This is a genomic window from Rhizobium sp. PK7-22 (genome assembly GCF_056530405.1).
The window spans coordinates 448032-678717 of sequence record NZ_CP096514.1 but is presented as its reverse complement, the minus strand read 5'-3'; the positions used below and the strand labels follow the sequence as shown (position 1 = coordinate 678717).

199 protein-coding genes, 1 tRNA gene and 2 riboswitches (2 of these 202 only partly in view) are annotated in these 230686 nt (G+C 63.2%); of the genes, 109 read left to right on the top strand and 91 right to left on the bottom strand.

All coding sequences use genetic code 11. The annotated features are described in order from the left end of the window. The 3 genes from hrpB to M1E10_RS07955 all read left to right on the top strand — a co-directional run. On the top strand, positions 1 to 665 hold the 3' portion of the coding sequence (gene hrpB / locus M1E10_RS07965) for an ATP-dependent RNA helicase (protein WP_499175827.1). The gene continues 1807 nt to the left of window position 1, outside the view; the window shows 665 of its 2472 coding nt (coding positions 1808-2472); its start codon lies beyond the left edge, outside the window; it ends in the stop codon at positions 663 to 665. A 49-nt stretch (positions 666 to 714) separates the two neighbouring features. Next, complete coding sequence (locus M1E10_RS07960) at positions 715 to 2061, top strand: ActS/PrrB/RegB family redox-sensitive histidine kinase (RefSeq protein WP_499175826.1); 1347 nt, start codon at positions 715 to 717, stop codon at positions 2059 to 2061. Between the two features lie 73 nt (positions 2062 to 2134). After that, on the top strand, positions 2135 to 2710 hold the full coding sequence (locus M1E10_RS07955) for an ActR/PrrA/RegA family redox response regulator transcription factor (RefSeq protein WP_499175825.1): 576 nt from the start codon (positions 2135 to 2137) through the stop codon (positions 2708 to 2710). Position 2711: 1 nt separating this feature from the next. On the opposite strand, the gene M1E10_RS07950 is transcribed toward M1E10_RS07955, so the two are convergent. Continuing rightward, positions 2712 to 3200, bottom strand: a complete 489-nt coding sequence (locus M1E10_RS07950; protein WP_499177121.1) for an MmcB family DNA repair protein — start codon at positions 3198 to 3200, stop codon at positions 2712 to 2714. A 182-nt stretch (positions 3201 to 3382) separates the two neighbouring features. On the opposite strand from M1E10_RS07950, the gene M1E10_RS07945 reads away from it, so the two are divergent. Further along, a complete protein-coding gene (locus M1E10_RS07945; RefSeq protein ID WP_499175824.1) occupies positions 3383 to 4045 on the top strand; it encodes a L,D-transpeptidase in 663 nt (220 codons plus the stop codon). A 59-nt stretch (positions 4046 to 4104) separates the two neighbouring features. Here the strand turns inward: M1E10_RS07945 and M1E10_RS07940 are convergent, their stop codons facing one another. From M1E10_RS07940 to hslV, 6 genes are all read right to left on the bottom strand, one after another. Then, complete coding sequence (locus M1E10_RS07940) at positions 4105 to 6276, bottom strand: malate synthase G (protein ID WP_499175823.1); 2172 nt, start codon at positions 6274 to 6276, stop codon at positions 4105 to 4107. 63 nt (positions 6277 to 6339) lie between these two features. Then, positions 6340 to 8373, bottom strand: a complete 2034-nt coding sequence (locus M1E10_RS07935; protein ID WP_499175822.1) for a hydantoinase/oxoprolinase family protein — start codon at positions 8371 to 8373, stop codon at positions 6340 to 6342. A gap of 52 nt (positions 8374 to 8425) precedes the next feature. Continuing rightward, positions 8426 to 9841: a cytochrome P450 family protein gene (locus tag M1E10_RS07930; RefSeq protein ID WP_499175821.1), complete on the bottom strand. Its 1416-nt coding sequence runs from the start codon at positions 9839 to 9841 to the stop codon at positions 8426 to 8428. A gap of 46 nt (positions 9842 to 9887) precedes the next feature. Beyond that, complete coding sequence (locus tag M1E10_RS07925; RefSeq protein WP_499175820.1) at positions 9888 to 10817, bottom strand: DUF1402 family protein; 930 nt, start codon at positions 10815 to 10817, stop codon at positions 9888 to 9890. Positions 10818 to 11007: 190 nt separating this feature from the next. Beyond that, complete coding sequence (gene hslU, locus M1E10_RS07920; protein WP_499175819.1) at positions 11008 to 12315, bottom strand: ATP-dependent protease ATPase subunit HslU; 1308 nt, start codon at positions 12313 to 12315, stop codon at positions 11008 to 11010. A gap of 70 nt (positions 12316 to 12385) precedes the next feature. Continuing rightward, complete coding sequence (gene hslV, locus M1E10_RS07915; RefSeq protein WP_499175818.1) at positions 12386 to 12913, bottom strand: ATP-dependent protease subunit HslV; 528 nt, start codon at positions 12911 to 12913, stop codon at positions 12386 to 12388. Between the two features lie 185 nt (positions 12914 to 13098). On the opposite strand from hslV, the gene hisB reads away from it, so the two are divergent. From hisB to coaA, 7 genes are read left to right on the top strand one after another with little or no spacing between them, the layout of a single operon-like run. Beyond that, positions 13099 to 13707 carry an imidazoleglycerol-phosphate dehydratase gene (hisB, locus tag M1E10_RS07910; protein ID WP_499175817.1) on the top strand — a complete coding sequence of 203 codons (609 nt, stop codon included), beginning with the start codon at positions 13099 to 13101 and terminating at the stop codon, positions 13705 to 13707. Positions 13708 to 13723: 16 nt separating this feature from the next. Further along, a complete protein-coding gene (locus tag M1E10_RS07905; RefSeq protein ID WP_499175816.1) occupies positions 13724 to 14209 on the top strand; it encodes a DUF2628 domain-containing protein in 486 nt (161 codons plus the stop codon). Beyond that, positions 14209 to 14859: an imidazole glycerol phosphate synthase subunit HisH gene (hisH, locus tag M1E10_RS07900; RefSeq protein ID WP_499175815.1), complete on the top strand. Its 651-nt coding sequence runs from the start codon at positions 14209 to 14211 to the stop codon at positions 14857 to 14859. The genes M1E10_RS07905 and hisH overlap by 1 nt, the downstream gene beginning before the upstream one ends. 3 nt (positions 14860 to 14862) lie before the next feature. Next, entirely contained in the window at positions 14863 to 15606 is a 744-nt protein-coding gene (gene hisA, locus M1E10_RS07895; RefSeq protein WP_499175814.1) for a 1-(5-phosphoribosyl)-5-[(5-phosphoribosylamino)methylideneamino] imidazole-4-carboxamide isomerase, read from the top strand. Next, a complete protein-coding gene (hisF, locus tag M1E10_RS07890) occupies positions 15603 to 16379 on the top strand; it encodes an imidazole glycerol phosphate synthase subunit HisF (RefSeq protein WP_499175813.1) in 777 nt (258 codons plus the stop codon). The genes hisA and hisF overlap by 4 nt, the downstream gene beginning before the upstream one ends. Positions 16380 to 16397: 18 nt before the next feature. Continuing rightward, positions 16398 to 16718 carry a phosphoribosyl-ATP diphosphatase gene (locus tag M1E10_RS07885; RefSeq protein WP_499175812.1) on the top strand — a complete coding sequence of 107 codons (321 nt, stop codon included), beginning with the start codon at positions 16398 to 16400 and terminating at the stop codon, positions 16716 to 16718. Then, positions 16715 to 17701, top strand: a complete 987-nt coding sequence (coaA, locus tag M1E10_RS07880) for a type I pantothenate kinase (RefSeq protein WP_499175811.1) — start codon at positions 16715 to 16717, stop codon at positions 17699 to 17701. The genes M1E10_RS07885 and coaA overlap by 4 nt, the downstream gene beginning before the upstream one ends. Here coaA and M1E10_RS07875 read toward each other — a convergent pair. The 4 genes from M1E10_RS07875 to M1E10_RS07860 all read right to left on the bottom strand — a co-directional run bounded on the left by M1E10_RS07875 (position 17698) and on the right by M1E10_RS07860 (position 21664). Beyond that, positions 17698 to 18891 (bottom strand): glycosyltransferase family 87 protein, encoded by a 1194-nt coding sequence (locus M1E10_RS07875; protein WP_499175810.1) that lies wholly within the window; start codon positions 18889 to 18891, stop codon positions 17698 to 17700. The genes coaA and M1E10_RS07875 overlap by 4 nt on opposite strands. A gap of 22 nt (positions 18892 to 18913) precedes the next feature. Further along, positions 18914 to 19522, bottom strand: coding sequence for an alpha-ketoglutarate-dependent dioxygenase AlkB family protein (locus tag M1E10_RS07870; protein WP_499175809.1), 609 nt, complete (start codon positions 19520 to 19522; stop codon positions 18914 to 18916). Positions 19523 to 19526: 4 nt separating this feature from the next. Continuing rightward, the gene (arfB, locus tag M1E10_RS07865; protein WP_499175808.1) at positions 19527 to 19961 is read right to left on the bottom strand and encodes an aminoacyl-tRNA hydrolase; all 435 of its coding nucleotides are present in this window, start codon (positions 19959 to 19961) and stop codon (positions 19527 to 19529) included. 92 nt (positions 19962 to 20053) lie between these two features. Then, the gene (locus M1E10_RS07860) at positions 20054 to 21664 is read right to left on the bottom strand and encodes a phosphoenolpyruvate carboxykinase (ATP) (protein ID WP_499175807.1); all 1611 of its coding nucleotides are present in this window, start codon (positions 21662 to 21664) and stop codon (positions 20054 to 20056) included. Between the two features lie 331 nt (positions 21665 to 21995). Here M1E10_RS07860 and M1E10_RS07855 point away from each other — a divergent pair, with 331 nt between their 5' ends. From M1E10_RS07855 to trxA (M1E10_RS07800), 12 genes are all read left to right on the top strand, one after another. Further along, the gene (locus M1E10_RS07855; protein WP_499175806.1) at positions 21996 to 22721 is read left to right on the top strand and encodes a response regulator transcription factor; all 726 of its coding nucleotides are present in this window, start codon (positions 21996 to 21998) and stop codon (positions 22719 to 22721) included. Positions 22722 to 22793: 72 nt separating this feature from the next. Then, positions 22794 to 24590, top strand: coding sequence for a sensor histidine kinase (locus M1E10_RS07850; protein ID WP_499175805.1), 1797 nt, complete (start codon positions 22794 to 22796; stop codon positions 24588 to 24590). Next, positions 24583 to 25044: an HPr kinase/phosphorylase gene (locus M1E10_RS07845; RefSeq protein WP_499175804.1), complete on the top strand. Its 462-nt coding sequence runs from the start codon at positions 24583 to 24585 to the stop codon at positions 25042 to 25044. Before M1E10_RS07850 ends, M1E10_RS07845 begins: the two co-directional genes overlap by 8 nt. A gap of 121 nt (positions 25045 to 25165) precedes the next feature. Next, a complete protein-coding gene (locus M1E10_RS07840; RefSeq protein WP_499175803.1) occupies positions 25166 to 25567 on the top strand; it encodes a PTS sugar transporter subunit IIA in 402 nt (133 codons plus the stop codon). 12 nt (positions 25568 to 25579) lie between these two features. Beyond that, positions 25580 to 25855 (top strand): HPr family phosphocarrier protein, encoded by a 276-nt coding sequence (locus tag M1E10_RS07835; RefSeq protein ID WP_499175802.1) that lies wholly within the window; start codon positions 25580 to 25582, stop codon positions 25853 to 25855. A 134-nt stretch (positions 25856 to 25989) separates the two neighbouring features. Next, positions 25990 to 27390 (top strand): adenosylhomocysteinase, encoded by a 1401-nt coding sequence (gene ahcY / locus M1E10_RS07830; protein ID WP_499175801.1) that lies wholly within the window; start codon positions 25990 to 25992, stop codon positions 27388 to 27390. Between the two features lie 193 nt (positions 27391 to 27583). Next, positions 27584 to 30145: a PAS domain-containing sensor histidine kinase gene (locus M1E10_RS07825; RefSeq protein ID WP_499175800.1), complete on the top strand. Its 2562-nt coding sequence runs from the start codon at positions 27584 to 27586 to the stop codon at positions 30143 to 30145. Then, complete coding sequence (tsaE, locus tag M1E10_RS07820; RefSeq protein ID WP_499175799.1) at positions 30142 to 31665, top strand: bifunctional tRNA (adenosine(37)-N6)-threonylcarbamoyltransferase complex ATPase subunit type 1 TsaE/phosphotransferase; 1524 nt, start codon at positions 30142 to 30144, stop codon at positions 31663 to 31665. The genes M1E10_RS07825 and tsaE overlap by 4 nt, the downstream gene beginning before the upstream one ends. 10 nt (positions 31666 to 31675) lie before the next feature. Further along, a complete protein-coding gene (locus M1E10_RS07815; RefSeq protein ID WP_499175798.1) occupies positions 31676 to 32404 on the top strand; it encodes a nucleotidyltransferase family protein in 729 nt (242 codons plus the stop codon). Positions 32405 to 32406: 2 nt separating this feature from the next. After that, complete coding sequence (gene addB / locus M1E10_RS07810) at positions 32407 to 35592, top strand: double-strand break repair protein AddB (RefSeq protein ID WP_499175797.1); 3186 nt, start codon at positions 32407 to 32409, stop codon at positions 35590 to 35592. After that, a complete protein-coding gene (addA, locus tag M1E10_RS07805) occupies positions 35585 to 39133 on the top strand; it encodes a double-strand break repair helicase AddA (protein WP_499175796.1) in 3549 nt (1182 codons plus the stop codon). Before addB ends, addA begins: the two co-directional genes overlap by 8 nt. Before the next feature lie 71 nt (positions 39134 to 39204). Next, positions 39205 to 39525, top strand: a complete 321-nt coding sequence (trxA, locus tag M1E10_RS07800) for a thioredoxin family protein (RefSeq protein WP_499175795.1) — start codon at positions 39205 to 39207, stop codon at positions 39523 to 39525. A 46-nt stretch (positions 39526 to 39571) separates the two neighbouring features. On the opposite strand, the gene M1E10_RS07795 is transcribed toward trxA (M1E10_RS07800), so the two are convergent. From M1E10_RS07795 to M1E10_RS07755, 9 genes are all read right to left on the bottom strand, one after another. Next, entirely contained in the window at positions 39572 to 40924 is a 1353-nt protein-coding gene (locus M1E10_RS07795) for a bifunctional folylpolyglutamate synthase/dihydrofolate synthase (protein WP_499175794.1), read from the bottom strand. A gap of 23 nt (positions 40925 to 40947) precedes the next feature. Further along, complete coding sequence (gene accD, locus M1E10_RS07790) at positions 40948 to 41850, bottom strand: acetyl-CoA carboxylase carboxyltransferase subunit beta (RefSeq protein ID WP_499175793.1); 903 nt, start codon at positions 41848 to 41850, stop codon at positions 40948 to 40950. A 39-nt stretch (positions 41851 to 41889) separates the two neighbouring features. Then, on the bottom strand, positions 41890 to 42729 hold the full coding sequence (trpA, locus tag M1E10_RS07785; RefSeq protein ID WP_499175792.1) for a tryptophan synthase subunit alpha: 840 nt from the start codon (positions 42727 to 42729) through the stop codon (positions 41890 to 41892). A 1-nt stretch (position 42730) separates the two neighbouring features. Next, positions 42731 to 43951 (bottom strand): tryptophan synthase subunit beta, encoded by a 1221-nt coding sequence (gene trpB, locus M1E10_RS07780; protein ID WP_499175791.1) that lies wholly within the window; start codon positions 43949 to 43951, stop codon positions 42731 to 42733. Positions 43952 to 43961: 10 nt separating this feature from the next. Next, positions 43962 to 44618: a phosphoribosylanthranilate isomerase gene (locus M1E10_RS07775; RefSeq protein WP_499175790.1), complete on the bottom strand. Its 657-nt coding sequence runs from the start codon at positions 44616 to 44618 to the stop codon at positions 43962 to 43964. A gap of 565 nt (positions 44619 to 45183) precedes the next feature. Continuing rightward, a complete protein-coding gene (locus M1E10_RS07770) occupies positions 45184 to 45945 on the bottom strand; it encodes a M48 family metallopeptidase (protein ID WP_499175789.1) in 762 nt (253 codons plus the stop codon). An 86-nt stretch (positions 45946 to 46031) separates the two neighbouring features. After that, positions 46032 to 46454 (bottom strand): DUF2852 domain-containing protein, encoded by a 423-nt coding sequence (locus M1E10_RS07765; protein WP_499175788.1) that lies wholly within the window; start codon positions 46452 to 46454, stop codon positions 46032 to 46034. Between the two features lie 132 nt (positions 46455 to 46586). Further along, complete coding sequence (locus tag M1E10_RS07760; protein WP_499177120.1) at positions 46587 to 47873, bottom strand: polyhydroxyalkanoate depolymerase; 1287 nt, start codon at positions 47871 to 47873, stop codon at positions 46587 to 46589. A gap of 206 nt (positions 47874 to 48079) precedes the next feature. After that, complete coding sequence (locus tag M1E10_RS07755; RefSeq protein WP_499175787.1) at positions 48080 to 48922, bottom strand: fumarylacetoacetate hydrolase family protein; 843 nt, start codon at positions 48920 to 48922, stop codon at positions 48080 to 48082. A 141-nt stretch (positions 48923 to 49063) separates the two neighbouring features. Between M1E10_RS07755 and M1E10_RS07750 the strand changes: the two genes are divergently transcribed. Beyond that, entirely contained in the window at positions 49064 to 49660 is a 597-nt protein-coding gene (locus M1E10_RS07750) for a nitroreductase family protein (protein WP_499175786.1), read from the top strand. Positions 49661 to 49715: 55 nt separating this feature from the next. On the opposite strand, the gene gyrB is transcribed toward M1E10_RS07750, so the two are convergent. From gyrB to M1E10_RS07725, 5 genes are all read right to left on the bottom strand, one after another. Further along, on the bottom strand, positions 49716 to 52151 hold the full coding sequence (gyrB, locus tag M1E10_RS07745; protein WP_499175785.1) for a DNA gyrase subunit B: 2436 nt from the start codon (positions 52149 to 52151) through the stop codon (positions 49716 to 49718). Positions 52152 to 52292: 141 nt separating this feature from the next. Beyond that, on the bottom strand, positions 52293 to 52658 hold the full coding sequence (locus M1E10_RS07740; protein ID WP_499175784.1) for a helix-turn-helix domain-containing protein: 366 nt from the start codon (positions 52656 to 52658) through the stop codon (positions 52293 to 52295). Then, entirely contained in the window at positions 52655 to 53218 is a 564-nt protein-coding gene (locus M1E10_RS07735; protein WP_499175783.1) for a Smr/MutS family protein, read from the bottom strand. The genes M1E10_RS07740 and M1E10_RS07735 overlap by 4 nt, the downstream gene beginning before the upstream one ends. Then, positions 53215 to 54333, bottom strand: a complete 1119-nt coding sequence (gene mltA, locus M1E10_RS07730; protein ID WP_499175782.1) for a murein transglycosylase A — start codon at positions 54331 to 54333, stop codon at positions 53215 to 53217. The genes M1E10_RS07735 and mltA overlap by 4 nt, the downstream gene beginning before the upstream one ends. Next, complete coding sequence (locus M1E10_RS07725) at positions 54330 to 55025, bottom strand: Tim44/TimA family putative adaptor protein (RefSeq protein ID WP_499175781.1); 696 nt, start codon at positions 55023 to 55025, stop codon at positions 54330 to 54332. The genes mltA and M1E10_RS07725 overlap by 4 nt, the downstream gene beginning before the upstream one ends. 110 nt (positions 55026 to 55135) lie before the next feature. Between M1E10_RS07725 and M1E10_RS07720 the strand changes: the two genes are divergently transcribed. Both M1E10_RS07720 and secB read left to right on the top strand, forming a co-directional pair. Next, complete coding sequence (locus M1E10_RS07720) at positions 55136 to 55648, top strand: FxsA family protein (protein ID WP_499175780.1); 513 nt, start codon at positions 55136 to 55138, stop codon at positions 55646 to 55648. 87 nt (positions 55649 to 55735) lie between these two features. Next, positions 55736 to 56215 (top strand): protein-export chaperone SecB, encoded by a 480-nt coding sequence (gene secB / locus M1E10_RS07715; protein ID WP_499175779.1) that lies wholly within the window; start codon positions 55736 to 55738, stop codon positions 56213 to 56215. 18 nt (positions 56216 to 56233) lie between these two features. Here secB and dnaQ read toward each other — a convergent pair whose 3' ends face one another. Genes dnaQ through M1E10_RS07690 form a run of 5 tightly spaced genes read right to left on the bottom strand, consistent with a single transcriptional unit; the run spans position 56234 to position 59866 of the window. Further along, positions 56234 to 56965 (bottom strand): DNA polymerase III subunit epsilon, encoded by a 732-nt coding sequence (gene dnaQ, locus M1E10_RS07710; protein ID WP_499175778.1) that lies wholly within the window; start codon positions 56963 to 56965, stop codon positions 56234 to 56236. Then, positions 56958 to 57566, bottom strand: a complete 609-nt coding sequence (coaE, locus tag M1E10_RS07705) for a dephospho-CoA kinase (RefSeq protein WP_499175777.1) — start codon at positions 57564 to 57566, stop codon at positions 56958 to 56960. Before coaE ends, dnaQ begins: the two co-directional genes overlap by 8 nt. Beyond that, the gene (locus M1E10_RS07700; RefSeq protein ID WP_499175776.1) at positions 57563 to 58420 is read right to left on the bottom strand and encodes a shikimate dehydrogenase; all 858 of its coding nucleotides are present in this window, start codon (positions 58418 to 58420) and stop codon (positions 57563 to 57565) included. Before M1E10_RS07700 ends, coaE begins: the two co-directional genes overlap by 4 nt. Beyond that, positions 58413 to 59012, bottom strand: coding sequence for a Maf-like protein (locus tag M1E10_RS07695; RefSeq protein ID WP_499175775.1), 600 nt, complete (start codon positions 59010 to 59012; stop codon positions 58413 to 58415). Before M1E10_RS07695 ends, M1E10_RS07700 begins: the two co-directional genes overlap by 8 nt. Before the next feature lie 32 nt (positions 59013 to 59044). Beyond that, positions 59045 to 59866 (bottom strand): pyruvate, water dikinase regulatory protein, encoded by an 822-nt coding sequence (locus tag M1E10_RS07690; protein WP_499175774.1) that lies wholly within the window; start codon positions 59864 to 59866, stop codon positions 59045 to 59047. A gap of 472 nt (positions 59867 to 60338) precedes the next feature. On the opposite strand from M1E10_RS07690, the gene hemE reads away from it, so the two are divergent. The 8 genes from hemE to M1E10_RS07650 all read left to right on the top strand — a co-directional run bounded on the left by hemE (position 60339) and on the right by M1E10_RS07650 (position 68913). Next, complete coding sequence (hemE, locus tag M1E10_RS07685; protein WP_499175773.1) at positions 60339 to 61298, top strand: uroporphyrinogen decarboxylase; 960 nt, start codon at positions 60339 to 60341, stop codon at positions 61296 to 61298. After that, the gene (hemJ, locus tag M1E10_RS07680) at positions 61298 to 61843 is read left to right on the top strand and encodes a CopD family protein (RefSeq protein ID WP_499175772.1); all 546 of its coding nucleotides are present in this window, start codon (positions 61298 to 61300) and stop codon (positions 61841 to 61843) included. The genes hemE and hemJ overlap by 1 nt, the downstream gene beginning before the upstream one ends. A gap of 181 nt (positions 61844 to 62024) precedes the next feature. Continuing rightward, a complete protein-coding gene (gene rho, locus M1E10_RS07675; protein WP_499175771.1) occupies positions 62025 to 63290 on the top strand; it encodes a transcription termination factor Rho in 1266 nt (421 codons plus the stop codon). A 91-nt stretch (positions 63291 to 63381) separates the two neighbouring features. Further along, the gene (gene mnmE / locus M1E10_RS07670; RefSeq protein ID WP_499177119.1) at positions 63382 to 64683 is read left to right on the top strand and encodes a tRNA modification GTPase; all 1302 of its coding nucleotides are present in this window, start codon (positions 63382 to 63384) and stop codon (positions 64681 to 64683) included. Between the two features lie 33 nt (positions 64684 to 64716). Continuing rightward, positions 64717 to 66591 (top strand): tRNA uridine-5-carboxymethylaminomethyl modification enzyme MnmG/GidA, encoded by a 1875-nt coding sequence (gene mnmG, locus M1E10_RS07665; protein WP_499175770.1) that lies wholly within the window; start codon positions 64717 to 64719, stop codon positions 66589 to 66591. Next, a complete protein-coding gene (gene rsmG, locus M1E10_RS07660; protein WP_499175769.1) occupies positions 66591 to 67208 on the top strand; it encodes a 16S rRNA (guanine(527)-N(7))-methyltransferase RsmG in 618 nt (205 codons plus the stop codon). Before mnmG ends, rsmG begins: the two co-directional genes overlap by 1 nt. Before the next feature lie 21 nt (positions 67209 to 67229). After that, positions 67230 to 68018 (top strand): ParA family protein, encoded by a 789-nt coding sequence (locus M1E10_RS07655; RefSeq protein ID WP_499175768.1) that lies wholly within the window; start codon positions 67230 to 67232, stop codon positions 68016 to 68018. Positions 68019 to 68037: 19 nt separating this feature from the next. Continuing rightward, on the top strand, positions 68038 to 68913 hold the full coding sequence (locus M1E10_RS07650; protein ID WP_499175767.1) for a ParB/RepB/Spo0J family partition protein: 876 nt from the start codon (positions 68038 to 68040) through the stop codon (positions 68911 to 68913). A 14-nt stretch (positions 68914 to 68927) separates the two neighbouring features. Here M1E10_RS07650 and holA read toward each other — a convergent pair whose 3' ends face one another. The 3 genes from holA to leuS are packed head-to-tail and all read right to left on the bottom strand — an operon-like array spanning position 68928 to position 73127. Next, positions 68928 to 69968 (bottom strand): DNA polymerase III subunit delta, encoded by a 1041-nt coding sequence (holA, locus tag M1E10_RS07645; RefSeq protein WP_499175766.1) that lies wholly within the window; start codon positions 69966 to 69968, stop codon positions 68928 to 68930. Next, on the bottom strand, positions 69956 to 70444 hold the full coding sequence (locus M1E10_RS07640) for a hypothetical protein (RefSeq protein WP_499175765.1): 489 nt from the start codon (positions 70442 to 70444) through the stop codon (positions 69956 to 69958). Before M1E10_RS07640 ends, holA begins: the two co-directional genes overlap by 13 nt. A gap of 52 nt (positions 70445 to 70496) precedes the next feature. After that, positions 70497 to 73127, bottom strand: a complete 2631-nt coding sequence (gene leuS, locus M1E10_RS07635; RefSeq protein ID WP_499175764.1) for a leucine--tRNA ligase — start codon at positions 73125 to 73127, stop codon at positions 70497 to 70499. Positions 73128 to 73305: 178 nt separating this feature from the next. Between leuS and M1E10_RS07630 the strand changes: the two genes are divergently transcribed. After that, on the top strand, positions 73306 to 73965 hold the full coding sequence (locus M1E10_RS07630) for a YggS family pyridoxal phosphate enzyme (RefSeq protein WP_499175763.1): 660 nt from the start codon (positions 73306 to 73308) through the stop codon (positions 73963 to 73965). A 91-nt stretch (positions 73966 to 74056) separates the two neighbouring features. Then, positions 74057 to 75991: a propionyl-CoA synthetase gene (locus tag M1E10_RS07625; protein ID WP_499175762.1), complete on the top strand. Its 1935-nt coding sequence runs from the start codon at positions 74057 to 74059 to the stop codon at positions 75989 to 75991. A 54-nt stretch (positions 75992 to 76045) separates the two neighbouring features. Here M1E10_RS07625 and M1E10_RS07620 read toward each other — a convergent pair whose 3' ends face one another. Next, a complete protein-coding gene (locus M1E10_RS07620; RefSeq protein WP_037168859.1) occupies positions 76046 to 76756 on the bottom strand; it encodes a DUF1013 domain-containing protein in 711 nt (236 codons plus the stop codon). Positions 76757 to 76976: 220 nt separating this feature from the next. Between M1E10_RS07620 and acs the strand changes: the two genes are divergently transcribed. Further along, entirely contained in the window at positions 76977 to 78929 is a 1953-nt protein-coding gene (gene acs / locus M1E10_RS07615; RefSeq protein WP_499175761.1) for an acetate--CoA ligase, read from the top strand. Between the two features lie 108 nt (positions 78930 to 79037). Here the strand turns inward: acs and M1E10_RS07610 are convergent, their stop codons facing one another. Together M1E10_RS07610 and M1E10_RS07605 are read right to left on the bottom strand one after the other, a co-directional pair. Continuing rightward, positions 79038 to 79487, bottom strand: coding sequence for a thermonuclease family protein (locus M1E10_RS07610; protein ID WP_499175760.1), 450 nt, complete (start codon positions 79485 to 79487; stop codon positions 79038 to 79040). A gap of 50 nt (positions 79488 to 79537) precedes the next feature. Beyond that, positions 79538 to 79756, bottom strand: a complete 219-nt coding sequence (locus M1E10_RS07605; RefSeq protein WP_499177118.1) for a DUF1674 domain-containing protein — start codon at positions 79754 to 79756, stop codon at positions 79538 to 79540. Between the two features lie 95 nt (positions 79757 to 79851). Between M1E10_RS07605 and htpX the strand changes: the two genes are divergently transcribed. The 4 genes from htpX (at position 79852) to purH (ending at position 85692) form a co-directional block, all read left to right on the top strand. Further along, a complete protein-coding gene (gene htpX / locus M1E10_RS07600; RefSeq protein ID WP_499175759.1) occupies positions 79852 to 80817 on the top strand; it encodes a zinc metalloprotease HtpX in 966 nt (321 codons plus the stop codon). Then, the gene (locus tag M1E10_RS07595; protein WP_499177117.1) at positions 80808 to 82211 is read left to right on the top strand and encodes an RsmB/NOP family class I SAM-dependent RNA methyltransferase; all 1404 of its coding nucleotides are present in this window, start codon (positions 80808 to 80810) and stop codon (positions 82209 to 82211) included. The genes htpX and M1E10_RS07595 overlap by 10 nt, the downstream gene beginning before the upstream one ends. A gap of 99 nt (positions 82212 to 82310) precedes the next feature. After that, positions 82311 to 83993 carry a heparinase II/III family protein gene (locus M1E10_RS07590; protein ID WP_499175758.1) on the top strand — a complete coding sequence of 561 codons (1683 nt, stop codon included), beginning with the start codon at positions 82311 to 82313 and terminating at the stop codon, positions 83991 to 83993. Between the two features lie 82 nt (positions 83994 to 84075). Then, positions 84076 to 85692, top strand: a complete 1617-nt coding sequence (purH, locus tag M1E10_RS07585) for a bifunctional phosphoribosylaminoimidazolecarboxamide formyltransferase/inosine monophosphate cyclohydrolase (protein WP_499175757.1) — start codon at positions 84076 to 84078, stop codon at positions 85690 to 85692. A 2-nt stretch (positions 85693 to 85694) separates the two neighbouring features. Here purH and M1E10_RS07580 read toward each other — a convergent pair whose 3' ends face one another. After that, complete coding sequence (locus tag M1E10_RS07580) at positions 85695 to 87089, bottom strand: MFS transporter (RefSeq protein ID WP_499175756.1); 1395 nt, start codon at positions 87087 to 87089, stop codon at positions 85695 to 85697. Between the two features lie 37 nt (positions 87090 to 87126). Continuing rightward, on the bottom strand, positions 87127 to 91896 hold the full coding sequence (locus tag M1E10_RS07575) for an NAD-glutamate dehydrogenase (RefSeq protein ID WP_499175755.1): 4770 nt from the start codon (positions 91894 to 91896) through the stop codon (positions 87127 to 87129). A gap of 175 nt (positions 91897 to 92071) precedes the next feature. Here M1E10_RS07575 and pdxY point away from each other — a divergent pair, with 175 nt between their 5' ends. Both pdxY and M1E10_RS07565 read left to right on the top strand, forming a co-directional pair. Next, the gene (gene pdxY / locus M1E10_RS07570) at positions 92072 to 92941 is read left to right on the top strand and encodes a pyridoxal kinase PdxY (RefSeq protein WP_499175754.1); all 870 of its coding nucleotides are present in this window, start codon (positions 92072 to 92074) and stop codon (positions 92939 to 92941) included. 47 nt (positions 92942 to 92988) lie between these two features. Further along, on the top strand, positions 92989 to 93666 hold the full coding sequence (locus M1E10_RS07565; protein ID WP_499175753.1) for a carbonic anhydrase: 678 nt from the start codon (positions 92989 to 92991) through the stop codon (positions 93664 to 93666). A 10-nt stretch (positions 93667 to 93676) separates the two neighbouring features. On the opposite strand, the gene M1E10_RS07560 is transcribed toward M1E10_RS07565, so the two are convergent. From M1E10_RS07560 to M1E10_RS07535, 6 genes are all read right to left on the bottom strand, one after another. Then, positions 93677 to 94489: a lytic murein transglycosylase gene (locus M1E10_RS07560; RefSeq protein ID WP_499175752.1), complete on the bottom strand. Its 813-nt coding sequence runs from the start codon at positions 94487 to 94489 to the stop codon at positions 93677 to 93679. 167 nt (positions 94490 to 94656) lie between these two features. Further along, positions 94657 to 95691: an aspartate-semialdehyde dehydrogenase gene (locus tag M1E10_RS07555; protein ID WP_499175751.1), complete on the bottom strand. Its 1035-nt coding sequence runs from the start codon at positions 95689 to 95691 to the stop codon at positions 94657 to 94659. A gap of 378 nt (positions 95692 to 96069) precedes the next feature. Beyond that, complete coding sequence (gene leuB / locus M1E10_RS07550) at positions 96070 to 97179, bottom strand: 3-isopropylmalate dehydrogenase (RefSeq protein WP_499175750.1); 1110 nt, start codon at positions 97177 to 97179, stop codon at positions 96070 to 96072. A 62-nt stretch (positions 97180 to 97241) separates the two neighbouring features. Next, positions 97242 to 97631, bottom strand: coding sequence for a RidA family protein (locus tag M1E10_RS07545; protein ID WP_499175749.1), 390 nt, complete (start codon positions 97629 to 97631; stop codon positions 97242 to 97244). 15 nt (positions 97632 to 97646) lie between these two features. Next, a complete protein-coding gene (gene leuD, locus M1E10_RS07540) occupies positions 97647 to 98252 on the bottom strand; it encodes a 3-isopropylmalate dehydratase small subunit (protein ID WP_499175748.1) in 606 nt (201 codons plus the stop codon). 131 nt (positions 98253 to 98383) lie between these two features. Beyond that, complete coding sequence (locus tag M1E10_RS07535; protein ID WP_499175747.1) at positions 98384 to 98611, bottom strand: hypothetical protein; 228 nt, start codon at positions 98609 to 98611, stop codon at positions 98384 to 98386. A gap of 109 nt (positions 98612 to 98720) precedes the next feature. On the opposite strand from M1E10_RS07535, the gene M1E10_RS07530 reads away from it, so the two are divergent. Both M1E10_RS07530 and M1E10_RS07525 read left to right on the top strand, forming a co-directional pair. Continuing rightward, on the top strand, positions 98721 to 99629 hold the full coding sequence (locus tag M1E10_RS07530; RefSeq protein WP_499175746.1) for an HpcH/HpaI aldolase/citrate lyase family protein: 909 nt from the start codon (positions 98721 to 98723) through the stop codon (positions 99627 to 99629). Continuing rightward, positions 99626 to 99832 (top strand): DUF1737 domain-containing protein, encoded by a 207-nt coding sequence (locus M1E10_RS07525; protein WP_029617598.1) that lies wholly within the window; start codon positions 99626 to 99628, stop codon positions 99830 to 99832. The genes M1E10_RS07530 and M1E10_RS07525 overlap by 4 nt, the downstream gene beginning before the upstream one ends. A gap of 17 nt (positions 99833 to 99849) precedes the next feature. On the opposite strand, the gene M1E10_RS07520 is transcribed toward M1E10_RS07525, so the two are convergent. Further along, positions 99850 to 100287, bottom strand: a complete 438-nt coding sequence (locus tag M1E10_RS07520; RefSeq protein ID WP_499175745.1) for a metallopeptidase family protein — start codon at positions 100285 to 100287, stop codon at positions 99850 to 99852. A gap of 165 nt (positions 100288 to 100452) precedes the next feature. Between M1E10_RS07520 and M1E10_RS07515 the strand changes: the two genes are divergently transcribed. From M1E10_RS07515 to bfr, 5 genes are all read left to right on the top strand, one after another. After that, on the top strand, positions 100453 to 101397 hold the full coding sequence (locus M1E10_RS07515; RefSeq protein ID WP_499175744.1) for an ImuA family protein: 945 nt from the start codon (positions 100453 to 100455) through the stop codon (positions 101395 to 101397). A gap of 40 nt (positions 101398 to 101437) precedes the next feature. Further along, positions 101438 to 102850, top strand: a complete 1413-nt coding sequence (locus M1E10_RS07510) for a Y-family DNA polymerase (RefSeq protein WP_499177116.1) — start codon at positions 101438 to 101440, stop codon at positions 102848 to 102850. After that, entirely contained in the window at positions 102847 to 106278 is a 3432-nt protein-coding gene (locus M1E10_RS07505; protein ID WP_499175743.1) for an error-prone DNA polymerase family protein, read from the top strand. Before M1E10_RS07510 ends, M1E10_RS07505 begins: the two co-directional genes overlap by 4 nt. A 134-nt stretch (positions 106279 to 106412) precedes the next feature. Next, on the top strand, positions 106413 to 106724 hold the full coding sequence (locus tag M1E10_RS07500; protein ID WP_499175742.1) for a (2Fe-2S)-binding protein: 312 nt from the start codon (positions 106413 to 106415) through the stop codon (positions 106722 to 106724). Next, the gene (gene bfr / locus M1E10_RS07495) at positions 106690 to 107175 is read left to right on the top strand and encodes a bacterioferritin (RefSeq protein ID WP_499175741.1); all 486 of its coding nucleotides are present in this window, start codon (positions 106690 to 106692) and stop codon (positions 107173 to 107175) included. Before M1E10_RS07500 ends, bfr begins: the two co-directional genes overlap by 35 nt. 70 nt (positions 107176 to 107245) lie before the next feature. Here the strand turns inward: bfr and M1E10_RS07490 are convergent, their stop codons facing one another. Then, on the bottom strand, positions 107246 to 107707 hold the full coding sequence (locus tag M1E10_RS07490) for an Lrp/AsnC family transcriptional regulator (protein WP_499175740.1): 462 nt from the start codon (positions 107705 to 107707) through the stop codon (positions 107246 to 107248). Between the two features lie 127 nt (positions 107708 to 107834). On the opposite strand from M1E10_RS07490, the gene putA reads away from it, so the two are divergent. Further along, a complete protein-coding gene (gene putA, locus M1E10_RS07485) occupies positions 107835 to 111527 on the top strand; it encodes a bifunctional proline dehydrogenase/L-glutamate gamma-semialdehyde dehydrogenase PutA (RefSeq protein ID WP_499175739.1) in 3693 nt (1230 codons plus the stop codon). An 89-nt stretch (positions 111528 to 111616) separates the two neighbouring features. Further along, on the top strand, positions 111617 to 112777 hold the full coding sequence (locus tag M1E10_RS07480) for an iron-containing alcohol dehydrogenase (RefSeq protein WP_499175738.1): 1161 nt from the start codon (positions 111617 to 111619) through the stop codon (positions 112775 to 112777). A gap of 28 nt (positions 112778 to 112805) precedes the next feature. On the opposite strand, the gene M1E10_RS07475 is transcribed toward M1E10_RS07480, so the two are convergent. Together M1E10_RS07475 and secD are read right to left on the bottom strand one after the other, a co-directional pair. Then, entirely contained in the window at positions 112806 to 113246 is a 441-nt protein-coding gene (locus M1E10_RS07475) for a YqaA family protein (RefSeq protein WP_499175736.1), read from the bottom strand. Between the two features lie 66 nt (positions 113247 to 113312). Beyond that, positions 113313 to 115856 (bottom strand): protein translocase subunit SecD/SecF, encoded by a 2544-nt coding sequence (gene secD, locus M1E10_RS07470; protein ID WP_499175735.1) that lies wholly within the window; start codon positions 115854 to 115856, stop codon positions 113313 to 113315. Positions 115857 to 116555: 699 nt separating this feature from the next. On the opposite strand from secD, the gene ggt reads away from it, so the two are divergent. From ggt to pbpC, 3 genes are all read left to right on the top strand, one after another. Next, a complete protein-coding gene (gene ggt, locus M1E10_RS07465) occupies positions 116556 to 118148 on the top strand; it encodes a gamma-glutamyltransferase family protein (RefSeq protein ID WP_499175734.1) in 1593 nt (530 codons plus the stop codon). Positions 118149 to 118306: 158 nt separating this feature from the next. Continuing rightward, positions 118307 to 123745 (top strand): alpha-2-macroglobulin family protein, encoded by a 5439-nt coding sequence (locus M1E10_RS07460; protein WP_499175733.1) that lies wholly within the window; start codon positions 118307 to 118309, stop codon positions 123743 to 123745. A gap of 52 nt (positions 123746 to 123797) precedes the next feature. Next, positions 123798 to 125831, top strand: a complete 2034-nt coding sequence (pbpC, locus tag M1E10_RS07455; protein WP_499177115.1) for a penicillin-binding protein 1C — start codon at positions 123798 to 123800, stop codon at positions 125829 to 125831. A 2-nt stretch (positions 125832 to 125833) separates the two neighbouring features. On the opposite strand, the gene M1E10_RS07450 is transcribed toward pbpC, so the two are convergent. The 5 genes from M1E10_RS07450 to M1E10_RS07430 form a co-directional block, all read right to left on the bottom strand. Next, the gene (locus tag M1E10_RS07450; RefSeq protein ID WP_499175731.1) at positions 125834 to 126688 is read right to left on the bottom strand and encodes a P-loop NTPase family protein; all 855 of its coding nucleotides are present in this window, start codon (positions 126686 to 126688) and stop codon (positions 125834 to 125836) included. After that, a complete protein-coding gene (locus M1E10_RS07445; RefSeq protein ID WP_499175730.1) occupies positions 126685 to 127539 on the bottom strand; it encodes an ABC transporter ATP-binding protein in 855 nt (284 codons plus the stop codon). Before M1E10_RS07445 ends, M1E10_RS07450 begins: the two co-directional genes overlap by 4 nt. A gap of 1 nt (position 127540) precedes the next feature. Continuing rightward, positions 127541 to 128464 carry an ABC transporter permease subunit gene (locus M1E10_RS07440; protein ID WP_499175729.1) on the bottom strand — a complete coding sequence of 308 codons (924 nt, stop codon included), beginning with the start codon at positions 128462 to 128464 and terminating at the stop codon, positions 127541 to 127543. A gap of 12 nt (positions 128465 to 128476) precedes the next feature. After that, positions 128477 to 129481 carry an ABC transporter permease gene (locus tag M1E10_RS07435; RefSeq protein ID WP_499175728.1) on the bottom strand — a complete coding sequence of 335 codons (1005 nt, stop codon included), beginning with the start codon at positions 129479 to 129481 and terminating at the stop codon, positions 128477 to 128479. Positions 129482 to 129632: 151 nt separating this feature from the next. Beyond that, on the bottom strand, positions 129633 to 131228 hold the full coding sequence (locus M1E10_RS07430) for an ABC transporter substrate-binding protein (protein ID WP_499175727.1): 1596 nt from the start codon (positions 131226 to 131228) through the stop codon (positions 129633 to 129635). Positions 131229 to 131693: 465 nt separating this feature from the next. Here M1E10_RS07430 and M1E10_RS07425 point away from each other — a divergent pair, with 465 nt between their 5' ends. The 7 genes from M1E10_RS07425 to M1E10_RS07395 all read left to right on the top strand — a co-directional run bounded on the left by M1E10_RS07425 (position 131694) and on the right by M1E10_RS07395 (position 139808). After that, positions 131694 to 133127, top strand: coding sequence for a M20 family metallopeptidase (locus tag M1E10_RS07425; protein ID WP_499175726.1), 1434 nt, complete (start codon positions 131694 to 131696; stop codon positions 133125 to 133127). Between the two features lie 89 nt (positions 133128 to 133216). Beyond that, entirely contained in the window at positions 133217 to 134575 is a 1359-nt protein-coding gene (locus M1E10_RS07420; protein WP_499175725.1) for an aspartate aminotransferase family protein, read from the top strand. 76 nt (positions 134576 to 134651) lie between these two features. Continuing rightward, positions 134652 to 136109, top strand: a complete 1458-nt coding sequence (gene cls, locus M1E10_RS07415; RefSeq protein WP_499175724.1) for a phospholipase D-like domain-containing protein — start codon at positions 134652 to 134654, stop codon at positions 136107 to 136109. Positions 136110 to 136169: 60 nt separating this feature from the next. Continuing rightward, complete coding sequence (locus M1E10_RS07410) at positions 136170 to 137009, top strand: endonuclease/exonuclease/phosphatase family protein (RefSeq protein WP_499175723.1); 840 nt, start codon at positions 136170 to 136172, stop codon at positions 137007 to 137009. Between the two features lie 69 nt (positions 137010 to 137078). Beyond that, entirely contained in the window at positions 137079 to 138512 is a 1434-nt protein-coding gene (locus tag M1E10_RS07405; protein WP_499175722.1) for an aldehyde dehydrogenase family protein, read from the top strand. 38 nt (positions 138513 to 138550) lie between these two features. After that, entirely contained in the window at positions 138551 to 139522 is a 972-nt protein-coding gene (locus M1E10_RS07400; protein ID WP_499175721.1) for a threonine ammonia-lyase, read from the top strand. Between the two features lie 142 nt (positions 139523 to 139664). Next, positions 139665 to 139808: a hypothetical protein gene (locus tag M1E10_RS07395; protein WP_499175720.1), complete on the top strand. Its 144-nt coding sequence runs from the start codon at positions 139665 to 139667 to the stop codon at positions 139806 to 139808. Between the two features lie 9 nt (positions 139809 to 139817). Here M1E10_RS07395 and M1E10_RS07390 read toward each other — a convergent pair whose 3' ends face one another. Next, positions 139818 to 140981 carry a M20 aminoacylase family protein gene (locus M1E10_RS07390; protein WP_499175719.1) on the bottom strand — a complete coding sequence of 388 codons (1164 nt, stop codon included), beginning with the start codon at positions 140979 to 140981 and terminating at the stop codon, positions 139818 to 139820. A 320-nt stretch (positions 140982 to 141301) separates the two neighbouring features. Here M1E10_RS07390 and M1E10_RS07385 point away from each other — a divergent pair, with 320 nt between their 5' ends. Then, positions 141302 to 149785 carry a glycoside hydrolase family 94 protein gene (locus M1E10_RS07385; protein ID WP_499175718.1) on the top strand — a complete coding sequence of 2828 codons (8484 nt, stop codon included), beginning with the start codon at positions 141302 to 141304 and terminating at the stop codon, positions 149783 to 149785. 97 nt (positions 149786 to 149882) lie between these two features. Here M1E10_RS07385 and M1E10_RS07380 read toward each other — a convergent pair whose 3' ends face one another. Beyond that, positions 149883 to 151655 (bottom strand): glucan ABC transporter ATP-binding protein/ permease, encoded by a 1773-nt coding sequence (locus tag M1E10_RS07380; RefSeq protein WP_499175717.1) that lies wholly within the window; start codon positions 151653 to 151655, stop codon positions 149883 to 149885. Positions 151656 to 151947: 292 nt separating this feature from the next. Between M1E10_RS07380 and M1E10_RS07375 the strand changes: the two genes are divergently transcribed. The 5 genes from M1E10_RS07375 (at position 151948) to M1E10_RS07355 (ending at position 159644) form a co-directional block, all read left to right on the top strand. After that, positions 151948 to 152688, top strand: a complete 741-nt coding sequence (locus tag M1E10_RS07375; protein ID WP_499175716.1) for a helix-turn-helix transcriptional regulator — start codon at positions 151948 to 151950, stop codon at positions 152686 to 152688. A gap of 106 nt (positions 152689 to 152794) precedes the next feature. Beyond that, entirely contained in the window at positions 152795 to 156256 is a 3462-nt protein-coding gene (gene pyc, locus M1E10_RS07370; RefSeq protein ID WP_499175714.1) for a pyruvate carboxylase, read from the top strand. 122 nt (positions 156257 to 156378) lie between these two features. After that, positions 156379 to 157584 (top strand): MFS transporter, encoded by a 1206-nt coding sequence (locus M1E10_RS07365; protein WP_499175713.1) that lies wholly within the window; start codon positions 156379 to 156381, stop codon positions 157582 to 157584. A gap of 78 nt (positions 157585 to 157662) precedes the next feature. Next, positions 157663 to 158913 carry a flavodoxin/ferredoxin-dependent (E)-4-hydroxy-3-methylbut-2-enyl-diphosphate synthase gene (gene ispG / locus M1E10_RS07360; RefSeq protein ID WP_499175712.1) on the top strand — a complete coding sequence of 417 codons (1251 nt, stop codon included), beginning with the start codon at positions 157663 to 157665 and terminating at the stop codon, positions 158911 to 158913. A gap of 74 nt (positions 158914 to 158987) precedes the next feature. After that, on the top strand, positions 158988 to 159644 hold the full coding sequence (locus tag M1E10_RS07355; protein ID WP_499175711.1) for an OmpA family protein: 657 nt from the start codon (positions 158988 to 158990) through the stop codon (positions 159642 to 159644). A 24-nt stretch (positions 159645 to 159668) separates the two neighbouring features. Here M1E10_RS07355 and M1E10_RS07350 read toward each other — a convergent pair whose 3' ends face one another. Together M1E10_RS07350 and M1E10_RS07345 are read right to left on the bottom strand one after the other, a co-directional pair. Continuing rightward, positions 159669 to 160310, bottom strand: a complete 642-nt coding sequence (locus M1E10_RS07350) for a LysE family translocator (protein WP_499175710.1) — start codon at positions 160308 to 160310, stop codon at positions 159669 to 159671. A 12-nt stretch (positions 160311 to 160322) separates the two neighbouring features. Continuing rightward, positions 160323 to 161237, bottom strand: coding sequence for a polyprenyl synthetase family protein (locus M1E10_RS07345; protein ID WP_499175709.1), 915 nt, complete (start codon positions 161235 to 161237; stop codon positions 160323 to 160325). 146 nt (positions 161238 to 161383) lie between these two features. On the opposite strand from M1E10_RS07345, the gene mtgA reads away from it, so the two are divergent. The 3 genes from mtgA to rpmF all read left to right on the top strand — a co-directional run bounded on the left by mtgA (position 161384) and on the right by rpmF (position 163155). After that, positions 161384 to 162103, top strand: coding sequence for a biosynthetic peptidoglycan transglycosylase (mtgA, locus tag M1E10_RS07340; RefSeq protein WP_499177114.1), 720 nt, complete (start codon positions 161384 to 161386; stop codon positions 162101 to 162103). Positions 162104 to 162174: 71 nt separating this feature from the next. Beyond that, entirely contained in the window at positions 162175 to 162822 is a 648-nt protein-coding gene (locus M1E10_RS07335; RefSeq protein ID WP_499175708.1) for a glutathione S-transferase family protein, read from the top strand. A gap of 147 nt (positions 162823 to 162969) precedes the next feature. Next, positions 162970 to 163155, top strand: coding sequence for a 50S ribosomal protein L32 (gene rpmF, locus M1E10_RS07330; RefSeq protein ID WP_112643463.1), 186 nt, complete (start codon positions 162970 to 162972; stop codon positions 163153 to 163155). A 70-nt stretch (positions 163156 to 163225) separates the two neighbouring features. Here the strand turns inward: rpmF and phaR are convergent, their stop codons facing one another. After that, positions 163226 to 163801, bottom strand: a complete 576-nt coding sequence (gene phaR / locus M1E10_RS07325; protein ID WP_499175707.1) for a polyhydroxyalkanoate synthesis repressor PhaR — start codon at positions 163799 to 163801, stop codon at positions 163226 to 163228. A gap of 230 nt (positions 163802 to 164031) precedes the next feature. Between phaR and M1E10_RS07320 the strand changes: the two genes are divergently transcribed. Together M1E10_RS07320 and phbB are read left to right on the top strand one after the other, a co-directional pair. Beyond that, positions 164032 to 165213, top strand: a complete 1182-nt coding sequence (locus M1E10_RS07320; RefSeq protein WP_499175706.1) for an acetyl-CoA C-acetyltransferase — start codon at positions 164032 to 164034, stop codon at positions 165211 to 165213. A 91-nt stretch (positions 165214 to 165304) separates the two neighbouring features. Then, entirely contained in the window at positions 165305 to 166030 is a 726-nt protein-coding gene (gene phbB, locus M1E10_RS07315) for an SDR family oxidoreductase (RefSeq protein WP_499177113.1), read from the top strand. 71 nt (positions 166031 to 166101) lie between these two features. Here the strand turns inward: phbB and M1E10_RS07310 are convergent, their stop codons facing one another. Together M1E10_RS07310 and M1E10_RS07305 are read right to left on the bottom strand one after the other, a co-directional pair. Beyond that, a complete protein-coding gene (locus M1E10_RS07310; protein ID WP_239998090.1) occupies positions 166102 to 166356 on the bottom strand; it encodes a YMGG-like glycine zipper-containing protein in 255 nt (84 codons plus the stop codon). A gap of 33 nt (positions 166357 to 166389) precedes the next feature. Further along, a complete protein-coding gene (locus tag M1E10_RS07305) occupies positions 166390 to 166545 on the bottom strand; it encodes a DUF3309 family protein (protein ID WP_499175705.1) in 156 nt (51 codons plus the stop codon). A 365-nt stretch (positions 166546 to 166910) separates the two neighbouring features. On the opposite strand from M1E10_RS07305, the gene M1E10_RS07300 reads away from it, so the two are divergent. The 5 genes from M1E10_RS07300 to M1E10_RS07280 all read left to right on the top strand — a co-directional run bounded on the left by M1E10_RS07300 (position 166911) and on the right by M1E10_RS07280 (position 173012). After that, complete coding sequence (locus tag M1E10_RS07300; protein WP_499177112.1) at positions 166911 to 169991, top strand: helicase-related protein; 3081 nt, start codon at positions 166911 to 166913, stop codon at positions 169989 to 169991. A gap of 2 nt (positions 169992 to 169993) precedes the next feature. Next, positions 169994 to 170362, top strand: coding sequence for an RNA-binding S4 domain-containing protein (locus tag M1E10_RS07295; protein ID WP_499175704.1), 369 nt, complete (start codon positions 169994 to 169996; stop codon positions 170360 to 170362). Between the two features lie 217 nt (positions 170363 to 170579). Beyond that, positions 170580 to 170918, top strand: coding sequence for a ferredoxin family protein (gene fdxA, locus M1E10_RS07290; RefSeq protein ID WP_499175703.1), 339 nt, complete (start codon positions 170580 to 170582; stop codon positions 170916 to 170918). A gap of 368 nt (positions 170919 to 171286) precedes the next feature. Beyond that, positions 171287 to 171856 (top strand): CarD family transcriptional regulator, encoded by a 570-nt coding sequence (locus M1E10_RS07285; RefSeq protein ID WP_029617552.1) that lies wholly within the window; start codon positions 171287 to 171289, stop codon positions 171854 to 171856. A gap of 295 nt (positions 171857 to 172151) precedes the next feature. Continuing rightward, on the top strand, positions 172152 to 173012 hold the full coding sequence (locus M1E10_RS07280) for an RNA polymerase factor sigma-32 (RefSeq protein WP_499175702.1): 861 nt from the start codon (positions 172152 to 172154) through the stop codon (positions 173010 to 173012). Positions 173013 to 173018: 6 nt separating this feature from the next. Here the strand turns inward: M1E10_RS07280 and M1E10_RS07275 are convergent, their stop codons facing one another. The 7 genes from M1E10_RS07275 to M1E10_RS07245 form a co-directional block, all read right to left on the bottom strand. Then, positions 173019 to 174536 (bottom strand): M48 family metalloprotease, encoded by a 1518-nt coding sequence (locus M1E10_RS07275; RefSeq protein ID WP_499177111.1) that lies wholly within the window; start codon positions 174534 to 174536, stop codon positions 173019 to 173021. A 221-nt stretch (positions 174537 to 174757) separates the two neighbouring features. Continuing rightward, positions 174758 to 175480: a thiamine ABC transporter ATP-binding protein gene (locus tag M1E10_RS07270; RefSeq protein WP_499175701.1), complete on the bottom strand. Its 723-nt coding sequence runs from the start codon at positions 175478 to 175480 to the stop codon at positions 174758 to 174760. Then, positions 175467 to 177098: a thiamine/thiamine pyrophosphate ABC transporter permease ThiP gene (thiP, locus tag M1E10_RS07265; protein ID WP_499177110.1), complete on the bottom strand. Its 1632-nt coding sequence runs from the start codon at positions 177096 to 177098 to the stop codon at positions 175467 to 175469. The genes M1E10_RS07270 and thiP overlap by 14 nt, the downstream gene beginning before the upstream one ends. A gap of 24 nt (positions 177099 to 177122) precedes the next feature. Then, positions 177123 to 178130, bottom strand: coding sequence for a thiamine ABC transporter substrate-binding protein (gene thiB, locus M1E10_RS07260; RefSeq protein ID WP_499175700.1), 1008 nt, complete (start codon positions 178128 to 178130; stop codon positions 177123 to 177125). 36 nt (positions 178131 to 178166) lie between these two features. Beyond that, a riboswitch (TPP riboswitch) is annotated at positions 178167 to 178266 on the bottom strand. A gap of 55 nt (positions 178267 to 178321) precedes the next feature. Then, complete coding sequence (locus M1E10_RS07255) at positions 178322 to 178771, bottom strand: response regulator (RefSeq protein ID WP_499175698.1); 450 nt, start codon at positions 178769 to 178771, stop codon at positions 178322 to 178324. A gap of 144 nt (positions 178772 to 178915) precedes the next feature. Then, complete coding sequence (locus M1E10_RS07250; protein WP_499175697.1) at positions 178916 to 180739, bottom strand: ABC-F family ATP-binding cassette domain-containing protein; 1824 nt, start codon at positions 180737 to 180739, stop codon at positions 178916 to 178918. 4 nt (positions 180740 to 180743) lie between these two features. Continuing rightward, complete coding sequence (locus tag M1E10_RS07245) at positions 180744 to 181397, bottom strand: thiamine pyrophosphokinase (RefSeq protein WP_499175696.1); 654 nt, start codon at positions 181395 to 181397, stop codon at positions 180744 to 180746. A 95-nt stretch (positions 181398 to 181492) separates the two neighbouring features. Here M1E10_RS07245 and M1E10_RS07240 point away from each other — a divergent pair, with 95 nt between their 5' ends. The 4 genes from M1E10_RS07240 (at position 181493) to M1E10_RS07225 (ending at position 185692) form a co-directional block, all read left to right on the top strand. Next, positions 181493 to 182332 carry an AAA family ATPase gene (locus tag M1E10_RS07240; RefSeq protein WP_499175695.1) on the top strand — a complete coding sequence of 280 codons (840 nt, stop codon included), beginning with the start codon at positions 181493 to 181495 and terminating at the stop codon, positions 182330 to 182332. A 42-nt stretch (positions 182333 to 182374) separates the two neighbouring features. Beyond that, positions 182375 to 182452, top strand: a riboswitch (SAM riboswitch). A 55-nt stretch (positions 182453 to 182507) separates the two neighbouring features. Further along, positions 182508 to 183428 (top strand): homoserine O-succinyltransferase, encoded by a 921-nt coding sequence (metA, locus tag M1E10_RS07235; RefSeq protein ID WP_499175694.1) that lies wholly within the window; start codon positions 182508 to 182510, stop codon positions 183426 to 183428. Between the two features lies 1 nt (position 183429). After that, the gene (locus M1E10_RS07230; RefSeq protein ID WP_499175692.1) at positions 183430 to 184611 is read left to right on the top strand and encodes a vWA domain-containing protein; all 1182 of its coding nucleotides are present in this window, start codon (positions 183430 to 183432) and stop codon (positions 184609 to 184611) included. A gap of 67 nt (positions 184612 to 184678) precedes the next feature. Further along, positions 184679 to 185692 carry an aldose epimerase family protein gene (locus M1E10_RS07225; protein ID WP_499175691.1) on the top strand — a complete coding sequence of 338 codons (1014 nt, stop codon included), beginning with the start codon at positions 184679 to 184681 and terminating at the stop codon, positions 185690 to 185692. Between the two features lie 104 nt (positions 185693 to 185796). On the opposite strand, the gene M1E10_RS07220 is transcribed toward M1E10_RS07225, so the two are convergent. Further along, positions 185797 to 185871: transfer RNA gene (locus M1E10_RS07220), tRNA-Gly, on the bottom strand. Between the two features lie 288 nt (positions 185872 to 186159). On the opposite strand from M1E10_RS07220, the gene M1E10_RS07215 reads away from it, so the two are divergent. The 4 genes from M1E10_RS07215 to M1E10_RS07200 all read left to right on the top strand — a co-directional run bounded on the left by M1E10_RS07215 (position 186160) and on the right by M1E10_RS07200 (position 188682). Then, entirely contained in the window at positions 186160 to 186675 is a 516-nt protein-coding gene (locus tag M1E10_RS07215; RefSeq protein WP_499175690.1) for a prolyl-tRNA synthetase associated domain-containing protein, read from the top strand. A gap of 53 nt (positions 186676 to 186728) precedes the next feature. Then, complete coding sequence (gene trxA / locus M1E10_RS07210) at positions 186729 to 187712, top strand: thioredoxin (RefSeq protein ID WP_499175689.1); 984 nt, start codon at positions 186729 to 186731, stop codon at positions 187710 to 187712. A gap of 101 nt (positions 187713 to 187813) precedes the next feature. Beyond that, entirely contained in the window at positions 187814 to 188488 is a 675-nt protein-coding gene (locus M1E10_RS07205) for an LON peptidase substrate-binding domain-containing protein (protein ID WP_499175688.1), read from the top strand. A 5-nt stretch (positions 188489 to 188493) separates the two neighbouring features. Next, complete coding sequence (locus tag M1E10_RS07200) at positions 188494 to 188682, top strand: Trm112 family protein (RefSeq protein ID WP_029617536.1); 189 nt, start codon at positions 188494 to 188496, stop codon at positions 188680 to 188682. 4 nt (positions 188683 to 188686) lie between these two features. Here M1E10_RS07200 and M1E10_RS07195 read toward each other — a convergent pair whose 3' ends face one another. Further along, positions 188687 to 189901, bottom strand: a complete 1215-nt coding sequence (locus M1E10_RS07195) for a ubiquinone biosynthesis hydroxylase (RefSeq protein ID WP_499175687.1) — start codon at positions 189899 to 189901, stop codon at positions 188687 to 188689. Positions 189902 to 189988: 87 nt separating this feature from the next. Here M1E10_RS07195 and tesB point away from each other — a divergent pair, with 87 nt between their 5' ends. From tesB to M1E10_RS07165, 6 genes are all read left to right on the top strand, one after another. Then, positions 189989 to 190873 (top strand): acyl-CoA thioesterase, encoded by an 885-nt coding sequence (gene tesB / locus M1E10_RS07190; protein WP_499175686.1) that lies wholly within the window; start codon positions 189989 to 189991, stop codon positions 190871 to 190873. A 209-nt stretch (positions 190874 to 191082) separates the two neighbouring features. Next, positions 191083 to 191433: a P-II family nitrogen regulator gene (locus M1E10_RS07185; protein WP_499175685.1), complete on the top strand. Its 351-nt coding sequence runs from the start codon at positions 191083 to 191085 to the stop codon at positions 191431 to 191433. A 21-nt stretch (positions 191434 to 191454) separates the two neighbouring features. Then, entirely contained in the window at positions 191455 to 192816 is a 1362-nt protein-coding gene (locus tag M1E10_RS07180; RefSeq protein ID WP_499175684.1) for an ammonium transporter, read from the top strand. A 234-nt stretch (positions 192817 to 193050) separates the two neighbouring features. Further along, entirely contained in the window at positions 193051 to 195708 is a 2658-nt protein-coding gene (locus tag M1E10_RS07175) for an FtsK/SpoIIIE family DNA translocase (protein WP_499175683.1), read from the top strand. 72 nt (positions 195709 to 195780) lie between these two features. Next, complete coding sequence (locus M1E10_RS07170) at positions 195781 to 196428, top strand: outer membrane lipoprotein carrier protein LolA (protein WP_499175682.1); 648 nt, start codon at positions 195781 to 195783, stop codon at positions 196426 to 196428. Positions 196429 to 196525: 97 nt separating this feature from the next. Beyond that, on the top strand, positions 196526 to 197329 hold the full coding sequence (locus tag M1E10_RS07165; protein ID WP_499175681.1) for an exodeoxyribonuclease III: 804 nt from the start codon (positions 196526 to 196528) through the stop codon (positions 197327 to 197329). 18 nt (positions 197330 to 197347) lie between these two features. On the opposite strand, the gene M1E10_RS07160 is transcribed toward M1E10_RS07165, so the two are convergent. Together M1E10_RS07160 and M1E10_RS07155 are read right to left on the bottom strand one after the other, a co-directional pair. Continuing rightward, a complete protein-coding gene (locus M1E10_RS07160; protein WP_499175680.1) occupies positions 197348 to 197803 on the bottom strand; it encodes a cyclic nucleotide-binding domain-containing protein in 456 nt (151 codons plus the stop codon). Positions 197804 to 197812: 9 nt separating this feature from the next. Beyond that, positions 197813 to 198496: a response regulator transcription factor gene (locus M1E10_RS07155; protein ID WP_029617527.1), complete on the bottom strand. Its 684-nt coding sequence runs from the start codon at positions 198494 to 198496 to the stop codon at positions 197813 to 197815. 138 nt (positions 198497 to 198634) lie between these two features. Between M1E10_RS07155 and M1E10_RS07150 the strand changes: the two genes are divergently transcribed. Both M1E10_RS07150 and M1E10_RS07145 read left to right on the top strand, forming a co-directional pair. Further along, a complete protein-coding gene (locus M1E10_RS07150) occupies positions 198635 to 199183 on the top strand; it encodes a L,D-transpeptidase family protein (protein ID WP_499175679.1) in 549 nt (182 codons plus the stop codon). 88 nt (positions 199184 to 199271) lie between these two features. Further along, entirely contained in the window at positions 199272 to 201260 is a 1989-nt protein-coding gene (locus M1E10_RS07145; protein WP_499175678.1) for a PhoX family protein, read from the top strand. A gap of 48 nt (positions 201261 to 201308) precedes the next feature. Here the strand turns inward: M1E10_RS07145 and M1E10_RS07140 are convergent, their stop codons facing one another. The 6 genes from M1E10_RS07140 to M1E10_RS07115 form a co-directional block, all read right to left on the bottom strand. Next, a complete protein-coding gene (locus M1E10_RS07140; protein ID WP_499175677.1) occupies positions 201309 to 201851 on the bottom strand; it encodes a SixA phosphatase family protein in 543 nt (180 codons plus the stop codon). A 156-nt stretch (positions 201852 to 202007) separates the two neighbouring features. Continuing rightward, positions 202008 to 203414: a 3-isopropylmalate dehydratase large subunit gene (gene leuC, locus M1E10_RS07135; protein WP_499175676.1), complete on the bottom strand. Its 1407-nt coding sequence runs from the start codon at positions 203412 to 203414 to the stop codon at positions 202008 to 202010. 251 nt (positions 203415 to 203665) lie between these two features. Next, positions 203666 to 204142, bottom strand: coding sequence for a DoxX family protein (locus M1E10_RS07130; protein WP_499175675.1), 477 nt, complete (start codon positions 204140 to 204142; stop codon positions 203666 to 203668). After that, on the bottom strand, positions 204139 to 204912 hold the full coding sequence (locus M1E10_RS07125; protein WP_499175674.1) for an HvfC/BufC family peptide modification chaperone: 774 nt from the start codon (positions 204910 to 204912) through the stop codon (positions 204139 to 204141). Before M1E10_RS07125 ends, M1E10_RS07130 begins: the two co-directional genes overlap by 4 nt. A 9-nt stretch (positions 204913 to 204921) precedes the next feature. Continuing rightward, on the bottom strand, positions 204922 to 205770 hold the full coding sequence (gene bufB / locus M1E10_RS07120; protein ID WP_499175673.1) for an MbnB/TglH/ChrH family RiPP precursor modification enzyme: 849 nt from the start codon (positions 205768 to 205770) through the stop codon (positions 204922 to 204924). 65 nt (positions 205771 to 205835) lie between these two features. Continuing rightward, positions 205836 to 206120 carry a BufA1 family periplasmic bufferin-type metallophore gene (locus tag M1E10_RS07115; protein ID WP_499175672.1) on the bottom strand — a complete coding sequence of 95 codons (285 nt, stop codon included), beginning with the start codon at positions 206118 to 206120 and terminating at the stop codon, positions 205836 to 205838. A 231-nt stretch (positions 206121 to 206351) separates the two neighbouring features. Here M1E10_RS07115 and M1E10_RS07110 point away from each other — a divergent pair, with 231 nt between their 5' ends. Next, entirely contained in the window at positions 206352 to 206909 is a 558-nt protein-coding gene (locus M1E10_RS07110) for a sigma-70 family RNA polymerase sigma factor (protein WP_499175671.1), read from the top strand. Next, a complete protein-coding gene (locus tag M1E10_RS07105) occupies positions 206906 to 207541 on the top strand; it encodes an NrsF family protein (RefSeq protein ID WP_499175670.1) in 636 nt (211 codons plus the stop codon). Before M1E10_RS07110 ends, M1E10_RS07105 begins: the two co-directional genes overlap by 4 nt. 78 nt (positions 207542 to 207619) lie before the next feature. Here M1E10_RS07105 and rplS read toward each other — a convergent pair whose 3' ends face one another. Continuing rightward, a complete protein-coding gene (gene rplS / locus M1E10_RS07100; RefSeq protein WP_499175669.1) occupies positions 207620 to 208177 on the bottom strand; it encodes a 50S ribosomal protein L19 in 558 nt (185 codons plus the stop codon). Positions 208178 to 208461: 284 nt separating this feature from the next. On the opposite strand from rplS, the gene M1E10_RS07095 reads away from it, so the two are divergent. After that, on the top strand, positions 208462 to 209208 hold the full coding sequence (locus M1E10_RS07095; protein WP_499177109.1) for a sulfite exporter TauE/SafE family protein: 747 nt from the start codon (positions 208462 to 208464) through the stop codon (positions 209206 to 209208). Here M1E10_RS07095 and trmD read toward each other — a convergent pair. The 5 genes from trmD to ffh form a co-directional block, all read right to left on the bottom strand. Then, complete coding sequence (trmD, locus tag M1E10_RS07090; protein ID WP_499175668.1) at positions 209190 to 209891, bottom strand: tRNA (guanine(37)-N(1))-methyltransferase; 702 nt, start codon at positions 209889 to 209891, stop codon at positions 209190 to 209192. The two genes, M1E10_RS07095 and trmD, sit on opposite strands and share 19 nt — an antisense overlap. A gap of 6 nt (positions 209892 to 209897) precedes the next feature. Further along, positions 209898 to 210461 carry a ribosome maturation factor RimM gene (rimM, locus tag M1E10_RS07085; RefSeq protein WP_499175667.1) on the bottom strand — a complete coding sequence of 188 codons (564 nt, stop codon included), beginning with the start codon at positions 210459 to 210461 and terminating at the stop codon, positions 209898 to 209900. A 117-nt stretch (positions 210462 to 210578) separates the two neighbouring features. Then, a complete protein-coding gene (gene rpsP / locus M1E10_RS07080) occupies positions 210579 to 210956 on the bottom strand; it encodes a small ribosomal subunit protein bS16 (RefSeq protein ID WP_499175666.1) in 378 nt (125 codons plus the stop codon). A 40-nt stretch (positions 210957 to 210996) separates the two neighbouring features. Then, the gene (locus M1E10_RS07075) at positions 210997 to 211314 is read right to left on the bottom strand and encodes a chorismate mutase (RefSeq protein WP_499175665.1); all 318 of its coding nucleotides are present in this window, start codon (positions 211312 to 211314) and stop codon (positions 210997 to 210999) included. 8 nt (positions 211315 to 211322) lie between these two features. Continuing rightward, on the bottom strand, positions 211323 to 212903 hold the full coding sequence (gene ffh / locus M1E10_RS07070) for a signal recognition particle protein (protein ID WP_499175664.1): 1581 nt from the start codon (positions 212901 to 212903) through the stop codon (positions 211323 to 211325). A 297-nt stretch (positions 212904 to 213200) separates the two neighbouring features. Between ffh and M1E10_RS07065 the strand changes: the two genes are divergently transcribed. The 8 genes from M1E10_RS07065 (at position 213201) to M1E10_RS07030 (ending at position 219445) form a co-directional block, all read left to right on the top strand. Then, complete coding sequence (locus tag M1E10_RS07065) at positions 213201 to 213443, top strand: type II toxin-antitoxin system VapB family antitoxin (protein ID WP_499175663.1); 243 nt, start codon at positions 213201 to 213203, stop codon at positions 213441 to 213443. Continuing rightward, on the top strand, positions 213443 to 213880 hold the full coding sequence (locus M1E10_RS07060; RefSeq protein ID WP_499175662.1) for a type II toxin-antitoxin system VapC family toxin: 438 nt from the start codon (positions 213443 to 213445) through the stop codon (positions 213878 to 213880). The genes M1E10_RS07065 and M1E10_RS07060 overlap by 1 nt, the downstream gene beginning before the upstream one ends. 64 nt (positions 213881 to 213944) lie before the next feature. After that, positions 213945 to 215027 carry an MBL fold metallo-hydrolase gene (locus M1E10_RS07055; protein ID WP_499175661.1) on the top strand — a complete coding sequence of 361 codons (1083 nt, stop codon included), beginning with the start codon at positions 213945 to 213947 and terminating at the stop codon, positions 215025 to 215027. A 551-nt stretch (positions 215028 to 215578) separates the two neighbouring features. Continuing rightward, on the top strand, positions 215579 to 216481 hold the full coding sequence (dapF, locus tag M1E10_RS07050) for a diaminopimelate epimerase (protein ID WP_499175660.1): 903 nt from the start codon (positions 215579 to 215581) through the stop codon (positions 216479 to 216481). A gap of 59 nt (positions 216482 to 216540) precedes the next feature. After that, positions 216541 to 216735 (top strand): hypothetical protein, encoded by a 195-nt coding sequence (locus M1E10_RS07045; protein WP_499175659.1) that lies wholly within the window; start codon positions 216541 to 216543, stop codon positions 216733 to 216735. Positions 216736 to 216744: 9 nt separating this feature from the next. Further along, complete coding sequence (gene ftsY, locus M1E10_RS07040) at positions 216745 to 218148, top strand: signal recognition particle-docking protein FtsY (RefSeq protein WP_499175658.1); 1404 nt, start codon at positions 216745 to 216747, stop codon at positions 218146 to 218148. Positions 218149 to 218204: 56 nt separating this feature from the next. Then, a complete protein-coding gene (locus tag M1E10_RS07035) occupies positions 218205 to 218852 on the top strand; it encodes an inner membrane-spanning protein YciB (protein ID WP_499175657.1) in 648 nt (215 codons plus the stop codon). 50 nt (positions 218853 to 218902) lie between these two features. After that, positions 218903 to 219445: a DUF2585 domain-containing protein gene (locus M1E10_RS07030; RefSeq protein ID WP_499177108.1), complete on the top strand. Its 543-nt coding sequence runs from the start codon at positions 218903 to 218905 to the stop codon at positions 219443 to 219445. Between the two features lie 4 nt (positions 219446 to 219449). On the opposite strand, the gene M1E10_RS07025 is transcribed toward M1E10_RS07030, so the two are convergent. Genes M1E10_RS07025 through ccmA form a run of 5 tightly spaced genes read right to left on the bottom strand, consistent with a single transcriptional unit; the run spans position 219450 to position 222321 of the window. After that, a complete protein-coding gene (locus M1E10_RS07025) occupies positions 219450 to 220049 on the bottom strand; it encodes a thioredoxin domain-containing protein (RefSeq protein ID WP_499175656.1) in 600 nt (199 codons plus the stop codon). Then, on the bottom strand, positions 220046 to 220219 hold the full coding sequence (ccmD, locus tag M1E10_RS07020) for a heme exporter protein CcmD (RefSeq protein ID WP_499175655.1): 174 nt from the start codon (positions 220217 to 220219) through the stop codon (positions 220046 to 220048). Before ccmD ends, M1E10_RS07025 begins: the two co-directional genes overlap by 4 nt. A gap of 1 nt (position 220220) precedes the next feature. After that, positions 220221 to 220979 carry a heme ABC transporter permease gene (locus M1E10_RS07015; protein WP_499175654.1) on the bottom strand — a complete coding sequence of 253 codons (759 nt, stop codon included), beginning with the start codon at positions 220977 to 220979 and terminating at the stop codon, positions 220221 to 220223. A 44-nt stretch (positions 220980 to 221023) separates the two neighbouring features. Continuing rightward, positions 221024 to 221683 carry a heme exporter protein CcmB gene (gene ccmB / locus M1E10_RS07010; protein ID WP_499175653.1) on the bottom strand — a complete coding sequence of 220 codons (660 nt, stop codon included), beginning with the start codon at positions 221681 to 221683 and terminating at the stop codon, positions 221024 to 221026. Further along, positions 221680 to 222321 (bottom strand): heme ABC exporter ATP-binding protein CcmA, encoded by a 642-nt coding sequence (gene ccmA / locus M1E10_RS07005; protein WP_499175652.1) that lies wholly within the window; start codon positions 222319 to 222321, stop codon positions 221680 to 221682. Before ccmA ends, ccmB begins: the two co-directional genes overlap by 4 nt. A 264-nt stretch (positions 222322 to 222585) precedes the next feature. Here ccmA and acnA point away from each other — a divergent pair, with 264 nt between their 5' ends. From acnA to M1E10_RS06985, 4 genes are all read left to right on the top strand, one after another. Continuing rightward, entirely contained in the window at positions 222586 to 225279 is a 2694-nt protein-coding gene (gene acnA, locus M1E10_RS07000) for an aconitate hydratase (protein WP_499175651.1), read from the top strand. Positions 225280 to 225361: 82 nt separating this feature from the next. Then, positions 225362 to 226102 (top strand): TSUP family transporter, encoded by a 741-nt coding sequence (locus tag M1E10_RS06995; protein WP_499175650.1) that lies wholly within the window; start codon positions 225362 to 225364, stop codon positions 226100 to 226102. Positions 226103 to 226273: 171 nt separating this feature from the next. Continuing rightward, a complete protein-coding gene (locus tag M1E10_RS06990; RefSeq protein ID WP_499175649.1) occupies positions 226274 to 227026 on the top strand; it encodes a DUF1223 domain-containing protein in 753 nt (250 codons plus the stop codon). A gap of 257 nt (positions 227027 to 227283) precedes the next feature. Beyond that, the gene (locus tag M1E10_RS06985; RefSeq protein ID WP_499175648.1) at positions 227284 to 227670 is read left to right on the top strand and encodes a DUF2794 domain-containing protein; all 387 of its coding nucleotides are present in this window, start codon (positions 227284 to 227286) and stop codon (positions 227668 to 227670) included. A 4-nt stretch (positions 227671 to 227674) separates the two neighbouring features. Here the strand turns inward: M1E10_RS06985 and M1E10_RS06980 are convergent, their stop codons facing one another. From M1E10_RS06980 to M1E10_RS06970, 3 genes are all read right to left on the bottom strand, one after another. Continuing rightward, positions 227675 to 228223, bottom strand: coding sequence for a GNAT family N-acetyltransferase (locus M1E10_RS06980; RefSeq protein ID WP_499175647.1), 549 nt, complete (start codon positions 228221 to 228223; stop codon positions 227675 to 227677). Between the two features lie 115 nt (positions 228224 to 228338). Continuing rightward, positions 228339 to 229076: a Bax inhibitor-1/YccA family protein gene (locus M1E10_RS06975; RefSeq protein WP_499175646.1), complete on the bottom strand. Its 738-nt coding sequence runs from the start codon at positions 229074 to 229076 to the stop codon at positions 228339 to 228341. 202 nt (positions 229077 to 229278) lie between these two features. Further along, positions 229279 to 230686, bottom strand: partial view of an ABC transporter permease gene (locus M1E10_RS06970; RefSeq protein ID WP_499175645.1) — the 3' portion only. The gene runs 1136 nt beyond the window's last position; 1408 of the gene's 2544 nt are visible here — the last part of the coding sequence; its start codon lies off the right edge, out of view; it ends in the stop codon at positions 229279 to 229281.

Below are 230686 nucleotides of genomic sequence, written 5' to 3'. Positions count from 1 at the left end.
TGCGGCTCGGAGCCATCGTCTTCGAGGAGACGCCGCTGCCGAAGCCGCGCGGCGAAGCGGCCGCCCGGGCGCTGGCCGAGGGCGTGCGGGAGCTCGGGCTGGCAGCGCTGCCGTTTTCGCGCGACGCCCAGCATCTGCGCCAGCGGATCGGCTTCCTGCAGCGGAGCATCGGCGATCCCTGGCCGGACATGGGCGAGGAGGCGCTGCTCGACCGGCTGGAGGACTGGTTCGTGCCGTTCCAGGGCAGCAGCTCCAGTCTCGACGCCATCGACGCCGGCAGCCTCACCGAGGGGCTGCGCTCGCTCGTGCCGCACGACCTGCGCCGCGACCTCGACCGGCTGGCCCCCACCCATTTCGAGGCACCGACCGGCCAGCGCCACCCGATCCGCTATGACGGGGAGGAGCCGGTGCTGGCGATCCGGGTGCAGGAACTCTACGGACTGAAGACGCATCCGTCGGTGGCCGGCGGACGGTTGCCGCTTCTGCTGGAGCTGACATCGCCGGCGCACCGGCCGATCCAGACGACCCGCGACCTGCCGGGCTTCTGGGCGGGATCCTGGAAGGACGTGCGCGCCGAGATGCGCGGGCGCTACCCCAGGCACCCCTGGCCGGAGCGGCCCGACGAGGCGCTGCCCACCACGCGTGCCAAGCCGCGCGGGACGTGACAGAATGCCGCCTCGGGAGATGGGGCAAGGAGCTGTATTGGACCAGTCCATGAACAAGGCAGACACGATGGGCGCTGGCCGTCAGACGGAAACCCTCGGCCTCTCTTCGGTGCGCGAGGCGCAGTTCGGGTCCTCCAGCCGGCGGTTCCGGCTCCAGACGCTGGTCCGGCTGCGCTGGCTGGCGGTCGCCGGCCAGACGCTGACGGTGCTGATCGTGGCGCTGGCGCTCTCGTTTCCGCTGCCGCTGCTTCCGGCCGGCTTCCTGATCGGCGCCCTGGCGCTCGCCAATGTGATGCTGTCGCTGTGGTTTCCCCCGACGCAGCGGCTGGGGCCGAAGGCAGCCCTTGCACTCCTCAGCTTCGATCTCCTGCAGATGGCGTGCCTGCTGTTCATCACCGGCGGGCTTGCCAATCCGTTCGCGCCCCTCCTCTGCGTGCCGGTGATCATCTCGTTTGCCTCGCAGCCGCTGCGGCACTCGATTGCACTCCTCCTGCTGGCGCTCGCCTGCACCACGGCGCTCGCCTTCTCGCCCTATCCGCTCCCCTGGTATCCGGAAGAGATCTGGCGGGTCCAGCCGGTCATGCAGCTTGGCATCTGGTTCTCGATCGCCTCGATGATGAGCTTTGCCGCCTTCTACGCCTATCAGGTGTCCAACGAGGCGACGCTGCTGGCGGATGCGCTGGCGGCGACCGAACTCGTGCTGGAGCGGGAAAAGCACCTGTCGCAGCTCGACGGCCTGGCCGCGGCGGCAGCACATGAACTGGGGACGCCGCTCGCCACGATCAGCGTGATCGCCAAGGAGATGGAGCGTGACTTCGGCGACAACGAGCTGCTCCGGGAAGACGTCCAGCTGCTGCGCAGCCAGAGCGAGCGCTGCCGCGATATCCTGAAGCGCCTGACCTCGCTGTCGGCGGCGAGCGAGGAGCACATGCGCCGCCTGTCGCTGTCCTCGATGATCGAGGACGTGATCGCGCCGCACCGCCAGTTCGGGATTGCCATCGGGCTCGTCGAGAGGGGCGACCGCGCCAGCGAACCGGTCTGCACCCGCAACGCCGGCATTCTCTACGGTCTCGGCAATCTCGTGGAGAACGCGGTGGATTATGCGGCAAGCCAGGTGACCGTAACCGTCGAGCATAATGCCGAACGGGTCGTGGTCGTCATCGAGGACGATGGCACCGGCTACTCGGCAGATATTCTTTCCCGCATCGGCGAACCCTATATGACGACGAGGGGCAAGGAAGTCGAGCGCGCCGGCGGGCTCGGGCTCGGCCTGTTCATCGCCAAGACGCTGCTGGAACGCTCCGGGGCGAGATTGCGATTCGAGAATCGGAATGGCGACGGAGCAGGTGCCCGTATCCGCATCGAGTGGCCCCGGGCGATGCTCGAGGATGGTTAGCTGGCGCCGGTGGTCCGAGAGGGTCTGCAGACCGTAGATCCTTTTGAAACCGTGACGCTTCTGGAGAAGAGACATGGATACACCAATGCGAACCGCAGACGCTGCTGCGGAACTTCTGCTGGGGCCCGATCGGTCCCTGCTCATCGTCGACGATGACGGACCCTTCCTGCGACGGCTGGCGCGCGCCATGGAAAGCCGCGGCTTTACGGTCGACGTGGCGGAATCCGTTGCCGAGGGCATTGCCAAATCAAAGGCCAATCCGCCGAAATATGCCGTCGTCGATCTTCGGCTGGGAGACGGCAACGGGCTCGACGTGATCGAGGCGATTCGTCAGCTGCGGCAGGATACCAAGACCATCGTGCTGACCGGCTACGGCAATATCGCCACGGCCGTCACGGCGGTGAAGCTCGGTGCCCTCGACTATCTGGCCAAGCCCGCCGATGCGGACGACGTCTTCCATGCGCTGACACAGCGACCCGGGGAGAAGGCGGACGTGCCGGAAAATCCGATGTCGGCAGACCGGGTGCGCTGGGAGCATATCCAGCGGGTCTACGAGATGTGCGAGCGCAATGTGTCGGAGACGGCGCGGCGCCTCAACATGCACCGCCGGACGCTGCAGCGGATCCTCGCCAAGCGGGCGCCGAAATAGATCACATCTCGTCGAAGGTCCTGCCGGTGGCCCATTCGGCCATCGTCAGCCGATGCGCGGATGCTCTTGCGAAATTCAGCATGACCGCCTTGCGGGTCGCCGGCGGCAATCGGTGTTCCGGCGCATCGCGCATGAGATGGGCGCCGTAGCCATCCGAGAGCAAGAGGCCGCAATCGCCCGGGAAGATCTCCAGGGGTACGTCCTTGTGGGTGGCGAAGAACAGGCGATCACAACAGGCGCGGTAGTCCGGCCACTTGCGATCGACCCTAAAATCCTCGATCGAGGTCTTGATCTCGATGATCCAGATTTCGCCCTTTTCCGACAGCGTGATGAGGTCGGCCCGGCGGCCATTGGCAAGCGCGAGTTCCGGCAGCGTCGCGTGCCGCATGTCGGTGAGCAGGATCTGCAGGCCACGGCGCACCATCATGGCGCGGGCCGACTGGCGGCCATCGATGAGAGGATTGCTGTTTGCGATGCTGACACGGGTCATGACGTCGAATGCCGGTTCCATGGTTCGGATGTTGCAAAAAAGGCAGATCCGCGTCCAATCGTGCGGGCGCGACCCCCGGCGGGGGTACAGCGACTTGCCAAGCCTGTTTTATTCGAAAATAACCCGATCCGAAAGGCGGTCATCCCGCCTGCGTCGCTTTTCCCCCTTTCCGTGAGATCTCCATGCGCATCCGCACAAGCATGATCGCCTTCGGCCTCCTGGCAAGCGTTGCCCTGGCCGGATGCTCCACCACGTCCGAAACCACCCCGGTCACTCGCGTCGAGACCGCCAGTATCCCTGCCGATTCCTACGGCTCCGTCACCGATGCCGGCTATGCCTTGCCCGCCATTCCGATCAGCCGCGTGGACAAGAAGTTCCACCGGCAGATCGTCGACTACGCGACGCAGGAGAAGCCGGGCACGATCGTCGTCAACACGCGTGAACGCTTCCTCTATTACATCCTGCCGAACGGCAAGGCGGTCCGTTACGGGATCGGCGTCGGCAAGCAGGGCTTCTCCTGGTCGGGCGAAGCCTATGTGGCCTGGAAGCAGGCCTGGCCGACCTGGCACCCGCCGAAGGAAATGGCGGAGCGCAAGCCGGATGTCGCCCGCTATGTCGAGGATGGAATGGGACCGGGGCTCAGCAATCCGCTCGGTGCCCGCGCCATGTATCTCTTCAACGAGAAGGGCCAGGACACGCTGTTTCGCCTGCACGGCACGCCGGAATGGGCCTCGATCGGCACCGCTGCCTCCTCGGGCTGCATCCGGCTGATCAACCAGGATGTGATCGACCTCTACGACCGCGTCCGTCCCGGCCGCAACACCAAGGTCGTCGTCATCCAGTAAGCAGATTGCTTCGCGAAGCTAACGTAAAGGCCGCCGGTTACTCCGGCGGCCTTTGTCGTTTAGTGCGCGTGCTTAGCCTTGAGCTCCAGCCGCCGCCGGTGGAGGACCGGCTCGGTGTAGCCGTTCGGCTGTTGCCTGCCCTTCAGCACCAGGTCGAGGGCCGCCTGAAAGGCGATCGAGCCGTCAAAATCCGGCGCCATCGGATGGTAGAGCGGGTCGCCGGCATTCTGCCCGTCGACGACCGCCGCCATCCGCTTCATCGTCTCGACGACCTGCGCCTCGCTGATGAGCTTGTGGTGCAGCCAGTTGGCCATGTGCTGCGCCGAGATGCGAAGCGTCGCGCGGTCTTCCATCAGGCCGATGTCGTTGATGTCGGGCACCTTGGAGCAGCCGACGCCCTGGTCGATCCAGCGCACCACATAACCGAGGATGCCTTGCGCGTTATTGTCGAGCTCGCGCTGGATCTCCTCCGCCGTCCAGTTCGGCCTTGATGCGACCGGCACGGAGAGAATGTCGGAGAGCTTGGCGCGGCCCCTCGTCTTCAGGCCGGACTGGACATCGGCGACATTGACCTTGTGATAGTGGGTTGCGTGGAGGGTCGCCGCGGTCGGCGACGGAACCCAGGCGGTATTTGCGCCTGCCTTGGGGTGGGCAATCTTCTGCTCCAGCATGGCCGCCATCAGATCCGGCATGGCCCACATGCCCTTACCGATCTGCGCGTGACCGGCCAGGCCGCACTCCAGGCCGATGTCGACGTTCCAGTTCTCGTAGGCGGAGATCCAGGCGGCCTGCTTCATGTCGCCCTTGCGGATCATCGGACCTGCTTCCATCGACGTATGGATCTCGTCGCCGGTGCGGTCGAGGAAGCCGGTGTTGATGAAGACGACGCGCTCGCGGGCGGCGCGGATGCATTCCTTGAGGTTGACCGTGGTGCGGCGCTCCTCGTCCATGATGCCCATCTTGATGGTGTTGGCGGGCATGCCGATCGCTTCTTCGACGCGGGCAAAGATCTCGCAGGCGAAGGCGACTTCTTCCGGCCCGTGCATCTTCGGCTTGACCACATACATGGAGCCGGTGCGAGAATTCTGGCGGCCCCCGTTGGGTCCGATGTCATGCAGCGCAAGGAGAGCGGTCACCATGGCGTCCATGATGCCTTCCGGCACCTCGCGACCGTCCTGGTCGAGAACGGCCGGATTGGTCATCAGGTGACCGACATTGCGCACCAGCATCAGCGACCGGCCCTTGAGGCTGCCGCTCGCGCCTTGCGGCGTCGTAAACGCGATGTCCGGCTCCAGCTTGCGGATGAAGCTCCTGCCGCCCTTCGCCACCTCTTCCTGAAGGTCGCCCTTCATCAGGCCGAGCCAGTTGCGATAGACGAGCACCTTATCTTCGGCATCGACGGCGGCGACGGAATCTTCGCAGTCCATAATGGTGGTGATCGCCGATTCGAGCCGGACGTCGGAAATCTTCGCCGGGTCGTCCTTGCCGATCAGCGTCGTCGGATCGATCCGCACCTCGATATGCAGGTTGTTCTTTCCGAGCAGCAGGCTTTCCGGCGCCGCAGCTTCGCCCGTATACCCGATGAACTGTGCAGGATCGGCGAGTTCGACCGTGCGTCCTTCCGGACCGGCTGCCGTGAGGGTGCCGGCAGCAACGGCGAAGGATGTCACGTCGCTCCAGCGCGCGCCGGACAGCGGCACCGACTGGTCGAGGAAATCGCGCACCCAGGCAATTACCTTGGCGCCGCGGACAGGGTTGTAGGATCCGCCCTTTTCGGCGCCACCCTCCTCCGCAATGGCGTCGGTGCCGTAGAGCGCATCATAGAGCGAGCCCCAGCGCGCGTTGGCGGCGTTCAAGGCATAACGTGCGTTCATCACCGGGACGACGAGCTGCGGCCCGGCAATCTCGGCTATCTCTGGGTCGACGTTCTCCGTCGAGACCTTGAAATCGGGTCCTTCCGGCAGGAGATAGCCGATGTCGCGGAGGAATTCCTCGTAGACCTTCAGGTCCACCGGTGCACCGTTGGCACGATACCATTCGTCGAGCTTTTCCTGCATCTCGTCGCGCTTGGCCAGCAGAGTGCGGTTCTTCGGCGCCAGATAATGGACGATCTGGGCAAACTGGGAAAAGAAACGCTCCGCGTCGACGCCCGTGCCGGGGATTGCCTCCTGCAGGAGAAAATCATGCAGCTTCTCATCGATTGCGAGGCCGTTCTTGGTGATGCGCGCCATCCGGTGCCTCCTCCTCATCCCTGATTGTTATTGCCTGCCAATTTGCGCGCAGAGCCGCCACTGTCAATGCGCCGAAGGGATGACGGCACCAATCTCGCGTGAGGCCACTCGCGGACGGCCGACCGCCGTCGCCACGATCCGGGCCTCCAGCAGCCTTGGCGATCCGTCGACATCCGGCCGGTCCAGATGCTCCTCCAAAGTGACGACAGCATCATCGGCACCTGCTGCGGCGGCGCGTGCCAGGGCCGCCGCGCGTGCCCGCTCGCTAGCCTGTTCGAGCGCCTCGGCCTCACTGCTCGCCATGAGATTGTCGCCGGCGCCCGAGATCACGAACCCTCCCTCGCCCGAGATGCTCACCACGACACTCACGACGGCGCGGACCTGTCCAACGACAGCGCCGATGGCGTTGGCCACGTCTGCGTCTGGCGGAACGACTGACTCCGCGCCCAGCATGCGTGCGACGGCGGGATAATAGAGCGCCGCGGAGGCTCCCAGCCCGACCAGCGGACGATCGAGGGTGATCGAGATGCCGACGATGCCGGGGCTGCGTCGTAGGGCACGGTCGATTGCGGGAGACGTCGAGGGATCGATGAATTCGCCGCCATCCTCCGCCAGGCAGGTCGCCAGGACCGCTTCGGCGGACTGGCGGGTCAGGCGCGCGACCACCGCCTCGGCCAGTTCGTCCGCTGACGGAGCGATTGCGCGCCCGGCACCGTCCCTGCGCCAGGCGCAAAGCTCGAAGCCCATGCGCGCCGCCTCCGCATTCCACTGGCCCTGCCGACGCAGGACATGCAGCGCGTCGGAGGGGGTGATGCCGCAGAGGTGAACAAGGCCGCGGGCGACAAGGCCGTCGAGCAGGACCTTATCCGGTGCCGACTGCAGCAGGGCGTCGAGGCTCACGGGCTCGGAACCGAGGCGCTGCAACAGGATCTGCTCCTGCGCTCTGAGGCCCTGCGCCGTTTCCGTGACGAGGCCGGTTGCCACGGCGAATCGGACGTCGTGGCGGCCGGGTCGCGGTGCCTTCAGCTGCTTTTCCAGTGCGGAAAGGATGATCTCCCGGTGATGGTGGGCAAGGAGGCTGAGCGGCAGGATCCGACGGGGCCCGAGCGTGATCGACGACGTCAGGCCCCGGTCATCGATATGGACCTCCGAATCGCCGCCAAGGCCGAAGGTCCGGAGCGCGACCGCCTCGACCATGGTGCGGTGTCCGCCGACGATCGCGCCTTCTTCGGCAAGCCGCGGCAGGCCGCCTTCCAGCACCGCGACGTCGGTGGTCGTTCCGCCGATGTCGGAGACGACGGCGCGGTCGAGGCCGGTCAGATAGCGGGCGCCGACCAGGCTTGCTGCCGGGCCGGAGAGGATTGTCTCGATCGGCCTCAGGCGCGCCTCGGCTGCCGAGATCAGGGCGCCGTCACCGCGCACGACCATCAGCGGCGCCGCTACGCCGCGACTGTCGAGAAAGCGCTCGCAAGCATCGATCAACCGGTCGATGATCGGCACGAGCCTGGCGTTCAGGAGCGTCGTCAGCGCCCGGCGCGGCCCGCCGAGCCTGGAGGACAGCTCGTGGCTGCAGGTCACCGGCAGGCCGGTCAGTTCGCGCAGACGGTCCCGCACACGCAGTTCGTGAGCCGGATTCCGGACCGCGAAATAGCCGGCCACCGCAAAGGCGGAGACACGCTCGGCAAGGGCGGCGGCCGCGTCTTCGAGAACCGCAAGATCAAGTGGAAGCGCGTTGCCGTGGACGTCGTGGCCGCCCGGCACGAAGACGACGGGATCACGCCCCAGCGCCTCCTGCAAGCCGCCGCGGGCCAGATCCTCCTGCGAGAAGCCGATCATCACGAGTGCCGCGCTGCCGCCCTGCCCCTCAACCAGGGCATTGGTGGCCAGCGTCGTCGACAGCGACACAAGCCCGATCTGCGACGGCAGGATGCCGCTTTCGGCGATCACCCGGTCGACGGCTCCTGCGATGCCCAGCGAAAGGTCGTGCCGCGTCGTCAGCGATTTCGCCTTGGCGACCACGCCTTCCGGCTCCCGGAAAATCACCGCGTCGGTGTAGGTTCCGCCGGTGTCGATGCCGAGAAGGTATGGTAGGGGCACGCGAAATTCCCGATGAGGCTGCATGCGATGAATATCGCATGCACGACAAAGATCAATTCGCCGCGGACGATATTCCCTCACGCTTGGTGACCCGCATCGGCAGGCCGTTGCGGGGCTGGGTCGTCAGCTTCTGCACCGGCCAGGGGTTCGTCTCCGGCGTGACGTCGAAGCGGTACCGGCGCATCAGCACCGCCAGCGCGATCACCGCCTCCTGCATGGCGAAGGTAGCGCCGATGCAGATGCGCGGACCGGCGCCGAAAGGAAGGTACTGGAAACGGCTGATGCTACCGCGGTTCTCGGGCAGGAAGCGCTCCGGCATGAAGGCCCGCGGCTTGTCCCAGTAGAGCTCGTGACGATGCAGGGTCCAGGGCATGATCAGCACGGTCACGCCGGCGTCGATCTTGACGCGTTTGCCGTCGGGGCTTTCCCAGGCATCGTCGGCGATCGCCGCGCGGTTCAGCGAGGGTGCTGGCGGATAGAGCCGCAGGGCCTCCTCGAAGGCGGCGCGCACCATGGGCATCTGGTCCAGCCAGTCGACCGGATCGGCGCCGGACGCCATGACCTGGTCGATCTCGGCTTCCATCCGGTCGCGCACATGCGGCGAGTTGGCGACGCAATAGAGCGTCCAGGCGAGCGCGCGGGCCGTGGTTTCATGTCCTGCGCCGATGAAGGTCAGGATGTTGTCCTCGATCTCTTCCATGGTCAGCCCGTCCGGTCCGGCGAGCTGCAGGAGGAGCGTCAGGAAATCCTGCGGCGCGGCCTCGGGATCCCTGCGGATCTTCTCCTGGCGACGCGCCATGGTCCTGGCGACGATCTCCCGGAATTTTCCGAGCACCCGCTGCCCGCCGATCCGCGTCACGCGCGGCACCCATGCCGGCGCCCGCAAGAGATCCATCGGATCGACCCGGCCCATGCGGTGCAGAAGATTGTCGACATCCTCGGAGAAGTCGTTGCTTTCCGTGACAATCTCGCCGGAAAACAGCGTCTCCGAGAGAATCGCGAAGGTGAGTTCGGTCATGTCGACGGAGATGTCGAAGACCTTGCCCTCGCCCAGACCTTCATATTTTTCCACATATTCTTCGGACTTGCGCAGCATCTGGGTCGCAAAACCCTTCGAATGCCGTGGGGTGAAGACCGGTGCCATGGCCTTGCGCGAGCGCTTCCAGACCGGCCCCTCCGCAGTCAGCAGACCATCGCGCAGAATGGGCCGCAGGATCAGCTGCCGGATCTCGGACATCTCGTAGTTGGCAGCATTGTCGACCAGTACGTGGCGGATCAGCCCGGGGTCGTTGACGATCAGTGTCCGCTCGCTGAAGAACTTCGTCTCGATCCATGGGAGCGTATAGGAGGGCACCCCCCACAGCTCGAGGGGGTTGTTGAGAACGGTCCGGATGATTTCCAGCCGCGAGGGCGGAATGGTGCGCGGGATGGGAGCGGGCGGGACGAACGGCTCGGGGCGCATGTCCATCGACGGCCCTCCTGATGCTGGTTTCCTGAACCAGAGATATCAGGACTCAGAGCAGCGATTTCAACTCGGGGAGCTTATCATTGACCAGCCAGCCGTAGTAGTTCTCTTCGGGCAGGCCGCCGCGGGAGCGGAGCGCGACAGCACGGTCGGCGGAACCGCCGGTGTTGTAGAGGGTGGCCGTGACGCCCGGGTTGGTGGAAATGTCCACTCCGGCGATGCGGGCATAGTCGTCGATCGACCTGCGGATGGCCGCCGCCATATAGGCGAGCGAACGGTCGGGATCCATGATGGCTTCATAGACGCCGGCTGCATTATTCTCGTCGAGCTTTTCATAGCCGGAGGTCTTGGCGACCATGTCCGAGAGCATCAGCGCCGTCAGCGGGTTGACCTGGCCGAGCCCAAAGGTCTGGCCGGCATAGAAGGGCTGGAAGAAGACGGCACTGAACCGGTTGTCGGGATAGGAGACCCCACCCACGGACCGTCCTCGAAAGCTCTTGTCCCAGACGGCTTCGCGGCATGTCCAGAGGGTGTAGGAATCCGCCTTCTGGTCGCAGCGGGAAAATTCTGACCGGGCGACGAAGTCGCTGATCGTCTCGTCGCCATGGCCAAACCGGAACCGATCCCCGGCATAGGCCGCGGCCTTGATGTAGTAAGACTGCAGCCGATCATAGGCATCGACATTATAGGTGTGCTCGCCGACGATCGCTCCCACCATGTGGATCGGATCGATCCTATAGGCAGCCGCGGTGGCCTTGATCTTGCCGATCAATGCCTTGTCGGTCGCCAGCAGATCACGGATCTTGTCGTATTTGTCATCGAACGTTGTGCGACCGGCACGGGTACGGCGTACCGAAGCCCCTGGCACCCGTGGCTGCTCCACATGGCGATTGCCTTCCGGCACCGCGCGAAGACCTGCGGCGTCTGCCGCAGTCACACTGCCCATCGCCAGAAGAAATGCCAGAAGAAGTCGCTTCAAGATATCGGACCTGCAAACCGTGCGAAAATGAAGAGGGGCGCGCTCAAGAACACCGGCTGCGACCTGACATCCGCCACGAGCGAATGGATGCCTCCCTTAGGGGAAAGGGGGGCATCCTGTCGAGGCGTCTTGCATCAAATCGCCGTCAACATCAGCAAGTCCTTGCAGTCCGTTGCTCTGCCGCCACGCGTTACAGGATGTAGCGAGACAGATCCGTATCGGCGGCAAGGTCCCCGACGTGCTCGCGCACATAGTCCGCGTCGATCATCGCGGCGGTGCCGCCGCGGTCGGGCGCATTGAAGGATATGTCGTCGAGCACCCGCTCCATCACGGTCTGGAGGCGGCGGGCGCCGATGTTCTCCACGGATGAATTGAGGTGAACGGCAACGTCCGCGAGTGCATCGATCGCATCTTCCGTAAAGTCGAGATCAAACTGCTCCGTCTCCATCAGTGCCTTGTACTGGCGGATCAGGCTTGCCTCCGTTTCCGTCAGGATGCGGCGGAAGTCCTCCTTCGTCAGCGGAAGCAGTTCGACGCGGATCGGCAGGCGACCCTGCAGTTCCGGCAGGAGATCCGAAGGCTTGGACACATGGAAGGCGCCGGAGGCGATGAAGAGGATGTGGTCCGTCTTCACCGGTCCGTATTTCGTCGTCACCGTCGTCCCTTCGACCAGCGGCAGCAGATCACGCTGAACGCCCTCACGGGAAACCCCGGCGCCTAGGCCGCCGTCGCGGGCGGCAATCTTGTCGATCTCGTCGAGGAAGACAATGCCGTCGTTCTCGACGGACCGGACCGCTTCTCGCTGGATGACCTCGTTGTCGATCAGTTTGTCGGATTCGTCGCGAATCAGGTCGCCGTAGGACTTGGCGACGGTGGTGCGCACCTTCTTGGTGCGACCGCCCATGGCCTTGCCGAACATTTCCGTCAGGTTGAGGACGCCGATGTTGCCGCCCGGCATCCCGGGAATGTCGAAACCAGGCATGCCGGAGCTGCTGTCGGCAACTTCGACCTCGATCTCCTTGTCGTCCATTTCGCCACTGCGGAGCTTCTTGCGGAAGGATTCGCGTGTTGCAGGCGATGCCGTCGCGCCGACGAGCGCATCGAGGACCCGCTCCTCGGCACTCATATGGGCCTTGGCCTGGACCTCGGCGCGCTTCTTGTCGCGTACCAGGCCGATGCCCACCTCGACGAGGTCGCGGATGATCTGCTCGACGTCCCGGCCGACATAGCCGACCTCGGTGAACTTCGTCGCTTCGACCTTGATGAAGGGGGCGCCCGCAAGCTTGGCCAGCCGGCGGGAGATCTCGGTCTTGCCGACACCCGTCGGCCCGATCATCAGGATGTTCTTCGGCATCACCTCGTCGCGCAGGCTCTCGTCGAGCTGCTGGCGGCGCCAGCGGTTGCGCAGGGCAATCGCCACCGCGCGCTTGGCGTTGTGCTGACCGATGATATGGCGGTCGAGCTCGGAGACGATCTCCCTGGGTGAAAATGTCGTCATGTCTTCCTCTTCGGCGTCCCTGCCCGGCCGGCTCCTGAAGCCCGGCCAGTCGAACCCGTTCTCACTGGTGTTACTGTTCGGTCTCGAGCGTCTCGACCACGAGATTGTGGTTGGTGTAGACGCAGATTTCGGCGGCGATATCGAGCGACGTACGAGCGATTTCCTCGGCGGACTTGTCGCTGTCCATCAGTGCGCGGGCGGCGGCATAGGCATAGTTTCCGCCCGATCCGATGGCGATCGTGCCGTGCTCCGGCTCCAGCACATCGCCGTTGCCGGTGATGGCGAGCGTAATGGTCTTGTCGGCGACCAGCATCATCGCCTCGAGGTTCCTGAGGTATTTGTCGGTGCGCCAGTCCTTGGCGAGCTCGACGGCGGCGCGCATCAGCTGGCCGGGGTATTGCTCGAGCTTCTTCTCCAGACGATCGAGCAGCGTGAAGGCATCAGCCGTTGCGCCGGCAAAGCCTGCGATCACCTCGCCCTTGCCGATCCGCCGCACTTTTCGTGCATTTCCCTTCATGACGGTCTGGCCGAGACTGACCTGACCATCGCCGGCCATGATCACCTTGCCGCCCTTGCGGACTGTAATAATGGTTGTCATTCGTCACCTGTTGGCCCCTTGCGGGGCGTTGTCCTTGAGGCGTCGCCGCCTCGGTTGATCCCTATGTAAGTGGGGCAAGTGCGATTGCAAATCGCCGCCGAGCGCGCTTCCTTCGGTCGGTGCTTTCGCTGGATATTTGACCGGCCGCCTGTTATGGAGCGCAAATCGATCGTATGGAGCAGACAATGGCCGAAACAGCCGCCGCCCGCAGAGGCTCGGTCTCGCGCAAGACCAACGAGACGTCGGTTTCGGTTTCCGTCAACCTCGACGGGACCGGCACCGCCCGGATCTCGACCGGCGTTGGCTTCTTCGACCACATGCTGGACCAGCTTTCCCGCCACTCGCTGATCGACATGGAGATCACCGTCGAGGGCGACCTGCACATCGACGATCATCATACGGTGGAAGACACCGGCATCGCCATCGGCCAGGCGATTTCCAAGGCGCTCGGCGATCGCCGCGGCATCACCCGCTATGCCTCGCTCGACCTGGCCATGGACGAGACGATGACAAAGGCCGCCATCGACCTCTCCGGACGTCCGTTCCTTGTCTGGAACGTCGACTTCAGCGCGCCCAAGATCGGCAGCTTCGACACCGAACTGGTGCGGGAGTTCTTCCAGGCGCTGGCCCAGAACGCCGGTATCACGCTGCATATCTTCAACTACTACGGCGCCAACAATCACCATATTGCCGAGACCTGTTTCAAGGCGGTTGCCCGCTGCCTGCGAACGGCCACGGAAATCGACCCCCGCCAGGCCGACCGCGTCCCTTCCACGAAGGGCACGCTGGTCTAACGGCCGAGGAGATGTCTTGAAAAGTTATCTCGTTCTGACCCCTCCGGGCGGCGCCGATCCCGACCACAAGCGGACGATGTTCCTTGCCGACCGGTTCTCCTGGATGGCGCTCGCCTTCCCGTGGATCTGGCTGCTCACCAAGCGCCTCTGGCTTGCGGCGGCCATCGTGTTCCTGTTGCAGGTGGTTGCCGGGCGATTGATCCAGATCGAGGGCTTCGAAGTCGCCGGCTTTCTCTTCGCACTTGCCATCAATCTTGCGGTTGCGCTGGAGGGTCGCCACTTCTATAGCGAAACGCTCATACGCCGGGGCTGGACACTGGACGCCATCGTGACGGCCGGCGAGCAGAATACGGCGGAAGAGATCTATTTTTCAGGGCAAACGCCTGCGGAGACACCCGAACAGCCGACGGCCCCGGATTGGGCCAAACGCAGCGAGCCGCGACCTGACACCGGATGGGCGCAGGGCGGCATCGGGATCTTCGATCATCACGGAGGACGCTGATGCGCGTCGCAATCATCGATTACGGTTCCGGCAACCTGCGGTCCGCCACCAAGGCGTTCGAGCGCGCCGCGCGCGAGGCGGGGATCGATGCTCACATCGACCTGACGGACAAGGCGGATGCGGTGGCGACGGCCGACCGGATCGTGCTGCCGGGGGTGGGCGCCTACGCCGACTGCCGCGCCGGGCTGGATGCCGTCCCGGGCATGTATGAGGCGCTTGTCGAGGCCGTCGAAGCGAAAGCCCGTCCCTTTCTGGGGATCTGCGTCGGCATGCAGCTGATGTCATCGCGCGGGCTGGAGAAGACGGTCACCGAGGGTCTCGGCTGGATCCAGGGCGACGTGACGGAAATGGAGCCTGCCGATCCAACGCTGAAAATCCCGCAGATCGGCTGGAATACGCTCGACCTGAAGCACCCTCACCCGCTGTTTGACGGCATCCCTACAGGTGAAGACGGCCTGCACGCCTATTTCGTGCATTCCTACCACCTGGCGGCTACTAATCCGAACGAAGTCCTCGCCACCACCGACTACGGCGGTCCGATGACCGCCTTCGTCGGACGGGACAACATGGCAGGCTCTCAATTCCACCCGGAAAAGAGCCAGACACTCGGTCTCGCACTGATCGCCAATTTCCTGCGCTGGAAGCCGTAAGCCATGATTCTCTTCCCCGCCATCGACCTCAAGGACGGCCAGTGCGTTCGCCTCAAGCTCGGCGACATGGCGCAGGCGACCGTCTACAACGCCGATCCCGCCGCCCAGGCGAAAGCCTTCGAAGACCAGGGCTTCGAGTGGTTGCATGTGGTGGACCTGAACGGCGCCTTCGCCGGTGAGAGCATCAATGGCGCCGCCGTCGACGCCATCCTGAAGGCGACGAAAAACCCGGTGCAGCTCGGCGGCGGCATCCGCACGCTCGAGCACATCGAGAGCTGGCTGTCGCGCGGGCTTTCCCGTGTCATTCTCGGCACCGTCGCCGTGCGCGATCCGGCGCTGGTGATCGAGGCCTGCAAGCGATTTCCCGGCAAGATCGCCGTCGGCATCGACGCCAAGGGCGGCAAGGTCGCCGTCGAGGGCTGGGCGGAAGCCTCTGAACTCGGCGTGATTGAACTGGCGAAGAAGTTCGAAGGCGCCGGCATCTCGGCGATCATCTACACCGACATCGACCGCGACGGCATTCTTGCCGGCATCAACTGGGACGCGACGCTGGAGTTGGCGGACGCGGTCTCCATTCCGGTCATCGCATCCGGCGGCCTCGCCTCCATGGACGATGTCCGGCGGATGCTGAAGCCCGACGCAGCACGGCTCGAAGGCGCCATCTCCGGACGTGCACTCTATGACGGCCGGATCGATCCGGGCGAAGCATTGGCGTTGATCAAGGCTCGCCAGGGAGAAGCCGCATGAGCCTCAAGGCCCGCGTCATCCCCTGTCTCGACGTCAAGGACGGCCGCGTCGTCAAGGGCGTCAACTTCGTCGATCTCATCGATGCCGGCGACCCGGTCGAGGCTGCCAAGGCCTATGATGCGGCCGGTGCCGACGAGCTCTGCTTCCTCGACATCACCGCCTCTTCCGACAATCGCGACACGATCTTCGACGTCGTCGCCCGCACCGCCGATCACTGCTTCATGCCGCTGACCGTCGGCGGCGGCGTGCGCGCCGTCGCCGATATCCGCAAGCTGCTGCTCGCCGGTGCCGACAAGGTGTCGATCAATTCGGCTGCGGTGAAGAACCCGGATTTCGTGGCCGAGGCCGCCGACAAGTTCGGCAACCAGTGCATCGTCGTCTCGATCGACGCGAAGAAGGTCTCGGCCACTGGTGAAACGGACCGCTGGGAGATCTTCACCCATGGCGGACGCCAGCCGACCGGCCTCGACGCCGTGGAATTTGCGGCGACGGTGGTGAACAAGGGTGCCGGCGAGCTGCTGGTCACCTCCATGGACCGCGACGGAACCAAGAGCGGCTATGACCTTGCCCTGACGCGGACGATTGCCGATGCCGTGCGCGTGCCGGTGGTCGCCTCCGGCGGCGTCGGAACGCTGGACGACCTCGTGGCAGGCATCCGGGATGGTCATGCCACAGCGGTTCTGGCCGCCTCGATTTTCCACTTCGGCACCTATACCGTGGAGGAGGCCAAGCGTTATATGGCCGACCACGGTATCGCGATGCGGCTGCACTGACGCCGACGGAGGCATGACATGAGCGGTTTTTCCCTGGCCGATCTGGAACAGATCGTCGCGACCCGGGCGCAGGCGTCTCCGGACCACTCCTGGACGGCGAAACTCGTTGCCGCCGGACAGACGAAAGCCGCCAAGAAGCTCGGCGAGGAAGCGGTGGAGACTGTCATCGCCGCCGTTTCGCAGGAACCTGCCGACCTCGTCTGCGAAAGTGCCGACCTCCTCTATCACCTGATGGTCGTATTGAATATCGCCGGCATTCCGCTGCAGGATGTGATGGACGAACTCCAGCGGCGGACGGTGCAATCCGGTCTGCAGGAAAAGGCAAGCCGGCAGTCATGACCGTGGCAACGCAACCCCTTGAAGGCCAGGACCAGCTGTCTAGCGCCAATTACTCGCCCTATCACCAGTTCAACTCGGAGCAGTGGGCCCGGTTTCGCGCAGACACCCCAATGACGCTGACGGCGGACGAAGTGGCGCGGCTGCGCTCCCTCGACGATCCGATCGACCTCACGGAGGTGCGGCGGATCTACCTCTCCCTGTCGCGGCTCTTGTCGGCCCATGTCGAAGCCTCCCAGCTGCTGTTCCAGCAGCGTAACCGCTTTCTAAGCATGTCGGACGTGGCGAAGACGCCCTTCGTCATCGGCATTGCCGGTTCGGTGGCCGTCGGCAAGTCGACAACTGCCCGCATCCTGCAGGAGCTTCTGGCGCGCTGGCCGTCCAGCCCGAAGGTCGATCTGATCACCACCGACGGCTTCCTCTACCCCAACTCCATCTTGCGACGGGAAGGCCTGATGGAACGCAAGGGCTTTCCGGAGAGCTACGACATCGGCGCATTGCTGCGCTTCCTCTCGGCGATCAAGGCCGGCGAGCCGAACGTCCGGGCGCCGCGCTATTCGCACCTTACCTATGACGTGTTGCCGGACGAATATACCGTCGTGGACCGGCCCGACATCCTGATCTTCGAGGGAATCAACGTCCTTCAATCGCGCGACCTACCGGCAGACGGCAAGATCGTGCCGATCGTCTCGGACTTCTTCGATTTCTCCATCTACATCGATGCGGACGAGACGCTGATCCACAACTGGTATGTTGAACGCTTCATGAAGCTGCGCCAGACCGCCTTCCGCGATCCCAACTCCTTCTTCAACCGCTACGCCACCATTGGCGAGGAGGCGGCGCGCGCGATCGCCGAGGGGTTGTGGGAAAACATCAACCTGAAGAACCTGCGGCAGAACATCCTGCCGACCCGCCCGCGCGCCGACCTGATCCTGCGCAAGGGCTCCAATCACTTGGTCGAGACGGTCGCTCTCAGGAAGCTTTAAGCTTCGCCGTCGCAGGGCCCGAAGCCGGCGTTTCGACGCGATATTGCCCAGACGGAGGCCGTGGCCATCAGTGCAGGGACAAGGACCCCCAGAGACGGGTATTTCATCGCCACCACGTGGTTCATCAGCGGGTACAACCAGCCGACTGCGAGCAGAAGCATAGGTACCAGCTGCCTCCTGCCCAGGACCAGAACCGCAATGGCAAGCGGGATGGCATCGTAGGTGTAGCCGTAGGGCGTGGCGCACAAGGCGAGGAGTCCGGTGACGGCAACTCTCACGTCGTGCTCCACCGGCATCGCTCCCCGCCACAGCCAGATCACGGCCGCGACCGCGATTGCGGTGAAAATACCCTGGACCAGATAAGCTGTCCCGAGCCCTGCGCCCAGTGATCGGGCAAGGGAGAAGGCCGTCATCGCATTCATCTGGTAGCCCTGCGGATATGGCGCCTCCAGGATTACCCGCATCATCGGATTGGTCTCGGAGAAGAACAGAAGCCAAGTGTCCCAGCCGAACAAGACACCACTCAGGACAACCATCGCAAGACCGGTAACGGTGGCTGAAGCCACGGCGCGATAGTTGCCGGCAGCCATCAGGCAAAAGGGAACCAGGATTCCCAGATGCGGCTTTACCGTGAGCAGGCCCAGAAACAGGCCACCCAGAAGAGGTCTCGTCGGTGCCAGCAACAGCCCGCCGAGAAGAAGCGAGCTCGTGAGTGCGCCATTCTGACCGAAGAGTACATTGAAGAGAACAGGTGGAGCCGTCAGCAGCAGCAACCGGTGCCAGCCTTTCAACCCAAGCCAGCCGGCGGCGACCAGGAGAAATGCCAGGGTCGCTCCCGTCCATGCCAGATAGGCCGGAAACACCGGCACCACGGCAAGCGGAGCGCCGACGAGAAGCATTGACGGGGGGTAGCTCCACTCCTGATCGAGCAACAACGGAGAAAGAAGCGCCCGCAAAGCGGGTCGATAGGCCTCTACATCAAAAAGATTAGCCACATGGCCCTCTAACGCCATGCGACCGCCGCCCCAGAGGTTGGTAAAGTCCCAGTACGGCAGCCTGCCTGTCATGACGGAAAGGCCGTTGCCGTCAAGCGTCCAAGCCAAACGGAGATAGTTGAGGCCGATCAGCGTGCCCGCCAACCACACAAGCGTCCCACTCAGAACGATAGATTTCGGTATTGCGACCGGCATGACCTCTCCCTGTTCGGTCAGATTACGTCACGCGCCTTAAGGTCAAGTTGATCCGGCCGCCGTTCTTCAAAAGCGTTGACGTGCCCGGATAGATCCGGTCGACGCCGTGGAAGCAGAGCCGGCCCTCGCCGCCGAGGACGACGACGTCGCCGCTCTGCAGCCGGAAGGAGCGAGTGGGGTCCTTCCGTTGCGTGCCGCCGACGCGGAACAGGCAGGTGTTGCCGAGGGAGATCGACAGGACCGGGGCAGCGAAGTCCGTTTCGTCCTTGTCCTGATGCAGCCCCATCCTGGCATCGTCGGAATAGAAGTTGACGAGGCAGGCCTGCGGCGGCTTCGGATAATCCAACACCTCCTCCCAAAGGCTCAGAAGTTCCTGCGGGATCGGGGGCCACGGTTTTTCCGTTACCGGGTGAACATCCTGATAGCGGTAGCCGCGCGCCTTGTCCGTCACCCAGCCGAGCGATCCGCAATTGGTCATGCGCACGGACATCGGCTTGCCGGTACCGGGCATCTCCGGGACATAGAGCGGGGCTTGCGCAACGACGGCGCGGACAAGCTCTACCAGATGCTCCTGTGCTGCCCGATCGAGCCGGCCGGGCAGATATCTGACGTCATTCGGGAGGTCGGCCACGTCACTACTCTCCCGTCGGTTTGCCGCGCATTTTCTTGATCCCGGCGCGGCCTGACTTCTCCTTCAGCCGGCGCTCGACGGAACCCTTGGTCGGCCGGGTGGCCCTGCGCGGCGGCGGCGGCGGCTCCGCCGCCTTGAGGATCAATTCCTTCAACCGCTCGCGCGCGTCCTCGCGATTGCGCTCCTGGCTGCGAAACCGGTTCGCCTCGATCATCAGGACGCCATCCTTCGACATCCGGCGGCCGGCGACTCGGGCCGCGTTCTCCTTGACGCGCTCGGGCAGGGACGGTGAGTTGAGGACATCGAAGAAAAGCTGAACGGCGGTCGAGACCTTGTTGACGTTCTGCCCGCCAGGGCCACCCGCCAGCACGAACTGTTCCGTCAGTTCCCAACCTGCGATCGTGATGCGGCTGCTGATGTGAAGGGGATTGCTGGCCATCGTTCGTCTCCGCCGTCTCTATCCCATAAACGCCGGAGGAAGGAAACCACCGGCCTGATCAGGCCGGCGGCATTGGTTTGATCGACGGTCCGTTATTGCGCCACGCTAAGCAGCACCGGGGCGGCATCGCGCACCCGGCTGTCGACGTGATCCTCGAACTTCTCGAAGTTGGCGATGAACATCGAGACCAGCTTCATTGCCTGGGCGTCGTAGGCATTGCCGTCGGACCAGGTGGAGCGAGGGTCGAGAATGGCCGAATCGACGCCATCGACCGCGACTGGAACCGCAAATCCGAAATTCGCATCCGTGCGGAACTGTGCGCCCTTGAGGTCTCCCGTCAGGGCCGCCGTCAGCAGCGCACGAGTCGCCTTGATTGGCATCCGGCGCCCGACGCCGTAAGCACCCCCGGTCCAGCCGGTGTTGACGAGCCAGCAATCGACGCCGTGACGATCGATCAGGTCGCGCAGCAGGTTGCCGTATTCAGCCGGATGACGCGGCATGAAGGGCGCTCCGAAGCAGGTGGAGAAGGTCGCTTCCGGTTCGGTGACACCCTTTTCCGTGCCGGCCACCTTGGCGGTGTAGCCGGACAGGAAGTGGTACATGGCCTGTTCCGGCGTCAGCCGGGCGATCGGCGGCATGACACCGAAGGCATCCGCCGTCAGCATGATGATCGTCTTCGGATGCGGGGCAAGCCCGGTCTCCGACGCGTTGGGAATGAAGTGCAGCGGATAGGCGCTACGGGTGTTTTCCGTCAGCGAGCCGTCCTCGAAATCCGGGACGCGGTTCTCGTCGAGGACGACGTTCTCCAGCACCGTTCCGAAACGACGGGTGGCGGCGTAGATTTCCGGTTCCGCTTCGGCCGAGAGCCGAATGGCCTTGGCGTAGCAGCCGCCCTCGAAATTGAAGATCCCGCTTTCGCCCCAGCCATGCTCGTCGTCGCCGATCAGGGTACGGCTCGGATCGGCAGACAGCGTCGTCTTGCCCGTTCCCGATAGACCGAAGAAGACGGCGGCGTCGCCATCGGGGCCGACATTGGCGGAGCAATGCATCGGCATGACGTGCTTTGCCGGCAGCAGGTAGTTCAGCACGGTAAAGACCGACTTCTTGTTCTCGCCGGCATAGGAGGTCCCGCCGATCAGCACGATGCCACGCGCCAGGTCACAGGCGATCACGGTCTCGGTGCGGCAGCCGTGCCGTGCCGGATCCGCCTTGAAGCTTGGGAGGTTGATGATCGTCAATTTCTGCGTGAAGGTCTCGAGCGTTGCCCGGCTCGGCCGGATGAGAAGGTTGCGAATGAAGAGCGCATGCCAGGCGAGCTCGGTCACCACGCGCGTCGGGAGAGCATTTTCAGGGTCGGCGCCACCGATCAGGTCCTGAATGTAGAGCGTCTTGGCGGCCGCATGCGCCAGCATGTCCTTGTGAAGGACGTCAAAGCGCTCCGGAGACATCGGCTTGTTGTTGTCCCACCAGATCACGTCTTCCGTGTTTTCGTCGCGGACGACGAACTTGTCCTTGGGGGAACGGCCGGTGTGCTGGCCGGTGACGGCGCGCAGGGCTCCATCCGCCGTCAACTCGGCTTCCCCGTTGCGGATGGCTTCCTCGTAGAGTTCCGTCTCCGAGAAGTTGTATTTGGCGCGGGAGACATCGGTAAAACCAATGGTCGAAATCCCGTTGGACGAATTGTAAAGTCCAAGCTCCTGCATATGCGCCTTCCTTCCCGTGGCATTGTCCTGCTGCACCAGTTAGCTTCGACGAGACCAAAGGGCAAGACCAGATAATGACAATAACGCAATGATATCAATATATTAATCGATTTAAAAAAATCTATTCCTATTTAAATCGGTTTAGTGTCTTTTTTAGTTTGCAGAGTCGAACAAGTGGAGCGGGGGCGCGTTGTCGTTGTAATCCGCGGCAAAGCCTCTATCTTTGCCACAATTTGTTCCACCTTTAGACTCACAACGCGCTTCGGCATTCGCCGGACCTGGCTGGGGACATTCCAGGAGATGCGCAGAGATGGTGATGGAGACGGAGAGCATGCAGACAATCGCGCTCGTGGACGACGATCGCAACATCCTCACTTCGGTATCGATTGCGCTTGAAGCAGAAGGCTACAAGGTCGAGACCTACACTGATGGTGCGTCCGCACTTGACGGCCTCCTTGGGCGGCCGCCGCAACTGGCAATCTTCGACATCAAGATGCCACGCATGGACGGAATGGAACTGTTGCGACGGCTTCGGCAGAAGTCCGACATCCCGGTGATCTTCCTGACGTCAAAGGACGAGGAGATCGACGAGCTGTTCGGCCTGAAGATGGGAGCGGATGATTTCATCACCAAGCCGTTCTCGCAACGCCTGCTGGTGGAGCGCGTCAAGGCGATCCTGAGGCGCGCCAGCGCCCGCGAGACCCAAGGGTCCGGCACCGGCGCCAAGACGGCAAGCGACGCCCAGCAGGCAAGAACCCTTGATCGCGGACAACTGGCCATGGACCAGGAGCGGCACACCTGCACCTGGAAAGGCGAGCCTGTGACGCTGACGGTGACGGAGTTCCTGATCCTTCACTCGCTTGCCCAGCGGCCAGGCGTGGTCAAGAGCCGCGACGCTCTGATGGATGCCGCCTACGACGAGCAGGTCTACGTGGACGACCGGACGATCGACAGCCACATCAAGCGGCTGCGGAAGAAATTCAAGATGGTTGACGTGGACTTCGATATGATCGAAACGCTCTACGGGGTCGGCTACCGCTTCCGGGAAGCTGCATAGGCAAGTCGGCACGGCCGACAGGAGAGCGAGCACCCATCAAGGTGCGCAGCCGGTCCTGCGAAAGGACTATTGGTGGCAGATCGACTGCTTGACGATGACATTGCTGATGGGGTGGACGACGATGGACAGCGCGCGTCTGGACGCGTTTGGTCTCATCCCTTCACGATGATCCGCAGGGTGTTCGGACACGCCGTCTTTTCAAGCCTCACCCGCCGGATCCTGTTCTTCAACATCGCGGCGACCGTCGTTCTGGTGGGCGGTATCCTCTATCTCAACCAGTTTCGAGAGGGGCTGATCGACGCCCGGGTCGAAAGCCTGCTGACACAGGGCGAGATCATCGCCGGCGCGATTTCGGCCTCTGCTTCGGTCGACACCAATTCGATCACGATCGACCCTGAGAAGCTGCTCGAGCTGCAGGCGGGGCAAAGCATCACGCCCGTTCCTAACGACGAGGACCTCGATTTTCCGATCGATCCCGACCGTGTCGCGCCGGTGCTTCGGCGGCTGATTTCTCCGACACGCACCCGGGCCCGGCTGTTCGACGCGGACGCCAACATGCTGCTCGATTCCCGCCACCTCTATTCCCGCGGCCAGGTGCTGCGCTACGATCTGCCGCCGGTTGAACAGGAGACGACGAGCTGGAGCGACTGGTCCGTTGGTCTGTTCAACCGCATGCTGCAGCAGAGCAATCTTCCGCTCTACAAGGAAGCGCCCGGCGGCGACGGCTCCATCTATCCGGAGGTGATGAATGCGCTGACCGGCGTGCGCGGTGCGGTCGTCCGCATCACCGATCGTGGCGAGTTGATCGTCTCCGTCGCGGTTCCGGTGCAGCGGTTCCGGGCCGTGCTGGGGGTGCTCCTCCTGTCGACGCAGGCGGGTGACATCGACAAGATCGTCCATGCGGAGCGGCTTGCGATCATGCGGGTGTTCGGGGTCGCGACCCTCGTCAACATCCTCCTGTCGCTGCTTCTGTCCTCGACCATCGCCAATCCGCTGCGGCGGCTCGCGGCCGCCGCCATCCGCGTGCGGCGTGGCGCCAAGCAGCGCGAAGAAATCCCCGATTTCGCTTACCGCCAGGACGAGATCGGCAATTTGTCGATCGCACTGCGCGAAATGACCACCGCGCTCTACGACCGGATCGACGCGATCGAGAGCTTCGCCGCCGACGTCAGCCACGAGCTCAAGAACCCCCTGACCTCGCTGCGCAGCGCAGTGGAAACTTTGCCGCTGGCGAAAACGGAAGAATCGAAGCAGAGACTGACGGAGATCATCTTCCACGATGTGCGCCGGCTCGACCGCCTGATCAGCGATATTTCGGATGCCTCGCGGCTCGATGCGGAACTCGCCCGTTCGGATGCGGCGCCCATCGACATGCAGGTCCTGCTGCGCAACATGGTCGATATTTCTCGCCAGATCCGCAGCGGCCGCAAGGTTGTGCAAATCGAGCTCAGCATAGACGCCAAGCCGGCCGGAAAGGCCTCTTTCATCGTCAATGGCCACGATCTCCGGCTGGGGCAGATCGTCACCAACCTCATCGAGAATGCGCGCTCCTTCGTTCCGGACCAGGGCGGGCAAATCCTCATCCGGCTCTACCATTTCCGCGGTCGCATCAACGTCCAGATCGATGACAACGGCCCCGGGATCCAGGCCGAAGACATCGACCGGATCTTCGAACGTTTCTACACGGACCGGCCAGAAGGCGAGAGCTTCGGGCAGAACTCCGGCCTCGGCCTTTCGATCAGCCGGCAGATCGCCGAGGCCCACGGCGGAACGCTGAGGGCCGAGAACAACACCGATCCGAAGACCGGCGAGATCATCGGCGCACGGTTCACGCTGTCGCTGCCACCCGCCGGCCGCGCCGATGCCTGACCCGGTCAACATCCATGCCACCGCGATCGTCGTGGGCGAAGCAGGCCTGCTGTTCGTCGGCCCTTCCGGGATCGGAAAATCCTCAATGGCGCTGCAGTGTCTGGCCACAGCAAGACGGGCCGGATGGAGTGCCGCGCTCGTTGCCGATGACCAGGTCTTCGTCTCGCAAAGCAGCGGGAGACTGGTTGCCGCCCGGCCTGCTGCCATTGCCGGACTGATCGAGATCCGCGGCAGCGGCATCGCGGCAATCGCGAGCATCCCGGAGGCGCCCCTGCATCTGGCAATCCTCCTGGTGGACCCGCTTACAGCCGAACGTCTGCCGGATCTGGAACAGACCTATCCGATCCCCGGGCACGGCGACCTTCCCCAGCTCCTGCTGGTCAAAGATCACCGGGAGCCGCTCGCGGCCATCGCGGCACTTCATCCCGGGATCGGTATACCGACGACATTGTGAAAGGGACCACTCGTATTTTTGACTTGCACTTCAGCGTTACATGGCGAAGATGGCGTCCCACCGCTGGACGGCCCTTGTGCATTGCGATAGGGGCAACAGGTTTCCATAGCAGGGGGAGTTCATGATCGGAGTAGTGCTTGTCACCCATGGCAAGCTGGCTGAGGAGTTTCGACATGCCGTGGAGCATGTCGTCGGACCGCAGAGATGCATCGAAACGGTCTCGATCGGCCCGGAAGATGACATGGACCAGCGGCGCCAGGACATTGTCGATGCGGTAGAGCGCGCCGATGACGGCCATGGTGTCATCATCCTCACAGACATGTTCGGCGGCACGCCATCCAACCTTTCGATTTCGGTGATGGCGAGCGGCCGCGTCGAAGTAATTGCCGGCGTCAACCTGCCGATGCTCATCAAGCTCGCCGGCGTCCGTGGCGATAACGATATGGACAAAGCGCTCGCGGAGGCCTCCGACGCGGGGCGCAAATACATCAACGTCGCCAGCCGCGTTCTCAGCGGCAAGTAACCTGAAAGCATCATGCCCCCCCTGACCCGCGAGCTTCTGATCATCAACAAGCGCGGCCTGCATGCGCGTGCTTCCGCGAAATTCGTCCAAACCGTCGGCCGCTTCGATGCCGTGGTCGCCGTCAGCCGCGATGGCATGACCGTCGGGGGCATGTCGATCATGGGATTGATGATGCTGGCGGCCAGTCCCGGATGCAGCGTCGAGGTCAGCGCCTCGGGGCCGCAGGCGACGGAGGCCCTGGACGCGATCGAACAGCTCATCGCCAACAGGTTCGGCGAAGAGGCTTAACCTTCCAGACATAAAGATATAAACACTTCTTTATGTCCCGTTGCGTCCTGTTCGCAAGACTGATAAACCGGCTCTCGAATGACGATGGGCGGTGCTTGATGACTGGCACCGGCAACTTCCAGCTGGAGAGCTTCATGAGCATTGAGAAAGACTACATTGTCGCCGATATCGGGCTTGCCTCCTACGGTCGCAAGGAACTCGACATTGCCGAGACGGAAATGCCCGGCCTGATGGCCTGCCGCGAGGAATTCGGCGACAGCAAGCCCTTGAAGGGCGCCCGGATCTCCGGATCGCTGCACATGACCATCCAGACGGCCGTGCTGATCGAGACGCTGAAGGTGCTCGGCGCCGACATCCGCTGGGCATCCTGCAACATCTTCTCCACCCAGGACCATGCGGCAGCGGCGATTGCCGAAAGCGGCGTTCCGGTGTTCGCGGTCAAGGGCGAAAGCCTCACGGAATACTGGGAATACACCGACAAGATCTTCCAGTGGTCCGATGGTGGCGTCACCAACATGATCCTCGACGACGGCGGCGACGCAACGATGTACATCTTGCTCGGCGCCCGTGCCGAAGCCGGTGAAGACGTGCTGATCAACCCGAGCTCGGAAGAAGAAGAGATCCTGTTCGCGCAGATCAAGAAGCGCCTGCAGGCCTCGCCTGGCTGGTTCACGAAGCAGCGCGACGCCATCAAGGGCGTTACCGAAGAGACGACGACCGGCGTCCACCGCCTCTATGAGCTCAGCAAGAAGGGCCTCCTGCCCTTCCCGGCCATCAACGTCAACGACAGCGTGACGAAGTCGAAGTTCGACAACAAGTACGGCTGCAAGGAATCGCTGGTCGACGGCATTCGCCGCGGCACCGACGTGATGATGGCCGGCAAGGTCGCCGTCGTCTGCGGCTATGGTGACGTGGGCAAGGGTTCCGCCGCATCGCTGGCTGGCGCCGGCGCGCGCGTCAAGGTCACGGAAGTCGATCCGATCTGCGCCCTGCAGGCGGCGATGGACGGCTTCGAAGTCGTCGTGCTCGAGGATGTCGTCGACAGCGCCGACATCTTCATCACCACGACCGGCAACAAGGACGTCATCCGTCTCGACCACATGCGCGCCATGAAGGACATGGCGATCGTCGGCAACATCGGCCATTTCGACAACGAGATCCAGGTTGCGGCGCTCAAGAACCTCAAATGGACCAACGTCAAGCCGCAGGTCGACATGGTCGAGTTCCCCAAGGGCAACCGCATCATCCTGCTGTCGGAAGGCCGCCTGCTGAACCTTGGCAATGCGACCGGTCACCCGTCGTTCGTCATGTCGGCCTCGTTCACCAACCAGGTCCTGGCGCAGATCGAGCTGTTCACCAAGCAGAGTGAATACAAGAACGACGTCTACATCCTGCCGAAGCACCTCGACGAAAAGGTCGCGCGCCTCCACCTCGCCAAGCTCGGTGTCAAGCTGACGGAGCTTTCCGAAGAGCAGGCCGGCTACATCGGCGTATCGAAGTCGGGCCCGTTCAAGGCGGACCACTACAGGTACTAAACTACCCATCGCTATCCACAACATATTGATGATCGCGGCCTTGACCAAGGCCGCGATTTCTTTTTTGCCCGCAGCCTTCCCGACGATTCCCTAAGCAAGTATTCTGTCAGACATCGAATCGCACCTGCTTCGGGCAAGGGCGATGTGGGATGTCTTGTCGATGATGCGGCAAAGAGACGGAGACAGACCGGGAATGTCGGTAAACCAAAAGAACCTCCTTCAGGAGGCAAGTTCCTGCGGCGGCGAAAGCAGCGGGAATAATGTCTCCACGGCCTCAGGCGTGCGCAACCGGTTGCGCATTCGCCTTGCCGTGCGCGCCCTTCTGGCCGGCAGCGCGTTTGCCGGCGGCGCACACGGCGTTCTGGCCCAGGAAGCAGGTCCGGCGGCCGTCAAACTCTTCACCTCCACCGAAGTCATCGTCTCCTCCTTGGTCGTCGGCGCCCTCGGCGCTGCACTCCTCTCCGTTCTCTGGCTGGTGCGCCAGCGCGGCAACATGGAGAGCGAAACCCAGGAGATGCGCAGCGCGCTTACGGATGCACGGCAGCAGATTTCGAAATACGAGGCGTTGATTGCCGACAAGAACCGGCGGATCGTCATCTGGGACGGTGCAACCTCGAAGCCCGAATTCCTTGGCCAACTGCCGGTGGAAACGGGTGCGCCGCAGCAGGACCGGGAGTTTCTCGCCTTTGGCCGCTGGCTCAGGCCCGGCTCGGCCAGCGAACTGGAGCGAACCATCGAGACGCTGCGCAGCGATGCGCACAGTTTCGACATGGTGGTCGAGACGAACCGCGACGAAATCCTCGAGGTGCAGGGGCGGGTTTCCGGCGGCCGAGCTTTCGTCCGATTCATCGCGTTGAACAACCTGCGGGCGGAGCTGGCGGAGCTCAAGATCGAGCGCGAGCGCCTGCAGGGCTCGATAACCCTGTTTCAATCGCTCATGGATGCGATCGAGCAGCCGGTCTGGCGACGCGACAACGCCGGCCGCCTCGCCTGGGTCAACCATGCCTACAGCGATGCCGTTGACGCGATTGCGCCGGCCCATGCCATTGACGAAGGACGCGAATTCCTCGGCACCGTCGCCCGCGAGAAGATCCGCGCCAGCGTGACTCCCGATTCCCCCTATCATGACCGCGTCTCGACCGTGGTTCACGGCAACCGTACCATTTACGAGATCGTTGACGTCGTGGCGGCAAGCGGCTCGGCCGGAATGGCCATCGACGTGTCGGAAGCCGAGGCGGTCCGGGAAGAATTGAAGCGCACCCTGCGCAGCCATGCCGAGACGCTCGATCACCTGGCAACGCCGGTTGCCATCTTCGACCGCGACCGGCGCCTGCAGTTCTACAACCAGGCATTCGTGTCCCTCTGGGCTCTCGATCTCTCCTTCCTGGATTCCCGGCCCGACAACAACGAACTCCTCGATCGCCTGCGCGGCGAAAACAAGCTTTCCGAGCCGCTCAACTGGCGGGTTTGGAAGGAGGAGGCACTGTCGGTCTATCAGGCCCTGGATACCAAGACCGACCTCTGGCACCTGCCGCAAGGGCAGACGCTGCGCGTGATCGCCACCGCGCATCCGCAAGGCGGCGCCACCTGGGTGTTCGAGAACCTCACCGAACAGGTCGATCTCGAGACCCGCTACAATACGCTCGTGATGGTGCAGGGCGAAACGATCGACCATCTTTCCGAAGGTGTTGCGGTGTTCGGGCCCGACGGCCGCATCCGGCTGTCGAACCCGGCGTTCCGGGCCCTTTGGGGCATCACCGCCGAACAGGCGAAGCCCGGTGTCCACATCCGCGCCATAGAGGAAGCCTGCGCGCCGTCCTACGACCAACCCGACGGCTGGCGGCGCTTCGGCCAAATGCTGACGAATTGCGATGACGAGAGACCGTCGCTGCAAGGTACGCTGGAACTCTTCTCCGGCCTGATCCTCGACTACGCGGTGACGCCGCTGCCGAACGCGCAGACGATGCTGACCTTCGTCGACATGACCGCCAGTGCCAGCGCCGAACGGGCTCTGATGGAGAAGAACGAAGCTCTCCGACGGGCAGACGAGATCAAGAACGATTTCGTCCAGCATGTGTCCTACGAACTGCGCTCGCCTCTGACCAACATCATCGGTTTCACCGACCTCCTGAAGACGCCGGGTGTCGGGCCGCTGAACGAGCGCCAGGCTGAGTATATCGGACACATCTCCACCTCGTCGTCGCTCCTGCTGACCATCGTCAACGACATCCTCGATCTCGCGACGGTCGATGCGGGTATCATGCAGCTCGACTACGAAGAGATCAGCATCGACGATCTTCTCGACGACGTGGCGATGCAGATCGCCGACCGGCTGCAGGAGAACCAGATGACCCTGGAGATCACGGCACCGCAGGGGATCGGCTCGATCGTCGCCGACCCTCAGCGGCTGAAGCAGATCCTGCTCAAGCTCCTGACCAATGCCACCAATTTTGCACCGGAAGGCAGCTCTATCACCCTCACCTGCCGGCGCGACGCGACTGACGTATATTTCTCGGTCTCGGACAGCGGACCGGGGATTCCGCAGGACATGCTGAGCACCATCTTCAACCGCTTCTCCTCGACACCGCGCGGCGGCAAGCGGAGCGGCGCTGGGCTTGGCCTGTCGATTGTGGAAAGCTTCGTGCAACTGCACAAGGGCGAGGTGAGGATCGAAAGCCGACCCGGCGCCGGCACCACCGTCAGCTGCCGCATTCCAAGCGCCGTCACCATGCGCACCATCGCCGCGGCCGAATGAACGACGCCGACCCGATCACCGTCAATCTGCCTGATGAGGCGGCCACCATCCGGCTCGGCGAAGATCTTGCACTGGCCTTGAGACCGTGCGATTGCCTGGCGCTTTCCGGAGACCTGGGCGCCGGCAAATCCACCCTGGCACGGGCGCTGCTGCGGGCGATCGCCGACGACGAGGCGCTGGAGGTCCCCTCGCCGACCTTCACGCTGGTGCAGAGCTACGAGCTACGCATTCCCGTTTCCCATTTCGACCTCTATCGACTCGGCGACGCATCCGAGCTCGACGAGCTCGGTCTCGACGAGGCGCTGGCCTCCGGCATCTGCCTCGTCGAATGGCCGGAGATGGCGGAGTCCCTTCTGCCCCAGGATCGCCTGACGCTACGGCTCGGACACGAGGGGCACGGACGAATTGCCCGTTTTGAGGGTCCGGCGGCGGCGTTGAAGCGCATCCAACGGTCCCTCGACATCCGCAAGAGGCTGGAGGGCTGGGGTTATCCGGTAGCCAGACGCCGCTACCTGACCGGCGACGCGTCGGTACGGGCCTATGAGACCATCCATCCTGCCGACGGATCCACCGCGATCCTGATGGACTGGCCGCGACAGCCGGAGGGGCCGGCCGTGCTCGACGGCAAGCCCTACCCGAAGGTCGCGCATCTGGCCGAGGACGCCTCCCCCTTCGTCGCCATTTCCGAGTACCTCCGCAGCATCGGCCTGGCGGCGCCGGAGGTGCTCGAAGCGGATGTCGACGAGGGCATCCTGCTCCTCGAGGATTTCGGCGCCGATGGCGTTCTGGATGCAGACGGCAAGCCGATCCCCGAGCGGTATCGCGAGTGTGTCGCCTGCCTTGCCTATCTCCATGCACGACCGGCGCCGCGGGAGCTGCCGGCAGGTGCCGGACGGCTCCACCACATTCCCGACTTCGACCCCGTTGCCATGACCATGGAGGCCCGGCTGCTCGTCGACTGGCATCTGCCCTGGAAGCGCGGCAATCCGGCGACCGAGGCCGAACGTCAGGACTATCACGATATCTGGCAGGCTCTGATCTCGGAGCTGAAGACGGCCGAGACCAACCTGCTGCTGCGGGATTTCCACTCGCCCAACATCATCTGGCGGGAACACGAGCAGGGCGTGAAGCGGGCCGGCCTCATCGACTTCCAGGACGCGATGATCGGCCCGACAGCCTATGACCTCGCCTCCATCGTACAGGATGCTCGCGTCGACATTCCCGCGCCACTTGCCGAGACAATGATGGCCGACTACCTGGCACTTCGCCATCAGCAAGGTCCGTTCGACGAAGCCGCCTTCCTCAAGGCCTTCGCGATCATGTCGGCCCAGCGCAACTGCAAGCTCGCCGGCCTCTGGGTGCGGCTGATGCAGCGCGACGGCAAGCCGGGCTACATGAAGCACATGCCCCGCACGCTCTCCCATCTGGCGACGGCGCTGCAGCACGAGGCGCTGGCGCCGCTCAGGGCCTGGTGCCGGGCGGCCGGAATAGCGCTACCCGAATCAGGAGCCCTGCTTTAGAAAGCATGGCATGAAGATCACCCAGGCCATGGTGCTGGCAGCGGGTCTTGGAACCCGCCTGCGACCGATCACCGACAGCATGCCGAAACCGCTGGTGCGCGTCGCCGGCAAGCCAATGATCGACTATGCGCTCGACGCGCTGGCCGAGGCGGGCGTGGATCACGCCGTCGTCAACGTCCATCACTTCGCCGACCAGATGGAGGCGCATCTTGCCGCCTACCCCGGGATCGAGATCCAGGTTTCGGACGAGCGCGACCAGCTGATGGATTCCGGCGGCGGGCTGGTGAAGGGGCTGAGGCTGCTTCAGCCCGGTCCGCTCTTCGTGATGAACGCCGATCTGTTCTGGGTCGGCGAGCCTTCCGGACAGCCGACCAGCCTGCAGCGGCTAGGCGATGCCTTCGATCCCGAAACCATGGACATGCTGCTCCTCTGCGTGCCGCTGGAGAAAACCACCGGCCACAACGGCAAGAAGGACTTCCAGCTGGACGACGCAGGGCGGCTCAGCCGCTACACGGACGGCACGCAGCCGCTTGTCTATGCGGGCGCCATCGCCATGCATTCGGCCTTGTGTGCCGATGCGCCCAAGACCCCGTTCAGCCTAAACCGCTATTTCGACCAGGCGATCGCGAAGGGCCGGCTGTACGGGTTGGTCCTCGACGGCCATTGGCTGACCGTGGGCACGCCAGAGGCGCTTGACGAGGCGGAGACGGTGCTCGCCCGCTTTGCCGCCGGCGCATGACGATGGACGCGCGCCGCCAGAAACGCATCTTCACCATTCCTGCGGGAACGCCCTTCCTCAAGACGCTGGCGGCGGCGCTCTGCGACGGTCGCCTCAGCGAGGGGTTCCGCCATGATCCCGCGGATCCGCTGTCGCTCGCCAATGTCACGATCTTCGTTCCGACGCGGCGGTCGGCCCGCGTGCTGCGCTCGGAATTCGTCGATCTTCTCGGCGGCCGCTCCGCGATCCTGCCGGTCATCCGTCCGCTCGGCGAGACCGAGGACGACAGCGGCTATTTCGATCTCGCAGCGCCTGAGGAAATGGACCTCGCCATGCCGATCGGCGGGGTGGCGCGGCTGCTGGAGCTCGGCCGGTTGATTCTCGCCTGGCGAAACCGCCTGCCGCAGGTGGTGATCGACATCCATTCCGATTCGCCGCTGGTGGCGCCTGCAAGCCCGGCGGACGCCATCTGGCTTGCCCGTTCGCTGGCCGAACTCATCGATTCCGTGGAGACGGAAGAGCGGGACTGGACGGACCTCGGCAACCTCGACACGGCCGAGCATGCCCTCTGGTGGCAGCTGACGGCGGAATTCCTGTCGATCGCCAGCGCCTTCTGGCCGGCGCGGCTTGAGGAGCTGCGGCGCTCCTCGCCTGCCCGTCACCAGGCGGCGCTGCTGCGTGGCGAAGCCCGGCGGATCGCGGAGCGGGAGCACAAGGGGCCGGTGATCGTTGCCGGTTCGACCGGCTCGGTGCCTGCTGCCGCCGATCTGATCGCCGCCATTTCCGCCCTGCCTCAGGGGTCCGTGGTTCTGCCCGGCCTCGACCTTCACATGCCGGACGACCAATGGGCAATGATCAGCACGGAGGGCGTGGACGGCAGGATCGATCCGTCGAGCCGCAGCCACCCGCAGTTCGGACTGTCGCGCCTGCTTGGCAAGCTCGGCGTCGACCGCAGCGAGATCGAAGCGCTGGGCTCGCTTGCTCCCGATCTCGATCTGCGGGCAAAAACGCTGTCGCAGGCGCTGATCCCGGCGGCGGCCACCGACCAATGGAGCCGCTGGCGCCAGGAGGTCGACCGGCTGGCGCTGCAGGAGGCCTTCGCCGACGTTTCCATGATCGAAGCGGCCAACGAGCGTGAAGAGGCCGTGGCGATCGCGATCGCCCTTCGCCTGGCGCTCGAGACCCCCCGGGCGGACGGGCGCGAATCACAGGCGGCGCTGATCACCCCGGACCGGACACTCGCCCGGCGGGTGACGGCCGAACTGTCGCGCTTCGGCATCGTTGCCGACGACACGGCAGGCACGCCCCTCTCGGCAACGCCGCAGGGCACGCTGGTGCAACTGCTCCTGGAAGCCACGCTTCGGCCCGGCGATCCCGTGGCAATCACCTCGCTGCTCAAGCATCCGCTGCTGCGGCTCGGCATGGATCGGGAGCAGCTGCGGGAGGCCGCCGAGGCGCTGGAAATCCTCGCATTGCGTGGCGGCCGCGGCGACATGGACATCTCCGCGCTGGAGCCGCTGCTGCACGAACAGCGGGCAGCCCAGACGACAGACCGTCATCCGCCACAATGGCGGCTGGCGCTTTCGCACGAGGCCTTCGAGACGGCAGAGAGGCTGGCGCAGCGCCTCGCTGCCGCCATCGAGCCTCTGGCGAGCGCCTTCCTGGCGCGGCGGGCCGATGGCCGGGGCATGACGGCGAAACTCGCCCTTTCCGACTGGGCGGGCCGCACCGGGCGCGCGCTGGAGGCGCTTTGCGTTGATGAAACCGGCGACCTCTCGCCTCTCTGGTCCGGCGAAGCCGGCGAACGTCTGGCATCGCTGCTGGGAGAGGTGATCGAGACAGACGGCCAGATGGAGGCGGACGGGCCGCAGTGGATCGACATCGTCCAGGCGCTGGCAACCGGCGAAGCGGTCAAGCCACGCTCCCTCAGCCACCCGCGCGTCTTCATCTTCGGCACGCTCGAGGCGCGGCTGCAGAGCGTCGACACGATGATCCTCGGCGGGCTGAACGAGGGCTCCTGGCCGGGGCAGACGGTCAACAATCCCTTCCTGTCGCGGACAATGAAGACGGAGATGGGGCTGGAGCCGCCCGAGCGGCGGATCGGGCAGCTGGCGCATGATTTCGAGATGGCAAACGGCACCCGGCAGCTGATCTATTCGAGGTCGCTGCGGCAGGGATCGACCCCCACGGTCGCCTCAAGGTGGCTGCAACGGCTGCTGGCGCTCTGCGGCGACGATCTCGCCGGCAGTCTGCGGGCCCGGGGCAATCAGTACCGCCAGTGGGCAAACGCGATCGATGCGGGCGACAACCAGAGCCCGGCGCGGCGTCCGTCGCCCAAGCCTCCGGCCGATCTGCAGCCCACGAAATACTCCTTCAGCGAGGTCGCCCGGCTGCGGCGCGATCCCTATTCCATCTATGCCCGGCGGATCATGCGGCTCGATCCGATCGCCGCCTTCAATGCGGATCCGGGAGCGGCGGATCGGGGCACGCTCTATCACGCCATCATCGACCGCTATACACGCGAGGGCCATGTGCCCGGCACACCGGTGTCGCTGGAGGCCATGCGGCGGATCATCGACGAACTCTTCGACGCCGAACAGCTGCCGGCGCATATCGACCGGGTCTGGCGGCCACGCGTGGTCGAGGTGGGCAAGGCATTTTTGCGCTGGGAGGCGCAGCGGGCGCCGGACATCCGGAGCAGTGTCACCGAATGCGGCGCCGGCTGGGATATCCCGGGCGCCGGCATCCGCCTGACCGGGATTGCCGACCGCATCGACATCAAGGGCTCGGGACTGGCGACCATCATCGACTACAAGACCGGCTCCAATCCTTCACCGTCGCAGGCGCGGTCGCTTCTCGACCCGCAGCTTTCCCTGGAGGCCGCCGCGCTGCGGGCCGGCGCCTTCAAATCCATCGGCGCCATCGAGCCAGACGAACTGCTCTACGTGCGGCTGAAACCGGGGGAGCGCTTCAAATGCGAGGCCGTCAACAACGAGGCCGCCAAGAACGGCAAGTCGGCGCTCGACCTCGGTGACGACGCGGTGGAGCAGCTGACGAAGTTCGTGGCGCTGCTGCGCAGTGGCGAAGCCGGCTTCGCGTCACGGCTCGTGCCCTTCATGCAGAGCGACTACGGCGGCGACTACGACCATCTGGCGCGGGTCGCGGAATGGTCGACGGCCGACGACGAGGAGGGCGAGCCCGATGAATGACGCTCTGCCTGCAGGCGATGAGCCGCTCCACTGGCTCGACTGGACGACACTGCAGCAATCGCTGGCGTCGGATCCCGTCAGTTCCGCCTGGGTTTCGGCCAATGCCGGGTCGGGAAAGACACATGTGCTGACGCAGCGGGTGATCCGGCTGCTGCTCTCCGGCTGCCGCCCCTCCTCCATCCTCTGCCTCACCTATACCAAGGCGGCAGCCTCCGAAATGTCCAACCGGGTATTCCAGCGGCTGGCGGAATGGGCGGTGCTGGACGACGCGGCGCTGACTCAGAGGATTGCGGCCATCGAAGGTGGTGAGCCGGATTCGCTGAAGCTTGCAGAAGCCCGACGGTTGTTTGCCAAGGCGCTGGAAACGCCGGGTGGACTGAAGATCCAGACCATCCACGCCTTCTGCGAGGCGCTGCTGCACCAGTTTCCGCTGGAGGCCAATGTCGCCGGCCACTTCTCCGTCCTCGACGATCGCTCTGCCTCCGCGCTGCTTGCAGAGGCGCGCCGGTCGCTGCTGACGGCGACGTCGGCGGAAGACGATCCAGCGCTTGCCGAGGCCTTTGCGCATGTGCTCGACCTCGGCGACGAGTTTGGTCTCGAGACGCTTCTCGGCGACATCATCGCCCGGCGCACGGCGATCCGCCGCTTCCTCGCCCATGCACAAGCGCAGGGGGGGATCGATCCGGCGCTGCGGCAGGCCTGGGGTCTGCCGCTGGACGCGACGGAGGCAACCGTTGCCGCGGGCTATTGGCCGCTCGCCGGCCTCTCCGGCGGCACGCTGGCGAGCTATCTGCAGCTGGCGGACGAGAAAGGCGGCTCCAAGGTTCAGGCCGTCGCTTACGAACTGCGGCTCTGCGAGAAGGAAGCGGATCCCGGGGTTCGCGCCCGCATCCTCGACGGCCTTTTTCTCACCAAGGACGGCAAGCCGAAGGCCGACGCCTCGCTGATCGCCAAGAAGATGCTCGACGCAGCGCCCATGCTGGCCGAGGCCGTCGAGCAGGCGCGGACGCATGTGGTCGAGTGCCGCAACCGGTTGCGGATCATGCGCATGCTGACAGCGACCAAGGCGGCGCTGATGCTGGCGGAGCGACTGAACGATGACTATGAGGACCTGAAGCGCCAGCGCAGCCTGCTCGACTTCGAGGACCTGATCGCCAAGACGGCGGACCTTTTGACCCGCGACGGCGTCGGTGCCTGGGTGCACTACAAGCTTGACCAGGGAATCGACCACATTCTCGTTGACGAGGCCCAGGACACGAGCCCGGTGCAGTGGACGGTGATCAAGTCGCTGGCGGAGGATTTCTACTCCGGCCGCAGCGCTCGGGAGATCCGCCGGACGATCTTTGCCGTTGGCGACGAGAAGCAGTCGATCTACTCGTTCCAGGGCGCCCGGCCGGAGCGTTTCGCCGAGGAGCGCATCCGCACCGAAAAGGATGTCCGAGCGAGCGGCCAGGGGTTCAATCCGGTGCGCCTGCCCCTTTCCTTCCGCTCGACCGCCGACGTGCTGGCCGCGGTCGACCAGGTGTTTTCGCTGGCGGAGAACGCGCGCGGCCTCACCTTCGGCGGCGAGCCGATCGTGCATCGGTCGAACCGCAACGGCCATCCCGGCGCTGTCGATCTCTGGGACGTCGTGGTGCCGGAGGTGGCGGATGCCGGCGAAGACTGGACCGCGCCATTCGACGCCACGCCGGACAAGGCACCCTCGGCCATTCTCGCCACCCGTATCGCCCATCGCGTCGGTGAGATGATCGGCCGGGAGACGATCATCGAGAAGGGCGTCGAACGGCCGATCGAGCCCGGCGACATCCTGGTGCTGGTGCGCAAGCGGGACGCCTTCGTCAATGCGCTGACGCGTGCGCTGAAGCGACGCGACAACATCCCCGTCGCCGGTGCCGACCGGCTGCGGCTCACCAGCCATATCGCCGTTCAGGATCTCCTGGCGCTCGGCCGTTTCCTCGTGCTGCCGCAGGACGACCTCTCGCTTGCGGCCCTGCTGAAGAGCCCGATGTTCAATTTCTCCGAAGAGGATGTCTTCGAGGTGTCGGCGCTGCGGCCGGAGGGCGCATCCGTCTGGCAGCATCTCGTGCAGCTTTCGGACGAGCAGCCGCTGCGCTTTTCACAGGCCGTCCGGGATCTGCGGCACCTTCTGGCGCTATCGCGGCGGATGAGCCCGCATGATCTCTTTGCCCGCGTTCTCGGCGCGCTCGGCGGCCGGCGCAAGTTCCTCGGCCGGCTCGGCACGGAAGCCGCCGATATCCTCGACGAATTCCTAACCTTTGCGCTCGATCACGAGGGAAAAGGCCTGCCGGGCCTGCAATCCTTCGTCTCGACACTGGAGATGGAAGCGCCGGAGATCAAGCGCGAGCAGGACAGCGGCCGCAACGAGATCCGCATCATGACGGTGCACGCCTCCAAGGGGCTGGAGGCACCAATCGTCTTCCTCGTCGACAGCGGCTCGAAGGCCTTTATCTCCTCGCATGTGCCGAAGCTGCGCCTGCTGCCGCACGGGGGCGTCGAGACCCCCGCCTGGGTGCCGACCAAGACTCTTGCCAATACGCTGACGGCGCTCGACGACGAGCGACTGAAGGCCGCGACCGAGGACGAATACCGGCGGCTTCTCTATGTCGGCATGACGCGGGCGGCGGACCGGCTGATCGTCTGCGGCTATCGCGGCGCCCGGCAGAACCCGGACACCTGGAACAGCATGGTGGCCAATGCGCTCTGCAGTCATGCCGACCACTGCGTTGCCGCCCGCTTCAGCGCGCCAGATGGCGAGTGGGGCGGTTTCCACTGGCGGCTTCCCGCAGCGGCGCGGCAGGTGGCGCAGCAGGAACGGCCGGAAGGGACACGGCAAGAGATCGCAGTTCCTCCACTTCCGCCTGCCCTTGGCAGGGCGCTGCCGCCTTCCGTCTCGCTGCCACGGCCCCTTAGCCCCTCCGGCGCCGGCACGATGATCGAGGACGACACGGACGATCTGATCATGGGTTCGCCGCTGTTCGGCGAGAAGCCTGAGAGCAATCTGGCGCTCCAGAAGGGCCGCCTCGTCCACCGCATGTTGCAGGTGTTGCCCGATTTTCCGGCCGAGGAACGGGCGGCGGCAGCGCGGCGCTACGCCGAACGGGCCGCGCGGTTCTGGCCGACCGGCGAGCGCGAATCGTTGATCCGTTGCGTGCAGGCGATCCTGGAGCAGCCGGAGCTGCAGCCCGTGTTTGCGGGACACAGCCGCGCCGAGGTTTCGGTCATGGGCACGCTGCGGCTCGAGGGGAAGGACTATGCCATCTCCGGGCGGATCGACCGGATGGCCGTCGACGAGCGCACCGTCACCATCCTCGACTACAAGACGAACCGAAAGGTACCTGCCCGGGAAGAGGACGTGCCGCTGGCCTACCGGGCGCAGCTGGCGATCTACCGCGAGATCCTGCAGCCGCTCTACCCGGACCATGAATTCCGCTGCGTACTCGCCTATACCGAAACCGGCCGCGTGATTTCCCTTGGCCACGACGTCATGGCGCAGTCGCTTGCGGCGCTTCGGACAAAGTGAGATAGCGGTATTGAAACCAGTCTCCCACAGCCTCACATTGAGCCCAACCTAACATTCCAAGGAGAGCCCCCATGGCTACCGTGAAAGTCGACAACAGCAACTTCCAGGCTGAAGTTCTGGAATCCACCCAGCCCGTCGTCGTTGATTTCTGGGCGGAATGGTGCGGCCCGTGCAAGATGATCGGCCCTAGCCTGGAAGAGATCTCCAACGAGATGGCCGGCAAGGTCAAGGTCGTCAAGCTGAACATCGACGAGAACCCGGAACTGGCCGCCAAGTTCGGCGTCCGTTCGATCCCGACGCTTGCCATGTTCAAGGACGGCGAAGTGGCCGACATCAAAGTGGGCGCCGCGCCGAAGACAGCGCTTTCGGCGTGGATTTCCAGCGCCGCCTGATCTGCCGATCTGTTCAAGATGAAGCCCGACCGAGAGGTCGGGTTTTTTATGTCGGCGGCGTGCCGTTATCGGCCAGGACATTGCCGACGAGATAGAGGGAGCCGCCCACCAGAATGCGCGGCGGCAACTGTTCTGCTGAATGGCGCTCGGCGATCTCGGAAAGCGCCTCCCCTACCGAGCCGACAGGCTCTGCGATCAATCCGGCATCGAAGGCTGCATGAGCGAGCACAACCGGATCAAGGCCGGCATCACTCCCCCGGATCGGCACCGTGAAGACATGCTCGGCGATATCGGCGAAGGCGCGGAAATAGCCGATCGGATCCTTGGTGTTGATCATGCCGATGACGAGATAGAGGGGTCGCGCCTGGCGCTCCTCGAGGCCGGCCATGGCTTCGGCGATGACCTCTCCCGCTCCCGGGTTATGCCCGCCGTCGACCCAGAGTTCCGATCCTTGCGGCACAAGCTCCAGCAGCCGACCTTCGGACAGGCGCTGCAGACGCCCCGGCCAGTCGACAGTCGCCATCGCCTTTTCGATCATGGCATCCGTCAGTGCAAAGCCCGCAGCCTTGACGGCGCGGATGGCGGCGGCGGCATTGGCGATCTGATGGCGTCCCGGGAGCCGGGGCAGCGGCAGATCCGCGAGGCCAAACTCATCCTCGTAGATCAGGCGGCCGAATTCCTCGTGGCCCGAGTAGTCCTGCCCGTAGACGCTCACAGGACAAGACAGGCGTTCCGCCGTGTCGGACAGCACTTCGAGCGCCGCATCATACTCCTGCCGGCCGATGACCACCGGACAACCGCGCTTCATGATGCCGGCCTTCTCGGCGGCGATCAGTTCCACCCGGTCTCCGAGGTAGGGCTGATGGTCGAGCGAGATCGGCATAATCACGGAGACAGCGGGCTTGTCGACGACATTGGTCGCGTCGAAGCGGCCGCCGAGACCGACTTCAAGGATGACCGCGTCGGCGGGCTGTTCGGAAAACAGCACGAAGGTGACGGCCGTCAGGATTTCGAAGACGGTAATTGTCTGGCCAGCATTGGCGGCGCCGACGCGGCGCAGCGCATCGGCGAAGAGCTCGTCGTCAACGATCGCAGAGCGTCCGTTCCTGACACCGATGCGGTAGCGCTCATGCCAGGTGACGAGATGCGGCGAGGTATGGACGTGGACCGCCAGTCCCGCCGCCTCCAGAAGCGCCCGGCAGAAGGCCGTTGCCGACCCCTTGCCATTGGTGCCGGCGATATGGATCACCGGCGGCAGTTTTTCGTGCGGGTTGCCCAGGACGTCCAGAAGCCGCCTGATCCGGTCGAGCGACAGGTCGAAGCCCTTCGGATGAAGGGCCATCAACTTGTCGATTTCCTGTTCGGCCGCGCTGACGGCGGGTATGTTGGTGGCGCTCATCCCGCCGCTCCGGCTCATCAGGGTCAGGCGCTCGCCGCGACGGGAGCGGCTGCCGGGAGGGCGACCACATCGTTGGCCGGAGCCTTGGTCAGGATCTTCAGCAGGGTCGCCAGCGTGTCGGCCAGGTCGTGGCGCTTGACCACCATGTCGACCATGCCGTGTTCCAGGAGATATTCCGCTGTCTGGAACCCTTCCGGCAGTTTTTCGCGCAGCGTCTGTTCGATGACGCGCTTGCCGGCAAAGCCGATTTCTGCACCGGGCTCTGCGATATGGACGTCACCCAGCATGGCATAGGATGCGGTCACGCCGCCGGTGGTCGGATTGGTGAGCACGACGATGTAGGGTAGACCGGCTTCCTTCAGCATGTCCACGGCAACGGTGGTGCGCGGCAGCTGCATCAGCGACAGGATGCCTTCCTGCATGCGGGCACCGCCGGAGGCCGGGAAGATCACCAGCGGGCATTTTTCCGCCAGCGCCCGCTCGCCGGCCTTCACGATCGCCTCACCGGCAGCCATGCCGAGCGATCCGCCGATGAAGTTGAACTCATGGACGACGGCCACCAGCTTGACGCCTCGGACCATACCGAGACCTGCAAGGATGGTATCTTCCTGGTCCGTCTTCAGACGGCTGTCCTTGAGGCGGTCGATGTAGCGCTTGGAGTCGCGAAACTTCAGCGGATCCTGGGCGACCTTCGGCTGCGGCAGGGACTCATAGACTCCGCCGTCGAACATGTCGGCAAGGCGTGCCTTCGCCGGCATCTTCATGTGGTAGCCGGAGGTGGGGATGACCCACTTGTTGCTTTCGAGGTCCTTGTGGAAGACCATCTCGCCCGTCTCCGGGCATTTGATCCAGAGGTTCTCCGGAACCTCCCGACGGCCGAGCATGGAGTTGAGCCGCGGCCTGACGTAATTGGTGATCCAGTTCATCTGGCGTACTCCTGATAAATATCGCCCAATGTGGGGAAACTATTCGGCGGCAACAAGGCGGGCGGAACGGACGCCCGTGGCAAGGCCCCGGACAAAGGTCGCGACCGACTGCACGGTATCGGCCGTGGCGCGGTCTTCCTTGTCCAGCGATGTCGCAACCTGGTTGACGATGGCGGTGCCGACCACGACGCCATCGGCAGAGGCGCCGATGAGGCGGGCATGTTCGGCGGTCTTGACGCCGAAGCCGACGCAGATCGGCAGATCCGTCGATTTCTTGATGCGCGCGACGGCACCGGCGATCTTGCTCGGATCGGGAAGCGCCGATCCGGTGATGCCGGTCATCGAGACGTAGTAGACGAAGCCGGAGGTATTGGTCAGCACCTTGGGAAGGCGCTTCTCGTCCGTCGTCGGCGTCGTCAGGCGGATGAAGTTGATATCCCGCTTGCGGGCCGGAATGCAGAGCTCGTCATCCATTTCGGCCGGAAGGTCGACGATGATGAGACCATCGATGCCGGCTTCCAGGGCGTCGTCGAGGAAGCGCTCGACGCCGTAGATGTAGATCGGATTGTAGTAGCCCATGATGACGATCGGCGTCGTGTCGTCGGACTGGCGGAAGTCGCGCGCCATATCGAGCGTCTTCTTCAGCGAGTGGCCGTTCTTCAGCGACCGCTGGCCGGCCAGCTGAATTGCCGGACCATCCGCCATCGGGTCGGAAAAGGGTGCGCCCAGTTCGATCACATCGGCGCCGGCCTCGGGCAGCGCCTTCATGATCTGCAGCGAGGTATCGTAGTCCGGATCGCCGCCCATGAAATAGGTGACAAGGGCCGGACGACCCTCGGCCTTCAGAGCGGCGAACTTGTTGTCCATGCGTGCAGTCATATCAGAGGCCCATTCCGAGGATCTTGCCGACGGTGAAGATGTCCTTGTCGCCGCGGCCACAGAGGTTCATCACGATGATCTTGTCCTTGTCCATCTTCGGCGCGCGCTTGATGACTTCGGCAAGCGCGTGGCTCGGTTCCAGCGCCGGGATGATGCCTTCGGTCCGGGTCAGCATCTGGAAGGCGGCCAGCGCCTCATCGTCCATGATCGGCACGTATTCGACACGGCCGACATCCTTCAGCCAGGAATGTTCCGGACCGATGCCGGGGTAGTCGAGGCCGGCGGAGATCGAATGGCCTTCGGTGATCTGGCCGTCGCCGTCCTGCAGCAGGTAGGTGCGGTTGCCGTGGAGCACGCCCGGCGAGCCGGCTGTCAGCGAAGCACAGTGCTCGTCGCCGTCCAGGCCCTTGCCGCCGGCTTCGACGCCGACAATCTGGACCGAATCGTCATCCAGGAAGGGATGGAAGAGGCCGATCGCATTCGATCCGCCACCGACGGCGGCCACCAGCATGTCCGGCAGACGGCCTTCGGCCGCCATCATCTGTTCCTTGGTTTCCTTGCCGATCACCGACTGGAACTCGCGGACCAGCTCCGGATAGGGATGCGGGCCGGCGGCGGTGCCAATCAGGTAGTAGGTGTCGTCGACATTGGTGACCCAGTCGCGCAACGCCTCGTTCATGGCATCCTTGAGGGTGCCGTGACCGGAGGTGACAGGGCGGACCTCGGCGCCGAGAAGCTTCATGCGGAAGACGTTCGGTGCCTGCCGCTCGACGTCGGTCGCGCCCATGTAGACGACGCAGGGCAGGCCGAAGCGGGCGGCGACGGTTGCGGAGGCGACGCCGTGCTGGCCGGCGCCGGTTTCGGCGATGATGCGGGTCTTGCCCATGCGCTTGGCGAGCAAGATCTGGCCAAGGCAGTTGTTGATCTTGTGGGAGCCGGTGTGGTTGAGCTCGTCGCGCTTGAAGTAGATCTTGGCGCCGCCGAGTTCTGCCGTCAGGCGCTCGGCGAAATAGAGCGGGCTGGGACGGCCGGTGTAGTGAGTGTTGAGGTACTGGAGTTCCGCCTGAAATTCCGGATCCGTCTTCGCCTTTTCCCACTCCGCCTGCAGATCGAGGATCAGCGGCATCAGCGTCTCGGCGACAAACCGGCCGCCGAAGATGCCGAAGCGGCCATCCTCATCGGGTCCGGAGCGGAAGGAATTGGGTTTCGGCGTCTCGTTCACTTTCTACTCCTCAGGCCCTTGGCGAGCCGGCATCTGCAATGGCGTCAAAGAAGGCGTCGATCATGCGGAGATCCTTCACACCCGGCGCGCTCTCGACGCCGGAGGAGACATCTATCCCGCTTGCCCGTGTGGAGGCGAGCGCAAGACCGACATTGTCTTTGTTCAAGCCCCCGGAAAGCATGTAATCGACGCTGTCGTCAAGCGAGGCCATAATCTCCCAATCAAAGGAAACCCCGTTACCGCCCGGCAGTTCCGAGCCGGCCGGCGCCTTGGCATCGAAAAGGAACCGGTCGGCAATGCCGATGAAACGATCGACGCGATCGAGATCGGCCGCCTCGCGGACGGAGAAGGCCTTCATCACCGGCAAGCCGTAGAGCGCGCGCACATGGAGAATGCGCTCGGGCGTCTCGTGGCCGTGCATCTGCAGGACATCCGGCTTCAGCAGATGGACAATATCGTCGAGTTCGTCGTCATCGGCATCGACGGTCACGGCAACGATCTTGGCCCGGCCGCGCACAGGGTCGGCCAGTTCGGCGGCAACCTCGGGGGCGACGTTTCGCGGGCTCTTGGGGAAGAAGATGAAGCCAAGGTGCGTCGCACCGAGCGCGACGGCCCGCTCGACCGCCTCAGGCGTACTCAATCCGCAAATCTTGATGTCCGGTTTCATGCTCCGCGAGTTCGCATGAAATCATGGCGGAGTCGAGATAAAACAGCGCCAATGTGGCGGATCAGCTTCCGTCGGCAGAGCTGCGACAGGCGATGAGGACGGCGGACTCCTCCCTTGGCGATCCGGGTACTTCAAAGTTCGGCCGGGACACGTCGTGTGCCTCGAATGAAATTTTTATATGTGACACGCGACGTGTCCCGTTCGGTGTTCTTTGCCAACGCAACTCCGGTTCCTCTGCTTCCGCCCCGTTGCCGAGACCGGTTTGTGTGCGACACACGCACGCCCCGCCGTTGCAGGCGAGAGGGGAACCATTTTCTGCGCAGCCCTGCAGGACGTGCTTGCATCACGACAAGCCCTGCAGGCACCGGCTCCGCTTCGCCGGCAATGCGGGCCGGTGTAGCCGAAGCGGAACGGCACAAGTCTAGGCCGAGGTCATGGGGGTGTGGACGAGGGAGGATGAAATTTCGTGCAAGTGGTTGATTAGGTTGCGGCGAGTTCGAGAGACCGTCCCTGGGATCGGCCATTCGTCTGGCCGGTGGAAAGCGCCCTGCCCTGGCGTCTGCCGTCAGGCAAAATCGATCGCGTGAAGCTGCGAGCCGTGGCGCTTCAGCCAGGCCTTGGCCTCGTCGCTTCGCGGGCAGAGCCGATGGCAAAGCGCCCAGAACTTCGGGCCATGGTTCATCTCGTCAAGATGCGCGACCTCATGGGCGGCGAGATAATCGATGACGAAGGGCGGCGCCATGACGATGCGCCACGAAAAGCTGAGGTTGCCATCCCAGGAGCAGGATCCCCAGCGGCTGCGCGTATCCTTCATGGTGATCGACCGGACGGGTTTCTTCACGGAGGCGGCATGCAGTCGCACCAGCCGCTCCAGGTCCGAACGTGCTTCGTTCTTCAGGAAGCTGGAGATGCGCCGGCCGAGACGGTCCTCCTGGCCACTGACACGGAGCACGGGTGCGCCGTCGATTTCCGTGGGTTCGGTGAGGCCGCGCAACCGTCCGCTGTGCTCGATCCGGTGGGGCACGCCCCGCAGCATGACCGTGGCGCCGGGCGCCAGTGTGTCGGGTGCCGTGAAGCGGGCGAGCTTCACCTGCAGCCAGTGCTGATGGCGTTCCAGAAAATCGTCGATGTCGGCTCTGCGCAAACCGACCGGGACGGTCAGGCTGAGGCCCCTCGCCCCGGGATCGATGCGCAGCGTGATGCGGGTCGAGCGCGGATTTTCCCGTATCGTCAGCGGCAAGGCGCGGCTGCCGACCTCAAGCACGCGCTTTTCGGGAACCTGCGGTTTCCGAGCCGAGCGGACGGTCTTCTTGAGGAGTGCGAACATGGAAGTTCTCTAGCCGATTCGCGCCGTCCGCTCATGGAAAAACCGGCGCCCGAGGGCGCCGGCTTGCGGTTGTTTCACGTGAATCCTTACAGATCGACGACGCCATTCTGGCCATTGGACGGGTTCTTGCGATCGCGCATGAAGCGGTCGAACTCTTCCTGGTCCTTGGCGCGACGCAGTTCACGCATATAGCTGTCGAATTCCTCGCGCATTTCGTCGAGCTTCTTGCGCTCTTCCTCGAGACGCTCGAGTTCGGCTGTGCGCCAATCGTCGAAGGCGACATTGCCGGTGGTGAAATGCGTGCTGTAGCGCGATTTGGCCCGACGGCAGCCCGCGAACATGCCATCCGCCTTGCGGTTGGCATCGCGCTTGAAGCCCTGCAGCCTTTCTCCGAAGATAATATAGGCGAGCATGGCAAGGCCGAGCGGCCAGAAGACCACGAACCCGAGCACCATCAGGGCGATGGTGGCCGGCGTCCAATCCGGTCGAATCATTGCAGACTGGTTCATCGGTGACACCCTTTTTTACCCGGGCAGCCACATGCAGCCCGTTGGATTCGATTTGGGGGGTCGCGATATCCGCTTCAAGAAGATCGGTGGCAGATTCGGCGAAGATGCTGATTAGCCATCGCTAATTCGGCCTCAACCAGCCTTGCCGCCCTTGATGACCCGCTTCACCGGTCCCTTGGCTTCCTGCGATCCACTTCCGTTCTGGCTGATGAAGGCCAGGATGCGCGGGGCAATTTCGCGGCGGAAGCGTGAACCGTTGAAGACACCGTAGTGCCCGACATCGGGCTGCATGTAATGCATCCGCTTGTTATCGGGGATATTGGGGCAGATCTTGTGGGCCGCCTCCGTCTGGCCGAGACCGGAGATGTCGTCGTTCTCGCCTTCGACCGTCAGAAGCGCTGTCCTGCGGATGGCCTTCGTGTCGACCAGCGTGTCCCGGTGCATCATCTGGCCCTTGGGAAGGGCGTGCTTGATGAAGACCACATCGACCGTCTGCAGGTAGAATTCTTCCGTCAGGTCCATCACCGCCAGGTATTCGTCGTAGAAGTCACGGTGGCGTTCGGCAGGCTCGCCGTCATTCTTCACGAGGTGCTCGAAGAATTCCTTGTGGGCGGAAATGTGCCGATCAAGGTTCATCGACATGAAGCCGGACAGCTGCAGGAAGCCCGGATAGACCGGCCGCATAAAGCCCGGCTGCGGCCAGGGGACATTCATGATGACGTTGTTGCGGAACCACTCCAGCGGCTTTTCCTGCGCCAGGGTGTTGACGGCGGTCGGGTTCTCGCGCGTGTCGATCGGTCCGCCCATCAGGATCATCGAAGCGGGCGCCAGCGGATCGCCGGCCGCTTCCATGACGGCGACGGCTGCCAGCACCGGAACCGAGGGCTGGCAGACGCCGACCACATGGGTATCCGGGCCGATGTGGTGGATCATCTCGATCAGGTAGTCGATGTAATCGTCGAGGTCGAAGCGGCCCGCCGTGACCGGCACCATGCGGGCGTCGATCCAGTCGGTGATGTAGATATCGGCATCCGGCAGAAGCGTTTCCACCGTGCCGCGCAGCAGCGTGGCGTAATGGCCCGACATCGGCGCGACGAGCAAGAGCTTCTGGTCCGATGCCCTGCCCGCCGGCAGCGCCCGATCGAAATGGATGAGATTGCAGAACGGCTTCGACCAGACAATCTGTTCCGTCACCTCGACGGTCTTGCCATCGATCACGGTGGTCGGCAGGTTGAACTCAGGCTTGCCGTAGCGCCGTGTCATCCGCTCAAAAAGCTCCAGGCTTGCGGACATGGCCCGACCAGCCGGCGTGTAAGACCAGGGGTTGAGCGGATTGGACTGAAAGAACTTCATCGCATCCACGGCCGCCCGAAAGGGTGCGATCGCTGCGTGGTTCATCTCGTAGAGCTGGTAGATCATGGAGGTGCCGCCCTTTGCCAGGTTGGACGCGACGTCCTGGGCTGTCGCCCGGTGCATCGGTTCAGGAGCATGGCCGGAGGCTAACATGTTTTCATTGCGGTGCAACATCAGGAGATACCGGTTTCCTCAACACGAAAAATGCCAGACGCGAGCGCCTGGCATCAAAATGGCATGAAACGGATTAAGGTTCCGCCCTTTGCGGCTGGTTAACGGTCGGCGACGAAGGTCTGGCGCTGGCTGCCGAGGCGCTCGATGCCGAGCTCCACGACGTCGCCGGGCTTCAGGTAGCGGGGCGGCTTCATACCCATGCCGACGCCGGGAGGCGTGCCGGTGGAGATGACGTCGCCGGGGTGGAGCGACATGAACTGGCTGAGGTAGGAGACAACGAAGGCAACGCCATAGACCATGGTGGTCGAGGAGCCGTCCTGCATGGTTTCGCCGTTGACCTTCAGCCACATGCCGAGGTTCTGCGGATCGTCGATCTCATCGCGCGTGACGAGCCAGGGGCCGATCGGTCCGAAGGTGTCGCAGGACTTGCCCTTGGTCCATTGTCCGGCACGCTCGGTCTGGAAGCCGCGTTCGGAGACGTCGTGGGAGACGCAGTAACCGGCGACATAGTCCATCGCTTCGGCTTCCGAGACATATTTCGCGGTCTTTCCGATGACGACGCCCAGCTCGACCTCCCAATCGGTCTTTTCCGAACCGCGTGGGATGAGGACATCGTCGTTCGGGCCGCAGATGGCGGACGTCGCCTTCATGAAGATGACCGGCTCCGGCGGCACCGCAGCACCCGTCTCGGCGGCATGATCGGAGAAATTGAGGCCGATGCAGATGAACTTGCCGGTGCCGGCGACGCATGCGCCAATCCGGTCTACCGTTAGTTCCGGCAGGCTTTTCATGTCGATGGCGGCGAGGCGGGCGAGGCCCTCCGGCGAGATCGCTGGACCGCTGATGTCGTCGACGTGCTGCGAGAGATCCCGCACCTTGCCGTCCGCATCGAGAATTGCCGGCTTTTCCTGGCCCGGCTGACCAACACGCATGAGTTTCACGGATGTGCCTCCACTTGTCTGACAACTGCCTTATGGAGGATGGGTGGTGGATTGTCACCCCCTGTTGCGAGCGAGCGGCGTTGCTCTGTCGAGACGGAGCGCTATGCTTGTGGTCCAGGAAAAGCGACCGAGGACGACACCGTGACCGACAGCAACAACCGCCATTCAGATCATCCAATCGATGCCTTCTTCCTCGACCGCTGGTCGCCCCGCGCCTTCACCGGCGAAGCCATGAGCCGGGAGACGATGCTGACGATTTTGGACGCTGCTCGCTGGGCGCCCTCCTCTGGCAACAACCAGCCGTGGCGGTTCATCTATGCCCTGCGCGAGACGGAGGAATTTGGCGTGCTTCTCGACATCCTGGCGCCGGGAAATCAGCGGTGGGCGCAGAATGCGTCTGCGCTGATCATCTTCGTGTCCCGCACCTATCGCCTGTCGAAGGACGGTGAGCGGAAACCGGCCTATACACATTCCTTCGACGCCGGCGCGTCCTGGTTCTCGATCGCCTGTCAGGCGATGAAGCTCGGCTATCATGCGCATGGCATGGAGGGGATGGACCGCGACAAGGCCCTGCAGGTGCTGGGGATTCCTGAGGGCTACCGGGTCGAGGCGGCGGCGGCAATCGGCAAGATTGCCGCGAAGGAGACCCTGCCGGACGACCTGCGGGAACGGGAGGTCCAGAGCCAGAGGGAGCCCCTCTCGGAAGTTGCTTTCGAAGGGCGGTTCGCCGGCGAATGAAAGTGTTTCACGTGAATCATCGTTAACGAGATCCACGTGAGACAGGTTCGATGCGCTAGATGTCGAGGTTGGCCACACTCAGGGCATTGTCCTGGATGAATTCGCGGCGAGGCTCGACCTCATCGCCCATCAGGCGGGCAAACAGGCTGTCGGCATCGGCGGCATCGTTGACCTTGACCTGCAGCAGCGAGCGCACGTTCGGATCGAGCGTGGTTTCCCAGAGCTGCTCGGCGTTCATTTCGCCGAGGCCCTTGTAGCGCTGCATGGAGATGCCCTTACGGCCGGTGGCGAAGATGCCCTCCAGGAGCTCGACGGCGCCGGACATTTCCTGCTGGTCATCCTTGCGGCGGAGAACGGGCGGGACGCCGTAGATCTCGTTGAGCCTCGGGGTCAGTTGATCGATGTGGCGCGCATCGGCGGAACCGATCAGGGCCACGTCCAGCACGGCAACTTCCTTGACGCCGCGGACCATGCGTTCGAAGCGGAGACCGCCTTCGTCGGTCACGTGACCGCTCCAGCCGCGCTCCGTCTCCTCGGCAATCACATCGAGACGACGTGCGACTTCGTCCGCCGTCTGCTTCGCACGCTCCGGATTGTCGGTGAGCTCCGGATTGAGCGCACCGGCGATGGCGGCCTGTTCGACCACGGAACGGCTGTAGCGGGAGTGCAGATTGTCGAGGAGGTTGCGAAGACGCATCGCATCGACGACGACTTCCTTGAGATCCTGTCCGGTGCGGACCTCCCCCGACGCAAGCGTCAGGCTGGTGTCTTCCAGGCCGCTGCCGATCAGATATTCCTCGAAGGCCTTCTGGTCCTTGAGGTACTGGACCGACTTGCCGCGGGTGACCTTATAGAGCGGCGGCTGGGCGATGTAGATGTGGCCCCGCTCGATCAGTTCCGGCATCTGGCGGAAGAAGAAGGTGAGCAGCAGGGTGCGAATATGGGCGCCGTCGACGTCGGCGTCCGTCATGATGATGATCTTGTGGTAGCGCAGCTTGGCAATGTTGAACTCGTCCTTGCCGATCGAGGTGCCGAGCGCCGTGATCAGCGTGCCGATCTCCTGGCTGGACAGCATCTTGTCGAAGCGGGCGCGCTCGACGTTGAGGATCTTGCCGCGCAGCGGCAGGATCGCCTGGTTTTCGCGCGAGCGACCCTGCTTGGCGGAGCCGCCAGCGGAGTCACCCTCGACGAGGAAGAGTTCGGATTTGGTGGGATCGCGCTCGGAGCAGTCGGCAAGCTTGCCCGGGAGCGAGGCGATGTCGAGAGCGCCCTTGCGCCGCGTGAGTTCGCGCGCCCGGCGGGCCGCTTCACGGGCAACGGCCGCCTCGACGACCTTGCCGACCAGAACCTTGGCTTCCGCCGGATGCTCTTCGAACCAGGTGCTGAGCGCCTCGTTGACCAGGCTTTCGACGACCGGACGGACTTCCGAGGAGACGAGCTTGTCCTTGGTCTGCGACGAGAACTTCGGATCCGGAACCTTGACCGAGAGCACGGCGGTCAGGCCTTCGCGGCAGTCTTCGCCGGTGAGAGTCACCTTTTCCTTCTTGGTGATACCCGAGCTGTCGGCATAAGAAGTCACCTGGCGGGTCAGCGCGCCGCGGAAACCGGCCATGTGGGTGCCACCGTCGCGCTGCGGGATGTTGTTGGTGAAGCAGAGCATGGTCTCGTGATAGCTGTCGTTCCACCACAGCGCGACCTCGACGGTCATCCCGTCCTTCTCACCGATGATGGCGACCGGCTTGTCGACCAGCGGCTTCTTGGCGCGGTCGAGATAGCGAACGAAGGCCTCCAAACCGCCGTCGTAGATCATTTCCTCTACGCGAACATCAGGCTTACGCTTGTCCGTTAGCCGGATTCTCACACCCGAATTCAGAAAGGCAAGCTCTCGCAATCGATGCTCAAGCGTGTTGTAGTCGTAATCCGTCATCGTGAAGGTTTCGGAGCTGGCGAGAAAGGTCACCTCAGTTCCGGAGCGGCCTTCATAGTCACCGACGATTTCCAGCGGGCCATCCGCCACACCATGGGTGAAGGAGATCTGGTGGGTCTTGCCGTTACGGCGGATTCGCAGCTTCAGCCACACCGAAAGAGCATTCACCACCGAAACGCCGACCCCGTGCAGGCCGCCGGAGACCTTATAGGAATTCTGGTCGAATTTGCCGCCGGCATGCAGCTGCGTCATGATGACTTCTGCTGCCGAGACGCCTTCCCCGGTGTGAATGTCGGTGGGGATGCCGCGTCCGTTGTCGGTGACCGTGACCGATCCATCGGCGTTGAGTGTGACCGTAACGAGGTCCGCATGGCCGGCAAGTGCCTCGTCGATAGCATTGTCGACGACTTCGTAGACCATGTGATGAAGACCGGAACCATCATCGGTATCGCCGATGTACATCCCCGGTCTCTTGCGGACGGCATCCAGACCCTTCAGGACCTTGATGGAGTCTGCGCCGTATTCTTCACTCGCGCCGTTTACGCTCACGGGTGTGTCGGTCATCGATGATCTTTCCAATTTTCCGTCGGCGGGGTACTCGACAAGCGAATCACCCGCGTATCCGCTATGAAATATAGGGAGTTTGGGACGGTTTCTAAAGCTCAAGCCTCGCTTGGCGGTCCAAATTCAGGGGATTTACGCCATTCAGCCCGGTTGACGGGCATCATCGAGACATTTCTCCAACGCCTCTACCATATCGGGAGGCAAAGTGCGAATCTCGCGCGCCAGCCGATTGGCGAAAGCGGTATAGGCCGCAGGCAGTCCGGAGGTGTCCAGCACCACCTTCGGATGGGAAGATGCCGCCATCATGAAGAGTTCGTCAGCCTCATCCCAGATGATGTTGAAATAGCCGGCGATGCGCTGCAGCAGATCAAAGCTGGGCTTGCCGCGCTTGCCGTGCTCGAGCGCCGAGAGATAGGCCGGCGAGACGCCGATCCCCTGTGCGAGATCCCGTTGGGTTACGCCCCGGCGACGCCTCAGGTCCCGGAGCGCCTGACCGAAGGGCGTCACAGCTGCCCCCTCGGACGGCTGAGGCGGACGTAGAGCGCTCCCTCTCCACCGTGGTGGCGCGCCGCCCATTCGTAGGAGGAGATCAGGAAGCGGAATTCGGGCTTGGAGAACCACAGGGGAACGGCACGCCTGAGGGCGCCTTCGCTTCCCATCGACGTTCCCTTGCCGGTGATCACCAGAACATGGCGAAGACCACGGTCATGGGCGCGGAAGAGGAAATCCAGGAGCAGATCGTGTGCCTGCGACTGGTAGAGACCATGCAGATCGATGCGCGCCTCGATAGCCAGGCGGCCCTTGGCAAGCTTGCGATGGACGGGTTTTTCCAGCGGGTGATGGCTTGTCGGCGGCGTTTTGCGAGCGGCGGCGCGCGATGGCTCGGCGTGTCTATCCGTCTCAGTTGGCATCGGTTTGCGCAGGGCAGCATCCTCCGCCGCCATCATGGCTGCGATCTCCTCGTCGAACTGGCGCGCCTCATCCGCGCGCCCGGGAAGGGCGCGGGTCGATTTGGCCACCTTACCCCAGAGGATCCGCTCTTCGGAGCTGAGCTTGCGTCCCGTCATCCGCCATACCTTGCCGCGACCGTCTTCGGGATGAGGATATAGAAATCCGCAGCGTTGCGCACGGTTCCCGCCAGCTCACCGGCGGCGTGACCGGATCCGGTGAAGATATCACCGCGGGCCGGCCCGACGATCGCGCTGCCGGTGTCGAGCGCCAGCAACGTCCGCGAGAACGGTCGGCCCGCATCGAGATGGGTCAGGGTCGGCGCGTGGACATAAAAGGGAAAGCCGAAGGTGTGGATCATCCGGTCGACGGCCAGCGACCGTCCCGGGAGCAAGGGCACTTTGGCCGCCGCGACGGGGCCGAGAGCGGGATCTTCGACCGGTGCTTCGCGAAAGAAAATATAGGAGCGGTTGTGCCAGAGGACTTCGTCGATCCTCTCCGGATTCATCGAAAGCCAGGCGCGGATCGTCTGCATCGAGACCGTGGCTGCGTCGATCTCTCCCCGCTCGACGAGAAGCCTGCCGATCCCTGAAAAGGCATGGCCCGACTTTCCGGCGTAGGTGATGCGCTGCAGAGAGCCATCCGGGAAACGCAGCCGCGCGGCCCCCTGCACATGCGCAAAGAACACGTCGACACGATCGCGGGCCCAGGCGATCTCGAGCCCGCGGCCGGCCAGATATCCCTGGTCGATGTCGCGCCGGTCCGGATAAGGGCGGATTGCTCCGTCCTGGCGGCGGCCGAAGGCGTCGGACAGCATGTCCGCGGGCCTATCCTCGGCGCTAATATCGATAAGATCCGGCGGACGCCTGTAGAAGGGATGCGCCCAGACCCCGGAAGGGGTTGCGGAGACTTCGATCTCGGGCTCGTAGAAGCCCGTAACGAGACCGAAGGCGTCATCCGCCAATCGGATCAGAAACGGCTGGAAGTGTTCCTCGAAAAACCGGCGCGAGTCAGAAGCGCCTTTCGGGACCCCGGCAAGGAGCGCCTCGTAGATCGGCCGTATCTCCTGCGTCGAGAGGCCAAGGGAGCCGCTGCGATAGGGTTTTACCGACCTGACCTGCTTGAGACAGGCGAGCATGCCTTGGAAAAGCGCACTCGGGTCGTCCTCAGCCCAACCCGGAAGCTCCCCGAAACCGGTTCGCCGGAGAGAAAATTCCGACGCACTCCCGGTCATTGCTCGGATTCGGTCGCGACCAGCTTCCAGTTCGGATCACGGGAGCGGGAATCACGGGCAAAGGTCCAGATGTCGGTAACCTCGGCCACGTTCTCCTGATCGCCATCGACGATCGCGCCCGCCTTGTCGAAGGTTGCGGTGATCAACTGGCTGACGATCCGCACCGTCACCTGTTCTTCCGGACCCTTGACGCTGGCGTGGGTCAGTTCGGCCTTGTCGATGCCAACGAAGGTGGATTTGACAACCTCCCCTTTCGCTTCCCGTTCGGAAATGGCTGCGTCGAAGCCTTCGTAGACCTCCTTGGAAAGGAGGTTCTTCAGCGTCTTGCGGTCGCCATCGGCGAAAGCCATCACGATCATCTCGTAGGCCATGCGAGCGCCGTTCAAGAATTCGGCCGGCTTGAAGGACGGATCCACCTTCAACATTTCCCGAAGAGACGCGTTGAGCGGCGTTCCCTGCTTGGCAACGGCGTCGATCTCGGAAAATCTTTCCTCGTCGCTGATCTCGCGGCGCGGCAGGGTCACCACCTTGCCATCGTCGCTTGCCGGAGCCTTGACGGCATCGCGAGCGGTATAGGGATCAAACGGCGGCTTCTCGGTTCCCGTCCGCCGACCCAGAACGTTCCGCAATTGCAGAAAGATCAGGACCGCCGCGACGAGAAAGAACAAAGTTATGAAGTCGTTGGAACCCATCTTTACCCGCAATGCCGTTTAAATCGTTGCTAGAGGTTCTCATATAGTCTGCAAAGACACATCATTCAAATAGCTAAGGCGAGAGCCTTGCGTCCCATAGGTTAAAGATTATGCGTACGCGCTGGATTGCCATCCTTTTCCTGCTCATGCCGCTGGCGGAGATCGCGGGCTTCGTCGTCGTCGGCCGCGCCGTCGGCGTCTGGAGCACGCTCGGCCTCGTCATCCTCACCAGCGTTGCCGGAACGCTGTTGCTGAGGGCGCAAGGGTTGCAGATGCTGCGGACGCTCTCCGACGAGGGGCGGCAGGGGCGCGTACCCGGAGACACCATCGTCCACGGCGCGATGATCGTGGTTGCCGCGTTGCTATTGCTCATTCCCGGGTTCATCACCGACATCGTGGGCCTGGCGCTGTTTATTCCCGCCGTGCGCCGGCTGCTGTGGTCGGCAATCGGTCGACGAGTGGTCATCGTGCGATCGTCCAGCCATGGCCGGACTTACGCCCGGGACGCCGGTTTTGATCCGCAGTCCCGGAAAGGACCGGTGGTCGACCTAGAAGATGATGATTTCAAGCGGGAGCCGGACCCCAATTCGCCCTGGTCCGACCGTCGGCTGAAGGACGACTAGGCCGGCTTCACCCACCCCGCAAGGGTTGTAAGGCCGTGGGTGAAATGTTAGACGCCGCTCTAACGTCTCTTGTCTCGAGGAAATCCCATGGCCGACGACAACACCCAGGGCGCACCGAGCCCTTCGCTGAACATTCTTGCGCAGTACACGAAGGATCTTTCGTTCGAAAATCCGGGCGCGCCACGTTCGCTGCAGGCGCGAGACAAGGCCCCGGCGATCAACATCAACGTCAACGTCAATGCCAACCCGCTTTCGGAAACCGATTTCGACGTGGTTCTGACACTCAACGTCGACGCCAAGGAAGATGACAAGGTCGTCTTTGCGGCCGAGCTCGTCTACGGCGGCGTCTTCCGGGTGACCGGTTTCCCGCAGGAACACATGCTGCCGGTTCTGTTCATCGAATGCCCGCGGCTGCTGTTCCCCTTCGCCCGACAGATCGTGGCGGACGTGACCCGCAATGGCGGCTTCCCGCCGCTGATGATCGACCCGATCGACTTCGCACAGATGTTCACGCAGCGCATGGCGCAGGAACAGGCGAAAGCCAAGGTTCAGACGCTCAACAGCTGATCCTTCGTTCCAAGCAAATCAGGAAGCCCGGATCTGCCCATCCGGGCTTTTTGCGTCGTAACTGCTCCAAAGCGCCTTGGCCCCGAGCTTTGCTACCATGGCCTGATGCGCCTGCCGTTCGGCCGGGGTCAACCGGTCGGGCAAGGGACGGGGACGTCCGGAGATGCCGGAGATGTTGATCTCGTCCATCTCGTTGACCGTCGTGGAGGTTTCGACCTCCACCAGTCCGAAGGCTGCCTGACGACCACCGGTCATCTCGATGTAGACTTCCGCCAGAAGCTCGGAATCGAGCAGCGCGCCGTGCTTGGTGCGGTGGGTATTGTCGATGCCGTAGCGACGGCAAAGGGCATCCAGCGAATTCGGGCCCATGGGATGCTTGCGCCGCGCCAACGACAGCGTGTCCACGATGCTCTCGGGCGGCACCGGGGGCAGCGAGATGCGTTCAAACTCGGCGTTCATGAAGCCGATGTCGAACATCGCGTTGTGGGCGATCCATTTTGCGCTGTCGAAGAACTCCAGCAGTTCCGCTGCGATCTCTCCAAAACGCGGCTTGTCCTTGAGGAATTCATCCGTCAGTCCATGAACCGCGAGCGCATCCGGATGAACCTTTCGGTCGCCGGGGTTCAGGTAGTAGTGAAAGCTGCGGCCGGTCGGGAAGTTGTTGACCAGCTCGATCCCGCCGATTTCAATCACCCGGTCGAGCTTCGTCTCGAGTCCCGTGGTTTCCGTATCGAAGATGATCTCACGCATCGGATGTCTCGCTTCTTTTGCCGGCGCGCAGCGCCGCAATGATCTCGTGGACACGAGCCCGCGCCGCTTCCATCCCCTGCCCCGTATCGATCAGGAAATCCGCCTTCTGGCGTTTTACCTGATCGGGCACCTGGCGGGCCAGGATCAGTTCGAATTTTTCCACAGTCATGCCCGGACGTGCAAGCACCCGCTCGCGCTGGACCCTTGGATCGCAGGTGACGACCACGACGACATCGACGCGGTTCTCACCACCGACCTCGAACAGGAGGGGGATGTCGAGGACGATCATGTCGTCGCCGGCGGCCTGCCGGGCCTCAACGAATGCAGCCTCCCGCTGCCGCACCAGTGGATGGACGATCGCTTCCAGATCCTTGAAGCGCGCTGGATCCGCAGCCAGCTGCCGCGCCAGTTCCTGACGATCCACCCTTCCGTCGGCAACGCTGCCGGGAAAAGCCTCGCCGATCGGTTCGACGGCGTCGGAGCGGTAGAGATCATGGACGACAGCATCGGCATCGTTGACGGCGAGGCCGGCCTCGGCGAACATTCGGGTCGTCGTCGATTTTCCCATGCCGATCGAACCGGTCAATCCGATGATGATCATGCATGCCTCTCCATATCGGCTCTTACGAGCGCCCGAAGCGTCTCATCGACCACCGGGCGGACGCCAAACCATTTCTCAAATCCCGGCACCGCCTGATGCAGCAGCATGCCGAGACCGTCGACCGTCGCCAGACCCTGGGTCTGCGCCCGGGCGAGAATCGGCGTATTGAGGGGGACGTAGACGATATCGGTCACCAGTGCGCCTGGGGCCATCGTGGAGAAATCGAGGACGGGCGCCTCTTCGCCATCCATGCCGAGCGAGGTGGTGTTGACGAAGAGGTCTGCCCCTTGCGTTACCTCCGCCAAGGCCGGCATGGGGTGAGCATGAACGCTGGCGCCAAAGCGGTCCGCCAGGTCCTGGGCTCTTGCCAGGGTGCGATTGACCACATGGATCTCATCGACGCCGCGGTCGCGCAGGGCATAGATGACGGCGCGGCTGGCGCCGCCGGCACCGAGAACAACGGCCTTTTGCGCCTGATCCCAGCCGGGATGCCGCTCATCCAGATTGGCTGAGAAGCCATGGACATCGGTATTCGTCGCTTGCAGCAGGCCGTCCTCGAGCCAAAGTGTGTTTGCGGCACCGAGTTCGCCGGCAATCGGGTCGACGTTATCGGCGAGACGGCAGGCCATCTCCTTGTGCGGGATCGTTACGTTGCCGCCGACATAGGGCGAAGCGCCGGACTTCAGACCCGCGATGAAACCGGCGAAGTCGGCAGCTGACACCGGCTCTGCCCGGTATTCCCCGCGGATGCCGTGCTGTCTGAGCCAGTGGCCGTGGATCAGCGGCGAGCGCGAATGCTTCACCGGCCAGCCGGTAACGAAAGCCTTAACCATGGTTTCACGTGAATCAGCCATCGATGGCACGCAGGTCCCGAAGCTTGTCCAGGAGCGGCAGCATGGGCAGCCCCAGGATGGTGAAATAGTCTCCCCGGATTTCGGAGAAGAGCTGGATCCCCTCGCCTTCCAGCTGATAGGCGCCGACGCTGCCCAGCAGTTTCTCGCCGCAGCGGGCGACATAGCCGTCGACGAATTGCGCCGAAAGCGTCCGGACCGTCAGATCCGCGTGTGACAGATGATCCCACAAAACCTCGCCATCCCGGGCAAGGGCAATACCACTGTTGAGGCGGTGGATCTTTCCCGAGAGGGACAGCACATGGCGCTTCGCCTCTTCGAGATCCTTCGGCTTGTGATAGACGCGGTCGCCGAGCGACATCGTCTGGTCCGAGCCGATCACCAGCGCACCGGGGATACGTCGGCTGACGTCGAGCGCCTTGGCACGCGCAAGCTCTACGGCGACCTGCTCGGGGCGGGCGTCCGTTTCCTCCAGCTCGCGCTCGATCCCACGCTCATCGATATCTGCCGCGATCGCCTGGAAGGCGAGACCGGCATTTTCCATCAGCATGCGACGAAAGGGGCTGGACGAGGCCAGAACAAGCAGTGGAGTCACGGCGCCTTCTCTCCTTAGATTGTAGCGGCGGCTTATCGCAGCTTGTCGCGCAGCGCAACGATGGCGGCGGCCGTCTCCTCGATCGAGCGGCGGGTGACATCGATGATCGGCCAGCCATGGCGGGCGCAGAGGGTTCGCGCGTACTTCAGCTCCTCCTGGATGGTTGCCCGGTCGGTGTAGTAGCGGCGGTCGAAGCCCTGCGTCGTACCCAGCTCGCGATTTTCGCGAACCTGCGAGATGCGTTCGGTGGTGGCGATCAGCCCGACGATCAGCGGCCTGCTCGCCTGCAGCAGGCTTGCGGGAAGTTCGGCACCGACCACGATCGGCATGTTGGCCGTCTTGATGCCGCGGTTGGCGAGATAGATGCTGGTCGGTGTTTTCGACGTGCGGCTGATGCCAACCAGGATGACATCCGCCTGATCGTAATCCTCCGGCAGTTGACCGTCGTCATGGTCCATCGTGAAGTTCAGCGCATCCATTCGCGCGAAATAGCTCTCGTCCAGATCATGCTGTGCGCCGACGCGACGGCGTGACGGCGAACCCAGGTAGGTCTGGAACGTTGCGATGACCGGTTCAAGAACGTTGACGCTCGGCGTGCCGATCTCGCGGCAGCGCATGTCGACGAGATGAGAAAGCTCCTGATCCACCAGCGTGTAAAGAACAATGCCGGGCTGGCGATCTATCGCCTCGAGGACCGACAGGAGCTGCTTGCGGTTTCGCACCAGCGGGTAGACGTGCTCCACGGCGGTAGAGCCATGAAACTGGACGGAGGCCGCGCGGCCGGCCGAAATCAGCGTTTCGCCGGTGGAGTCAGATATCAGGTGCAAATGAAAGAAGTTTTTCTTGTTCTCCACGTTGTTATTTACCCTTTGTTGATAACTCGGGAGAACCGGTCGGTTTGAGAAATCGGTGCCGGGGGGTGGGGAAAACCGGCGACTTATCCACATAAGGCCCTGAGCGGAACAGAATCCAGAGCGCATGTGGATAACGGTGACAACAACGAAGCGGACTTCATTCGTCCTGGCGTTATCCACAGAGCGGGGCCTCTCACCCGATGCCGCATGTCTCGGAAATATCTGGCAGATTTCGACTTGTCCCCAGACACTGCCGGTTCGTCTCGTTGGCTGTCCACACCCGGTGCCTCGAGTGGCCGATTGTCGCGCCCGGAGTGGAGGACGTTTAATCCTTGATAGTCACCGACTCTAAGAAATAGAAAGTCTTTAAGATTCAATTTTATTATTTAGGAGGAAAACCTTGACCGCCCCAGTCAGGAAGATCATAGCGGTCCTAGAAGGCCAAACGGTATCGCCACCACCGATCTGGCTCATGAGACAGGCAGGACGTTATCTGCCGGAGTATCGCGCAACCCGTTCAGAGGCCGGAAGCTTCCTCGATCTCTGTTATTCGCCGAAGCATGCGGTCGAGGTCACGCTCCAGCCGATCCGCCGCTACGGCTTCGACGCCTCCATCCTGTTTTCCGACATCCTGGTCATTCCCGATGCCCTGAACCGCAACGTGCGTTTCGTGCAGGGAGAAGGGCCGCAGATGGATCCGATCTCGGAGTCGGAGATCGACCTGCTCGATCCGTCGGGCGTCATGGATCACCTGCAGCCGGTATTTGAAACCGTGCGTCGACTGCGCCAGGAACTGCCGACAGAAACGACTCTCCTCGGTTTTTGTGGCGCGCCATGGACCGTGGCCACCTACATGATCGCTGGCCACGGAACCTCGGACCAGGCCCCTGCCCGGCTGTTTGCCTATCGTCATCCGGCAGCCTTCGAGAAGCTCCTGACGCTGCTCGCGGATATCTCCGCAGAGTATCTGATCGCGCAGATCGATGCGGGCGCCGATGCCGTGCAGATCTTCGATTCCTGGGCCGGCGTGCTGGGCGAGGAAGAGTTTAAGCGCTACGCCCTGCAGCCGGTGGCGCGGATGATCCGCAGGGTGCGTGAAGCCCGTCCCGGCGCTAAGATCATCGCCTTCGCCAAGGGTGCGGGCATGAACCTGAAGACCTACCGGCAGGGCACGGATGCGGACGCGATCGGGCTCGACTGGACCGTTCCGCTGTCGTTTGCAGCCGAGCTGCAGAAGGACGGCCCGGTGCAGGGCAATCTCGATCCGATGCGTGTGGTGGCCGGCGGCAGGGCCATGGAAGAGGGCATCGATGCGATCCTGCAGGCGCTCGGGCAGGGTCCGCTGATCTTCAACCTCGGGCATGGCATCACACCAGAGGCGGATCCGGAGCATGTGGCCGAGCTGGTGCGGCGTGTGCGGGGAACGACTTGATGACGGAGACGGAAAAACAGGTCTCGACCAGCGCCGGGCGCCGCGCCGGGCTGCGGGCCTATATGGCGATCGGTGTCTTCATCGCCATCATCATCGGGCTCTACCTCGGCCAACCGGACAGTTTTTCCCGCTGGATGACGGCGCTGCATGTGGTGGCGGTGATCTCCTGGATGGCGGGGCTGCTCTACATGCCGCGGTTGTTCATCTACCACAGCGATGCGGCGCCCGGCTCCGAGCAGTCGGAGACCTTCAAGGTCATGGAACAGCGGCTTCTGAAGGTGATCATGAACCCGGCGATGATGATCACCTGGGGTCTCGGGCTTTACCTGGCCTGGGACGTGTTTCGTTTCCAGGGCGGCTGGCTGCATGCGAAGATCGCACTGGTCGTCCTGCTGACGGTGGTGCATGTGCTGTTCAGCCGGGCGGTGCGTGGATTTGCGGCCGATGGTCCCCGCAAATCGCCACGCTACTGGCGGATGATGAACGAGGCGCCGACCTTGCTGATGATCGCCATCGTGATCCTCGTCATCGTCAAGCCTTTCTAGGCGCCACTTCGAATTCGGCGAAGAAATCTCCGTAGCCCCTTGCGGTGGGCTGCGGGACCCGCTACTTTCGCCATCTCATCTCGTGGCATGCGTGTAATTGCTCATACTCCCCGGAAAACTCCGCGGTCGAGAGTTTCACCGGCACGCCTTTTCCCCCATCTATGCGCAACGTGGTCCCTTCATGGCTGAAATGAAGCTTCAAGAACTCAAAAGCAAATCGCCGACCGATTTGCTGACCTTCGCCGAATCTCTCGAGGTCGAAAACGCCAGCACAATGCGCAAGCAGGAGCTGATGTTTGGTATCCTCAAGGTTCTGGCGAGCCAGGATGTGGAAATCATCGGCGAAGGCGTGGTGGAAGTGCTGCAGGACGGCTTCGGCTTCCTGCGCTCGGCTAACGCCAACTACCTGCCAGGCCCAGACGACATCTATATTTCCCCTTCGCAGATCCGCCGGTTCTCGCTGAAGACTGGCGATACCGTCGAGGGACCGATCCGCGGGCCTAAGGAAGGCGAACGCTATTTTGCCCTCCTCAAGGTCAACACGATCAACTTCGACGACCCGGAGAAGATCCGCCACAAGGTCCATTTCGACAATCTGACGCCGCTCTATCCCAACGAGCGCTTCAAGATGGAACTCGACGTTCCCACGTCAAAGGATCTATCCGCGCGCGTCATCGATCTGGTTGCGCCGCTCGGCAAGGGCCAGCGCGGCCTGATCGTCGCGCCGCCGCGCACCGGCAAGACCGTTCTGCTGCAGAACATCGCCCATTCCATCACCGCCAATCACCCCGAATGCTATTTGATCGTCCTGCTGATCGACGAACGGCCGGAAGAAGTGACGGACATGCAGCGTTCGGTGAAGGGCGAAGTGGTCTCCTCCACGTTCGATGAGCCGGCAGTGCGCCATGTGCAGGTTGCGGAGATGGTCATCGAGAAGGCCAAGCGTCTCGTCGAGCATGGCCGCGACGTTGTGATCCTGCTCGATTCGATCACGCGCCTGGGCCGCGCCTACAACACCGTCGTGCCGTCCTCCGGCAAGGTGCTGACGGGCGGCGTGGACGCCAATGCCCTGCAGCGGCCGAAGCGCTTCTTCGGTGCAGCCCGTAACATCGAGGAAGGCGGCTCGCTGACCATCATTGCGACGGCTCTGATCGATACGGGAAGCCGCATGGACGAAGTGATCTTCGAAGAGTTCAAGGGTACCGGCAACTCGGAAATCGTGCTCGACCGCAAGGTCGCCGACAAGCGCATCTTCCCGTCCATGGACATCCTGAAGTCCGGGACGCGCAAGGAAGACCTGCTGGTGCCACGCCAGGATCTGCAGAAGATCTTCGTGCTGCGCCGCATCCTCGCGCCGATGGGAACGACCGATGCGATCGAGTTCCTGATCGACAAGCTGAAGCAGACGAAGAGCAACGGCGACTTCTTCGATTCGATGAACACCTAAACATTAGCCGGATTCATCCGTTGGAACGCCCGGCATTCGTGTCGGGCGTTTTCCGTTTCCGCCTCTACCACTCAGGTGCAACTGCATGACGATGCTGCCAACGACGATCTTCGCCCTGTCCAGTGGTGCCCTGCCGGCCGGCGTCGCCGTGGTGCGCATCAGCGGTCCCTTAGCGTTGCCGGCTCTCCGGTCGCTGACCCGCAGGGAGCTGCCATCGCCACGCCAGGCGGCGCTCAGGACTATCGTGGCTCCAGACGGAGCTGTGCTGGACGAGGCATTGGTGCTCGTCTTCCCAGGGCCGCAGTCCTTCACCGGCGAGGACTGCGTGGAGCTGCAACTGCATGGCAGTCGCGCCGTGGTCGCCGCCGTCCTGAAGGAACTCGCCGCTGCCGACGGATTGCGCGCGGCGGAGGCGGGAGAGTTCTCACGGCGGGCGTTCGAAAATGGCCGGATCGACCTCGTCGAGGCTGAAGGCCTTTCGGAGCTAATTGCGGCCGAGACCGAGATGCAGCGACGGCTTGCCGTCGAACAGAGCTTAGGGGGTCAGTCTGACCTATACAACGGTTGGGCGAAACGACTGACGCATGCCCGCGCCATGATCGAAGCAGACCTGGATTTTTCCGAAGAAGAGGATGTCCCGGGCTCAGTGGCCGACAGTGTCGGGCCGGACCTGCTTCTCCTGCAGCAGGAACTGCGCCGGCACGTTGAGACCGCACGCGCCGGAGAGATTATTCGAGATGGCTACAAGATCGCTATCATCGGACAGCCAAATGCGGGCAAATCCAGCCTCTTGAATGCGCTCGCCGACCGGGACGTGGCCATCGTCACCGAGGTGGCCGGCACGACCAGAGACGTACTGCAGGTCGATCTCGACATGGATGGCTACCTCGTGCGGCTGTTCGACACGGCCGGGCTCAGGGAGAGCCAAGATGTGGTGGAACAGGAAGGCATCCGCCGCGCCCATGACGCCATCGCAAAGGCTGACCTCATCCTGTTGCTGGAGGAGATTGATTCGAACCCGAAACAACCCGTCATTCCGGAGGAAAAGGACGTGCTGCGGGTGGGGAGCAAGCTCGATCTGCACGCACCGTCAACGGGCTATGACCTCTGCATTTCTGTAAGGAACGAGGAGGGACTGGACGCTCTGCGGGAGGCCATCCGTCAGAGGGTGCGCGGGATCTGGTCAGGCTCGATGGCGCCGACGCGTCAGCGTCAGCTTGATCTTCTGCTAGATGCTTCCAATTCCCTTTCAGAAGCGCTAAAGGCGGGGCAACCCGAGCTTCGGGCGGAAAACCTGCGGGCGGCAGCCGTCGCGCTGGGCAGGATCACCGGAGCCGTGGATGTCGAGCAATTGCTCGACGTCATCTTTTCGCAGTTTTGTATCGGCAAATGATTCACGTGAAACACGCGGATCCGGAAGGCGGGCATGACAGAGCAATTTGACGTCATTGTCATTGGAGGTGGGCACGCCGGCTGCGAAGCGGCCAGTGCGGCTGCGCGGCTGGGCGCGCACACCGCCCTCATCACCCATAAGCGCGAGACCATCGGGGTGATGTCGTGCAATCCGGCAATCGGTGGACTGGGAAAAGGCCACCTGGTGCGCGAAGTCGATGCGATGGACGGGCTGATGGGTCGGGTGGCGGATGCGGCGGGCATTCAGTTCCGGCTCCTCAACCGGAAAAAGGGTCCCGCTGTGCGCGGTCCCCGCACCCAGGCAGACCGGAAGCTCTATCGGCTGGCCATGCAGCGAGAAATCGAAGAGCATGCAAACCTCACGGTAATCGAAGGTGATGCAAGTGACCTTCAGATCACGGATGGTCGGATTAATGCGGTCATCATGGCTGACGGCCAGGTCTTCACCTGTGCCGCCGTGGTGTTGACGACTGGGACGTTCCTGCGAGGTCTCATTCATATCGGTTCCGAAAAGATTCCGGCCGGACGGGTGGGTGAGGCACCATCCATGGGTCTGTCCGCAACCCTGGCGCGCCACAATATCGCGCTTGGTCGTCTGAAGACCGGCACACCGGCCCGCCTGAATGGTGCGACCATCGACTGGGGTTCTGTCAGTCTGCAGGAAGCAGACGAAGATCCGGTGCCGTTCTCGTTCATGACGGACAAGATCGCAAACCCGCAGATCGCGTGCGGCGTGACCAGGACAACTGCGGCAACGCATAAGATCATCAGCGATAACATGCACTTGTCGGCGATGTACTCCGGGCAGATCGAGGGCGTTGGCCCGCGGTATTGCCCGTCGATCGAGGACAAGATCGTGCGCTTTGGTGAACGGGACGGCCACCAGGTGTTCCTGGAGCCCGAAGGTCTCGACGACGCCACGGTTTACCCCAATGGGATCTCCACGTCCCTGCCAGTCGAGATCCAGGAAGCCTTTATCCGGACCATCCCGGGCCTGGAGCGGGTGGAGATCGTTCAGCCGGGTTACGCGATCGAGTACGATCATGTGGATCCCCGCGAACTCACGCAGGCGCTCGAGGTCAAGAAGATCTCTGGCCTGTTCCTGGCGGGGCAGATCAACGGAACGACGGGCTATGAAGAAGCGGCGGCCCAGGGACTGGCGGCGGGGCTGAATGCAGGGTTGCGGGCGGGCGGTGGTGCCGCCTATCACTTCAGCCGTTCGACCTCCTACATCGGCGTGATGATCGACGACCTGACCTCCCGGGGTGTCACCGAGCCGTACAGGATGTTCACCTCCCGTGCCGAGTATCGGCTTTCGCTTCGCGCGGATAATGCAGACGTCCGTTTGACGCCCGAGGCCATTTCGCTCGGAATCGTCGTGCGTGCTCGTGCGGAGCGCTTCGGTGGCTATGTGCGGGATCTGGCGAACTGGCGTGAGCGGCTGCAGTCCATCTTCGTGACCCCGACCGAGGCTTTATCCCAAGGTATCAAGATCAATCAGGATGGGCAGCGCCGAAGCGCCTACGACTTGCTGGCCTATCCGGAGATGAATCTGGCCAGCCTGCGCGGGTGCTGGCCTGAGCTTGGTGATGTTCCCAAGGGCGTCGCGGAAGCTCTGGAGATCGAGGCGGGCTATGCGGTCTATATTGACCGGCAGACAGCGGACATCAGCGTGTTGCGGCGAGATGAAGCTCTCACGATTCCAGAAGATTTTGACTATCAGGTTATTTCGGGCCTCTCGAACGAGCTGAAATTGAAACTGATGACGTTGAAGCCGGTTTCGCTTGCTCAAGCCGCGCGCATCGAGGGTATGACCCCTGCAGCCTCCGCGCTTCTGCTGGCGATGATCAAGAAGAGCAACCCGAATCGCGCCAAACGAGTCTCCTGATGCAGCTGAACGGAAAGCGTGTTTCACGTGAAACGCAGGAGCGCCTTGAACATTTTGCGGAGCTGTTCCGCAAGTGGGCTTCGCGCATCAATCTGGTGGCGCCCTCGACAATCGCTGAGTTGTGGGATCGGCACATCGCTGACAGCGCGCAACTTTTCCAGCTGCAGCCTCAGGCCGCTACATGGGTAGATCTCGGGTCAGGTGGTGGATTTCCAGGGATCATCACGGCCATTATGCTGAAAGAAACAGATGGGGGCTGGGTTCATCTGGTGGAAAGCAATCAGAAGAAGGCCTCGTTCCTGCGGGTTGCGTTACTGGAAACCGAGGCTCGAGGGACAGTCTATCCCGCGCGAATCGATGAAGCTGCCAAGCAGATCGAGGCCTGTGACTATCTGTCTGCACGGGCACTCGCGGAGCTGGATCTTCTGCTCGGATACGCGTCGCCTTGGCTTTCGGGGACGGGCGCAAGAGGCTTTTTCCATAAAGGGCGGGATTACCAGCGGGAAGTTGGTAAAGCGCGTGGTGCTTGGGACTTCGATCTGGTAGAACATCCCAGTGCCGTCGAGAGCGACTCCATTATTCTTGAAGTGAGCAACCTCCGGCCGAAAGATCGATAGCCCTCGTTCGTCAGGTGCGGCATGAACCCTATTAATCGCATTATCACCATCGCGAACCAGAAGGGCGGCGTCGGCAAGACGACGACCGCCATCAATCTGGCGACTGCGCTTGCCGCCATCGGCGAGCATGTCCTGATCATCGATCTTGACCCGCAAGGCAATGCCAGCACCGGTTTGGGTATCGATCGTCGCGATCGCGCAGTGTCCTCCTATGACCTGTTGATGGGGACGCATAGCGTGGAGGAGACGGTTCTGCCGACGGCAGTCCCCAATCTCTCCATCGTCCCGTCCACGATGGACCTCCTAGGATTCGAGATGGAGATCTCCCAGCAGGCGGACCGGGTGTTTCGCCTCAAGCGCGCCTTGACCCAAATCGCCCTACCCTACTCCTACATCATCCTAGATTGCCCTCCGTCGTTCAACCTGCTGACCATGAATGCCATGGCCGCGGCGCAATCCGTGCTCGTGCCGTTGCAATGCGAGTTCTTTGCGCTTGAGGGTCTGAGCCAGCTGCTGGAAACGGTCAACCAGGTGAAGCAGACGGTCAATCCCGGTCTCGACATCCAGGGGATCGTCCTAACGATGTTTGATGCTCGCAACAATCTGGCGCAGCAGGTCGTCAATGACGTGCGCACCTATCTCGGAGACAAGGTCTATCACACGTTGATCCCGCGGAACGTGCGGGTCTCCGAGGCGCCTTCCTATGGGAAGCCCGCAATCCTTTACGACCTGAAGTGTGCTGGCAGCCAGGCCTATCTGCAGTTGGCCTCAGAGGTTATCCAGCGTGAACGGCGCCGGAAGGCGGCCTGACGAATATTGGTGATATGATATGAGCGATGATCTCTCAAAGCGCCGGCTCGGGCGCGGTTTGGCAGCCCTGATCGGTGAAATGGATCAGCCGCTTCAGGTCGATGAAGCGCCGAAGCCGGTCAATCCCGATCGCATGCTACCGATCGAACATGTGAGCCGCAATCCCCGGAACCCTCGCCGGCAGTTCGATGAGGGAGATCTCCAGGATCTGGCAAGCTCCATTCGCCAGCATGGCATCGTCCAGCCGGTGGTCGTGCGGACGGTCAATGGCCAGTTCGAGATCATCGCCGGCGAGCGTCGCTGGCGTGCGGCTCAGCTTGCAGGGCTGCACGAGATCCCCGTTATCGTCCGCGATGTGGATGATCGTACCGCGCTGGAAATCGCAATCGTCGAGAACGTCCAGCGGGCCGATCTCAATCCGCTCGAAGAGGCTCTTGGATACGATCAGCTCATTGCCGAATACGGATATACCCAGAACGACCTTGGTGGGATTATCGGCAAGAGCCGCAGTCATGTGGCCAACAGCCTCAGGCTTCTGAAGCTGCCTGAGCCGGTACGCGACATGCTCTCTTCGGGAGAGTTGTCAGCGGGACACGCAAGGGCGCTGATCACAACCTCGGATCCCGTTGCACTGGCTCGCACGATTGTTGCCAAGGGGATGTCGGTCCGCGACGCCGAGCGTCTGGCCCAGAACGATGTCAAGGGGCAGACGCAACCCCAGGGCACCAAGGCCGAGCAGAAGGATTCCGATACGCTCGCGCTGGAGCGAACGCTCTCCGATTCTCTGGGTCTCGAGGTCAAGATCGCCCACAAGGGCGGCAATGGCCAGATGCGCATCACCTATCGCAATCTCGAGCAGCTGGAAGAGATCTGCCGTCTTCTGGAACGTCGGTAGGCCCCGCGAGTGCGCTAACGCTGACTGCGTGCCGACTGGATCGTAATCGCCATCAGGGTCTGAAAGGCGATACTTTCCTCCAGGCTCTGTTTCTGGCGGCTGTGCAGGATGGCCACCTGAAGCCGTTCCGTCTCGCGCTGGAGCCCACTGGCGCTCCAGCTGCGTAATGCCTTTTCTATCAAGGGTTTACGCTTGAAGTGGATATGCCGCCCGAGCGTCATCATCACCTGTCCGACCTGCAGGTTCTTCTCATCCATTTCGGCGCGCATCAGATCCATCAGCTGGAACTGTTTGAGACAGGACTGCAGGACGAGGAAGATCGGCGTCTTGGATGTGGACACCTTCTGCATGGAATGTCTGAGCGCGGCAAGATTGCCCGTCAGAATTGCATCGACGGCCTCATCGGTCGAAACGCTGCTCGCATCACCGATGATCGCGGAAACGTCGTCCTCTTCAATGGTCCCCTTGCCGCGGCAATAGAGCGCGAGCTTGCGTATCTCGTTTCGCGAGGCGATGCGGTCTCCCCCCAGGAGTTCAAGCAGGTTCCGGCGTGCGGCCGGCGAGATGGCCAAGCCGTCCTGGGCCAGTTCGCCGTCGATCAGGGCATTGAGCGCTCGTGCATCGTCGGCATAGCAGGGGATGACGGCAATCGAGCGTGAGGGCTCGGCCAGCTTTCGCAGGCCACTTCCCTTCTTCAGGTCGCCGGCCTCGATGACGAGCAGGTTGGCGGGCGCCGGTCCGCTCGCAAGAATGCCGAGCGCATCGAGGAGCGCCTTCTCGTTGGAGGCGCCGCGCAGCCACACCAGTTTGTCGCCGCCAAAGAGGCCAAGCGAGTTGACCTCGTCCAGCAGCCTCCCGGGATCGCTCTGGAGATCCGAGACATCCATCTTCAGCATCGCGAACGGATCGTCCTGCGCAACGCCGGATTTCTTGACGATGAGAGAGGCACGTTCCGACACCAGGCCCCGGTCCGGGCCATAGATCACGAAGATGCGGTAGGTTTCGCTGCCGCGTCCAACGAAGCGATCAAACTCGTGCGACTTTATTTCTGCCATGTCGGCTGGGGCTGCGGCTCTTTGGCGAGGGCGATGGCGAGGTCGGCCCGAATGAGCTCGGCGAGCTCCCGCGCTGCCCGGTCCTCTGCGTCCCTGACGCCCCGCAATTCGGCAAACTCCTGACGCGAGATGTCAAGAAGCGACACGATCCTGCGGCTCCCGACCTTCAGGACCTGCCCGTCGCTGATGCGCGAAATGGTGTAGTTGCCGGAGACATTCACCCGTCCGGGCTGCAAGCCTACGGCGTCCTCATCGTCGAGAATATCGCTATAGGCGGCGGTGACCTGCAGCTCGACTTGATACTGCGGGGCAGGCGTTTCCCCTTCCCCACCCGATGTCAGGAATATCAGGTGGTTTCGAACGACCTGCTCGACCCTGTCATCGGCGGGCGAGAATGCGATTTCCGCCAGCTTGGGGCCGGTTCCAGAGGCTTGCGAATACAGCGGGCGAACCTGGCAGCCGGCCAGCATGGCCATGGCAGTGAGTCCAAGTGCCAGTTTCGACAGCTGCGGGCGATAAGAGCGAGCATCAAACGACAATGTTCACGATCCTCTGTGGGACGACGATGATCTTTTTCGGTACCTGCCCATCAAGAGCGGCACGCACGGCGTCCAGCGCAAGGACCGCAGCCTCGATGTCATTCTTCGACGCGTCGCGGGCGATTGTCAATTCCGCCCGCTTCTTGCCGTTGATCTGGACGGGAAGCATCATCTCGTTCTCGATGACGAGCGATTCCTCGTAGATCGGCCAGGGCGCCTGGGAGAGCATGCCGGAATTGCCAAGAACCGACCAGCATTCTTCCGCAAGATGTGGCGTCATCGGCGCGACGATCCGCACCAGGATCTCGGCTGCGTCGCGTACGGCAGCCCGGAAGGCCGGATCGGCATCGCCGGAGGCCACCCGTGTCAGGGGCGCGGCCAAAGCATTGACGAATTCGTAGATGCGCGCCACGGCCTTGTTGAAGGAAAGCCGGTCATAGTCGTCCTGTACCGCCTTCAGGGTCTTGTGGGCGATCTGGGAGATGCCGAGGGCCTCGCCGTCTGAGGCGGGCTTGGGCGCGACCTCGACGAGTTGGGGGGCAGCTTCCGAAATCAGGCGCCAGAGGCGCTGCGTGAAGCGGTGAGCGCCTTCGACACCGGCCTCCGACCAGATCACGTCACGATCTGGCGGCGAATCCGACAGCACGAAAAAGCGAGCGGTGTCGGCGCCGTAAGAAGCAATGATGTCGTCGGGATCGACGACGTTCTTCTTCGACTTCGACATCTTCTCGATCGAGCCGATGGTGATTTCTTCGCCGGTGGAGAGAAGGGCTGCCTGTCGCTTGCCGTCGATTTCCTCGATGCGGATATCCGCGGGTGATACCCATTCGCCGTTCGCGCCGCTGCCGCGGCGGTAGGTTTCATGGACGACCATGCCCTGGGTGAAGAGGCCCTTGAAGGGCTCCTTGACGTCCACATGGCCGGTCTCGTTCATCGCCCGGGTGAAGAAGCGGGAATAGAGGAGGTGAAGAATGGCATGCTCGATGCCGCCGATGTACTGGTCCACCGGCAGCCAGTGATTGGCGGCCTTCGGATCCGTCGGATTGTCTTCCCAGGGCGCGGTGAAGCGCGTGAAATACCAGCTGGAATCGACGAAAGTATCCATCGTGTCTGTTTCGCGCCGGGCAGCTGCACCGCATTGCGGGCAGTTCACGTGGCGCCAGGTCGGGTGCCGGTCGAGCGGATTGCCGGGATGATCGAAGGTCACGTCGTCCGGCAGCTTGACCGGCAGGTCCTTCTTCGGCACCGGCACGACGCCGCAGACCTCGCAGTGGATGACGGGGATCGGGCAGCCCCAGTAGCGCTGGCGGGAGATGCCCCAGTCGCGCAGGCGGAAATTCACCTTGCGCTCGCCCTGCGGCATGTTGCCGAGCGACGAGGTCGAGAGGCGATCCGCGACGAGATCGAACGCTTCCGTCGTGGTCTTGCCGTCGAGGAAGCGGGAGTTGATCATGACGCCGTCGCCGTCATAGGCGGTGTCGCCGATCGTGAAGCTCTGCGCGTCGCCATCGGCCGGCATCACCACGGCCACCACCGGCAGGCCGTACTTGCGGGCGAAGTCGAGGTCGCGCTGGTCGCCGGCCGGGCAGCCGAAGATGGCGCCGGTGCCGTAATCCATCAGGACGAAGTTGGCGACATAGACGGGCAGTTCCCAGGAGGGGTCGAGCGGATGCCTGACGCGGATGCCGGTATCGATCCCCTTCTTTTCAGCCGTTTCGAGCGCTGCCAGGGACGTGCCGTGGTGGCGGCACTCGGCGCAGAAGGCTTCGATAGCCGGATTCGCTTTCGCGGCGTCCCGTGCCATGGGGTGATCTGCGGCGATCGCCAGGAAGGATGCGCCGAACAGCGTATCGGGACGGGTGGTGTAGACGGGTATCTCGTTCTGGCCGATGGGCGCCGTCCCCGGCACGACTTCCCAGCGGATCGTCATCCCTTCCGAGCGCCCGATCCAGTTCTTCTGCATCAGCCGGACCTTCTCCGGCCACTGGTCGAGGGTCTCGAGCGAATCGAGCAGGTCCTGACTGAAATCGGTGATCTTGAAGAACCACTGGATGAGGTCGCGCTGTTCCACAGGCGCGCCGGAGCGCCAGCCGCGGCCGTCGATCACCTGTTCGTTGGCCAGCACCGTCTGGTCGACCGGATCCCAGTTGACCTTGGATTGCTTGCGGTAGACGAGGCCCTTTTCCATCATGTCGAGGAAGAGGTGCTGCTGACGCTGATAGTATTCGACGTCGCAGGTGGCGAATTCCCGCGACCAGTCCAGCGACAGCCCCATGGCCTTCAGCTGAAGCTTCATCGAGGCGATGTTCTGGTAGGTCCACTCCTTGGGGTGAACATTATTGTCGCGTGCGGCGTTTTCCGCCGGCATGCCGAAGGCGTCCCAGCCCATGGGATGGAGAACATTGTAACCCCTCGCCCGCTTGTAGCGCGCTACGACATCGCCCATCGCATAGTTGCGGACGTGGCCCATGTGGATGCGTCCCGAGGGATAGGGAAACATTTCGAGGACGTAGTACTTCTCGCGCGGATCGGCGTTGTCGGCCTCGAAGACCTTGGCATCCGACCACTTCTCTTGCCAGCGTGGCTCGGCCTCGCGCGGATTGTAACGTTCACTCGCCATATCAATATTATCCGGGAAAACTTCAGAAGGATTGGCCAGACCTTCACCACGAAAGCCTGCAAGCGTCAAGTTTTACAGGGATATTGGCAAGCGAAGTTGGCCGGGTTGCGGCAGCACGCCTCTTGGCATACCGCGCCTTGCAGCCTAAGTCGTCTGCAATCAAACGCGAGGGAAGAGCATGACCGTCCAGGACAGGTTGAAGGAAGTTCGCGACCGGATCGTGGCAGCCGAACGCGTCGGGAAACGTCCGGAAGGATCCGTCACCCTTGTTGTCGTCTCCAAGACCTTCGAGGCCGATGCCATCCGGCCGGTGCTCGAGGCCGGTGAGCGGGTATTCGGCGAGAACCGGGTCCAGGAAAGCCAGGGGAAGTGGCCGGCGCTGAGGCAAGAGTTTGAAGGCATCGAGCTGCACCTCATCGGGCCGCTGCAATCCAACAAGGCCGCGGACGCCGTCGCGCTGTTCGACGTGATCGAGACGGTGGATCGGGAGAAGATTGCCCGTGCTCTGGCCGACGAGATGAAGCGGCAGGGGCGGTTTCCCCTGCTTTACGTTCAGGTCAACACGGGAATGGAGCCGCAGAAGGCCGGCATCGCCCCTGATGAGACCGCGGCTTTCGTGCGCCTCTGCCGCGATGATTTGGGGCTGTCGGTGGAAGGCCTGATGTGCATCCCGCCCGCAGACGAAAATCCGGGGCCGCATTTTGCTCTGCTTGCCAAGCTTGCTCGCGAGAGCGGCGTTGATAAACTGTCGATGGGCATGTCCGGCGATTTCGAGACGGCGGTGGAGTTCGGCGCAACGAGCGTGCGCGTCGGCTCGGCCGTGTTTGGCAATCGCTAAGCGGCCCTAGCCCTTAAGTCTGGCTTTCCAGTCTCTTCTGGCTCATCCTACAAGTGTCCCTGAGGCTGCGCTGGGATCATGGGAGGAGCAGATGCAGAGCACGTATTTCGACGTCTATGCCGAATGGCAGGCGGACCCGGAAGCTTTCTGGCTGCGGGCGGCCGAAGCGCTGGACTGGTTCAAGCCGGTCGAGCGGGTGTTCGACCCCGACCAGGGCGCCTATGGGCGCTGGTTCGTCGGCGGTGAAACGAACACCTGCCACAACTGCCTCGACCGCCACGTGCAGGCGGGTCGGGGAAGCCAGAGGGCGCTGATCTACGACAGCGCCATGAACGGTACGAAGACCAGCTTCACCTATGACGAGGCGCTGGCAGAGGTGCAGGCGATCGCCGCCGTGCTGCGCAACCACGGCGTCGGCAAGGGCGACCGGGTGATCCTCTACATGCCGATGGTTCCGGAGGCGGTTTTCTCAATGCTGGCCTGCGCGCGGCTCGGGGCGGTGCATTCGGTGGTGTTCGGCGGCTTTGCGGCCCACGAGCTGGCAAAGCGCATCGACGACAGCGGCGCCAAACTGGTGATCAGCGCCAGCTGCGGCCTGGAGCCGGGCCGGGTGGTATCCTACAAGCCGCTGCTCGATCATGCGGTCGACATGGCGACGGTGAAGCCGGACTTCTGCCTCATCCTGCAGCGCGACGAGCTGCATGCGCCGCTGCGCTACGAGCACGGCGATGTAGACTTCCGGCAGGCGGTCGAGGTGGAGAAGGTCAACGGAACGGTTGTCGATTGCGTGCCCGTCGCCGCCACCGATCCACTCTACATTCTCTATACATCCGGCACGACGGGCCAGCCGAAGGGTGTGGTGCGCGACAACGGCGGTCATATGGTGGCCCTCCAGTGGACCATGGAGAACCTTTACGGCGTGAAGCCCGGCGAGGTGTTCTGGACGGCCTCCGACATCGGCTGGGTGGTCGGCCATTCCTATATCGTCTACGCGCCGCTGCTGGCCGGCAGCACGACGGTCCTCTTCGAAGGCAAGCCCGTCGGAACACCGGATGCGGGCGCCTTCTGGCGCATCGTGTCCGACTATGACGTGAAGGTGCTGTTCACCGCGCCGACGGCCTTTCGTGCCATCCGCCGCGACGATCCGGACGGGGAGCACGTCCGGCACCATGATGTAAGCGGCCTGCGTGCGCTGTTTCTCGCCGGAGAGCGCGCTGATCCGGAGACGCTGAAATGGGCGGAGAGCGTGCTCAAGGTTCCGGTGATCGATCATTGGTGGCAGACGGAGACCGGCTGGCCGATGGTCGGCAATCCGGTCGGCCTCGGCCTCCTGCCCTTCAAGGCAGGCTCTCCGACCATGCCCATGCCCGGCTATGCCGTCGAAGTGCTGGATGACGCCGGCCATCCGGTGCCACGCGGCACACTCGGCAACATCGTGGTGAAGCTTCCGCTTCCGCCCGGCTGCCTGGTCAGTTTCTGGAACGCCGACGAGCGGTTTCGCCAGTCATGCCTGGAGGAATTCCCAGGCTACTACAAGACAGCCGATGCCGGGCTGATGGACGACGAGGGCTATCTCTTCGTGATGGCGCGGACGGACGACATCATCAACTGCGCCGGCCACCGGCTTTCGACCGGAGCTATGGAAGAGGTCTGCGCCATGCATCCGGACGTCGCGGAATGTGCCGTCGTGGGCGTCGCGGATGCCTTGAAGGGACAGGTTCCCTGCGGCTTCCTGGTGCTGAAGAACAGGGTGTCGCGCGATCAGGGCCTTGTGGAACGGGAAGTGATCGATCTTGTCCGCAACGAGATCGGTCCGGTGGCGGCCTTCCGCACGGCCATGGTGGTGCAGCGCCTGCCGAAGACCCGGTCCGGCAAGATCCTGCGCGGCACGATGCAGAAGATTGCCGACGGAATGCCATGGACCATGCCGGCCACCATCGACGACCCAGGTATTCTCGAGGAGATCGCCGAGATCCTGCGGCAGCGGGGATACGCGCGGGCGGCGGCGGTCGAACAGGGCGCATAACGAAAAAACCCCGGCAGGACCGGGGTTTCGAACTAGTGCAATCGCTTCCGGAGATCAGTAGCGGTTGTCGTCCTCGTCTTCGTCGCGCGGGGCGGACTTCAGCGAGCTCAGCTTGGCGAAGACGGCGTCCGCGTCAATTTCCTTCTCTTCTTCGCGATCGTTGCGATAGTTGAAGTCGAGGTTTTCCGTTTCCGATGCGGACTGCAGCGTCGCGCCGAGTTCGGCGGCGGTCGGAAGCGGCTTGCCCTTGGAGGCGCGTTCGACTTCCAGGTCGAGATCGATCTGGCTGCAAAGGCCGAGTGTCACCGGATCCATCGGCGTCAGGTTGGTCGCATTCCAGTGGGTACGGTCGCGGATCTGCTCGATCGTCGACTTTGTGGTGCCGACGAGACGCGATATCTGCGCATCCTTCAGTTCCGGGTGATTGCGCACCAGCCAGAGAATGGCATTGGGACGATCCTGGCGCTTCGATACCGGCGTGTACCGGGGGCCGCGGCGCTTTGATTCGGGAACACGAACCTTCGGCTCGGACAGCTTCAGCCGATGGTTGATGTCGCCCTCGCCGCGCTGGATCTCGTCGCGCGAGAGCTGCCCGGTGGCGATCGGATCAAGGCCCTTGATCCCCTGCGCTGCTTCGCCGTCAGCGATTGCCTTCACCTCCAGCGGGTGCAGCTTACAGAACTGCGCAATCTGGTCGAAGGAAAGTGCCGTGTTGTCGACCAGCCAGACCGCCGTCGCCTTCGGCATAAGCAATTGTTGAGCCATGGATATAGTTCCTCTGTCCGTCCGCGCCGGTGTCGCGGGCCGTGGGTATCAACCACCATTTCCGGGAATTCGACGCGTCTATATCCGGAAAACGGCGGAAATGCAAATATCACGCAACATGAACCGTTTGTCTAATTGCTGGTCCGGATGCACCTGATATGTATGCGTGATGATCCGGATTTTCAGTCCGGTTTCGTCGAGACGAAATGGGGAGGAGACCATGTCCGAGAAGGTTTATCCTGTGTCGCGCGCCACCAAGAGCATGGCGCTGATCGACAAGGACAAATACGAGAAGTGGTACGAGGAAAGCATCGAGGACCCCGACAAGTTCTGGGGCAAGCACGGCAAACGGATCGACTGGTTCAAGCCCTACACCAAGGTCAAGAACACCTCCTTCAAGGGTAAGGTGTCGATCAAATGGTTCGAGGACGGGCTCACCAATGTCTCCTACAACTGCATCGATCGCCACCTGAAGACGCATGGCGAGCGCACCGCGCTGATCTGGGAAGGTGACAATCCGTATATCGACAAGAAGATCACCTACAACCAGCTCTACGATCAGGTCTGCCGGCTCGCGAACGTCCTGAAACAGCGCGGCGTCAAGAAGGGCGACCGCGTTACCATCTATATGCCTATGATCCCGGAAGCGGCTTATGCGATGCTTGCCTGCGCCCGCATCGGTGCCGTCCATTCTGTCGTCTTCGGCGGATTCTCACCCGAGGCGCTGGCGGGCCGGATCGTCGACTGCCAGTCCTGTTTCGTCATCACCTGCGACGAGGGCGTGCGCGGCGGCAAGCCGGTACCGCTCAAGGAAAACACCGACAAGGCGATCCACATCGCGGCGCGCCAGTATGCGACCGTCAACAACGTGCTGGTGATCCGCCGCACCGGTGGCAAGGTCAACTGGGCGCCGGGCCGTGACCTCTGGTATCACGAGGAAGTCGCCAAGGCGAAGCCGCACTGCGAGCCGGTGAAGATGAAGGCGGAGGATCCGCTCTTCATTCTCTACACGTCCGGCTCCACGGGCAAGCCGAAGGGCGTGCTGCACACCACCGGGGGCTATCTCGTCTATGCGGCGATGACGCATGAGTACGTCTTCGACTACCACGACGGGGACGTCTACTGGTGTACGGCCGACGTCGGCTGGGTGACGGGGCATTCCTACATCGTCTATGGACCGCTGGCGAACTGCGCCACTTCGCTGATGTTCGAAGGCGTGCCGAACTTCCCCGACCAGGGACGTTTCTGGGAGGTCATCGACAAGCACAAGGTCAACATCTTCTACACCGCGCCCACCGCCATCCGCTCGCTGATGGGTGCCGGCGACGAGTTCGTGAAACGGTCCTCGCGGGCCAGCCTGCGGCTGCTCGGCACCGTCGGTGAACCGATCAACCCGGAGGCCTGGGAGTGGTACTACAAGGTGGTCGGCGACAGCCGTTGCCCGGTGGTCGACACCTGGTGGCAGACGGAAACAGGCGGCCACATGATCACGCCGCTGCCGGGTGCGACCGCCCTGAAGCCAGGTTCGGCAACGGTGCCGTTCTTCGGGGTCAAGCCGGAGCTCGTCGACAGCGAGGGCAAGGTGCTGGAAGGGGCGGCGGACGGCAATCTCTGCATCGCCGATTCGTGGCCTGGCCAGATGCGCACGGTCTACGGCGACCACGAGCGCTTCATCCAGACCTACTTCTCGACCTACAAGGGGAAGTATTTCACGGGTGACGGCTGCCGCCGCGATGCGGACGGCTACTACTGGATCACCGGCCGCGTCGACGACGTCCTCAACGTCTCGGGCCACCGTCTGGGCACGGCCGAGGTGGAATCGGCTCTGGTGTCGCACGACATGGTCTCGGAGGCGGCCGTCGTCGGCTATCCGCATAGCGTCAAGGGGCAGGGCATCTATTGCTATGTGACGCTGATGTCGGGCAACGAGGGGGACGATGCCCTACGCCAGGAGCTGATCAAGCATGTCAGAAGCGAGATCGGGCCGATCGCCACGCCCGACAAGATCCAGTTCTCGCCGGGTCTGCCGAAGACGCGCTCCGGCAAGATCATGCGGCGCATCCTTCGCAAGATCGCCGAAGACGATTTCGGCGCGCTGGGGGATATCTCGACGCTGGCCGATCCTGGCGTCGTCGAGGACCTGATCGAGAACCGCCAGAACAAGGCGGTCTGATCCGAACGAAGGCCGCTTTCTCTTGAGGGGGCGGCCTTCAACATCCAATTCGGGCTTGGATTTTTCTACCTGCTCGCGGCTGCGGGCTGATCAAGGCTGGCAGACCCGTCACTCGGGTTCGCAGACCACCGGAGCCTTTCGGCCGCCGTGATAGCTTTGCGCCAGTCCGGCGAGCAGCATGTAGTCCGCCGCCTGCACGCCTCCGTCGAGCGTGACATCCGCGACCACCCGGCCGAAATATTTATCGCCGGAGATGCGGCTGAGCTGGATGCGTGACGATGTTGCCGCCAGTTGCTCCAGAGCCCGCCGCGCCGTCTCGCCTGCGTGGCGTATGCTTAAGCACTTAGACCGGATCTCAGGGGTATCGATACCGCGGATGCGCACGTAGACTTCGACCTTCTGCTGCGGCCAGGGTCTCGCTTCGACGAGCAAGGTGTCGCCGTCGATGATGCGCAGGATTTCGGCCTCCACGGGTCCGGCGATTTCTTCACGCGGCGCTGCACTCGCGGCGACAGCGAGGGGCAGAAGGACAGGGAGAATCAGCAGCAGACGTTTCATGGAAGGAATAAATTCCTTCACGCTGCAGAAGTCAATAGGATTAATAACCTCTAGAAGTCGATCGCCCGACCGTTGATCTCCCAGTCGCCGAACCGGGACGGCTCGGCGCCGCCGCGGCCGCCGAGTTCGGTCGGCAGATTGGCCTGAACTTCCTGCTGGCGCCGCTGCTCGGCTTCCTCAAGGGCACGCTTCGCAGCGGGCGAAAGCGGCTTCTTCACGGCCGGCTCGCTGTCCGTCGTGCTGCTGTTGTCGTTGTCGGGTTCCTGGATCATCACGCCGCCGTGGGTCATATTGAAAATAAAAGCGGGACAGACCACATCATAGACGGTTCGACCCCGGCAATAAAGCCTTCTGGAGACTGACAATGAACATGATGCGCACCGCGATGCTTCTGGCCTTCATGACGGCCCTGTTCATGGGCGTCGGTCTGCTGATCGGCGGCCGCGCCGGGATGATGATCGCCCTCCTCATTGCCGCCGGCATGAACCTCTTCTCCTACTGGAACTCGGACAAGATGGTGCTGTCCGCCTATCGGGCACAGCCGGTGGACGAAGGCAATGCCCCGGAACTCTACCAGATGATGCGTAGGCTTTCGGCCAATGCCGGACTGCCGATGCCGAAGGTCTACGTCTACGACAGCCCGCAGCCGAATGCCTTCGCGACAGGTCGCAACCCGCAGAACGCCGCCGTGGCCGCATCGACCGGCTTGTTGCAGCGCCTGACGCCGGAGGAAGTGGCAGGAGTGATGGCCCATGAGCTTGCCCACATCCAGAACCGCGACACCCTGACGATGACGATGACCGCGACGCTTGCCGGTGCAATCTCGATGCTCGGCAACTTCGCCTTCTTCTTCGGCGGCAATCGTGACAACAACAATCCGCTCGGATTCATCGGGGTCATCGCTGCCATGATCGTGGCACCGCTTGCGGCCATGCTGGTGCAGATGGCGATCAGCCGGACCCGCGAGTATTCGGCCGACAAGCGCGGCGCGGAGATCTGCGGCAACCCGCTGTGGCTCGCGTCCGCGCTCGGCAAGATCGCCGGCGCTGCCCAGGTGATCCATAACAACGATGCCGAACGCAATCCGGCGACGGCGCATATGTTCATCATCAATCCGCTGTCGGGGGAGCGGATGGACAATCTGTTTTCCACCCACCCGAACACCGACAACCGGATCGCCGCTCTCCAGAAGCTGGCAGGCGAGATCGGCAGCGGCGGGTCGACGCCCGGCTTCGCTGCTGCTAGACCGACGCGCACCGCGCGCACCGTTCCCGAAACCGGCTGGGGCCGCCGCGGATCATCCGAGCCGCGCAAGGGACCCTGGTCTTGAACCAAGAGAAAAAAAGCAAGAGATCGTTCCAGTCCAGACAACCGGCGGTGAACCGTCGAGAAGAAGCCCCGCCACCCTCGGACAAGGCGGGGTTCGATGTTCGTGCCACCGCCTCCAAGATCCTTGCAGCGACTGTGGACCGCAAGATCCCGCTCGACGGCATGCTTGACCTCGTCCATGGCAATGCTGCCTACAAGCAACTGAGCGATGCCGACCGGGCCCTGGCGCGTGCCATCCTGAATTCCGCATTGCGGCACCTGCCGCGGCTGGAGGCGGCGATCTCCCTGTTGCTGGACAGTCCGCTGCCGGAGGGGGCGCGCGCGCTTCATCACGTTCTGATCGTTGCAGCGACGCAACTCCTGCATCTCGATGTGCCGGCCCACGCGGTGGTGGATATTGCCGTGGAACAGGCGCATCGCGACCCTCGCAACCGCCGTTTCGCCAAGCTGGTGAATGCGGTGCTGCGGCGTCTGGAACGAGAAAAACAGGATATTCTTGACAAGACCTTGGCCGTTTCGCCCGTGCCCGACTGGTTCATGACCCGGCTCGTCTCCACCTATGGCAGGAATGAAGCGCAGCGGATTGCCGAGGCGCAGCTCATCCCGCCGGCCATCGACATTACTGTCAAATCCGACCCCCATGGCTGGGCAGAAAAATTCGGCGGCTATGTTCTGCCGACCGGAAGCATCCGTCTACCGGTCTTCCAGGGTTCAGTTACGTCCCTGCCCGGCTACGATGATGGTGAATGGTGGGTCCAGGACGTGGCCGCCAGCATTCCGGCGAAATTGTTCGGCGACATCAAGGGATGGCGCATCGCCGACCTCTGTGCCGCCCCCGGCGGCAAGACTGCCCAGCTCGCAGCCGCGGGGGCGACCGTCATTGCCGTCGAGCAATCAGCAAACCGGTTGGTTCGTCTGAAGGAGAACCTGGCGCGGCTTTCACTCGATGCCGAGCTGGTCCAGGGCGACCTGTTCGAATTCCGGCCGGAAGAGCTTCTCGACGGCGTGCTCCTGGACGCGGCATGCTCGTCGACCGGCACTACGCGCCGGCATCCGGATGTTCTTTGGACCAAAGGTCCGGAGGATATAGCCAAACTTGCAGCCTTGCAGGCCAAGATGCTTCGCCATGCCGTGACGCTGGTCAAGCCGGGTGGCCTGATCGTGTTCTCGAACTGCTCGCTGGACCGGCTCGAAGGGGAAGAGCTTGTGGCGGATCTGCTGCGGCACGATCCCTCTATTGAACGGGTTCGGGTCGACCCGTCGCAATGGCCGGGTCTGGAAGCGGCGATCTCCCCGGTTGGCGAGTTTCGCACCACGCCTGCAATGCTGCCGGCGATCGATGGCTTCACCGGCGGAATGGACGGCTTCTTCGCCAGCGTCCTGCGCAGGCGGTAAGCTTTTCTTTACCATAGAAGTCGATTGTATTCGAAGAGGCTAAAGGGGGAGCCTGCGCAAAAGCGGAGGTTCAATCCTGCGGAGTGTTCAAAATTGATCATGCAGCTCGCAGATCGCCGAAGACTGATGTCATTCGGCTTGCGGGAAGTCGTCCGTCGCTGCTACCGACGGACGGCGCACTTGCGGCTTGTTCTTTCTCCATTCGCCGCACAAGTCCCGGACCGGCTGCTGGTCGCACCGACGGATCTGCGCGCCATTGATCCGTTCGTTGCCGAAGAGATCGCCGATGGCCGTTTTCCGCTCGCGGGTTGCTCCCTGGACACGGAGGGCGCGTCTCCGTTCGCCGTCGAGCTTCCGTCGATGGCTTTTGCGGAGCGACTGCATTCCTTTGCCTGGCTGCGGCACATGCGGGCACAGAGGACCGAAGTCTCCTGCGCCCGCACCCGCAGTATCGTTGCCAGTTGGATCATGCTGCATGGGCGCAGGACAAGAGGCACTGCCTGGGAGCCGAATGTGGTTGCGGAGAGGGTTATTGCCTGGCTGTCGCATTCCACGGTGGTGTTGCAGGGGGCAGAGACGGGCTTCTACCGCCGCTTCATGAAGAGCCTCAGCTTTCAGGTGCGCTATCTGCGGCGGATCGTGCGCGGATTGCCGATGGACGAGACGCGGCTGCGGATCCGCATCGCGCTCGCCATGGCCTCCGTCTCGATGCCGACCCGCAATGCGTTCATCAAGCGTGAGGGAGGTCGGCTCGACCGGGAACTGGAGCGTCAGATCCTTCCGGACGGGGCACATGTCTCGCGCAATCCGCGCGCCATCCTCGACCTGCTTCTCGACCTGCTGCCCTTGCGCCAGACCTATATCAATCTCGGGCACGACGTGCCGCCCAAGCTGATCCCGACCATCGACCGCATGTATCCGGCGCTGCGGTTCTTCCGGCACCAGGACGGCGACCTTGCGCTTTTCAACGGTGCGACGTCGACGCCGGCGAGCGAACTGATGTCGGTGCTTCGCTACGACGAGACGGGCGGCAAGCCGTTCAAATCGTTGCCCCACGTCCACTATCATCGGCTGGCGGCGAACGGCGTGACGATCCTCGTCGATACGGGCAAGCCGCTTTCAGCCGATCTTTCGCACAGAGCCCATGCCGGCTGCCTCTCCTTCGAAATGTCGTCGGCACGGCACCGCTTCATCGTCAATTGCGGCGCGCCGAAATTTGCGGGCCGCGATTATCGCCGGCTTTCCCGATCCACGGCGGCGCATTCGACGGTGACGCTGAACGAGACCTCCTCGAGCCGTTTCATCCGCTCGCGTTTCTGCGGTGCCTCAATCCTGGCCAGTGCCGACCTCGACGAGGTGGAGCGCTCCGAAGACCAGCATGGTGCCGACTGGCTGCGGGCTGTTCACGACGGGTACCTGCGGGAATTCGGTTATCTTCACGAGAGGTCAATCGGTCTCAACAGTACGGGCAGCAAGATCAAGGGTCATGACCGCCTCTTTTCGCCCGATGGCGGTCGGGTTCCGGACGGGCGGGCGGATGCCGAAGCGCGCTTCCATATCCACCCGGCAATCTCGCTCTCGCGGCAGGACCAGGAAAGCGTGTTGCTGGTGGCTCCCGACGGCGAGGCCTGGCATTTTTCTGCACCCGGGCTCACGATCGCAATCGAGCAGGACATTTTTTTCGCCGATGCCTCCGGTCTCCGGCAAAGCCAGCAGATCGTCATCCCGTTTTCTGCGCCCGAGCTTGCGGAGATCCGGTGGATGTTGAAGCGCATGGAATAGGCGTTTCTTCCAGAGGAAAGCTATGCTAACGCGGCGCCAACTGCCCTTGCCGCGTGGCGGCATCATCCCGAGGAGCATCCCGATGGCCGTCGTTTCTAAGAAGATTCCTGCCCCGGATCAGGTCAAGATCCGCACGGCACTGCTGTCGGTGTCCGACAAGACCGGCATTGTCGAGCTGGCTCAGGCCCTCGCGGCGCAGGGCGTTCGCCTTCTGTCGACCGGCGGAACCCACAAGGCCATCGAGGCCGCCGGACTGGCGGTCACCGACGTGTCGGCCGTGACAGGCTTCCCGGAGATCATGGACGGCCGCGTCAAGACCTTGCACCCGAGCGTTCACGGCGGCTTGCTTGCGATCCGCGACGATGCGGAACACATTGCGGCGATGAAAACCCACGGCATTGAGGGGATCGATCTCGCCGTCATCAACCTCTATCCCTTCGAGGATGTGCGGGCTGCGGGCGGCGACTATCCGACGACGGTCGAAAATATCGACATCGGCGGTCCGGCCATGATCCGTGCCGCCGCCAAGAACCATGCCTATGTCACGGTCGTCGTGGATCCTTCGGACTATCTTGCGCTGATCGAGGCGCTGCGCACCAACGAGGGCCAGACAGTCTACGCCTTCCGCCAGAAGCTGGCGGCCAAGGCCTATGCGCGGACCGCAGCCTACGACACGGCCATCTCCAACTGGTTTGCCGAGGCGCTCGACATCGAGATCCCGCGGTACCGGACGATCGGGGGCGTGCTGAAGGAGGAGATGCGCTATGGCGAGAACCCGCATCAGAGCGCCGGCTTCTATGTGACCGGAGAAAACCGGCCAGGTGTTGCGACCGCCAAGCTCCTGCAAGGCAAGCAACTGTCCTACAACAACATCAACGACACCGACGGGGCCTTCGAGCTGATCGCCGAGTTCTCTCCGAGCCAAGGGCCTGCCTGCGCGATCATCAAGCACGCCAATCCCTGCGGCGTTGCAACTGGTACCTCGCTGAAGGAGGCCTATCTGCGGGCCCTCGCCTGCGATTCCACCTCGGCCTTCGGCGGCATCATTGCGCTCAACCAGCTTCTCGATGCCGAGACGGCCCAAGAAATCGTCAAACTCTTCACAGAAGTCATCATCGCCCCCGAGGTGTCCGACGAGGCAAAGGCCATCATTGCCGGCAAGCCGAACCTGCGCCTCCTGGAGACCGGGGGACTGCCGGATCCGCGTTCGCGCGGAATCACCGCCAAAACCGTCTCGGGTGGGCTGCTCGTCCAGACGCGCGACAACGGCATGATCGAGGACATCGACCTGCGGGTCGTGACGACGCGTGCTCCCACCGACCGGGAGCTGGAGGACATGAAGTTCGCCTACAAGGTGGCCAAGCACGTCAAGTCGAACGCCATCGTCTATGCCAAAGGCGGACAGACGGCTGGCATCGGCGCCGGCCAGATGAGCCGCATCGATTCAGCCAGGATTGCCGCGATCAAGGCGGAAGAGGCCGCCAAGACGATGGGCTGGCCGGAGCCGATGACAAAAGGTTCGGCCGTGGCGTCGGAGGCGTTCTTCCCGTTTGCGGACGGACTGCTGTCGGCGATTGCCGCCGGTGCCACCGCCGTCATTCAGCCGGGCGGATCGATGCGCGACCAGGAGGTTATCGACGCCGCAAACGAGCATGGCGTGGCGATGGTGTTCACCGGCATGCGGCATTTCCGGCACTAGATTCAGCGATCCGGACGACTGGCCGGATAAGGCGTGCGCAACAGAAGCAGCAGGCCAGCCACCAGGAAGAGGATGAGTGTTGCCATGCCCAGCCGCGCGGAGCCGCTGGCATAGGTGACCATCGAAAAAAGCAGGGTCGCCATGAAGCTGGTGGCCCGGCCCGACAGCGCATAGATGCCGAAGTAGCGACCGGCATCGCCAAGGCTGACGCTGCGCGCCAGATAGGACCGCGACGAGGCCTGCACGGGACCGAAGGCGATGCCGATCAGCAGGCCGAAGAGCACATAGGCCTTTTCCGCCGCAGTGCCGAACAGCCCCCCGGAGTCCTCCAGCCCAAGCGGCAACAGGCCGAAGAAGACGAAGCCCGGGCCGGTGGAGACAATACCGACGGTGGCGATCAGCAGCAGGACGAGGCTGATTACCACCACGGCCTTCGATCCAAGCCGCAGGTCGAGCCGTCCGGCGATGAAGCACCCGAAGATGGCAATGACGTTCAACAGGATGCCGTAAACTCCGATCTCGATCGTTGCCCAGCCGAACATGCCGGCGGCGAAGGCGCCGCCGAGGATCAGGAGCCCGTTGACCCCGTCCTGATAGAGCATGCGGGCGATCAGGAATTTCGCAATTCCTGGCTTTTTCCTCAGTTCCCCGATGGTGCCGCGCAGATCGCGCAGGCCGCTGCGCACGGCCTGGCGCATAGGCTGGCCCTTTGTTGCGTCCGGGGTGAACAGCAACATCGGCAGGATGAACAGCAAGTACCAGACAGCCGCAATGGGGCCGGTGATGCGGGCGTCCTCGCCAAGGGCCGGATCGAGCCCGAAGAGCGGTTCGATGCCGATCAGCGTCAATCCCGTATCCGGGCTGCCGGCAAGCAGGGTCACCACCAGGATCAGCACGATCATACCGCCCAGATATCCCAGACCCCAGGCGATGTTCGAGACGCGACCCACCTCGTCCGGGCCGATCAGTCGCGGCATCATCGAATCATTGAAGACGATCGAGAACTCCGCAGCGATGGAGGCAAAGATCATCAGCACGAGGGGCCAGACCAGGGGCGATCCGGGTGCCGCAAACCAGAGGAGCGACAGGCAGACGATCTTGACGGCTGCAAAACAAAGGATCCAGGGCTTACGGGGCCCGGACCGATCGGCAATCGCGCCCAGCAGCGGCGACAGGATCGCGATGACCAACGACGAGATCGTCGCCATGTTTGCCCATGCTGCCTGCGCAGAGACCGGGTCTTGCGTCAGGCGGGCGACGAAATAGGGGCCGAACACGAAGGTGACGACGACCGTGAAGAAGGGCTGCGCCGCCCAGTCGAAGGTCATCCATCCCCAGATCCCGCGCCGGGACGCGGTTGCTGGCGGCGGGATCTCGGGGATGATCGACGCTACCAAGGGTGCTGCCTCGCGTGGACCGGAGGTGAGGTTCTTCTCATGTGGGTCGCGACTCCGCCAGATCGCTTACTAGTCCGGCAGCAACCACCAGCCTGGGCAGGTTGAAGTCCGTCGCCTCGGTGAGCACCAGCAATTCGTTGACCAGGCGGTTCACCTGCAGGCGTCGGCTGGCATACCACGCCTCCAACGGTTTCTTGTCGCTCGGATGAGATGTCAGGGCGGACACCACGATATCGCGGCGCGCCGAGGAGATCTGATCAAGGCTGCGGCCCAGCGCGACGCTTTCGTAGTGATCGCTCGGGCTGATGGCCTCGCCCAGCGCAAGCAGACGATCGATCCTGAAGGTGTCGGTTGCGGCAAAGTAGGTTGGTGCCACGTTGCCGAGGTCCCTGTCGGTACGGGTCCCGATCAGCAGCATCTCGGGAACGAGGACAAGGGTCGGCAGGCGGCTGACATCCTCGGCCAAAGCGGCGGGAATCCGCTCCGCCTGCAGTTCCATGGCCTGCTGCCGGATCTCCGGCGCTAGTCCGAGCGTGCCGATGGTGGCGCGGAGCTCTTTTGCCCCCTTCCTCAGCGCCGTGATTGACGCCTCGATGGTCCCGGAGCCCGAGCGTGTCCGCAGGATCAGGTGGGTTGCATCAACGAAGATGCCGGTGATCCTGGCGTAGACGTCGTTCTGGATGCGTCCGGAAATCTTACCGTCCAAAAGATCCGTCGCAGCCCAGAGGCGGGGAAGGTCGAAGCCGTCGCGGGCGAGATAGGCCGCCTTGACGACCTCGGCCGGCGAAGCGCCCGTGGCGTCGATCATGGCCTGGATGAAGCCCGGGCCGCCACGATTGATCACCTCGTTGGCCAGCACCGAAGCGATGATCTCGCGGTGCAGGCGGTGGCCTTCGATGTCGACGGCGAAGGTCTTCTGCATCTTGGCTGGGAAGTAGCCTTTCAGGACGTCTGCAAAATAGGGTTCATCCGGCAGGTTGCTGTCGAGCAACTCGTCGAACAGGGTGATCTTGGCGTAGGAGAGCAGGACGCCGATCTCCGGACGGGTCAGCGGCTTGCCGGCGTGGTAGCGTTCCACCATTTCGGCATCGCTTGGTAGGGTCTCGACGGCACGGTCCAGATGGCCTCGTGATTCCAGGACCGACATCAGGCGGGACAGTTCTTCCCGGTTACCGGTTCCCTTGCATTCCGTCAGCGAGATGGCGAGCGTCTGGAGGTAGTTGTTGCGCAGCACCAGATCGGCGACTTCGCTCGTCATGGACGACAGGATCTGGTTGCGCTTGTCGCGGGTGAGGCGGCCGCTGCGCATGGCCGAACTGAAGGCGATCTTGATGTTGACCTCGACGTCCGAGGAATTGACGCCCGCGGAATTGTCGATTGCGTCGGAGTTCACCCGCCCACCCGTCAGCGCGTAGGCGATGCGGCCTTTCTGGGTCACGCCGAGGTTGGCGCCCTCGCCGATGACCTTGGCCCGGACCTCGGTTGCGACGACACGGATCGGATCGTTTGCCCGGTCACCGACCTCGGCGTCCGTCTCGAATGCAGCCTTGATATAGGTGCCGATGCCACCGAACCAGAGAAGATCCACCGCGCTCTTCAGGATGGCGGTCATGATCTCATAGGGCGTGGCGACGGGCCTGTCGATGCCGATGGCGGCCATGGCCTGCGGCGTCAGCTTGACCGATTTTTCGCTCCGCGAAATGATCATGGCCCCTTCGGAGAGGCTGGTGCGATCATAATCCTGCCAGCTCGAGCGCGGCAGTTCGAACATCCGCTGGCGCTCTGCAAAGGACCGCTCCGTGTCCGGATCGGGGTCGATGAAGATGTCGCGGTGGTCGAAGGCGGCGATCAGGCGGATGTGACGCGACAGGAGCATGCCGTTGCCGAAGACGTCACCGGACATGTCGCCGATTCCGGCGACTGTGAACGGCGTCGCCTGGATGTTGATATCCATCTCGCGGAAGTGGCGGGTGACCGCTTCCCACGCGCCTCGGGCCGTGATGCCCATCTTCTTGTGATCGTAGCCGACAGAACCGCCGGAGGCGAAGGCATCATCGAGCCAGAAGCCGGCTTCCTGCGCCAGGCCGTTGGCCGTGTCGGAGAATGTCGCGGTGCCCTTGTCGGCGGCCACGACGAAATACGGGTCATCGCCATCGACGCGCAAAGTCCGTTCGGGCCCGACCACGTCATCGCCGACGATGTTGTCGGTGACGGAGAGAAGGGTGCGGATGAAGGTCTTGTAGGCCTCGCGGCCCGCCTTGAAGATCTGGTCGCGGGAGCCGCCTGCCGGCAGGGCCTTGGGGACGAAGCCGCCTTTCGCGCCGACGGGTACGATTACCGCATTCTTGACCTGCTGTGCCTTCACCAGGCCCAGCACCTCGGTGCGGTAATCCTCTCCCCGGTCGGACCATCGCAGGCCGCCGCGGGCAACCTTGCCGAAGCGCAGATGGACGCCTTCCACCTCGGTGCCATAGACGAAGATCTCCCGGAAGGGCCGCGGCTGCGGCAGGCCGTCGAGCAGCTTCGGGTCGAACTTGAAGGCGAGCGTCGCCCGGGGCTGACCGTCTTCGGTTGTCTGGAAGTAGTTGGTCCGCAAAGTGGCGTCGATGGCGTTGATGTAGCGGCGGAAAATCTTGTCGTCGTCGAGGCTCGGAACCCCGGCCAAGGCTTCTTCAAGCGTGGTATGATGGCCGGCCAACTTCTTTGCCCGCGGCTTTTCTGCGAGGGACGGATCAAAGCTGTCGTAAAACAGCCGGAAGATCCCGGCCGTGATCATGGGATATCTGGCGAGCGTGTCCGCAATCAGGGCCTGCGAGTACACGATGCCCGCCTGTCTCAGGTAGCGGGCATAGGCTCGCAGCACCGTGGTCTCCCGTGTCGTCAGTGCCGACAGCAGGACAAGACGGTTGAAGGAGTCGTTGTCCGCCCGTCCGCCGAAGGCCGCCAGAAATGCCTCCTCCAGTCGCCGGGCGTCCCGGTCGAGAGCAAAGGCGGGCTGGTTGCGCAACTCAAGTTCCATGTCGTGCAGGACCACGGGGTTCAGGTGGTCGTCGGCGCGGACATCTATGTCGAACGTCTGCTCGCTGACGACGTGGAGGCCGAGGTTTTCCAGAAGCGGCACGCGGCGTGACAGGGACAGATGCTCGGGCTGGTGGAAGATCTTCAGGCGCAGCGTCGTCTGGTCATCGTCCGGGCGGGTGTAGAAGGCGATCCGGATCGAATCGCCCGCGGCACAGGCTGCGATATGGCCAAGGTCTGCATGCGCCTCTTCCGGCGTGAAGGCTTCCTGAAAGGCCTTGTTGACGGAAAGATGCGTCCCCTCTTCGCTCAGTGCCGCGAACCGCTGCTCCCAGGGCGTCGAGATCAGCCGGATTGCCTCCTCGAGCTTTGCCTGGGGAACCCGCGGCGTGCGACCACCCCGGCGACCGATGATGATGTGGACGCGCGCCACTCCGCCTTCCGGGAAAGCCGGATAATAGGCGGAGACATGCCCGTCGTAGACGCGCGCAAGGTGGTCGCTCACCTTCTCGCGTACCAGCGAATTATAGTCTTCGCGCGGGACATAGACGATGACTGATACAAACCGGTCGAAGTGGTCGATGCGGGGCAGGACGCGGACCCGCGGCCTTTCGCTCAGCTCCATGATCTGCTCGCTGAAGCGCACCAGCGTCGGCACATCGATCTGGAAGAGATCATCGCGCGGATAGGATTCCAGCGCATTGCCCAGCATGCGGCCGGAATGGCTGTTCGGGTCGAAGTCGAAATGTTCCTCGACGCGCTGCGCCTTGGCCTTGAGCAAGGGAATTTCGCGCACGGAGTGGGTGTAGGCAGTGGCGGTGAACAGGCCGACGATGCGCAGTTCCCCGGTCACCTCGCCATCAGCCCCGAACCGCTTGATCCCGACATAGTCCATGTAGGCGCGACGATGGACCACGGATTTGACGTTGGCCTTGGTCACGATGAGGAAGTCCGGCCCCTCCAGGAATTCCAGGATTTCGGGCGTGGTGGTGACGGAATCCTTGCCCTGGCGCAGAACCCGAACGTCGGGATCGGAAAGGATGCCAAGGCCTCGCCCTTTGCTGCGCTCGACCGTCGCCGTCGCGCCCTTGCCCGAATAGATGTATTCGCGCATTCCGAGAAAGGTGAAATTGTCGTGGCGCAGCCAGTCGACGAAGGCAAGCGCCTCGTCCCGGTCGGCCTTCTTCCGGCTGGCGGAGTAGGAGCGAAGCTCCTCGGCTGCTCCCTGCAGAAGATCCAGCATCGGCGTCCAGTCGGTGATCGCCAGATGCACCTGCTCCAGGACGTTGCGAATACGGCCGATCAGCGCCTCGGCTTCCGCATCCGGAAGCGGTGGAAGGTGGATCTGGATCAGACTGACATGGTGCGCGGGATTGCCGGGGTTGTCGCCGGAACGCAGAACCGGCTCAGCTCCCGGCTCCAGGAGCAGGATCGGATGGACAGCCAGATAGAGGTCGCGATGGCTTGCCGTGACCTCGCCCATCACGGAATCGAAGAGGAATGGCATGTTACGGTCGACTACCGTCAGGACCCAGGCAGGCTTGCCATCCGGCTCGACGTCTTCGAGGGCCTGAAGCGTGATGGACGGTCGGACTCTGGTCCAGTTCTTCAGGCAATCTGCAGCATGGGCTGCCGATGCTGCCAACATATCAGGTGTATAGCGCTCGATGTCGTCGCCGCTTGCCCGCCCAAACAGGATAGATGGATCGAGGAAGGGCCTTGACCCTTCCGCTGCGATCTTGCGCGCGGTTTCGATCTGCTTTTCCCGTTTCGGGTTCTGCCTGCCCATGTCATTCTCTCCGTGATGTATCAACATGCTGTTGCAAACGGCGATCCGTCAACAGCTCCCGCCTGCAATCCTGCCCTGCGTCCTCCGACCAGCCTGGCTGGCACTGCATATGGATCAGCGTTATTGACAAGCGAGCATGAAAAAACGATCAAGCGGACCGAAACGGAATGCGAAGATGGAAAATCCCAGCGCGGTTATCGTCATCTCCAGTCATGTGGTCCGCGGCTCCGTGGGGAACCGAGCTGCCGTGTTTGCTTTGGAGACGCTTGGATTTCCCGTATGGGCCTTGCCGACAGTGATTCTCCCCTGGCATCCGGGTCATGGTCCCTCGACCCGCCTGACATTTTCAGAAGATGATTTCGACAAAGTCATCGAAGACCTGATCCAAGCGCGTTGGGCCGGAGAGATCAAAGCCGTCCTGACGGGCTATTTTGGGAATGCCGGGCAGCCCAAGGCTGTCGCCCGGCTGGTTCGCGCCCTGCGGGAGCGCAACCCCGAGCTTCTCTACGTCTGTGATCCGGTGATCGGAGACCTCGGCGGTCTCTACGTGCCGCAGGAAACGGCGGAAGCCATCCGCGACGAATTGCTGCCCCTGGCGAACGTGGCGACACCCAATCGCTACGAACTCGCGTGGCTTGCCGGAAGCGCACTCGACAGCAATGCCATGATCATGGAAGCTGCGCTCGCGCTCGGGCCGTCCCGAATGCTGGTAACATCGGCCGTGCCGATGATGGCCGGCGGGACCGGCAATCTCTACCTGAGCGGGAAACATGCTTTGCTGGCCGAACACAGGCTGATCGACAATCCGCCAAACGGACTGGGTGATCTGACGTCGGCCCTGTTTCTGGCGCGGCTGATGGCGGGCATCGACGAGGAGCGGGCGCTTCAACTGGCGACGGCGAGCGTTTTTGAAATTCTTGCGAGAACCGCCAAACGCGGTAGCGACGAACTCACTCTGGAAACGGACTCTCAGAGTCTGACGACGCCGATGGCGATGGTACAAATGCGGCGCCTCGTCCATCCGCTTCAGCGGGTGCGACGGTAGCTCCGGGCACCGTTGAACTTATGACAACCTCAGGATAATCCTAAGCCATGCAGCAATTTCCAGAGCGCCTCCTAAACGGGTATCGTGAATTCATGAGCGGCCGTTACACCGACGAGCGGGAACGCTATCGGACTCTGGCGGAATCCGGGCAGACGCCTCATACGCTGGTTGTCGCCTGTTGCGATTCCCGTGCTGCACCTGAGACGATCTTCGACTGCGGGCCCGGCGAGCTCTTCGTTGTTCGCAACGTGGCCAACATGGTGCCGCCTTACGAACCGGACGGCCAATATCACGCGACGTCCGCGGCACTGGAATATGCGGTGCAGGCGCTCAAGATCCGCAACATCGTAATCATGGGTCACGGTCGCTGCGGCGGCATCCAGGCAGCGCTGGATCCCAACCTGGAGCCGTTGTCGCCCGGCGATTTCATCGGCAAGTGGATGGGTCTTGTCCGGCCGGCAGCGCATCAGATCCAAAGCAACGACCTGATGACGCAGTCGGAGCGGCAGACGGCACTCGAGCGCGTGTCCATTCGCAACTCGATCAGCAACCTGAGGACCTTCCCCAACGTCCGCGCCCTGGAAGACGAGGGAACGCTGCAGTTGCATGGGGCCTGGTTCGATATCTCGAGCGGGGAACTCTGGGTGATGGACGGCAAGAGCGGAGATTTCTTCCGGCCGTCAGACACGATGCCTGCGGCGGCAGATCCGCAACCTGCCGCCTGACTGCAATGCCTTAGCGCCCGTCGATTTCTGCGCCGATATGGGCGATGGCCTGCTGATAGACCGTTGCCGCATTCCATCCCTGGATGGCCACGTGGTTGGGTTCGCCCGGCTGGTATCCAGCACCTGGCTGCCAGCCGTGGCCAACCAGGAAGTTGGCGGTCGATGCCAGCGCATCGGCGCGCGAGCCGACGAGATCGACGTGGCCGTCGCCATCGCCATCGACGCCGTAGCGAACGACGTTGGCCGGCAGGAACTGCGTCTGACCGATTTCACCATGCGCGGCGCCGCGGGCTGCCGGGCTCAAATCCCCGCGCTGGACGAGCGTCAGGGCCGCATAGAGCTGCTCCGTGAAATAGTCGGAGCGGCGGCAGTCGTAAGCCAGTGTGGCAACTGACGACAGTGTGTGCTGATCGCCGAGAAAGCTGCCGAAGCCGGTTTCCATACCCCAGATTGCCATCAACGGTCCGGCAGGCACCCCGTAGCGGCGCTCGATGGCGCTCAACAGCTGGGCGTGGGTGTTCTTCATCTTCTTGCCGCGGGCGATGATGGTCGCGCCGCCGCGCTTTTCCATGAACTGGTCGAAGGACAGTTTGAAGCTGCGCTGGCCGCGATCGGCACGGATCGTGTCGCGGTTGTAGGAGACGTTGGCGAAGGCCTGCTCGACCGCCTGCGGATGGATGCCGCTTGCAACTGCCTGTGGCTTGAAGTCCTGCACCCAGTTGGCAAAACCGGCACTGTCATTGCCGCATTGGGCTGCGGCGACCGGCATGGCCGTGGAGACGAGGGCTGCAACAAACGCGGCTGCACGCAGAGTATTCTTCATGAATTGTTTCGCTTCCAATGGGCAGTCGCCCGTTAATCGTTGAATGAAGCTTTATGGGACTCGTAGCGAATGCTTCAACCGGCGTGGACTGAATTATTCGTGAGGATCGCGCGACAACTGTCGGTGCCTTGCGTGAAGGCACCGACAGAAAATCCGTCGCAAGCTGATCAGGCAGCCTGCTTGCGCGGCTTGATCAGGCCGCGGTTGAGGAGCAGTTCAGCGATCTGGATCGCATTCAGGGCCGCACCCTTGCGCAGGTTGTCGGAGACGACCCAGATGTTCAGGCCGTTTTCGACAGTCGCGTCCTCGCGGATGCGCGAGATATAGGTTGCGTCTTCACCGGCGCATTCGACCGGCGTCATGTAGCCGCCGTCCTCATGCTTGTCGATGACGAGGCAGCCCGGTGCTTCGCGCAGGATGTCGCGCGCCTGGTCGGCGGTGATCTCGTTCTCGAATTCGATGTTGACGGATTCGGAATGGCCGATGAACACGGGCACGCGCACGGCGGTGCAGGTCACACGGATCTTCGGGTCGAGCATCTTCTTGGTCTCGGCCAGAACCTTCCACTCTTCCTTCGTGTAGCCATCTTCCATGAAGCTATCGATATGCGGGATGACGTTGAAGGCGATGCGCTTGGTGAACTTCTTCGACGAGAGCGGATCGGCAACAAAGACGGCGCGGGTCTGTGTGAAGAGTTCGTCCATGCCTTCCTTGCCGGCGCCGGAAACCGATTGGTAGGTCGAGACGACAACGCGCTTGATCTTGGCAAAGTCGTGCAAGGGCTTCAGCGCAACGACCAACTGAGCCGTCGAGCAGTTCGGGTTGGCAATGATGTTCTTCTTGCGGAAACCGGCGATGGCGTCGGCATTGACTTCCGGAACGATCAGCGGAACTTCCTGGTCGTAGCGCCAGGCGGAGGAGTTGTCGATGACGACGCAGCCCTGGGCACCGATCTTCGGCGACCACTTCTGCGAGATGGTGCCGCCAGCCGACATCAGGCAGATGTCGGTGTCTGAGAAATCGTAGTTCTCGAGGTTGGAGACCTTCAGGGTCTTGTCGCCATAGGACACTTCCGTGCCCTGCGAGCGGGCGGACGCCAGAGCGACCACTTCATCGGCGGGAAAGGCGCGTTCGGCGAGAATGTTCAGCATTTCCCTGCCGACATTGCCGGTAGCGCCGACGACTGCAATCTTGAAACCCATGCTCTTTGCTCTCTTTCTGTCTCTCCTCGATCCGTGAGGGGGAAAGCCGCAAAACGTCGCGGTTTCCTGGTCCCCGGCCTTACCGGGGAGAGAGCGGTGGCCAGAGACGTCAGACGGTTTTCGTCGTCTTTTTGGCCGTGGTTGTGTTGGATGCGGAAAAGCAATCGCTCAGTCGGGCACGCCGTGCCGGCTGGAAATCTGCAGCGATGTCAAACTCGCGGCGGTTCATAGGATGCTTCCCGTTTGGTGAGGTCTTTAGAAGATTTTGATCCGGAGTCAAGCTGAGACCGCAGCCACACGCCCTACGAGCGGGTATCTGGGCCTCCAGCTGCAGGAGACGTCCCGTTTTGCGGGACGCCATGTGGCATGCCCGAAGCCTCAGGCGGAGAGGCTGGCAAATTCCTTCAGGATCGCGTCGCCCATTTCGGTGGTGCCGACCTGGCGGCAGCCTTCGGCCATGATGTCGCCGGTGCGGATACCCTGTTCGAGGACGTTGGCGATCGCCTTCTCGAGGCGGTCCGCTTCCGCCACCATGTTGAAGGAATAGCGCAGGCACATGGCGAAGGATGCGATCATGGCAATCGGGTTGGCAACGCCCTGGCCTGCAATGTCCGGCGCCGAGCCGTGGACAGGTTCGTAAAGCGCCTTACGCTTGCCTGTCATCGCATCGGGGGCGCCAAGCGACGCGGACGGCAGCATGCCCAGCGAACCGGTCAGCATGGCCGCAACGTCGGACAGCATGTCGCCGAAGAGATTGTCGGTGACGATCACGTCGAACTGTTTTGGCGCGCGCACCAGCTGCATGCCGCCGGCGTCGGCCAGCATGTGCTCGAGCTTGACGTCGGAGTAGGTGCGCTTGTGGGTTTCCGTGACGACCTGGTTCCACAGCACGCCCGACTTCATGACGTTGCGCTTCTCCATGGAGCAGACGCGGTTGCTGCGGGTGCGGGCCAGCTCGAAGGCGACACTGGAAATACGCTCGATCTCGTAGGTATCGTACACCTGCGTGTCGATCGCACGCTTCTGGCCGTTGCCGAGATCGGTAATCGTCTTCGGTTCGCCGAAATAGACGCCGCCGGTCAGTTCGCGCACGATCAGGATGTCGAGCCCTTCCACGAGCTCTGGCTTAAGCGACGAGGCGGAGGCGAGCGCCGGATAGCAGATGGCGGGGCGAAGGTTGGCGAACAGCTCCAGATCCTTGCGCAGCCGCAGAAGACCGGCCTCAGGACGCACGTCGTAGGGCACGTCGTCCCACTTCGGCCCGCCGACGGCGCCGAAGAGAACAGCATCCGCGGCCATGGCCTTGCCCATGTCGGCTTCCGAAATCGCAGCGCCGTGGGTGTCATAGGCGCAACCGCCGACCAGTCCCTCGTCGATCACGAAGCCGGCGTCCATCGCGCTGTTCATGTGGGCGATGATCTTGCGCACCTCGGCCATGGCCTCGGGGCCGATACCGTCGCCTGGAAGCAGGAAGAGAGACTTGGTCATGTGCGTGTGTTCCTCTGACTGGCCGATTTACCCTCCGCACGGAGGAGATCAACCTCTGTGATTCAGGACGTTCCGGCTCCGATGCGGGCGGTCACCTCGATCTCGACCTTCATCTCGGGCGTCGTCAGCCCGCAGACGATCATCGTCGCCGCCGGCCGGATTTCGGCAAATGCCTCTCCGAGGACGTCAACGATGGCGTCGTAGTCGTTCATGTCGGTGATGTAATAGCGGACGCGAAGGACGTCCTTGAGGCTGCTGCCGGCATCCAGCAGGGCTTTCTCGATGGTTGCCAGAGCGTTTCGCGTCTGGTCGGCCACGGCCTCCGGCATCGTCATGCGCGCGTAGTCATAGCCGGTCGTGCCCGAGACGTAGACCATCTCTGCGTCCACCACGGCGCGGGAGTAGCCGATGCGAGCTTCGAAAGGCGAGCCGGATGAGATGCGTTTGATCATCGGCGGTTGACCGGGTCAGAGCCAGGGCCGCTGGGCGGTGGTCTTCTGTTCGAAGCTGCCGATCACGGACTCGCTCTTCAGCGTGCTGGCGATGTCGTCGAGGCCCTCGAGCAGGATATGACGGCGCGCCGGATCGATGTCGAAGCGGATGGACCCGCCGTCGGGACCGGTGATTTCCTGGGCTTCCAGGTCAACCGTCAGCACGGCATTGGAGCCACGCGAGGCGTCGTCCATCAGCTTGTCCAGGTCGTCGTGGCTGACGACGATGGGCAGGATGCCGTTCTTGAAGCAGTTGTTGTAGAAGATGTCGGCGAAGCTCGTGGAGATCACGCAGCGGATGCCGAAGTCGAGAAGCGCCCAGGGTGCATGCTCGCGCGACGAGCCGCAGCCGAAATTGTCGCCAGCGACCAGGATCTTGGCGTTGCGATAGGCGGGTTTGTTGAGCATGAAGTCAGGATTTTCGGTCCCGTCTTCATGGTAGCGGGCCTCGGCGAAAAGTCCTTGGCCCAAGCCGGTCCGCTTGATCGTCTTCAGGTAGTCCTTGGGAATGATCATGTCGGTGTCGACGTTGACGACCGGAAGCGGCGCTGCAACGCCCGTAAGCTTGACGAACTTTTCCATGATCTGCCTCCACATCGACTGTCTGCGGAAGGCCTTAAAGCAAATCAGGGGGGATTTGAAGGTCCGTTTTGGTCCAAGGCGGTACGCCAGGCGCCGGAAAATCAGGCTGCCCGGCTTTTGGCTGGTCTTGCTTAAAGATCGATGATGGTACCGCGGCCGTCATTCCAGACGCGAAGGTCGGGTTTCTGCGCCTTGGCTTTCACCGGAACAGGCTTCAGTCGCGCCGACAGGAAGCGGCCTGCCGCAATCGCGCCGACGATGCCGATGAAGGCGACCGTCAGGGAGGCGGTCAGAAGAGCCGCCAGTGCGAAGAGAGCGACACCGGTGGTGAAAAGGAAGAACGAACGAATGTTTTGCATGGTCCAGACCTTTCTGTGGACCTGAATGTGGTCTTTGCCGGTCTGCCTTGCAAGGCTTTTCCCTCCTTGCGATATTGCGTCGCGTCAAAAAGCTTGTCACAAAATCGCGATGACATTCGTGACCTCTCCTTCGGCGCCCGTTTCGCCTCCTCGCCGCTCCTGCCTCAGCGTGCCGGCGATCAACCGGCGCGCCCTCGACAAGACGCACGGGCTGGACTGCGACGTGATCATCTTCGACCTCGAAGATTCGGTCGCCCCGGACAAAAAGGCCGAAGCGCGCGACAACCTGCGACGGTTCTTTCGGGAGACGCCGCTCACGGCGCGGGAAACGGTGATCCGCATCAATGGCGTGGGTACGCCGTTTCGCGGCCAGGACGTCGAGCTGGTCCTGGAGCTTGAGCCGGATGCGGTGCTTCTGCCCAAGGTGGAGGATCCGGCCGAGATCCGGCAGATGGCCGAAGCGCTCCGGAACGTGCCGAACAGCCTGAAGGTCTGGGCGATGATGGAGACGCCACTGGGCCTACTCAACGCAGCGGTCATTGCCGCGGCTGGACGTGAGGCGGGCGGGCGGCTGGACTGTTTCGTGATGGGCCTCAACGATCTGCGGAAAGAAACCGGCGTTTTGCCGCAGCCCGGGCGGGCCTATCTGGTGCCCTGGCTGATGCAGGTGGTCCTGGCTGGGCGCGCCCATGGTCTGGATGTCATCGACAGCGTCTTCAATGATTTTCGCGATGCCGACGGGTTTCTGGCCGAGTGCGTCCAGGGCCGCGCCATGGGGTTCGACGGCAAGATGCTGATCCATCCGGCACAGATCGAAGGCGCCAACGAGAGCTTCGGACCGGCGCCTGAGGCAATCGCCGAGGCCGAAACCATCGTCGCCGCCTTCCGTCAGCCGGAGGCCGCAGATCTCAACGTCATCAACCTCAACGGCCGGATGGTCGAACGCCTGCATCTGGAAGAAGCCGAAAGACTTCTCGCCCGGTTGCAGCTCATCGAAAGCAGAAAGACAAGCGCATGAAAGTCTACCGTTTCCTCACCGGCCCCGACGATTCTTCCTTCTGCCACCGGGTCACGGATGCCCTGAACAAGGGTTGGGACCTGCACGGATCGCCCAGCCACAGCTTCAACGCTGCCGAGAACAAGATGTACTGCGGCCAGGCCGTCGTGAAGACGGTGCACGGCAAGGATTACCACCCCGACATCAAGCTCGGCGAGCAGTAGGCCGCTTCAGGCAGAGGTCAGCGCTCGGTGGCTTCCTCGGCGCTTTCCTCGATCCGCTCCATGTCGTCGTCGCTCAGGCCGAAGTGATGGCCGATCTCGTGGATCAGCACATGGGTGATGATATCGCCCAGTGTCTCCTCGTTTTCCGCCCAGTAATCCAGGATCGGGCGACGGTAGAGACGGATACGGTTCGGCAGTTCACCCGTTTCCATGGTGAAACGCTCCGAGATGCCGCGTCCTTCGAAGAGGCCGAGCAGATCGAAGGGAGTTTCGAGCGCCATGTCCTCGAAGATATCGTCGTCGGGAAATTCCTCGATCTCGATGGTCAGGTTCGCGGTCAGCGCCCGGAATTCTTCCGGCAGGTTGCCGTAAGCTTCGATCGCCAACGACTCGAAGGCACTGAGGGTGGGCGCGTGGCGGTCCCGCCAGTCGTCAGTTTGGTCAATACGGGCCATACATGCTCCTTGTGGGAGCTCATATAATTCATTTCAGGAAATTTTCGAGAGGATTCATCAGCCTCCCGAGCAAACGGGCTTGCGCGCCAAAATGGCTGTTGACTCTTTTGGGCAGCTCTGGAATCCATTAGAACATAAAGAGAACAAATGAATGGAGCTGACGCCATGGCTGAAGATGCCACGGCGCAGGAGAGACTTTTTGCCCTGCGTGAAACGATCGCCCGACTGGAAGGAAAGCCTTTGCCGGCCATGGCAGCGGCCCAACAGACCGAGGCTGCCGGTGCGGCGGAAGGAGCCGCTGCAGGATCATCAAACCGGTTCTGCTTCGGCGTCCAGGAGGTGGATTGCCTGCTGGACGGCGGGCTGCCCCGGGACGGGCTGACAGAGATCCGGACGCAGCTTTTCCGGGACTCCGGTGCCGCAACGGCTCTTCTTCTGGCAATGACGTCCCGGTTGATGGGGACGTCTGGACAGGATGCAAAGGCGACAGGGGAACCGGTGCTGTGGATTAGCGATACGGCCTGCGTGCAGGAGGCCGGCCTGCCGTATGCCCTGGGGTTGAGGGAGTTCGGTCTGAGGCCCGATCAACTCCTGTTTGCCCTGCCGCGAAAGCTGGAAGAGGCCCTCTGGATTGCCGAGCTGGCACTGGCCAGCAGAGCTCTCTCAGCCACCATTCTTGAAGTTCGTGGCAATCTTTCGGCGTTCGGCCTGACCGAAAGCCGGCGACTTGCCCTCAGAGCAAAGGCGGCAGGGCGGCCGCTTTTCGTGCTCCGGCATGCGGGCGAGGAGGAGGCAAGCAGTGCCGCCTTCCGCTTTCGTGCCGAACCGGCGCCGGCTCTGGAACGGCGCCTCCCCGATGGTTCGATGCTGGGCGGCAGCCTTGGCCATCCGGTTTTTCGTCTGACCCTGGAGAAGAGCCGAAATCCGGCTCCGCTCTCTTTCACCCTGGAATGGAATTCCCGTGACCGTCAATTTCTCCTCGCCCGCCCACCAGCCCTCCCTGTCACATCCGGGACAGCGCATCCTGTCGATCGTCCTGCCGCATCTGTCGACCGACCGGATCGCCCGGCTGAAGTGGGGTCCCTCCTGGCGTTCGACCGGGCGTCCTGAGCATCCGCCGATCCTCTGCGCCGGACGCCACGAGAATGCCATGCGACTGACGTCGCTGGACGAAATGTCGGAAACACTGGGCCTGACGCTGGGGCAGGGACTGGCGGAGGCGCGGGCCATTCATCCGTCCGTGGAGGTGGCGGACGAAAACAGGGTTGCCGACCGGGCCCTGCTGGAAGCGGTGGCGGACTGGTGCGACCGCTATACGCCGCTGGTGGCGATCGACGGGGAGAATGGCCTGCTTCTCGATATCACCGGCTGCGCCCATCTGTTCGGCGGCGAGGAGCTGCTGCTGAACGACGTGATGCTGCGGCTGTTCCAGATGGGTTTCGATGCAAGGGGCGCCATTTCCGGGTGGCCTGGCCTTTCCTGGGCCGTCTGTCGGTTCGGCGGCGGCGGCGTCGTGGCCGACGGGGAAAAGGAAGCGATTGCCGCGCCACTGCCGGTGGCGGGCCTCAGGCTCGATCGGGATCTGGTGGGTGCGCTGCGCAAGCTGGGCCTCAAGCGGATCGGGGACATGTTTTCGCTTCCGCGCGCGCCGCTTGCCCGTCGCTTTGGCGCGCAGGTCCTGCTGCGGCTGGACCAATTGTTGGGTGATGTGGAGGAGCCGATCTCTCCGCGCCGCCCGGTGCCGGTGCTGTCCTGCGAGCGGCGGCTTCTCGAGCCGATCCGGGCGGAGGAGGACATCCTGTATCTGGCGGGCCAGGTAGCACTTCTCCTGCTGCCGAGCCTGGAAGCCCGCGGCGCCGGCGGCCGTGTCTTCGAACTGGTGCTCTTCCGGGTGGACGGCAAGGTCTTCCGGATCGAGGCCGGTGCCTCCCAGCCGCTGCGAGAGCCCCAGCGGATCGCCGCTCTTTTTTCGGAGCGCCTCAAGGCGGTTCACGACGATCTGGATGCCGGTTTCGGCTTCGAGATCCTTCGCCTCAACGTGCTGCGGCATGAGGATTTCCGATCGAGCCAGGCGGATTTCGAGGGGCAGGGGCAACATGCAGCGTCACTGGGCGATTTCGTCGACCGGGTCAGTGCGCGGCTCGGGGAGCATGCCCTGCAAAGTGTCGCGTTGCGTCAAAGCCATGTCCCGGAGCGGGCGTCGATCTTCCTGCCGGCCCTGGACATGCATGCTGCGTCGAAGCGGGAGGATCTCGGTTTCGGTTTCCAGGTTTGCGATCGTCCCGTGCGCCTGTTGCGTTATCCTGAGCCGGTCGAGGCGGTGGCGGAGGTTCCAGACGGGCCGCCCTTCCGTTTCCGCTGGCGGCGCATTCTTCACGAGGTGCTGCGCGCAGAAGGGCCGGAGCGGATTTCTCCCGAATGGTGGCTGGACGAGGAGGATCCGGGAGAGCGGGACTATTTCCGCCTCGAGGTGAAGACGGGGCAGCGCCTGTGGCTCTATCGCAAGGGCCACTACCATCAGGACATGGCGCCTGGCTGGTACGTGCAGGGGGTCTTCGCATGACGGCGGCAGCTTCCTTCTTCGAGATCGGTGCGCGGACCAATTTCTCCTTCCTCGAAGGGGCGTCCAAGCCGGAGGAGATGGTGCAGCAGGCGTCGGCCATCGGGCTTGCCGGCCTTGGGATTGCCGACCGCAATTCCGTGGCCGGTGTGGTGCGAGCCTTCAACCATGTCCGCGACATGAAGGAGATGGTGCAGCACCAGCAGAAACACGGACGCAAACCGGAGGAGCCGGAGGCTGTCCCGCCCACCCGGTTTCAGCCAGGCGCCCGGCTGGTCTTTGCCGATGGCACGCCCGATATTCTGGCCTATCCCAAGAGCCGCAAGGGATGGGCCAATCTCTGCCGCCTGTTGAGCCGCGGCAATCTGCGCGCGGAAAAGGGCGAATGCATCCTGGAGGAATGGGACATCCTTGAGTGGGGCGGGGAGATGATGCTCGCCGTCGTGCCGGATCATGCCCGGCTGGAAGAGGGCGATTATGGGGACATTCTGGCAGACCGCCTGCCGCGGCTGCGGCAACGGTTCGGCGGTTCGCTCTTCATGGCGCTGTCGCCGGCCTATGATGGCCGCGACGGCGTGAATTTTGCCATTCTGGCGCGGCTTGCCGAGCGGCACCGCCTGCCGTTACTCGCCACCAACCAACCGCTCTATCACCATCCCGACAGACGTTCGCTGGCCGATGTGGTCACGGCCATCCGCGAGCATGTCGCGGTTGCGGAGGCCGGATTTCTTCTGGCCCCGAACGGGGAGAAATATCTGAAGCCGGCCTTTGAGATGATGCGCCTGTTTCGGAAGTATCCCGAAGCGGTGGCCAATACCGAAAGGTTCTTTAGCCAGCTTCGGTTTTCGCTCGAGGAGCTGCAACACAATTATCCCGACGAGAGCGTTGCCGGCGAGACCATGGCGCGAACGCTGGAGAGGCTGACCTGGGAGGGGGCCGAAGACCGGTATCCGCAGGGTGTTCCCGACAAGGTCGCCCAGCTGATCCGCTATGAGCTCCAGCTGATCACCGAGATGCAGTACGAGCCCTATTTCCTGACGGTTCGCCATATCGTCTGGCACGCCCGCAATGTCCTGAAGATCCTCTGCCAAGGACGGGGGTCGGCGGCCAATTCGGCCGTCTGCTATTGTCTCGGGATCACCGAGGTGGATCCCAGCTTCACGACCCTCCTGTTCGAGCGCTTCATCTCCACCGAACGAAATGAACCGCCCGATATCGACGTCGATTTCGAGCATGAGCGGCGCGAAGAGGTCATCCAGTACATCTACCGGCATTACGGCTATCGCCATGCGGGGCTGACGGCGGCGGTGACGAGCTACCGCACCCGGATGGCGGGCCGTGAAGTCGCCAAGGCCTTCGGTCTTTCCGAGGACGTGCAGGCGGCGCTGTCGAGCACCGTTTGGGGGTGGTCGGAGGAGGGGATTTCGGAACGCGAGGCGAAGGTGGCCGGCCTCGACGTGAAGGATCCGACCACCCGAAGAGTGATTGCGCATGCGCGCGCGCTCCTAGGCTTTCCCCGCCACCTGACGCAGCATGTGGGCGGCTTCCTGATCACCCGCGACCGGCTGGACGAGGTCGTGCCGATCATGAAGACGGCCATGCCCGGCCGCTACATGATCGAGTGGGACAAGGATGATCTCGATACGCTGAAGCTCCTGAAGATCGACGTGCTGGCGCTCGGCATGCTGACCTGCCTGAGAAAGGCCTTCGACATGATGCGCAGCCATTACCAGCGAAGCGAGACGCTGGCCGGCCTGCTTCAGGACCAGAAAGGCGAGGTCTACGACATGATCTGCCGCGCCGACACGATCGGCGTCTTCCAGATCGAAAGCCGGGCACAGATGAGCATGCTGCCGCGGCTGCGGCCGCGACAGTTCTATGATCTGGTCATCGAAGTGGCGATCGTGCGGCCGGGGCCCATCCAGGGCAATATGGTGCATCCCTACCTGAAGCGGCGGGAAGAGCGCGATCGGGGACAAGAGATCATCTACGAGAGGCCGGAATTGCGGGCGGTTCTGGCGCGAACCTTGGGCGTGCCGCTCTTCCAGGAGCAGGCCATGCAGATCGCCATCACCGCGGCAGGATTTTCACCGGCCAAGGCCGACAGGCTGCGCCGCTCGATGGCCACCTTCAAGCGCTCGGGCCGGGTGGAGGAATTCAAGGACGACCTCATCCAGGGCATGCTGAAGAAGGGTTACCGGAAGGAGTTTGCCGAACGCTGTTTCAGCCAGATCGAAGGCTTCGCCGAATATGGCTTTCCGGAAAGCCATGCGGCCTCCTTTGCGCTCCTCGTCTATGCCTCCTGCTGGATCAAGACCTATTATCCAGACGTCTTCTGCGCTGCGATCTTGAACTCGCAGCCGATGGGTTTTTACGCGCCGGCGCAACTGGTGCGCGATGCGCGGGAACATGGGGTCGAGGTGCGGCCGGTCGATGTCAATCTTTCCGACTGGGACTGCGGACTGGAAGACGCCAAGTTCAGCCGGGACAGGATCGATCGGCGGCATCGGGAGATGCGCGAGGTAATCCGGACGAAGAAGGCGGTGCGGCTGGGCCTGCGGCAGGTCAAGGGGCTTTCGGAGCGGCTCATCAAGGAGCGCCTGATCGAAAATCGTGGGTCCGGCTATGCTTCCATCCGTGACCTGTGGCTGCGCTCCGGCCTCGACAAGGCGGATGTCGAACGTCTGGCGGATGCCGATGCCTTCGGCTCACTCGGCATTTCCCGCCGTGAGGCGCTCTGGCAGGTGCGGGGTCTCGATGGCCGGAAGGCCGTCGACAAGCTGCCTCTCTTCGATCAGGTGAGGCAGGGTGAGCTGCAGGTGGAACCCGTCACGCAGCTGCCGGACATGTTGCCCGGAGAGCAGGTGATCGAGGACTATCGCCATCTGTCGCTGTCGCTGAAGGCACATCCGACAACCTTCCTGCGGGAGGAGTTCATCCGGATGGGCGTGACGCGCAGCGTCGACCTGCTTTCGGTGCCGAACGGGCGCATGACGGTGATTGCCGGCCTGGTGCTGGTGCGCCAGCGCCCGGGATCGGCCAATGGGGTGATCTTCATGACGCTGGAGGACGAGACCGGTGTTGCCAACGCGATCGTCTGGCCGAAGACCTTCGAGCGCCACCGGGCCGTCGTCATGCGCGCGCGGCTGGTGAAGATCCGGGGCCGCCTGCAGAGCGTGCATGGCGTCATCCACACGGTCGTCGAACACATAGAAGACATCACCCCCATGCTCGGCATCCTCCAGAAGGAGGGGCGTCGTTTCGGCTCGCCACGTTCGGACGAGACGCTGGGATCCGGTGGTGGAAGTTACCGCAAGCGCAGAAGCCCGGACGGGGATGAACAGCCTTCAGGGCACGCCGTGGAGGGTGGGCAACCTCAACTGGATCTGCGGCCGGAAGACGTCATGCCAAGGGGCCGCAACTTTCATTAGGCCGTGTCTCCCGGCGCGGCTGCGGCAACCGACTGCAAGCCCTCTCTAATACGTGAGCGATTTTTTCTTGACAGAAGCGCTGCTCTTTCGCAAAAAGCGGATGTTAAGGGTCATGTTTGATGGGTTGACCAAGAATGCTAGTTTGCAGCTGCAATTACATCACCGACAAGGACATCCGCGACGTCATCGTCGAGCTCCTCGATGAGGACTGCTGGCAGCTGATCGTTCCGGCGAAGGTGTATCACGCGATGAGCAAGCGTGGCCGTTGCTGCGGCTGCTTCCCCAATGTTGTCGAGCTCATCATCAAGACTACCGAGGATTATCACGCTCACCGCCACTCGACGGAAGCGGAAGTTATCGACTATATGTCCCGCCTGAAACAATTCCATGAAGAAAACAGGAGAGCGGACATTGAAAGGCGACATCAGCGTCATCGAGCGGCTTAACGAGGCTCTTTTCCTCGAACTCGGCGCCGTCAACCAATACTGGCTTCACTACCGTCTGCTGTCGGACTGGGGCTTTGCCAAGCTGGCGAAAAAAGAGCGTGAAGAATCCATCGAGGAGATGCATCACGCCGACCGCATCATCGATCGCATCATCTTCCTTGAAGGCCATCCGAACCTGCAGACGCTTGCGCCTCTGCGCATCGGCCAGAACGTCAAGGAAGTGCTTGAGGCGGATCTTGCCGGCGAATACGATGCCCGCACGGCCTACAAGGCCTCGCGCGACGTCTGTCACGCGGCCGGAGACTATGTCTCCATGAAGCTTTTCGAACAGCTGCTTGCCGACGAGGAAGGTCACATCGACTTCCTGGAAACGCAGCTCGACCTGCTCGGCAAGATCGGTGAAGAGCGCTATGGCCTGCTGAACGCCGTTTCCGCAGACGTGGCCGAATAAGGCCTGAAGACTACCGATCCGGTGACATACCAATGTCGCCGGATCAGCGCCGCCCAAGGGCGTACGGTCGCTACCTCTCCTTCACGGATTGCATCGCGACCGAGGTCGATGTGCTGGCGACGTGCGGAAGGCTGGAAATGCGCTCTCCGAGGATCTCCCGGTAGCGGCGAATATTCGGGGTCCGGACCTTCAGCAGATAGTCGTAGCGGCCCGCAATCATATGACATTCCTCAACTTCCCTGATCCTGCTGACCGCCTGGTTGAATTCCAGAAGCGCCTTTTCGCGGGTGTCGGAGAGGGTGACCTCCGCGAAAGCCACGTGATCAAGCCCCAGCTTCTGCGGATTGAGCACCGCCCGGAAGCCCTGGATAAAGTTTTCGTCGATCAGCCGTTTCAGCCGCGCGGTGCACGGCGTCTTCGACAGGCCGATGCGGTTTGCCAGCTCGGTGAGCGAAATTCGCCCATCGTCGGCGACAATCTCAAGAATCTTGCGATCATAAGTATCGAGTTCGCTTTCCTTGGGCACTTTCATGGTGAAATTCACCTCCTTGACCGCCGTGATAGGTGAATATCACCACCGATGGGGCTGTGAAAAGTCATGGCGCGGAAAAACCTTGAGGTAAGATCGGCAAATCTGTCTCTCGCCCCGGATACATCAGATGAGCACCCAGTTTCAGTCCGACGCCCCTGCAGCCCGACCACCCTTTTCGGATTTCGCTCCTCCGGTTCGACCAAGGGGTCCACTTCGGACAGCCATCACGTCGGCCTATCGACTGCCGGAGGTCGCATGTGTGGATACATTGGCCGATGCGGCCACGCTTCCCGACCAGACCCGGCAGAAGATCAAGGCCACGGGGCGCCGGCTGATCGAGGCGCTGCGGGCCAAGGGCGGCGGCTCCGGCATCGAAGGACTGGTGCAGGAATATTCGCTCTCCAGCCAGGAGGGTGTCGCCCTGATGTGCCTTGCGGAGGCGCTGCTGCGCATTCCCGATGCGGCGACCCGCGATGCGCTGATCCGCGACAAGATCTCCCATGGCGACTGGAAGTCCCACATCGGCGGCGGGCGATCGCTCTTCGTCAATGCCGCAAGCTGGGGGCTTGTCGTCACCGGCAAGTTGACCTCCACCGTCAATGACCGCAGCCTTGCCGCCGCGCTGACGCGGCTGATCGCCCGCTGCGGCGAGCCGGTCGTCCGCCGCGGCGTCGACATGGCGATGCGGATGATGGGCGAGCAGTTCGTCACTGGAGAAACGATCGAGGAGGCCCTACGGCGGGCCAAGAGGCTTGAGGATCGCGGCTTCGGGTATTCCTACGACATGCTGGGCGAGGCGGCGACAACCGCGAATGATGCCGCCCGCTACTACAGGGACTACGAGAGGGCGATCCACGCCATCGGCAAGGCCTCCGGCGGTCGCGGCGTCTACAACGGGCCTGGCATTTCCATCAAGCTTTCGGCACTTCATCCGCGATATACGCGGGCGCAGGCCTGGCGGGTCATGGAGGAGCTGCTGCCGAAGGTGAAGGCGCTGGCGCTGATCGCCAAGTCCTACGACATCGGGCTCAATATCGATGCGGAAGAGGCGGATCGACTCGAACTGTCGCTCGATCTGCTCGAGGAGCTCTGCCTCGACCAGGCGCTTACCGGCTGGAACGGTATCGGCTTTGTCGTCCAGGCCTACGGCAAGCGCTGCCCCTTCGTGCTCGATTTCATCATCGATCTCGCCCGCCGCTCCCATCACCGCATCATGGTCCGACTGGTCAAGGGCGCATATTGGGATGCGGAAATCAAGCGCGCCCAACTGGACGGCCTCGCCGATTTCCCCGTGTTCACCCGCAAGGTCCACACAGACGTCTCCTATATCGCCTGCGCCAAGAGGCTTCTGGCTGCGACGGATCTTGTCTTTCCGCAGTTTGCGACCCACAACGCCCAGACGCTGTCGACGATCTATCACCTGGCCGGGCCAGAGTTCCAGATCGGCAAATACGAGTTCCAGTGCCTGCACGGCATGGGCGAGCCGCTCTATGACGAGGTTGTGGGCAAGGACAAGCTCGACCGTCCGTGCCGTATCTACGCTCCGGTCGGAACGCATGAAACGCTGCTTGCCTACCTGGTGCGCAGGCTCCTGGAAAACGGCGCCAATTCGTCGTTCGTCAATCGGATCGCCAATCCGGCCGTTTCCGTTGATGAGCTCACCACAGACCCGGTCGATCTGGTGCGGGCGATGGCCGCACCCGGCAGCATGCACGATATGATCGCCTTGCCGCAGGACATCCTGGGAACGGGACGGCGCAACTCCGCAGGACTAGACCTCTCCGACGAAAGCACATTGGAGCGCTTGAGCGAAGAACTTCAGAAAAGCGCGACACTCGACTGGATCGCGGCGCCCGTAATTGCCGGTGTCGCAACCAGTCGGAATTCGCGTCCGGTTGCCAATCCAGCCGATCATCAGGACATCGTCGGGTACGTCACCGAGGCGACGGAAGACGAGGCAAGGGTTGTGTTGGGTCTTGCCGCACAGGCTGCACCCGATTGGGCCCAAATACCGGCGTCGGAACGGGCCGCCCACCTGGAGAGGGCGGCGGACCTGATGCAGGCGCGGATGCCGATCCTGCTCGGGCTGATCATGCGCGAGGCCGGAAAATCCCTGCCGAACGCCATTGCCGAGGTGCGCGAGGCCGTGGATTTTCTGCGCTATTATGCGGAGCAGGCCCGGCGGACCCTCGGGATCACGCATGCGCCGCTCGGCCCGATCGTGTGCATCAGCCCCTGGAATTTTCCGCTGGCCATCTTCACCGGTCAGATTGCGGCGGCCCTGGTGGCCGGCAATCCGGTGCTCGCCAAGCCGGCGGAGGAAACGCCGCTGATCGCTGCCGAGGCAGTGCGCCTCATGCATGAAGCGGGTATTCCTTCCGCCGTCCTTCAGTTCGTCCCCGGCGATGGCCGGATCGGCGCCGCGCTGGTCGGCGCGCCCGAGACCTGTGGGGTGATGTTTACCGGCTCGACGGAGGTGGCGCGACTGATCCAGAAACAGCTTTCCGGCCGGTTGCTGCCGAACGGAAAGCCCATTCCGCTGATCGCCGAGACCGGCGGGCAGAACGTCATGATCGTCGATTCCTCCGCACTTGCCGAACAGGTGGTCGCTGACGTGATCGCCTCGGCCTTCGACAGTGCCGGCCAGCGCTGCTCTGCGCTGCGCGTGCTGTGCCTGCAGGAGGAGGTGGCCGAGCGGACGCTGACCATGCTGAGGGGCGCACTCCAGGAACTCTCCATCGGCCGCACCGACCGCCTCAGCGTCGATATCGGGCCGGTGATCACGGCCGAGGCGAAGCGCACCCTCGAGGATCATATCGAGGCGATGCGCGGGCGGGGACGGAAGGTCGAGCAGACCGAGATGCCGGCAGAAACACAGGCAGGCACCTTCGTGGCACCGACGATCATCGAGCTCGATTCGCTCAAGGATCTCGAAAAGGAGGTCTTCGGCCCTGTATTGCATGTCATCCGCTACCGGCGCGACCAGCTGGACCGGTTGATCGACGACATCAACGCCACGGGCTACGGGCTCACCTTCGGGCTTCACACCCGCCTGGATGAAACCATCGCCCACGTCACGAGCCGCATCCGCGCCGGCAATCTCTACGTCAACCGCAACATCATTGGTGCGGTGGTCGGGGTGCAGCCGTTCGGGGGGCGCGGGCTCTCAGGCACGGGACCGAAGGCCGGTGGACCGCTCTACATCGGGCGCCTGGTGCAGTCCGCTCCCATTCCGCCGCAGCACAGTTCGGTCCACACCGATCCGGTGCTTCTCGACTATGTCCGCTGGCTGCAGGGGCGCGGTCAGGACGCAGGAGCCGAAACCGCCGCCGGAATGGGAAGCGCATCCGCGCTGGGGCTGAACATGCAGCTGCCGGGTCCCGTCGGCGAGAGCAACCTCTACGGCCTGCATGCGCGCGGCCAGATCCTGCTGGTGCCGGAGACGGAAACCGGGCTCCATCATCAGCTCGCGGCCGTGCTGGCGACCGGCAATACCGCCGTCATCGATGAGATCGCTTCCCTCAAGGCGCTGTTGGAAAGCCTTCCTGCTTCCGTTGCCGCCCGCGTTCGCTGGTCAACGGACTGGTCAGTCGAGGGGCCCTATGCCGGCGCGCTGATCGAAGGTGATGCGGAGCGGATCCGCTCCTTCACGACCCGGATTGCCGCGCTTCCGGGGCCCCTGGTGCTGGTTCAGGCAGCGTCTGTCGAGGAGATGCGCGGCACCGATGCCTATTGCCTGAACTGGCTGTTGGAGGAGGTTTCGACCTCGATCAACACGGCGGCGGCGGGTGGCAATGCGAGCTTGATGGCGATCGGCTAGCCAAGCCAGCCCTTGTACTGGATGAGGACTATGTCTTTGATGGCGAAGCTGCCGAGGGTTCCTTCGGCAGCGTCATCGGGGGGAGTCCAATGCATCCATTCGTCTTCAATACCGCGGCGCAGATCATCTTTCGCGCCGGCGCCGGCAGTGACATCGGTAATGTCGCCGCGACAAGGTGCGGCAACCGTATCCTGTTCGTGACAGACGGTGGCCTTCGAGCTCTGGGGCTCTGCGACGCGCCCTTGGCCTCTCTCTCGGCAGCGGGTGCTGAGGTCACCGTCTTCGATCAGGTCGAGGCGGACCCGTCGCTGGATACGATCCTCAAGGCGGTGGAGGCGGGCAGGCAGGGGGAGGTGACCGGTATCATCGGCTTCGGAGGCGGCTCCTCACTCGATGTCGCCAAGATCGCCGCCCTCCTTCTCGGTTCCGATGAGGACGTTGCAGGTGCCTGGGGCGTGGGGAACGCCAAGGGGCCACGCCTGCCGCTGATCCTGGTGCCGACCACCGCAGGGACCGGATCGGAGGTCACGCCGGTCGCGATCGTCACGGTCGGCGGTGTCGAGAAGCGCGGCATTTCCTCCCCCATCCTGCTGCCGGACATCGCCATTCTCGATCCGGACCTGACGCTTGGTCTGCCGCCGCAGATCACGGCAGCAACCGGGATTGATGCCATGGTCCATGCGATCGAGGCCTATACGTCGAAGAACCCCAACAACAATCCCCTCTCACGAATGCTCGCCCGCCAGGCCCTGCATCTGCTGGGGGGCCATATCGAGGAGGCGGTGTTTAACGGAGGCAGCCGTTCCGCGCGGGGTTCGATGCTGCTCGGCTCGATGCTGGCGGGGCAGGCCTTCGCCAATTCGCCGGTCGCGGCCGTGCATGCGCTTGCCTATCCGATCGGCGGCAGGTTCCACATTCCGCACGGTCTCTCCAATGCGCTGGTGCTGCCGCATGTCCTGCGCTTCAACGCACCGGAGGCGACGACCGCCTATGCCGAGCTTGCGGTCGACACCTTTCCGGATCTTGGCTCCCTACAGGAACCGCAGGCGCGGTGCGAGGCCTTCATCGAACGGCTGTCGGACCTGTCGCGGCGGCTCGGGATACCACCCAGACTGCGGGACGTGGGAATCGGTCAAGAGCATCTGGCGCAGATGGCGGGCGATGCGATGCTGCAGACGCGGCTGCTCGTCAACAATCCGCGTGAGGTGACGGGGACCGATGCCGAAGCGATCTATCGTGCTGCGTGGTAAGTGGTGGTTGCTGCTTCCAAGGGTGACTTCAAAACAGGCCAAGCGTCACGGCGGCGACGACCACGTAGCGGGCCGTCTTGCCGATGAAGACCAGGAGCAGAAAGGGCAAAAGCGGCTCCCGGAGAACACCTGCGACGACGGTGATCGCATCACCGCCGATGGGCAGCCAGCTCAGGAGAAGCGACCATTTGCCGTACTTCCGGTACCAGCGCTGCGCGTCTTCCAGTTTTTCGGGTGAGACGGGAAACCAGCGGCGGTCGCGAAAGCGCTCGATGCCGCGTCCGATGAACCAGTTGACCACGGCACCCAGCGTGTTGCCGACCGAGGCCGCGGCCACCAGAAGCAGCAGGGAGTAGTCGCCCGACAGGATCAGTCCGACGAGGATGGCTTCCGATTGCATCGGCAGGAAGGTGGCGGCCACGAAGGCTGCGCCAAATAGTCCGGCATAGGCGCCGAGGGTCAGCAACATTCCGTTCTTCCTCCAAAAAGAAGGGGCGGATCAACCGCCCCTTCTGATGTCCAATGATCGTCTGCCTCAGGCCTGACGGAACTCGTCGCGTTCCTCCGTCGCGGTCTCGCCGGATACAGTCGCGGCTTCCTTGGCACGACGCGTGCGCCAGTCGCCGAGGAAGAGCAGGATCGGTGCAGCGATGAACACGGAGGAGGAGGTCGCGATGAGAATGCCGAAGACCATCGGGATGGCGAAGCTCGACACGGCGCTGCCGCCCCAGATCGCCATGGGCAGCATGGCAAGGAAGGTGGTCGCGGATGTGTAGAGGCTTCGGGCAAGCGTCTCGTTAATCGATCGGTCGATCAGCTCCCGTAGCGGCATCTTCTTGTAGAGCCGCATGTTTTCACGCATGCGGTCGTAGACCACGACCTTGTCGTTCACCGAATAGCCGACCAGGGTCAGCACCGCGGCAATGGCCGTCAGGTTGAAGTCGAGGCCGGTGATGGCGAAGAAGCCGATCGTCTTCGTCACGTCGAGGACAAGGGTTGCAATGGCACCGACGGCGAACGGCCATTCGAACCGGACCCAGATGTAGATCAGCATGGCGAGCGACGCGAGCACGACGGACAGGATGCCGGCGGTTGCCAGTTCGCCGCTGACCTTGGGTCCGACCACCTCGGTGCGTTCCACTTCCGCCGTCGGGTCGATCTGCACCACGGCGGTACGCAGGCGCTGGACGGCTTCGGTCTGCGCCTCCTCGCCGCCCTGCTGGCGCTCGACGCGCACGAGCAGGTGGTTAGGGCTGCCGAATTCCTGGAGGGCCACATCACCCAGATCGAGCTCGTCGAGCTGGCTGCGGAAGGCGGCAAGGTCAGCCGGGCCTTCCGTCACCACTTCCATCTGGATGCCACCCCTGAAATCGACGCCGTAGTTCAGACCGGGCGTGAAGAACAGGATGACCGAGGCAGTCGACAGGAAGAGCGATACGCCGATGCCGAAGAAACGAGCCTTCATGAAGCGGATTTGCGTCCCGTCGGGAACGAGCTTGATCGGCAGGAGAGGCTTGATGTCGATCTTCTTCAGCTTCATGCGGCTGGTGGTCCATACCATGGCTACGCGCACGATGGCCACGGCAGTGAACATCGAGATGACGATGCCGAGACCCATGGTGACGGCAAAGCCGCGCACCGGTCCGGAGCCGAACCAGAAGAGCAGGACCGTTGCGATGAGGGTCGTGACGTTGCTGTCAACAATGGTGGAATAGGCGCGTTGGAAACCGGCGTCGATGGCAGCAAAGGCGCTGCGCCCCTTCCGGCTCTCCTCCTTGATGCGCTCGTTGATCAGCACGTTGGCGTCCACGGCGATACCAATGCCGAGCACGATACCCGCGATACCGGGCAATGTCAGGGTTGCCCCGAGCATGGTCAGGGCTGCAAACGTCAGGATGATGTTGATGAACAGCGCGATATTGGCGATCACGCCCCATCCGCCGTAGAGCAGAACCAGAAAGCCGACCACCAGCAGGAAGCCGATGAAGCCGGTGAAGATGCCCATCTCGATGGCGTCGGAACCAAGGTCGGCGCCGACGGTGCGTTCCTCGATGACGGTCAGCTTTGCCGGTAGGGCGCCCGCACGCAGCAGGGCCGACAGCGTATTTGCCTCCTCGACGGAGAAGCCGCCGGAGATCTGTCCGGAACCGCCGGTGATCGGCTGCCGGATGACCGGTGCGCTCAGGACCTTGTCGTCGAGGACGATGGCGAAGGGCCGTCCGACGTTCGCCTGGGTAATCTGGGCGAAGCGGTTGGCGCCGGCCGTATCGAAGCGGAAGTTGACGACGGGTTCGTTGGTCTGCGAATCGAAGGCCGCGCGGGCGTCCGTCAGCCGGTCGCCGGACAATTCCACCCGGTCCATCACGGGATAAGAGTTGCCCTCTTCGTCGGAGAGCATCGTGACGCCCGGTTCGTTCGGACCGTTACCAAGCAGGTGAAAGCTCATCTTGGCGGTGGAACCGAGAAGCTGGCGTAGGCGCGAGGGATCCTGCTCGCCCGGAAGCTGGACGAGAACCCGATCCGAACCGACGCGCTGAATGGTGGGTTCGGCGACGCCCACCTGGTCCACGCGCTGCCGGATGATCTCGAGGCTCTGCTCGACGGCAGCGCTCCCGTGGGAGGTGATGCCGGCCTCGGTGTAGGCGAGCGTAATGACGTTGGGACCGGGGGTCTCGACGTCCAGGTCGGACTGGCCGACGCTGGTACCGAGGCCGACCGGGTTGGCCAGCGTCTCGAGCTGGGTCACCGCTTCGTCCCGCTGCGCCGGATCGCGCAAGGTCACCGTGATGATATCGCCGCTGCGCCGGATACCCGAGGGCTCGATGCCGTTGTCGCGCAAGACCTGCCGGCTGTCCTGGAGAAGGTTCTGCAGCCTCTCGTTGACGAGATCGGCGCGGTCTACTTCCAGGACGAGGTGGGAACCGCCGCGAAGGTCGAGACCGAGCGAAACGCGGCTATGAGGAAGCCAGGACGGCATCCGGTCGAGCGTCGACTGCGGAAGCACGTTCGGCAAGGCAATCAGGATGCCTAGGAAGACGATGAAGGCGTAGCTCGCCACCACCCAGGGGGAATTTCTCATAAATCTGTTCCTGCTGAGCCCTTCGGCGCATCGCGGCAAGGGCACTGAATTCAAATGCGGTACGGCCGTTTTATACGGCTATCGCGTCAGGCTGTGCGGGTGGCGCCCGGGGCTGAAACCCGGCCGAGATTGCGCCGGAAGGGCCGCGGCTGGCGCACCAGGCGCCTCGGATCGGCCTGCCGCAACAGGTGCACAGCGACATCGCCGTAAAGGGCAGAATGCCACCGGCACTGTCCAGAGGTGTCGAGGCTGTCCCATCCCGTCGCGCCTCAGCGGATATCAGACGCGCAGGATCGCGTTTGGAGAGATGCGGGACATCGGAGGAGTTCTGTGTCGCAACGGCGCCGCCCCTGAGGCGAACCTCCTTGACTGTGTCCACGAACAGCCCGAGAAAGGCCATGAGGAACAGGCCAAGCGCCAGCGACAGCCAGCAATCCCGTGAGGATCTGCAATGCTGATCGAATACCCGCGATGTCGGCGGGATTAGCGCCATCCGCTGCAACTCCGAGCGTGCGAGCCTCAGTCTCGCCGAGGCAGAATGCCGCGTTCTACTGGAGACCTCCCGGGGGGTCAATGTTCCTTGGGATGGTCGTTTTGCGATCGGCGGTGGGAGCGATCACGGCTCTGTTGACCGGGCGCGTTGCTTGTCACAAGTATACCGACGGCATTTCCGCCGGTTATCCCAGGGAGACGAACACGATGAGAGATTTTTCGCTGCCAGGCCGGTCGCTTGCCGTCGGCCGTTCCGGAATGGCTGCCACCTCTCATTCGGCTTCGACGCTTGCTGCGGTCGACATCCTGCGCCATGGCGGCAATGCCATCGATGCGGCGGTGGCCGCCTGTGCCGTTCAATGTGTCGTGGAGGCCGGATCCACGGGGGTCGGCGGAGACTGTTTCGCGCTTCTTTCCCTCGGGGGGAGCGACAACATCCTGGCCTACAATGGTTCCGGTCGGGCGCCGGCTGCGGTCTCTGCGGAGATCCTTGCTTCGAAAGGCGTCATGACGCTTGAACGCACATCGCCGCATGCGGTGACCGTTCCGGGTGCCGTCGATGCCTGGACGCGGCTGGTCGCCGATCACGGGCGGCTGCCCATGGCGGAGGTTCTGGCGCCGGCGATCGACCTGGCGCGGAACGGCTACGTCCTGTCGCCACGGGTGGCGCATGATCTGGCGGCGCAGCTAACCACGGTGGAACGGGACCCGACGACACGAGCGACCTTCTTGTTTGACGGCAAGCCGCCGGCAGCCGGCACGATCCAGTACCAGCCGCGGCTGGCGGATACGCTGGAGGCGATCGGTCGGGACGGGCGCGATGCCTTCTACCGCGGCCCGATCGCCGAGGACATGGTGGTGCGGCTTCAGGCGGACGGAGGGGTGCATACGCTGGAGGATTTCAGCGGGGCCGAGGGCGAATACGTCGACACGATCAAGACGCGTTTTCGCGGATACGACGTTCACGAGTGCCCGCCGAACGGGCAGGGCGTCATTGCGCTGATGATCCTCAACATCCTGTCGCACTTTCCGGGCTCGGGTGATCCGCTCGATGTCGACCGCCTGCATGTGGAGGTGGAGGCGACGCGGCTCGCCTATGCCGCGCGGCAGGAGCTGCTGGCCGATCCGCGCATGGGACCGGTGCCGGTCGAGGCCCTTCTCTCGGACGAGCTGGCGCGCAAGCTCGCGGGTCAGATCCGGCTCGACAGGGCAATCGAAACACTGCCGCGCTTCGACGACGTGGCTCATACGGACACCGTCTACATCTGCGTGGTCGACAGCGACCGCAATGCCGTCAGTTTCATTAACTCGATCTTCTCGCCCTATGGAAGTGGCATCATGGCGCCGAAGAGCGGGGTTCTCTTCCACAATCGCGGCCAGAGTTTTTCGCTCGATGCGAAGCACCCGAACGCGATCGCGCCGGGCAAGCGGCCGATGCATACGATCATCCCAGGCATGGTGACGCAGAACGGTCGTGCCGTGATGCCTTTCGGCGTCATGGGCGGGCATTACCAGGCCATGGGGCATGCGCACTTCCTGTCGAAGATCTTCGACTACGGGCTCGACCTGCAGACGGCCATCGAGCTGCCGCGGTTGTTTCCGCTGCCGGGCACCAACCAGGTCGACATCGAGGGCCGTCTTCGCGGCAGCATCGGTGCGGAGCTCGCCCGGCGCGGGTTCGAGCTGCGGACGCCGGACTCGGCCATGGGCGGTGCCCAGGCGATCTGGATCGACTGGGAAAGGGGCGTGCTTCTGGGTGGATCCGACACACGCAAGGATGGTCTGGCGCTGGGGATCTGAGCCTCAAACCACCGCTGAAGGACGACCGGCAAAGGCCCGCGAGATCTTGCTCCGCGTTCGCTCTCCGGTCAGGCGAACGCGCCCTCATATCGCGCGTTGACTTCCGTCTGCCAAAGCAGAAGAGTGCCGTCACGGCGACTGCGTTCCGGGGGGACATGATGTCTAAGCGCGTAATCTTCAGCCTTTCTCTTCTTGTCTTCTGCGCATTCAGCTTCCTTTCGATCGCTGCCGAACGGCGCATCGAGACGACGCCGGATGCCGACTACTTCGGCTTTGACCTCCGGACAGTGCAGAGCGTGTCGCAGGACCAGTGCGAGGCTGCCTGCATCGGCGACAAGGCCTGCAGGGCCTTCACCTACAACACCAAGGCGCAGTGGTGTTTCCTGAAGTCCGACTTCAACCAGATCATGAGCTTCCCGGGCGCCGTTGCAGGCAAGGTCGTCGATACGGCCAACGAGCCGGACCTCGGTGCCGCACCTCGCCTCTCCTTCCTGTCCGACGATCTGCTGCAGCAGGCCGTTGCGCAGAAGGACGGGCTGGAACTCGGCGACAATCAGCAGGGCTACGGCGGCGAGGAGCTGAAGACGATCGCTCAGGGCGAGCTTCTGGCCGGCAACGTGGACAATGCCGTCTACAACTACCGTGGTGCGCTTTCGCTCGACCCGGAGGATGGTGCTCTCTGGGTTGAGCTCTCACGGGCTGCGGGATCGGCGGCGGACAATCCCGACCTGGCAAGCGAGGCCGTGATTGCCGGCATCAACGGTTACCAGCTCAGCCGCACGGCGGGGACGCGGGCCGACGCGCTGGCCGTGCTGGCGGCGGCTCTCGAAGCGCAGGCGAACTACCGGGCAGCCCTGACGGCCTACAAGCAGAGCCTGGCGCTCGTCAGCGCCGGCACAGTCCAGGCGGCCTATGCCGACCTTCATCAACGCCAGGGCTTCCGTGTCGTGGGCAACACGATCGATTCCGACAGCGCAAACCCCCGGGCCTGCGTCCAGTTTTCCGAGCCGCTGGTGAAATCCGTCGACTATACGCCCTTCGTGGTCGTCGACGGGCAGGCACCGGCAGCGATCGAGGCAACGGACAATCAGATCTGCCTGGAAGGGCTGACCCATGGCCAGCGGCTGAAGCTCTCGCTGCGGCGGGGACTGCCGTCCTCCGTCGAGGAGAACCTGGAGGCGCAGGTTGATCTCGACCTCTACGTCAAGGACCGCCAGCCGATGGCGCGCTTCACCGGCGACGCCTTCGTGCTGCCGTCGACGGCCAGGCGCGGCCTTCCGATCGTATCCGTCAACACCGACAAGGCCGACCTCAAGCTCTACCGGGTCGGCGACCGCAATGTCGTTTCGCTGCTGACAAGCTCTCAGTTCCTGACGCAGATGGACGGCTACAGTGCCTCGCGGATCGAAGATGAGAGCGGCGAACTGGTCTGGCAGGGCTCGATCGACATTGTCCAGGATCTCAACAAGGAGGTGGTCACCAGCTTCCCGGTCGACGAGGCGTTGCCGTCGCGCAAGCCCGGCGTCTACGTGCTGACGGCGGTCGCTTCCACCGGTGCCAATCGGGAATGGGACAGCAAGGCGACGCAATGGTTCGTCGTGTCCGACCTCGGACTGTCGACCTTCGCCGGCACCGATGGTCTGAACGTCTTCGTCCGGTCGCTCGGCTCCGCCAAGCCGCTTGCCGCCATCGAGCTGCAGCTGCTCGCCAGGAACAACGAGATCCTCGGCACCGCCACGACGGACGAAGACGGACGGGCGGTGTTTACCGCCGGCCTGATCCGCGGAACCGCAGCGATGGCTCCGGCGATGATCACCGCCAGGAACGGCGACGAGGATTACGTCTTTCTCGACATGACCCGTGCCGGCTTCGACCTTTCCGACCGTGGCGTCACCGGACGGCCAGCGCCCGGTGCCATCGACGTGATGGCCTGGACGGAGCGCGGCATCTACCGGCCGGGCGAGACGGTCCACGCCTCGGTGCTGGCGCGCGACACAGAGGCGGAGGCGATCGAGAACCTGCCGCTGACCTTCGTGTTCCTCCGGCCGGATGGCGTCGAGGACAGGCGTATCGTGGACAACGGTGCGCTCGGCGGTCATGCGCTCGAGCTGCCGCTGTTGGAAACCGCCATGCGCGGCACCTGGACGATGCAGGTGTTCACCGATCCCAAGGGCTCGGCCATCGGGCAGCATAGCTTCCTGGTCGACGACTTCGTTCCCGATCGCATCGAGTTCGACATTTCAGCTGCAGGCGACAAGATCGAGCCGGGGGTCACGCTGCCGGTCACGATCGACGGCCACTATCTCTACGGCGCGCCGGCTGCGGGTCTTTCGCTGGAAGGCGAGGTGGTCCTGAAACCGGATCGAGAGGCGACGGCGTTCCCCGGATATCAGTTTGGGCTGACTGACGAGGAGGCCAGCGAGGCCGTCCGCATCCCGCTGCAGGACCTGGCAGACCTCGATGAAGATGGACAGGCCGTGCTGGAGGTTTCGGTCGACGAGTTTCCGTCGACGACGCAGCTGCTTGCCGCCAATATCGTGGTGCGCATGCGCGAGGCAGGCGGTCGCGCCGTTGAGCGGACATTGACGCTGCCGGTCAAGGCAGAGGCGACCCGGATCGGCATCAGGCCGCAGTTCTCCGGCGATCTGCCGGAAAACGCCATGGCCACCTTCGACGTGATTGCCGTCGATCCGGACGGACAGAAGACAGGTCTTACCGATTTATCCTGGACGCTGCTGAAGGTCGAACAGGACTACCAGTGGTACAGGGAGGGGAGTGCCTGGCGGTTTGAGCCGGTTACCCGCACCAGCCAGGTGGCGGATGGCGTGCTTGCCGTTTCAGCGGAGGGAGCGACCGTTTCCGCACCCGTTACATGGGGACGCTATCGGCTGGAGATCGAGAGCGATGATCCGGGCGGACCCGCCACCAGCGTCGAATTCGACGCCGGCTGGTTCGTGACGGCAAGCTCCACGGAAACGCCGGATGCCCTGGAGATCGCCCTGGACAAGCCGAGCTATGCGGTCGGCGAGACCGCGAAGCTGAAGATCTCCTCACGCTATGCCGGCGAACTGATGGTGGCGGCCGGCGCGGAGGCCTTGATCTCCGTCGAGACGGCAAGCCTTGGAGCTGAAGGCGGCGAGGTGGAGATTCCGGTGACCGCAGATTGGGGTGCCGGTTCCTATGTCACGGCTACGCTCTACCGACCGGGCGAGGCGCAGGACAGCCGGATGCCCATGCGGGCGATCGGCATCACCTGGCTCAAGGTCGATCCGGCAGATCGCGATCTCGAGATTGCCATCGAGGCGCCAGAGCAGACCCTGCCGCGCCAGCCGCTCGACATCTCTATAAACCTCGTCGGCGCCGGTGTTGGTGAGGAGGCGTATGTCACCCTTGCGGCCGTCGACGTCGGCATACTCAACCTGACGCGTTACGAGCCGCCGGCGCCCGACGACTGGTACTTCGGCCAGCGCCGCCTCGGCCTCGAGATCCGTGATCTCTACGGACGCCTGATCGACGGGTCGCTTGGCGCCGCAGGCCGCATCCGCACCGGCGGCGACGGTGGCAGCATGGCGATCGAAGGCAGTCCGCCGACAGAGAGACTGGTCGCCTTCTTCTCCGGCCCCGTGCGGCTCGATGATGCCGGCAAAGCGACGATCTCCTTCGACATTCCGCAGTTCAACGGAACTGCGCGGCTGATGGCGGTTGCCTGGTCGAAGTCCGGCGTCGGCCATGCGGTAAAGGACGTGGTGATCCGCGATCCAATCGTCGTGACGGCCAGCCTGCCGCGCTTCCTGGCGCCGGGGGACGAGAGCCGGTTGCGGATCGACATCGCCAATACCGATGCACCCGCCGGTTCGTATGATCTTACCGTCCTCAGCAACGATTCCATCGCGCTCGGGCCGGATGCGGCGCAGACGATCGATCTGGTTTCCGGCGGCAAGCTGGACGTCAACGTTCCGCTGGCGGGCGTGGAACCGGGGAACGGCCAGGTCACCGTCCTCCTGGAAAATGCCTCCGGCCTTTCGCTGGAGCAGGTACTCAACATCCCGGTCCGGCCGGCGACACTGCCCCGAACGGAGCGGCGGGTCGTGGCGCTCTCGCCCGGCAGCAGCCTGACCGTCAGCGGCGACCTGCTGGCCGACAGCATCCTGCGGGATGCGTCCGTCAGCGTGAACGTCAGCCGCTCGAATGCTTTCGACATTCCAGCGCTGCTGATGAGCCTCGACCGGTACCCCTATGGCTGCACGGAGCAGACCACGAGCCGGGCGCTGCCGCTGCTCTATCTCAGCCAGCTTGCGGTCCAGAACGGGCTGGCGGACGATGCGGAGGTGAAGACCCGCGTCCAGGAGGCGGTGCGGCGGATCCTGTCGAACCAGTCCTCCTCCGGCAGCTTCGGTCTCTGGGGCCCCGGCGGCGGCGACCTCTGGCTCGACGCCTATGTCACCGACTTCCTGTCGCGTGCCCGCGAACAAGGCTACGACGTGCCTGAACCTCCCCTGGTGCAGGCGCTGGACAACCTGCAGAACACGCTTGCCTATACCACCAACGTCCGCGACCAGGGCAGCGAGATGGCCTATGCGCTCTATGTGCTCGCCCGCAATCGCAAGGCGGCGATCAGCGATCTGCGCTACTATGCCGATACGCTGCTGGACGAATTTCCCACACCGCTTGCCAAGGCTCATCTTGCGGCGGCGCTGTCGCTCTATGGCGACGGGCAGCGGTCGAGGCGCCTCTTCGTCGACGCTCTCGGCATGGCAGAGCAATCTCAGGTCCAGCAGGTAAGCCTTGCCCGCTCCGATTACGGATCGGCGCTTCGGGATGGGGCGGCGGTGCTGGCGCTTGCCGCCGAAAGCCGGCCGGTGCCGCCGATCGTGCCGGCGCTCGCTGAAATCGTTGCCGAGGAATGGCGGCAGAAAGCCTATACCAGCACGCAGGAGCAGACCTGGATGCTGCTAGCGGCCAATGCCCTTCAAGGCGGCGACGACGATCTGCGTCTGGACGTCAACGGGGCAGAGCACCGCGGCAGCCTGATGACGCGGATGGCGGGGGCGGCGGTGCTCGATCATCCGCTGACGGTGACGAACCGAAGCACCGATCCCCTGTCGGCCGCCATCACCACCGTCGCCTCGCCGGTGCTGCCGCTTGCCGCCGGAGGTGACGGCTTCACCATCGATCGCAGCTACTACACGCTGGACGGGGAGCCGGCGAATGTGGCGGAAGCCCGCCAGAACGATCGCTATGTGGTGGTCCTAACGATCAACGAGACGAACGACTGGCCCTCGCGGATCCTGGTGCAGGACCTGCTGCCGGCGGGTTTCGAAATCGACAACCCCAGCCTCGTCAACAGTGCCCAGCTTGAAAACTTCGATTGGGTGGGGGAGGTGGAGCCGGCGCATACGGAGTTCCGCAACGACCGCTTCGTCGCGGCCTTCAACCGGAATACCGGCGACAACCGCGAGATTTCTCTCGCCTATGTGGTGAGGGCGGTGGCGCCGGGGGTGTATGATCACCCGGCGGCGCAGGTGGAAGACATGTATCGGCCGCAGCTCTTTGCAACGACGGCGGCCGGACGCATGGAGGTCGTGGCGGCGCCGTGAGATGAAGCCCAGGCACACGATTTTCCTCGGCCTGTTTTCGGCTCTCGTCCTGATGGTCGGGTTGGCCGCGGGGCTCGATGCCGCCGACCGGGCCTATCCGCCGCCGCTGGAGACGGCGGCGCTCGTCTCCAGCGAAGTGGTGGACACGGACGGGCAGTTGCTGCGCGCCTTTGCGACGCGGGAGGGTCGCTGGCGCCTGAAGACCAACCTCGGCGATGTCGATCCGAGGCTTGTCGACATGCTGGTCGCTTACGAGGACCAGCGGTTCTTCCAGCATTCCGGCGTGGACCTTCTGGCGATCGGCAGGGCTGCTGTGCAACTTGTCGGCCATGGTCGCGTCGTCTCGGGCGCTTCCACGCTGTCGATGCAGGTGGCGCGGCTGATCGAGCCGCGCCCGGCGCGCTCCTTGTCCGCCAAGCTGCTGCAGTCGATCCGGGCGATCCAGATCGAGCGGCGCATGAGCAAGCAGCAGATTCTGGAGCTCTACCTGACGCATGCGCCCTATGGGGGCAATCTCGAAGGCGTGCGGGCGGCAAGTCTGGCCTACTTCGGCAAGGAGCCGCGGCGGCTAACGGTGGCGGAAGCGGCACTCCTCGTCGCCTTGCCGCAATCGCCCGAAGCTCGCCGACCGGACCGGCATGCCGGCGCCGCGGAAGCGGCGCGCGATCGCGTTCTCTCGCGGCCGGCCGTGGCCGCCGTCACGGGTCACGGCGAAGCCGAGCGGGCGGCCGGTGAGCCCGTGCTCCGCGGTCGGCAACAGTTGCCGGCCTATGCCGCCCATGTGGCCGAAGCCGCCATGCGGATGCAGCCCGGCGCTCCGGTGCATCGGACGACGCTCAAAATCACCGTTCAGCGGTCCCTGGAGCAGGTGGCGCGCGAGGTCGCGGAGACGTTGGACCCCAGGGTGTCACTGGCGATGGTCATGGCCGATGCCTCGACCGGGGACATTGTCGCGGAAGTTGGCTCGGCGGGATATTTCGATGCGAGCCGGTCGGGGTGGATCGACATGACGCGGGTCAACCGCTCGCCGGGGTCGACGCTGAAGCCTTTTATTTACGGGCTGGCCCTGGAGCAGGGGCTCGTCTCGCAGGAGACGATCATCGAGGATCGGCCTGCGAACTTCTTCGGTTACCGACCCAAGAACTTCGACATGAGCTATCAGGGCGACGTGAGCGTTCGCGAGGCGCTGCAGCTGTCGCTCAACGTGCCGGCGGTGCGACTGCTCGATGCGGTGGGGCCGTCGCTGCTGATGGTTCGGCTGAGGCGGGCGGAGGTGCACCCTGTCCTGCCGACCCATGAGGCGCCGGGCCTCGCCATCGGTCTGGGGGGGGTGGGCATGTCGCTCAAGGATCTGGTTCAGGCCTATGCGGCGCTGGCCAACCGCGGACAGCCGGTTCGACTCGGTAATGGGATCGAGGAGCAGCCCGGTGCAATCGGCGGCGAGCCGCTTTTCGAGCCGCCGGCCGTCTGGAACGTGGTCGACATCCTCTCTGACGTCTTGCCGCCGCAGGGCAGCCGTCGGCTCGGCATCGCCTACAAGACGGGCACCAGTTACGGCTACCGCGATGCCTGGTCGATCGGCTTCGACGGCCAGCATGTGCTGGGGGTCTGGGTGGGCCGACCCGACAACGGCGCGGTGCCGGGCATCTCCGGCTATCAGACGGCTGCTCCCATCCTGTTTGAAGCCTTCGCGCGGTCGGGCGTGGTGCCGGTCGCATTGCCAAATCCGCCTGCCGGAGCCATTCGTCTTCCGCAATCCGATCTGCCGATGAGCCAGAGGCGCTTTTCAACAAGCGCCAACGGGCTGATTTCTGCGTCCCGACGCGAGCCGGCGCCACAGATTGTCTATCCTCCCGAAGGAGCAAGAGTTGATCTTGGCGCAGGCAATGGTGGCGAAGCGATGCCGCTGGTGCTGAAGCTGCAGGGCGGGCGGGCACCGTTCCGCTGGCTGGCCAATGGAGAGCCTCTGAAGGCCCTATCCCGTCGTCGTTCGAGCGAATGGCTGCCGGACGGGGCGGGGCATACGACGCTGACGGTGATCGACGCCGACGGCCGTGCCGCCAGCGTCAGGATCTTCGTCGAGTGACCTCAGGCGGCGCTGGCCGCCTTCTTGTTGGCCACACGGGCGCGGATGGACTCAAGATCCGCCCGCGGCGTCGCGGCAAAGAGCGTGCGCGTATACTCGTGCTTGGGGTCCGAAAAGACCTCGTCGCGGGTACCGTGCTCCACAGCCTCCCCGAAGTACATGACCATCACCTCGTCGGCGATGTAGCGCACAACGGAGAGATCGTGGCTGATGAAGACATAGGTCAGCCCGAACTCGTCCTGCAGGTCGGCCAAAAGGTTCAGGACCTGTGCCTGGACCGAGAGGTCGAGCGCGGAGACTGGCTCATCGAGCACCAGAAGCTTCGGGTTCAGCATCAGGGCACGGGCGATCGCGATGCGCTGGCGCTGACCGCCGGAGAACATGTGCGGGTAGCGGTTGAAGTGTTCTGGACCGAGGCCGACCTTGATCAGCATCTCGTTGGCGCGATCGCGACGCTCCGCAGACGACATGTCGGTGTTGATCAACAGGGGCTCGCCCAGCACGTCGCCGATCTTCTGGCGCGGATTGAGAGATCCATAGGGGTTCTGGAAGACGATCTGGACCTTCTGGCGCATCTCCTTGGTGAGATGGCCGGGGCGCGTGTCGGTCTTCTTACCGTCGATGATGAGATCACCACCGGTCGGCTCGTCGATGAAGGTCAGCATGCGGGCGAGCGTCGACTTTCCGCAGCCGGATTCGCCGACGATTGCAAGCGTCTTGCCGCGCTCCAGCGCGAAGGAGACGCCCTTCACGGCATGGATGATCTTCTTGGGCTTGAACAGGCCGCCCGGCAGCTCGTAATCGCGCCGGATGTCGCGGACCTCAAGCATGATGTTGTTCGGGTCGTGGTTGGTCATAGGCGTGTTTCCGCTGGTTCGGGCATGCCATCGAAGAAGTCGGAGACCGTCGTCAGACGATCGCCGGTGGCATTTTCGGGCAACGCCGCAAGCAGGGCCTTGGTGTAATTGCTCTTCGGATTTTCGAAGAGGGTCAGCACGTCGGCTTCCTCCATCTTGCGGCCCTTGTACTGCACGATCACGCGGTCGGCAGTTTCGGCAACGACGCCCATGTCGTGGGTGATCATGATGAGGCCCATGCCGTTCTTGGCCTGGAGCGCCATCAGGAGATCGAGGATCTGCTTCTGGATGGTCACGTCGAGCGCGGTCGTGGGCTCGTCGGCGATGAGGAGCTTGGGATCGCAGGCGATCGCGATGGCGATCATGACGCGCTGACACTGGCCGCCGGACATCTGGTGCGGGAAGTGGTTGAGCCGTTCTTCCGGGTTGGGCAGGCCAACCTGCTTGAACAGTTCGATGGCGCGCGCCCGGCGGGCCTGCTTGTCGAGACCGAGGTGGATGCGCAGCACCTCCTCGATCTGGAAGCCGACCGTAAAGCACGGGTTGAGGCTGGCGACGGGCTCCTGGAAGATCATCGCGATATCCTTGCCGATCAGCTTGCGGCGTTCCGCGGCACTGATGTTCTGGATATCACGGCCTTCGAAGAGCATGCGGTCGGCAGTGATCTTCGCCGTCCAGGGCAGAAGGCCCATGACGGCCAGCATGGCAACGGATTTGCCGGAGCCGGATTCGCCGACGATCGAAAGAACTTCACCGGAATTGACGGAGACGGAGACGCCGTCCACGGCGCGGAACCAGCCGGCGGACGTCTGGAATTCAACCGTCAGGTTATCGATTTGGAGAAGCGCCATGTCAGGACCTCTTCAGCTTGGGGTCGAGCGCGTCGCGCAGGCCGTCACCCATCAGGTTGATGGCAAGGACGGTGATCAGGATCGCGAGGCCCGGGAAGGTAACGACCCACCAGGCGCGCAGGATGAACTCGCGGGCTTCGGCGAGCATGGTGCCCCATTCCGGCGCCGGCGGCTGGGCGCCCATGCCGAGAAAGCCGAGCGCTGCCGCATCCAGGATTGCGTTCGAGAAGGAGAGTGTTGCCTGGACGATCAGCGGCGCCGTGCAGTTGGGCAGGATCGTCTTGAACATCAGCCGCAGCGGGCCGGCGCCGGCAAGGCGCGAGGCCGTCACATAGTCGCGAGACTTCTCCGTCATCACTGCCGCGCGGGTCAGGCGCACGAAGTGCGGCTGCAAGACAAGCGCAATGGCGATCATGCCGTTGATCAGGCCCGGTCCGAGGATAGCAACGAGCACCAGGGCCAGCAGCAGCGACGGGAAGGCCAGGATGATGTCCATCAGCCGCATGATGACCGTGTCGATCCAGCCGCGATAGTAGCCGGCGATGACGCCGATGAGGATGCCGCTGGTCAGCGAGAGGGTGGTCACGAAGACGCCGATGAACAGAGAATACTGCGACCCGTAGATCAGCCGCGAGAGGATGTCGCGGCCCACCGGATCGGTGCCGAGCAGATAGGTGAAGCTGCCGCCTTCCATCCAGACCGGCGGCATCAGAACGGCGTCGCGGTATTGTTCGAACGGCGAATGCGGCGCGATCAGCGGCGCAAAGATGGCTGTCAGCACAAGCGCCACAAAGACGTAGAGCCCGATCACGGCACCGCGGTTTTCGGAGAAGTAGAACCAGAAATCCTTGAGCATCCGGCGGCGCAGCGCCGCGCTCGAGAGGACTTCCGGGGAGTTGTCGATATCAGGAATAGTATCGGCCATGGGATGATCCTCCTAGTGCCGGATACGCGGGTTGATCAGGCCGTAGAGCAGATCAACGATGAGGTTGACGAACATGATGATCGCGGCGATCAGCAGCAGTCCGCCCTGGATGACAGGGTAGTCGCGCCGGAAGACGCTATCGACCATCCATTTGCCGATGCCCGGCCAGGAGAAGATCGTCTCCGTCAGAATGGCGCCGGCCAGCATCACGCCGATCTGCAGGCCGATGGTCGTGATGACCGGGATCATCGCGTTGCGCAACGCGTGGATGCCGACGACGCGGAAGGGCGAGAGGCCCTTGGCACGTGCCGTCCGAACGTAGTCCTCAGACAGAACTTCCAGCATCGCCGACCGCGTCTGGCGTGCAATCACCGCAAGCGGAATGGTCGCCAATACGATCGAGGGCAGCGCGAGATGGCTCAGCGCCGAGGTGAAGGCACCCTTCTGCCCGGACAGCAGCGAGTCGATCAGCATGAAGCCAGTCACGGGCGGGAAGTAGAAGAGAAGCGAGATGCGGCCGGAAACCGGCGTCCATTGAAGGATGCCGGAGAACAGGATGATCAGCAGCAGACCCCACCAGAAGATCGGCATGGAATATCCGACCAGGGCAATCCCCATGAGGGACTGGTCGAAGAACGAGCCGCGTTTGATCGCCGCTATGATCCCGGCGGGAATGCCGATCAGGATCGCGAGGATGATGGCGCAGACGGACAATTCCACGGTTGCCGGGAATAGAGCCAGAAACTGATCCAGGATCGGGGTCTTCGACACGATCGACGATCCGAAGTCGCCCGTCATCACGCCACCGAGGTAGTCGAAATACTGGACGACTAACGGCCGGTCCATGCCGAGTTGCTGGCTGATTTGGGCATGACGCTCGGGAGACATGACCCGCTCACCCGAAAGGAGCGCAACGGGATCCCCCGGCAGAAGCCGGATGAAGGAGAAAGCAATGATGGAGACCCCGATGAAGGTCGGGATCAGGACGGCGAAACGCCGCAGGAGAAAGCCGAACATAGGAAACCTTCTTTTGTCCTTGAGCCGCGGCAGGTGTTGGACCCCGCTCGTGGCGCTTGAAGTGGTTTCACTTCATTTTTTCTGGCGCTCATAAAGCAAATGCCGCGGGAAACGCAACGCGTCCCGCGGCAGATTCGTCAACTAGGCACGATTACTCGGCGATATCGACGTTTTCGAACGTGAAATCACCCAGCGGGCTCTGAACGAAGCCGGTGACTTCCTTGCGCATCGGAACGATGGACAGCGAGTGGTCGATGGTTGCCCATGGAGCCTCGCGCTTGAAGACAACCTGAGCTTCTTCGTACAGCCGGGTGCGTTCCGCCTGGTCGGACGTGACCTTGGCTTTCTTCACCAGCGCATCGAATTCCTCGTTGCACCACTGGGCGCGGTTGTTGCCACCGACCGCGTTGCAGCCGAGAAGCGTGTCGAGGAAGTTGTCCGGGTCACCGTTGTCGCCGGTCCAGCCGAGCATGACAGCGCCATCGCGATCCTTGGCCTTCGAGCGATCAAGGTATTCGGCCCATTCGTAGGATACGATCTCGACGTTGACGCCGATCTTTGCAAAGTCGTCCTGGATGATTTCGGCGGCGCGACGTGCGTTGAGCATGTACGGACGCGAGACCGGCATTGCCCAGACCTTCATGGACAGGTTCTCGACGCCTGCATCCTGAAGCATCTTCTTAGCAGCGTCGAGGTCGTAGGCATCTTCCTCAACGGCGTCGTTGTAGGACCACATGGTCGGCGGGATCGGGTTTTTGGCCGGTGTCGCCATGCCCTGGAAGACCGCATCGACGATGGCTTCCTTGTTGATTGCCTTGTTCAGCGCTTTGCGGACCTCGACCTTGTCGAACGGAGCCTGGGTGGTGTTGTAGGCGAGATAGGCGACGTTCAGGCCTTCCTGTTCCATCACCGTCAGGGTGTCGTCGGACCGCATGGTTTCGACGTCGGCCGCGTTCGGGTAAGGCATCAGGTGGCATTCGCCGGCCTTCAGCTTCTGGTAGCGAACGGCGGCATCGGTGGTGATGGCGAAGACCAAGTCGTCGATCTTCGGCGCGCCACCCCAGTAGTCGGCGTTCTTCTGATAACGGATAACCGCGTCCTGCTGGTAGGCGATGAAGGAGAACGGACCGGTGCCGAGCGGCATCTGGTTCAGCTGTCCCATGGTGCCGTCGGCCTGCAGCTTGTCGGCGTATTCCTTGGACATGATTGATGCGAAAGGCATTGCCAAGTTGGCGAGGAATGGCGCTTCGGGACGGTTGAGCACGAACTTGACCGTCATGTCGTCGACCTTTTCGATCGACTTGATCAGTTCCGGGAAGCCCATGCCGGCGGCATATTCCCAGGATGCACCAGCAACATACTGGTTCCAGGGGTTTTCCGCGTTGATCTGGCGGTCGATGGAGAACACGACGTCATCCGCGTTGAGCTCGCGGCTCGGCGTGAAGAACTCGGTGGTGTGGAACTTGACGCCCGGGCGCAGCTTGAAAGTGTACTCGGTGCCGTCCTCGGAGACCGTCCAGCTTTCGGCAAGACCTGCAACCGGCTTCGTGGTACCCGGCTCGAATTCGAGCAGGCGGCTGTAGACCGGATGCGCGGACGCGTCGAAGGTCGTGCCGGCGGTGTAGAGACCGGGGTCGAATCCTTCCGGAGAGCCTTCCGAGCAATAGACGAATGTCTTGGCGCTTGCGCCGCTTGCGAAGAAGGTTGCCGACAGCAGCGCTGCGGCAATGGCGAACTTGTGTTTCACGGGCTTTCTCCCAGTTAGGCGGTCCGGATGTTACCGGTCCCGCCGCTACTACATCGATACGCGCTCTGTGCACGCACGTCGTCCTTCGGCTCAGCGCCAGCCTACCGTAACGTTGCACGGGTGGCTTTCGACTTCGCCTGATCGAGTCCGTCGCCGGGATTTTCTTCCCACGCCGGGTTCCAACTGACTGCCCTACCTTAGAAGAAAATCCTTCAGTTGCGCAGAGAAATCTAGAAACTGTGTCGCAAGGACACGCTTCCGCGAAAATTGCGCGCAGGCAGCGGCGGCGGAGAATAGCGAATAAGTCGTACTTGTCGAGATGCCACCGACGGATCAGGACAGGAGAACAAGCACGACTCTGCGACGAGCATCTAGATGTCGCATTTCGCAGAACCGAAGGTTTGCGGCGACCGCTGAATGGCGCTACGGTCGCGGTCTGTGCGTTGCAGCAAAGGGCAGAGTTTCATGGCAGCAGTGACTTCCAATCAGCCACCGGTCTGGGGTGTGGTCGAGGCACGAAAAGAGGATTTCATCCGTCTCAGCGACCGCGTCTGGGAGACACCGGAAACGTGCTACATGGAAACGAAGTCTGCGGCGGCCCATCGCGAGATGTTGCAGGCCGAGGGCTTCCGCATCACCGACAGTGTCGCGGGCATCCCGACGGCCATCATCGGCGAGGCTGGACAAGACGGACCGGTGATTGCCTTCCTCGGTGAATATGACGCCCTCGCCGGCCTCAGTCAGACGGCGGGCGCCACACGCCACGAACCCCTGACTGCTGGCGCCAACGGTCACGGCTGCGGCCATAACCTGCTTGGGTCGGCCTCGCTGCTGGCGGCAACGGCCGTCAAGGAATGGCTCGAGCAGACGGGAACCCCCGGCCGGGTCCGCTACTACGGATGCCCCGCGGAAGAGGGCGGTGCCGCCAAGGCCTTCATGGTGCGATCCGGCGCCTTCGACGACGTCGACATCGCCATCAGCTGGCATCCCAGCAATTTCGCCGGCGTGCAGCGGGAGACCTCGCTGGCGAACTGCCGCATCGACTTCGAATTCACTGGGCGCTCCTCCCATGCGGCGGCCGTTCCGGAGCTCGGGCGAAGTGCGCTGGACGCGGTCGAACTGATGAGCGTCGGCGTCAACTACATGCGCGAGCACATGCCGTCCGATTGCCGGATCCACTACGCCATTCTCGATGCGGGCGGGATCTCGCCCAATGTCGTGCAAGGCTATGCGAAGGTTCGCTACGTGGTGCGTTCGCCGGATCTGGCCGGCCTGCTAACCTTGATCGAGCGGGTGAAGAAGGTCGCCGAGGGCGCCGCGCTGATGACAGAGACAAGCGTCGAGAGCACGATTCTTGCTGGCGTCTCCAACCTTGTCGTCAACACGCCGCTGATGGACACAATGCAGGGGATCTGGGAAAGCCTGGGTCCGCCTGCTTATGATGAGTCTGATCTGGCCTTTGCCCGGGACATCCGCGCGACGCTGAGCCCGCAGGATATTGCGGCCAGCTGGAACCAGGAGCGGCTGGAGCAGAGGGATGTGCCGCTCGCCGACTTCATCCTGCCGCCGCACAGCGAGGTTCGACAGATGGGCGGTTCGACGGACGTCGGCGATGTCAGCTGGGTCGTCCCCACGGTCCAGGCCTATGGGCCGACGCTTGCGATCGGCACGCAGCTTCATACCTGGCAAGTGGTCACGCAGGGCCAGAGCCCGCTGGCGCACAAGGGCATGGTGGCAACGGCCAAGGTCATGGCGGCGACCGGAATGGCCGCGCTGCAGAACCCGGACCTGCGCGAAGCAGCCTGGGCAGACCTCAAGCGCCGCCACAGGGGGCAGGTCTACCAAAGTCCCATTCCCGAGGGCGCCGAACCGCCCGTCGCGGCGATGACCGCTAAGTAGCGCGACAGCCATGCCGCTCCCTTCAGAGGCTGACGCGTGCCGCGCGTCGGTCTATGAGTGGGCGGCCGATCCAGCAAGGAGACCAGCCCGTGACCGTACAGCCCAATTCCGTCGAGGCCCGCGACCAGGCCTATCAGTTGCACTCCTACACGAACGCGCGTGCGCTCGAGCGTGACGGGGCGCTGGTCATCGAACGGGGTGAAGGCATCCATGTCTTCGACAACAACGGCAAGCAGTACATAGAGGCGATGTCGGGCCTCTGGAGCGTCGCCGTCGGCTTCGGAGAAAAGCGGCTCGTCGAGGCAGCCACCCGGCAGATGTCGAAGCTGCCGTATTACCACACCTTCACCGGCCGGACCCACGGGCCCTCGGTGGATCTGGCCGAAAAGCTGATCCAGATGGCGCCGGTGCCGATGTCGAAGGTCCATTTCACCAATTCCGGATCGGAGGCCAACGACACGGCCCTGAAGATGATCTGGTACCGGTCGAACGCGCTCGGAAAGCCGGACAAGAAGAAGATCATCTCGCGCATCAAGGGCTATCACGGCGTCACCATCGCCAGCGCCAGCCTGACGGGGCTGCCGAACAACCATCGGTCCTTCGACCTGCCGCTCGCCGGCATCTTCCACACGACCTGCCCGCACTACCGGGTATTTGCGCAGGAGGGTGAAACGGAAGAGACGTTTGTTGCCCGCTGTGCCCAGGATCTCGAGGATCTCATCCTGCGCGAGGGGCCGGAGACGGTCGCCGCCTTCATCGGCGAGCCGGTAATGGGCGCCGGCGGCGTGATCGTTCCTCCCGCCGGTTACTGGGAAGCAATCCAGGCGGTGCTGCGCAAATACGACATCCTGCTCATCGCCGACGAGGTGATCTGCGGCTTCGGCCGTACCGGAGAGATGTTCGGTACCCAGACATTCGGCCTGCAGCCGGACATCATGACGCTCTCCAAGCAGTTGTCGTCGTCCTACCAGCCAATCTCCGCGCTGCTCATCAACGAGAAGGTCTATGAACCGCTTGCCGACGAGTCGGCGAAGATTGGTACCTTTGGGCATGGCGTTACCGCCAGCGGCCATCCGGTTGCGGCGGCCGTCGCGCTCGAAAACCTCGCAATTATTGAGGAGCGCGATCTGGTGGGCAATGTACGCGAGTTGAGTCCCTTGTTCCTGAAGCGGTTGAAGGCGCTCGAGGGTCATCCGCTTGCCATCGAGGCCCGGGGTGTCGGTCTCATCGGCGCACTGGAGCTGAAGCCGCGGGACGGTTTTACGGCCGGCCAGCTTGGGCCGAAGTTTGCCGCCTTGATGCTGGAGAAGGGCGTGATCGGCCGGGCGATCGGCGACAGCATCGCGCTGTGCCCGCCGCTGATCATCGACGAGCAGCAGATAGGCACGATCTTTGACACCTTCGAGGCGTCGCTGGATGCCTTCCAGGCACAGCTCGAGTCCGCCTGATGGAAGAAAACCGGTCGGGAGGTGAATGTCTGGCTTCCGATTGCTATCGCGGATCTCAAGCCTATGTTGCCGCGTCATGCTGACATTCCTTGAGCCATACTGGGCCCATATCCTCTTCGTGCTGTCGTTCATCTTCGGAGCGGCGGCCGCCATCCATGCGGCGATGACGAAAGAGGAGGTCCGTTCCGCGATCGGCTGGGTCGGCATCATCATCCTGTCACCGGTGATCGGCGCCTCGCTCTACTTCATCGCCGGCATCAACCGGATGCGGCGAAGCGCGATCAGCAGCCGCCGTTTCACGCTCGAACATGTTCGCGATCACTTCGAAACCTATGATGCGACCGCCGAACTGATCATCGAGCGGTTCGGGGAGCGCTATGCCGCGATGAAGACGCTCGGCGACCGGGTGGCCGAGCACGGCATCACCACCGGCAATGCCATCGCCATGCTGACCACCGGAGACGACGCCTATCGCGCCATGCTAAAGGCAATCGAAGGGGCTAGCCGCTCAATCCTGCTGGAAACCTACATCTTCGACCGGGACAGGATCGGGCGACGCTTTGCGGAAGCCCTGATCGGGGCGGCCAAGCGGGGCGTGACGGTGCGGGTGCTCATCGACGCCGTCGGAGCCCGCTATTCGGTTCCCAGCGTGCTCGGCATGCTGCGTGACGGGGGCGTCACCGTCGATGTCTTCAACGGCAATGTCATCATGGGCCTGAGGTTGCCGTATGCCAACCTCCGGACGCACCGCAAGATCCTTGTCCTGGACGGTTGCGTCGCGTTCACCGGCGGCATCAATATTCGCGAAGGCTTCTCCGGAGAGTTCCTGGGCGCGGACTGCGCCATCGACACGCATTTCCGCGTGACCGGACCGGTGGTGGCCGATCTGTTCGCCATCGCTGCCGCGGACTGGCGGTTTACCACCGGCGAGGATCTGCATAGCGGCGGCTGGCAGGTCATCGCACCGGAGAACGAGCCCGGATCCGGCGTCGCAATCCGAGTGGTTGCTTCCGGTCCTGACCGGAGCGTCGAGACCAACCACAAGATGCTGATGGGGGCTTTCTCAGTCGCCCGCACCTCCATCCGCATCACCTCGCCCTATTTCCTGCCGGACCGAGAGCTGATCACGGCACTCATCACCGCAGCGCGACGCGGCGTGGAAGTGGACATCGTCGTACCGGCGGCCAACAATCTGACGCTGGTCGACAGGGCGATGGCGGCGCAGTTCGACCAGCTCCTGAAGAACTATTGCCGGATCTGGCGGGCGCCCGGGACATTCAATCATTCCAAGCTGATGGCCATCGACAGCCGATGGGCCTTCGTCGGCTCCTCCAACCTCGATCCTCGGTCGCTGCGCCTGAATTTCGAAGTGGATCTTGAGGTACTGGACGTGTCTTTTGCTGAAGCGCTGGAACGAAGGATGGATCTTGCCATTTCCTCCTCTACCCAGGTAACCCTGGAGGGGTTGCAAAACCGCCCCTTTGCCTCACGTCTGCTCGACCGCGTACTCTGGCTCGGGTCGCCGTATCTGTGATTCGGCTCGCCCCTCGTGGAAGAACTTTTGGAACCGTGCGTTGAGATAGCTGACAGACCCATGCAGAAGCGCCGCCAGACCCTTTCTTCCAGTATCCTCACCTCCATCCGGGAGCGCAAGAACCGTAGCGCCGTTGCATCGGGAGTGTCACCATCCGAGGCGCCAGGCGGGCTGCTGATCGCGTCCTACAATGTCCACAAATGCGTGGGCGTGGACGGCAAGTTTGATCCTTATCGGACAAAGCAGGTCATCCGTGAAATCGGTGCCGATGTGCTGGCACTGCAGGAGGCCGACACCCGCTTCGGGGAGCGGAGGGGCCTCCTGGATCTCGATTGGCTAGAGCGGGAGACCGGCCTTCTGCCGGTGCCGATTGCAGGGTTTTCAAAGGCGCATGGCTGGCACGGCAACGTCGTCTTCTTCCGCGAGGGGCTCGTCCGCGACGTCCATCAGGTGAAGCTACCGGGGCTCGAGCCGCGGGGAGCTTTGGTCACGGAGCTCGAGCTGAAGGATGGCAGCGTCTTGCGGGTCATTGCGGCGCACCTGGGCCTGCTGCACCGATCGCGCCACCAGCAGACGCGGATGATCGTCGATCTGCTTCGGGCGCGGGACGACCAGCCGACAATTCTTCTCGGCGATCTCAACGAGTGGCGACTGGGGGATCGGTCTTCGCTGAACACACTGACATCGGTCTTCGGCCTGCCGCCTGCGGTGCCGAGCTTTCCCTCGAGACTGCCGGTCCTGGCGCTCGACCGGATCATGGCCAACCGGAGCGATCTCCTGGGCCCCGTAGAGGCGCACGATACCCAACTCGCCCGGCTGGCGTCCGATCACCTGCCCATCAAGGCGCGCATTCGCCTCGCGCCCATCACCGCTGCGATCGACCGCGATCAAAACATTTAATCATACTATTGAACGCCAAGGCCTGACGTCGTAAGTCATCAGCCGACCGAAAAACAAGAGGAGACGACCATGACCATCTACCAGAACCTGATTGCCGGAGAGTGGGTGGGCAGCGAAGCCTCCAACAATATCAGCCCGTCAGACACCAATGACATCGTGGGCTCCTATGCCCAGGGCACGGCCGACGACGCCCAGCAGGCTATCGCGGCTGCAAAGGCTGCTTTCCCGGCCTGGTCCCGCTCGGGCATCATGGAGCGCCACACGATACTCAGGAAGGCCGCCGACGAAATCGTTGCGCGCAAGGACGAGCTCGGCAAGCTGTTGGCCCGCGAAGAAGGCAAGACGCTTCCAGAGGCCATCGGTGAGACGCTTCGCGCCGCACAGATCTTTGATTTCTTCGCCGGCGAAGCACTTCGCCTGACCGGCGAAATGGTACCCTCGGCACGGCCCGGTATCGGCGTGGAAATCACCCGCGAGCCGCTCGGCGTCATCGGCGTCATCACACCCTGGAACTTCCCGATCGCCATTCCTGCGTGGAAGATCGCGCCTGCCCTTTGCTATGGCAACACCGTCGTCTTCAAGCCGGCAGATCTCGTTCCCGGCTGCGCCTGGGCTATCGTCGACATCCTGCACCGCGCAGGCCTGCCGAAGGGCGTTCTGAACCTCGTCATGGGCCGCGGCTCGGTCGTCGGACAGGCTATGCTCGACAGCCCCGATCTAGCCGGCATCACCTTCACCGGTTCCACCGGTACGGGCAAGCGCGTGGCGCTCTCCTCCATCGAGCATAACCGCAAGTTCCAGCTGGAGATGGGCGGCAAGAACCCGATGGTCGTTCTCGATGACGCGGATCTCAATGTCGCCGTCGAGGCTTCCGCCAATTCCGGCTTCTTCTCCACCGGCCAGCGTTGCACGGCCTCCTCGCGCATCATCGTGACGGAAGGCATCCACGACAAGTTCGTGGCCGCGCTGACGGAGAAGCTAAAGGGGCTCAACGTCGACAACGCCCTGAAGCAGGGCACGCACATCGGCCCTGTCGTGGACGAGAAGCAGCTCAAGCAGGACATGGACTATATCGCGCTCGGCCAGCAGGAAGGCGCCAAGCTTGCCTTCGGCGGCGAGCGGATCGAGCGGGACACGCCCGGCTTCTACCTGCAGCCGACCCTCTTTACGGAAGCGACAAACCAGATGCGGATTTCCCGCGAGGAAATCTTCGGACCGGTCGCCAGCGTCATTCGGGTGAAGGACTACGACGAGGCACTGGCCGTCGCCAACGACACGCCGTTCGGCCTTTCTGCCGGGATCGCCACCACCAGCCTGAAGTATGCGTCCCACTTCAAGCGCAATTCCGAAGCCGGCATGGTCATGGTCAACCTGCCGACGGCCGGCGTCGATTTCCACGTGCCGTTCGGCGGTCGCAAGGCGTCGTCCTTCGGATCGCGCGAGCAGGGGAAATATGCAGCCGAGTTCTTCACTGTCGTGAAGACTGCCTATACGCTGCCCTGATCGTTGCGTCGGTCTTCGGCGCCTCTCCAGGATTGCCCATGACCGACATACACATGATCGAAGCCGCACGCGACCGCCTTGCCGGTCGGGTGCGGCGCACGCCCCTACTGTCCTCCCCCTTTCTCGACGAGATCGCCGGACGGCGGGTGTTCGTCAAGCCCGAGTGCCTCCAGCATACGGGCTCGTTCAAGTTCCGCGGCGCCTGGTCGGCCATCTCGGCGCTTTCGCCGGAGGTGCGCGCCAAGGGCGTGCTCGCCTTCTCCTCCGGGAACCATGCGCAGGGCATCGCGCTTGCCGCGAAACTCCACGGAATTTCAAGCGTCATCGTGATGCCGTCCGACGCACCTCAGATCAAGATCGCAAACACTCGGGCCTTCGGCGCCGAAGTTGTGCTCTACGACCGCGCGACTGAGGACCGCGACGCCATCGGCGCCGAGCTGTCGCAGGCGCGGGGACTGACACTCATTCGTCCCTTCGACGATCCGCAGGTCATTGCCGGCCAAGGGACGGCCGGGCTTGAAATCGCCGAGCAGGCGGAGGAGGAGGGCATTCAAACGGCAGAGGTACTGATCCCGACCGGCGGCGGAGGGTTCGCATCCGGTATCGCGCTGGCGCTGGAGGCGAAGGCGCCGCAGTTGCGGGTACGCCCCTGCGAGCCTGCCGGCTTCGACGACGTTGCCCGCTCGCTCGCATCCGGCAGGATCGAGCGCAATGCCAGCCAGTCGGGATCGCTCTGCGATGCCATTGTCACGCCGCAGCCCGGCAATCTGACGTTCCCGATCCTGTCGCGTCTCTGCGGTCCAGGCATCGCCGTTAACGACGACGAGGCGTTGCACGCTGTCGTGCTCGCTTTCAATCGGCTGAAGATCGTGGTGGAGCCTGGCGGTGCGGTGGCCCTGGCTGCGGCCCTTTTTCATGGCGAGACGCTGGGCGACACCGTCATTGCCGTTGCGTCCGGCGGGAACATCGATCCAGACGTCTTCAAGTCGGCGATGGACTGCTTCGCATAGCGCCTGGGGTGTCTGTCGCCGGCCCTGTTAATTCTTTGGTAAGATTTTCCTTGCCGGAGAGGTCATTGGAATGGTTATCTCTACCAATGCGGTAGAGATAACCTATATTCTCTCCTGTCGGTGTCAGTCTCAGGAGGAAATGATGCAGTCGAACCCATACGAGCAGCGGGCGTCCCTCACGCGTCAGACCGGCAGCAACAGCCGCTGGAGCGGTCTGGTCAACACGTCGCTTGTCACGATCGCCTTCGTCTTCGTCATTGCCGTCACCTTCGGTCTTCTCGGCTGAATCCCCAACCTATGACGGTTTCAGCCAGGACTCTGCGATCTCCACCCACAGGGCTGTGCCGATTGGGAGCGCGTCGTCATTGAAGTCGAAGCGCGGGTGGTGGAGCGGCGGGTCGTCTGCCGTGCGTCGTGTTCCGAGGAAGAAATAGCTGCCCGGCCTTGCCGCCAGCATATAGGCAAAGTCCTCGCTCCCCATGCTCGGGCGCGGGAACTCGTGGACGTTCGACGGGCCAACGACCCGTCCGGCCACCTCCCGGACGAAGTCCGTCTCAGCCGCGTGATTGATGGTCGGCTCATAGCCCCGCTCGTAGTCGATACTGACGGTCATGCCGTAGCTCGCGGCCTGTCCCTCCGCCACGGCGCGGATGCGTTCTTCCAGGCGGTTTCGGACCTCGGGATCGAAGGAGCGGATGGTGAGCAGCATCTTTGCCCGCTGCGGGATGACGTTGCTGGCCTGACCAGCGTGAAAGGCGCCCACCGTGACCACAGCTGAATCGATCGGATGAAGGTTGCGCGATACGATCGTCTGCAGCGCCATGATGATGCTGGCGCCGGCCACGATGGGATCTGCCGTGTCCTGAGGTTCGGCGCCATGGCCGCCGCGTCCATTGACGACGATACGGCATTCGTCCACGGCCGCCAGCACCGGCCCGCTACGTACATAAATCTCGCCGAGAGGCAGCCCGGGATCGTTATGAAGCGCAAAAACCGCATCACAGGGAAACCGGTCGAACAGCCCGTCCTCGATCATCAGTCTGGCGCCGCCGAAGTTTTCTTCTGCGGGCTGGAAGATCAGGTGGACCGTGCCGTCGAAGTTCCTGCGCTCGGCGATGCGTTTCGCTGCTCCCAGCAGCATCGTCGTATGGCCGTCGTGGCCACAGGCGTGCATCAAGCCCGGCGTCTGGCTGGCATATGGCGCCCCGGTTTCCTCCAGGATCGGCAGGGCGTCGATGTCCGCCCGAATGCCGATGGAGCGGTGACCGGTGCCGTTTCGCAGCGTCGCCACGAGCCCGGTCGTCGCCAGGCCCCGGGTCACCTGGTAGCCCATGGCCTCCAGCTTTTCGGCAATGAAATCCGACGTCCTGAACTCGGACAGCCCAAGTTCCGGGTGCTGGTGCAGGTAACGCCTGATCGCGACCAGGTCCGGGATGTCGTTGGAGATGGGAGTGCTCATGCCTTCGCCTTGATCGTGGAGGATGTTTTTTTGCAGCGATAGCAAGCATGACAAGGTGTCGTAAGCCCCTGCTTGCCGCTCGCCGTTTACCAGATTGTTCAGCTGTTATTCAGGCTCAAGCAATTATGCGCAATAATGGCATCGTCCGTTCTCGTCTTAGGCGTCCGTTTTGTTTGTAAAATCAGCTTCCTCCTCTACTTCCGTATCTACCAAGGCTTCGCCGCCCTTTGCCCGTCTAAATCAGCGTAAGGATCAATGGCTTTTCCTCAGAAGACCACTTAAGCCAGTCTCGACGTCAGTCTAAGTCAGAAGCCGAACCCATGTCCTTTCACAGCACCCCATCCGCCTCGCCTCGTGATCCAGACGCCAAGCAGATCGACCACAATGACTCGATCCGGGCGAGCTATCTGGCCAATGACGAACTGCGGGAGCTGGGACGGAGTTTCGGCCGCGACGGGCTGCAGAACCTGCCGGAGTTTTCGGAGTTCGAGTTCTTCGCGCGGCATCGCTCCAACGACAAGGAGATCCTGCGGGTCTACCGGTCCATTGCGGCTGACGTGGACGCAGGCGCCGCCATCACGCCAGCGGCGGAGTGGCTTCTGGACAACCACTACGTCGTCGAAGAAGCGATCCAGGAGGTTCGTCGCGACTTCCCGCGGCGCTTCTACAAGCAGCTGCCGCGGGTCAAGGTAGACGGGCAGCAGATGCCGCGGGTGATGGCGCTTGCCTGGCTCTATGTCGCGCACACGCACAGCACCATCTCCAAGGAATCGCTTGCCGCCATGGTGGAGGGTTTCCAGGAAACAAACCCGTTGGAGATCGGTGAGCTTTGGGCGCTTCCTTCGATCCTTCGCTTCGTCCTGATCGAAAACCTTCGCCGTATCGCCGTGCGCGTGGATCGCTCGAGGCGAATGCGGGTCAAGGCCAACGATGTTGCAGACACCATCATCCGGCTCAACGACGAAGCCGCCAGTGCCGGGATCCTGAACGGCATCGAGCCGCTTACGCAGGACCACACCTTCGTGACGCAGTTCTTCTACCGGCTGCGGAACGCCTCGCAGTCCTCCAATTTTGCCGTGTCGTGGCTTGAGGAGCGGCTTCAGAAGGCTGGGACGGACGCCGAGGACGTGATGATGGCGGAGCACAGCCGCCTTGCCTCCGGCAACGTCACCATGGGCAATATCATCAAGAGCCTGAGAGAGATCGACGACACTGAGTGGAGCGTCTGGTTCGAGGATGTCTCGCATGTCGACCGGATTTTCCGGGAACGATCGGACTATTCCAATCTCGATTTCGGCTCGCGCAACAGCTACCGCAACCGCATCGAGCAGCTTGCCCGCCGCTCGCCCGGAACGGAGATAGAGGTCGCGCGGCGCGCAATCGAGCTTGCCGAGCAGGAGCCCGCGGAGGAGCAGGCCTCCGGCGAACAGAATATCGGTGCCTTTCTCGTCGGACGTCGGCGGAAGGAGCTGGAAGCGGAGGTCGGCTACAGGCCGCCGTTCCTGCAGCGCAGCATCCGGCAGGTGCGGCGGCTCCACTGGGTTGCGATTGCGGCGCCCGTCATCCTGCTTACCCTGCTCGCCATGGCCGTCGTTGGCTGGTTCCTTGCCAATGCCGGAATGTCGGGGGCCGTCCTCGTCCTCTTCCTCTTTCTGTTTGCTCTGCCTGCCTCGGAAGGAGCAACCGGGCTGTTCAACACCCTGGTCACCTATTTCGTCAAACCGGCACGGTTTGTGGGCTACGAATTCAAGGACGGCATTCCGGAAGAAGCGCGAACGCTGCTGGTCGTGCCCTGCATGATCACCAGCCGCGACGTCGTCGACGAGCTCATTCGCAATATCGAGGTCCACTACCTCGCCAATCCCCGCGGCCAAATCTATTTCGCGCTTCTCAGCGACTGGAAGGACAGCACGGCGGAGGAAACTGCCGCGGATCTGGAAGTCCTGGACTACGCCAAGGCCGAGGTTGCCGCGCTCAGTGCGAAGTATGCGTTCGACGGCAAGCAGCGCTTCTACCTTCTGCACCGGCGGCGGCAGTTCAACCCGGGCGAAGGCGTCTGGATGGGCTGGGAACGCAAGCGCGGCAAGCTGCATGAGCTGAACCTGTTGCTGCGTGGCGACCAGGACACAAGCTACCTGCCCGGCGCAAACGCAGTCCCCGACGGCGTCCAGTACGTGATGACGCTCGACGCCGACACCCGCCTGATGCGCGATGCGGTGACCAAGCTCGTCGGCAAGCTGCATCATCCGATCAACCGTCCGGTCCACGATCCGGTGTCGGGCCGGGTCATCGAGGGCTACGGAATCCTTCAGCCGCGCGTGACGCCATCGCTCACCACCGGTAAGGATGCCTCGGTCTTTCAGAGAGTCTTCTCGGTGGGCCGCGGCCTCGACCCTTACGTCTTCACCGTTTCGGATGTCTATCAGGACCTGACCGGCGAGGGGAGCTTCACCGGCAAGGGCCTCTACCACGTCGATGCCTTCGAACGGTCGATCAAGGGCCGCATCGACGAAAACTCGGTTCTCAGCCACGATCTGCTCGAAGGCTCGTTTGCTCGCTGCGGCCTTGTCACGGATGTCGAACTCGTCGAGGATTTTCCGACCCGCTACGAGGTCGAGGTGTCGCGCCAGCATCGCTGGGCGCGCGGGGACTGGCAGCTTCTGCCCTATATCATCGACCCGGCGCGGGGCGTCACAGCGCTTGGGCGCTGGAAGATGATCGACAACCTGCGCCGGTCGCTGACGCCGGTCGCCTGGTTCTTTGCCTCCGTGCTCGGCTGGTACTTCTTCGAGCCGCTCGGTGCCCTGGTCTGGCAGATCTTCCTGATCTTCCTGCTGTTCGTCGCACCGACCTTGTCGCTGATCACCGGCATCCTGCCGCGCAGCACCGACATTGTTCCGCGTGCCCATTTCTATTCGCTCTGGTCGGAAATCCAGTCCGCCAATGCGCAGGTCGCCTTGCGGATCGTCTTCATCGCCGACATGGCCTGCCTGATGACGGACGCCATCGCGCGCTCGATCTACCGCCTCTTCGTCAGCCGCAAGCTGATGTTGGAGTGGAAGACCGCGGCCAGCATCCAGTCCAGCGCGCAAGGGAGCGCCGTCGACTACTACAGGCAGATGTGGCACGCGCCGGCGATCGCGATCTTCAGCCTGATCTTCGCATCGATCCCGGGGGACAACGCGTTTCTCGTCGGACTGCCGTTCGCGCTTCTCTGGATCGCGTCGCCGCTGGTGGCCTGGTATGTCAGTCAGTCCGCAGAGACGGAAGACAGGCTTTTTGTCCCTGACGATGTGGCGGTCGAGCTTCGAAAGATCTCCCGCCGTACCTGGCGCTATTTCGATACCTTCGTGACGCCGGAGGACAACCATCTGCCGCCGGACAATTTCCAGGAACAGCCGGAGCCAGTTGTGGCGAGGCGCACCTCGCCCACCAACATCGGCGTCTACCTGCTCTCGACGGTATCGGCTCGCCAGTTCGGCTGGATCAGCTTTGCCGACACCATCGAGCGTCTGGAGCAGACCGTGGCAACGGTTGACAGGATGGAGAAATACCGCGGTCATCTCCTGAACTGGTATCACACCGACAGCCTGGCGCCGCTTGGGCTGCGTTATGTCTCGGCGGTCGACAGCGGCAATCTGGCCGGCCACCTGATTGCGATCTCGTCCGCCTGCCGCGCCTGGGCGGAAGCGCCGTCGGCGCATCTGCAGGCGAGCCTGGACGGTGTTGGCGACGTAGTCGGCATCCTGTCGGAGAGCATGGAAGCCTTGCCGGATGACCGCAAAACAGTGCGGCCACTACGCCGTCGTCTGGTCGAGCGGATCGATGGCTTCGGCAACGCGCTGGCAGCGGTGAAGCGCGAGCATGAGTTCGCCTCGATCCGCATCATCAACCTTGCGGTTCTGGCGCGAGATATCCACAAGCTTTCCCTCAACCTCCACTATGAAACCAAGTCCGGGCTCAGCGAAGAGCTGACCTATTGGGCAGGCAAACTGATCGATGTGTGCGAGGCGCACATCTCCGACAGCGTCTTCGACCATTCCAACATTGAGCCGCTGCGCAAGCGGCTGATCGCGCTGGGCGATCGCGCGCGCGACATCGCCTTCTCTATGGATTTCACCTTCCTGTTCCGGAAGGACCGTCGGCTACTGTCGATCGGCTACCGGGTGGACAGCAACGAGCTGGACGAAGCGTGCTACGACCTGCTCGCTTCCGAATGCCGCCTCACCAGCCTCTTTGCGATCGCCAAAGGGGACCTTCCGAACGAGCACTGGTATCGGCTCGGCCGCCAGGTGGTGCCGATCGGTGCGCAGGGCGCGCTGGTCTCCTGGTCCGGGTCGATGTTTGAATACCTGATGCCGCCGCTCGTCATGCAGGAGAGACAGGGCGGGATTCTCAATCAGACGAACAATCTGGTAGTCAAGGAGCAGATCGCGCACGGGCGCCGGCTCGGGACGCCCTGGGGGATCTCGGAGGCCGCCTTCAACGCCCGCGACCATCTCCTGAACTACCAGTATACGAATTTCGGCGTGCCCACCCTCGGTCTGAAGCGTGGCCTTGGCCAGAACGCCGTCATAGCGCCCTATGCTTCGATTCTCGCAAGTCAGTATGATCCGCTGGCGGCGATCGACAACCTGCATGCCCTGGAGGCGCTGGGCGCGCTTGGGCGCTATGGCTTTCACGATGCGGTCGACTTCACCCCGACACGCGTCCCTGCCGGGTCGCGGTGCGCTATCGTCTACAACTACTATGCCCACCACCACGGCATGTCGATTGCCGCCGTCGCCAATGTGGTCTTCAACGGTTACCTGCGCGAACTCTTCCACGCCGACCCGGTGATCGAGGCCGCCGAGCTTCTGCTGCAGGAGAAGGCGCCGCGTGATGTACCCGTCATCAGCGCCAAATACGAAGAGACGCCGGGCAGGGGGCAGGCGGAGCTGCTGCGCTCCGAAGTGCGTTCGATCGACAATCCGGCCTACCGGGATCGCGAGATCGCCCTCCTGTCGAACGGCCATTATTCGGTCATGCTGACGGCAACGGGCGCCGGCTATTCCCGATGGAATGGCCAGGTGGTGGCGCGCTGGAAGCCGGATCCGACGGAAGATCGCTGGGGCCAGTATATCTTCCTGCGGGATACGGCCAGTGGCAACTGGTGGTCGGCAACCGCAGAGCCGCGCCGGGCGCCGGGCGAGGTTGCGAGAACGCTGTTCGGTGACGACAAGGTCGAGTTCCACAAGACCGTGGACGATCTGACGAGTGTCGTCGAATGCATCGTCGCGACCGAATACGACGCCGAGGGCCGGCGCGTGACGCTACTCAACATGGGTAGCGAAGACCGCTTCGTGGAAATCACCTCCTATCTGGAGCCGGTGCTGGCTCTGGAGCAGGACGACAATGCCCATCCACTGTTCTCGCGCATGTTCGTGCGCACCGAGATCGGCCGGCGCGGGGATGTGATCCGCGCCTGGAGGAACAAGCGCAATCCGAACGATCCGGACATGATGGTGGCGCATCTCGCCGCCGATAACGCCGGCTCCGCGCGTCCGACCGAATTCGAGACGGACAGGCGCAAGTTCCTCGGTCGCGGTCGCAGCCTGCCGGATGCCGCTGCCTTCGATGCGGATGCAAGCCTTTCTGGCACCGACGGCTTCACCCTCGATCCCATCATGGCCTTGCGGCGGGTGGTGCGGATCCCGGCCGGGAAGAAGGTCAGCGTGATCTTCTGGACGATTGCCGCGCCGAAGCGTGACGAACTGGATCAGGCGGTGGAACGCTACCGGCATCCCGACGCCTTTGCGCATGAACTGGTGCAGGCCTGGACGCGGACGCAGGTGCAGATGCGACACCTCGGCATCACCTCGCAGCAGGCGGCGGCATTCCAGCATCTCGCCCGTTATCTGGTCTATCCGGACATGCACCTGCGCTCGGACCAGGAAACCCTGATGGCCGGGCTGCAGCCGCAATCGGCACTCTGGCCGATGGCAATCTCCGGCGATTTCCCGATTTTCGTGCTGCGGATCAATGACGAGATGGACCTGAGCGTGGCGCGCGAAGCGCTGAGTGCGCAGGAATATCTCCGCTCGCGCGGCGTTACCGCCGATCTCGTCATCATCAACGAGCGCGCCGCGTCCTATGCCCAGGAAATGCAGCATACGCTCGAAGGCCTATGCGAGAAGCTGCGCCGCTCCGGTCAGGCCGAGTCGGGCCGGCCGCATGTCTTCGCGCTTCGCCGTGACGTCATGGACGACGCAACGTTCGATGCCATCATCTCGGCCGCTCGCGTCGTCCTCCATGCCCGGAACGGCAAGCTGATCGACCAGATCAACCGGTCTGTGACGCTGTTTGCAGCGCCGCTCGATGCACAAGCCTATCAGCGACCGCTACCAGCGGGCGATAGTCTCCCGCCTGCCGCTGACGTCGATGGCTCGGGCCTCGACTTCTGGAACGGCTATGGCGGGTTCGACAAGGACGGTGCCGAATATGTCATCCGCCTGCGCGGTGGCCAGTCGACACCCCAGCCCTGGATCAATGTCGTCGCAAATGATCGTTTCGGCTTTCATGTCTCGGCCGAAGGCGGTGGCTTTACCTGGGCGCAGAACTCCCGCGACTACCAGTTGACCCCGTGGGGCAATGATCCGGTGATCAACCGCCCGGTGGAAGGCTTCTATATTGCCGATCAGGTCAATGGCGATGTCGCCACCCCCTTTGCGGCGCTTTCTGCGCGCCCGGAGGTGCTGTTCGAAGCGCGCCATGGACTGGGGTACTCGACGTTTGCGACGAAGGACATTGATCTGGCCATCACCCTGACGCAGACGGTCGATCGCCATCGCGCTGCTAAGTTGTCGTCACTGACGATCCGCAACGACGGTGCCGAGACGCGGCGGTTGCGACTCTACGGCTATGCCGAATGGCTGCTCGGGGACAATTCTGGTCGGTCGCTGCCCTACATCATGACCAGCCAGGACGAGGAGAGCGGAGCCGTGCTGGCCACCAACCGCTTCAGCACGGGCCGTTTCGCCTTCCTTGCATCCAACGAAGCAGTATCGAGCTTCACCGCGAGCCGGCGTGACTTCATCGGCCGTTTCGGCTCGATCGCCTCACCGGCAGCGGTTGCCGGTGCGGCGTCCCTGTCGGGGACGGCAGGGCTGGATGGCGATCCTTGCGCAGCCATCACCTGCGACATCGAGCTGGCACCCGGCGAACAGAAAGTGGTCACCTTCTTCCTCGGTGATGCAGAGACCCGCGAAGAGGCAACGGCTCTCATTCGCGCTTTGAAGGCGGACGATGCCCGGACCATCCTTGAAACCACACAGACCTATTGGCGGGATCTCACCGGCAGGCTGACGGTCTTAACGCCGGACAAGGGCCTCAACCATCTGGTCAATCACTGGCTGCCCTATCAGGCGCTGGCGTGCCGGATCACCGCCCGGAGCGGCTTCTATCAGGCGAGCGGCGCCTACGGCTTCCGCGATCAGCTGCAGGACACGCTGGCGTTCCTGCCGCAGGAACCGGGCCTCGCGCGAGGCCAGATCCTGCGGGCGGCCGCGCGGCAGTTCCCGGAAGGGGATGTGCAGCATTGGTGGCTGCCGGAGACCGGCGCGGGGGTGCGGACGCTGATCTCGGACGACGTCGTCTGGCTCGCGCATGCCGCCCATCAGTATATCCAGGCCACGGGCGACCAGGCCCTCCTGGACGAACAGCTGCCGTTCATCACCGGGCCTCAGCTGGAGCCGAAGCAGCACGATTCCTTCTTCGAGCCGCAGGTCTCCAGCGAGACTGCCAGTCTCTACGAGCACGCCGCGCGCGCCCTTGATCTTGCCATTGAGCGGACCGGCGAGCACGGCTTGCCGTTGATCCTGGGCGGCGACTGGAACGACGGCATGAACCGCGTCGGCATCGGCGGCCGCGGATCGAGCGTCTGGCTGGGCTGGTTCCTGGCGGGAACGCTTCGCGATTTCGCCGCCTATGCCATCCGGCAGGGTGATCAGGCGCGCGTGGACCGTTGGTCGGCCCATGCCGCGCGGCTCAAGGAGGCGCTCGAAACTGCCGGCTGGGACGGTTCCTACTACCGCCGCGGCTACTTCGACGACGGCTCCCCGCTGGGCTCCAGCGAAAGTTCAGAATGCCGCATCGATTCGCTGTCGCAGTCCTGGAGCGTCCTCTCCGGCGTCGGTGCGACGGATCGGGCAAACCAGGCCATGGATGCGGTGCTGTCCGAGCTTGTGGATGATGATTCCGAGATCATCCGGCTCTTTACGCCGCCGTTTGCACATGCGCCCGTGGACCCGGGCTACATCAAGGCCTATCCGCCCGGCGTTCGCGAGAACGGCGGCCAATACACCCATGCCGCCACCTGGGTGGTGATGGCGCTGGCGCGTCTGGGCCGTGCTGACGAGGCGTGGCGCTGCTTCAACCTCCTCAACCCGATCAACCACACGCGCGATCGCGAAGCGGCCGAGCTTTACCGGGTGGAGCCCTATGTGGTGGCTGCCGATGTCTATGGGACTGGAACCCTGGAAGGACGCGGCGGCTGGACCTGGTATACCGGCTCGGCTGGATGGCTCTACCGGGCTGCCGTCGAGGGCATTCTCGGCATTCGCCGGGAGGGCGACCGCCTTCTGGTGCGCCCGGTGCTTCCGTCCGAGTGGGACGGCTTCTCCGCCGAGCTGACGATCGCGGGCGAGGTCTACCGGATCGTCGTCAAGAGGTCCGAGACAGGCGAGGCGCTGGTCAGCGTGAACGGTCAAAGCATCGACATCGAGGTGGGTGCACCGCTGCGCTCGACTACGGTGGAGACGACCTGAGCCTGTTCCAGGCGTGCGTTGGTATCGAACACCGAGAAACAAAGAAGGCCCGCCGGATCTGGCGGGCCTTCTTTCGTTTCCAGCCTACAGGGTCCAATCAGCCGGGCGTCGGTAACGTAGCGATCGCCTCTTCGTGTTCATCCTCGTCGGTCAGGATGCCGCTTGCCCGCAGCAGGGAGGTGAAGCGTCCGCCGCTTCTGCTCAGCTCGTCAAATGTCCCCATCTCGATGATGCGGCCATTGTCCAGGAAGATCACCTTGTCCGCGTCGCGGACCGTCGACAGCCTGTGGGCGATGATGAAGGTCGTACGGTTCTGGCGCAGCCTGTCGATGGCCGCCTTCACCCGGGACTCGGTCTCGACGTCGAGCGCGCTGGTGGCCTCGTCGAGCACGAGGATCGGGGCATTCTTGAGGATGGCCCGGGCGATCGCAATCCGCTGGCGTTCGCCGCCGGAGAGCTGGTTGCCGCGTTCACCGACCGCAGTATCGAACCCGGTCATCCGGCTTTCGATGAAGTCCGTTGCGGCTGCGGCTTCGGCGGCGGCGATGATCTCATCCTCGCTTGCCCCTTCACGGCCGAGGCGGATATTCTCGCTGATCGAGCGGTTGAGAAGGCCGGCATCCTGGAAGACCGTGGCGATCGCGTGGCGCAGCGACCGGCGCGAGACGGTGGTGATGTCCGTGCCATCTATGAGGATCTGGCCTTGCTTGGCATCGTGGACCCTCTGCAGAAGGTTGACCAGTGTTGTCTTTCCAGCACCCGTCGGGCCGACGATGGCCACCGTTTCGCCGGCGGCGGCGCGAAACGAGATGTCCCGCACGCCCTGCGACGCGTCGGCGAAGTCGAAGGAGACGTTCCTGAATTCCACATCGCCCTTGACGTTCTCCAGTTCGGCGATGCCTGCGGGTTCTTCCCGCTCCTGAACCGCGTCCTCCAGGGCATAGAATTCCTCAAGCTTGGCGCGCGCCTCGAATATCTGCGTGATGAACTGCCCCATCTGGTCGAGACGCCCGATCAGAAGATTGGCAAAGCCGATGAATGCAATCACCTCTCCGACCCGCAGTTCGCCCCGCTGCACCAGAAGTGCGCCAATGACCAGGATCACCATGAGGGAGACGGTGGAGGCGGTGCGATTGAGCGCGCTCGCCAAAGCCCACCAGTCGAGAACGGGATACTGCACCTTCAGCAGGTTTTTCGTATAGCCCTGCAGGGCCAGGGTTTCAGCCTCTATGCGATTGTAGCTGTGCAGCACGGATACATTGCTGATGGAATCGCTGACATGCGAGAAGACGGTATGATAATGCCCTTCGACAGAGGCCTGTCCCTCTTTCGTCCGCTTCATCACCATCCTGCCGATGAACCAGTAGAGCACGCTCAGCACGAGCAGGACCAGGCTGAGGCGGACATCCATGGAGAACGCCGTCGGGATCAGCAGCAGCAGTGCCACCGCCGTCGCCAGGTGCGTTCGCATGAATTCCAGCCATAGGCCGAACAGTGTCTCGCTGGCGCGCAGCAGCGTATGAAGCGCATTCGAGGTACCTCGGCGGTGGTGCCAGGCAAGCGGCATCGATATTATGCGCCCGAACGCCTCGGTGAGCAGCGATGCGCGCCGCCCGTGTGCGAGCCGATCTGCCTGCCGAGCCACCAATACATAGGCAACCGTGTTGAACACGCCGAACCCTGCCCAGAGCATCAGCACCGGTGTGACGTCTCCTCCCGACGAGATCGCGTCGATGATGCGCCCGAACAATATAGGTTCGGCGATCGTGATGACAGCCAGGATGATATTGGCGATCACGACGATGGTCACTCGGAAGCGATGCTCCGCAAGGTATCTGAGAGCTCTCGTATAAACCTGGAACAGAGTCACCCGCCGAAACCTCTTCTTTTTGTCTGTCGTTGCTCTGCTGCCTGAACCTTGCGATTTCGTCAACGGTTGTGGCAGCAGCATGGCAGTGCCAGCGCACAACGCCTCTCCGGGGGAAGGTTTCCCAACGCGAGGACTCTTCGGCGCCCGCCTGTGTCGAGTTGTTTGACACCTATAGCAAGATCTAGCGATGTGACTTCAACTATTGATAACCATGACTGCCTGATCATCAGGTTTGGCAGGAGGTCAACAACTTGAAGCACATTGAACTTCGATTTGAAGCTTGGGGACGGTCGTGAGCGTTCATCTGATCATGCAGCTTCTGGTCGTCGCGGGCGAGACCAGAAACGCAGACGAGCTGACCCAGCGTCTCGAGACCCTGCTGGATGTCTATGGCTTTGGCTTCTATCGCCTTTCTTTGCAGCCAAGGGTGCAGGGTCCCGACCGCGACCTCGCGCTTGCAGCCCGGTGGCCGAAGGGTTGGGCTGAGGTCTACAGGTTGAAGAAATATGCCGTCGTCGATCCCACGGCAAGAATACTGCCCCTCGCTCAGCGGCCGTATCGGCTACGCGACGCCATCTCGGCTCTGAGGAGCGAGCCGCATCGGATCAAGATGCAGCGGATGATACAGGATGCGGCGCGTCACGGCATGAGCGACGGCTACTTATTTCCGGTGCATGGGCGAACCGGCTTGCTCGGGAGCCTGTTGGTAAGCGGAAAACCTGTCGATCTCTCCCCCGCCGAGGTGGTCCTGTTCGATGCCGTGGCGCGCACCATGTTCTGGCGCTATCTCGAATTGCGAGGATGGGCATCAGAACTGGAGAAAATTGGGGCCGTCGAAGCATCTCTGACAAAGCGGGAGATCGACGTTGTCACACATCTGGCGGAAGGACGGACCTCTCATGAGATCGCACGTGAGCTCCAGATTTCAAACCATACGGTCGACTGGTACATCAACGGGCTGCAGGACAAGATGAAGGCCAGAAACCGGCAGCATGTGGTGGCGCTGGCGTTTCGTCGCGGCCTTGTCTCCTAGCCGAAGCTTGCAGTTGCACCACGAATGGGGAAATTGACTTCGTCTTCCAACTCGCTAGGCTCGCTTTGCAGTGCAGCATGGCTGTGGTTGATGGAGGAGATCTACCTTGCCCATTTCGAAAATACTCGTCGCCAATCGATCTGAAATCGCAATCCGCGTGTTCCGGGCGGCAAACGAACTTGGCATCAAGACAGTCGCGATCTGGGCGGAGGAGGACAAACTCTCGCTGCACCGCTTCAAGGCGGACGAAAGCTATCAGGTGGGTCGCGGGCCGCATCTGGATCGAGATCTGGGGCCGATCGAAAGTTACCTCTCCATTCCTGAAGTCATCCGGGTTGCCAAGCTGTCTGGAGCCGATGCCATTCATCCGGGCTACGGGCTGCTTTCGGAGAGTCCCGAATTTGTTGAGGCCTGCAACGATGCGGGCATCATTTTCATCGGTCCAACCGCCGACACGATGCGCAAGCTGGGCAATAAGGTCGCTGCCCGCAATATCGCGGTGTCAGTCGGCGTGCCGGTGGTGCCGGCGACGGAACCGCTGCCTGACGACATGACAGAGGTCGCCCGCATGGCGGCCGAAGTCGGGTATCCCGTCATGCTGAAGGCTTCCTGGGGCGGAGGCGGACGCGGCATGCGCGTCATCCGCAGCGACGCGGATCTCGCCAAGGAGGTGACCGAGGCAAAGCGTGAGGCGATGGCGGCCTTCGGCAAGGACGAAGTCTATCTCGAGAAGCTCGTCGAGCGCGCCCGGCATGTGGAAAGCCAGATCCTGGGCGACACGCACGGCAATGTCGTGCACCTTTTCGAGCGAGATTGCTCCATCCAGCGGCGTAATCAGAAGGTGGTGGAGCGGGCGCCGGCGCCGTATCTGAACGAAGCGCAGCGCAAGGAACTGGCGGATTACTCGCTGAAGATCGCCCGCGCGACCAATTATGTCGGCGCCGGTACAGTCGAATATCTGATGGATTCCGACACCGGCAGATTCTACTTCATCGAGGTCAATCCCCGCATCCAGGTCGAGCATACGGTGACCGAGGTGGTGACCGGGATCGATATCGTGAAGGCGCAGATCCACATCCTGGAAGGCGCTGCGATCGGCACCGTGGAATCCGGTGTGCCGCGCCAGGAGGATATCCGGCTCAATGGGCACGCCCTGCAGTGCCGGATCACCACCGAGGATCCGGAGCAGAATTTCATCCCCGACTACGGCCGGATCACCGCCTACCGCTCTGCAGCCGGCTTCGGCATCCGGCTGGATGGCGGCACCGCCTACACCGGAGCGATCATCACGCGCTACTATGATCCGCTGCTGGTGAAGGTGACGTCCTCCGGCAGCACGCCGCAGGAAGCGATCAGCCGGATGGACCGCGCGCTGCGCGAGTTCCGCATCCGCGGCGTCGCCACCAATCTTACATTTCTCGAGGCGATCATCGGCCACCCGAGCTTCCGCGACAATTCCTATACGACGAAGTTCATCGACACGACGCCCGAGCTTTTCACGCAGGTGAAGCGGCTTGATCGCGCGACGAAGCTTCTGACCTATCTCGCCGATGTCGGCGTCAACGGTCATCCGGAGGCACGCGGAAGGCCGATGCCGCCGGCGCAGGCGCCAAAGCCGGTCGTGCCCTACATCGACAGCCCCGTGCCGGACGGGACGAAGCAGATGCTCGACAGCCTCGGGCCTCGCAAGTTCGCGGAGTGGGTGCGAAGCGAAAATCGCGTCCTGATGACCGATACGACGATGCGCGATGGGCATCAGTCGCTATTGGCGACGCGCATGCGGACCTATGACATCGCCCGCATCGCACCCGTCTATGCCCGGGCGCTGCCGAACCTCTTCTCCCTGGAATGCTGGGGCGGCGCCACCTTCGACGTCTCGATGCGGTTCCTGACGGAGGACCCGTGGGAGCGGCTTTCGCTGATCCGTGAAGCTGCGCCCAATCTGCTGCTGCAGATGCTGCTGCGCGGCGCGAACGGGGTTGGCTACACCAATTACCCCGACAATGTCGTGAAGTACTTCGTCCGCCAGGCGGCCATCGGCGGCATCGATCTCTTCCGTGTCTTCGACTGCCTGAACTGGGTCGAGAACATGCGGGTGTCGATGGATGCCGTGCAGGAGGAAGGCAAGCTTTGCGAAGCCGCCATCTGCTACACCGGCGACCTCTTAAACAGCGCGCGTCCGAAGTACGACCTGAAATATTACACGGCGCTCGCCAAGGAGCTCGAAAACGCCGGGGCGCACATCATTGCCGTCAAGGATATGGCCGGGCTGCTGAAGCCGGCCGCTGCCCGCGTCCTGTTCAAGGCGCTGCGCGAAGCCACGGATCTGCCGATCCATTTCCACACCCATGACACCTCCGGGATCGCGGCCGCCACGGTTCTGGCGGCGGTCGATGCGGGCGTCGACATCGTCGATGCGGCCATGGACGCCTTCTCGGGCACAACGTCCCAGCCGTGTCTCGGCTCGATCGTCGAGGCCCTCTCTGGTGCGGAGCGGGATCCGGGGCTCGATCCGGAATGGATCCGCCGCATCTCCTTCTACTGGGAAGCGGTGCGTCATCAATACGCGGCATTCGAGAGCGACCTCAAGGGGCCGGCTTCAGAGGTCTATCTTCACGAGATGCCGGGTGGCCAGTTCACCAACCTGAAGGAGCAGGCGCGCTCGCTGGGGTTGGAAAGCCGCTGGCACCGGGTTGCGCAGACCTATGCGGATGCGAACCAGATGTTCGGCGATATCGTCAAGGTGACGCCGTCGTCGAAGGTGGTGGGCGACATGGCGCTGATGATGGTGAGCCAGGACCTGAGCGTCGCAGACGTCGAAAATCCTGCCAAGGACATCGCATTTCCCGACTCTGTCGTGTCGATGCTGAAAGGCGATCTCGGGCAGCCGCCCGGCGGCTGGCCGGAGGCACTGCAGAAGAAGGCGCTGAAGGGCGAGAAGCCCTATACCGACCGGCCTGGGGCGTTGCTGGCGCAGGCGGACCTCGACGCCGAACGCGCCGCGATCGAGACGAAGCTCGAGCGCCCGGTCAGCGACTTCGAGTTTGCCTCCTATCTGATGTACCCGAAGGTCTTCACCGACTTTGCCCAGGCGATCGAAACCTACGGCCCGGTCTCCGTTCTGCCGACGCATGCCTATTTCTACGGAATGTCGGACGGTGACGAACTGCTGGCGGACATCGAGCGGGGCAAGACCCTTGTCTTCGTCAACCAGGCCACCAGCGGCACGGACGACAAGGGGCTCGTCACGGTCTTCTTCGAACTCAACGGACAGCCGCGGCGCATCAAGGTGCCGGATCGCAGCCACGGGGCTGCGGGCTCGGCTGTACGGCGCAAGGCCGATATCGCCAATGCCAACCACCTGGGTGCGCCCATGCCGGGCGTCGTCTCGACGGTGGCCGTCTCGGCAGGCCAGACGGTGAAGGCGGGTGATGTCCTGCTCTCGATCGAGGCCATGAAGATGGAGACGGCCCTGCATGCCGAGCGGGACGGCACCCTTTCCGAGGTGCTGGTGCGCGTCGGGGATCAGATTGATGCAAAGGATCTGCTTATCGTCTACGGAGACTAGTTGCTGGACAGTCACAGGCCTTCGTCCCCGAACATAAATTGTGAGGGGGTGAGAGATGGTTGTCGCTTGCTGCGTTCAATCGATTTAAATAAATGTCGCGACGGTTCTATGGAGAGCAGATCATGGACATGTCTCGCGGCGAAACGGCTGGCCTGCGGCCGGGCTACATCACACGGGAGAGAGTGGGTGTCGCCCTGCTCTTTCTGATGAACGGATTCCTGATGGGCGCCTGGGCACCCAAGATCCCGGAGTTCGCCAGCCGTCTCGGCCTGACGGAAAGCATGCTCGGGGTGATGATCCTGGTGTTCGGCCTGGGGTCTCTGGTGATGATGCCGATCGCCGGGAGCCAGATTGCCCGCTTCGGCTCAAATCGCGTCTCCCGCGTTACCGCACTCTGTCTCGTGCCGACGCTGCTCCTGCTCACCCTAGCTGACGGGATATGGTTCGGAGCGGTTGCGATCTTCGTGTTTGGTGGTCTCATCGGCGCCATGGACGTCGCGATGAATGCCAATGCCGTGGCCGTCGAGAAACACATGCGCCGGGCCATCATGTCGTCCTGTCATGCATTCTGGAGCCTGGGCGGACTTCTGGGTGCGGTCACGGGCGGTTATCTGATCGAGCGCCTCGGGGTGACGGGGCATGCCATCCTCGCTACCATCCTGGCGGCACTGATGCTGGCTGCTGCCTGGACGGTCGTCCTGCGCGATGCGCCGCATCCGGAGGAGGTTCACGAGAGAGCGCGCCTGCCCCGCACCGCCCTTCCCTGGCTGATCGGCCTGATGGCACTTTTCTGCATGATCCCCGAGGGCGCCGTCATCGACTGGAGCGCACTCTACCTGCGCCAGGAACTTGGCGCCTCGGTAACCGCGTCCGGCTTCGCCTTCGCGGCCTTCTCGCTCACCATGGCCATCATGCGGTTTGCAGGCGATCTCGTCCGGGATCGTTTCGGCGCCGTTCGCACTTTGCGCGTCTGTGCTGTCATCTCGGTCATCGGCCTCGTGACCGCAGGTTTTGCCCAGACCGGAACCGTCGCCATCCTCGGCTTCGCGCTTGCCGGCATCGGCATTTCGAACCTCGTGCCGATCGTCTTTTCGGCGGCCGGTAACCTGCCTGGCCTGCGGCCGGGCGTCGGCCTCTCCGTGGTCACGACCATGGGTTATTCCGGCATCCTGCTGGCGCCCTCCGCCATCGGCTTCATTGCGGAATACAGCGGGCTCGCCATCATCTTCGCGGCTCTTTCGATCCTGCATCTCGTCGTCCTGATGCTCTCGCCGCTGGCGCGGCATGCCGATGGCGTGCATCATGAGCAGGATGGGAAGCCAAGCTGAGAAGTGAGAAGCGCCGAGGTTGACATTAGCCAAGGCATCATCCACCTGAAAGGGACGTTTTCAGACCAAGAGAGCCCCATGTCTGCACCGATCGAGCATGATCCGAAGCCGCGCCGCGCAACAGTCGCCGTCGATGTCGGCGGGGTCATCGTCGGCGGCGGCGCGCCGGTGGTCGTGCAGTCGATGACGAATACCGATACGGCGGATGTGGATGCGACGGTCGCGCAGGTCGCCGCGCTCCATGCGGCCGGCTCCGAGATCGTCCGCATCACGGTGGACCGCGATGAAAGTGCCGCGGCCGTGCCGAGGATCCAGGAGCGCTTGCTGCGGCTGGGGCTGGACGTGCCGCTCGTCGGCGATTTTCATTACATCGGCCACAAGCTGCTTGCGGACCATCCGGCCTGCGCCGAGGCGCTTGCCAAATACCGCATCAATCCCGGCAACGTCGGCTTCAAGGACAAGAAGGACAAGCAGTTCGCCGACATCATCGAGATGGCGATCCGCTACGACAAGCCGGTGCGCATCGGCGTCAACTGGGGATCGCTCGACCAGGACCTGCTGACGACGCTGATGGACCGCAATGCACTGGAAGGCTCTCCGCTGTCCGCCCGGCAGGTCATGCACGAGGCCATCGTGCAGTCGGCGCTGATTTCGGCCGAGCTCGCCGAGAGCATCGGCCTGCCGCGCAACCGCATCATCCTGTCGGCCAAGGTGAGCCAGGTGCAGGACCTGATTGCGGTCTATTCGATGCTGGCAGAGCGCTCGAACCACGCCCTGCATCTGGGCCTGACGGAAGCCGGCATGGGCTCCAAGGGGATCGTCGCCTCGTCTGCCGCCATGGGATACGTGCTGCAGCACGGCATCGGCGATACGATCCGTGTATCTTTGACGCCGGAGCCGAATGGCGACCGTACCCGCGAGGTGCAGGTGGCGCAGGAGCTGCTGCAGGTCATGGGCTTCCGGCAGTTCATCCCGGTGGTGGCCGCATGCCCCGGCTGCGGGCGCACGACCTCCACGGTCTTCCAGGAACTGGCGCAACGGATCCAGGACGACATCCGCAAGAACATGCCCGTCTGGCGGGAGAAATACCCTGGCGTGGAAGCGCTCACCGTCGCCGTAATGGGCTGCATCGTCAATGGTCCCGGCGAGAGCAAGCATGCCGATATCGGCATCTCGCTTCCGGGGACCGGCGAGTCGCCCTCGGCACCGGTCTTCATCGACGGGCAGAAGGCCATGACGCTGCGGGGTCCCAATATCGCCGGTGACTTCGAGCAACTGGTCATCGACTATATCGAGCAGCGTTTCGGGCACCGCTCCGCGGCCGAATGAACGCCATTGACCCGATGTTGCCGCAATTTATGGTGAATGACGATTCACCATAGACGACGGGGACTTCGATTCGGATGATCAAGAGACTGGCACTCGTCGCGCTCTGCGCGACCTATCTTTCCGCCTGCACCACCACCGACCCTTACACGGGCGAGCAGAAGGTATCGAACACCGCCGGAGGCGCGGCGATCGGTGCCGGTCTCGGCGCACTCGGCGGCCTCGTGGTCGGCGGCGGCGACAAGGGCCGCAATGCGCTGATCGGGGCTGCGATCGGCGGCCTCGCCGGCGGCGCCATCGGCAACTACATGGACCAGCAGGAGTCGGAACTTCGGGCGCAGTTGCAGGGAACGGGTGTTTCGGTGACGCGCATGGGCGACCGCATCGTGCTCAACATGCCATCCAACGTCACCTTCGCCACAGACCAGGATCAGGTCATCCCACCCTTCTACCAGACGCTGAATTCGGTGGCGCTCGTCCTCAGCAAGTTCAACCGGACGCTCATCGACGTGAACGGCCACACCGATTCCACCGGCAGCCTGGCCCACAATCAGGGCCTCTCCGAGCGGCGTGCCGCCTCGGTTGCCAATTATCTCGCCAGCCAGGGCGTCGACCAGCGCCGCATGTCGACGCTGGGCTTCGGCCCGTCGCAGCCGATCGCATCGAACGCGACTCCGGACGGAAGGGCGCAGAACCGCCGCGTCGAAGTGCTGATCGCGCCGATCTCGCAATAGTCGGACACTGCGTGACGGGCCGCCTCAGAGGCGGCTCGTCAGAAGCCTCAGGCCGGCAAAGCAGTAGAAGGCGGACATGGTGCCCTCGATCCAGCGGCGCATGGCGCGATAGGCGCGTACAGCCTGTGGCGTGGAAAAGAGCAAGGCGTAGCCGGTGAAGATCAGCAGCCCGGAGGACAAGCACAGGCCGATGATCGCAACGATGGCAGTCGTGGGGGCGGTCTGCGGAAGTCCGAGTGAAATGATCGCCAACCATCCGAAGATCGCCTTCGGGTTGGTGACGTGGATCGCGTAACCGCGCAACAGGAGCTGCCTTACGGAGCGGTTCCCGGTTTTCTGCGACAGTTCCAGAGCCTTGTCGCTAAGACGTGCCGATCTATAGGCCTTCCAGCCCAGATACAGCAGGTAAAAACCGCCGGCGATCTTCAGGATTTCCAGGGCGAAGGCGTAGTGTCGTAGCAATGCTGCCATTCCGAGAGCCGCTGCCGCGGCCCAAGTCGCAGATCCGCCGAAGATGCCGAGAGCGATGACGAGGCCGGCCCGGCGGCCCTGGGCGCTGGCGGTGCCGATGATGGCCAGAATGGCAGGGCCTGGACTCATGACCGCGATCAGATAGGCGACGTAGGCCGGCCAGATCATCGGAAGATAGCTCATCACCTCTGTCATCGGGGTCCCCCGTCAGCTCTTTCGGTCTGCGATGAAGTGTGCCGCGGCCTGAAGAGTGGCTGCCTTCTCACCGTATCCGGAGATCAGTTCGCAGGCCTCCTGCGCCAGAACGGCCAGCCGCTCTTCGGCCCAAGCCGCGCCATGGAGGGCGACGAGCGTGCCTTTGCCGCGCGCGGCATCCTTTCCGGTCGCCTTGCCCATGGTCGCTGCATCCGCCGTGATGTCGAGAAGATCGTCGGCCAGCTGGAAGGCCAGTCCGATCTTCTCGCCGAAGTCTCGCAGTCGCCGCCGGTCTTCCGGCCCCCGTCCCGCAACGATGGCGCCCGCCTCGCAGGCGAACCGCAGCAAGGCGCCGGTCTTCATCGCCTGCAAGGTGACGATCCCGGCTTCGTCCGGTGCCAATTTTTCGGCAGCGAGATCCAGCGCCTGTCCGCCCGCCATGCCGCCCGGACCCGAGGCGCGGGCAAGTGCCAGCACGAGCTCGGTCTTCTGGCGGTCAGCAAGCACGGTTTCGGGCGCTGCGATGATGTCGAAGGCATAGGTGAGCAGGCTGTCGCCCGCCAGGATCGCCGAGGCTTCGTCGAAAGCCCGATGGACGGTTGGCTGGCCGCGGCGCATGTCGTCGTCGTCCATGGCCGGCAGGTCGTCATGGATCAGAGAATAACAGTGGACGCATTCCAGTGCCGCGCCAATTCTGGCGGCAGCCTGCGGGTCGCCACCGAGCATTGCGGCGCTTTCCTGCACCAGGAATGGCCGCAGACGCTTGCCGCCGTTCAGCGTGCCGTGCCGCATGGCAGCCAGCAGCGTTTCCGGTCGGCTGATTTCGCCCGGCAGCCATGTTGCGGAAAGCAGTGACGCCAGCAGCGTTTCCGTTGCTTCGGCACTCTTCGTCAGGCGTGTTTCAAATTCGTGGATCGGCCCGGTCATGGCGGCTGTTTGGCATGCCGGACAGGACTGTGCAACGCGATTTCTCAACTGCCAAGAGTTTTGGCGGCCACTGGTCATCCAGGCCGCCAGCGGCTAAGAAACGGCAAAAGCGAGAGGCGAGCGTGGCGACAGAGCCTGAAGATGACGTGGTAGAGGGTGATGCCGACTTGACCCGCAGCAAAGGAAGGCCGTTTTCGCGCATCCTGCGCCGGCTGTTGCTGATCGGCCTTGCGGTGTTGGTCGCCCCCTATCTGCTGATCCTCCTCTATACGCCGGCCTTCGTGCATCCGGTTTCGACCCTGATGGTGCGGGACCTGGTGCTGCTCAACGGCTATGATCGCCAATGGGTTGCCCTTGAGGCAATTTCGCCCAATCTGGTGCAGTCGGTGATGATGTCGGAGGACGGGCAATTCTGTCGACATGGCGGCGTCGACTGGGGAGAGATGAAGGCCGTGGTCGAAGAGGCGCTGGAGGGTGAAAGCACCCGTGGCGCCAGCACTATCCCCATGCAGACCGTCAAGAACCTGTTCCTCTGGAACGGGCGTTCCTTCGTTCGCAAGGCACTGGAACTGCCCCTGGCAATCGCGGCCGATTTCGTCTGGACGAAGCGGCGCCTGATGGAGATCTATCTCAACGTCGCCGAGTGGGGGCCCGGCATCTACGGCGCCGAGGCGGCAGCCCGGCATCACTTTGGCGTCTCCGCTGCGGACCTGACGCGCCGGCAGGCGGCCCTTCTTGCCGTCTCACTTCCCAATCCCCTGACCCGCGTTGCCAGCAAGCCCGGGCGGGGCATGCAACGGATCGCTGGGGTTGTCGAGCGACGGGCACGGGGTTCCGGTGAGTATATCACCTGCATCTATGGGTGACATTCGGCCTTTTCATTGGTCGTCCGGCGCTGTTCGGGATAGGTCATGGCCATGATCAGATGGAGTGGGACATGGACAGGCTGACGCTTTATATCGCCAACAAGAATTATTCCTCCTGGTCCTTCCGGCCCTGGATCGCTCTCACCGCTGCCGGGATCGATTTCGAGGAGGTGCTGATCCCCTTCGACTTCCCGGCAGGCAATCCCCGCTTCAAGGAGATCTCTCCAACGAGCCGCGTGCCGGTCCTCCACCACGGCGGCGTGCGCGTGTGGGAATCGCTGGCGATCATCGAATATGTCGCAGAGCTGTTTCCCGATCGCGGCATCTGGCCGAACGCGGCCGCCGAGCGCGCCGTGGCGCGATCGATCTGCATGGAGATGCTCTCCGGCTTCCGCGCGTTGCGCGGGGCCTGTCCGATGAACATGCGGCGTCCGAAGGCGCGTCTCAACCTGCCCGACGGCGTGCTGGATGACGTGGCGCGGATCTCCACGATCTGGAAGGACTGCCGCCAGAAGTCCGGAGGACCTTTCCTGTTCGGCCCATTTTCTGCCGCCGATGCGATGTTTGCTCCGGTGGTCAATCGCTTCGAGGTCTACGACCTCGTGACCGACCCTGAGGTGCTGGAATACATGGCCACGATGAAGATGCATCCGGCCTGGGTCGCATGGCAGGAGGCAGCCCTGACCGAGACATGGATCGTTGCGGAAGACGAGGCCTGACCGGCGGCACGGATTTTTTGCGCCGGGGACTGGTCAAGCCCCGGTTCAGCATGTATAAGCCGGCCAAATTTCCGATATCAAAGCATGTCCAGTTCGGCTCACATTCCGGCCGGGGATCATGTCTTGCACGAAAGTGGAGTAACGAACATGGCTGTACCAAAAAGAAAAACGAGCCCGTCGAAACGCGGCATGCGCCGTTCGGCTGACGCGCTGAAGGCCCCGACCTACACGGAAGACAAGAATTCCGGCGAACTGCGTCGCCCGCACCACATTGACCTGAAGACGGGCATGTACCGCGGCCGCCAGGTTCTGACGCCGAAGGAAAGCGCGTAAGCTTTCTTCGCCGATACGCAATAGAAAAGGCCGGTTTCCCCCGGCCTTTTTTATTGCGTCCTGTACTGCCTCAAAGGTTGTCGATGCGGTCCTGCAGTGTCCGCAGTTGCTCCTTCAACTCATCGATATCCTTGGGCTCGTTCCTCTTGCCGGCCGATCCCGCCGCCGGGGAGCCGAAGGGCGAAAACATCTGCATGGCCTGGCGAAACATCTCTGTGTTGCGACGAACCTGCTCTTCCATCAGTTGCATCGGTGCCTGAAGATTCTTGGTCAGTGGCGTCTCGCCAAGGGCGCGCGTCATCTGTTCGCGCATCTGGACCTGCTGGTCGGTGAACGCCTGCATTGAATGCTCGAGAAATGTCGGCACCACCACCTGCATCTGGTCGCCGTAGTAGGAGATCAACTGCCGCAGGAAGGAGATCGGCAACAACGTGTTGCCCGTTTTCGATTCCTGCTCGAAGATGATCTGCGTCAGGACGGAGTGCGTGATGTCTTCACCGCTCTTTGCGTCCTGGACGGTGAAATCCTCGCCCTTTTTCACCATTTTGGCGAGGTCCTCCAACGTCACGTAGGTGCTCGTGCCGGTGTTGTAGAGGCGCCGATTGGCGTATTTCTTGATAATGGTATCGCCGTCCTGCTTAGCCATTTTGCCTCCTCGTGCCGTCTCTTCGTCCGGACGGTCTCTCCCGCGTCAACTGTAAGCCCAAACAATCGGCACTGACAATCCATCTTGTGCGGCGCGGCGCGGAGGATGCTGCGCAGCAAACCGAAAGAGGGCTGCACCCATGCGTCAATGCCCGCCTTTCGGACAGTTTGACTTCGGTAGGAAGCTTTGCCAGAGTTTCGCGATAAAGACGCCTTAGGAGGAAGCCGCCCATGACCCAGACTTCGATCGTCATTGCATCCGCAGCCCGCACGGCCGTCGGCTCGTTCAACGGAGCGTTCGCCAACATTCCTGCCCACGAACTCGGGGCTGCTGCCGTGAAGGCGTCCCTGGCGCGCGCCGGTGTCGAGGCCGCAGAGGTCGACGAGGTGATCCTCGGACAGGTCCTGCCGGCGGGCGAGGGGCAGAACCCGGCTCGGCAGGCGGCAATGAAAGCGGGGGTACCGCAGGAGGCGACGGCCTGGGGCGTCAACCAGCTCTGCGGCTCCGGTCTTCGTGCGGTTGCTCTTGGCATGCAGCAGATCGCGCTCGGGGATGCCAGGATCGTCGTTGCGGGCGGGCAGGAGTCGATGTCCATGGCGCCGCACTGCGCGCATCTGCGCGGCGGCGTGAAGATGGGCGACATGAAGATGATCGACACCATGATCAAGGACGGCCTGACGGATGCCTTCTATGGCTACCACATGGGCACGACGGCCGAGAACGTGGCGCGTCAGTGGCAGCTGTCGCGCGAGGAGCAGGACCAGTTCGCCGTTGCCTCGCAGAACAAAGCCGAGGCGGCGCAGTCAGCCGGACGCTTCCAGGACGAGATCGTGCCGTTCGTGGTGAAGGGCCGCAAGGGTGACGTAACGGTCGATGCCGACGAATACATCCGCATTGGTGCGACGCTGGACAGCATGGCGAAGCTGCGGCCGGCCTTCGACAAGGAGGGGACCGTCACCGCCGGCAATGCCTCAGGCATCAATGATGGCGCGGCCGCTGCCGTGCTGATGACCGAGCAAGAGGCATCGCGCCGGGGGATCACGCCGCTTGTGCGGATCGTATCCTGGGCAACGGCGGGCGTCGATCCGCAGGTCATGGGAACGGGGCCGATCCCGGCATCCCGCAAGGCCCTGGAGAAGGCTGGCTGGAAGGCAAGCGATCTCGATCTCGTGGAAGCCAACGAGGCATTCGCGGCGCAGGCCTGCGCCGTCAACAAGGAGCTGGGCTGGGATCCCGCTATCGTCAACGTCAATGGCGGAGCGATCGCCATCGGCCATCCGATCGGCGCGTCCGGTGCAAGGGTCCTGAACACCCTCGTCTTCGAGATGAAGCGCCGGGGCGCCAAGAAGGGTCTTGCGACCCTCTGCATCGGCGGCGGCATGGGGGTCGCCCTCTGTGTCGAGGCGATGTGAAGACGGACCGATGCCTGACAGCATAGAATACCGCGTCTGAGGCCGCAAAGATCGGTCGATGCGGACAGCCGCGAACGGGAGGGGAGACCTGATGAGCAGAGTAGCATTGGTGACCGGCGGCACGCGCGGAATCGGCGCTGCAATCGCGATAGCGCTGAGTGCGGCGGGATATCGCGTCGCAGCCAATTATGCGGGCAATGAGGAGAACGCCCGCGCGTTTGGCGAAGAAACGGGCATCCCGGTCTTCAAGTGGGATGTCTCGAACTACCAGGCCTGCTCGCAAGGCATCGATCAGGTCGAGAGCGAGATCGGGCCGATCGAGGTGCTCGTCAACAATGCCGGGATCACCAGAGACGCGATGTTCCACAAGATGACTCCCGAGCAGTGGAACGAGGTAATCGCCACCAACCTGAGTGGGCTCTTCAACATGACGCACCGGGTCTGGAACGGCATGCGGGAGCGGAGCTTCGGCCGCATCGTGAATATCTCGTCCATCAATGGTCAGAAGGGGCAGATGGGGCAGGTCAACTATTCTGCGGCGAAAGCCGGCGACCTCGGGTTCACCAAGGCTCTCGCGCAGGAGGGAGCTGCCAGAAACATTACCGTCAATGCGATCTGTCCCGGATACATCGCAACGGAAATGGTGAGCGCGATTCCGGAAAAGGTGCTGAACGAAAAGATCATCCCGCAGATCCCGGTGGGTCGCCTGGGGGAGCCGGAAGAAATTGCGCGCTGCGTGGTTTTTCTGGCCTCTGACGATGCGGGCTTTATCACCGGCTCGACGCTCACGGCAAACGGCGGTCAGTATTTCCAGTGACTGCCGTGCGGTCGGTCGTCAAAAGAAAAGGCGCCGCGTGAACGGCGCCTTTTCTCGCAGCTGAACCGTTATTAGCGGCAGCGGGCTTCGTAAGTGCGGCCGTAACGGTCGCGGTAGACGCAGTAGCCGGAGCGTTCCTGCGAGGCGCCGACGAGCGCGCCAACAGCGCCACCAGCGACAGCGCCGACGGCTGCGCCACCCCAGCTATTGGTTGCAACGCCACCGATAACTGCACCGGTACCGGCGCCGATGGCTGTGCCACGCTCGGTCGAGGTGCAGGATGCGAGGGAGCCGATGAGTGCGCCTGCCAGCAAGATCTTCTTCATGTTTCTTCCTTCCCGTTTCAATAACTCTGTTACTTAGATTCTGCCCATGAGCAGGAGGATCAGAACAATGACCAGAACAAGGCCAAGTCCTCCCGACGGGCCATAGCCCCAGCTGCGGCTGTGCCCCCAGTTCGGCAGAGCGCCGATCAGAAGCAGTACGACGATGACCAGCAATACCGTACCGAGCATATTTTGTATTCTCCGTTCCCTGTTCTTCAGGATGGAGGAACAAACGCATCTTCCACCGTTTTGTTCCATCGGCCAAGTCTGTGTCCGAAACGGCATCTTCCAGGATGCCGTGGCGGTGGTGGGATGATGCTTGCGGAAACCCTCGTAGCGCGCCCAAGGGAACAAAAGCAGACTCGCCGGAGTCAGCGATTCGTCGCCCAAACGTTCCGATTTGTTCCCTACAATGCACGTCATGAGGGCTTAAATGGAGGAGAAACGGCGCAATCACTTGTCAATGGTCGGGGAAATGGCCATCTCTGGGCGGTCGCGCTGTAACGCGCGCGGCGAAGCCTCGATGTGCGGATGCAGCTTTGAATTTTCAGCCCATGATGCTCAGCGGCCGCGGCGTGACTGCGGTGCTCGGCCCGACCAATACCGGCAAGACACATTACGCTATCGAACGGATGGTCGCCCATGGCAGCGGCGTCATCGGCCTTCCGTTACGGCTGCTGGCGCGCGAGGTCTATACGCGGGTGGTCGAAAAGGTCGGGATTTCCGCCGTTGCCTTGATCACGGGCGAGGAGAAGATCACGCCGCCGGGCGCCCGATTCTCGGTCTGCACCGTCGAGGCCATGCCGCGTGAGACCAAAGCGGCCTTTGTCGCCATCGACGAGGTGCAACTGGCTGCCGATCTGGAGCGCGGCCACATCTTCACCGACCGCATCATGCATCTTCGCGGGCGCGAGGAGACCCTGCTGCTGGGCGCGGGAACCATGCGCCGGATCCTGGAAAAGCTGCTGCCCGGCATCACCATCATCGAACGGCCGCGGATGTCGCAGCTCTTCTATGCCGGACAGAAAAAGATTACTCGGTTGCCGCAACGCACCGCCATCGTCGCGTTTTCGGCGGATGAGGTCTATGCCATCGCCGAGTTGATCCGCCGCCAGCGGGGTGGGGCAGCGGTCGTTCTGGGCGCGCTCAGCCCGCGAACCCGCAATGCTCAGGTCGGCCTCTATCAGGACGGCGACGTCGAGTATCTGGTCGCGACCGATGCGATCGGCATGGGTCTCAACCTTGATGTCGACCATGTGGCTTTTGCGCAGGATCGTAAGTTCGACGGCTTTCAGTTCCGCAACCTCAATCCCGCAGAGATGGCACAGATCGCTGGCCGCGCTGGCCGCCATGTCCGGGACGGCACGTTTGGCGTCACGGGTCAGGTGCAGCCTTTCGACGACGAGCTTGTCGAGCGGATCGAGCGCCACCAGTTCGAGGAGGTCAAGGTCCTCCAGTGGCGTTCGAAGTCGCTCGATTATTCCTCCATCCGCAGTCTGAAGGCGAGCCTTGAAACCTCTCCGACGATAGCAGGCCTCACACGCGCGCTGCCGGCGACAGACAGCCAAGCGCTCGAATATCTGACCCGCTATCCCGAGATCATCGATGCTGCCACAACGGCAGAACGGGTCGAGAAGCTCTGGGAGGCCTGCGCATTGCCCGACTATCGGCGGATCGCGCCGGCGCAGCATGCGGATCTCATTTCGACGCTTTTTTCCGACCTCGTCCGCCATGGGGTAGTCAACGAGGATTTCATGGCAGAACAGGTGAGGCGGGCGGACCGGACAGATGGCGAAATCGATACGCTATCGGCGCGAATCGCTCAAATTCGGACCTGGACCTATGTGTCCAATCGCCCCGGCTGGCTTGCCAATCCGACACACTGGCAAGAAAAGACTAGAGAAATTGAGGACAGGCTGTCAGACGCCCTACATGAAAGGTTGACGAAACGTTTTGTTGACCGCAGGACATCTGTGCTCATGAAGCGCCTAAGAGAGAATGCGATGCTGGAAGCTGAAATCAGTGTGAATGGTGATGTCTTCGTGGAAGGCCATCACGTCGGGCAACTGGCGGGATTCCGGTTTACACCGGTTTCAGGGGCCGAGGGTCCGGATGCCAAGGCTGTCCAGGGGGCTGCCCAAAAGGCGCTGTCGCTTGAGTTCGAAGCACGGGCGGCACGCCTTTACGCGTCTGGAAACGGCGACCTGGTCGTCGGCTCGGACGGCTTCGTGCGGTGGCTGGGTGATCCCGTCGGCCGGCTTGCCGCCAGCGACCACATCATGCGCCCGCGCGTCATCCTCCTGGCGGACGATGCTCTGTCGGGCAATGCGCGAGAACATGCGCTGGCGCGAATCGAGCGCTTCGTCAACCACCACATCGCCACTGTTCTAAAGCCTCTCGATGATCTTTCCCGCGCCGAGGACCTGCAGGGACTGGCAAAGGGACTCGCTTTCCAGCTGGTCGAGGGCCTTGGAGTGCTCTTCCGCCGCGACGTCGCCGACGACGTCAAGTCGCTGGACCAGGACAGCCGAGCCTCGATGCGCCGCTACGGCATCCGCTTCGGCGCCTATCACATCTTCATGCCGGCCTTGCTGAAGCCGTCGCCAGCCGAACTCATCACCCTGCTCTGGGCGCTGAAGAACGACGGCCTCGACAAGCCGGGCTACGGCGAACTCATTCCGGCACTTGCTGCCGGTCGCACGTCCGTGGTCGCCGATCCGGGCTTCGAGCGCACATTCTACAAGCTTGCCGGCTTCCGCTTCCTCGGCAAGCGTGCCGTGCGCATCGATATCCTGGAGCGTCTTGCGGACCTGATCCGACCACTTCTGCAGTGGAAGCCGGGCACCTCGCCGCGTCCCGAGGGTGCCTACGACGGGCGCCGCTTCACGGCCACGACATCCATGCTTTCCATTCTCGGGGCCACTCCGGACGACATGGAAGAGATCCTGAAGGGGCTCGGCTATCGCGCCGACGTGCTGGGCGCTGCCGAGGCGGCAGCGTTCCTGTCGACGCAGGAGCCGGCGTCGACTGCCGCGCCCTCGCCCACAGAAGGCGGCGCAGACGCCGATGCACAGCAGCCTATTACAGATGCGGAAGCCAAGACCGAAGCGGCTGATGGCGCTGGCGAACCGGCCGAGCAGCCTGCCGAGGCGCCGCCCGCAGAACTCAGCCAGCCTTCCGAGACCGCTGCCGATGCCGAACCGGTCATAACTGCCGAAGCCGCTCAGCCGTCGGAAGGCGGCGAGGCGTCGGGCGAGGTTGCGGTAGCAGAAGAGCCCAAGCCTGTGCTTCTTTGGCGACCGGCTGGGCGCAACGATAACCAGAGGGGCGGACGTCCGCCGCAGGGCGAGCGCCGGCCCGGTGGCCGGAGTGGCGAAAGCCGCGATCAGGGCGAGCAGCGCAGCCAAGGTGAACGCGAGCCCCGCGAAGGCGGTCGCCCGAAGCGCGACAACCGCCGGCCGGAGGGCAAGCCACCGGAGCGTCAGAACCGCGGCGACAGGAATGACCGACCCGATCGTGGCAAAGCGCCGCAGCCGACCAGGTTCGAGGCCAAGCCTCCTCGCAAGGAGAAGCCGGTGGACCCGGATTCGCCCTTTGCCAAGCTTGCCGCGCTCAAGGAGCAGATGAAGAAGTAGCCATGGCGGCAGAGGAAGACGCACCGGCCGGGACGCACCAGCGCATCGACAAGTGGCTCTTCTTCGCCCGCATGGTGAAATCCCGGGCCAGTGCCCAGGTGCTCATCGAGGCCGGCAGCGTCACCATCAACGGAAGGCCGATCCGGCATCCAAGCACTCTTGTGCGTCCGGGCGACACCGTCGGGCTCCAACTCGAGCGACGGGACGTGCTCCTGGTGGTGCGCAACGGCGGGTTCCGCCGGGGTCCTTCCGGTGAGGCCCGGCAACTCTATGATGATCTTTCCGACCCCGTTTCCGGGCAAACGCGCCTCACGCCCTTCGAGCGGGCGCTGAGACGGCCTCTTCGTGGCGGCAAGGACGAAAGCCGGTAACCGCAAAGGCTGCAGTCGTCGCAGGCACGCGAAGAGAATAATGCTCCCGAACCAGCCGTTTCCGTGGAAGCTTTATCCTTGCTAACAGAGTTCAAAGGCACTACGTCACGGTCAATTGAGGCGGAAACTGCCGACTGCCGCGAGACATTCTTTGCTTTCCCGGTCGGCGCAGCGTCTCTGGACACAGACGGTCCAATCGCGTTTTCTGGAGTGCCGAATGACCTACGTCGTGACTGACAATTGTGTACGCTGCAAGTACACCGACTGTGTGGAAGTGTGCCCTGTCGACTGCTTCTACGAGGGCGAGAACTTTCTGGTCATCCACCCGGACGAATGCATCGACTGCGGCGTATGCGAGCCGGAATGCCCAGCAGAGGCCATCAAACCGGACACCGAGCCGGGTCTCGACAAATGGCTGAAGATCAATGCCGAATATGCGCAGATCTGGCCGAACATCACGGTCAAGAAGGAGCCCCTGCCGGAGGCGAAAGAGATGGACGGCATGACGGGCAAGTTCGAGCAGTTCTTCAAGGCCGAGCCGGGCAAGGGTGACTGACGTCTCCCGGATCATCCTGTCGTCTGTTGTGATGCCCGTTGTTTGAGCAAACGACCATTGATGCGGATATGCCGCATATAAAAGCAAATTATTGATTTCGGCACTTTTTTGTGGTAGACAACAAGAACTGTTCCACGAGGTGGCACTTGCGTGCCCAAAAAACATCACGAAAGCGACCGGTCATCTAACGCGGTTTCCGTGACATCACTGTGATCTATGTGTCGTCGCTGCTGCGATCGAGTTGTTTTTTCGCGCACGTTGGTCGGACCAGTATCGAGTGACCCGACGGTTCCCCCCGTCTCATCCGGGCCTGCCTGACCCGGCCCCGGTCCTAAAACCGGGTGCGTAACAGGGAGTTTGTGAAACGAATGACGACCCAGCAGAAAAAATCTTCGGCGCGCCAAGGCTTCAAGACCGGCGAAGCAATCGTGTATCCCGCCCACGGCGTCGGCATGATCACTGCCATCGAAGAACAGGAAGTTGCGGGCATGAAGCTCGAGCTTTTCGTAATCGATTTCGAAAAGGACAAGATGCGGCTCAAGGTGCCTGTCACCAAAGCAGTTAGCATCGGCATGCGCAAGCTGTCCGAGACGGATTTCGTGGAGCGCGCTCTCAAGGTGGTTCAAGGCAAGGCGCGCGTCAAGCGCACCATGTGGTCCCGTCGCGCGCAGGAATATGATGCCAAGATCAATTCCGGTGACCTGATTTCCATCGCGGAAGTCGTGCGTGATCTCTACCGCGCCGAGAACCAGCCAGAGCAGTCTTATTCCGAGCGTCAGCTTTACGAAGCAGCTCTGGATCGAATGGCGCGTGAAATTGCGGCCGTCAACAAGATGTCGGATACCGAATCCGTTCGTCTGGTCGAGGCCAACCTTGCCAAAGGCCCAAAGCGTGGCAAGGTCGTCGATGAAGATGAATCGCAGGACGAAGCTGCCTAACACACCCAAACTTCATCGATACTGACAAAAACCCGGCCATTGGCCGGGTTTTTTGTTCTGGAACTTTTTGCACCGGAAGACGTTATCCCGCCGGAACGGCGAAATCTTGCTGCAATTACGCTCAGACTTCTCGACGGTTTCAAAGAGATCTAGAGGGCTACCGGCGAACGGCAAGCCCTCGAAGAAACGAAAAAGAAGGGAACCAAGCAGCGCATGATCTGGACCCGCACCGTCAGCTCACGGTGATTGTCATCGCGCCTGCTTGCCTTGGTCAGCCAACTTCACGGAGAAGACGATGAAAGCCATGTCCGCGGATCGCAATATGATCAAGATCGCCATGTCTGCCCCCTATCTCGCCAGGGAGGAGGAGCGGGATCTTGCTGTCCGCTGGAAGGACGACCAGGATCAGGACGCGCGCAACCAGATCGCACTGGCCCATATGCGTCTCGTGATCGCCATGGCCTCGAAGTTCCGCGGCTTCGGCCTCCCGATGAGCGACCTCGTTCAAGAAGGCTATGTAGGGCTGCTCGAAGCCGCGGCAAGGTTCGAGCCGGCCCGCGACGTTCGTTTTTCCACCTATGCAAGCTGGTGGATACGCGCCTCGATGCAGGATTACATCCTCCGCAACTGGTCCATCGTTCGGGGCGGCACGAGCTCGGCGCAGAAGGCCCTGTTCTTCAACCTGCGCCGTCTGCGCGCCAAGCTTTCCCGTGGCGACAGCAATCTGACGGCTCGTGCCATTCACGAAGAGATTGCCGTGGCGCTCGGTGTGAGCGTCGCCGACGTGCAGACCATGGATGCGCGGCTTTCCGGGAATGATGCATCCCTGCAGGCCCCCACCATTGCCGGCGACGCCGACAGTGGTGAGCGTCTTGACCTTCTGCCAAGCGCCGAGCCCCTGCCAGACGAGCAGGTATCGGGCATGATCGATGGGGAGCGCCGCCTGAACTGGCTGCAGGGCGCGCTGACCAAGTTGAACGATCGCGAAAAGAAGATCATTCGCGCGCGCCGGCTGACTGACGACGGAGCAACCCTTGAGGCTCTTGGAACGGAACTGGGCATCTCCAAGGAGCGCGTGCGGCAGATCGAAAGCCGCGCCATCGAGAAGCTGAAGTCGGCGCTGGTTTCCGCCAATCCGCAGATGGCCGCGGTCTGATCCAGACTATTCGGAAATGATCTTGACCCGCTGGCCCGGCGTCAACGCCATTCCGGCGGGCATGGCATTGATGAGCTTGAAGAGATCGAGCTTGCGATCGGTCCCCATCATGCGGGCCGCCAACGTGGCCAAGGTGTCGCTCGGACCGACGGTGACGACGCGCACCCGAAGTGGCTTCAGGGCGGCGGCTTCCTGAGGCGTCATCTTTCTGAAGCTGGATTTCAGCACTGTCGATACCTGTTCCAGCATCGGGCTGCCCTTGGGAACCGCCGTCAGGAACCGGAAGATCTGATTGTTCAACCGCACGACGGTCACATCGAAGTCCCAACGCTCCGCGGATGCGCGCGCCGTGGCGGCAGGCAAACCGTTGATGGTCGTTGTCTGAACGGTCTCGGGCCTCAGCCCGGCGACCCAGCCACTGGTCAGATAATTGGCGAGGTTGTCCGTGTCACCGGCGTCGACGCCGTCAAAACGGATCGCCGTATCGTTCGGCCCCGTCGCCAGGACGGCATCCACCTTGTTGTCGATACGGAATTCGGACGGCACGTCGAAGCGTATCCCCAGACCGCCATGCAGGAATGTCTGGCCCCGGACAAACCCCTCTTCCGGGCTGTCCCCGTAGAGAAGCCCGTCGATGCCTGCCACATAGTAGTCGCGACCCCGATCACCAACCTGACCTTCCATCCCCTGTGCACGTGCATGGCGGCGCGCCAGATCCACGCGCTGGGGCGCATTCGGGTGACTGGACAGGAAGTCGAGGCTCTGGTCCGTATCCGGGTCGACCGACGAAAAGCGCGCATAGGCCGCCATGGAATCCAGGAACCGGGGCGCGGCATAGGGGTCGTAGCCGGCTTCACCCAACATGCGAATGCCGATCACATCCGCCTGCAGTTCCTGCTGGCGGGAGAAGGCGGCGAGGCGAAGCTTGCCACGAGCCAGAGCCTGCTTGCCGGCAAGATCGCTCGACAGGACTTCGGCGACGACGCGGCTGGCAATGACCTCGGCCTCTTCCCGGCGCTGCCGTTCGATCCCGTGGTTTGCGGTCACATGCGCCATCTCGTGCGACAGTACGGCGGCGACTTCGGATGCGTCATTGGCAAGTGCCAGAAGCCCGCGCGTCACGTACAGATAGCCGCCGGGCAAGGCGAAGGCGTTGATGGCAGGCGAGTTGAGAATGGTGATACGGTAGGATTGGTTCGGATTTTCCGAAACGGCCGTCAGCGCCCCTGCGATGCGGGCGACCAGCTTCTCGGTCTTCTCGTCGTGGTACTCGCCGCCATAGCTTGCGACGATGCGGGGATGCTCGCGCGCCCCCATCTGCGCCCTCGGGTCATTTCTCTGAACCTCGTCGACGATCTGCGGCGAGTCGGACGGGGCGACATTCGGCTGGTAGGCCTGATCGAGAAGCGACTGGCAGCTCGACAAGCCAAGGCTTGCCGCCATGAGCACGACAGCACCCGTCATCCTCCGGCGTGCGGAAGGTGCCTGCCCAGAAGCGGGCGATCCCAGCCTCTCCGGCTGCATGCTCGTCGTTTTCGGATGTGTCATCATCAAGATCCGCTATCCGATCCGCGTCCGGCTCAAGTCCATCTCGAGGAAGAGCCGATGACTGCAATTCTGTCGACTTAGCGATTCTGGCGCAGCAATCACAGAGCTTCTCTTCTAAATAGGGATCCTTTTCGCAACCGCAAAGGTGCTGTTGCTGCGATGCCACTGCGCCACGTCCAAATTGTGGCATGGCCCGGCTAGCCGTCCAGGAAGCTGGCGATGGCAGGGATGTCTCGACGCGCGTCAAGTTCGGCCGCCGGAGCCTGCAGAACCACGCGACCGTCTTCTATGAACAAGACGTCGTCCGCCAGGCGCGTAACCTCATCGGGGTCATGGGTGACGATGAGGACGGTGTTCCGCCTCTCCCCCTGCAGGTCTGTCAACAGGGCGGCCATGTTGAGGCGCAGGCCGGGATCCAGCGCTGCGAACGGTTCGTCCAGCAGCAAAACCGGCTTGTGCCGCACAAGAGCGCGCGCGAAGGCGGCCCTTTGCCTCTCCCCTCCCGACAGGGTCGACGGCTTGCGCTTTTCCATTCCACCCAGACCGACGCGCGAGAGGGCGGCGGATACTTCGAGCCGTTGTTCTTTTGACAGTTTCAGGGAGGGGCTGATGCCGAGCCCGACGTTGGTGAAGAGATCCAGATGACCGAAGAGATTGTTGTCCTGAAACACCAGGGAAACTGGCCGGTCTGCCGGATGCCTCGGCGTCAAATCCTCAAGCCCGATGACAATTCGCCCGGACTTTGGAAAGACGAAGCCTGCAACGAGGTTCAGGAGGGTCGATTTTCCGGACCCGGAGGGACCGATGACGGCGGTAATGGCGCCGCCGCGCAGGGTCAGGTCGAAGTGAAAATGCCGGGCACCGAGCGCAAGCCGCACGTCCTGCAGATGAATGTCCGGTCCTCGTTCAGCCTGCTGCACGCCTGCTCCTCTCGTTTTCCTGACCCGATGTGCCGACGATGGCCAAGATCAGACAGATGGCTCCGAGGACAAGCGCCAGTCCGTCGGCGTCGGCAGTGCGATAGCTCGACAGCCGGCTGTACAGCAGCCAGGGCAGCGTGACGAAATCGCTGGAGCCGAACAGGGCGATGGCGCCGAGATCGCCAAGCGAAAGGGCCATGGCAAAGGAGAGTGCGAGGGCGGAGGGAATCATCAGGATCGGCCGGTCGATGTGCCACAGCTTCCAGAGCCCGGACATGCCGAGGCTGGCGGTCAGGCGGGCCGTTCGGGCGTGGTGCGTTTCCATAGCCGGTTCCAGGACGCGCACGACGAAGGGGAGGGCCATCAGGGCATTGATCGCGACGACCAGAACCGGCGCAAACTGGCTCACGTCGCCCCATGACCGCAGCAGCAGGAACCAACCCGTGCCGAGGACGATCGGCGGGACAAGCAGGACCAGGGACGAGGTGGCGCCGAGAACTCGTCCATAGAGCATAGCACCGGCTCCAGCGCCTTGCCTGTCGGCGACAGCCAGGCGCCCACTGATGACAGCGATTGACATCGCCAGTGCGAGCAGTCCCGAGGCGATGGCAATCGCCAGGCTTGTCGCGGCAGCGTTAGCGAAGGCTGTGCTGGTCACCAGCCGGCCAAGGTCAGCCTGCAGGCCGGCCGAGACGACCGCAATCAGAGGCAGAAGGAGAAAGATAACTGCCGTGGCAATCCAGGCTGTGTCCCAGATGCGCTTTGCGGAGGTTTGCCCGTCGAAGCGGGGGCTTGCGCCGCCAAGCGTCGTCGTCGCTTCTTCCGGTCGGCGCATTGTCGCCAGGAGAGCCAGGACCAGACCGCTCAGCGCAATTTGCAGCAGCGCGAGGGCAATCGCCCGGGGCGGGTCGAAATCGAAGCGCAGGGACTGGTAGATGGCGACCTCCAGTGTGGTTGCCGCAGGCCCGCCGCCCAGGACCAGGACGATGGTGAAGCTCGTCACGCACAGCATGAAGATGAGGCCGGCAATTCCCGGCAGGATCCTCACCAGCGCCGGCCACTCGACAAAGCGAAAGACCGAGGCGGAGTTCATACCGAGGCTTGCGGCGAGCATCCAGGATTCCCCCGGCTGACGCTCGAGCGCGGAGACCATCAGCCGGCAGGCAAGCGGCAGGTTGAAGAACACATGCGCCAGGAGAATGCCGCTCAATCCGTAGATGCTGATCGGTTCGCTCGTGCCCAGCGAGAGAAGCAGGCCGTTGGCCCACCCTTGCCGGCCCCAGACGGCGATCAGCCCGAGCGCCACCACCAGGACCGGCAGTCCCATCGGCAGCGCCATAAGCCTCAGAACCCAGAGCCGCCCCGGAAAATGGGAGCGGCGGGCCAGCGCGAGCGCTACGGGCAGCGCAAGCCCGGCCGAAAGCAAGGTCGATAGGACCGCTTGCAGCAGCGTGAACTGCAGGATCCGGAACGTATAGGCAGTAAGAATGCTCCCATCGGCAGTCGCCGGTTGACTGACCAGGAGAGCTGCCAGCGCCAGGGTTATGAAGAGAGCGATTGCCGCAACGGCCATGGCGCTGCCGGCAAGTCCCCACCACCGCTGCCGCCGCGTCATCATCATGGCTGCCGGCTCACTCTCCGCTCATCGGGCGCTCATGGCTGTCAGCCATTCATCGATCCATGCCCGCCGATTGGCGGCAACCTCTGCGGAATCCATCAGCAGGGTTTTGCTCGGCTCGACGAGCCTGCTGAAGGCGTCGGGAAGGGGTTCGGAGGTCGGTGCCGCCGGCATCATCCAGTTCGTCGTCGGAATGATATTCTGGAAGGCGGGTGTCATGGTGAAGGCGAGAAACTCCCTCGCCAACGTCTTGTCATTCGATGTCGTCAGCATTCCAGCCAGTTCGATCTGGATGTAGTGGCCTTCCGGGAATGCGGCGGCCTGATACCTCTCCGTGTCCTCCGCGACCATGTGATAGGCCGGCGAAGTGGTGTAGGAGAGCACCATCGGCACCTCGCCCTTGGTGAACAGCCCATAGGCTTCCGACCACCCCGGCGTCACGGTCAAGATCCTGTCGCGGAGCTTCGTCCAGGCAGCCGGAGCGTCGTCGCCATAGATCGACTTCACCCAGAGAAGCAGGCCGAGCCCAGGCGTCGAGGTGCGCGGGTCCTGGACGACGATCTTCTGGGCCGGATCCCCTTCCACCAGTTCCTTCAGGCTTCTGGGCGGTGTCGGCATCGCCTGCGTGTCGTAGACCACGGCGAAATGGCCGTAATCGTAGGGAATGAAGACTTCGTCGCTGTAGCCGCCGGGGACCGTGATGGCGCCCGTGTCGAGACCGTGCGGCTCGAAAAGGCCTGTGGCCTTGGCTTCCGTCGCCAGATTAGTGTCGAGGCCGATCACGAGGTCAGCCTGAGTGGCCTTGCCTTCCAGCTTCAGCCGGGAGAGCAGAGCCACGCCATCTGCCACGCTGACGAAATCGACGGTGCAGGCGCAGGTCTTCTCGAACTCTTCCTTCACCTTGGGGCCGGGGCCCCATTCAGCGGTAAAGCTCTCGTAGGTGTAGATGGTCAGCGTCTTTTCCTGCGCCAGGGCCGGGGACGCGACAGCAAACGCCGACAACAGGCACAGGAATGGAAGGTTCTTCGACATGGACGCCTCCTTGTTCACCGAAAGGAAACAGGCGTCGATCAGAAGCCGTCTAATCCCTCCGCCGGTATCAACCGGATCAGGTTCCGCGGGTTGGCAACGCCTCTCAGCCGCAGATGCGGCACCCCGTTAGAGCTTCCGAAGGTGTATCGGTCTGCGCGAACCTTGGCAAGCAGTCGCGCTGGGTCGAAGTGCTAGTGAGGGCGCTGGAAGACGTGGAGCTCGCGCGGCATCGAGGCGATGGCGCCCGTACGTAGCGCAACGGCATAGTCGACTGACTGCTCCACGACATGCGGCATCACAGGCTTCGTCAGGACGCCGAGAACACTGTTCTGGACCTGATTGACCTCTTCCGGATTGGCGGTCATGTAGATCACCGTCAGGCCATAGGTCTCGGCAAGCTCACGTCCGAGATCCGGCCCCGTTCTTCCGTCGGAAAGGTTGACGTCGACCAGGGCAATATCGGCTGTCTGGGCGAGCGCCAGGGCATGGCTGCGACCGCTGGCAAAGCCCGCAATCTGCAAGCCCATCGCCTCAATGGTCTCGCCGACGTCGAGGGCGATCAGGAATTCGTCTTCGACAATCAGGACACGATGGTGCGCCGCTTGCCGATCCAGCCGACGACTCGGTACACTTGCCAGCATTGGAGTTCTCCTAAGGGTTCGATGTCTTTCCAGCGTCTGTCCCAGATCGACACTGACCACCGAACGAAGGTCCCGAAGGATTGTTCCGATTTTCCGCGGAAGCAGCATATTAGCTACCTGTTATGGCTAACAGAGAGTTAACCCCTATCCCTCAAGCTCCTCGCGCAGCATCTCCAGCTCCAGCCACTCTTCCTCCATCCGCGTCAGGCCCTGGCGCAGCTTCTCCGTCTCCGCGGCAAGCCTGTTGAAGGTCGCCGGATCCTTCGTGAAAAGCTGGGGATCGGCCATCTTCTGTTCGCGTGCGGCAATATCGGCTTCCGCCTTGGCCATCTCCTTGGGAAGGTTCTCGAGCGCGAACTTCTGCTTGAAGGACAGCTTGACCTTGTTCCTGGGAGCCTCCGCTGCGGGTCCGCTGGTTGCGGCCTTCGATTTTTCCTGCTTCTCGACACGCCGCCGTTCCTCCTGCGCACCTCGGCGCTGGGCCAGCATGTCGGTGTAGCCGCCGGCATATTCGATCCAGCGGCCATCGGGGGCGTCCGGCGTGGCCGGCGCGATGGTCGACGTCACCGTGCGGTCGAGGAAGTCTCGATCGTGGCTGACGAGGATAACCGTGCCGCTGAAGCCTGAGACGATCTCCTGCAGAAGGTCGAGCGTCTCGATGTCGAGGTCGTTGGTCGGCTCGTCGAGGATCAAGAGGTTCGAAGGACGCGCCATGATCCGCGCCAGCATCAGCCGGGCACGCTCGCCGCCGGAGAGGTTCTTGATCGGGGTGCGGATCTGCTCCGGCTGGAACAGGAAGTCCTTCATGTAACCCGCGACGTGGCGCTGTTCGCCGTTGACGAGAAGCGTCTCGCCGCGTCCGTCCGTCAGATACTGGGACAGCGTCTCTTCAGGATCGAGATCCTCGCGTTTCTGGTCGAGCGTGGCGATCTCGAGATTCGTGCCAAGCTTCACCGTACCACCGTCCGGCGCAAGCTGTCCGGTCAGCATCTTCAGGAGCGTCGTCTTGCCGGCGCCATTGGGACCGACGAGACCGATGCAATCGCCCCGGTGCACCCGGATGCTGAATGGCGCGACGATGGTGCGCCCTTCATAGCTCTTGGTGATCTGCTCGGCTTCGATGACCAGCTTGCCGGACTCACGCCCTTCCGAAGCCGTCGCCTGCACGCTGCCCTGAGCGCCCTTGTGGCCACGGTAGTCGGCGCGCATCGTCTGCAGTTCGCCCAGGCGGCGCATATTGCGCTTGCGGCGCGCCGTCACGCCGTAGCGCAGCCAGTGCTCTTCTCGTTCGATCGCCTTCCCGAGCTTGTGCTGCTCCAGCTCCTCCGCCTCCAGCACCTCGTCGCGCCAGGCTTCGAAATGCGAGAAACCGCGGTCGAGGCGCCGCGACACGCCGCGGTCGAGCCAGACCGTGGCCGTCGACACCTTTTCGAGGAAGCGCCTGTCGTGGGAGATGAGCACCAGTGCGCTGCGGGTCTTGCGCAGCTCATCTTCCAGCCACTCGATCGTCGGCAGGTCGAGGTGGTTGGTGGGCTCGTCGAGCATCAGGATATCCGGTTCGGGCGCCAACACGCGTGCCAATGCCGCCCGGCGTGCCTCGCCGCCGGAGAGGCGGTTAGGGTCTTCTTCGCCGGTCAGGCCCAGGTGCTCCAGCAGATAGGTGACGCGATAGGCGTCGTCGCCAGGTCCCAGACCGGCCTCGGCATAGGCCTGTACCGTCTGGTAGCTGCCGAAATCCGGGGCCTGCTCGAGATAGCGGATGGTCGCGGACGGATGCCGGAAGACCTCTCCGGATTGTGCCTCCACCATGCCGGCGGCAATCTTCATCATCGTCGACTTGCCGGAGCCGTTGCGGCCCACGAGGCAGATGCGGTCGCCGGGCTCCACCTGCAGGTTTGCCCCCGCCAGAAGCGGAGGGCCGCCAAAGCTGAGGAAGATGTCGTCGAGTTTCAGGATCGGGGGTGCCAAGGATTCAGGCTCCAGTCAGGTCATAGGGGCGGGCCAGGATCATCGCCCTGCCGCGATCGATGGACAGGGAGACGGGGCCTTCGGCAACATTGGATATGGTGCGCGCGGAGCCGAAGGGCAAAGAAAACCCGTCGAGCGGATAGCGGGCATTGGTGATCGTCAGGTTTTCCAGGTCGGAAAATCCGATGACGGAGAACATCGAGCTTCTCGGCACGTCGAGCACCCTGGGTGGTCCAGGTATCAACGGCATGCCTTCCTCGAGGCCGGATGTCAGAAGCACATCGATGCCCTGCTCGGCCAGGCGCAGCGCATGCAGTAAATGCTGAAGCGCATGGTCGCTGCGGTCGCCGCCCAGGGCGCCGGCGAGGATCAGCCGCCGGGCACCCCTCGCCAGGGCCTCTGCCGTTGCGATCTCGCCGTCGGTCTCGTTCTTGGCCGCCGGAAACGGATGTCGTTCCACCTGCGGGAAGGCCTCCATCAGCGCCGGCGGCGTGGAGTCGAAATCCCCCACCCAGAGCTCCGGTTCCACCCCCAGAGGCTCGGCGTGCCGCATGCCGCCGTCGGCGGCGATGAAGCGGCTTTCGGCCAGCGCATGCTGCAATCGATCGGTGAGGATCAGATCCCCGCCGAGCAGGATGGTGAAAGTGGTTTTGATCATGGGAAGCCCATATCGCAAAGCCGGGGCTAAGGGAAAGCCGCTTGCGCCGAGTAAACCGAGCTTTTACGTTGCCGCACCATCGACAGGGGCATCTCATGCAGTTTCAGGGTACGGCAGACTACATCGCGGACAAGGATCTGCTGGTTGCCGTCAATGCGGCCATCCAGCTGGAGCGGCCTTTGCTGGTGAAAGGTGAGCCCGGGACCGGCAAGACGGAGCTTGCCCGGCAGATCGCCTCGGCGCTCGGGCTTCCGCTCATCGAGTGGAACGTCAAGTCCACCACCAAGGCACAGCAGGGGCTCTACGAATACGATGCTGTCTCGCGGCTGCGCGACAGCCAGCTCGGCGACGCCCGCGTCAACGACGTGGGCAACTACATCCGCCAGGGCAAGCTGTGGCAGGCCTTCACGGCGCCGGAGAAGACCGTTCTCCTGATCGACGAGATCGACAAGGCGGACATCGAGTTTCCCAACGACCTGCTGCAGGAACTCGACCGGATGGAATTCCATGTCTATGAGACCGGCGCGACGGTGAGGGCGAAGGTCCGGCCGGTCGTCATCATCACGTCGAACAACGAGAAGGAGCTTCCGGACGCCTTCCTGCGGCGCTGCTTCTTCCACTATATCCGCTTCCCCGATGCCGAAACCCTGGCACAGATCGTCGAGGTCCATCATCCGGGCATCAAGCAGGCGCTCGTCCGCCAGGCGCTGACGCGCTTCTACGAGATCCGCGAGATGCCGGGGCTGCGCAAGAAGCCCTCAACCTCGGAAGCTCTCGACTGGATCCGGCTGCTGGTCTCCGACGACATCGATCCCGCCGATCTGGGCGCCGACGTCAGGACCGCGCTGCCGAAGCTGCACGGCGCGCTTCTGAAGAACGAGCAGGACGTCCACCTCTTCGAGCGTCTGGCCTTCATGGCGCGCCGCGAGCGTTAGACTCCTCTTTTCTTGACCTTTGCGGCTTCGAAGTTTAATTGAACGCTATTGTGTGGTGATTTGGCCGGCCGGCTTGCAGCCACGTTAAACAAGTCGCTAAAGGGCCGCGCGAGATCCACCTTCACGCGCCGGTTGCGATTTGTTCGTGGCCGGCTTCTTGTTTTGTGAGTGTGCGATGCCGATCAAGATTCCCGATACGCTGCCCGCCTTCGAAACCCTCGTCCAGGAGGGCGTACGGGTGATGACCGAAACGGTCGCCGTGCGACAGGACATCCGCCCGCTGCAGATCGGCCTGCTCAACCTCATGCCCAACAAGATCAAGACCGAGCTGCAGATGGCGCGGCTCGTGGGGGCCTCGCCGCTGCAGGTCGAACTGTCCCTCGTGCGGATCGGCGGGCACAAGGCGAAGAACACCTCGGAAGAACATCTGCTTTCCTTCTACGAGACCTGGGAGGAGGTGAAGCACCGCAAGTACGACGGCTTCATCATCACCGGAGCGCCGGTGGAGACGCTTGCCTACGAGAGCGTCACCTATTGGGACGAGATGCAGCAGATCCTCGACTGGACGACGACGAACGTTCATTCGACGATGAACGTCTGCTGGGGCGCGATGGCGGCGATCTATCACTTCCACGGCGTGCCGAAGCACGAGCTCAAGGAGAAAGCCTTCGGGGTCTACCGTCACCGCAACCTGTGCCCGGCTTCCGTGTTCCTGACCGGCTTCTCCGACGACTTCCAGGTGCCCGTGTCGCGCTGGACCGAGGTGCGGCGCGAGGACATCGACAAGGTGCCGGACCTGAAGATCCTGATGGAATCCGAGGAAATGGGCGTCTGTCTTGTCGAGGAGGCCAACGGGCGCCGCCTCTACATGTTCAACCACGTCGAATATGATTCCACGTCGCTGGCCGAGGAATATTTCCGGGACGTCAATGCGGGCGTGCCGATCAAGCTGCCGCACAATTACTTCCCGCACGACGACACCACGCTGACGCCGCAGAACCGCTGGCGCAGCCATGCGCATCTTCTGTTCGGCAACTGGATCAACGAAATCTACCAGACGACCCCCTACCAGCTGGAGAAGATAGGCTCGGTCTAGGATGCTTCTCCCCTTCTTTCTCAAGCTCAAGGCTGCCAGGCTTCCCGTCACGCTGCGGGAGTATCTGTCGCTGCTGGAGGGGATGAAGCAGGGGCTGGCCGATTTCGACGTCGAGGCCTTCTACTTCCTCGCCCGAACCTGCCTGGTAAAGGACGAGCGGCACATCGACCGGTTCGATCAGGTGTTTGCCGCTCATTTTCGCGGGCTGCAGTCGGTCGGCGGCGAACCGGGCATCGACCCGGTGGCGCTGCCGGAGGAGTGGCTCAGAAAGCTTGCCGAACGCTATCTGAGCGAAGAGGAGAAGCGTCTTGTCGAAGCGCTGGGCGGGTTCGACACGCTGATGGAGACGCTGCGCCAGCGGTTGTCGGAGCAGGACGGTCGCCACCAGGGCGGCTCGAAGTGGATCGGCACCGCCGGAACCTCCCCCTTCGGCGCCTATGGCTACAATCCGGAAGGCGTGCGGATCGGTCAGGACCGCTCCCGCAACCGGCGTGCCGTCAAGGTCTGGGACAGGCGGGAATTTGCCGATCTCGACGACGGCGTCGAACTCGGCACGCGCAACATCAAGATCGCGCTTCGGGGTCTGCGGCGCTGGGTGCGGGAAGGGGCGACGGAGGAATTCGATCTCGACGGCACGATCCAGTCCACCGCGCAGCACGGCTATCTCGACGTCCGGACGCGGCCTGAACGGCGCAATGCGGTCAAGCTCCTGATGTTCTTTGATGTCGGCGGCTCGATGGATGATCACGTGCTGGCGGTGGAGCAGCTGTTTTCGGCCGCCCGGAGCGAGTTTCGCCATCTGGAGCATTTCTACTTCCACAACTGCCTCTACGAGAGCGTCTGGAAGGACAACAGCCGGCGCTCGGAGCGTCTTGCGACGGAGACGGTCATCAACGGCTTCGGCAGCGACTACCGCGTCATCTTCGTCGGCGATGCATCGATGAGCCCCTATGAGATCACCCATGCCGGCGGGTCCGTCGAACACTGGAACAAGGAGCCCGGCGAGCTCTGGATGCGGCGGATGACGGATCATTTCCATCGCTGCGTCTGGCTGAACCCGGTTCCGCAGGCGCACTGGCAGTTCACGCAATCGATCCTCCAGCTGCAGCGGATCGTTTCCGAGCGGATGTTCCCGCTGACGCTCAGCGGTCTGGAGCAGGCGACGCGGGCGCTGAGCCGCTAGCCGCTTTGCCCGTTGCGCATGGCTGCCAAATCGATCAGGTTCAGCCCGCATTGATTTGGAGGTTGAAATGGTCGAGCGCGAAGTTTTCGGGACAACGGCAAAGGGTGAGACCGTCTACCGGGTGACGATCTCCGGCGGCGGTTTGACGGCGCAGGTGATGACCTGGGGCGCGGTCATCCAGGATCTGCGGCTCGATGGCCACCAGCCGCCGCTCGTCCTCGGCTTCGAGGCTTTCGACGACTATCCGAAATATTCGTCCTATTTCGGCGCGACGCCCGGACGCTGCGCCAACCGCATCACCGACGGCCGGTTCGAACTGGACGGCAAGGCCTACCAGCTGGAGCTCAACGAGAAGGGCGTCACCCATCTCCACGGCGGCAGCGACGGCATGGCCAAGCGCAACTGGGAGATCGTCGATCTCGCCGACGACCGGGTGGTGCTGCAGATCGTCGATCCCGACGGCCGGGCCGGCTACCCGGGCAACTGCACGGTGACGGCAACCTATCACCTGCACGGCGAGGGCGTGCTGACGGTGCTCTACGAATCGAGCGCCGACCAGCCGACGCCCTGCAACATCTGCCAGCACACCTATTTCAACCTGGACGGCCGCGATACGGCGCTCGGCCACGACATCATGATCGCGGCGGATGAAATCACCGCCGTCGACGACCGCCAGTGCCCGACGGGCGTGCTCCTGCCGGTGGCCTCGACCGCCTTCGACCTGCGCGAGATGGGGCCGATGGACCGGGAGGAGAATGGCGAACGGGTGCTGTTCGACCACAACTTCTGCCTCTCCGACGAACGCATGGAGAAGCGCTCCGTCGCGCTTGCCCGCAGCACCTATTCCGGCGTCTCGCTGGAGGTGCGCACCACGGAGCCGGGCGTCCAGTTCTACTCGGGCTACAAGCTCGACGTGAAGGTGCCGGGCCACGACGGCCGCCACTACGGCGCCTTCGCCGGCTTCTGCCTGGAAACGCAGATCTGGCCCGACGCCATCAACCACAGCAATTTTCCCGAGGCCGTCCTGCGCCCCGGCGACGTGCTGCGGCAGGAGACGGATTACTGCTTCTCGAAGAGCTGAGACTTTTCTGCAGACCCGCGCCCGGCGAAGGCTGGGCGCTGGTGACGCTTCGGCGTTCGCGTGAATTGCGACGCTTTGGGTGATGTCTGGAACCTGGAAAGAATTGGAGCGGGTGAAGCGATTCGAACGCTCGACCCCAACCTTGGCAAGGTTGTGCTCTACCCCTGAGCTACACCCGCTCATAACCGCGATCCTGGGGTAACGTTGGATCGAGGGCCGACCGTTGTTGCGGCGACGGGCGCTATATGGCTCAAGTGATTTTCGAATGCAACAGGGAAATGAAAGCCGATCGAGAAATTTCTGGCCGCCGAACATGCTGAGGAGCTGGCTGCCCTGAAAATCGTCATGCGGAGACGTCCCGTTCTTCCACCCCACAGCCGTGCATCTGCTTGCGGCAGTGACCACGGCACGGTAAGCCTCGGGTGGCAGCCGATCCCGCCGCAGATTCAGTTGAACCGCGTGGAACCATGAACGACGTTTCTTCCTCTCCCAAGACCCCCGAAGAGCTCTATGCGCTCCTCGATGATCTCGGCGTCTCCTATTCGACGCGGACGCATGCACCGGTGTTCACCGTGGCCGAATCGGTCGGCCTGCGCGACGAGATCCCCGGCGGGCATACCAAGAACCTGTTCGTGAAGGACAAGAAGGACCAGTATTTCGTCCTGACGGTCGAGGAGAATGCGGCCGTGGACCTGAAGACGGTCCACAAGGTGATCGGCGCCGCAAGCCGTGTTTCCTTCGGCAGGCCCGAGAAGATGCTGGAGTATCTCGGCGTCGCGCCGGGATCCGTCACCGTCTTCGGCGCCATCAACGACACGGGCAACAACGTCACCTTCATCCTCGACGAGGACCTGATGCAGAACGAAGTCATCAACGGGCATCCACTGTCCAACGATGCCACCACGTCGATCGAGCGCAACGATCTCCTACGCTTCCTCGAGGCGACAGGTCATACGCCGCTTGTCTTGAAAGTGACCGACTGACATACGATGTTCCCACCCAAGTGAAGCGGGACGACGAGATCCGGAGACATTTCATGAGCGGCACAGACAATCCTTACGACGGTGGCTCCTACGGCGGCCAGATGACGGCCTCGGCGCAGTTCGGCGGTCCGGCAGCGGTGCCGGCTTCGGCGCCGGCGGGCGGCCTCATCAAGGACACCAGCACGGCCGCGTTCGCTGCGGACGTCATGGACGAATCGCGCCGGCAGCCGGTTCTGGTCGATTTCTGGGCGCCCTGGTGCGGCCCCTGCAAGCAGCTGACGCCGATCCTGGAGCGCGTGGTCACGGAAGCGCAGGGGCGCGTCAAGCTCGTCAAGCTCAACATCGACGATCACCCGGCCATCCCGGGCCAGATGGGCGTCCAGTCCATTCCGGCCGTGGTCGCCTTCGTGGATGGCCGTCCGGTCGACGGCTTCATGGGCGCGGTGCCGGAAAGCCAGCTTCGCCAGTTCATCGACAAGGTCGCCGGCCCGCCCGGCGCCGATCAGGCGGCCGAAATCGAAGCGGCGCTCGCCGAAGCGGAAGGCCTGCTGGTGGCTGGCGACGTCCAGGCTGCCGCGCAGCTCTTCGGTGCGGTGCTGCAGGCCGATCCGGAGAATGCCAAGGCGGCTGCCGGCCTGATGCGGTGCATGATCGAACTGGGGGACGCGGCACGCGCCTCGCAGATGCTGCAGTCGCTTCCCGAGGAGATGGCCGCGGATCCTGCCATCCAGGCGGTGGCGCGAAAGCTGGAGCAGTTCGAGGAAGCCCGCAAGCTTGGGGACCCTTCTGCCCTCGAGCATGAGCTCTCGCTCAACCCGGACCATCACGAGACGCGCATGAAGCTTGCCAAGATCCGCAATGCCGAGGGCAAGCGCGACGAAGCGGCGGAGCATCTTCTGATGATCATGCGCAAGGACCGCACGTTCGACGACGATGGTGCACGCCGTCAGCTCTTGGAATTCTTCGAGGCCTGGGGGCCGAAAGATCCGGCCACCGCCACGGCGCGCCGGCGGATGTCCTCTATCCTGTTTGCCTGAGAGCGGGCGCCGAAGGCGGCCTTGCGATCCCCGCAGGCCGCGCCACATTAACTCCACAGACGGCGCCGCCGTGCCGCCTGTAGTCCTGGAGGTTGGGGCCCATGATTGTCGGAAATGCACGATACGTGAAGCGCGAAGACCTGCCGGACACGGTGCGGATGTTCCCCCTTATGGGCGCGCTCCTGCTGCCGGGCGGTCAGTTGCCGCTCAACATCTTCGAGCCCCGCTATCTGGCGATGTTCGACGCGGCCCTTGCGGGAGACCGGCTGATCGGCATCGTCCAGCCCGTCCTGTCCGATCCGGCCGGCTCGACAGCGTCACGGCCGGCCCTCAGCAGCGTCGGCTGCATCGGCCGCATCACCTCTTTTGCCGAAACCGGGGACGGCCGTTATATCGCCTCGCTCAGCGGCGTCTGCCGTGTCCGGTTGCTTGACGAAGCCGGTACCGCGCATCCCTATCGGACGTTCAAGATCGCGCCGCTTCTTGCCGATCTTTCGGCGGAGGACGACGAAGGGTTGGTCGACCGCGCGTCCCTGTTGCGGGTGTTCCGGGCCTATCTGGATGCCAACAAGCTGGAGGCCGACTGGGAAAGCGTCGAGCTTGCCGGCAATCGGACCCTGGTCAATTCGCTGTCGATGATGTCGCCGTTCGGGCCGGCCGAGAAGCAGGCGCTTCTGGAGGCGCCGGACCTCAAGACCCGCGCGGATACCCTGATTGCCATCACCGAGATGCTGCTCGCCCGTGGCGGCGGCGATTCCGACACCGTTCTGCAGTAGCCGCCATGGACGAGCGTATCAGCAAAGTCGACCCGAAACTCCTGGAGCTTCTCGTCTGTCCGCTCACCAAGGCGCGGCTGACGCTCGACCGCGACACGAACGAGCTGATTTCGGAGAAGGCGCGACTGGCCTACCCGATCCGCGACGGCGTCCCGATCATGCTGGTCTCGGAAGCCCGCAAGCTGGAAGGCTGACGGCTCAGATCGCTTCACCGGCCAATAGCTTCGGGCGATCCTCGCCCGAGACCCCGGAGGCCTGCCCGATGAGGTAGGACTTCAGCCCCGGCATGCGTTCCACGAGACCCAGCCCGAAATCGCGCGCGACCCGGATCGGCGTCACGTCGTTGGAGAACAGCCGGTTGAGGACATCGGTGGTCACGCCCATCCGGAAGGTGTCGAAGCGGCGCCACGACTGGTAGCGCTCCAGGACGTTCAGGGCGCCGATGTCGAGGCCGAGACGGTCGGCTTCGACGATGGTTTCGGCAAGTGCTGCCACATCCTTGAAGCCGAGGTTGAGGCCCTGGCCCGAGATCGGGTGGATGCCGTGCGCGGCGTCGCCCGCCAGCGCCAGGCGCGGGGCGACGAAGGCGCGCGACAGGGTCAGGCCGAGCGGGAAGGCCTTGCGGCCGCCGACGACGCTGATCTCGCCCAGCTTGTGCCCGAACCGCCGCTGCAGTTCCGCTTCGAAGACCAGATCGTCGGATGCGACCAGACGCTCGGCATCCGCCGTCCGCTCCGTCCAGACCAGCGACGACCGGTTGCCGGTGAGCGGCAGGATGGCAAAGGGACCGGACGGCAGGAAATGCTCCTCGGCGACGCCATCGTGGGGCCGCGCGTGAGCCACGGTGGTGACGATGCCCGACTGTCCGTAGTCCCAGGTCACCGTCTTGATCCCTGCCATGTCACGCAGCTTGGAGCGAACGCCATCGCAGGCGACGATCAGGCGCGTCTCGACCGTCGTGCCGTCCGAGAGGGCCACGGTGGTGCTGGTGCTTGCGGTGGTGAAGCCGGTGGCGGAGAGGCCATGGCGAATGGGGATGCCGAGCCGTTCGCAAGCGCCGCGGAGCGCCCGGACCATGGCGACGTTCGGGATCATGTGCGCGAAGGGAAGACCTTCCTCGACGGCGCCGTCGAAGGTCAGGAACACGGGACGGACGGGGTCGGAGGTGCGCGAATCGGTAACGATCATGCGGTTGATCGGCTGGGCCTCCGGCGCGATCTCGTCCCAGACGTTGAGAACTTGCAGCATGCGGCTGGCGGCCGCGATGATCGCGGAGGCGCGCTCGTCCTTCTCCCAGACATGCCCGGGCGCTGCTTCCAGGATCTCGACCTTCAGGTGCGGCGCCGACTGCTTCACCGCCACAGCGGCCGACAATCCGACGTAACCGCCACCGACAACCAAAATATCCAGCATTTGCAGGCACTCCCGTGTGACTTGAGAAGTTGACACCGTCCATATAGAGCATCCGGCATCTGCTTCCTATTGCCGGAGACCGCCATAATGTCGCGTCAGCCCCAATCCCAGGCCCCGATGGACCGGTTGCTTTCGACGCTCGACCTCGAGAAGCTCGAGGAAAATCTCTACCGCGGGCTCAGCCCGCAGGTGGGCTGGCAGCGGGTTTTCGGCGGCCAGGTGATCGCCCAGGCTCTGATGGCGGCGCAGCGGACAGTCGACGGCGACCGTTTCGTCCATTCGCTGCACGCCTACTTCATGCGTCCCGGCGATCCTGCGGTGCCGATCATCTATCAGGTGGAGCGGATCCACGATGGATCAAGCTTTGCGACCCGCTGGATCGTTGCCATCCAGCATGGCCGACCGATCTTCTCGATGTCGGCCTCCTTCCAGGTGGAGGAGGACGGGTTTGAGCACCAGGTGCCGATGCCGCCGGTGACGCCGCCGGAGGACCTGATGGGGGAGAAGGAGTTCGAGGAGCTCTTCCTGGCGCAGGCGCCGGCGGCCGTCCGCAAATACTGGAACCAGGATCGGCCGATCGAGATCCGGCCGGTGTCGCTGGTGCATTATCTCAGCAAGGAAAAGCTGGAGCCACGGCAGGACATCTGGGTCAGGGCCGTCGGCGCAGTGCCGTCTGAGCGACACTACCAGGCCTGTGTCCTCGCCTATCTCTCGGATATGACGCTTCTCGACACCTCCCTCTATGCCCATGGAACCTCGATCTTCGATCCCAAGCTGCAGGTGGCCAGCCTCGACCATGCCATGTGGTTCCACCGGCCCTGCACCCTGGATGACTGGCTGCTCTACACGCAGGACAGTCCGAGCTCGTCCGGTTCTCGCGGGATGACGCGCGGCAGCCTCTACACGCGCTCCGGAACGCTGATCGCCTCTGTTGCCCAGGAAGGGTTGATCCGTAAACGGGCAGATGAATAATTATTCGGCATTCTCGAATATTTGCCTACATTTTGGTCTGGCGGCGGAATTTATGCTGCCTCCGGTTTAGGCTTTTCCCCGAAAACCTACGTGTTTCAACTATTTATTAGTGCATCTCCAATCTGGCACGCCCTTTGTATGTATGGAACGAGTCGCTGTCGTGATCAGCCAGCGATCAGGGAAGTCGGCTCCGGCCGAGTCAACAAAGGATGGGACGCCAGATGAAAATCGTGATGGCCATAATCAAGCCGTTCAAGCTGGATGAGGTGCGCGAAGCCCTTACCGCGGTCGGTATCCAGGGCCTCACCGTAACCGAGGTCAAAGGCTACGGTCGGCAGAAGGGACACACCGAAATCTACCGCGGCACCGAATATGCGGTGAGTTTTCTGCCAAAGCTGAAGATCGAAATCGCCGTGGCCACGGATCTGGTCGAAAAGGCCGTCGATGCGATCGCCACCGCTGCCAAGACCGGCCAGATCGGTGACGGCAAGATCTTCGTCTATTCGATCGAGCAGGCCGTGCGCATCCGGACCGGCGAGACCAACACAGAAGCGCTTTAACGGCTGATTGGGGAGCTACCAATGCAATTTTCAAGAGTTTCAACCTCGTTCGGACGTTTGAGTGCTGCCACCGCAGCCCTGCTTTCGCCCGTCGTCGCCTTCGCGCAGGACGCAGCCGCGCCCGCCGCCGAGGCTGTTGCCGCCGCACCGGTTCCGGACAAGGGCGATACCGCCTTCATGTTCCTGTGCACGATCCTCGTCCTGTTCATGCTGATGCCGGGACTGGGCCTGTTCTACGGCGGTCTCGTCCGCGCGAAGAACATGCTGTCCGTTCTGATGCAGTGCACGGTCGTCGGCGCATCGATGATGCTCGTCTGGGTCATCTACGGCTATTCCTTTGCCTTCGGCGGCTCGGAAAACGCCTATTTCGGCGGAACCGCCAAGCTCTTCCTCTCGGGCATCACGATGGACTCGACGGCTGCAACCTTCTCGGATGCGGTCATTCCTGAGTACATCTTCATGCTGTTCCAGATGACGTTTGCGGCGCTGACGCCGGCGCTGATCGTCGGTGCCTTCGCGGAGCGCATCAAGTTCTCCGCAGCGCTCTTGTTCTGCATCCTGTGGGCAACCTTCGTCTACTTCCCGATCGCCCACATGGTCTGGGATGCCAATGGCCTGCTGTTTGCCATGGGCGCCCTCGATTTTGCCGGCGGGACGGTCGTGCACATCAATGCCGGCGTTGCCGGTCTGATCGGCGCCATCATGATCGGCAAGCGCACCGGTTTCGGCAAGGACATGATGGCACCGCACTCGATGACGCTGACGCTCGTCGGCGCTGCCATGCTCTGGGTGGGCTGGTTCGGCTTCAACGCCGGTTCCAACCTCGAAGCCTCGGGCGGTGCGATGCTGGCCACCGTCAACACCTTCATCGCGACGGCCGCCGCCATCGTGTCCTGGTGCATCGTCGAGAGCTTCACGCGCGGCAAAGCCTCCATGCTCGGCGCCGCATCCGGCATGATCGCCGGCCTCGTTGCCATCACCCCGGCGGCCGGTATCGCCGGTCCGATGGGTGCCATCGTCATGGGTCTCCTGGTCTCGCCGCTGTGCTACTTCTTCATCGCCGTGATCAAGAACAAGTTCGGCTATGACGATACGGCAGACGTCTTCGGCGTCCACGGCATTGGCGGCTTCTTCGGCGCGCTTGCCACCGGCATCTTCGCCTCCTCGTCGCTCGGCGGCATCGGTTACGCCGACGGCGTCACGATGGGTGGTCAGTTCATGACGCAGCTCACCGCCGTCGTCATCACCATCGTCTGGTGCGGTGTCGTCTCGGCGATCCTCTACAAGGTCGTCGATGTCATCGTCGGCCTGCGGGTCCCGGTCGAAGCGGAACGCGAAGGCCTCGATCTCGCATCGCACGGCGAAGCGGCCTACCACTCCTGATGCCAGCCCGGGGGCGGCGCAAGCCGTCCCAGGACCAACCATCGGGGTCAGCTCTTGGCCGATCAATCAATGCCTGGGCGTTCAGCCCGGGCATTTTTGTATGCGCGGCGACCTGCAGCGTCGAATGTGGTTAAAGCCGCGTTAACCAACCGCGCGTTACCTTGCCGCCACGATGGCGACGTGCGTGCTCCTGCGACCGTCACTGTTTTCAGACGTTAAACGGCGGGCAGAGCAATGGGCAGAAGCAATTCGGCAGCGATGGGCAATGGGTCGGCCAAGGCCATGCTGACGGCCTTCATCGTTCGACAGGCCCTGGCGCTTGCAGGCTTTGCGATCTTCCTCGGGCTGGCACTGGCCGTTGCCGCGCTGGCCACCTGGAACGTCGCGGATCCGAGCTTCTCCTACGCCACCGACAATGAGCCCAGCAACCTGCTCGGCCATGCGGGTGCCGCGTTCGCCGACCTGATGATGCAGTTCCTCGGGCTCTCCAGCCTCGTCGCGCTGCTGCCGCTGCTGGCCGTGGCACTGGCGCTGATCTCCGGCCGCCGGTTCAACCGAACACCGGCGCGGCTTGCCGCGTGGGGCGGCGGCACGCTGCTGGCCTCGGCCTCGCTCGGCTGCTTTCCCGCCCCCTTCACCTGGCCGATCCCGAACGGAATCGGTGGTGTCATCGGCGACATGATCCTGCGGTTCCCCGCCCTCTTCGTCGGCGCCTATCCGACCGGCATGCTAGCAACGATCCTCGGTATCGTGTTCGCGGTTCCGGCCGTCTGGCTGCTGCTCTTTGCCTCCGGCCTCGTCGGTGACGCCTTCGAGGACCACGAGGACGAGGAGCGCATGCCGGTCGCGGTGCCAGCGGCGCGGGGTCGCCCGGCTCTCGACGACGAGGAAGACGACGACGACAGCACATTTGCCGGCTTCCTGGCGCTGGGCGCGTTGGCGCACTACTGGTACATCGCCCAGGCCCGCACGCGGCGGCTGTTCGGGATCAAGCGGACCTCGCGCGATACCTTCGACCAGCCCTATGATTTCAACGATGACGAATTCGGGACGCTGAACGAGCCGGTGCGGCCGAAGGCCGCCTCTGCGGGACAGCGGGTCGAGCCTTCCCTTGATGGGCCGACCGAAGGGTCAAGCCGGCGGTCCATCTTCGCGCCGCCCATGGCGCATGACGATGATGACTTCGACGACGTGGTCCGCCCTGCCGGCATCCTGCCGGAGGATGAGGATGACGACGTGGCTTTCGCCGTGTCACGACCGGCAGCGCCTGCCGGCGCCCGGTCTCAGCCGCGGGTCATTGCACCGCCGCCGCCGCCGAAGCCCAGCGCCCGTGTCGCCCGCGACGCGCAGGGCTCGTTCATCGATCGGGACGGCTTCCAGCTGCCTTCCGTCCACCTCCTCGCCGAGCCCAAGGCGGTTGCGCGCGACGCGACCCTGTCGGGGGATGTCCTGGAGCAGAATGCCCGCATGCTGGAAGGCGTGCTGGAGGATTTCGGCGTCAAGGGCGAGATCATCCACGTTCGTCCCGGCCCGGTCGTGACACTCTACGAGCTGGAACCGGCACCCGGCATCAAGTCATCGCGGGTCATCGGTCTGGCGGACGATATTGCCCGCTCGATGAGCGCGATCGCCGCCCGCGTGGCCGTCGTTCCGGGACGCAATGCGATCGGCATCGAACTGCCGAACCGCACGCGCGAGACCGTCTACCTGCGCGAGATGATCGGCAGCAAGGATTTCGAGAACAGCAAGGCAAAGCTTGCCATGGCGCTCGGCAAGACCATCGGCGGCGAGCCGGTGGTGGCCGATCTCTCCAAGATGCCGCATCTTCTTGTCGCCGGCACCACCGGCTCCGGTAAATCCGTCGCCATCAACACCATGATCCTCTCGCTTCTCTATCGCTACACGCCGGAGAAGTGCCGCCTGATCATGATCGACCCGAAGATGCTCGAACTCTCGGTCTACGATGGCATCCCGCACCTCCTGTCCCCCGTCGTAACCGACCCGAAGAAGGCCGTGGTCGCGCTGAAGTGGACGGTGCGCGAGATGGAGGAGCGCTACAAGAAGATGTCGAAGATCGGCGTGCGCAACATCGACGGCTTCAACAGCCGCGTCGAGCAGGCCATCGCCAAGGGCGAGGTGCTGACCCGCACGGTGCAGACCGGCTTCGACCGCCAGACGGGCGAGGCGATGTACGAGACCGAGGAATTCGATCTGCAGCCGATCCCCTACATCGTCGTCATCATCGACGAGATGGCCGACCTGATGATGGTCGCCGGCAAGGATATCGAAGGCGCGGTGCAGCGGCTGGCGCAGATGGCCCGTGCGGCAGGCATCCACGTCATCATGGCGACCCAGCGTCCGTCGGTCGACGTCATCACCGGCACGATCAAGGCGAACTTCCCGACCCGCATCTCCTTCCAGGTGACGTCGAAGATCGACAGTCGCACGATCCTCGGCGAACAGGGCGCCGAGCAGCTGCTCGGCATGGGCGACATGCTCTACATGGCCGGCGGCGGCCGCATCCAGCGCGTCCACGGGCCGTTCGTGTCCGACACCGAAGTCGAGGAGATCGTTGCCTATCTGAAAACGCAAGGATCGCCGCAATACCTGGAAGCGATCACGGCGGACGATGACGAGGAGAACGACGGCGGCGGCCCGGCCGGCACGTCCAATCTTTCGGACTCCGAAGATCCCTATGACCAGGCGGTGGCGATCGTGCTGCGCGATGGGAAGGCTTCGACCTCCTATATCCAGAGGCGGCTCGGCATCGGATATAACCGCGCCGCGTCACTGATCGAGCGGATGGAAAAGGAAGGGCTGATCGGCGCGGCCAACCACGCCGGCAAGCGCGAAATCCTCGTGCCCACGGAAGGCGACATTCTGGAACGCTAGACAAGCATTGCGCGTTGGCCATCAAGCTGCCGCGTTTTGTTTCCACGAAGCGGTGGAAGGAGACAGAAGACGATGATGAAAAAGACTGCCAACTCCCCCTGGACAGGCTCCCTCAGCCGCCGAGGCTTTTCTGTCGGACTGATCGGCCTTGCGGCCTCTGCCGTGCTGCCGGCTCCCGTCTTTGCGCAGGCCGGATCGGCCGCGGCGCAGAAGATCGCCGACCATTTCTCGTCGGTCAAAACGATGATGGGCGAATTCGTCCAGTTCGGCCCGCGCGGCGAGCAGACCGGCGGAAAGTTCTTCATCGAGCGACCCGGCAAGCTGCGCTTCAATTTTGAAGACCCCTCGCCGATCCGCGTCATAGCCGACGGATCCAATGTGGTCATCGGCAATACGAAGCTGAAGACCTGGGATCTCTACCCGCTGTCGAAGACGCCCCTCAGCCTGCTCCTGGCGGAGCGGATCGACTTGACGGACGAAACGGTCAGAAGCGTTCGCGAGGAGCCGGATCTGACCACGATCGTGCTCGGCAACCGGACGGTGTTTGGTGATTCCACCATCACCATGATGTTTGACACCAAGACCTTTGAACTGCGCCAGTGGACGATCACCGATGCGCAGAACAAGGACACCTCGGTGATGATCTACAACGTCAAGAACGGTGTCGGCTTCGACGAACGGGTGTTCCGCATCCCCTATGATGAAGTCCGCAAGATCTAGTCGCTACGAACTGGCAAGGGACCCACGCGGGTCCCTTTTCTACTTCACCAGCCGCGAAAAATTGCCTACACCTCCGGCACCTGCCTGAGGACCCTCCATGACATTCTCCATCACCACCTGGAACATCAATTCGGTGCGGCTGCGCATGCCCATCGTCGAGCAGTTCATCGTGCGCCACCAGCCGGACATCCTGTGCCTTCAGGAGATCAAGTGCCAGGAGCACGAGTTCCCGCTGCAGCCGCTCAAGGACCTTGGTTACCAGCACATCATCATCCACGGGCAGAAGGGCTATCACGGCGTTGCCATAGCTTCGCGCGTGCCGCTGACCGAAGACCACCGGCAGAACTACTGCGGCGTCGGCGATGCCCGCCATATCTCGGCGATCTTCGAGCGCGGCTCGCGGCGGATCAGGATCCACAATTTCTACGTCCCGGCCGGCGGCGACGAGCCGGACCGGACCGTCAATCCGAAGTTCGGACACAAGCTTGATTTCATCGAGGAGATGAAGGGGCTGAAGGCGGATGCGATGCCGGGCATTGCCTCCGTCCTGGTCGGTGACCTGAACATCGCGCCGCTCGAGCACGACGTCTGGTCGCACAAGAAGATGCTGAAGGTCGTCAGCCACACGCCGGTGGAAACCGATGCCATGCTCGAGATCATGGCAAAGGGCAACTGGCTGGACCTGATGCGCCAGCATGTGCCGGTCGAGGAGAAGCTCTACACCTGGTGGAGCTACCGTGCCAAGGACTGGGAGGCTGCCGATCGGGGCCGGCGGCTCGACCACATCTGGTCGTCGCAGGATCTTGGATCGTTTCTCGATCGCATCGATGTTCTGAAGGAAGCGCGCGGCTGGAACCAGCCGTCGGACCACGTTCCGGTCACGGCGGTCTTCAAGTTCTAGGCTGCACGTAAGCCGGATTTAGCTGAACCGGCCTTGCATCCCGGCGGCGGCGCTGGCCAGGGATGCTATATTGTCGCGGATGCGGCTTTCCACCAGCTGCCCCACCCGTGGATATTCCTCCAGAAGCCGGTGAAACAGGCCGCGGGTGATACGCAGGACCTCTGAGTCCTCCAGCGCAATGGCGGTGAACTTCCGCTCCACCATGGTCACCAGTGCCAACTCGGACAGAAAGGTACCCGGCGTTGCGACCGTCTCGAGGCGTCGGGCACCCTCCCTCGTCGAGATGACCAGTTCGAACGCGCCCTTCGAGACGATGAAGGCGGATTCAGCCGGCGAGGCTTCTCGAAACAGCTCCTGCCCGGCGGCCACGCCCCGCCGTTCCGCCCCAAAGGCAAGCAACCGCAGCTGGTCCTCGTTCAATTCCCTGAACAGGGGCACCTGGGCGAAGAGGCGGATGTCGTCTTTGAGGGACATAGCGTGACCTTAGGGTACGATCTTGTAGCCGCCGTTCTCGGTGACGAGAATCTCGGCGCTGGACGGGTCGCGCTCGATCTTCTGGCGAAGCCGGTAGACATGGGTTTCGAGCGTATGGGTCGTGACGCCGGAGTTGTAGCCCCAGACCTCTTCGAGAAGGACGTCGCGGGTGACGACCTTCTGGTCGGCGCGGTAGAGGTAGCGGATGATGGCCGATTCCTTCTCCGTCAGGCGGATCTTCTTGCCATCGTCGGTCGTCAGAAGTTTCTGGCTGGGCTTGAAGATATAGGGACCGACGGTGAAGGTGGCATCCTCGCTCTGTTCGTACTGGCGCAGCTGCGCACGGATACGGGCCAGAAGCACGGCGAACCGGAACGGCTTGGTGATATAGTCGTTGGCGCCCGCCTCAAGGCCGAGGATCGTATCGGAATCGGTGTCATGGCCGGTCAGCATGATGATCGGCGCCTTGAAACCGTTCTTGCGCAGAAGCTTCACGGCCTCGCGGCCATCCATGTCCGGCAGTCCGACGTCCATGATCAGCAGATCCACCTGAGTGGCCTTCGCCACCTGCATTGCCTTGGTGGCGTTCGCCTCCTGCAACAGCGAGAACTCTTCATAAAGCGACAGTTGCTCCATCAGCGTTTCACGCAGATCGTCGTCGTCGTCCACCAGCAATATCGTGCGCGCTGCCATATGTTCTTGCCTCTTGTTCTGCCTCGCCCCTACCTCGTCTACGACGCGGGAGGGCAATCGGTTCAGGCACTTGATCTAAGTCGCATCGTGCTATGATTTCAAACCAAATCATCTTTAATGCAACAACTCGTGAGGAAAATGGCGAATTTACGCAGATCGGCGGGCAAATCGAAGGTTGCAGTCACCGTACGGTCAGCCCCCGGCAATGCCTGCCGCGGCATCGTCTCCTTCGGCGGCATCACTGTTCCAGCAGCGCTCGGACGCGCCGGCCGCACGGCCTTCAAGCGGGAAGGTGACGGCGCTACGCCGATCGGCGCCATGCACCTGCTATCCGGTTTTACCCGCGGAGATCGCGTCAGGGCTCTCCGGACCCCCCTGCCCATGCGGCGCATCACCAGCGGCATGCTCTGGTGTGATCAGCCGGAACATCCAAGTTACAACCGCCTGGTGCGCGCTCCGTTCCGGCCCAGTCACGAAGAGATGTTGCGCCAGGATGGTGTCTACGACATCTGCCTCGTTCTGAATTGGAACATCACCTCGCGCCGCCGCTACCGCGGCTCTGCCATCTTCTTCCACCTGATCAAGCCGGGCTACACCCCGACGGCGGGCTGTGTCGCAATCAGTCTCAGGGACATGCGGCGGCTGCTGCCGTTCCTGCGTAGGGGAACGATCGTGCGGGTGCTTTAGCAGGTCAATTGGACGGTGGTGTCGCATAGCCGTAACGGTTGGGTCCTAGTGTAGGCCTGTAGATCCAACCCATCAGCAGGAGGCTGCCATGACCGAAGAACACTGTCCGAAGATGTTCCCGACCACCCAGTTGGAAGAGGCGGATGGGGACGGCCACAATTTCAGCGCCAACGATACAATGGGCGAAATCATCAGCCGCCGTTTCTCGCGCCGCAACTTTCTGCAGGGTTCGCTGGCCGTTTCCGCGATTGCCGCGACGGTCAGTCCGCTTGCGCTGATGACCGCCGAAAAGGCGAGAGCCGCCGGTGGCTCGGCCTTCTCCTTCGCGGAGGTGGAAGCCGGTGTCGACGCCAACCATCACGTCGCGGAAGGCTATGACGCCGACGTGCTGCTGCGATGGGGCGATGGCCTGTTTGCCGATTCCCCGGAGTTCGATCCGAGGAACCAGACTGCGGACGCACAGGCCAAGCAGTTCGGCTACAACAACGACTATGTCGGCTTCATCCCCCTCGAGGGCGCGGCCGATCACGGCATGCTCGTCGTCAACCACGAATACACCAACCCGCATCTGATGTTCCCGGGCCTCGTCACGCTTGTCGACGGCAAGGTGGAGCAGGGCCCGCTCAGCAAGGAGCAGGTCGATGTCGAGATGGCGGCGCACGGCGGCACCATCGTCGAGATCCGCCGGGTGGACGGCAAGTGGCAGGTGGTCCGCGACGGCGCCAACAACCGCCGCATCACCGTCAACACCGAGATGCAGCTCACCGGTCCGGCTGCGGGCCATGACCGCCTCAAGACCTCCGCCGACAGTACCGGCACCAAGGTCATCGGCACCGTCAACAACTGCGCCGGCGGCGTGACGCCCTGGGGCACCTACATCATGGCCGAGGAAAACTTCCACGGCTACTTCATGGGCGACCTGCCGGCCGATCACGCGGAAGCCGCCAACTACGAACGCTACGGCGTGCCGGAGGGCAGCTACGAGTGGGGCCGCTTCTACGACCGCTTCGATCTCTCCAAGGAGCCGAACGAGCCGAACCGCTTCGGCTGGGTCGTCGAGGTGGACGTCATGGATCCGACCTCGACGCCGAAGAAGCGCACCGCGCTCGGCCGCACCAAGCACGAGGGTGCCGAGTCGATCGTTGCGAAGAACGGCAAGGTCGTCTTCTATCTCGGCGACGACGAGCGTTTCGACTATGTCTACAAGTTCGTCACCGAAGGCACCTATAACGCCGACGATCGCGCCGCCAACATGGACCTGCTCGACGCCGGCACGCTCTACGTGGCGAAGTTCGAAGAGGACGGCACCATGGAATGGCTGCCGCTCGTCCACGGCCAAGGCCCGCTGACGGAGGCCAACGGTTTCGCCAGCCAGGCGGACGTGCTCATCGAGACGCGCCGCGCCGGCGACGCGCTCGGCGCCACGAAGATGGACCGCCCGGAGGATGTCGAACCCAACGGTGTGAACGGCAAGGTCTACGTGATGCTGACCAACAACACGCGGCGCAAGGCAGACCAGGTCGATGCCGCCAACCCGCGTGCGGAGAATGCCTTCGGACACATCATCGAGATCTCGGAAGCCGATGGCGACTTTGCCGCCACCTCCGGCACCTGGGAAGTGCTGCTCAAGTGCGGTGACCCATCGGTTGCCGAAGTTGGCGCTACCTTCTCGACGGAAACGACGAAGAACGGCTGGTTCGGCATGCCCGATAACTGCGCCGTCGATTCGGCCGGCCGCCTGTGGGTCTCGACCGACGGCAACAGCAACAAGGCGACCGGTCGCACCGACGGTCTCTGGGCCGTGGATACGGAGGGCGACGCCCGCGCGACGTCCAAGCTGTTCTTCCGGGTTCCGGTCGGTGCCGAAATGTGCGGTCCGCTGTTCACGCCCGATGACGAGACGGCGTTCGTTGCCGTGCAGCATCCGGCCGACGGCGGCGAGGACTGGGATGGCCACGGCCGTCCGTCCTACTACGAGGACCTGTCGACCCGCTGGCCGGACTTCAAGGACGACATGCCGGTTCGGCCTTCCGTCGTGGCGATCACCAAGATCGGCGGCGGCAAGATCGCCGTCTGATCCGAGAATGAAGCAGAAAACGGAGCTCCGCGTCGACGCGGGGCTCCTTTACCGCAGCATGCGTGGCGTCAGGAAGTCGGCGAGAATGCCGGAGCCGGGTTCGACGCTTGACCAGTCAGCGACAGCAAAATCGATCACTGCCAAGGCGCCGGTCGGAAATTTCCCGGCCATCGCCCCGTGCGACTGTCCTTCGCCGACCAGCATCAGCGCCAGCTCCTGCAGGCCCGGATTGTGGCCGATGATCAGCACCGTATCGGCCTCCGCTTCCGTCTCGCGCAGAACCTCCAGCATCTGCGTTGCGGCTGCGTCGTAGAGCGCTGGCGTAACGCGGCTTGCTACTGTACCCGGCAGCCGGCTCTTCACCAGGTCCCAGGTCTCCTGCGTCCGTCTTGCGTCGGAAACGATCGCCAGATCGGGAACGAGGTGCTCGCGCGCCATGTGGTTGCCCATGGCCGGCGCCGCCTTCTCTCCTCGTTCGGCAAGAGGTCTCGCGTGATCCGGCACGTCCTCCGGCCAGGCGGACTTCGCGTGCCGCAGGAGCAGCAGTCGTCGCTGGCGCGGTGGCGCTTTTCTGTCCGCGTAATCTGCCATGATGTCGCCTCCGCGTGTTTTCGCGATTCTAACATGGAGCGGCGTCATCCGCAGGTTCAACCATTCCTGAGCAATGCGTCCGGACAGAGCTCCAACGCAAGATGCCGCCGGCAGGGCCGACGGCATCTTCAAGTCAGCAACATCAGGTCAGAATGGCTACTTCCACTCGCGGATATCGACGAAATGGCCGGCGACAGCAGCGGCTGCCGCCATCGCAGGCGAAACGAGATGCGTGCGGCCCTTGTAGCCCTGGCGGCCCTCGAAGTTGCGGTTGGAAGTCGAGGCGCAGCGCTCCTCGGGCTTCAACCGGTCGTCGTTCATGGCCAGGCACATGGAGCATCCAGGTTCGCGCCATTCGAAGCCGGCGTCGAGGAAGATCCTGTCCAGGCCTTCGGCCTCGGCTTGTTCCTTGACGAGGCCGGAGCCTGGAACGACCATGGCCGAGACGGTGGGGGCGATCGTGCGGCCTTCGACGACCTTGGCGGCTGCGCGCAGATCCTCGATGCGGCCGTTGGTGCAGGAGCCGATGAAGACCCGGTCGATGGCGATGTCGGTGATCTTCGTGCCCGGCTTCAGGCCCATGTAGTCGAGCGCGCGCCATTTCGACGTCCGCTTGTTCTCGTCCTGGATCTCGTCCGGGTTGGGCACGGCGCCCTGCACCGAGATAACATCTTCCGGGGACGAGCCCCAGGAGACGATCGGCGGCAGGTTGGCCGCGTCGAGCACGATCACCTTGTCGAAATGCGCGCCCTCGTCCGTGTGCAGGCCCTTCCAGTAGTCGAGCGCCATGTCCCAGGCCGTGCCCCTGGGTGCCCGCGGCTTGTCCTTGATGTATTCGAAGGTCTTTTCATCCGGAGCGATCAGGCCGGCGCGGGCGCCGCCCTCGATCGTCATGTTGCAGACGGTCATGCGGCCTTCCATCGACAGGGCGCGGATCGCCTCGCCGGCGAATTCGATGACGTGGCCGGTGCCTCCGGCGGTGCCGATCTCGCCGATGATGGCGAGGATGATGTCCTTGGCGGTGACGCCCGGCGGCAGCTGGCCGTCGACACGCACCAGCATGTTCTTCGCCTTCTTCTGCACCAGCGTCTGGGTTGCGAGCACATGCTCGACCTCGGACGTGCCGATGCCATGCGCCAGCGCCCCAAAGGCGCCATGGGTCGAGGTGTGGCTGTCGCCGCAGACGATCGTCATGCCGGGGAGCGTGAATCCCTGTTCCGGGCCGACGATGTGGACGATGCCCTGACGCTTGTCCTTCTCGGAGTAGTATTCGACGCCGAAGTCGAGGGCGTTCTGGGCGAGCGCCTCCACCTGGATGCGGCTTTCCTCGTTCTTGATGCCGATATGGCGGTCAGGCGTCGTCGGTACGTTGTGGTCGACGACGGCGAGCGTCTTCTGCGGCGCACGGACCGTGCGGCCGGCCAGCCGCAGACCCTCGAAGGCCTGCGGGCTCGTCACCTCATGGACGAGGTGACGGTCGATGTAGAGGAGACAGGTGCCGTTGTCGTCGCTGACGACGTGGTCGTCCCAGATCTTGTCGTAGAGGGTGCGGGGTGCGCTCATGGCTGCCATCCATTGGAACTGTTCATGCGGGGAATAGGCCGGCACGTATCGCTGCCGGTGCGATTTGGATCAGCTCAGCGAAGTCGGCTGTTCAGAGCGCCGGAAATGCGCGCGAAGAAGCGTGCCGGCAGACGCTTGTGGTCCTGCAGCACGATGAACTGGTTCGCGAGGCATCCGAATTTCGATCCCATGGCGTGGTTATTAGCAGTTTTGCGACGCCCGTTCAATATCGATGGATGGCCGCCGGTCCCTCAGCGGGGACCGGCGAGGCGGCTGGACAAAAGCTGGTCCAGCGACAGCCGCCCCGGCCCGCGGGCGACGATCAGCAACAGGCAGGCGGCCCAGGTGCCGTGTGTCGGCCAGGCGCCGGGATAGACGAAGATCTGGATCACCAGCGTCATGGCCAGCAGCCCCAGCGCCGCCAGCCGGCTGCCGAGGCCGATCACCAGCAGCACCGGCAGAAGATGCTCGGCCAGTGTCGCCAGATGGGCGGCGATCACCGGGTTGACCAGCGGCAGCGCATATTCGTGCTCGAACAGGTAGACGGCATTTTCGGAGACACGCCAGCCGTCGAGCTTCGTCTGCCCGGAGTTCCAGAAGACGGCGGCGATCGAAAGGCGCGCGACGATCGCGATCAGATCATGCGGAATGCGCTCCAGCAGGGCGATGCCGTCCTGCAGGCGGCGGGACAGGCTGTTGTCGGCCGGAACGGCAAACGGGCTGCTCATGGCTGCTCTCCCTCTTGTGTCTGAATGGCTGAAAAGGCGCCGGCGCCCAGTGCACCGGCCAGATTGGCGGATAGGTCAAAACCACTATCGGCCGCCATCGCAGCTTCCGCCGCGGCCGCCAGCGTCTCGCCCGCCGCGAGCGCGTCAAGGAAGACGGCACCGCCGGGCGGCAGCCGCAGGACCTCGACAACCAGATGCGGCCGCACCACCAGCGCATCCTCCGGGCTCCAGTCGGCAATCTCCGCTGCCGGCAGCTCACCGGCATTCATCGCCCAGATGGTGACCATCGGGAAGGAGGAGCGCAGGATGGCTGCGGATGGGTGGAGGGTGAAGCGGAGATCGGCGAGACGTTCCGGCGCAATCGCCGCAAGTCCGGCCGGATCGAACGGCGCCACATCGGCGGCGTGATAGGCGCGGCCGCGGGCAATCTCCAGCCGCATCACATCGGCCAGATACGGCACCGTCTGAGCAGGGGGAAATCCCGCTGCAAAGTCGGGGAGATCGTCGCCATAGAGAAAGAGGAGCGGCGAGCGTGGCGGATTGGCCCGGATGTAGATGTCGGCCATCGCCGCGAAGAAGTCTTCGCCGACGATATTTTCGGCAGCCGGAAAGCGGCTCGCCAGCGCCCGGCGCAGGCCGATCATCACGTTGTTGCGGTAGACATTGTAGCGCGCCTTTGGCTGTGGCGAATTCCACGACGTCAGTCCCTCCGGCAGCGCGCTGTCCGGCGTCATCAGCGCTGCCGCAAATCTCTGCTGCATGGTGGGCATGATCGCCTCCTAAGCTGCCAGCGCCGACCGGCGCAGGATGACTTCCGCAGCCTCGGCTTCAGACCGCAGCACCGGCCACTCCGGCACGTCATTGTCCCATTCGATCAGCGTCGGCACGGGGCCGATGCGGGCGATGACGTCCGCGTAGAGCGCCCAGACCGGGTCGCGCACCGGCGTATCGTGGGAATCGATCAGCAGCGGCGCGCCGAGATCGTCGCAGGTTTCCGAATGCCCGCCGAGGTGGATCTCGCGCACGTGGCGGATTGGAAAGCGCGCCAGATAGCTTCGTGGATCGGTATTGTGGTTGGTCGAGGCGACGAAGACATTGTTGATGTCCAGCAGCAGGCCACAGCCGCTCCGCTTCACCACCTCGTCGAGGAAGTCGGTCTCATCGAAGGTGCTTTCGTCAAACAGCAGGTAGGTCGCGGGGTTTTCGAGCAGCATCTGCCGTCCCAGCACCGTCTGCACCTCGTCGATGTGCCGGCACACCTGGTAGAGCGTCTCCTCGGTGTAGGGAAGTGGAAGAAGGTCGTTCAGGAACGCCGTGTCGTGGGTGGACCAGGCCAGATGCTCGGAAAAGCTCTCCGGCTGATAACGATCGCAGACGGCCTTCAGTCGCCGCAGGTGATCCTGGTCGAGCGGCTGCAGCGAGCCGATCGACAGGCCGACGCCGTGGATAGACAGGGCATAGTTCTCCCTTAGCCGGCTAAGCTGCGCGTGCGGTGGTCCGCCGGCGCCCATGTAGTTCTCTGCATGAACCTCGAAGAAGCCCATTGGCTGCCGCTCGGCATCGATCATGGGAAAATGCTCGGGCTTGAAGCCCACGCCCGCACGGGCGGGAAGCTGCGATGCTTTCATGACGCTTCTCCAGAGGTAATGGGGCGCCGCATCCGTTGCGGCGCCGCAGATCGTCAGGTTGTGGATCAGGCCGGAGCCGGACCGGCTTCCAGCATGCCATGGCCGTTCGGCGTCATCATCGCCTGGCAGGTGCCGGTCGGCACGAGCTTCCAGGCATTCTGCTGGTAGTCGACGGTGGAGGTGCCGGCGCAGGTCGTGCCGGGGCCGGCGGCGCAATCGTTCTGGCCCTTGAGGGCAACGCCGTAGCACTTCTCCTTGCCCGCTTCCTGGGCAAAGGCAGGAGATGCGATCGACGCGAGTGCCGAGGTGACGGATGCCGCAATGGCGAGTGAAAGGATGCTGGTCTTCATGTTGGGTCTCCCTGGTAAGCAAACCGTCTTGGCTTGCATGGTGCCCTACGCCGGCGAGCGAAGCGACGTTACAGAGCCCCGGAAATTTTCGCGGATGACCCATGGGCGCCGTCTTCGAATTTGTCTGGACGGTCCGGCTGCATGCTTTATCCTGAGGAAGACGCCCGGCGGGCGCGGAAAATTGTCATGCAGGTGTAACGATCGGCCAATTGGCGGCGTAGGGCTCATTGAATGAATGATCTGGCGCGCGAAGAGCAATGGTCCGCCTGGATGCGGGCAGCCCTCGAGGGCGATACGCTTGCGTATCACCGCTTCCTGACGTCGGTCACGCCGCATCTGCGCATCATGGCGCGCCGGCGTTGCGCCCAGTTCGGCGCTGCCGCCAGCGAGGCCGAAGACGTCGTACAGGAGGTTCTGCTGTCGATACATCTCAAGCGAGGCACCTGGGATCCGTCGCGCCCGATCGCGCCTTGGATCTCGACGATCATCCGCAACAAGCTGATCGACAGCCTGCGCCGCCGTGGCCGGCACGTGGACGTGCCGCTGGAGGATGTCGTTGCAACCTTGCAGATCGACGAGCAGGGGCAGGCGCAGGAGCGGCTCGATGTCGACCGGATCCTGAAAACGCTGAAGGAGCCGCAGCGGACGATCGTGCAGGCAATCTCGCTGGAAGGCAGCAGCGTTCGCGAGACGGCGGGCCGGGTCAATATGACGGAGGGGGCAGTCCGCGTGGCACTGCACCGGGCGTTGAAGGCGCTATCTCTGACCTATCGGGAGCCAATGACGTGAAGACTGACGAACTCATCAACCTGCTGTCCGAGGATTCGACGCTCCGCTTCCGCTTCGGCCATGCGCTGGCCCTGGCTGTCGCCGCCGCCATTGTGTTGGCCGCGGGCCTGTTCTTCGCGACCATGGGTTTCCGGCCGGATATCGAGGCGGCGCTGAACAGCCTGCGCTTCGTCTTCAAGCTGGTGGTGACGACGCTGCTGTTTCTGGTGTCGGCAAACCTCGTGGCGCGCCTTGCCCGCCCCGGCGCCCGCGTCCTCCCCGGGGCGCTCGGCCTGCTGCTGGTTGCGGGCGTGCTGGCCGTGTCGGTGCTGGCGGAACTGGTCGCCGTTCCGGCAGGGGACTGGGAGGCGCGGATGATCGGCCACAATGCCCATGAATGCCTGTCGCTGATCCCGCTTCTCTCGGTCGGCCCGCTCGGCGCATTCCTTCTCGCGCTGCGTCAGGGTGCGCCGGAACATCCGGGTCGTGCGGGCGCCGTGGCGGGACTGGCGGCGGGCGGCATCGCTGCCGCCTTTTACGCGGCCAATTGCACCGATGACAGCCCGCTCTTCGTGGCGCTCTGGTACACGCTGGCGATCGGCATCGTCACCGGCGCCGGCTATCTCGCCGGAAAGCGCTGGCTGACCTGGTAGCGGCCCGAGCGGAATGACGGCGACGGCAACAAAAAAGGCGACCCGAAGGCCGCCTTTTTTGCAATCTGGATGAAATGCTTATTCTGCAGAGGTCTCTGCAGCCTTTGCGTCTTCCGCTGCCTGGGCAGCAGCTGCTTCTGCGGCCTTTGCCTCTTCGGCTTCGGCTGCTGCCTTCTCGGCGGCAAGCGCCTGAGCTGCTGCAACCTTTTCAGCCTCGATGCGGGCCTTTTCTTCCGCAACGGCGGCGCGCTCTGCGTCGTTCAGCTTGCGGGCGCGGGTGCCCGTGTCTTCAACGATACGAGCCGACTTGCCGCGACGATCGCGCAGGTAGTAGAGCTTGGCGCGGCGGACCTTACCGCGGCGGACGATTTCGACGCCTTCGACGAGCGGCGAATAGACCGGGAATACGCGCTCGACGCCTTCGCCGTAGGAGATCTTGCGAACCGTGAAGCTCTCGTTGATGCCGCCGCCGGAGCGGGCGATGCAAACGCCTTCATAGGCCTGTACACGGGTACGAGTACCTTCTTTCACGCGCACGTTGACGCGGACGGTGTCGCCGGCCGAAAATTCCGGCAGCTTGCGCTGGGCTTCGATCTTGGCGGCCTGTTCGGCTTCCAATTCCTGAATGATGTTCATAGGTCAAACCTCTATGTTTTTCTGAAACAGCCAGAGCGCTCGGTCGTCATCCCTTGGTCAATGCCTCGGGAGTTGACCCTTTCGGGCCAAGAGCGGGTTCACCATTCTTTGCTTGCTGGTCGAGGGGCAAACCCCATGTCCGCGTGGGCCATTACACCAAACATACGGCTTTGTCATCCCTTTGCGCCGGAAATAGTTGCCGTACCGATCGCGCGGTGGCAGTGCTTGCGGTCGCGAACGTGGGCGGCTATGTCGGCAGCGTCATTGCCGGGGAAGATCGTACCATGACCATCGTCACCATGCTGCTGCTCTTTGTTGCCGCCTTCTTTGCGGGCGCAGTCAATGCCATTGCCGGTGGCGGGACCTTCCTGACCTTCGGCGCCCTGACGCTGGCCGGCATCCCGCCGATCACCGCCAATGCGACCTCCTCGATCACGCAGTTCCCAGGCTACATCACCTCCACCTTCGCCTATCGCGACGAGATCGCCAAAAGCTGGCGCAGCGCCGTCGCACTGTCGATTGTCTCGGTCATCGGCGCGCTTGGTGGATCGTTGCTGCTGCTGTCGCTGGACAACCCGTCCTTCCGCGCCATCGTGCCCTGGCTGCTGGCGGCCGCAACCGCCATCTTCGCCGCCGGGCCATGGCTGAAGCCAAAGGCATCTGCAGACAAGCCGGTAAATTCGCCCATCAGCGTCGTTGCGCAGTTCTTCACCGCCATCTACGGCGGCTTCTTCGGCGCCGGCATGGGGATCATGATGCTGGCCGTGCTGGGGATTACCTCCGGCGGCACCTACCATCATCTCAACGCGCTGAAGAACCTGCTGTCGATCCTGATCGCGGCCGTGGCCATCGTCATCTTCGTGTCCGGCGGCGTGGTTGCCTGGCCGCAGGCGCTGGTGATGATCCCGGGTGTCGCGCTCGGCGGCTATGCCGGCGTCTGGATGGCACGGCGCGTGCCGCAGACGGCAATGCGCCTGGTCGTCGTCGCCATCGGCGTGGCGCTGACGATCTACTATTTCGTCACGGGCTGATCGTCTTCGGCGAGAAGATCCGGCCGCCGCTCGCGGGTGAGGTCCAGAGCCTGCCGGTGCCGCCACTTGTCGATTTCGGCATGGTTGCCGGAGGTCAGCACGGCCGGGATCTCTCGACCCTCGAAGATCTGCGGGCGGGTGTAGTGCGGATACTCCAGAAGACCGTCTTCGAAGCTCTCATGGGTGCCTGACAGCGCATTGCCCATGACGCCCGGCAAAATGCGGACGACGGCGTCGAGCAGCGTCAGCGCCGCCGGCTCGCCGCCGGAGAGGATATAGTCGCCGATCGAGACTTCCTCGAGCCCCCGTGCGTCGATCACGCGCTGGTCGACACCCTCGAAGCGCCCGCAGACGATCACCACTCCTTCACCGCCCGCCAGTTCCCGAACCCGCTTCTGGGTGAGCGGTCGCCCCCGCGGGCTCATCAGCAGCCGCGGACGGGGATCGTCAGGCGAGACATGGTCGATGGCCCTGGCGAGGATGTCCGGCTTCAGCACCATGCCGGCACCGCCGCCGGCCGGCGTATCGTCGACCGTGCGGTGCCTGTCCTCTGCGAAATCACGGATCTGCACCGGGTCGATCGCCCATTGGCCGCGCTCCAACGCCTTGCCGGCAAGCGACAAACCCAGGTGGCCGGGAAACATTTCCGGGTAAAGGGTGAGGATCGTGGCGCGAAAGGTCACGGGCGGCTACCGCTCGCCTTCCGGCGGCTTGCCACGGCTCTTCTCATCCGGATCTTCGATCAGGCCTGCGGCGCGGGGATCGATGACGATCCGGCCCCCTTCGAGATCGATCTCCAGGACGGCGGCTTCGGAAAAGGGGATGAGGGTCGGACGGCGTCCGGGGCCCTTCAGTTCGAGGAGGTCGCCAGCGCCGAAATCGTAGACTCCGCTGACGGTGCCGTAGCTCTTGCCCGTTTCGTCGACTGCGTCGAGACCTTCGAGATCTGCATAATAGAATTCGTCGTCGTCGAGCTCCTCGTCCGATAGGTTCTCCCGTTCGACATAGAGCTCAAGGCCCGTCAGAGCTTCGGCATCTTCCCGGCTGTTGACGCCGCGGAAGCGGACCACCACGACGTTCTTGGCCTCGCGGATGTCCAGGATCTCGAAGACGCGGCCATCCTTGGCATGAAGCTTGCCGTAGTTGCCGAGCGCCATCGGCTCTGCCGTGTAGGAACGGACCCGCACCTCTCCGCGCAGGCCTTGGGCGGCGCCGATCGTCGCCATCAGGATCGGATGTTGGAGCTTGTTCATGCGTTCTTGTCCCGGACCATTCAGGGGCGCTTTTTACTCAGAGTGCGGCCAAATGAAAACACAAAACGGGCGGCACGTCTCCGTGCCGCCCGTTCGCCGCCAGAAGCGGGTCGTCACTTATTCGGCAGCGGCGGCTTCCGAAGCGGCAGCGGCGGAATCTGCTTCCTTCTGGGCGCGCTCGGCGGTCCGTTCCTGGGCCTTCTTGCCGGGCTTTGCCTTTTCCGGGTTGTTCTTGGTCTCGCGCTGGGCAACGCCGGCTTCGGCGAGGAAGCGGAGAACGCGGTCCGTCGGCTGGGCGCCCTTGGCAATCCATTCCTGGATGCGCTCGAGGTTCAGTTCGACGCGGCTCGCGTTATCCTTCGGCAGCATCGGGTTCCAGTGGCCGACCTTCTCGAGGAAGCGGCCGTCGCGCGGAGCGCGGGCGTCGGCGATGACGACGTGGTAGTAGGGACGCTTCTTGGAACCGCCACGGGCGAGACGAATCTTCAGGGACATTTTTCTTACTCCTTGGGTCTTTGTATGGGGCCGCTTGGGATCAGGCGGACTGTTTGGTGCCGCCGTGTTCGGCAGCGATTGCTTCATGGTGCCGGATGACTTCCGTGATGACGAAGTTCAGGAACTTCTCGGCGAAATCCGGGTCCAGATGAGCGTCCTTCGCCAGGCGGCGGAGGCGTTCGATCTGGTATTCTTCGCGCGCCGGGTCGGCCGGCGGCAAATCGTAACGGGCCTTGAGGAGCCCGACTTCCTTGGTGCAGCGGAAGCGTTCCGCGAGCATGTGCAACAGTGCCGCATCGATGTTGTCGATCGACTGCCGGTAGCCCAAAAGCTGTTCCTTGACGTCTTTCTCGGCCATGCTCCCCCTCACTTCTTCTTCGGCATGCCGGGCAGGCCCGGGAAACCGCCGCCGAGGCCCGGAAGGCCTCCGCCCATGCCGCCGGGCAGGCCGGGCATGGAGCCCGGCTTGAAGCCCGCGGCTTCCGCCTGCTTCTGCAGGGCTTCGAGCTGCTTCGGATCGAGCTTGGAGAGGTCCGGCATGCCGCCCATGCCTCCCATGCCGCCGCCCATGCCACCCCCCATGCCACCAAGACCCATCTTGCCGGCAAGGCCGCCCATCATCTGCTTCATCATGCCGCCGCCCTTGCCCTTGCCGCCCATGGCTTTCATCATGTCGGCCATCTGGCGATGCATCTTCAGCAGCTTGTTGATCTCGGCGGCGTCGGTGCCGGAGCCGGCGGCGATGCGCTTCTTGCGGGAATGCTTGAGGACGTCCGGGTTGGCGCGCTCGGCCTTGGTCATCGACTGGATGATGGCGATCTGGCGGCCGAACAGCTTGTCGTTCAAGCCCGCGGCGGCCATCTTGTCCTTCATGCCGGCCATGCCGGGCATCATCCCCATGATGCCGCCCATGCCGCCCATCGACTGCATCTGACGCAACTGGTCGGCGAGATCGTTCAGGTCGAACTTGCCCTTGGCCATCTTCTCGGCCATGGCGCGCGCCTTGTCGGCGTCGATGTTTTCGGACGCCCGCTCGACCAGCGAGACGATGTCGCCCATGCCGAGGATGCGGTCGGCGATGCGGCGGGGATGGAATTCCTCCATCTCCGACATCTTCTCGCCGGTACCGATCAGCTTGATCGGCTTGCCGGTGACGGCGCGCATGGAGAGTGCTGCACCGCCGCGGCCGTCGCCGTCCATGCGGGTCAGGACGAGGCCGGTAATGCCGACGCGCTCGTCGAAGTTGCGGGCAAGGTTGACGGCGTCCTGGCCGGTCAGCGCATCGGCGACCAGCAGGATCTCGTGCGGATTGGCGCGCCGCTTGATTTCGGCCATCTCGGCCATCAGCGGTTCGTCGATATGGGTGCGGCCGGCGGTGTCGAGGATCACCACGTCATGGCCGCCGAGCTTGGCCGCCTGCACGGCGCGGGCGGCAATATCGGTCGGCGACTGGCCGGCGATGATCGGCAGCGTATCGACACCAGTCTGGACACCGAGCTGGCGCAGCTGTTCCTGGGCGGCCGGGCGGCGCGTGTCGAGCGACGCCATCAGCACCTTCTTGCGGTCGCGGTCGGTCAACCGCTTGGCAATCTTGCCGGTTGTCGTCGTCTTGCCCGATCCCTGCAGGCCGACCATCATGATGACGACCGGCGAGGGCGCATGCAGGTCGATGCCGACGCCTTCGGCGCCCAGCATCTCGACCAGCTCGTCGTGGACGATCTTGACGACCATCTGGCCGGGCTTGATCGATTTGACGACGTCGGCGCCGACAGCCTTTTCACGGACACGGTCGGTGAAGGAACGGACGACTTCCAGCGCGACGTCCGCTTCCAGGAGCGCACGGCGAACCTCGCGCAGGGCGGCGGAGACATCCGCCTCGCTCAGCGCGCCACGGCCGGTCAGTCCATTCAGGATGGAGCCAAGACGGTCCTGGAGGTTTTCAAACATCGTGTCTTCCTTCTTCGCTTCCGGGGATATCGGAAACGTCGTCATCCGCGCCGGCAAAAGCAAGACGAAAAGCCAAAAAGCACCCGAGGGCGCCACGCGCTGTCGGGTGTTGACCTCCGGGCTCAGTAAAATCGGCCCCGGTCGGCGGCTCCAAGTCTTGTCACTTGTCAGCAGATGCGGCGGATAAACAGGAAAAGGGTGCGGGAGTCAAGGCAGGCGAGGTTGGATCATTGAGGGTTGCGTGAATATGCAGGCATGTTAGATTGAATATTCATCACCATTGAAGGCGATAAGGCGATGTCCCTCTATATCCGTGATGCCAAGGTGAACCAGCTCGCTGATGAACTCATGCACCGGCTCGGCACCAAAACCAAGACTGAAGCGGTGCGTGTAGCGCTCGAGAACGAGCTCAAGCGTGCGGGGGAGGAATTGACGCTGGAAGAGCGTGTCAGGAAAATTCAGGATCGGTATGCCGCACTTGGACTGAATGATTCGGACTTCGACGAAAAGGCTTTCATGGACGAGATGTGGGAAATCTGATGTTTCTCGATGCATCAGCGATCGTCGCCATTATCGGACAGGAAGCAGCGGGAAGTTCCCTGCTTCGCAGGATCAGCCTCGCAGAATTGCCCGTCTACTACTCTTCGACTGTCGTCTTCGAGGCTGTGATTGCTCTGGCTCGCAAGAAGAAGATCTCCATCTATGGCGAGCATTCGACCACGCCTGCGAGCCTGATCGAGGAAACGCAGGATCTTGTCCGCGCGTTCCTTGAGCAAGTCGACGCCGTTGAAGTCAATCTCCCCGTCGGTCTGCATCAAGAAGCGCTTGGCGCTGCCAAGACGTTTGGTCGCTTCGTCGGCCACCCCGCCAGGCTCAACTTCGGCGACTGCTTCTCCTATGCGGCGGCGAAAACGCTGAAGGTGCCGCTGCTCTTCGTCGGCGACGACTTCGCCAGGACCGACATCGAGATCGCGTGATCGTGTACCTGTGCCATCAGATCGGATCCTCCCCTTCGCACGCGTATCCTGCTACATACACCGCATGAACCGTCGCAATTTTCTCAAATGGTCCGGTCTCGCAGCCCTTGCCGCACTTGCGGGCGGCGTCACGGCAAGGAGTGCCATGGCCGGCAATAAGTATTACACCGGACCCGTCACCGATCATTTCGACGGCAAGGTCTTCTTCAATCCGGGTGGCGAAGAGCCGGGCGGGTTTGCCAATCTGATCCGCTGGAAGCTCGGCGGCAACAACAAGGCCTGGCCGGAAAGCTTTCCCAGCCCCTTTCCGCAAGCCGTACCGGAAGAGCGTGTCTCCGGTGACCGGATGGCGGTCACCATGGTCGGCCACGCCTCCTTCCTGATCCAGGTGGCTGGCTTGAACATCCTGACCGATCCGGTCTGGGACGAGCGCGCCAGCCCCGTCCGTTTTGCCGGGCCGAAACGCGTCAACCAGCCCGGCATCACCATGGGCGACCTGCCGCCGATCGACGTCGTCATCGTCACCCACAATCACTACGACCACATGGACCTGGAAACGCTCTGGGTGCTGCAGGGGCGCGACAAGCCGCAATTCGTGACGCCGCTCGGCAATGACGACATCATGCGCGCGCGGCTGGGCGATGCAAGGATTGCGGTGATGGACTGGGCCGACCGGCTCGAACTCGCTCGCGGCGTCACCCTCCATTGCGAGCCGTGCCACCACTGGTCGGCGCGAGGTCTCGGCGACCGTCGCATGGCGCTCTGGGCCGCCTTCGTCATCGAGACGCCCGCCGGCAAGATCTACCATGTCGGTGACACAGGCTTCCACAGCGGCATCAACTACCGCGCGGCGCGCGAAAAGCATGGCGGCTTCCGGCTCGCCAACCTGCCCTTCGGCGCCTATGAGCCGCAGTGGTTCATGAAGGCGCAGCACCAGAACCCGGAAGAGGCGGTGGAAGGCATGCTGCTCTGCAATGCAGCGCATGTGGCCGGCCATCACTGGGGCACCTTCAAGCTGACCGACGAGGGCATCGAGGAGCCGGTGGTGGCGCTGCACGTCGCGCTCGACGCGCGGAGCCTGCCGCGCGAACGCTTCCGGCCGATGCGACCGGGAGAGGTCTTCGAGGTGCCTGCGGCAACAGCCTGATTTGGCGACGGGAGAGGCCGTTTTTGCACCCCTGCCCCAGGTAGTTCAACCACTTAGCGCAGTTCAGATTCACCTCTTGCGAAGCGGAGCGAAGATATGTCCGCCTCCGCCGCCGGAGTGTTTCGCGAGACGTTCGCGGGCAGGCGGGAGCCGGCGCCCTGTCTCGATGCCGTAACGTGCGGTGAGAGGCAGGGAGGCGGAAGTCATGGCGGTGGCGTTGCAAGATGCCGCTTCCTATCAAGTCTCCCCCGGGTCGCCAGGCCCGGTTCGGTTTAGCCGTGCAAGTGCGAAACTTTTTCGCACGCAGCGAGACGAGACGACTGCCTGTAGGGACCGGAAGTCCCGAAAGAACGCCGAAGGCCACGCACATGCGGAGCCACACTTAATATACTTTGAGAGGTTTCGCATGTGCGTGGGCTCTCCTTGGACCGCATCTCCAACCGCACCGGCTTCCGGCCGCGGAGGCTCTGCGTGTCCGCACTCTGGTAATTATCCGTGGTTTCCGCCATATACGGCGGCGAGTGGGCAGGTACCCAGCGGGATCGAAGGCGATGGCAGATCAGGTCGAATTTGCGAGGATGAACGGGCTTGGCAACAAGATCCTCGTCGTCGACATGCGCGGCCGGTCCGACAAGGTGACGCCGGAAGCGGCGATCGCGCTGAATGCCGATCCTGCGACCGAGTTCGACCAGATCATGGCGGTCCACGACCCGAAGGCGCAGGGCACCGATGCCTGGATCGATATCCTGAACTCCGACGGCTCCAAGGCTCAGGCCTGCGGCAATGGCACACGCTGCGTCGTCCAGGCGCTGGCCGCCGAGACGGGCCGCAAGACCTTCACCTTCCAGACCGTCGCCGGCATCCTGAACGCTGTCGAGCATGACGACGGCACGATCTCGGTGGACATGGGCAAGCCGGTCTTTGCCTGGGACCGCATCCCGCTGGCGGAGGAATTCTTCGACACGAGCCGGATCGAACTGCAGATAGGGCCGATCGATGCGCCGGTGCTGCATTCGCCCTCGGCCATGTCGATGGGCAATCCGCATGCGGTCTTCTGGGTCGACCGCGATCCGATGGGCTTCGATCTGGAGCGCTTCGGCCCGCTTCTCGAAAACCACCCGATGTTTCCGGAGAAGGCCAATATCACGCTGGCGCAGGTGACGTCCGATACCTCGCTGCGCACCCGCACCTGGGAGCGTGGCGCCGGCCTGACGCTGGCCTGCGGCTCGGCCGCCTGCGCCGCCGCCGTGTCGGCTGCCCGCACCGGCCGCACGGGCCGCACCGTCACCATCGACGTCGCCTCCAGCCCGATCCGCCAGCCGCTGGTGATCGAGTGGCGCGCGGATGATCACGTCGTGATGACGGGACCTGCGGAATGGGAATGGTCGGGCCACCTCGATCCGCGCACCGGCCAGTTCGTGCGCGATGATGCGAGAGAGGCACAGGCCCATTGAGCGCTCGCCTGTCCGCAACGCCCGCGGCCTGCATCCGACTGAGCCTGCGCGAGCCAGTCTTGCGCCTGCCTCTTGACCGAGGGACTGGCACGCAACAGATGATCCTGGCGGAGAACAAGGGCTTCGCGCATACCGACAACTTCTCGCTGGTGGCGACGCCGGGTCTGAAGGCCCGGGATCTGAAGCGGGTGACGATCACCGGCCACAACGGCAAGCATCTCGAGATGCGGCCTGCGACCGCGCAGGCTGCTTAAGGAAAAAACATGGCGCTCGGCTTCATCAAAAAGGTCTTCACCTTCGGCAAGGACAAGCCCGTCGAGGAACCGACCCCCGGAGAGGCACTCACCCCCGCCGAGGCCGCCGCCATCGGCACGGAGAGCGAACCGCATTCGCGCCAGGAGGATCTGCCCGTCTCGCCGGTCGATCCCGTTGCGGCGGTCGAAATGGATACGGCCGGCGGACCGGTGGCCGACGATACGGCAGATGCGGCTGCCATGCCGGACGTCGGCCCGCAAGCCGACTTTCCCGAGGATGCCAACCTTCCCGAGGATGACGACGTTCCCGCACTCCTAGCCGGACTGGGGGCATCTTCCGAGATCGGCATGGTGCCGCTGTCGCTGCTGGAGGCCGAGAGTGAGGCCGGAACAGAGGAATCCTCGGTCGCGGACGCGCCCGTGGAACCCGTCCTGCCGAAGGGGTTCTCGACCCGTGTCGAGACCGCCCCGGAGCCGGAGGTCGAAGCCCCCCGGATGACCTGGTATCAGCGGCTGCGGGCCGGGCTTTCCCGCACCTCCTCGCAGCTGACCGGCCAGATCACGGCGCTGTTTACCAAGCGCAAGCTGGACGACCAGACGCTGGAAGACCTCGAGGATCTGTTGATCCAGGCGGATCTCGGCGTCGAAACCGCCATGCGCATCACCGGCGCGCTGTCGTCGGAACGCTACGGCAAGGACGTGACGGGCGAAGATGTGTCGCGGATCATGGCGGCGGAGATCAGCAAGGTGCTGGCGCCGGTCGCCAGGCCGCTGGCACTCGACCTCAGCCACAAACCGCACGTCATCCTCGTCGTCGGCGTCAACGGCACCGGCAAGACGACGACGATCGGCAAGCTGGCAGCAAAGCTTTCCGGCTCCGGACTGAAGGTCATGCTGGCTGCGGGCGACACGTTCCGCGCCGCCGCCATCGAGCAGTTGAAGATCTGGGCGGACCGCACCGGCTCCGAGTTCATCGGCACGAAGCTCGGTGCCGATGCGGCAGGGCTTGCCTATGACGCCTTCGAGCAGGCACGGGCGAAGAAGTCGGATGTGCTGATCATCGATACTGCCGGTCGGCTGCAGAACAAGGCGGAGCTGATGGCGGAGCTCGAAAAGATCGTCCGCGTGCTCGGCAAGCTCGATCCGGAGGCCCCGCATACGGTGCTGCAGACGCTCGACGCCACCACCGGCCAGAATGCGCTCAGCCAGGTGGAGATCTTCCGCAACATCGCCGGCGTCAACGGTCTGATCATGACCAAGCTCGACGGCACGGCGCGCGGCGGCATCCTCGTCGGCATCGCCGCCAAGCACAAGCTGCCGGTCTATTTCATCGGCGTCGGCGAAGGTGTCGAGGATCTGGAGCCCTTCGAGGCGGATGAATTCGCCAAGGCCATTGCCGGGCTGACGCATTGATGCCACAGAAACACGGTTTGCCACCCGCCATTCCAGGCGAGAGAAGTTGAGAACCCATGACGCTCGAAAGCGACACCAAGCCCACCGTTGAAGAAAAGCATCATCCGATGCTGAAGTTCGCGCTCGAGATCGGCCCCCTGCTGGTCTTCTTCTTCAGCAATATCCGTGCGGAATGGCTGGCTGAGACGTTTCCGGCCTTAAGCGCCGTGGGCGGACCGCTGCTCATCGCCACGGCGCTGTTCATGGTCGCGACCGTGATCTCGCTGGTCGTGTCGAAAATCGTCTTCAAGCACCTGCCGGTCATGCCCTTCGTGTCGGGCATCGTGGTCATGGTGTTCGGCTCGCTGTCGATCTGGCTGCAGGACGAAACCTTCATCAAGATGAAGCCGACGATCGTCAACGCGCTGTTCGGTGTGGCTCTTCTGGGCGGCCTGTTCTTCGGCAAGGCGCTGCTCGGCTATGTCTTCAACGCCGCCTTCAATCTCGATGCGCTCGGCTGGAAGAAGCTCTCCTTCCGCTGGGGCCTGTTCTTCCTGTTTCTGGCGGTGCTGAACGAGGTTGTCTGGCGCAATTTCTCCGATGATGTCTGGGTCAACTTCAAGGTCTGGGGCACAATGCCGATCACGCTCATCTTCACCTTCGCGCAGATGCCGCTGATCATGCGGCACACGATTTCGGACGCGACGGCGGACACCAAGCCTTGAGCGATAGCCTGGCCAACCAATCTTCCGGATGGGGTTCGCGACGGGTCTGGATGGGCGTCGCGCTGGCGCTCTTCCTGCTGCAGATCGTCGTCCTCTATGCCATGGGGCGCCTGCCGATCTGCGAATGCGGCTACGTCAAGCTGTGGGAGGGCGGGGTCAATTCCAGCGGCAATTCGCAGCATTTGTCCGACTGGTACACGCCCTCGCACATCATCCACGGCTTCCTGTTCTACGGCCTCGCCTGGCTGCTGTTTCGCCGTGCGCCGCTCCCAGCCCGGCTGTCGCTCGCGGTGCTGATCGAAGCGGCGTGGGAGATCCTCGAAAACACGCCGATGGTGATCGACCGCTACCGGACGGCGACCATGGCGCTCGGCTATACCGGCGACAGCATTCTGAACTCGGCGATGGACACGGTGTTCATGACGCTCGGCTTCCTCGCCGCCGCCCGACTGCCGGTCTGGCTGACGATCGCGATCGCTCTCGGCTTCGAGCTCGCGACCGGCTGGATCATCCGCGACAATCTCACCCTCAACGTGCTGATGCTGCTCTGGCCGGTCGACGCGATCCGGGAATGGCAGGGCGCTCTCGGCTAAGGCCTCAGCCGCCGGCTGTGGCCTTCTCGATTGCCGGCAGCAGTTCCTGGGTCAGGCTGCGCTCGTCGAAGGGGCCGACCTTCTTGTAGAGGATGGTGCCGTCAGCGCCGACGAGATAGCTTTCCGGAATGCCATACACGCCCCAGTCGATCGCCGCCTTGCCGTTCGGATCGACGCCGATCGCGTCGTAGGGGTTGCCCAGTTCGCCGAGGAAACGAAGGGCGTTGTCGTTGCGGTCCTTGTAGTTGATGCCGACCACCGTCAGGCGTTCGTCCTTCGCCACCTCCTTGAGGATCGGATGCTCCTGACGGCAGGGGACGCACCAGGAGGCAAAGACGTTGACGAGCGTCAGCCTGCCGGCCATCGCGGCATCCGTGAGCGCGGGCGTGCTGGACCCCTCCAGGGGTGGCAGGGCAAGCGAGGGTGCCTTCTGGCCGATCAGCGCGGAGGGGATCGCGGAGATGTCGCGGCCGTTCACGTCCTGGTCGTAGAGCATCTTGCCGGCCACCAGCGCGAATCCGCCAAAGACGAGAAGCGGCAACAGGGCGAGCAGGTAGCGGCCGATGCCGCGCCGGCGCGCGGTGTCGTTCGTCTCGGCGGTCATCGGATCTCGTCCGTTGCGGCTGCGGACGAGCGGCGGCGCACACCGGCACGCTCGAGCTCCACAAGTTCCTTTTGCCGCGCCCGGCCATCCAGCCAGACCCAGAAGATCAGGATGCCGACGATCATCGCGCAGATGCCATAGGAGAGGGCGATGTAGAATCCGTGGCTCATCTCATGCCTCCCGGCCGGCCATGCGGGCCGCCATGCGGCGCTGGGCGCCCACCCGGCGGCGCCAGATCTCGTTGCGCATCGCCGTCAGGTGCAGTGTGAAGAACAGGAGGGTAAAGGCGAGCGCCATGACCAGCAGCGGGACCAGGAACTCCGGCGCAATCGTCGGCCCGTCGAGCCTGATGACGCTCGCCGGCTGATGCAGCGTGTTCCACCAGTCCACCGAGAACTTGATGATCGGGATGTTGACGAAGCCGACGAGGATCAGCACGGCGCTGAGGCGCGCGGCGCGCGAGGGATCGTCGAGGGCGCGGTTGAGGGCGATCAGGCCGAGATACATCAGGAACAGGATGAAGACGGAGGTCAGCCGTGCATCCCAGACCCACCAGGTGCCCCACATGGGTTTTCCCCAGAGCGAGCCGGTGGCGAGCGCGATCAGCGTGAAAGCGGCACCGAGCGGTGCGGCGGCCTTGTGGCTGACATCGGCCAGGGGATGGCGCCAGACCAGCGTGCCGATCGCCGAGAGCGCCATCACGGTGTAGCACATCATGGACAGCCAGGCCGCCGGCACGTGGATATACATGATCCGTACCGTCTCGCCCTGCTGGTAATCCCCCTCCGTCGTGAAGCTGAGGTAGAGGCCGACTGCGAAAAGGCCGGCGGTCAGACAGGCCAGCCACGGCAACAGCCGGGCAACGAGCGCCAGGAATCGCGTCGGATTGGCAAGGTCGCTGAACTTGGTGATGGCGAGGCTTTCGGTCATGGCGGCTTTCTAGGCGAAGACGGCGGCTTCAGGCTTGATTCTAGTCAATCACCGGCGTTGCGCAACGCCAGCGCCGCACCGACGGGGCCAAGGACTGCGAAAAACATCGTGATCGCCGACAATATCAGAAAAGGCGGCATAAACGGGGCAGGGTCCTCGACGGCGGCGTAGGAGGCGCTGACACCGAAGATCAGCACCGGCACGGCGAGCGGCAGCACGAGGATCGAGACGAGAAGACCGCCGCGCGGCAGGGCAACCGCCACGGCCGCGCCGACGGCGCCAATGAAGGTCAAGGCGGGGGAGCCGACCAGCAGCGTCAGCGCCACGGCACCGATCGCCTTTTCGCTCATGTTCATGAAGAGGCCCAGAAGCGGCGACGCGATCACCAGCGGCAGGCCGTTGGCGAGCCAATGCGCCAGGCATTTGACGAGCACGGTCAGGACCAGCGGATGCTCCTGCATCAGGATCAGGTCGAGCGAGCCATCCTCGCGCTCCGTCTGAAAGAGGCGATCCAGGCCGAGCAGGGCCGAGAGCAGCGCGCCGATCCAGACGATGGCCGGGCCGATGCGCGACAGGAGGTTGAGATCCGGACCAACGCCGAAGGGAATGACCGCCACCACCGTCATGAAGAACAGGACGCCGATCAGCGCGCCGCCGCCGGCGCGTACGGAGAGTTTCAGATCCCGGAGCAGGAGAGCCATCATTGCAGGAAAGCCTCCGGCAGATCGTCAAAGCCTGTCATCCGCAGCTCCGTCGCATTTTCCAGACCGAGAGGCTGGTGGGTGGCTGCAAGCAGGATGCCGCCTGCAGCCAGGTGCTGCTGGATCAGATCGGTGAAGGTCTGTTCGGCGCGGGTGTCGAGCGCGGCTGTCGGCTCGTCGAGGATCCACACAGGTCGGTAGGCGACGAGCAGCTTGGCGAAGGCCATCCTTCGCTGCTGGCCGGCCGACAGATAGCCGAAGGGGAGATGCACAATGCCACCCAACCCGACCCGGTCGGCAGCCTCGGCGACGGAGATACCCGCTCCGCCTTCGAGATCCCCGAGGAAACTCTTCCAGAACGAGAGGTTCTCCTGCACGGTCAGTTCGGCCTTCATGGCATTGCGGTGGCCGAGATAGTGGCATGCCTCACAGGCGCGCATCGCCTCGCCCTCGCCGGTCCAGATGACACGTCCTGCCTCGGCCGGCAGCAGACCGGCGACGACGCGCAGCAGCGTCGACTTGCCGGATCCGTTGCGGCCCGTCAGAATCAGGGCCTCGCCAGCTCCAAGATCGAAGGAGATATCCGCAAAAAGCAGATCCTCGCCACGGCGCGCGGCCAGTTCTTCGGCCTTCAGCCGCATGCTCGACGCCTTTGTTAGGATTTTAATCACCGGACTTAAAAATTTTGCGCAATTAGCACTTTAGCAGTCTGGAACCCTTCTTAGAAATTATCTATAAGCTTCGCAACCACGCCAGCGACCGGCGTGATTAATCATCTTGCGCCGAACGTGAGGACATCGTCTTCTCGTGCGGACAGCGGAAATGGTCGCACCCGCATCCTGATGTGCAGTAGTGCATAGGCGTCCGCACGCGCGTGTTGGCTCTATAATCAGCGGGGTTGTTCCGTGACCAAATCTCTCGACAGTTTTAATTGTCGCTCCGTCCTTACCGTCGATGGCAAGGACTATGTCTATTACAGTCTTCCCAAAGCGGAAGCCAACGGTCTCCCCGGCGTCTCCAAGCTCCCCTTTTCCATGAAGGTCCTGCTGGAGAACCTGCTCCGCCACGAAGACGGCCGCACGGTCGACAAGGCGCAGATCCTGACGATTGCCGAATGGCTGAACAACAAGGGTACGGTCGAGAACGAGATCGCCTATCGCCCGGCCCGCGTGCTGATGCAGGACTTCACCGGCGTTCCCGCCGTTGTCGATCTGGCCGCCATGCGCGACGCGATGGTCAATCTTGGCGGTGATCCGGAGAAGATCAATCCGCTCGTCCCCGTCGATCTCGTCATCGACCACTCGGTCATCGTCGATGAATTCGGCACTCCGACTGCCTTTGCCCGCAACGTCGAGCTGGAATACGAGCGCAACGGCGAACGCTACCGCTTCCTGAAGTGGGGCCAGCAGGCGTTCAAGAACTTCCGCGTCGTGCCGCCCGGCACCGGCATCTGTCACCAGGTCAACCTCGAGTACCTCGGCCAGACCGTCTGGACCAAGGACGAGGATGGCGAAACGACCGCCTATCCGGACACCTGCGTCGGCACCGATTCGCACACCACGATGATCAACGGCCTCGGCGTTCTCGGCTGGGGTGTGGGCGGCATCGAGGCAGAGGCTGCCATGCTGGGCCAGCCGGTCTCCATGCTCCTGCCGGAAGTCATCGGCTTCAAGCTGACCGGCAAGGTGAAGGAAGGCGTGACCGCGACCGACCTCGTGCTGACCGTCGTGCAGATGCTGCGCAAGAAGGGCGTCGTCTCCAAGTTCGTCGAATTCTTCGGCCCCGGCCTGGATTCGATGTCGCTGGCAGACCGCGCGACCATCGGCAACATGGGCCCCGAATATGGCGCCACCTGCGGCTTCTTCCCGGTCGACGGTGAAACCATCAACTACCTCACCATGTCGGGCCGCACCAAGGACCGCATCGCGCTCGTCGAGGCCTATTCCAAGGCTCAGGGGATGTGGCGCGACGGCGACGGCTCCGAACTCGTCTTCACCGATACGCTGGAGCTTGATCTCGGCGACGTCGTGCCGTCGATGGCCGGCCCGAAGCGTCCGGAAGGCCGCATTTCGCTCGAAAACATCGCCACCGGCTTCGCCAGCGCGATGGACGTGGACTACAAGAAGCCCGGCCAGCTTACCAACCGCTATGCGGTCGAGGGCACGGATTTCGATCTCGGCCATGGTGACGTGGCGATTGCTGCCATCACCTCCTGCACCAACACCTCCAACCCGAGCGTGCTGATCGCCGCCGGCCTCCTGGCTCGCAATGCGGTCGCCAAGGGCCTGAAGACGAAGCCGTGGGTCAAGACGTCGCTGGCACCCGGATCGCAGGTTGTGGCCGAATATCTCGCCAAGGCCGGCCTGCAGGACGATCTCGACAAGCTCGGCTTCAACCTTGTCGGCTTCGGTTGCACCACCTGCATCGGCAACTCGGGTCCGCTGCCGGCGCCAATCTCCAAGACGATCAACGACAAGGGGCTGATCGCGGCTGGCGTGCTCTCGGGCAACCGCAACTTCGAGGGTCGCATCTCGCCGGACGTCCAGGCAAACTACCTCGCCTCGCCGCCGCTCGTCGTCGCCTATGCGCTGGCCGGTTCGGTCCAGAAGGACCTCACCTCGGAGCCGATCGGCGAGGACCAGAACGGCAACCCGGTGTTCCTCAAGGACATCTGGCCGACCTCGCACGAGATCCAGGAGTTCATCCTGAAATACGTCACCCGCGAGCTCTACGAGAGCAAGTATGCGGACGTGTTCAAGGGTGACGAGAACTGGCAGGCGGTGCAGATTCCTCCGGGCCAGACCTATGCCTGGGACGACAACTCCACCTACGTCCAGAACCCGCCCTACTTCGTGGGCATGGGCAAGACCGGCGCCGGCATCAAGGACATCAAGGGTGCGCGCGTGCTCGGCCTGTTCGGCGACAAGATCACCACCGACCACATCTCTCCGGCCGGTTCGATCAAGGCGGCTTCGCCTGCGGGTGCCTACCTCATGGATCATGGCGTCGGCGTTGCGGACTTCAACCAGTATGGTACGCGGCGCGGCAACCACGAAGTGATGATGCGCGGCACGTTCGCCAACATCCGCATCCGCAACTTCATGCTGGGGCCGAACGGCAAGGAGGGTGGCTTCACCATCCACTATCCGTCGAAGGAAGAGATGTCGATCTACGACGCTGCCATGCAGTACAAGCAGGAAGGCGTTCCGCTCGTCATCTTCGCCGGTGTCGAATACGGCAATGGTTCGTCGCGTGACTGGGCCGCCAAGGGCACCAACCTGCTCGGCGTCAAGGCGGTCATCGCCCAGTCCTTCGAGCGTATCCACCGTTCCAACCTCGTCGGCATGGGCGTCGTGCCCTTCGTGCTGGAGGAAGGCACGACCTGGGCGAGCCTCGACCTGAAGGGCGACGAGACGGTCACCATCGAAGGCCTCGAAGGCCCGATCAAGCCGCGTGAGTGGAAGAAGGCCCAGATCACCTACGGTGACGGTTCGGTGAAGGAGGTCAACATCCTCTGCCGCATCGATACGATCGACGAGGTCACCTACATGAACAACGGCGGCATCCTCCAGACCGTTCTGCGCGATCTCGCAGCCTGATCTTGCAAAAACACCCGCCGGATACCGGCGGGTGTTTTCCTTCTGCGGCTGAGTTGAGCCGCCTCTTGCGCGGAATTTCTCATTGAGCCTCGCCATCCTCTTCGGCATGGCCTGCACCGTCTTCCTGACGTCCCTGCTTTCAGGCGTCTTCGGGATGGCCGGCGGCCTGATCCTGCTCTGGGTCCTGCTGTTCCTGATGCCGGTCGGCACCGCGATTGCCGTCCATGGCGTCATCCAGATGGTGGCGAACGGGTCCCGCGCCTGGTTCTCGCGGCACTACATCGATTTCTCCATCCTCGGCATTCTCTGCATCGGGCTTGCGATCTCGGCGGCGGTGCTGCTCGTCCTGGACTACACACCGAACCTCCTCGTGGTCTCCATCGCGATCGGGCTGATGCCGATCCTCGTCTGGTTGCCGGTTGAGCGGCTGCATCTCGATGCCTCCCGGCCGTCGCACGCTCTGGTGTGCGGCCTTGTAGCCGGAGCCTTGACGGTGGGCGTCGGGGTCTCCGGACCGACGATCGACATCTTTTTCATCCGCACCATGATGGACCGCCGCACGGTGATCGCCACCAAGGCTGCCACCCAGCTGGTCTCGCATGCCACCAAGGTCATCTTCTACTGGAAGGCGGCGAGCGTCCTGCCGCAGGCGGACTGGATTGCCATAGCGCTTGCGGCACCGATTGCCATCCTCGGGACGCGGGCCGGCAACAGTATCCTGCAGCGGATGACCGACGTCGGCTTCCGCGCCTGGACCCGCTGGATCGTCACCGGGGTCGGTGCCGTTTATCTCCTGCAGGGGCTTCAGCAGGTGCTGAGATGAGTGGCCGAATTGCGTCATGCAGCCGACATGTGAGTCCGGCTCACCTCCTCACCCCATCGTTACTTTATCTTGAGCACCGGGCACAGTTACCTTTCCGGGCTTCCTGCGTTAGCGCTTGCTTGCCGCCATCCAATGCGGCTACCGAAGCGCATTCAAAAAAGGTCAGTCGTAATGCCCATGACAATCCGCAGTGTCGTCGTTCTCGCAGGCCTGTTTCTGGCCGGAGCTGCATGTGCGGAAGAAGGAAGAACCCCGCGAGGAGTCGTCGAGCTCTTTACCTCCCAGGGATGTTCGTCATGCCCTCCTGCGGACGAGACGCTGAAGGGTCTGATAGGGCAGGGCGACGTCGTGGCGCTCTCCTACCATGTCGACTACTGGAACTATCTCGGGTGGACGGACACGCTGAGCTCTAAAGAGAACACCGGTCGCCAGTATGGCTACGCCCAGTCGCTTGGCCGCAGCGGGGTCTATACGCCGCAGGCGGTGATCAACGGTCGCGACCACGTGAAGGGTACCGAGCTCACGGCGATCAACTCCAAGATCGATAGCCTCAGGCTGAGCGGCAAGGGGCTGTCAGTTCCCGTGAAAGCCCGCATGCACGGCAAGGAGATTCAGATCGAAATCGGGGAGGGTCAGGGCGAAGCGGAAGTCGTGGTGGCCTATTTCACCAAGCGGCAGATGGTGGAGGTCGAGAAGGGCGAAAATGCCGGCAAACGCATGGAATACTGGCACAGTGTCTATGACGTCCAGTCGATCGGCATCTGGGACGGCAAGCCACTGAAGCTGACGCTGCCCGGAAAACTCATGGGGAAGCTGAAGAAGGACGGATGCGCCGTGCTCCTGCAGCGATCGGGGGCTGGCGGGGAGCCTGCTGCCATCCTGGGCGCCGCCATTCTGATGGCGGGAGGGCGCCCCAAACGCTAGCAAGAGGAACCCCAAGTCGATCCGGCCCGGAGGCATTGGGGGGCTGGGGGTAAGGGTCAATGCAACCGAACCGGATCGTGATGGCGCCCTAGGGGCCAACCACAATCGGAGTGTCGCCTCTGAATTCGGCGGTCTTTTGTCTGAATTGGGGCGGGAATAAATTACCTCTGCCCGAGCCGCGGCGCCCATCTTACGGGTTGCATTTTCGGTGCGCCACTGCACACTGTCACAAGGCTGACATCATCAAAGGAGGCAGGATGACGGATCAACCGGATTTGCCAGGCAAGGCAATTGCGCAGGGTGATGTGGTCGTCAGTCTAACCGAATACCGCCAGAACAAGGACCCCGTGCCGGTCATGTTCCACCGGCGCGAATTGGATGTGATCCTCAGGATCTACGGGCGCATGGTCGGCGATGGCGAGTGGAAGGACTATGCGATTGACCAGCTGAAGGACCGGGCAGTGTTCTCGGTTTTCAAGCGGTCCGGCGAGGTGCCGCTCTACCGGATAGAGAAGAACCCCAAGCTTGCCTCCAAACAAGGTGCCTATTCGGTTCTGAACACCCATGGCACGATCCTCAAGCGTGGCCACGACTTGCCGCAGGTGCTGAAGGTGTTCGACAAGGCGCTGAAGCTGATCGACTAGCGCGTCAGAGCGTGCCCGGGTAAGCGAGCTGATCTGGGTCCGACGTGTTTCCTTCGCCCAGACTGCATTGCATCATCACCGTGTCCAGCCAGCGTCCGTGCTTGAAGCCGGTGCCCTTGAGGGTGCCTGACAGCACGAAGCCGTGAGCGTGATGCACAGCGATCGACGCGGCGCTTGCGCCGCCAATCACGGCAACCATCTGGCGGAAGCCGAGCGTGGTGCAACGGCTGACGAGTTCGCCCAGCAGAGCCCGGCCTATCCCCTGCCCGCGGGCCTCCGGCGCCAGATAGATGGAGTCTTCGACCAGCCATCGGTAGGCCGGCCTTGTCCTGAATGCGGAGGCATAGGCATAGCCGAGCAAGGTCCCGTCCTGGGCTTGCGCGGCGATATAGGGATAGCCCCTGGATGTGATGGCGAGGAAGCGCTCTCGCATCTCCGCCTGATCGGGCGGCGTCATCTCGTAGCTTGCCGTTCCGTGTGTGACGCTGTCGGCATAGATGGCGGTGATGGCCGGCAGGTCGGCGAGGTGGGCGTCGCGAAGGCTGAAGCTCATGGACGGAAACCGGAAGCAGGCTGTTGAGAATGCCGGAGCCTAGGACGGGGATGAATGCCGGGCAACAAAAAAGGCGACCCGAAGGCCGCCTTTCCGTTGTCTATTCCGAAGCAGACTACTCGTTGCGATTGCCGAGGAACTGCAGCAGGAACATGAACAGGTTGATGAAGTCGAGGTAGAGGGTCAGCGCACCCATGATGGCCTTGCGGCCAGCAACGAGCGCGTCGTCGCCGTCAAAGTACATTTCCTTGATCTTCTGCGTGTCATAGGCGGTGAGGCCAGCAAAGATCAGCACGCCGATCGCCGAGATGGCAAAGCCCATGGCGGACGACTGCAGGAAGATGTTGACGATCGAAGCGATGATCAGGCCGAAGAGGCCCATGATCAGGAACGATCCGAGACCCGAGAGGTCCTTCTTCGTCGTGTAGCCGTAGAGAGACAGCGCACCGAAGGATGCGGCCGTCACCAGGAAGGTCTGGACGATGCTCTCACCGGTAAACACGATGAAGATCGACGACAGCGAGACGCCCATCAGGGCGGCATAGCCCCAGAAGGTCGCCTGGGCGGTTGCCACGCTCATCGAGTTGATGCGAAAGCTCAGGAAGAAGACCAGGCCGAGCGGTGCCAGCATGATCACCCAACGGAGCGGGGAAGCGAACAGCAGATTTGCGAAGGCCGGATTGGAAACCGCCAGAGCGTAGGTGCCGTAGGCAGCGACGCCGGTGATTGCCATGCCGAGTGCCATCAGGTTGTAAACCTTGAGCATGTAGGCGCGGAGGCCCTCGTCGATCCCCGTGCTCGTCTGCGCGCGAGTCTGCGCCATTCGGTTCTGGTAGTTACGTAGGTCAGCCATTTGTATCCTCATCAAGCTCCGATATTGGTCACGGTGTCGGGATAAATCCCAGGCGCCGCTGCGGAGCTCCAGCAAGCCTGCTTGAAATATGATGTGATAATGCGTCCGGTACAAGAGCCATCGCTTGTAAATACGACGGAATATGCCTCTCCGACGGCGACTCGGGCGGCAGTCTGACGCGGATGTGATCGCCGTTCGATGGCTAGAGTTCCCTCAGCACCGGTGCCGCCTTCTGCCCGAGCACACGCCAGGTGCCGAGGAGACCGATCCCCACGGTCAGGACCAGGGCGCCGATGATGGTGACGACGGCAACGTCCGGCAGGAAGACGGAGGGCAGGTTCATGATCCGGCTCACCACATACCAGGCCGATACGCCGCCGGCGAGGAGCGCAAAGACGGCCGTCGCGGCACCCAGGATGATGTACTCGTAGCTGAAGGCCCTGATCAGCAGCCCGCGGGTTCCCCCCAGGGTCTTCAGGATGACGGCGTCATGGGTGCGGGCACGATTGCCGGCGGCAAGGGCGCCGGAGAGCACCAGGACGGAGGCGACCAGGGCGACGGCCGCAGCGGCGCGAATTGCCGTCGCCAGCTGTCCGACAAGACGGTCGACGATGTCGATCGCATCCTTCACCCGCACGCTGGTGATGGTGGGATAGGCGGTGGTGACCTCACGCAGAATGGTGGCCTCTTGCGCTGCCGTCGCATCGGCGTCCGTCAGCGTTGCCAGCCAGGCATGGGGCGCACCGCGGAAAGTGTTGGGCGAAAACACCATGACGAAGTTGATCGACAGGGACTCCCATTCGACCTGACGGAAGCTCGCGATCCGGGCGGTGATGTTGCGGCCCAGCACGTTGACCGTGACGGTGTCGCCAAGCTCGAGGCCCAGTTCTCCAGCTTCCTCCGCAGAGAACGAGACGAGCGGCTCGCCGTCGTAATCGGCCGGCCACCATTCGCCCTCCGTCAGCGTGGCGTTGCCCGGCAGGACCTCCTCGTAGGTGATGCCGCGATCTCCCCGCAGCACCCAGCGGCCGCCCGGCGGCACCTCCATCCGGCTGATGTCTTGGCCGTTGAAGGCTGTGATCCGGCCACGCAGCATCGGCACCTGACTGATGGCGCCCTCCGGTGCATTGCGCTGCAGGATGTCGATGAAGCCTTCGCGCTCACCGCTCTGAATGTCGACGAAGAAGAAATTGGGCGCCTGCTGCGCCATGCGGCCGGTCAGCTGCTGCCGAAGATTTCCGTCGATCAGGGCCAATGTGACGAGAAGCGCAAGCCCGAGCCCGAGGGACAGGACGACGGAGGGCGTCAGCGCGCCCGGGCGGTGGATGTTTCCGATCGCCAGGCGAAGTGCCGGCGAGCGAACGCGCGGGCTGCGGCGCGCCAGAGCCGCGATCAGCAGGGCGACGAGGCGAAGCAGGACGAACGCTCCGGCAACCGCGGCGAGGAAAATACCTGCCACGAACCGTTCTTCGGCAGTGATGACGGCGATCGCCGCGAGGGCGGCAAGCGCGACGCCAGCGGCCAGAACATAGGGCCAGGAAGGCAGGCCGCTGCCTTCGAAGCTCTGCTCGCGGAAGAGGGCGGTCGCCGGCACCTGGCGGGCGTGACCA

Bases quoted from the DNA above. Each gene is read 5' to 3' on its own strand.
- M1E10_RS07960 (WP_499175826.1), top strand. From the start codon at position 715: ATGAACAAGGCAGACACGATGGGCGCTGGCCGTCAGACGGAAACCCTC.
- M1E10_RS07955 (WP_499175825.1), top strand. From the start codon at position 2,135: ATGGATACACCAATGCGAACCGCAGACGCTGCTGCGGAACTTCTGCTG.
- M1E10_RS07950 (WP_499177121.1), bottom strand. From the start codon at position 3,200: ATGACCCGTGTCAGCATCGCAAACAGCAATCCTCTCATCGATGGCCGC.
- M1E10_RS07945 (WP_499175824.1), top strand. From the start codon at position 3,383: ATGCGCATCCGCACAAGCATGATCGCCTTCGGCCTCCTGGCAAGCGTT.
- M1E10_RS07940 (WP_499175823.1), bottom strand. From the start codon at position 6,276: ATGGCGCGCATCACCAAGAACGGCCTCGCAATCGATGAGAAGCTGCAT.
- M1E10_RS07930 (WP_499175821.1), bottom strand. From the start codon at position 9,841: ATGGACATGCGCCCCGAGCCGTTCGTCCCGCCCGCTCCCATCCCGCGC.
- hslU (WP_499175819.1), bottom strand. From the start codon at position 12,315: ATGACGACATTTTCACCCAGGGAGATCGTCTCCGAGCTCGACCGCCAT.
- hslV (WP_499175818.1), bottom strand. From the start codon at position 12,913: ATGACAACCATTATTACAGTCCGCAAGGGCGGCAAGGTGATCATGGCC.
- hisB (WP_499175817.1), top strand. From the start codon at position 13,099: ATGGCCGAAACAGCCGCCGCCCGCAGAGGCTCGGTCTCGCGCAAGACC.
- hisH (WP_499175815.1), top strand. From the start codon at position 14,209: ATGCGCGTCGCAATCATCGATTACGGTTCCGGCAACCTGCGGTCCGCC.
- hisA (WP_499175814.1), top strand. From the start codon at position 14,863: ATGATTCTCTTCCCCGCCATCGACCTCAAGGACGGCCAGTGCGTTCGC.
- hisF (WP_499175813.1), top strand. From the start codon at position 15,603: ATGAGCCTCAAGGCCCGCGTCATCCCCTGTCTCGACGTCAAGGACGGC.
- M1E10_RS07885 (WP_499175812.1), top strand. From the start codon at position 16,398: ATGAGCGGTTTTTCCCTGGCCGATCTGGAACAGATCGTCGCGACCCGG.
- coaA (WP_499175811.1), top strand. From the start codon at position 16,715: ATGACCGTGGCAACGCAACCCCTTGAAGGCCAGGACCAGCTGTCTAGC.
- M1E10_RS07875 (WP_499175810.1), bottom strand. From the start codon at position 18,891: ATGCCGGTCGCAATACCGAAATCTATCGTTCTGAGTGGGACGCTTGTG.
- arfB (WP_499175808.1), bottom strand. From the start codon at position 19,961: ATGGCCAGCAATCCCCTTCACATCAGCAGCCGCATCACGATCGCAGGT.
- M1E10_RS07860 (WP_499175807.1), bottom strand. From the start codon at position 21,664: ATGCAGGAGCTTGGACTTTACAATTCGTCCAACGGGATTTCGACCATT.
- M1E10_RS07855 (WP_499175806.1), top strand. From the start codon at position 21,996: ATGCAGACAATCGCGCTCGTGGACGACGATCGCAACATCCTCACTTCG.
- M1E10_RS07845 (WP_499175804.1), top strand. From the start codon at position 24,583: ATGCCTGACCCGGTCAACATCCATGCCACCGCGATCGTCGTGGGCGAA.
- M1E10_RS07840 (WP_499175803.1), top strand. From the start codon at position 25,166: ATGATCGGAGTAGTGCTTGTCACCCATGGCAAGCTGGCTGAGGAGTTT.
- M1E10_RS07835 (WP_499175802.1), top strand. From the start codon at position 25,580: ATGCCCCCCCTGACCCGCGAGCTTCTGATCATCAACAAGCGCGGCCTG.
- ahcY (WP_499175801.1), top strand. From the start codon at position 25,990: ATGAGCATTGAGAAAGACTACATTGTCGCCGATATCGGGCTTGCCTCC.
- M1E10_RS07825 (WP_499175800.1), top strand. From the start codon at position 27,584: ATGTCGGTAAACCAAAAGAACCTCCTTCAGGAGGCAAGTTCCTGCGGC.
- tsaE (WP_499175799.1), top strand. From the start codon at position 30,142: ATGAACGACGCCGACCCGATCACCGTCAATCTGCCTGATGAGGCGGCC.
- M1E10_RS07815 (WP_499175798.1), top strand. From the start codon at position 31,676: ATGAAGATCACCCAGGCCATGGTGCTGGCAGCGGGTCTTGGAACCCGC.
- addB (WP_499175797.1), top strand. From the start codon at position 32,407: ATGGACGCGCGCCGCCAGAAACGCATCTTCACCATTCCTGCGGGAACG.
- addA (WP_499175796.1), top strand. From the start codon at position 35,585: ATGAATGACGCTCTGCCTGCAGGCGATGAGCCGCTCCACTGGCTCGAC.
- trxA (WP_499175795.1), top strand. From the start codon at position 39,205: ATGGCTACCGTGAAAGTCGACAACAGCAACTTCCAGGCTGAAGTTCTG.
- M1E10_RS07795 (WP_499175794.1), bottom strand. From the start codon at position 40,924: ATGAGCGCCACCAACATACCCGCCGTCAGCGCGGCCGAACAGGAAATC.
- accD (WP_499175793.1), bottom strand. From the start codon at position 41,850: ATGAACTGGATCACCAATTACGTCAGGCCGCGGCTCAACTCCATGCTC.
- trpA (WP_499175792.1), bottom strand. From the start codon at position 42,729: ATGACTGCACGCATGGACAACAAGTTCGCCGCTCTGAAGGCCGAGGGT.
- M1E10_RS07775 (WP_499175790.1), bottom strand. From the start codon at position 44,618: ATGAAACCGGACATCAAGATTTGCGGATTGAGTACGCCTGAGGCGGTC.
- M1E10_RS07770 (WP_499175789.1), bottom strand. From the start codon at position 45,945: ATGTTCGCACTCCTCAAGAAGACCGTCCGCTCGGCTCGGAAACCGCAG.
- M1E10_RS07765 (WP_499175788.1), bottom strand. From the start codon at position 46,454: ATGAACCAGTCTGCAATGATTCGACCGGATTGGACGCCGGCCACCATC.
- M1E10_RS07760 (WP_499177120.1), bottom strand. From the start codon at position 47,873: ATGATCTACCAGCTCTACGAGATGAACCACGCAGCGATCGCACCCTTT.
- gyrB (WP_499175785.1), bottom strand. From the start codon at position 52,151: ATGACCGACACACCCGTGAGCGTAAACGGCGCGAGTGAAGAATACGGC.
- M1E10_RS07735 (WP_499175783.1), bottom strand. From the start codon at position 53,218: ATGACGGGACGCAAGCTCAGCTCCGAAGAGCGGATCCTCTGGGGTAAG.
- mltA (WP_499175782.1), bottom strand. From the start codon at position 54,333: ATGACCGGGAGTGCGTCGGAATTTTCTCTCCGGCGAACCGGTTTCGGG.
- M1E10_RS07725 (WP_499175781.1), bottom strand. From the start codon at position 55,025: ATGGGTTCCAACGACTTCATAACTTTGTTCTTTCTCGTCGCGGCGGTC.
- M1E10_RS07720 (WP_499175780.1), top strand. From the start codon at position 55,136: ATGCGTACGCGCTGGATTGCCATCCTTTTCCTGCTCATGCCGCTGGCG.
- secB (WP_499175779.1), top strand. From the start codon at position 55,736: ATGGCCGACGACAACACCCAGGGCGCACCGAGCCCTTCGCTGAACATT.
- dnaQ (WP_499175778.1), bottom strand. From the start codon at position 56,965: ATGCGTGAGATCATCTTCGATACGGAAACCACGGGACTCGAGACGAAG.
- coaE (WP_499175777.1), bottom strand. From the start codon at position 57,566: ATGATCATCATCGGATTGACCGGTTCGATCGGCATGGGAAAATCGACG.
- M1E10_RS07700 (WP_499175776.1), bottom strand. From the start codon at position 58,420: ATGGCTGATTCACGTGAAACCATGGTTAAGGCTTTCGTTACCGGCTGG.
- hemE (WP_499175773.1), top strand. From the start codon at position 60,339: ATGAGACAGGCAGGACGTTATCTGCCGGAGTATCGCGCAACCCGTTCA.
- hemJ (WP_499175772.1), top strand. From the start codon at position 61,298: ATGACGGAGACGGAAAAACAGGTCTCGACCAGCGCCGGGCGCCGCGCC.
- rho (WP_499175771.1), top strand. From the start codon at position 62,025: ATGGCTGAAATGAAGCTTCAAGAACTCAAAAGCAAATCGCCGACCGAT.
- mnmE (WP_499177119.1), top strand. From the start codon at position 63,382: ATGCTGCCAACGACGATCTTCGCCCTGTCCAGTGGTGCCCTGCCGGCC.
- mnmG (WP_499175770.1), top strand. From the start codon at position 64,717: ATGACAGAGCAATTTGACGTCATTGTCATTGGAGGTGGGCACGCCGGC.
- rsmG (WP_499175769.1), top strand. From the start codon at position 66,591: ATGCAGCTGAACGGAAAGCGTGTTTCACGTGAAACGCAGGAGCGCCTT.
- M1E10_RS07655 (WP_499175768.1), top strand. From the start codon at position 67,230: ATGAACCCTATTAATCGCATTATCACCATCGCGAACCAGAAGGGCGGC.
- M1E10_RS07650 (WP_499175767.1), top strand. From the start codon at position 68,038: ATGAGCGATGATCTCTCAAAGCGCCGGCTCGGGCGCGGTTTGGCAGCC.
- holA (WP_499175766.1), bottom strand. From the start codon at position 69,968: ATGGCAGAAATAAAGTCGCACGAGTTTGATCGCTTCGTTGGACGCGGC.
- M1E10_RS07640 (WP_499175765.1), bottom strand. From the start codon at position 70,444: ATGGCCATGCTGGCCGGCTGCCAGGTTCGCCCGCTGTATTCGCAAGCC.
- leuS (WP_499175764.1), bottom strand. From the start codon at position 73,127: ATGGCGAGTGAACGTTACAATCCGCGCGAGGCCGAGCCACGCTGGCAA.
- M1E10_RS07630 (WP_499175763.1), top strand. From the start codon at position 73,306: ATGACCGTCCAGGACAGGTTGAAGGAAGTTCGCGACCGGATCGTGGCA.
- M1E10_RS07625 (WP_499175762.1), top strand. From the start codon at position 74,057: ATGCAGAGCACGTATTTCGACGTCTATGCCGAATGGCAGGCGGACCCG.
- M1E10_RS07620 (WP_037168859.1), bottom strand. From the start codon at position 76,756: ATGGCTCAACAATTGCTTATGCCGAAGGCGACGGCGGTCTGGCTGGTC.
- acs (WP_499175761.1), top strand. From the start codon at position 76,977: ATGTCCGAGAAGGTTTATCCTGTGTCGCGCGCCACCAAGAGCATGGCG.
- M1E10_RS07610 (WP_499175760.1), bottom strand. From the start codon at position 79,487: ATGAAACGTCTGCTGCTGATTCTCCCTGTCCTTCTGCCCCTCGCTGTC.
- htpX (WP_499175759.1), top strand. From the start codon at position 79,852: ATGAACATGATGCGCACCGCGATGCTTCTGGCCTTCATGACGGCCCTG.
- M1E10_RS07590 (WP_499175758.1), top strand. From the start codon at position 82,311: ATGCAGCTCGCAGATCGCCGAAGACTGATGTCATTCGGCTTGCGGGAA.
- purH (WP_499175757.1), top strand. From the start codon at position 84,076: ATGGCCGTCGTTTCTAAGAAGATTCCTGCCCCGGATCAGGTCAAGATC.
- M1E10_RS07575 (WP_499175755.1), bottom strand. From the start codon at position 91,896: ATGGGCAGGCAGAACCCGAAACGGGAAAAGCAGATCGAAACCGCGCGC.
- pdxY (WP_499175754.1), top strand. From the start codon at position 92,072: ATGGAAAATCCCAGCGCGGTTATCGTCATCTCCAGTCATGTGGTCCGC.
- M1E10_RS07565 (WP_499175753.1), top strand. From the start codon at position 92,989: ATGCAGCAATTTCCAGAGCGCCTCCTAAACGGGTATCGTGAATTCATG.
- M1E10_RS07560 (WP_499175752.1), bottom strand. From the start codon at position 94,489: ATGAAGAATACTCTGCGTGCAGCCGCGTTTGTTGCAGCCCTCGTCTCC.
- M1E10_RS07555 (WP_499175751.1), bottom strand. From the start codon at position 95,691: ATGGGTTTCAAGATTGCAGTCGTCGGCGCTACCGGCAATGTCGGCAGG.
- leuB (WP_499175750.1), bottom strand. From the start codon at position 97,179: ATGACCAAGTCTCTCTTCCTGCTTCCAGGCGACGGTATCGGCCCCGAG.
- M1E10_RS07545 (WP_499175749.1), bottom strand. From the start codon at position 97,631: ATGATCAAACGCATCTCATCCGGCTCGCCTTTCGAAGCTCGCATCGGC.
- leuD (WP_499175748.1), bottom strand. From the start codon at position 98,252: ATGGAAAAGTTCGTCAAGCTTACGGGCGTTGCAGCGCCGCTTCCGGTC.
- M1E10_RS07535 (WP_499175747.1), bottom strand. From the start codon at position 98,611: ATGCAAAACATTCGTTCGTTCTTCCTTTTCACCACCGGTGTCGCTCTC.
- M1E10_RS07530 (WP_499175746.1), top strand. From the start codon at position 98,721: ATGACATTCGTGACCTCTCCTTCGGCGCCCGTTTCGCCTCCTCGCCGC.
- M1E10_RS07525 (WP_029617598.1), top strand. From the start codon at position 99,626: ATGAAAGTCTACCGTTTCCTCACCGGCCCCGACGATTCTTCCTTCTGC.
- M1E10_RS07520 (WP_499175745.1), bottom strand. From the start codon at position 100,287: ATGGCCCGTATTGACCAAACTGACGACTGGCGGGACCGCCACGCGCCC.
- M1E10_RS07515 (WP_499175744.1), top strand. From the start codon at position 100,453: ATGGCTGAAGATGCCACGGCGCAGGAGAGACTTTTTGCCCTGCGTGAA.
- M1E10_RS07510 (WP_499177116.1), top strand. From the start codon at position 101,438: ATGCGACTGACGTCGCTGGACGAAATGTCGGAAACACTGGGCCTGACG.
- M1E10_RS07505 (WP_499175743.1), top strand. From the start codon at position 102,847: ATGACGGCGGCAGCTTCCTTCTTCGAGATCGGTGCGCGGACCAATTTC.
- M1E10_RS07500 (WP_499175742.1), top strand. From the start codon at position 106,413: ATGCTAGTTTGCAGCTGCAATTACATCACCGACAAGGACATCCGCGAC.
- M1E10_RS07490 (WP_499175740.1), bottom strand. From the start codon at position 107,707: ATGAAAGTGCCCAAGGAAAGCGAACTCGATACTTATGATCGCAAGATT.
- putA (WP_499175739.1), top strand. From the start codon at position 107,835: ATGAGCACCCAGTTTCAGTCCGACGCCCCTGCAGCCCGACCACCCTTT.
- M1E10_RS07480 (WP_499175738.1), top strand. From the start codon at position 111,617: ATGCATCCATTCGTCTTCAATACCGCGGCGCAGATCATCTTTCGCGCC.
- M1E10_RS07475 (WP_499175736.1), bottom strand. From the start codon at position 113,246: ATGTTGCTGACCCTCGGCGCCTATGCCGGACTATTTGGCGCAGCCTTC.
- secD (WP_499175735.1), bottom strand. From the start codon at position 115,856: ATGAGAAATTCCCCCTGGGTGGTGGCGAGCTACGCCTTCATCGTCTTC.
- ggt (WP_499175734.1), top strand. From the start codon at position 116,556: ATGAGAGATTTTTCGCTGCCAGGCCGGTCGCTTGCCGTCGGCCGTTCC.
- M1E10_RS07460 (WP_499175733.1), top strand. From the start codon at position 118,307: ATGTCTAAGCGCGTAATCTTCAGCCTTTCTCTTCTTGTCTTCTGCGCA.
- pbpC (WP_499177115.1), top strand. From the start codon at position 123,798: ATGGTCGGGTTGGCCGCGGGGCTCGATGCCGCCGACCGGGCCTATCCG.
- M1E10_RS07450 (WP_499175731.1), bottom strand. From the start codon at position 126,688: ATGACCAACCACGACCCGAACAACATCATGCTTGAGGTCCGCGACATC.
- M1E10_RS07445 (WP_499175730.1), bottom strand. From the start codon at position 127,539: ATGGCGCTTCTCCAAATCGATAACCTGACGGTTGAATTCCAGACGTCC.
- M1E10_RS07440 (WP_499175729.1), bottom strand. From the start codon at position 128,464: ATGGCCGATACTATTCCTGATATCGACAACTCCCCGGAAGTCCTCTCG.
- M1E10_RS07435 (WP_499175728.1), bottom strand. From the start codon at position 129,481: ATGTTCGGCTTTCTCCTGCGGCGTTTCGCCGTCCTGATCCCGACCTTC.
- M1E10_RS07425 (WP_499175726.1), top strand. From the start codon at position 131,694: ATGGCAGCAGTGACTTCCAATCAGCCACCGGTCTGGGGTGTGGTCGAG.
- cls (WP_499175724.1), top strand. From the start codon at position 134,652: ATGCTGACATTCCTTGAGCCATACTGGGCCCATATCCTCTTCGTGCTG.
- M1E10_RS07410 (WP_499175723.1), top strand. From the start codon at position 136,170: ATGCAGAAGCGCCGCCAGACCCTTTCTTCCAGTATCCTCACCTCCATC.
- M1E10_RS07405 (WP_499175722.1), top strand. From the start codon at position 137,079: ATGACCATCTACCAGAACCTGATTGCCGGAGAGTGGGTGGGCAGCGAA.
- M1E10_RS07400 (WP_499175721.1), top strand. From the start codon at position 138,551: ATGACCGACATACACATGATCGAAGCCGCACGCGACCGCCTTGCCGGT.
- M1E10_RS07395 (WP_499175720.1), top strand. From the start codon at position 139,665: ATGCAGTCGAACCCATACGAGCAGCGGGCGTCCCTCACGCGTCAGACC.
- M1E10_RS07390 (WP_499175719.1), bottom strand. From the start codon at position 140,981: ATGAGCACTCCCATCTCCAACGACATCCCGGACCTGGTCGCGATCAGG.
- M1E10_RS07385 (WP_499175718.1), top strand. From the start codon at position 141,302: ATGTCCTTTCACAGCACCCCATCCGCCTCGCCTCGTGATCCAGACGCC.
- M1E10_RS07365 (WP_499175713.1), top strand. From the start codon at position 156,379: ATGGACATGTCTCGCGGCGAAACGGCTGGCCTGCGGCCGGGCTACATC.
- ispG (WP_499175712.1), top strand. From the start codon at position 157,663: ATGTCTGCACCGATCGAGCATGATCCGAAGCCGCGCCGCGCAACAGTC.
- M1E10_RS07355 (WP_499175711.1), top strand. From the start codon at position 158,988: ATGATCAAGAGACTGGCACTCGTCGCGCTCTGCGCGACCTATCTTTCC.
- M1E10_RS07350 (WP_499175710.1), bottom strand. From the start codon at position 160,310: ATGACAGAGGTGATGAGCTATCTTCCGATGATCTGGCCGGCCTACGTC.
- M1E10_RS07345 (WP_499175709.1), bottom strand. From the start codon at position 161,237: ATGACCGGGCCGATCCACGAATTTGAAACACGCCTGACGAAGAGTGCC.
- M1E10_RS07335 (WP_499175708.1), top strand. From the start codon at position 162,175: ATGGACAGGCTGACGCTTTATATCGCCAACAAGAATTATTCCTCCTGG.
- rpmF (WP_112643463.1), top strand. From the start codon at position 162,970: ATGGCTGTACCAAAAAGAAAAACGAGCCCGTCGAAACGCGGCATGCGC.
- phaR (WP_499175707.1), bottom strand. From the start codon at position 163,801: ATGGCTAAGCAGGACGGCGATACCATTATCAAGAAATACGCCAATCGG.
- M1E10_RS07320 (WP_499175706.1), top strand. From the start codon at position 164,032: ATGACCCAGACTTCGATCGTCATTGCATCCGCAGCCCGCACGGCCGTC.
- phbB (WP_499177113.1), top strand. From the start codon at position 165,305: ATGAGCAGAGTAGCATTGGTGACCGGCGGCACGCGCGGAATCGGCGCT.
- M1E10_RS07310 (WP_239998090.1), bottom strand. From the start codon at position 166,356: ATGAAGAAGATCTTGCTGGCAGGCGCACTCATCGGCTCCCTCGCATCC.
- M1E10_RS07305 (WP_499175705.1), bottom strand. From the start codon at position 166,545: ATGCTCGGTACGGTATTGCTGGTCATCGTCGTACTGCTTCTGATCGGC.
- M1E10_RS07300 (WP_499177112.1), top strand. From the start codon at position 166,911: ATGATGCTCAGCGGCCGCGGCGTGACTGCGGTGCTCGGCCCGACCAAT.
- M1E10_RS07295 (WP_499175704.1), top strand. From the start codon at position 169,994: ATGGCGGCAGAGGAAGACGCACCGGCCGGGACGCACCAGCGCATCGAC.
- fdxA (WP_499175703.1), top strand. From the start codon at position 170,580: ATGACCTACGTCGTGACTGACAATTGTGTACGCTGCAAGTACACCGAC.
- M1E10_RS07285 (WP_029617552.1), top strand. From the start codon at position 171,287: ATGACGACCCAGCAGAAAAAATCTTCGGCGCGCCAAGGCTTCAAGACC.
- M1E10_RS07280 (WP_499175702.1), top strand. From the start codon at position 172,152: ATGAAAGCCATGTCCGCGGATCGCAATATGATCAAGATCGCCATGTCT.
- M1E10_RS07275 (WP_499177111.1), bottom strand. From the start codon at position 174,536: ATGCAGCCGGAGAGGCTGGGATCGCCCGCTTCTGGGCAGGCACCTTCC.
- thiP (WP_499177110.1), bottom strand. From the start codon at position 177,098: ATGATGACGCGGCGGCAGCGGTGGTGGGGACTTGCCGGCAGCGCCATG.
- thiB (WP_499175700.1), bottom strand. From the start codon at position 178,130: ATGTCGAAGAACCTTCCATTCCTGTGCCTGTTGTCGGCGTTTGCTGTC.
- M1E10_RS07255 (WP_499175698.1), bottom strand. From the start codon at position 178,771: ATGCTGGCAAGTGTACCGAGTCGTCGGCTGGATCGGCAAGCGGCGCAC.
- M1E10_RS07245 (WP_499175696.1), bottom strand. From the start codon at position 181,397: ATGATCAAAACCACTTTCACCATCCTGCTCGGCGGGGATCTGATCCTC.
- M1E10_RS07240 (WP_499175695.1), top strand. From the start codon at position 181,493: ATGCAGTTTCAGGGTACGGCAGACTACATCGCGGACAAGGATCTGCTG.
- metA (WP_499175694.1), top strand. From the start codon at position 182,508: ATGCCGATCAAGATTCCCGATACGCTGCCCGCCTTCGAAACCCTCGTC.
- M1E10_RS07230 (WP_499175692.1), top strand. From the start codon at position 183,430: ATGCTTCTCCCCTTCTTTCTCAAGCTCAAGGCTGCCAGGCTTCCCGTC.
- M1E10_RS07225 (WP_499175691.1), top strand. From the start codon at position 184,679: ATGGTCGAGCGCGAAGTTTTCGGGACAACGGCAAAGGGTGAGACCGTC.
- M1E10_RS07215 (WP_499175690.1), top strand. From the start codon at position 186,160: ATGAACGACGTTTCTTCCTCTCCCAAGACCCCCGAAGAGCTCTATGCG.
- trxA (WP_499175689.1), top strand. From the start codon at position 186,729: ATGAGCGGCACAGACAATCCTTACGACGGTGGCTCCTACGGCGGCCAG.
- M1E10_RS07205 (WP_499175688.1), top strand. From the start codon at position 187,814: ATGATTGTCGGAAATGCACGATACGTGAAGCGCGAAGACCTGCCGGAC.
- M1E10_RS07200 (WP_029617536.1), top strand. From the start codon at position 188,494: ATGGACGAGCGTATCAGCAAAGTCGACCCGAAACTCCTGGAGCTTCTC.
- M1E10_RS07195 (WP_499175687.1), bottom strand. From the start codon at position 189,901: ATGCTGGATATTTTGGTTGTCGGTGGCGGTTACGTCGGATTGTCGGCC.
- tesB (WP_499175686.1), top strand. From the start codon at position 189,989: ATGTCGCGTCAGCCCCAATCCCAGGCCCCGATGGACCGGTTGCTTTCG.
- M1E10_RS07185 (WP_499175685.1), top strand. From the start codon at position 191,083: ATGGGACGCCAGATGAAAATCGTGATGGCCATAATCAAGCCGTTCAAG.
- M1E10_RS07180 (WP_499175684.1), top strand. From the start codon at position 191,455: ATGCAATTTTCAAGAGTTTCAACCTCGTTCGGACGTTTGAGTGCTGCC.
- M1E10_RS07175 (WP_499175683.1), top strand. From the start codon at position 193,051: ATGGGCAGAAGCAATTCGGCAGCGATGGGCAATGGGTCGGCCAAGGCC.
- M1E10_RS07170 (WP_499175682.1), top strand. From the start codon at position 195,781: ATGATGAAAAAGACTGCCAACTCCCCCTGGACAGGCTCCCTCAGCCGC.
- M1E10_RS07165 (WP_499175681.1), top strand. From the start codon at position 196,526: ATGACATTCTCCATCACCACCTGGAACATCAATTCGGTGCGGCTGCGC.
- M1E10_RS07160 (WP_499175680.1), bottom strand. From the start codon at position 197,803: ATGTCCCTCAAAGACGACATCCGCCTCTTCGCCCAGGTGCCCCTGTTC.
- M1E10_RS07155 (WP_029617527.1), bottom strand. From the start codon at position 198,496: ATGGCAGCGCGCACGATATTGCTGGTGGACGACGACGACGATCTGCGT.
- M1E10_RS07150 (WP_499175679.1), top strand. From the start codon at position 198,635: ATGGCGAATTTACGCAGATCGGCGGGCAAATCGAAGGTTGCAGTCACC.
- M1E10_RS07145 (WP_499175678.1), top strand. From the start codon at position 199,272: ATGACCGAAGAACACTGTCCGAAGATGTTCCCGACCACCCAGTTGGAA.
- M1E10_RS07140 (WP_499175677.1), bottom strand. From the start codon at position 201,851: ATGGCAGATTACGCGGACAGAAAAGCGCCACCGCGCCAGCGACGACTG.
- leuC (WP_499175676.1), bottom strand. From the start codon at position 203,414: ATGAGCGCACCCCGCACCCTCTACGACAAGATCTGGGACGACCACGTC.
- M1E10_RS07130 (WP_499175675.1), bottom strand. From the start codon at position 204,142: ATGAGCAGCCCGTTTGCCGTTCCGGCCGACAACAGCCTGTCCCGCCGC.
- M1E10_RS07125 (WP_499175674.1), bottom strand. From the start codon at position 204,912: ATGCCCACCATGCAGCAGAGATTTGCGGCAGCGCTGATGACGCCGGAC.
- bufB (WP_499175673.1), bottom strand. From the start codon at position 205,770: ATGAAAGCATCGCAGCTTCCCGCCCGTGCGGGCGTGGGCTTCAAGCCC.
- M1E10_RS07115 (WP_499175672.1), bottom strand. From the start codon at position 206,120: ATGAAGACCAGCATCCTTTCACTCGCCATTGCGGCATCCGTCACCTCG.
- M1E10_RS07110 (WP_499175671.1), top strand. From the start codon at position 206,352: ATGAATGATCTGGCGCGCGAAGAGCAATGGTCCGCCTGGATGCGGGCA.
- rplS (WP_499175669.1), bottom strand. From the start codon at position 208,177: ATGAACATCATTCAGGAATTGGAAGCCGAACAGGCCGCCAAGATCGAA.
- M1E10_RS07095 (WP_499177109.1), top strand. From the start codon at position 208,462: ATGACCATCGTCACCATGCTGCTGCTCTTTGTTGCCGCCTTCTTTGCG.
- rimM (WP_499175667.1), bottom strand. From the start codon at position 210,461: ATGAACAAGCTCCAACATCCGATCCTGATGGCGACGATCGGCGCCGCC.
- rpsP (WP_499175666.1), bottom strand. From the start codon at position 210,956: ATGTCCCTGAAGATTCGTCTCGCCCGTGGCGGTTCCAAGAAGCGTCCC.
- M1E10_RS07075 (WP_499175665.1), bottom strand. From the start codon at position 211,314: ATGGCCGAGAAAGACGTCAAGGAACAGCTTTTGGGCTACCGGCAGTCG.
- ffh (WP_499175664.1), bottom strand. From the start codon at position 212,903: ATGTTTGAAAACCTCCAGGACCGTCTTGGCTCCATCCTGAATGGACTG.
- M1E10_RS07065 (WP_499175663.1), top strand. From the start codon at position 213,201: ATGTCCCTCTATATCCGTGATGCCAAGGTGAACCAGCTCGCTGATGAA.
- M1E10_RS07060 (WP_499175662.1), top strand. From the start codon at position 213,443: ATGTTTCTCGATGCATCAGCGATCGTCGCCATTATCGGACAGGAAGCA.
- M1E10_RS07055 (WP_499175661.1), top strand. From the start codon at position 213,945: ATGAACCGTCGCAATTTTCTCAAATGGTCCGGTCTCGCAGCCCTTGCC.
- dapF (WP_499175660.1), top strand. From the start codon at position 215,579: ATGGCAGATCAGGTCGAATTTGCGAGGATGAACGGGCTTGGCAACAAG.
- ftsY (WP_499175658.1), top strand. From the start codon at position 216,745: ATGGCGCTCGGCTTCATCAAAAAGGTCTTCACCTTCGGCAAGGACAAG.
- M1E10_RS07035 (WP_499175657.1), top strand. From the start codon at position 218,205: ATGACGCTCGAAAGCGACACCAAGCCCACCGTTGAAGAAAAGCATCAT.
- M1E10_RS07030 (WP_499177108.1), top strand. From the start codon at position 218,903: ATGGGCGTCGCGCTGGCGCTCTTCCTGCTGCAGATCGTCGTCCTCTAT.
- M1E10_RS07025 (WP_499175656.1), bottom strand. From the start codon at position 220,049: ATGACCGCCGAGACGAACGACACCGCGCGCCGGCGCGGCATCGGCCGC.
- ccmD (WP_499175655.1), bottom strand. From the start codon at position 220,219: ATGAGCCACGGATTCTACATCGCCCTCTCCTATGGCATCTGCGCGATG.
- M1E10_RS07015 (WP_499175654.1), bottom strand. From the start codon at position 220,979: ATGACCGAAAGCCTCGCCATCACCAAGTTCAGCGACCTTGCCAATCCG.
- ccmB (WP_499175653.1), bottom strand. From the start codon at position 221,683: ATGATGGCTCTCCTGCTCCGGGATCTGAAACTCTCCGTACGCGCCGGC.
- ccmA (WP_499175652.1), bottom strand. From the start codon at position 222,321: ATGCGGCTGAAGGCCGAAGAACTGGCCGCGCGCCGTGGCGAGGATCTG.
- M1E10_RS06990 (WP_499175649.1), top strand. From the start codon at position 226,274: ATGCCCATGACAATCCGCAGTGTCGTCGTTCTCGCAGGCCTGTTTCTG.
- M1E10_RS06985 (WP_499175648.1), top strand. From the start codon at position 227,284: ATGACGGATCAACCGGATTTGCCAGGCAAGGCAATTGCGCAGGGTGAT.
- M1E10_RS06980 (WP_499175647.1), bottom strand. From the start codon at position 228,223: ATGAGCTTCAGCCTTCGCGACGCCCACCTCGCCGACCTGCCGGCCATC.
- M1E10_RS06975 (WP_499175646.1), bottom strand. From the start codon at position 229,076: ATGGCTGACCTACGTAACTACCAGAACCGAATGGCGCAGACTCGCGCG.